205 protein-coding genes, 3 tRNA genes, 1 other RNA gene, 4 pseudogenes and 3 riboswitches (1 of these 216 running past the window's edge) are annotated in these 226,913 nt (G+C 71.4%); of the genes and pseudogenes, 72 read left to right on the forward strand and 141 right to left on the reverse strand.

All coding sequences use genetic code 11. From position 1 onward, the window contains the following. The 23 genes from ACQB60_RS27290 to ACQB60_RS27400 form a co-directional block, all read right to left on the reverse strand. Positions 1-2,667, reverse strand: a 2,667-nt coding sequence (locus tag ACQB60_RS27290) for an amino acid adenylation domain-containing protein (protein WP_496928739.1), incomplete at its 3' end; no start/stop codon positions are given. A 54-nt stretch (positions 2,668-2,721) separates the two neighbouring features. Continuing rightward, the gene (locus ACQB60_RS27295; RefSeq protein WP_496928740.1) at positions 2,722-6,693 is read right to left on the reverse strand and encodes an amino acid adenylation domain-containing protein; all 3,972 of its coding nucleotides are present in this window, start codon (positions 6,691-6,693) and stop codon (positions 2,722-2,724) included. Positions 6,694-6,879: 186 nt separating this feature from the next. Then, a complete protein-coding gene (locus tag ACQB60_RS27300) occupies positions 6,880-7,092 on the reverse strand; it encodes an MbtH family protein (RefSeq protein WP_384849641.1) in 213 nt (70 codons plus the stop codon). A 40-nt stretch (positions 7,093-7,132) separates the two neighbouring features. Beyond that, entirely contained in the window at positions 7,133-7,756 is a 624-nt protein-coding gene (locus ACQB60_RS27305) for a 2-hydroxychromene-2-carboxylate isomerase (RefSeq protein WP_496928741.1), read from the reverse strand. A gap of 64 nt (positions 7,757-7,820) precedes the next feature. Continuing rightward, on the reverse strand, positions 7,821-8,567 hold the full coding sequence (gene fabG / locus ACQB60_RS27310) for a 3-oxoacyl-[acyl-carrier-protein] reductase (RefSeq protein ID WP_496928742.1): 747 nt from the start codon (positions 8,565-8,567) through the stop codon (positions 7,821-7,823). A gap of 9 nt (positions 8,568-8,576) precedes the next feature. After that, positions 8,577-9,065, reverse strand: coding sequence for a 3-hydroxyacyl-ACP dehydratase FabZ family protein (locus ACQB60_RS27315; protein WP_496928743.1), 489 nt, complete (start codon positions 9,063-9,065; stop codon positions 8,577-8,579). After that, positions 9,062-9,460: a 3-hydroxyacyl-ACP dehydratase FabZ family protein gene (locus ACQB60_RS27320; protein WP_496928744.1), complete on the reverse strand. Its 399-nt coding sequence runs from the start codon at positions 9,458-9,460 to the stop codon at positions 9,062-9,064. Before ACQB60_RS27320 ends, ACQB60_RS27315 begins: the two co-directional genes overlap by 4 nt. Continuing rightward, positions 9,460-9,708 carry an acyl carrier protein gene (locus ACQB60_RS27325; protein WP_384849626.1) on the reverse strand — a complete coding sequence of 83 codons (249 nt, stop codon included), beginning with the start codon at positions 9,706-9,708 and terminating at the stop codon, positions 9,460-9,462. The genes ACQB60_RS27320 and ACQB60_RS27325 overlap by 1 nt, the downstream gene beginning before the upstream one ends. Before the next feature lie 29 nt (positions 9,709-9,737). After that, positions 9,738-10,847 carry a beta-ketoacyl synthase N-terminal-like domain-containing protein gene (locus ACQB60_RS27330; RefSeq protein ID WP_496928745.1) on the reverse strand — a complete coding sequence of 370 codons (1,110 nt, stop codon included), beginning with the start codon at positions 10,845-10,847 and terminating at the stop codon, positions 9,738-9,740. A gap of 64 nt (positions 10,848-10,911) precedes the next feature. Then, on the reverse strand, positions 10,912-11,313 hold the full coding sequence (locus ACQB60_RS27335) for a hypothetical protein (RefSeq protein ID WP_496928746.1): 402 nt from the start codon (positions 11,311-11,313) through the stop codon (positions 10,912-10,914). Beyond that, positions 11,313-11,720: a hypothetical protein gene (locus ACQB60_RS27340; RefSeq protein ID WP_496928747.1), complete on the reverse strand. Its 408-nt coding sequence runs from the start codon at positions 11,718-11,720 to the stop codon at positions 11,313-11,315. Before ACQB60_RS27340 ends, ACQB60_RS27335 begins: the two co-directional genes overlap by 1 nt. After that, positions 11,721-12,080, reverse strand: a complete 360-nt coding sequence (locus tag ACQB60_RS27345) for a hypothetical protein (RefSeq protein ID WP_496928748.1) — start codon at positions 12,078-12,080, stop codon at positions 11,721-11,723. Beyond that, complete coding sequence (locus ACQB60_RS27350) at positions 12,080-13,051, reverse strand: acyl-CoA thioesterase family protein (RefSeq protein WP_496928749.1); 972 nt, start codon at positions 13,049-13,051, stop codon at positions 12,080-12,082. The genes ACQB60_RS27345 and ACQB60_RS27350 overlap by 1 nt, the downstream gene beginning before the upstream one ends. Beyond that, positions 13,048-13,893, reverse strand: a complete 846-nt coding sequence (locus ACQB60_RS27355) for an alpha/beta fold hydrolase (protein WP_496928750.1) — start codon at positions 13,891-13,893, stop codon at positions 13,048-13,050. Before ACQB60_RS27355 ends, ACQB60_RS27350 begins: the two co-directional genes overlap by 4 nt. A 33-nt stretch (positions 13,894-13,926) precedes the next feature. Continuing rightward, complete coding sequence (locus ACQB60_RS27360) at positions 13,927-14,823, reverse strand: beta-ketoacyl synthase N-terminal-like domain-containing protein (protein WP_496928751.1); 897 nt, start codon at positions 14,821-14,823, stop codon at positions 13,927-13,929. Beyond that, complete coding sequence (locus ACQB60_RS27365) at positions 14,820-15,980, reverse strand: beta-ketoacyl-[acyl-carrier-protein] synthase family protein (RefSeq protein ID WP_496928752.1); 1,161 nt, start codon at positions 15,978-15,980, stop codon at positions 14,820-14,822. Before ACQB60_RS27365 ends, ACQB60_RS27360 begins: the two co-directional genes overlap by 4 nt. After that, on the reverse strand, positions 15,977-17,254 hold the full coding sequence (locus ACQB60_RS27370; RefSeq protein WP_496928753.1) for a beta-ketoacyl-[acyl-carrier-protein] synthase family protein: 1,278 nt from the start codon (positions 17,252-17,254) through the stop codon (positions 15,977-15,979). Before ACQB60_RS27370 ends, ACQB60_RS27365 begins: the two co-directional genes overlap by 4 nt. Before the next feature lie 31 nt (positions 17,255-17,285). Further along, positions 17,286-17,540 carry an acyl carrier protein gene (locus tag ACQB60_RS27375; RefSeq protein WP_384849596.1) on the reverse strand — a complete coding sequence of 85 codons (255 nt, stop codon included), beginning with the start codon at positions 17,538-17,540 and terminating at the stop codon, positions 17,286-17,288. A 129-nt stretch (positions 17,541-17,669) separates the two neighbouring features. Beyond that, positions 17,670-18,440: an IclR family transcriptional regulator gene (locus tag ACQB60_RS27380; protein WP_496928754.1), complete on the reverse strand. Its 771-nt coding sequence runs from the start codon at positions 18,438-18,440 to the stop codon at positions 17,670-17,672. Beyond that, on the reverse strand, positions 18,437-19,186 hold the full coding sequence (locus tag ACQB60_RS27385; RefSeq protein ID WP_496928755.1) for a thioesterase II family protein: 750 nt from the start codon (positions 19,184-19,186) through the stop codon (positions 18,437-18,439). Before ACQB60_RS27385 ends, ACQB60_RS27380 begins: the two co-directional genes overlap by 4 nt. A 59-nt stretch (positions 19,187-19,245) precedes the next feature. Beyond that, positions 19,246-20,169 (reverse strand): ACP S-malonyltransferase, encoded by a 924-nt coding sequence (locus tag ACQB60_RS27390; protein WP_496928756.1) that lies wholly within the window; start codon positions 20,167-20,169, stop codon positions 19,246-19,248. A gap of 292 nt (positions 20,170-20,461) precedes the next feature. Next, complete coding sequence (locus ACQB60_RS27395; protein WP_496928757.1) at positions 20,462-21,253, reverse strand: LuxR family transcriptional regulator; 792 nt, start codon at positions 21,251-21,253, stop codon at positions 20,462-20,464. A 48-nt stretch (positions 21,254-21,301) separates the two neighbouring features. Further along, on the reverse strand, positions 21,302-22,120 hold the full coding sequence (locus ACQB60_RS27400) for a helix-turn-helix transcriptional regulator (protein ID WP_496928758.1): 819 nt from the start codon (positions 22,118-22,120) through the stop codon (positions 21,302-21,304). Between the two features lie 1,030 nt (positions 22,121-23,150). On the opposite strand from ACQB60_RS27400, the gene ACQB60_RS27405 reads away from it, so the two are divergent. Genes ACQB60_RS27405 through ACQB60_RS27415 form a run of 3 tightly spaced genes read left to right on the forward strand, consistent with a single transcriptional unit; the run spans position 23,151 to position 27,379 of the window. After that, positions 23,151-25,994, forward strand: coding sequence for an alpha/beta fold hydrolase (locus ACQB60_RS27405; protein ID WP_496928759.1), 2,844 nt, complete (start codon positions 23,151-23,153; stop codon positions 25,992-25,994). Between the two features lie 18 nt (positions 25,995-26,012). Continuing rightward, the gene (locus tag ACQB60_RS27410; protein ID WP_496928760.1) at positions 26,013-26,948 is read left to right on the forward strand and encodes an NAD-dependent epimerase/dehydratase family protein; all 936 of its coding nucleotides are present in this window, start codon (positions 26,013-26,015) and stop codon (positions 26,946-26,948) included. A gap of 14 nt (positions 26,949-26,962) precedes the next feature. Then, positions 26,963-27,379 carry a nuclear transport factor 2 family protein gene (locus tag ACQB60_RS27415; RefSeq protein ID WP_496928761.1) on the forward strand — a complete coding sequence of 139 codons (417 nt, stop codon included), beginning with the start codon at positions 26,963-26,965 and terminating at the stop codon, positions 27,377-27,379. 14 nt (positions 27,380-27,393) lie between these two features. On the opposite strand, the gene ACQB60_RS27420 is transcribed toward ACQB60_RS27415, so the two are convergent. The 9 genes from ACQB60_RS27420 to ACQB60_RS27460 form a co-directional block, all read right to left on the reverse strand. Continuing rightward, positions 27,394-27,711 carry a hypothetical protein gene (locus ACQB60_RS27420; RefSeq protein ID WP_384849572.1) on the reverse strand — a complete coding sequence of 106 codons (318 nt, stop codon included), beginning with the start codon at positions 27,709-27,711 and terminating at the stop codon, positions 27,394-27,396. Between the two features lie 66 nt (positions 27,712-27,777). Further along, a complete protein-coding gene (locus tag ACQB60_RS27425) occupies positions 27,778-28,428 on the reverse strand; it encodes a response regulator (protein WP_496928762.1) in 651 nt (216 codons plus the stop codon). Beyond that, on the reverse strand, positions 28,416-29,696 hold the full coding sequence (locus ACQB60_RS27430) for a sensor histidine kinase (RefSeq protein ID WP_496928763.1): 1,281 nt from the start codon (positions 29,694-29,696) through the stop codon (positions 28,416-28,418). The genes ACQB60_RS27425 and ACQB60_RS27430 overlap by 13 nt, the downstream gene beginning before the upstream one ends. Positions 29,697-29,747: 51 nt before the next feature. Next, positions 29,748-31,433: an AMP-binding protein gene (locus ACQB60_RS27435; RefSeq protein WP_496928764.1), complete on the reverse strand. Its 1,686-nt coding sequence runs from the start codon at positions 31,431-31,433 to the stop codon at positions 29,748-29,750. Between the two features lie 72 nt (positions 31,434-31,505). Beyond that, positions 31,506-32,030 (reverse strand): DUF3592 domain-containing protein, encoded by a 525-nt coding sequence (locus tag ACQB60_RS27440; protein WP_496928765.1) that lies wholly within the window; start codon positions 32,028-32,030, stop codon positions 31,506-31,508. 131 nt (positions 32,031-32,161) lie between these two features. Next, positions 32,162-32,758, reverse strand: a complete 597-nt coding sequence (locus ACQB60_RS27445) for a lytic polysaccharide monooxygenase auxiliary activity family 9 protein (RefSeq protein ID WP_496928766.1) — start codon at positions 32,756-32,758, stop codon at positions 32,162-32,164. 106 nt (positions 32,759-32,864) lie between these two features. Next, a complete protein-coding gene (locus ACQB60_RS27450) occupies positions 32,865-33,677 on the reverse strand; it encodes a nucleoside/nucleotide kinase family protein (protein ID WP_496928767.1) in 813 nt (270 codons plus the stop codon). Further along, positions 33,664-34,857 (reverse strand): SPFH domain-containing protein, encoded by a 1,194-nt coding sequence (locus tag ACQB60_RS27455; RefSeq protein ID WP_496928768.1) that lies wholly within the window; start codon positions 34,855-34,857, stop codon positions 33,664-33,666. Before ACQB60_RS27455 ends, ACQB60_RS27450 begins: the two co-directional genes overlap by 14 nt. Positions 34,858-34,898: 41 nt before the next feature. Beyond that, positions 34,899-36,293 carry a peptidoglycan-binding protein gene (locus ACQB60_RS27460; RefSeq protein ID WP_496928769.1) on the reverse strand — a complete coding sequence of 465 codons (1,395 nt, stop codon included), beginning with the start codon at positions 36,291-36,293 and terminating at the stop codon, positions 34,899-34,901. A 200-nt stretch (positions 36,294-36,493) separates the two neighbouring features. Here ACQB60_RS27460 and ACQB60_RS27465 point away from each other — a divergent pair. The 4 genes from ACQB60_RS27465 to glxA all read left to right on the forward strand — a co-directional run bounded on the left by ACQB60_RS27465 (position 36,494) and on the right by glxA (position 41,615). Continuing rightward, positions 36,494-36,567, forward strand: a tRNA-Lys gene (locus ACQB60_RS27465). Positions 36,568-36,656: 89 nt separating this feature from the next. Then, on the forward strand, positions 36,657-37,370 hold the full coding sequence (locus ACQB60_RS27470) for a FadR/GntR family transcriptional regulator (RefSeq protein WP_496928770.1): 714 nt from the start codon (positions 36,657-36,659) through the stop codon (positions 37,368-37,370). 307 nt (positions 37,371-37,677) lie between these two features. Further along, on the forward strand, positions 37,678-39,681 hold the full coding sequence (locus ACQB60_RS27475) for a glycosyltransferase family 2 protein (RefSeq protein ID WP_496928771.1): 2,004 nt from the start codon (positions 37,678-37,680) through the stop codon (positions 39,679-39,681). Continuing rightward, entirely contained in the window at positions 39,678-41,615 is a 1,938-nt protein-coding gene (glxA, locus tag ACQB60_RS27480) for a radical copper oxidase GlxA (protein WP_496928772.1), read from the forward strand. Before ACQB60_RS27475 ends, glxA begins: the two co-directional genes overlap by 4 nt. Before the next feature lie 92 nt (positions 41,616-41,707). Here the strand turns inward: glxA and ACQB60_RS27485 are convergent, their stop codons facing one another. After that, entirely contained in the window at positions 41,708-42,745 is a 1,038-nt protein-coding gene (locus ACQB60_RS27485; RefSeq protein WP_496928773.1) for a glycoside hydrolase family 6 protein, read from the reverse strand. 174 nt (positions 42,746-42,919) lie between these two features. On the opposite strand from ACQB60_RS27485, the gene ACQB60_RS27490 reads away from it, so the two are divergent. The 3 genes from ACQB60_RS27490 to ACQB60_RS27500 all read left to right on the forward strand — a co-directional run bounded on the left by ACQB60_RS27490 (position 42,920) and on the right by ACQB60_RS27500 (position 45,251). Continuing rightward, the gene (locus tag ACQB60_RS27490) at positions 42,920-43,690 is read left to right on the forward strand and encodes an ANTAR domain-containing protein (RefSeq protein WP_496928774.1); all 771 of its coding nucleotides are present in this window, start codon (positions 42,920-42,922) and stop codon (positions 43,688-43,690) included. Positions 43,691-44,048: 358 nt separating this feature from the next. Further along, positions 44,049-44,176, forward strand: a riboswitch (cobalamin riboswitch). A 34-nt stretch (positions 44,177-44,210) separates the two neighbouring features. Beyond that, the gene (locus ACQB60_RS27495) at positions 44,211-44,429 is read left to right on the forward strand and encodes a CbtB domain-containing protein (protein WP_384843047.1); all 219 of its coding nucleotides are present in this window, start codon (positions 44,211-44,213) and stop codon (positions 44,427-44,429) included. 21 nt (positions 44,430-44,450) lie between these two features. Continuing rightward, positions 44,451-45,251 carry a CbtA family protein gene (locus tag ACQB60_RS27500; RefSeq protein ID WP_496928775.1) on the forward strand — a complete coding sequence of 267 codons (801 nt, stop codon included), beginning with the start codon at positions 44,451-44,453 and terminating at the stop codon, positions 45,249-45,251. A 49-nt stretch (positions 45,252-45,300) separates the two neighbouring features. Here ACQB60_RS27500 and cpt read toward each other — a convergent pair whose 3' ends face one another. The 14 genes and pseudogenes from cpt to ACQB60_RS27570 all read right to left on the reverse strand — a co-directional run bounded on the left by cpt (position 45,301) and on the right by ACQB60_RS27570 (position 57,811). Further along, complete coding sequence (cpt, locus tag ACQB60_RS27505) at positions 45,301-45,855, reverse strand: chloramphenicol phosphotransferase CPT (protein ID WP_496928776.1); 555 nt, start codon at positions 45,853-45,855, stop codon at positions 45,301-45,303. Between the two features lie 43 nt (positions 45,856-45,898). After that, on the reverse strand, positions 45,899-46,522 hold the full coding sequence (locus ACQB60_RS27510; RefSeq protein WP_496928947.1) for a class F sortase: 624 nt from the start codon (positions 46,520-46,522) through the stop codon (positions 45,899-45,901). Positions 46,523-46,588: 66 nt separating this feature from the next. Then, a complete protein-coding gene (locus tag ACQB60_RS27515; RefSeq protein ID WP_496928777.1) occupies positions 46,589-47,068 on the reverse strand; it encodes a hypothetical protein in 480 nt (159 codons plus the stop codon). A 243-nt stretch (positions 47,069-47,311) separates the two neighbouring features. Further along, entirely contained in the window at positions 47,312-48,091 is a 780-nt protein-coding gene (locus tag ACQB60_RS27520; RefSeq protein ID WP_496928778.1) for an HAD-IIA family hydrolase, read from the reverse strand. Between the two features lie 106 nt (positions 48,092-48,197). Beyond that, positions 48,198-48,404, reverse strand: a pseudogene (locus ACQB60_RS27525) (RNA-guided endonuclease TnpB family protein); the annotation flags it as partial. A gap of 105 nt (positions 48,405-48,509) precedes the next feature. Further along, positions 48,510-49,586, reverse strand: a complete 1,077-nt coding sequence (locus tag ACQB60_RS27530) for a 2-aminoethylphosphonate ABC transporter substrate-binding protein (protein WP_496928779.1) — start codon at positions 49,584-49,586, stop codon at positions 48,510-48,512. Between the two features lie 83 nt (positions 49,587-49,669). Continuing rightward, entirely contained in the window at positions 49,670-50,497 is an 828-nt protein-coding gene (locus ACQB60_RS27535; RefSeq protein WP_496928780.1) for an ABC transporter permease, read from the reverse strand. Further along, entirely contained in the window at positions 50,484-51,356 is an 873-nt protein-coding gene (locus tag ACQB60_RS27540; protein ID WP_496928781.1) for a 2-aminoethylphosphonate ABC transporter permease subunit, read from the reverse strand. The genes ACQB60_RS27535 and ACQB60_RS27540 overlap by 14 nt, the downstream gene beginning before the upstream one ends. Next, positions 51,349-52,420 (reverse strand): annotated as a pseudogene (locus ACQB60_RS27545) (ABC transporter ATP-binding protein). Before ACQB60_RS27545 ends, ACQB60_RS27540 begins: the two are co-directional and overlap by 8 nt. Next, entirely contained in the window at positions 52,417-53,109 is a 693-nt protein-coding gene (locus ACQB60_RS27550; protein WP_496928782.1) for a phosphonatase-like hydrolase, read from the reverse strand. The pseudogene ACQB60_RS27545 and the gene ACQB60_RS27550 overlap by 4 nt, the downstream one beginning before the upstream one ends. Before the next feature lie 5 nt (positions 53,110-53,114). Then, entirely contained in the window at positions 53,115-54,239 is a 1,125-nt protein-coding gene (locus tag ACQB60_RS27555) for a TIGR03364 family FAD-dependent oxidoreductase (protein ID WP_496928783.1), read from the reverse strand. 138 nt (positions 54,240-54,377) lie between these two features. Next, positions 54,378-55,160, reverse strand: coding sequence for a GntR family transcriptional regulator (locus ACQB60_RS27560; protein ID WP_496928784.1), 783 nt, complete (start codon positions 55,158-55,160; stop codon positions 54,378-54,380). Between the two features lie 159 nt (positions 55,161-55,319). Next, a complete protein-coding gene (locus ACQB60_RS27565; RefSeq protein WP_496928785.1) occupies positions 55,320-56,495 on the reverse strand; it encodes a hypothetical protein in 1,176 nt (391 codons plus the stop codon). Between the two features lie 197 nt (positions 56,496-56,692). Next, positions 56,693-57,811: an ROK family transcriptional regulator gene (locus tag ACQB60_RS27570; RefSeq protein WP_496928786.1), complete on the reverse strand. Its 1,119-nt coding sequence runs from the start codon at positions 57,809-57,811 to the stop codon at positions 56,693-56,695. Between the two features lie 56 nt (positions 57,812-57,867). Between ACQB60_RS27570 and ACQB60_RS27575 the strand changes: the two genes are divergently transcribed. Continuing rightward, entirely contained in the window at positions 57,868-58,983 is a 1,116-nt protein-coding gene (locus tag ACQB60_RS27575) for a Gfo/Idh/MocA family oxidoreductase (protein WP_496928787.1), read from the forward strand. Then, the gene (locus ACQB60_RS27580; protein ID WP_496928788.1) at positions 58,980-59,525 is read left to right on the forward strand and encodes a heme-degrading domain-containing protein; all 546 of its coding nucleotides are present in this window, start codon (positions 58,980-58,982) and stop codon (positions 59,523-59,525) included. The genes ACQB60_RS27575 and ACQB60_RS27580 overlap by 4 nt, the downstream gene beginning before the upstream one ends. Here the strand turns inward: ACQB60_RS27580 and ACQB60_RS27585 are convergent. The 4 genes from ACQB60_RS27585 to ACQB60_RS27600 all read right to left on the reverse strand — a co-directional run bounded on the left by ACQB60_RS27585 (position 59,522) and on the right by ACQB60_RS27600 (position 62,312). After that, positions 59,522-60,379 (reverse strand): fumarylacetoacetate hydrolase family protein, encoded by an 858-nt coding sequence (locus tag ACQB60_RS27585; protein WP_496928789.1) that lies wholly within the window; start codon positions 60,377-60,379, stop codon positions 59,522-59,524. The genes ACQB60_RS27580 and ACQB60_RS27585 overlap by 4 nt on opposite strands. A 147-nt stretch (positions 60,380-60,526) precedes the next feature. Continuing rightward, the gene (locus tag ACQB60_RS27590) at positions 60,527-61,285 is read right to left on the reverse strand and encodes a YidC/Oxa1 family membrane protein insertase (protein ID WP_496928790.1); all 759 of its coding nucleotides are present in this window, start codon (positions 61,283-61,285) and stop codon (positions 60,527-60,529) included. Positions 61,286-61,391: 106 nt separating this feature from the next. Next, positions 61,392-61,751: a DUF6412 domain-containing protein gene (locus tag ACQB60_RS27595; protein WP_496928791.1), complete on the reverse strand. Its 360-nt coding sequence runs from the start codon at positions 61,749-61,751 to the stop codon at positions 61,392-61,394. 30 nt (positions 61,752-61,781) lie between these two features. After that, positions 61,782-62,312 carry a winged helix-turn-helix transcriptional regulator gene (locus tag ACQB60_RS27600; RefSeq protein WP_496928792.1) on the reverse strand — a complete coding sequence of 177 codons (531 nt, stop codon included), beginning with the start codon at positions 62,310-62,312 and terminating at the stop codon, positions 61,782-61,784. A gap of 117 nt (positions 62,313-62,429) precedes the next feature. On the opposite strand from ACQB60_RS27600, the gene ACQB60_RS27605 reads away from it, so the two are divergent. Further along, positions 62,430-63,896 (forward strand): MFS transporter, encoded by a 1,467-nt coding sequence (locus tag ACQB60_RS27605; RefSeq protein WP_496928793.1) that lies wholly within the window; start codon positions 62,430-62,432, stop codon positions 63,894-63,896. On the opposite strand, the gene ACQB60_RS27610 is transcribed toward ACQB60_RS27605, so the two are convergent. The 3 genes from ACQB60_RS27610 to ACQB60_RS27620 are packed head-to-tail and all read right to left on the reverse strand — an operon-like array spanning position 63,844 to position 66,469. After that, positions 63,844-65,379 carry a sodium:solute symporter family protein gene (locus ACQB60_RS27610; protein ID WP_496928794.1) on the reverse strand — a complete coding sequence of 512 codons (1,536 nt, stop codon included), beginning with the start codon at positions 65,377-65,379 and terminating at the stop codon, positions 63,844-63,846. The genes ACQB60_RS27605 and ACQB60_RS27610 overlap by 53 nt on opposite strands. After that, on the reverse strand, positions 65,376-65,627 hold the full coding sequence (locus tag ACQB60_RS27615) for a DUF3311 domain-containing protein (protein ID WP_496928795.1): 252 nt from the start codon (positions 65,625-65,627) through the stop codon (positions 65,376-65,378). The genes ACQB60_RS27610 and ACQB60_RS27615 overlap by 4 nt, the downstream gene beginning before the upstream one ends. An 11-nt stretch (positions 65,628-65,638) precedes the next feature. Beyond that, a complete protein-coding gene (locus ACQB60_RS27620; protein WP_496928796.1) occupies positions 65,639-66,469 on the reverse strand; it encodes a class E sortase in 831 nt (276 codons plus the stop codon). Between the two features lie 117 nt (positions 66,470-66,586). Here ACQB60_RS27620 and ACQB60_RS27625 point away from each other — a divergent pair, with 117 nt between their 5' ends. From ACQB60_RS27625 to ACQB60_RS27635, 3 genes are read left to right on the forward strand one after another with little or no spacing between them, the layout of a single operon-like run. Further along, a complete protein-coding gene (locus tag ACQB60_RS27625; protein WP_496928797.1) occupies positions 66,587-67,624 on the forward strand; it encodes an SEC-C domain-containing protein in 1,038 nt (345 codons plus the stop codon). Between the two features lie 43 nt (positions 67,625-67,667). After that, positions 67,668-68,582, forward strand: a complete 915-nt coding sequence (locus ACQB60_RS27630; protein ID WP_496928798.1) for a NaeI family type II restriction endonuclease — start codon at positions 67,668-67,670, stop codon at positions 68,580-68,582. Between the two features lie 22 nt (positions 68,583-68,604). Beyond that, the gene (locus ACQB60_RS27635) at positions 68,605-69,084 is read left to right on the forward strand and encodes a very short patch repair endonuclease (protein ID WP_496928799.1); all 480 of its coding nucleotides are present in this window, start codon (positions 68,605-68,607) and stop codon (positions 69,082-69,084) included. Here the strand turns inward: ACQB60_RS27635 and ACQB60_RS27640 are convergent. After that, positions 68,995-70,245: a DNA cytosine methyltransferase gene (locus tag ACQB60_RS27640; protein WP_496928800.1), complete on the reverse strand. Its 1,251-nt coding sequence runs from the start codon at positions 70,243-70,245 to the stop codon at positions 68,995-68,997. The genes ACQB60_RS27635 and ACQB60_RS27640 overlap by 90 nt on opposite strands. 94 nt (positions 70,246-70,339) lie before the next feature. After that, on the reverse strand, positions 70,340-71,047 hold the full coding sequence (locus ACQB60_RS27645; protein ID WP_496928801.1) for an HNH endonuclease: 708 nt from the start codon (positions 71,045-71,047) through the stop codon (positions 70,340-70,342). A 133-nt stretch (positions 71,048-71,180) separates the two neighbouring features. Here ACQB60_RS27645 and ACQB60_RS27650 point away from each other — a divergent pair, with 133 nt between their 5' ends. After that, positions 71,181-72,272 (forward strand): DNA cytosine methyltransferase, encoded by a 1,092-nt coding sequence (locus ACQB60_RS27650; protein WP_496928802.1) that lies wholly within the window; start codon positions 71,181-71,183, stop codon positions 72,270-72,272. A 104-nt stretch (positions 72,273-72,376) separates the two neighbouring features. Here ACQB60_RS27650 and ACQB60_RS27655 read toward each other — a convergent pair. From ACQB60_RS27655 to ACQB60_RS27670, 4 genes and pseudogenes are all read right to left on the reverse strand, one after another. Further along, positions 72,377-72,940, reverse strand: a pseudogene (locus tag ACQB60_RS27655) (protein NO VEIN domain-containing protein); the annotation flags it as partial. Further along, the gene (locus ACQB60_RS27660) at positions 72,894-74,720 is read right to left on the reverse strand and encodes a DEAD/DEAH box helicase (RefSeq protein ID WP_496928803.1); all 1,827 of its coding nucleotides are present in this window, start codon (positions 74,718-74,720) and stop codon (positions 72,894-72,896) included. The pseudogene ACQB60_RS27655 and the gene ACQB60_RS27660, both read right to left, overlap by 47 nt. Beyond that, positions 74,717-76,132, reverse strand: coding sequence for a ParB N-terminal domain-containing protein (locus ACQB60_RS27665; protein ID WP_496928804.1), 1,416 nt, complete (start codon positions 76,130-76,132; stop codon positions 74,717-74,719). Before ACQB60_RS27665 ends, ACQB60_RS27660 begins: the two co-directional genes overlap by 4 nt. A 104-nt stretch (positions 76,133-76,236) precedes the next feature. Then, a complete protein-coding gene (locus tag ACQB60_RS27670) occupies positions 76,237-76,920 on the reverse strand; it encodes a KpnI family restriction enzyme N-terminal domain-containing protein (protein ID WP_496928948.1) in 684 nt (227 codons plus the stop codon). A gap of 347 nt (positions 76,921-77,267) precedes the next feature. On the opposite strand from ACQB60_RS27670, the gene ACQB60_RS27675 reads away from it, so the two are divergent. After that, on the forward strand, positions 77,268-77,969 hold the full coding sequence (locus ACQB60_RS27675; RefSeq protein WP_496928805.1) for a hypothetical protein: 702 nt from the start codon (positions 77,268-77,270) through the stop codon (positions 77,967-77,969). Positions 77,970-78,005: 36 nt separating this feature from the next. On the opposite strand, the gene ACQB60_RS27680 is transcribed toward ACQB60_RS27675, so the two are convergent. Then, positions 78,006-78,491: an ATP-binding protein gene (locus tag ACQB60_RS27680; RefSeq protein WP_496928806.1), complete on the reverse strand. Its 486-nt coding sequence runs from the start codon at positions 78,489-78,491 to the stop codon at positions 78,006-78,008. A gap of 362 nt (positions 78,492-78,853) precedes the next feature. Between ACQB60_RS27680 and ACQB60_RS27685 the strand changes: the two genes are divergently transcribed. The 3 genes from ACQB60_RS27685 to ACQB60_RS27695 all read left to right on the forward strand — a co-directional run bounded on the left by ACQB60_RS27685 (position 78,854) and on the right by ACQB60_RS27695 (position 80,308). Next, positions 78,854-79,702 (forward strand): helix-turn-helix domain-containing protein, encoded by an 849-nt coding sequence (locus ACQB60_RS27685; RefSeq protein WP_496928807.1) that lies wholly within the window; start codon positions 78,854-78,856, stop codon positions 79,700-79,702. Further along, on the forward strand, positions 79,699-79,896 hold the full coding sequence (locus ACQB60_RS27690) for a DUF397 domain-containing protein (RefSeq protein ID WP_496928808.1): 198 nt from the start codon (positions 79,699-79,701) through the stop codon (positions 79,894-79,896). Before ACQB60_RS27685 ends, ACQB60_RS27690 begins: the two co-directional genes overlap by 4 nt. A gap of 103 nt (positions 79,897-79,999) precedes the next feature. Further along, on the forward strand, positions 80,000-80,308 hold the full coding sequence (locus ACQB60_RS27695) for a hypothetical protein (protein WP_496928809.1): 309 nt from the start codon (positions 80,000-80,002) through the stop codon (positions 80,306-80,308). A gap of 93 nt (positions 80,309-80,401) precedes the next feature. Here ACQB60_RS27695 and ACQB60_RS27700 read toward each other — a convergent pair whose 3' ends face one another. The 6 genes from ACQB60_RS27700 to ACQB60_RS27725 all read right to left on the reverse strand — a co-directional run bounded on the left by ACQB60_RS27700 (position 80,402) and on the right by ACQB60_RS27725 (position 87,004). Beyond that, entirely contained in the window at positions 80,402-80,875 is a 474-nt protein-coding gene (locus tag ACQB60_RS27700; RefSeq protein ID WP_496928810.1) for a hypothetical protein, read from the reverse strand. After that, a complete protein-coding gene (locus ACQB60_RS27705; protein WP_496928811.1) occupies positions 80,876-82,024 on the reverse strand; it encodes a hypothetical protein in 1,149 nt (382 codons plus the stop codon). Between the two features lies 1 nt (position 82,025). After that, on the reverse strand, positions 82,026-82,622 hold the full coding sequence (locus tag ACQB60_RS27710; protein WP_496928812.1) for a type VII secretion target: 597 nt from the start codon (positions 82,620-82,622) through the stop codon (positions 82,026-82,028). Between the two features lie 304 nt (positions 82,623-82,926). Beyond that, positions 82,927-83,901 carry a GlxA family transcriptional regulator gene (locus ACQB60_RS27715; RefSeq protein WP_496928813.1) on the reverse strand — a complete coding sequence of 325 codons (975 nt, stop codon included), beginning with the start codon at positions 83,899-83,901 and terminating at the stop codon, positions 82,927-82,929. Between the two features lie 45 nt (positions 83,902-83,946). Next, the gene (locus ACQB60_RS27720; RefSeq protein WP_496928814.1) at positions 83,947-85,479 is read right to left on the reverse strand and encodes an MFS transporter; all 1,533 of its coding nucleotides are present in this window, start codon (positions 85,477-85,479) and stop codon (positions 83,947-83,949) included. A 91-nt stretch (positions 85,480-85,570) separates the two neighbouring features. Then, on the reverse strand, positions 85,571-87,004 hold the full coding sequence (locus ACQB60_RS27725; protein ID WP_496928815.1) for a DUF445 domain-containing protein: 1,434 nt from the start codon (positions 87,002-87,004) through the stop codon (positions 85,571-85,573). Positions 87,005-87,243: 239 nt separating this feature from the next. On the opposite strand from ACQB60_RS27725, the gene ACQB60_RS27730 reads away from it, so the two are divergent. Further along, positions 87,244-88,563, forward strand: coding sequence for an SGNH/GDSL hydrolase family protein (locus tag ACQB60_RS27730; protein ID WP_496928949.1), 1,320 nt, complete (start codon positions 87,244-87,246; stop codon positions 88,561-88,563). A gap of 90 nt (positions 88,564-88,653) precedes the next feature. On the opposite strand, the gene ACQB60_RS27735 is transcribed toward ACQB60_RS27730, so the two are convergent. The 4 genes from ACQB60_RS27735 to ACQB60_RS27750 are packed head-to-tail and all read right to left on the reverse strand — an operon-like array spanning position 88,654 to position 92,059. Then, positions 88,654-89,448, reverse strand: coding sequence for a DUF1707 SHOCT-like domain-containing protein (locus tag ACQB60_RS27735; protein ID WP_496928816.1), 795 nt, complete (start codon positions 89,446-89,448; stop codon positions 88,654-88,656). Positions 89,449-89,457: 9 nt separating this feature from the next. Then, entirely contained in the window at positions 89,458-90,423 is a 966-nt protein-coding gene (locus tag ACQB60_RS27740) for an ABC transporter ATP-binding protein (protein ID WP_496928817.1), read from the reverse strand. Between the two features lie 6 nt (positions 90,424-90,429). Continuing rightward, a complete protein-coding gene (locus tag ACQB60_RS27745; protein WP_496928950.1) occupies positions 90,430-91,194 on the reverse strand; it encodes an ABC transporter permease in 765 nt (254 codons plus the stop codon). A 49-nt stretch (positions 91,195-91,243) separates the two neighbouring features. Beyond that, positions 91,244-92,059 carry an ABC transporter permease gene (locus tag ACQB60_RS27750; RefSeq protein ID WP_496928818.1) on the reverse strand — a complete coding sequence of 272 codons (816 nt, stop codon included), beginning with the start codon at positions 92,057-92,059 and terminating at the stop codon, positions 91,244-91,246. A gap of 218 nt (positions 92,060-92,277) precedes the next feature. Here ACQB60_RS27750 and ACQB60_RS27755 point away from each other — a divergent pair, with 218 nt between their 5' ends. Next, complete coding sequence (locus ACQB60_RS27755) at positions 92,278-94,746, forward strand: transglycosylase domain-containing protein (protein ID WP_496928819.1); 2,469 nt, start codon at positions 92,278-92,280, stop codon at positions 94,744-94,746. Here ACQB60_RS27755 and ACQB60_RS27760 read toward each other — a convergent pair. The 3 genes from ACQB60_RS27760 to ACQB60_RS27770 form a co-directional block, all read right to left on the reverse strand. Further along, entirely contained in the window at positions 94,724-95,044 is a 321-nt protein-coding gene (locus ACQB60_RS27760; RefSeq protein WP_384842721.1) for a DMT family transporter, read from the reverse strand. The two genes, ACQB60_RS27755 and ACQB60_RS27760, sit on opposite strands and share 23 nt — an antisense overlap. Before the next feature lie 30 nt (positions 95,045-95,074). Beyond that, a riboswitch (guanidine-III (ykkC-III) riboswitch) is annotated at positions 95,075-95,145 on the reverse strand. Positions 95,146-95,181: 36 nt separating this feature from the next. Further along, positions 95,182-95,484 (reverse strand): GroES family chaperonin, encoded by a 303-nt coding sequence (locus ACQB60_RS27765; RefSeq protein WP_384843083.1) that lies wholly within the window; start codon positions 95,482-95,484, stop codon positions 95,182-95,184. Positions 95,485-95,623: 139 nt separating this feature from the next. Then, entirely contained in the window at positions 95,624-95,971 is a 348-nt protein-coding gene (locus tag ACQB60_RS27770) for a DUF3618 domain-containing protein (protein WP_384842719.1), read from the reverse strand. Positions 95,972-96,146: 175 nt separating this feature from the next. Between ACQB60_RS27770 and bcp the strand changes: the two genes are divergently transcribed. The 3 genes from bcp (at position 96,147) to ACQB60_RS27785 (ending at position 98,350) form a co-directional block, all read left to right on the forward strand. After that, positions 96,147-96,614 carry a thioredoxin-dependent thiol peroxidase gene (gene bcp / locus ACQB60_RS27775; RefSeq protein WP_384842716.1) on the forward strand — a complete coding sequence of 156 codons (468 nt, stop codon included), beginning with the start codon at positions 96,147-96,149 and terminating at the stop codon, positions 96,612-96,614. A 90-nt stretch (positions 96,615-96,704) separates the two neighbouring features. Next, positions 96,705-98,204 (forward strand): glycine betaine/L-proline transporter ProP, encoded by a 1,500-nt coding sequence (proP, locus tag ACQB60_RS27780; RefSeq protein ID WP_496928820.1) that lies wholly within the window; start codon positions 96,705-96,707, stop codon positions 98,202-98,204. A gap of 62 nt (positions 98,205-98,266) precedes the next feature. Then, positions 98,267-98,350 (forward strand) — tRNA-Leu (locus ACQB60_RS27785). 59 nt (positions 98,351-98,409) lie between these two features. On the opposite strand, the gene rdgB is transcribed toward ACQB60_RS27785, so the two are convergent. The 4 genes from rdgB to ACQB60_RS27805 all read right to left on the reverse strand — a co-directional run bounded on the left by rdgB (position 98,410) and on the right by ACQB60_RS27805 (position 100,666). Then, positions 98,410-99,015: an RdgB/HAM1 family non-canonical purine NTP pyrophosphatase gene (gene rdgB / locus ACQB60_RS27790; RefSeq protein WP_496928821.1), complete on the reverse strand. Its 606-nt coding sequence runs from the start codon at positions 99,013-99,015 to the stop codon at positions 98,410-98,412. Between the two features lie 44 nt (positions 99,016-99,059). Then, on the reverse strand, positions 99,060-99,452 hold the full coding sequence (locus tag ACQB60_RS27795) for a hypothetical protein (protein WP_384842706.1): 393 nt from the start codon (positions 99,450-99,452) through the stop codon (positions 99,060-99,062). A gap of 132 nt (positions 99,453-99,584) precedes the next feature. After that, entirely contained in the window at positions 99,585-100,325 is a 741-nt protein-coding gene (gene rph, locus ACQB60_RS27800; RefSeq protein ID WP_496928822.1) for a ribonuclease PH, read from the reverse strand. Positions 100,326-100,432: 107 nt separating this feature from the next. Next, positions 100,433-100,666, reverse strand: a complete 234-nt coding sequence (locus tag ACQB60_RS27805; protein WP_384842700.1) for a PTS sugar transporter subunit IIB — start codon at positions 100,664-100,666, stop codon at positions 100,433-100,435. Between the two features lie 222 nt (positions 100,667-100,888). Between ACQB60_RS27805 and ACQB60_RS27810 the strand changes: the two genes are divergently transcribed. The 3 genes from ACQB60_RS27810 (at position 100,889) to ACQB60_RS27820 (ending at position 104,720) form a co-directional block, all read left to right on the forward strand. Beyond that, on the forward strand, positions 100,889-102,202 hold the full coding sequence (locus ACQB60_RS27810) for a PTS transporter subunit EIIC (RefSeq protein WP_496928823.1): 1,314 nt from the start codon (positions 100,889-100,891) through the stop codon (positions 102,200-102,202). 253 nt (positions 102,203-102,455) lie between these two features. Continuing rightward, complete coding sequence (locus ACQB60_RS27815) at positions 102,456-103,721, forward strand: PTS transporter subunit EIIC (RefSeq protein ID WP_384842694.1); 1,266 nt, start codon at positions 102,456-102,458, stop codon at positions 103,719-103,721. Between the two features lie 93 nt (positions 103,722-103,814). Beyond that, positions 103,815-104,720 carry a DUF7916 family protein gene (locus ACQB60_RS27820; RefSeq protein WP_496928824.1) on the forward strand — a complete coding sequence of 302 codons (906 nt, stop codon included), beginning with the start codon at positions 103,815-103,817 and terminating at the stop codon, positions 104,718-104,720. Positions 104,721-104,725: 5 nt separating this feature from the next. On the opposite strand, the gene ACQB60_RS27825 is transcribed toward ACQB60_RS27820, so the two are convergent. Continuing rightward, the gene (locus ACQB60_RS27825; protein ID WP_496928825.1) at positions 104,726-105,478 is read right to left on the reverse strand and encodes an MBL fold metallo-hydrolase; all 753 of its coding nucleotides are present in this window, start codon (positions 105,476-105,478) and stop codon (positions 104,726-104,728) included. Between the two features lie 276 nt (positions 105,479-105,754). Here ACQB60_RS27825 and ACQB60_RS27830 point away from each other — a divergent pair, with 276 nt between their 5' ends. Beyond that, positions 105,755-106,243, forward strand: coding sequence for a type II toxin-antitoxin system PemK/MazF family toxin (locus ACQB60_RS27830; protein WP_496928826.1), 489 nt, complete (start codon positions 105,755-105,757; stop codon positions 106,241-106,243). Between the two features lie 110 nt (positions 106,244-106,353). On the opposite strand, the gene ACQB60_RS27835 is transcribed toward ACQB60_RS27830, so the two are convergent. From ACQB60_RS27835 to clpS, 10 genes are all read right to left on the reverse strand, one after another. Beyond that, positions 106,354-107,307: a PLP-dependent cysteine synthase family protein gene (locus ACQB60_RS27835; protein ID WP_496928827.1), complete on the reverse strand. Its 954-nt coding sequence runs from the start codon at positions 107,305-107,307 to the stop codon at positions 106,354-106,356. Positions 107,308-107,313: 6 nt separating this feature from the next. Then, the gene (locus ACQB60_RS27840; protein ID WP_384842678.1) at positions 107,314-107,592 is read right to left on the reverse strand and encodes a MoaD/ThiS family protein; all 279 of its coding nucleotides are present in this window, start codon (positions 107,590-107,592) and stop codon (positions 107,314-107,316) included. Between the two features lie 148 nt (positions 107,593-107,740). Next, entirely contained in the window at positions 107,741-107,842 is a 102-nt protein-coding gene (locus ACQB60_RS27845; RefSeq protein WP_384842675.1) for a putative leader peptide, read from the reverse strand. Between the two features lie 66 nt (positions 107,843-107,908). Continuing rightward, complete coding sequence (locus tag ACQB60_RS27850) at positions 107,909-108,727, reverse strand: ABC transporter ATP-binding protein (protein WP_496928951.1); 819 nt, start codon at positions 108,725-108,727, stop codon at positions 107,909-107,911. Between the two features lie 44 nt (positions 108,728-108,771). After that, positions 108,772-109,818, reverse strand: a complete 1,047-nt coding sequence (locus tag ACQB60_RS27855; protein ID WP_496928828.1) for a FecCD family ABC transporter permease — start codon at positions 109,816-109,818, stop codon at positions 108,772-108,774. After that, entirely contained in the window at positions 109,815-110,804 is a 990-nt protein-coding gene (locus ACQB60_RS27860) for an ABC transporter substrate-binding protein (RefSeq protein WP_496928829.1), read from the reverse strand. Before ACQB60_RS27860 ends, ACQB60_RS27855 begins: the two co-directional genes overlap by 4 nt. A 44-nt stretch (positions 110,805-110,848) precedes the next feature. Further along, positions 110,849-110,966, reverse strand: a riboswitch (cobalamin riboswitch). A 19-nt stretch (positions 110,967-110,985) separates the two neighbouring features. After that, entirely contained in the window at positions 110,986-111,408 is a 423-nt protein-coding gene (locus ACQB60_RS27865) for a M67 family metallopeptidase (protein WP_496928830.1), read from the reverse strand. 83 nt (positions 111,409-111,491) lie between these two features. After that, positions 111,492-112,988, reverse strand: coding sequence for an amino acid permease (locus tag ACQB60_RS27870; protein WP_496928831.1), 1,497 nt, complete (start codon positions 112,986-112,988; stop codon positions 111,492-111,494). Between the two features lie 359 nt (positions 112,989-113,347). Continuing rightward, positions 113,348-114,001, reverse strand: coding sequence for a DUF2017 domain-containing protein (locus ACQB60_RS27875; protein ID WP_496928832.1), 654 nt, complete (start codon positions 113,999-114,001; stop codon positions 113,348-113,350). Between the two features lie 9 nt (positions 114,002-114,010). Continuing rightward, positions 114,011-114,322, reverse strand: a complete 312-nt coding sequence (gene clpS / locus ACQB60_RS27880; protein ID WP_384842654.1) for an ATP-dependent Clp protease adapter ClpS — start codon at positions 114,320-114,322, stop codon at positions 114,011-114,013. A 100-nt stretch (positions 114,323-114,422) separates the two neighbouring features. Here clpS and ACQB60_RS27885 point away from each other — a divergent pair, with 100 nt between their 5' ends. Then, the gene (locus ACQB60_RS27885; RefSeq protein WP_496928833.1) at positions 114,423-115,751 is read left to right on the forward strand and encodes a nicotinate phosphoribosyltransferase; all 1,329 of its coding nucleotides are present in this window, start codon (positions 114,423-114,425) and stop codon (positions 115,749-115,751) included. Positions 115,752-115,903: 152 nt separating this feature from the next. Further along, a complete protein-coding gene (locus tag ACQB60_RS27890; protein WP_496928834.1) occupies positions 115,904-116,488 on the forward strand; it encodes an isochorismatase family protein in 585 nt (194 codons plus the stop codon). Positions 116,489-116,640: 152 nt separating this feature from the next. Here ACQB60_RS27890 and ACQB60_RS27895 read toward each other — a convergent pair whose 3' ends face one another. Continuing rightward, positions 116,641-116,958, reverse strand: coding sequence for a hypothetical protein (locus tag ACQB60_RS27895; protein WP_496928835.1), 318 nt, complete (start codon positions 116,956-116,958; stop codon positions 116,641-116,643). A 147-nt stretch (positions 116,959-117,105) separates the two neighbouring features. Beyond that, positions 117,106-119,526 carry an immune inhibitor A domain-containing protein gene (locus tag ACQB60_RS27900; protein WP_496928836.1) on the reverse strand — a complete coding sequence of 807 codons (2,421 nt, stop codon included), beginning with the start codon at positions 119,524-119,526 and terminating at the stop codon, positions 117,106-117,108. Positions 119,527-120,024: 498 nt separating this feature from the next. Between ACQB60_RS27900 and ACQB60_RS27905 the strand changes: the two genes are divergently transcribed. Beyond that, entirely contained in the window at positions 120,025-120,366 is a 342-nt protein-coding gene (locus ACQB60_RS27905; protein WP_496928837.1) for a hypothetical protein, read from the forward strand. A 39-nt stretch (positions 120,367-120,405) separates the two neighbouring features. Here ACQB60_RS27905 and ACQB60_RS27910 read toward each other — a convergent pair whose 3' ends face one another. Both ACQB60_RS27910 and ACQB60_RS27915 read right to left on the reverse strand, forming a co-directional pair. Continuing rightward, positions 120,406-121,101, reverse strand: coding sequence for an RDD family protein (locus ACQB60_RS27910; RefSeq protein ID WP_496928838.1), 696 nt, complete (start codon positions 121,099-121,101; stop codon positions 120,406-120,408). A 93-nt stretch (positions 121,102-121,194) separates the two neighbouring features. Then, a complete protein-coding gene (locus tag ACQB60_RS27915; protein ID WP_496928839.1) occupies positions 121,195-122,805 on the reverse strand; it encodes an RDD family protein in 1,611 nt (536 codons plus the stop codon). Between the two features lie 268 nt (positions 122,806-123,073). On the opposite strand from ACQB60_RS27915, the gene ACQB60_RS27920 reads away from it, so the two are divergent. Then, on the forward strand, positions 123,074-123,544 hold the full coding sequence (locus ACQB60_RS27920) for an SsgA family sporulation/cell division regulator (protein ID WP_384839185.1): 471 nt from the start codon (positions 123,074-123,076) through the stop codon (positions 123,542-123,544). 40 nt (positions 123,545-123,584) lie between these two features. On the opposite strand, the gene ACQB60_RS27925 is transcribed toward ACQB60_RS27920, so the two are convergent. Further along, entirely contained in the window at positions 123,585-124,955 is a 1,371-nt protein-coding gene (locus tag ACQB60_RS27925) for an FAD-binding oxidoreductase (RefSeq protein ID WP_496928840.1), read from the reverse strand. A 98-nt stretch (positions 124,956-125,053) separates the two neighbouring features. Here ACQB60_RS27925 and ACQB60_RS27930 point away from each other — a divergent pair, with 98 nt between their 5' ends. From ACQB60_RS27930 to ACQB60_RS27940, 3 genes are read left to right on the forward strand one after another with little or no spacing between them, the layout of a single operon-like run. Further along, positions 125,054-126,580, forward strand: coding sequence for a tetratricopeptide repeat protein (locus ACQB60_RS27930; protein ID WP_496928841.1), 1,527 nt, complete (start codon positions 125,054-125,056; stop codon positions 126,578-126,580). 5 nt (positions 126,581-126,585) lie between these two features. Then, complete coding sequence (locus ACQB60_RS27935) at positions 126,586-127,920, forward strand: tetratricopeptide repeat protein (protein WP_496928842.1); 1,335 nt, start codon at positions 126,586-126,588, stop codon at positions 127,918-127,920. Continuing rightward, positions 127,917-129,365 (forward strand): nickel/cobalt transporter, encoded by a 1,449-nt coding sequence (locus ACQB60_RS27940; protein WP_496928843.1) that lies wholly within the window; start codon positions 127,917-127,919, stop codon positions 129,363-129,365. The genes ACQB60_RS27935 and ACQB60_RS27940 overlap by 4 nt, the downstream gene beginning before the upstream one ends. A gap of 52 nt (positions 129,366-129,417) precedes the next feature. On the opposite strand, the gene ACQB60_RS27945 is transcribed toward ACQB60_RS27940, so the two are convergent. The 3 genes from ACQB60_RS27945 to hppD form a co-directional block, all read right to left on the reverse strand. Further along, positions 129,418-130,926 (reverse strand): DUF4331 domain-containing protein, encoded by a 1,509-nt coding sequence (locus ACQB60_RS27945; RefSeq protein WP_496928844.1) that lies wholly within the window; start codon positions 130,924-130,926, stop codon positions 129,418-129,420. Continuing rightward, positions 130,923-131,687, reverse strand: coding sequence for a hypothetical protein (locus tag ACQB60_RS27950; RefSeq protein WP_496928845.1), 765 nt, complete (start codon positions 131,685-131,687; stop codon positions 130,923-130,925). The genes ACQB60_RS27945 and ACQB60_RS27950 overlap by 4 nt, the downstream gene beginning before the upstream one ends. A gap of 137 nt (positions 131,688-131,824) precedes the next feature. After that, entirely contained in the window at positions 131,825-132,973 is a 1,149-nt protein-coding gene (gene hppD, locus ACQB60_RS27955; protein ID WP_496928846.1) for a 4-hydroxyphenylpyruvate dioxygenase, read from the reverse strand. A 121-nt stretch (positions 132,974-133,094) separates the two neighbouring features. On the opposite strand from hppD, the gene ACQB60_RS27960 reads away from it, so the two are divergent. From ACQB60_RS27960 to ACQB60_RS27985, 6 genes are all read left to right on the forward strand, one after another. Beyond that, the gene (locus tag ACQB60_RS27960; protein ID WP_496928847.1) at positions 133,095-133,565 is read left to right on the forward strand and encodes an Lrp/AsnC family transcriptional regulator; all 471 of its coding nucleotides are present in this window, start codon (positions 133,095-133,097) and stop codon (positions 133,563-133,565) included. 30 nt (positions 133,566-133,595) lie between these two features. After that, positions 133,596-134,243 (forward strand): ABC transporter permease, encoded by a 648-nt coding sequence (locus ACQB60_RS27965; protein ID WP_496928952.1) that lies wholly within the window; start codon positions 133,596-133,598, stop codon positions 134,241-134,243. After that, positions 134,236-135,504, forward strand: coding sequence for a betaine/proline/choline family ABC transporter ATP-binding protein (locus ACQB60_RS27970; RefSeq protein WP_496928848.1), 1,269 nt, complete (start codon positions 134,236-134,238; stop codon positions 135,502-135,504). Before ACQB60_RS27965 ends, ACQB60_RS27970 begins: the two co-directional genes overlap by 8 nt. Positions 135,505-135,635: 131 nt before the next feature. Next, positions 135,636-136,424, forward strand: coding sequence for an ABC transporter permease (locus tag ACQB60_RS27975; RefSeq protein ID WP_496928953.1), 789 nt, complete (start codon positions 135,636-135,638; stop codon positions 136,422-136,424). Beyond that, positions 136,421-137,407, forward strand: coding sequence for a glycine betaine ABC transporter substrate-binding protein (locus ACQB60_RS27980; protein WP_496928849.1), 987 nt, complete (start codon positions 136,421-136,423; stop codon positions 137,405-137,407). Before ACQB60_RS27975 ends, ACQB60_RS27980 begins: the two co-directional genes overlap by 4 nt. Before the next feature lie 89 nt (positions 137,408-137,496). After that, entirely contained in the window at positions 137,497-138,087 is a 591-nt protein-coding gene (locus ACQB60_RS27985) for an ArsR/SmtB family transcription factor (protein WP_496928850.1), read from the forward strand. 170 nt (positions 138,088-138,257) lie between these two features. On the opposite strand, the gene ACQB60_RS27990 is transcribed toward ACQB60_RS27985, so the two are convergent. Continuing rightward, positions 138,258-139,064, reverse strand: a complete 807-nt coding sequence (locus ACQB60_RS27990) for a S16 family serine protease (protein ID WP_496928851.1) — start codon at positions 139,062-139,064, stop codon at positions 138,258-138,260. A 159-nt stretch (positions 139,065-139,223) separates the two neighbouring features. Beyond that, a complete protein-coding gene (locus ACQB60_RS27995; RefSeq protein WP_384839152.1) occupies positions 139,224-139,865 on the reverse strand; it encodes an IclR family transcriptional regulator in 642 nt (213 codons plus the stop codon). A gap of 440 nt (positions 139,866-140,305) precedes the next feature. Between ACQB60_RS27995 and ACQB60_RS28000 the strand changes: the two genes are divergently transcribed. Then, positions 140,306-140,926, forward strand: coding sequence for a hypothetical protein (locus ACQB60_RS28000; RefSeq protein WP_496928852.1), 621 nt, complete (start codon positions 140,306-140,308; stop codon positions 140,924-140,926). A gap of 24 nt (positions 140,927-140,950) precedes the next feature. Here the strand turns inward: ACQB60_RS28000 and ACQB60_RS28005 are convergent, their stop codons facing one another. The 5 genes from ACQB60_RS28005 to ACQB60_RS28025 form a co-directional block, all read right to left on the reverse strand. Then, positions 140,951-142,747, reverse strand: a complete 1,797-nt coding sequence (locus tag ACQB60_RS28005) for a DEAD/DEAH box helicase (protein ID WP_496928853.1) — start codon at positions 142,745-142,747, stop codon at positions 140,951-140,953. Between the two features lie 113 nt (positions 142,748-142,860). After that, positions 142,861-144,339, reverse strand: coding sequence for an MFS transporter (locus tag ACQB60_RS28010; RefSeq protein ID WP_496928854.1), 1,479 nt, complete (start codon positions 144,337-144,339; stop codon positions 142,861-142,863). A gap of 121 nt (positions 144,340-144,460) precedes the next feature. After that, the gene (locus ACQB60_RS28015; protein ID WP_496928855.1) at positions 144,461-144,667 is read right to left on the reverse strand and encodes a DUF397 domain-containing protein; all 207 of its coding nucleotides are present in this window, start codon (positions 144,665-144,667) and stop codon (positions 144,461-144,463) included. Between the two features lie 64 nt (positions 144,668-144,731). Then, the gene (locus tag ACQB60_RS28020; RefSeq protein ID WP_496928856.1) at positions 144,732-145,193 is read right to left on the reverse strand and encodes a helix-turn-helix domain-containing protein; all 462 of its coding nucleotides are present in this window, start codon (positions 145,191-145,193) and stop codon (positions 144,732-144,734) included. Positions 145,194-145,345: 152 nt separating this feature from the next. Continuing rightward, on the reverse strand, positions 145,346-145,906 hold the full coding sequence (locus ACQB60_RS28025) for a DinB family protein (RefSeq protein ID WP_496928954.1): 561 nt from the start codon (positions 145,904-145,906) through the stop codon (positions 145,346-145,348). A gap of 996 nt (positions 145,907-146,902) precedes the next feature. Here ACQB60_RS28025 and ACQB60_RS28030 point away from each other — a divergent pair. From ACQB60_RS28030 to ACQB60_RS28040, 3 genes and pseudogenes are all read left to right on the forward strand, one after another. After that, the gene (locus tag ACQB60_RS28030) at positions 146,903-147,151 is read left to right on the forward strand and encodes a hypothetical protein (RefSeq protein ID WP_496928857.1); all 249 of its coding nucleotides are present in this window, start codon (positions 146,903-146,905) and stop codon (positions 147,149-147,151) included. Beyond that, positions 147,148-147,344: pseudogene (locus ACQB60_RS28035) on the forward strand (hypothetical protein). Before ACQB60_RS28030 ends, ACQB60_RS28035 begins: the two are co-directional and overlap by 4 nt. A 131-nt stretch (positions 147,345-147,475) precedes the next feature. Further along, a tRNA-Cys gene (locus ACQB60_RS28040) sits at positions 147,476-147,547 on the forward strand. A gap of 44 nt (positions 147,548-147,591) precedes the next feature. On the opposite strand, the gene ACQB60_RS28045 is transcribed toward ACQB60_RS28040, so the two are convergent. The 7 genes from ACQB60_RS28045 to ACQB60_RS28075 all read right to left on the reverse strand — a co-directional run bounded on the left by ACQB60_RS28045 (position 147,592) and on the right by ACQB60_RS28075 (position 156,977). Continuing rightward, positions 147,592-148,086 carry an AAA family ATPase gene (locus ACQB60_RS28045; RefSeq protein ID WP_496928955.1) on the reverse strand — a complete coding sequence of 165 codons (495 nt, stop codon included), beginning with the start codon at positions 148,084-148,086 and terminating at the stop codon, positions 147,592-147,594. Between the two features lie 53 nt (positions 148,087-148,139). Next, positions 148,140-150,482 carry a xanthine dehydrogenase family protein molybdopterin-binding subunit gene (locus ACQB60_RS28050; protein ID WP_496928858.1) on the reverse strand — a complete coding sequence of 781 codons (2,343 nt, stop codon included), beginning with the start codon at positions 150,480-150,482 and terminating at the stop codon, positions 148,140-148,142. Beyond that, positions 150,479-152,431 carry a (2Fe-2S)-binding protein gene (locus ACQB60_RS28055; RefSeq protein WP_496928859.1) on the reverse strand — a complete coding sequence of 651 codons (1,953 nt, stop codon included), beginning with the start codon at positions 152,429-152,431 and terminating at the stop codon, positions 150,479-150,481. The genes ACQB60_RS28050 and ACQB60_RS28055 overlap by 4 nt, the downstream gene beginning before the upstream one ends. Further along, entirely contained in the window at positions 152,428-153,330 is a 903-nt protein-coding gene (locus ACQB60_RS28060) for an FAD binding domain-containing protein (protein ID WP_496928860.1), read from the reverse strand. The genes ACQB60_RS28055 and ACQB60_RS28060 overlap by 4 nt, the downstream gene beginning before the upstream one ends. 318 nt (positions 153,331-153,648) lie before the next feature. Then, complete coding sequence (locus ACQB60_RS28065) at positions 153,649-155,274, reverse strand: beta-N-acetylhexosaminidase (protein WP_496928861.1); 1,626 nt, start codon at positions 155,272-155,274, stop codon at positions 153,649-153,651. A gap of 220 nt (positions 155,275-155,494) precedes the next feature. Then, on the reverse strand, positions 155,495-155,794 hold the full coding sequence (locus ACQB60_RS28070; protein WP_037825937.1) for a DUF3039 domain-containing protein: 300 nt from the start codon (positions 155,792-155,794) through the stop codon (positions 155,495-155,497). Beyond that, positions 155,781-156,977, reverse strand: coding sequence for an MFS transporter (locus ACQB60_RS28075; protein ID WP_496928862.1), 1,197 nt, complete (start codon positions 156,975-156,977; stop codon positions 155,781-155,783). Before ACQB60_RS28075 ends, ACQB60_RS28070 begins: the two co-directional genes overlap by 14 nt. Before the next feature lie 114 nt (positions 156,978-157,091). Between ACQB60_RS28075 and ACQB60_RS28080 the strand changes: the two genes are divergently transcribed. Continuing rightward, entirely contained in the window at positions 157,092-157,949 is an 858-nt protein-coding gene (locus ACQB60_RS28080; RefSeq protein WP_496928863.1) for a LysR family transcriptional regulator, read from the forward strand. Here the strand turns inward: ACQB60_RS28080 and ACQB60_RS28085 are convergent. Continuing rightward, positions 157,946-158,551, reverse strand: a complete 606-nt coding sequence (locus ACQB60_RS28085; protein ID WP_496928864.1) for a YqgE/AlgH family protein — start codon at positions 158,549-158,551, stop codon at positions 157,946-157,948. The genes ACQB60_RS28080 and ACQB60_RS28085 overlap by 4 nt on opposite strands. A gap of 244 nt (positions 158,552-158,795) precedes the next feature. Here ACQB60_RS28085 and murA point away from each other — a divergent pair, with 244 nt between their 5' ends. Beyond that, complete coding sequence (gene murA, locus ACQB60_RS28090; protein WP_496928865.1) at positions 158,796-160,139, forward strand: UDP-N-acetylglucosamine 1-carboxyvinyltransferase; 1,344 nt, start codon at positions 158,796-158,798, stop codon at positions 160,137-160,139. A 71-nt stretch (positions 160,140-160,210) separates the two neighbouring features. Here the strand turns inward: murA and ACQB60_RS28095 are convergent, their stop codons facing one another. The 6 genes from ACQB60_RS28095 to ACQB60_RS28120 all read right to left on the reverse strand — a co-directional run bounded on the left by ACQB60_RS28095 (position 160,211) and on the right by ACQB60_RS28120 (position 167,249). Then, on the reverse strand, positions 160,211-160,492 hold the full coding sequence (locus tag ACQB60_RS28095) for an HU family DNA-binding protein (RefSeq protein WP_384839105.1): 282 nt from the start codon (positions 160,490-160,492) through the stop codon (positions 160,211-160,213). Between the two features lie 360 nt (positions 160,493-160,852). Continuing rightward, positions 160,853-162,307 (reverse strand): NAD-dependent malic enzyme, encoded by a 1,455-nt coding sequence (locus tag ACQB60_RS28100; RefSeq protein WP_496928866.1) that lies wholly within the window; start codon positions 162,305-162,307, stop codon positions 160,853-160,855. Positions 162,308-162,697: 390 nt separating this feature from the next. Beyond that, the gene (locus tag ACQB60_RS28105) at positions 162,698-165,016 is read right to left on the reverse strand and encodes a HelD family protein (RefSeq protein WP_496928867.1); all 2,319 of its coding nucleotides are present in this window, start codon (positions 165,014-165,016) and stop codon (positions 162,698-162,700) included. Between the two features lie 106 nt (positions 165,017-165,122). Then, complete coding sequence (locus tag ACQB60_RS28110; RefSeq protein ID WP_496928868.1) at positions 165,123-165,917, reverse strand: zf-HC2 domain-containing protein; 795 nt, start codon at positions 165,915-165,917, stop codon at positions 165,123-165,125. After that, on the reverse strand, positions 165,914-166,516 hold the full coding sequence (locus ACQB60_RS28115; protein ID WP_496928869.1) for a sigma-70 family RNA polymerase sigma factor: 603 nt from the start codon (positions 166,514-166,516) through the stop codon (positions 165,914-165,916). Before ACQB60_RS28115 ends, ACQB60_RS28110 begins: the two co-directional genes overlap by 4 nt. 94 nt (positions 166,517-166,610) lie before the next feature. After that, entirely contained in the window at positions 166,611-167,249 is a 639-nt protein-coding gene (locus tag ACQB60_RS28120; RefSeq protein WP_496928870.1) for a CGNR zinc finger domain-containing protein, read from the reverse strand. A gap of 121 nt (positions 167,250-167,370) precedes the next feature. On the opposite strand from ACQB60_RS28120, the gene ACQB60_RS28125 reads away from it, so the two are divergent. Continuing rightward, positions 167,371-167,955: an anthrone oxygenase family protein gene (locus ACQB60_RS28125; RefSeq protein WP_496928871.1), complete on the forward strand. Its 585-nt coding sequence runs from the start codon at positions 167,371-167,373 to the stop codon at positions 167,953-167,955. Here the strand turns inward: ACQB60_RS28125 and ACQB60_RS28130 are convergent. The 8 genes from ACQB60_RS28130 to ACQB60_RS28165 all read right to left on the reverse strand — a co-directional run bounded on the left by ACQB60_RS28130 (position 167,904) and on the right by ACQB60_RS28165 (position 178,094). After that, complete coding sequence (locus ACQB60_RS28130; RefSeq protein ID WP_496928872.1) at positions 167,904-169,091, reverse strand: uroporphyrinogen-III synthase; 1,188 nt, start codon at positions 169,089-169,091, stop codon at positions 167,904-167,906. The genes ACQB60_RS28125 and ACQB60_RS28130 overlap by 52 nt on opposite strands. Before the next feature lie 87 nt (positions 169,092-169,178). Beyond that, on the reverse strand, positions 169,179-170,561 hold the full coding sequence (locus tag ACQB60_RS28135; RefSeq protein WP_496928873.1) for a nitrate/nitrite transporter: 1,383 nt from the start codon (positions 170,559-170,561) through the stop codon (positions 169,179-169,181). Positions 170,562-170,719: 158 nt separating this feature from the next. Further along, positions 170,720-171,721: a hypothetical protein gene (locus ACQB60_RS28140; protein WP_496928956.1), complete on the reverse strand. Its 1,002-nt coding sequence runs from the start codon at positions 171,719-171,721 to the stop codon at positions 170,720-170,722. Positions 171,722-171,747: 26 nt separating this feature from the next. After that, positions 171,748-172,410, reverse strand: coding sequence for a hypothetical protein (locus ACQB60_RS28145; protein ID WP_496928874.1), 663 nt, complete (start codon positions 172,408-172,410; stop codon positions 171,748-171,750). 225 nt (positions 172,411-172,635) lie between these two features. After that, a complete protein-coding gene (locus ACQB60_RS28150; RefSeq protein WP_496928875.1) occupies positions 172,636-173,910 on the reverse strand; it encodes an acyltransferase family protein in 1,275 nt (424 codons plus the stop codon). Continuing rightward, on the reverse strand, positions 173,907-176,033 hold the full coding sequence (locus ACQB60_RS28155) for a bifunctional polysaccharide deacetylase/glycosyltransferase family 2 protein (protein WP_496928876.1): 2,127 nt from the start codon (positions 176,031-176,033) through the stop codon (positions 173,907-173,909). Before ACQB60_RS28155 ends, ACQB60_RS28150 begins: the two co-directional genes overlap by 4 nt. A gap of 134 nt (positions 176,034-176,167) precedes the next feature. Beyond that, a complete protein-coding gene (locus tag ACQB60_RS28160) occupies positions 176,168-176,863 on the reverse strand; it encodes a hypothetical protein (RefSeq protein WP_496928877.1) in 696 nt (231 codons plus the stop codon). 235 nt (positions 176,864-177,098) lie between these two features. Then, positions 177,099-178,094 carry a LysR family transcriptional regulator gene (locus tag ACQB60_RS28165; protein ID WP_496928878.1) on the reverse strand — a complete coding sequence of 332 codons (996 nt, stop codon included), beginning with the start codon at positions 178,092-178,094 and terminating at the stop codon, positions 177,099-177,101. Positions 178,095-178,187: 93 nt separating this feature from the next. Between ACQB60_RS28165 and ACQB60_RS28170 the strand changes: the two genes are divergently transcribed. Then, positions 178,188-179,495: an MFS transporter gene (locus ACQB60_RS28170; RefSeq protein WP_496928879.1), complete on the forward strand. Its 1,308-nt coding sequence runs from the start codon at positions 178,188-178,190 to the stop codon at positions 179,493-179,495. Here the strand turns inward: ACQB60_RS28170 and dacB are convergent. The 8 genes from dacB to ftsE form a co-directional block, all read right to left on the reverse strand. After that, a complete protein-coding gene (dacB, locus tag ACQB60_RS28175) occupies positions 179,476-181,071 on the reverse strand; it encodes a D-alanyl-D-alanine carboxypeptidase/D-alanyl-D-alanine endopeptidase (protein ID WP_496928880.1) in 1,596 nt (531 codons plus the stop codon). The genes ACQB60_RS28170 and dacB overlap by 20 nt on opposite strands. 140 nt (positions 181,072-181,211) lie before the next feature. After that, positions 181,212-181,997 carry a collagen-like domain-containing protein gene (locus ACQB60_RS28180; protein WP_496928881.1) on the reverse strand — a complete coding sequence of 262 codons (786 nt, stop codon included), beginning with the start codon at positions 181,995-181,997 and terminating at the stop codon, positions 181,212-181,214. Then, positions 181,994-182,266 carry a hypothetical protein gene (locus tag ACQB60_RS28185; RefSeq protein ID WP_496928882.1) on the reverse strand — a complete coding sequence of 91 codons (273 nt, stop codon included), beginning with the start codon at positions 182,264-182,266 and terminating at the stop codon, positions 181,994-181,996. The genes ACQB60_RS28180 and ACQB60_RS28185 overlap by 4 nt, the downstream gene beginning before the upstream one ends. A 206-nt stretch (positions 182,267-182,472) precedes the next feature. After that, positions 182,473-182,843: a transfer-messenger RNA gene (gene ssrA / locus ACQB60_RS28190) on the reverse strand. 106 nt (positions 182,844-182,949) lie between these two features. Beyond that, positions 182,950-183,471 carry an SsrA-binding protein SmpB gene (gene smpB, locus ACQB60_RS28195; RefSeq protein WP_496928883.1) on the reverse strand — a complete coding sequence of 174 codons (522 nt, stop codon included), beginning with the start codon at positions 183,469-183,471 and terminating at the stop codon, positions 182,950-182,952. A gap of 18 nt (positions 183,472-183,489) precedes the next feature. Continuing rightward, a complete protein-coding gene (locus ACQB60_RS28200; protein WP_496928884.1) occupies positions 183,490-184,680 on the reverse strand; it encodes a S41 family peptidase in 1,191 nt (396 codons plus the stop codon). Between the two features lie 78 nt (positions 184,681-184,758). Beyond that, complete coding sequence (gene ftsX / locus ACQB60_RS28205) at positions 184,759-185,676, reverse strand: permease-like cell division protein FtsX (RefSeq protein ID WP_384839038.1); 918 nt, start codon at positions 185,674-185,676, stop codon at positions 184,759-184,761. A gap of 44 nt (positions 185,677-185,720) precedes the next feature. Further along, a complete protein-coding gene (ftsE, locus tag ACQB60_RS28210) occupies positions 185,721-186,410 on the reverse strand; it encodes a cell division ATP-binding protein FtsE (protein WP_384839035.1) in 690 nt (229 codons plus the stop codon). Between the two features lie 276 nt (positions 186,411-186,686). Between ftsE and ACQB60_RS28215 the strand changes: the two genes are divergently transcribed. Next, positions 186,687-186,878 carry a hypothetical protein gene (locus tag ACQB60_RS28215; protein ID WP_496928885.1) on the forward strand — a complete coding sequence of 64 codons (192 nt, stop codon included), beginning with the start codon at positions 186,687-186,689 and terminating at the stop codon, positions 186,876-186,878. Between the two features lie 152 nt (positions 186,879-187,030). Here the strand turns inward: ACQB60_RS28215 and ACQB60_RS28220 are convergent, their stop codons facing one another. From ACQB60_RS28220 to ACQB60_RS28235, 4 genes are all read right to left on the reverse strand, one after another. Further along, positions 187,031-187,717, reverse strand: coding sequence for an LPXTG cell wall anchor domain-containing protein (locus ACQB60_RS28220; RefSeq protein WP_496928886.1), 687 nt, complete (start codon positions 187,715-187,717; stop codon positions 187,031-187,033). 319 nt (positions 187,718-188,036) lie between these two features. Continuing rightward, positions 188,037-189,143, reverse strand: a complete 1,107-nt coding sequence (prfB, locus tag ACQB60_RS28225; protein ID WP_384839026.1) for a peptide chain release factor 2 — start codon at positions 189,141-189,143, stop codon at positions 188,037-188,039. A gap of 59 nt (positions 189,144-189,202) precedes the next feature. Next, entirely contained in the window at positions 189,203-190,477 is a 1,275-nt protein-coding gene (locus tag ACQB60_RS28230) for a serine/threonine-protein kinase (protein WP_496928887.1), read from the reverse strand. A 200-nt stretch (positions 190,478-190,677) separates the two neighbouring features. After that, a complete protein-coding gene (locus tag ACQB60_RS28235; protein WP_496928888.1) occupies positions 190,678-192,303 on the reverse strand; it encodes a serine/threonine-protein kinase in 1,626 nt (541 codons plus the stop codon). 456 nt (positions 192,304-192,759) lie between these two features. Here ACQB60_RS28235 and ACQB60_RS28240 point away from each other — a divergent pair, with 456 nt between their 5' ends. From ACQB60_RS28240 to ACQB60_RS28285, 10 genes are all read left to right on the forward strand, one after another. Then, positions 192,760-196,155 carry an FHA domain-containing protein gene (locus ACQB60_RS28240; RefSeq protein ID WP_496928889.1) on the forward strand — a complete coding sequence of 1,132 codons (3,396 nt, stop codon included), beginning with the start codon at positions 192,760-192,762 and terminating at the stop codon, positions 196,153-196,155. Positions 196,156-196,469: 314 nt separating this feature from the next. Beyond that, positions 196,470-197,876, forward strand: coding sequence for an ABC transporter substrate-binding protein (locus ACQB60_RS28245; RefSeq protein WP_496928890.1), 1,407 nt, complete (start codon positions 196,470-196,472; stop codon positions 197,874-197,876). 7 nt (positions 197,877-197,883) lie between these two features. Then, positions 197,884-199,254: a carbohydrate ABC transporter permease gene (locus ACQB60_RS28250; RefSeq protein ID WP_496928891.1), complete on the forward strand. Its 1,371-nt coding sequence runs from the start codon at positions 197,884-197,886 to the stop codon at positions 199,252-199,254. Positions 199,255-199,342: 88 nt separating this feature from the next. After that, positions 199,343-200,224 carry a carbohydrate ABC transporter permease gene (locus ACQB60_RS28255; RefSeq protein ID WP_496928892.1) on the forward strand — a complete coding sequence of 294 codons (882 nt, stop codon included), beginning with the start codon at positions 199,343-199,345 and terminating at the stop codon, positions 200,222-200,224. Positions 200,225-200,387: 163 nt separating this feature from the next. Continuing rightward, positions 200,388-202,679, forward strand: coding sequence for a bifunctional glycosyltransferase/CDP-glycerol:glycerophosphate glycerophosphotransferase (locus ACQB60_RS28260; RefSeq protein WP_496928893.1), 2,292 nt, complete (start codon positions 200,388-200,390; stop codon positions 202,677-202,679). Between the two features lie 22 nt (positions 202,680-202,701). Then, entirely contained in the window at positions 202,702-204,951 is a 2,250-nt protein-coding gene (locus ACQB60_RS28265; RefSeq protein WP_496928894.1) for a bifunctional glycosyltransferase/CDP-glycerol:glycerophosphate glycerophosphotransferase, read from the forward strand. A gap of 44 nt (positions 204,952-204,995) precedes the next feature. Beyond that, on the forward strand, positions 204,996-206,807 hold the full coding sequence (locus ACQB60_RS28270) for an arabinofuranosyltransferase AftB family protein (protein ID WP_496928895.1): 1,812 nt from the start codon (positions 204,996-204,998) through the stop codon (positions 206,805-206,807). Positions 206,808-206,854: 47 nt separating this feature from the next. Then, the gene (locus ACQB60_RS28275; RefSeq protein ID WP_496928896.1) at positions 206,855-209,095 is read left to right on the forward strand and encodes a bifunctional glycosyltransferase/CDP-glycerol:glycerophosphate glycerophosphotransferase; all 2,241 of its coding nucleotides are present in this window, start codon (positions 206,855-206,857) and stop codon (positions 209,093-209,095) included. Beyond that, positions 209,092-210,831, forward strand: a complete 1,740-nt coding sequence (locus ACQB60_RS28280; protein WP_496928897.1) for a hypothetical protein — start codon at positions 209,092-209,094, stop codon at positions 210,829-210,831. The genes ACQB60_RS28275 and ACQB60_RS28280 overlap by 4 nt, the downstream gene beginning before the upstream one ends. A 64-nt stretch (positions 210,832-210,895) precedes the next feature. Continuing rightward, entirely contained in the window at positions 210,896-211,780 is an 885-nt protein-coding gene (locus ACQB60_RS28285; protein ID WP_496928898.1) for a class I SAM-dependent methyltransferase, read from the forward strand. Positions 211,781-211,865: 85 nt separating this feature from the next. Here ACQB60_RS28285 and ACQB60_RS28290 read toward each other — a convergent pair whose 3' ends face one another. Continuing rightward, positions 211,866-212,534 carry a helix-turn-helix transcriptional regulator gene (locus ACQB60_RS28290; protein WP_496928899.1) on the reverse strand — a complete coding sequence of 223 codons (669 nt, stop codon included), beginning with the start codon at positions 212,532-212,534 and terminating at the stop codon, positions 211,866-211,868. Positions 212,535-212,864: 330 nt separating this feature from the next. Between ACQB60_RS28290 and ACQB60_RS28295 the strand changes: the two genes are divergently transcribed. From ACQB60_RS28295 to ACQB60_RS28330, 8 genes are all read left to right on the forward strand, one after another. Beyond that, the gene (locus ACQB60_RS28295; protein ID WP_496928900.1) at positions 212,865-213,146 is read left to right on the forward strand and encodes a hypothetical protein; all 282 of its coding nucleotides are present in this window, start codon (positions 212,865-212,867) and stop codon (positions 213,144-213,146) included. A 97-nt stretch (positions 213,147-213,243) separates the two neighbouring features. Continuing rightward, positions 213,244-213,813 carry a stage II sporulation protein M gene (locus ACQB60_RS28300; RefSeq protein ID WP_496928901.1) on the forward strand — a complete coding sequence of 190 codons (570 nt, stop codon included), beginning with the start codon at positions 213,244-213,246 and terminating at the stop codon, positions 213,811-213,813. Next, on the forward strand, positions 213,798-214,478 hold the full coding sequence (locus tag ACQB60_RS28305) for a hypothetical protein (protein ID WP_496928902.1): 681 nt from the start codon (positions 213,798-213,800) through the stop codon (positions 214,476-214,478). Before ACQB60_RS28300 ends, ACQB60_RS28305 begins: the two co-directional genes overlap by 16 nt. 97 nt (positions 214,479-214,575) lie before the next feature. Continuing rightward, positions 214,576-215,094 carry a hypothetical protein gene (locus ACQB60_RS28310; protein WP_496928903.1) on the forward strand — a complete coding sequence of 173 codons (519 nt, stop codon included), beginning with the start codon at positions 214,576-214,578 and terminating at the stop codon, positions 215,092-215,094. Then, positions 215,091-216,812 carry a hypothetical protein gene (locus tag ACQB60_RS28315; protein WP_496928904.1) on the forward strand — a complete coding sequence of 574 codons (1,722 nt, stop codon included), beginning with the start codon at positions 215,091-215,093 and terminating at the stop codon, positions 216,810-216,812. The genes ACQB60_RS28310 and ACQB60_RS28315 overlap by 4 nt, the downstream gene beginning before the upstream one ends. Continuing rightward, positions 216,809-217,432 carry an ATP-binding cassette domain-containing protein gene (locus tag ACQB60_RS28320; protein WP_496928905.1) on the forward strand — a complete coding sequence of 208 codons (624 nt, stop codon included), beginning with the start codon at positions 216,809-216,811 and terminating at the stop codon, positions 217,430-217,432. The genes ACQB60_RS28315 and ACQB60_RS28320 overlap by 4 nt, the downstream gene beginning before the upstream one ends. Next, positions 217,429-218,475: an ABC transporter ATP-binding protein gene (locus ACQB60_RS28325; protein WP_496928906.1), complete on the forward strand. Its 1,047-nt coding sequence runs from the start codon at positions 217,429-217,431 to the stop codon at positions 218,473-218,475. The genes ACQB60_RS28320 and ACQB60_RS28325 overlap by 4 nt, the downstream gene beginning before the upstream one ends. Next, entirely contained in the window at positions 218,468-219,217 is a 750-nt protein-coding gene (locus ACQB60_RS28330; protein ID WP_496928907.1) for an ABC-2 transporter permease family protein, read from the forward strand. Before ACQB60_RS28325 ends, ACQB60_RS28330 begins: the two co-directional genes overlap by 8 nt. Positions 219,218-219,275: 58 nt before the next feature. Here the strand turns inward: ACQB60_RS28330 and ACQB60_RS28335 are convergent, their stop codons facing one another. After that, a complete protein-coding gene (locus ACQB60_RS28335) occupies positions 219,276-221,384 on the reverse strand; it encodes a bifunctional glycosyltransferase/CDP-glycerol:glycerophosphate glycerophosphotransferase (RefSeq protein ID WP_496928908.1) in 2,109 nt (702 codons plus the stop codon). A gap of 148 nt (positions 221,385-221,532) precedes the next feature. Here ACQB60_RS28335 and ACQB60_RS28340 point away from each other — a divergent pair, with 148 nt between their 5' ends. Both ACQB60_RS28340 and ACQB60_RS28345 read left to right on the forward strand, forming a co-directional pair. After that, on the forward strand, positions 221,533-225,057 hold the full coding sequence (locus ACQB60_RS28340; RefSeq protein ID WP_496928909.1) for a bifunctional glycosyltransferase/CDP-glycerol:glycerophosphate glycerophosphotransferase: 3,525 nt from the start codon (positions 221,533-221,535) through the stop codon (positions 225,055-225,057). Beyond that, positions 225,054-226,634 carry a hypothetical protein gene (locus tag ACQB60_RS28345; protein WP_496928910.1) on the forward strand — a complete coding sequence of 527 codons (1,581 nt, stop codon included), beginning with the start codon at positions 225,054-225,056 and terminating at the stop codon, positions 226,632-226,634. The genes ACQB60_RS28340 and ACQB60_RS28345 overlap by 4 nt, the downstream gene beginning before the upstream one ends. 9 nt (positions 226,635-226,643) lie before the next feature. Here the strand turns inward: ACQB60_RS28345 and ACQB60_RS28350 are convergent, their stop codons facing one another. Continuing rightward, positions 226,644-226,913: the final stretch of a glycosyltransferase family 39 protein gene (locus ACQB60_RS28350; RefSeq protein WP_496928911.1), read on the reverse strand. The gene runs 1,248 nt beyond the window's last position; 270 of the gene's 1,518 nt are visible here — the last part of the coding sequence; its start codon lies beyond the right edge, outside the window; the stop codon is at positions 226,644-226,646.

Here is a 226,913-nt window from a genome sequence, read left to right on the forward strand (position 1 = left end):
GGTCCGCAGCACCAGCGTGTTCACGAAGAACCCGACCAGATCGTCGAGGGCCTCGTCCTGGCGACCCGCCACCGCGCCGCCCAGCGGAATGTCGTCACCCGCACCCAGACGCGAGAGCAGCGTCGCCAGACCCGCCTGCAGCACCATGAAGGGCGTCGAGCGGGTGACCTTCGCCAACTCCCTTATCCGTAGGCCGACTTCCTCGGGGACCGTGAAGGCGTGACCGGCTCCCCGGTGGCTGGAGACGGCGGGGCGCGGCCGGTCGGTGGGCAGCTCAAGGAGGTCCGGGGCACCCGCGAGCGCGGCCTTCCAGAACTCCAACTGGCCACTGATCAGGCTGTCTTCGTCGTCCTCCGCGCCGAGCAGGTCGCGCTGCCACAGCGCGTAGTCCGCGTACTGCACCGGCAGCGGCTCGCCCTCGGGCGCCCCGCCCCGCGTACGGGCTGCGTAGGCGGCGGCGAGGTCGCGGCCCAGCGGCACCAGGGACCAGCCGTCGGAGGCGATGTGGTGCACGGTCAGGAGCAGCACCTGGTCGTCCGGGCCGAGCGTGAACAGCTCGGTGCGCAGGGGGAGTTCGGAGGCCAGGTCGAAGCCGCGGGCCGCGGAGGCCGCGAGCGCCGCGTCCAGGTCGGCCTCCGTGACCGGCGTGACGGTCAGCGCGGGCCGTGCGTCGGCCGGGTCGAGCACGCGCTGGTACGGGACGCCCGCCTCCTCCGGGGAGAGGGTGCGCAGGGCCTCGTGGCGGGCCACCACGTCCCCGAGGGCCGCGCGCAGCGCCGCCACGTCGAGGGTGCCGTGCAGGCGCAGCGCGTAGGGGAGGTTGTAGGTGGCGCCGCCGCCCTCCAGGCGGTCGAGGAACCAGAGGCGGCGCTGGGCGTAGGAGAGGGGGACGGAGGTGGGGCGCTCGGCGGGCTGGACGGGGGGCCGGGCCGTGTCCGCGTCGGTGAGCAGGGGGGCGAGGTCGGCGACCGTGGGGGCCTCGAAGACCGTGCGGACGGCCAGTTCGGCGCCGAACACGGAGCGGACCCGGGAGGCGAGGCGGGTGGCGAGCAGGGAGTGGCCGCCGAAGTGGAAGAAGTCGTCGTCGATGCCGACCGAGGGCAGCCCGAGGACCTCGGCGAAGAGCCCGGCGAGCAGCTCCTCGTGCGGGGTGCGGGGCGCCCGGCCGGAGGTGGCGGCGGCCAGGTCGGGGGCGGGCAGGGCGGCCCGGTCCAGCTTGCCGTTCGGGGTGAGCGGGAAGCGGTCGAGGGTGACGAAGGCGGCCGGGACCATGTACTCGGGCAGCGACTCCGCGGCGAGGGCGCGCAGTTCGGCCGCGTCGGGGCCGCCGTCCGGGGTGCCGGTGGCGGGCACGGCGTACGCGACGAGCAGCTTGGATCCGGGCGTGTCCTCGCGGGCGACGACGGCCACTTGCGCGAGGTCCGGGTGGGTGGCGAGGACCGCCTCGATCTCGCCGAGCTCGATGCGGAAGCCGCGGATCTTCACCTGGTGGTCGACGCGGCCCAGGTAGTCCACGTCCCCGTCGGCCCGCCAGCGGGCCAGGTCGCCGGTGCGGTACATGCGGGCGCCGGGCGGGCCGAACGGGTCGGCGACGAAGCGTTCCGCGGTCAGTTCCGGTCGGTTCCAGTAGCCGCGGGCGAGGCCGTCGCCCCCGATGTAGAGCTCGCCCTCGTCGGCGGTGCGCAGCCGGTCGTCGAGGATGTACAGGGAGGTGTTCCAGACGGGGCCGCCGATGCTGTGCGGGGCGCCATCGCCGGTGACCTCCAGGGACGTGGACCAGACGGTGGTCTCCGTCGGGCCGTACAGATTGGTGGTGCGCGCGCCGAGGGCGCTCATGGCGGCGGCGAGGGACGGCGGCAGCGCCTCGCCGCCGACGAGCATCCGCAACCCCCGTACGGCGTCGGGCTGTTCGGTGGTCATGGCCTGCCACAGCGACGGCGTGGCCTGCATGACCGTGGCGCCGCTCGCGGTGGCGAGGGCGGCGAGCCGGGCCGGGTCGACGACGGTCTCGCGGGGCGCGATGACGACGGTGGCCCCGGCGAGCAGCGGCAGGTACATCTCCAGGACGGCGATGTCGAAGGCGATGGTGGTGACCGCGAGCAGCCGGTCCCGTTCCGTCAGCGGGAACAGTTCGGCCATGGACGCGAGGAAGTTGGCCAGGGAGCGGCGGGTGATCAGGACGCCCTTGGGGCGGCCCGTGGAGCCGGAGGTGTAGATCGTGTACGCGGGGTGGGCGGGCCGCAGCGGCGCGGTCCGGTCGGCGTCGGTGAGGTCGCTGCCGTCCAGGCCCGCGCCCTCGGCCTCGGCGCGGGCCAGCCGGCCGGCGTCGAGGAAGAGCGCGGGCCGGGCGTCGTCGAGGATGTACGCGACGCGGTCGGCCGGGTACTCGGGGTCCAACGGCACATATCCCGCGCCGGACTTGAGGACGGCGAGCAGTGCGACGGGCAGCTCCAGGGAGCGGGGCAGCGCGATCGCGACGGACCGCTCGGGCCCGGCGCCGAGGCCCACGAGGACGCGGGCGAGCCGGTTGGCGCGGGCGTTGAGCTCCGCGTAGGTCAGCCGCTGCCCCTCGAAGACCACGGCCGTGGCGTGCGGGGTGCGGGCGGCCCGGTCCGCCATCAGCTCCGTGGGATCGGCGTCCGGCACGGCGCGCACGGTGTCCTTCATCGTGTTAACCACCCTTGAATGAACGGTCGGTGGGGCTCGGGTGCGGCGGCGGGGTCAGACGGCGGCGGGCGCGGCGGCGGCCCGGTCGGCCTCTGCGGCCGCGTCGAGGGCGCGCAGCTCGTCGGCGAGGATCCGGCCGATCTCGGCCAGGGCCGCGGGCTTCATCAGGTCGTTGTGGCTGCGCTCCAGGTGGTGCGCGGTGATCTCGCCGGCCACGTACGGGCGCCAGGTCTCCGGCGTCGGGGAGATGTCGACCTTGTCGAGCGAGGCGACCAGGACGGTGACGTCGCCGCCGTACCGGCTCGGCACGAACTCGTGGACGAGGTCGCGCCCGTTGGCGTACACCCGGCCGATCGCCTCGATGTGGTGCGGCTCCAGGCTGGCGAGGGAGCTGCCGAGCTTGCGCAGGATCTCGATGACCTTGGCGTGCTTGAGGGGCTTCTTGCCGAGGTAGCGGCGGTCGTAGCCGACCCAGCGCAGCAGGTCCGCGAGGATCTCCTGCTCGCCGAGCTCCGCGAGGGTCTGCCCCGGGTAGGTGTCGAGGATCGCGAGCAGCCCCACCTGTTCGCCGGCGCGCTCCAGGCGGGATGCGATGACGTGCGCGGCGATGCCGCCCGAGGAGTAGCCGAGCAGGTGGTACGGGCCGTGCGGCTGGACCGCGCGGATCTGCTCGATGTAGTCGTCGGCCATCTCCTCGAAGGAGGCGGGCAGCCCCGCGGGGTCGCCGTCGAGGCCGCGGGCCTGGAGGGCGTAGACGGGGGTGCCCTGGCCGAGGTGCTTGATGATCCCGGCGTAGCACCAGCCGAGGCCGCCCGCCGGGTGCACGCAGAAGACGGCGGGCCGCTCCCCGTGCGGGCGCAGCGGGAGCAGGACGTCGAGCGGGTCCTCCTCGCGGTCGCCGTCGGCGATGCGGGCGTCCAGGAGCGCCGGGGTGGGCGCCTCGAAGACGGCGCGGATGGTGAGTTCGGTGCCGAAGGTCGCACGGACCCGGTTGACGAGGCGGGTGGCGAGCAGGGAGTGGCCGCCGAGGTCGAAGAAGTTGTCGTCCATGCCGGTCCTGGGCAGCCCGAGGACCTCCGCGAAGAGTCCGCAGACGATCTCCTCGCGCGGGTTGCCGGGCGCCCGGCCCGAGGTGGCGGCGGCCAGGTCGGGGGCGGGCAGCGCCTTCCGGTCGAGCTTGCCGTTCGGGGTGACCGGCAGTTCGGGCAGGCTGACGAACGCCGCCGGGACCATGTGCTCGGGCAGCTGTCCGGCCAGCTCCCGGCGGAGCTCGTCGGTGCGCGGCCCGGCGCCCTCGGCGGGCACCAGGTAGGCGACGAGGCGCTTGTCGCCGGGACTGTCCTCGCGCACCACGACGGCGGCGTGGGCGATCTCGGGGTGGCGGGTCAACGCGGCCTCGATCTCGCCGAGTTCGATGCGGAAGCCGCGGATCTTCACCTGGTCGTCGGTGCGGCCCAGATAGACGAGAGCGCCGTCGTCGGTCCAGCGCGCCAGGTCACCGGTGCGGTACATGCGGGCGCCGGGCGGACCGAACGGGTCGGCGACGAAGCGTTCCGCGGTCAGGCCCGGGCGGCCCAGGTAGCCGCGGGCCAGCTGGGTGCCCGCGAGGTACAGCTCGCCCGCGGCGCCGGGTCCGGCGGGGCGCAGGGCCGCGTCGAGGACGTAGGTGCGGGTGTTCCACACGGGCCGGCCGATCGGCACGGGCCCGGTGGCGGGCGCGCACTCCCAGCTGGTGACGTCGACGGCGGCCTCCGTGGGCCCGTACAGGTTGTAGAGGCCGACGCGCGGCAGCACCTGGAGGAACTGGTTCTGCAGCTCCTCGGGGAGCGCCTCGCCGCTGCAGATGACGCGGCGCAGCACCGTGCAGCCGGCGGCCCCCGGCTCCTGCACGAAGACCTGCAGCATGGACGGCACGAAGTGCGCGGTGGTGACACGCTCCTCGCGGATCAGGGCGGCCAGGTACTGCGGGTCCTTGTGGCCCTCGGGCCGGGCCACGACCAGCGTCGCGCCGCTGATCAGCGGCAGGAAGAACTCCCATACGGAGACGTCGAACCCGGACGGGGTCTTCTGCAGGATCCGGTCGTCGGCGCCGATCCCGTAGCGCTCGCCCATCCACAGCAGCCGGTTGGCGATGGCCCGGTGGGAGACCTGGACGCCCTTGGGACGGCCGGTGGAGCCGGAGGTGTAGATGACGTACGCCGGGTGGTCGCCGTGCGGCGCGGGCGCGGCGAGCGGGGTCGCGGGCTGCGCGGCCAGCAGGTCGGCGGTGTCGTCGATGTCGAGGACGAGCAGCGGGGCGGCGAGGTCCGTGGGCAGCCGCACGGCGGTCTCGGCGGTGGTGAGCAGCAGCGCGGGCCTGGCGTCGGCCAGCAGGTACTGGATGCGCTCGGCCGGGTAGTCGGGGTCGACCGGCAGATAGGCGGCGCCCGTCTTCAGGACCGCGAGGAGGCCGGTGACGAGCTCCACGGAGCGCGGCACGGCGAGCGCGACGCGGCTCTCCGGGCCGACGCCCTGGGAGCGCAGCAGGTGCGCCAACCGGTCGGCGCGCTCGTGGAGTTCGCGGTACGTGAGGGAGGCGCCCTCGAAGCGCAGGGCCGTCGCGTCGGGGGTGCGGGCGGCCTGCCGGTGCAGGAGCTCGGTGAGGCTGGTGTCGGGGACGGCGTGCGCGGTGGCGTTGTGGCCGTGGATCACCAGGTCGCGCTCGGCCTCGCCCACGACGTCGATGCGGCCGACGGGGGTCCCCGGGTCGGCGGCGGCCAGCTGGTGCAGGAAGCCGATGAAACGGCGCTGGTGTCCGGCGATCTCCGCGCCCGAGTACAGGGCCGGGTTGGCGTCGAAGTCGACGTGCAGGCCGCGGCCGTCGGAGCGCTCGTACACGATCAGCGACAGGTCGTCGGAGGGGCCGATGGAGAGGTTGTTGACGACGGCGGGCAGCTCGCCGAAGGAGAGCCCGTAGTCGAACATCATGATGTTGATCTCGGGTCCGGTCAGGCGCCCGCCGCCGCCCAGGAGATTGCGGTCGCGGACCAGGTCCTCGTACCGGTAGTGCTGGTGCTTCATGGTGGCGCGGAGCTCTGCCGAGACCTGCTTCAGGACGTCGGCCAGGGGCATGTCCTGGCGTACGGCAACCCGTAGCGGCACGACGTTCGACACCATGCCGGGCACCGAGCGGGCCGTCCTGCCCAGGCGGCAGGAGACGGGGACGCCGAGCACCACCTCGTCCGCGCCGGTGGAGCGCTGGAGGTAGAGGGCGGCGGCGGTCATCATCGCGGCCGGCCAGGTCACGCCGACCTCGCGGGCGGTGTCGCGCAGCGCCTCCAGGCTCGCGGGGCGCAGGAACTCGGTGCGCCGGACCAGGCCGTGGGCCATGACGGGCTTCTGGTCGCTGAGGCCGACCGGCTCGGGGCAGTCGGCGAGTCGCCGCTGCCAGAACTCCCGGTCGGCGGCGAAGCGTTCGGACTCGCGGTACAGGGTGTCGGCGGTGACGAGCTCGGCGACCTGCCCGAAGCCGCTCGGCGCGGGCTCCTGTCCGGCGGCGAGCGCGGTGTAGAGCTCGGCGGCGCGGCGGGCGAGCAGCGCGACGGCGAAGCCGTCCACGGTCACGTGGTGGTAGCGGTAGAACCAGAAGTAACGGTCCCGGGCCACCCGCAGCAGCGCGAAGCGGAACAGCGGGTCGGTGCGCGGGTCGACGGGTTCGGCGAGGACCCGGCGCATCCACGCCTCGGCGGCCGCCTCGGGCGCGCTCTCGGCCCTCAGGTCCACCTGCTCCAGGGTCCACTCGGGGTCGGGGTCCGCGATCTGCCACAGCCCCTCGTCGTCCTCGACGACGCGCATCCGCAGGGCCTCGGCCTCGCCGACGAGCCGGTGCAGCGCCCGGTCGAGGACGTCGACGTCCAACGGGCCCTGGATGTCGAGGTATTCGGCCGCGTTGTAAATCGGGTTCTCCGGGTCCAGCTGCTGGGCGAACCAGATTCCGGCCTGGGCCGCGGTCAGCGATATCCGAGACGCACCGTCTGCACCGAGCATGATTCTCATCCACCCCTAGCGGTCAACCTGAAATTCCGGGGAACGAATTCCACCCTGTCATCCGCCGGAATTCTCCGACAACGCCGACTGCATCAACCTGCCAACGCGGCGGCGGGCCCCGGCAACGCAGAACGGGCGTTGCAGATAACTGCCAACGCCCGTCCCGCTCCGTCGTACGTGTCCCGGTCAGGCCCCCGCGGCCTGGACCAGGCTGGTTGGCCGCATGTCCGTCCAGTGTTCGCCGATGTAGTCGAGGCACTCCTGGCGGGGGGCCGCGCCGTGCAGCGTGGTCCAGCCGGCCGGGACCTCGGCGAACGCGGGCCACAGGGAGTACTGGCCCTCGTCGTTGATGAGGACGTAGTAGACCGCGCCATTGTCCTCGAAGGGGTTGGTCGCCATGATTCTCTTCCTTTCTCGGAGGGTTACCTTTCCCGGGGGGTTACTTCGCGCTCTTCTCGCGTACCGCCTCCACGAATCCGGGAAGACGGTCGATACCCCAGTACTTGTCGAATCCGACGATGAAGAAGGGGACGCCGAATACGCCGTCCCGGTGCAGCGAGTTCAGTACCTTGAGTCCCTTCTCCCGAATGCCGGGGTCGGCGTGCGCGCCGGCCACGGCGTCCGGGTCGATGCCGACCTCCGCGCCGATCTTCGCCATGGTGGACGGCTCGGAGATGTCCTCGCCGCGCTCCCAGCGGGCCCGGTAGGTCGCGCGGATGAACTCCGGCCCCGCGCCCAGCTGCTGCGCCGCGAGGTAGGCCAGGTGCGGGACCTCCCAGCGCGGCGCCGGGTCCACCGGCCAGACCATCTCCAGGCCGCGGGCCCGCACGAGGCGGCGGACGTCCTGGAGGATGTAGAGGTGCTTCTCCTTGGACATCGGGACGTACGGCAGCTTGATGTTGCTGCGGTCCAGCTCGTCCAGGGCCGCGTCGTCCGGCTCCCAGAACGGCAGCCAGTCGATGTGTGCCGCCACGTCCGGGTACCGGTCGACCAGGTCGCGGTACGCCATCCAGGAGTAGGGACTGCGGAAGGAGAAGTACCAGCGCGGCCCGCGTCGTGCCATCACCGCCTCCAACGGTCAGTGGTGCGAGGGAAGTTGAACGGATGAGCTCAGAGGGTGGACGGGCTCAGATCGTGATGCCGCCGTCGATCTGCAGCACTGCGCCCGTGATGTACGCGGCCCGGTCCGAGACCAGGTACGCGACGAGGTCCGCGACCTCCTCGGCGGTGCCCATGCGGCGCAGCGGGATGGCGGACAGGGCTTCCTTGCGGGCCTTGTCGTTCATCTCGGCGACCATGTCGGTCTCGATGAAGCCGGGCGCGACGGCGTTGACCCGGATGCCCGCGCGCCCGGTCTCCTTGGCGAGGGCCCGGGTGAACCCGATGATCCCGGCCTTGGAGGCGGAGTAGTTGGTCTGGGTGCCGTGGCCGTAGACCCCGGCGACCGAGGAGATGTTGACGACGGCCCCGGCGCGGCGCTTCATCATGCCGAAGACCACGGCCCGGCAGACGTGGTAGACGCCGTCCAGGTTGGTGTCGATGACCTGCCGCCACTGCTCGTCCTCCATGAGGACCAGCGGGTTGTCGCGGGTGATCCCGGCAGCGGTGACGGCCGCCCCGACCGGCCCGAGCAGATCCTCGGTGGCTTCGGTCCAGGTCCGTACGGCGGTGGCGTCCGCGACGTCGACGCGGGTGCCGACCACCTGGACCCCGAACTCCTCGCCCGCCTTCTCCAGGCTGCGCGCGGCCGCGTCGTCCGAGCGGTAGCAGAAGGCCACGTCGAATCCGTCGCGGGCGAGCGCGCGGACCGTGGCCCGGCCGATGCCGCGCGAGCCTCCGGTGACCAGGGCCACCTGGTTCGTGCTGTCTCCCATGATCTCTCCTCAGGGGCGCGGGGCCGCGTCCGGCCGCAGGGCGGAAGCGGGGCGGAAGGCCATGACGATGCGGCCCACGGTCATCACCGGCTCGCCGGCCGAGCGGCTGTCGCCCTCGAACAGCAGCGTGTCGTCGACCTTGCGGTCCAGGCGCACCCGGTGTTCGAGGACCTCGCCGGGCAGGACCGGGCGGTGGAACTCGACGCCCGTCATGGCGCCGAAGAGCATCACCTGCCCGTCGAGGACATCCGGGTTGGGGTCGTCCCAGGTGGCGAGGGCCCCGGCGGACTGGCACCAGGACTCCACCAGAAGGGAGTCGGGATACGCGAAGTCCTCGCCCGGGGTGTCCGGGCCGAGCTTCTCGTACCAGGGCTCGTTGCAGGTGACGGCCTTGAGCGCGACGAGGCGCTCGCCGGGGACGACGTCCACGACCCGGTCCACGAGCAGCATCGGGAAGCGGTGCGGAAGGCGGGCCCTGATCTCGCGCTGGCCGATCACGCGGACTCCCCTTCCGTGGCGGCGCCGTAGCGCAGCCGCACGGTGGCGGCCGGGCCGCGGCCGGTGCTGAGCTTCGCCCGGCACTGCCACTCGCCGGTCGGGATCCGCTTCCACGCCATCGCGATGTCGACCTGGTCGCCGGGGAAGACGGGCCCGGTGAACCGGGTCGACTCCACCGCGGCCAGTCCGGCGCCCTTGGCGCCCCCGGGCACGGTGGCCAGCGCGCCCTGGTGGGCGCACTCGACCAGGCAGACCCCCGGGAAGATCGGGAACCCCGGGTAGTGGCCGGGCAGCACGGTCTCGTCCGCGCCCACGGTGAAGCGGGCCGCGGTGCTCAACTCGCCCTCGGCAGGCAGCACTTCGACCGGTGCGCGCAGCGGGCTCGCGGCCGGCATCAGGCGGCCCGTGGCGCGTCGACCTTGCCGCGCAGCAGCTCGTAGGCGCTCTGCAGGGTGACGATCTGCTTGAGCTCCGACTCGGGCAGCTTGATGCCGTACTTCTTCTCCAGGACGACGACGACCTCCAGGGCCATCAACGAGTCGACCTCCAGGTCGTCGACGAACTTCGCGTCGTCGGTCACCTCGTCGACGTCGACGTCGAGCACCTGGGCCACGAGGGTGCGGAGATCTTCCTTGTCCAGCATGGGAGTTGTCCTTCCGAAAGGTGAGGCGGTCAGTGGAGTGCGAGCAGGGCGCAGCCGGCCGTACCCGTGCGGTCGACGGAGGTGATGACCCCGATCCGCCCCGCCGCCGTCGGGGGCTCGCCCTCGGCGTAGGAGAGGAGGGCCGCCGCCTGGAAGGCCGCCGCAGCGGCCCCCGTGTCGCCGATCAGTCCGGTCGGGGTCAGGTCGACGGGGTCAGCGGCGCCGAACACCTCGCGCACGGCGGCGAGTTCGCCCTCGCCCTCCGGTCCGGGCGCCCCGGAGCGGGCGACCGCCGCCGCCTGGCCCGGCTCCACCTCCGCGCGCCGCAGCGCCGAGCGGAGGCAGGACACCAGCGTGGGGCCCGGGTCGCCGTCGAGGACGACGCCCAGCTCCACGGCGAGGACCTCCGCGAGCACGGGCTGCCCGGGGTCGTCGGGGTCGTGCGGTTCGACGAGGAGCATGGCGCAGCCCTCGCCGAGCGGCGGCACGGTGCCGGCCGCCGGGCCCGAGTGGTGCTCCAGCCAGGACCGCGCCTGCGAGAACTCCTCCGCCGCCCCGCACAGCACGGTCCGCGCCCGGCCCGAACCCAGCAGCCTGCGCGCGTAGTTGAGGGCGTGCAGCCCGGCCGTGCGGCCCCCGGCGATGGTCGCGTTGGGGCCCTTCAGCTGGTACCAGATGGCGCTCTGTCCGGCCGCGCAGTTCATCACCGTGTTGGGGAAGCGCGCCGGGTCGACGAAGAAGGGCTGCTCGCCGGTGAGCGAGTCCCGGGTGAAGTCCATCATCGACTGGGCGCTGCCCGTGGTGGTGCCGAGCGCGAACGCCGCGCCCTCGCCGGTGCCGACCGCGCGGTTGCGCGCGGAGTCGTCGAGCAGTGAGCCGACGGCGGCGACGGCGAGCCCGGTCACCCGGTCCATGGAGCGGGTGCCCTTCTTGCCGAGCACCTCGCGGACGCCGAAGCCGGGCACGACACCGCCGACGCCGACGCCGGGGGTCGTGCCGTGCTCGGGGCCGAGTCCGGTGACGGCGCCGCGCCGCTCGCGCAGGCCCTCGGTGAAAGCGGACCTGCCCATGCCGTACGGCGACACGGCCGACCATGCGGTGATCACCGGGTGTCCGGTGCCCGTGGTGAGGGTGGTCATGACCGTCACGTATTCCTTCCAGTGGGTGAGCCGTTGAGGGTGTGTGAGCCGAAGGCGGGGGAGGTCAGAGGAAGCAGACCTGGCGGTACTCGCCCCAGCGGGCAGCCAGTTCGCCGTCGGCGGCGAGGCGGACGCCGTCGAGCAGCGGCCGCAAGGAACCGAGCGCGGCGAGCGCGTCCGCCTCCACCCAGACGCCGACGCCCGCGTCCAGGAGGGTGCGCAGGCCGCGGCGGGGGTCGGTGAGGGTGTCCACCGTCCGGTTGCCGATGCGCAGCGCGGGCATCGGGCCGGTGTCCAGGGCGTAGCTGACGGCCGTGCCGCGCAGCAGGATGTCGAGGCCGCCGAGCTGTCGGTGCAGCTCGGTCGCCAGGTACAGCTCGTCGAAGAACTGCTTCTCCAGGGCGCCCCGGTAGCCGCGCTCGACGATGGCGAGGACCCGCCCTTCCACCTGGTGCTGATGGTCCATCAGATGACTCCCAGCATCAGGGTCTTGTCGGCCGCCGCCACGTTCGCGGCGTATCCGGCGGGCGGCCGGAGCACCACCTGGGGCAGGTGGTCGACCGCCCCCCGGTCGTCGCTGCAGAACCGGCACCCGTACCAGTAGAGGCGGTCCGGGAAGGCGGTGAGCAGCTCCTCGGCGAGGGCGGCCGTGGAGGGGTAGCTCCGGTTCCAGTCGGCGAGGTTGCGCGGCTTGTCGGGGCCGAGTCCGCGCTGGGTGAGCAGCGTCGCGTACCCGCAGGTCCACACCTGCACGGTGGCGCCGCGCTCCAACAGGGCCTGGGTCAGGCGCAGGGCGCTGGTGACCCGGTCCGAGGCGTGCGGGGCGCCCATCAGGGTGATGAGCACGTCCGTGTGCGGAATCCGCCTGGCCACTTAGTGCCACACCACCCGGACGGCCGGATCGAGGATCCAGCCCGCCACCACGTCCATGCCGACGACCTTCAACTCGGGCCGCAGCGCGACCGGTTCGAGGCCGTGCTGGGCGAGCGAGAAGCTGTCCGCCGCGAGCACGCCGCCCTCCTTCTGGAACCGGTCCAGGTCGGCGTCGCTGCCCGGCACCGCGAGCACGACGCCGTCCTGGACCAGGAAGAGGAGCACGGACTGCCCGGTGAGCACCTGGGTGACGGCGTCGCGGCGCAGCCCCGCGTCCTCGGGCGCGACGCGGCCCTGGCTCTCGATGAGCAGCAGCCGGGGCGTACCGCTCCCCCAGTCGCCGCTCTCCCGGTCGTCCATCACGCCCGCGCAGCCGTGCCGTTGATGGCGTCGACGACGCGCTCGTCGAGGCTGACCAGGCTCCAGTCGCGGCGGTTCTCGATGACGGCGTAGCCGTGCACGATGCGACCGGTCGCGGTCTTCACGAGGTTGCCGTCGCGCAGCACGTAGAAGTCCATGCGGGAGGTGTAGGTGAAGTCCTTGAAGACCTCCTCGACGGTGAACACCGTGTAGAGGTCCTCCTCCATCAGCGCCTCGTCGAGGATGCGGATGTCGGAGCGGGGCACCACCGGGATCCAGCGGCGGTCGTCGAGCAGCGTCTTGATGGAGATGCCGCGGTCGGCGACGAAGCGGTCCTTGCCCTCCTCCATCAGGCGCAGATAGCCGGACATCTGGATGCGCTCGGTGAAGTGGCAGTACGGGTAGGGGATGTTCCACTTCCAGGCGTACGCGTTCCGGCCCGCGGTGAGGGAGTCGAGGATCTCCTGCTCCGCGGGGGCCGCCGCGGCCGGCTCGCGCACCAGGTCGTCGCCGAGCCTGGCGACGGCGAAGCGGGCGAGCAGCGGTGGTATCTCACCGGCCGCCTCCAGGTAGGTGTCCATGCGCAGCGAGACGCGGACCTTGGACGTGACGGCCTTGAGGGTCTCCCCGTTCCGCTCGAAGCGGATGGTGACCTTGAACCCGATGGTGCCGTCCGTCTCCTTCGTCCACGGCACGACCTCCGCCTCGGCGATGTCGTCCATGTGGAAGGCGTGCAGGATGCGGCTGTCGATCAGGACCAGGTCGAGGCCGAGGCCGTGCTCCTCGTAGAGGGCCCTCGCGGGGAGCCCGGACTGCCGGAAGTGGTCGAGTACGGCCTCCTCCACCAGGTAGTTGACGTGCTTGAACCCGATCCACGTGCAGATGTTGGAGCCCTCGTAGCGAGGGCGGACCTGGGTGGTGGTGGCGGTGGCGAGCAGCGCCTTGACGGCGGTGTCCGTGACGAGGGTCATCGCTGGGGCTCCAGGGCGGTGAGAGGGGCAAGCCCGCGCTGCGGGGCGGTGCCCAGGGTCGAGTGGATGAACGAGCTGACGTGGGCGGCGAAGACCTCGGGGGCCTCCAGCATCGGGAAGTGCCCGCAGTCGGCGAGGACGTGCGAGGTGGCGTCGGGCAGGGCCTCGGCGAGCGCCACGCTCTCCTCGGGGCGGGCGGCGAAGTCCCGCTCGCCGCCGAGGACCAGGGTGGGGACGGTGATGCGGCCGGTCTGCAGGGCGGGGGTGCGCAGGTACAGGTCGAAGAAGCGGAACCAGCCGTAGGGGCCGACGCGGTCGCGCACCCGCTCTCCCATGGCCCGCAGGACGTCCGGCGGGAAGCGGTCCCCGGAGTGGACCCGGACGCCCTCCTCCATGATCAGGTGGAAGTCGTTGAGGTAGTAGGTGATGGTCGACCAGTCGAAGCGCTCGGCGCTGCCCCGGTAGAACGGCGAGGCGAGCACCAGGGCCCGGATGCCGAACCTGCGCAGCGCGTCGACGCCGCCCCGGTTCTTCTGGTCGAGCAGGTCGAGCAGGACGTTGGCGGCCATCGAGTGGGCGACCACCACCTCGGCGCCGCCCGGCACCGCCGCGAGGGCCTTGCCGAGCCAGCCCCTGAGGTTGGGCTGCTCGCCCCAGTCGGCGATGGTCTCGGTGCGCCACGGCAGCCGGGCGGTCCACACCTGGCAGCCGGAGAGCAGCGGCAGGGTGTGCTCCCAGACGCTGTCGTTGGCGGCCAGGCCGTGCAGCAGCAGCACGCGCGGGCCACTGCCCTCGGTGCGCCGCTCCACGACGACGGGCCGCAGGTCTATGTGCGTGTTCACCGGCTTCCTCTCCTGTGGGGCCTGGACGGCGGGTCAGGCCGCGTCGGGGGCGAGCAGCAGCAGATCGGCGCTCGCGTCGTCGGCCGCGGTACCGGACACGGCCCGTACCGCACCGCGCTCCCCGGCGTCGAACCGGCCGACGGCGGCGGCGACTTGGAGCACCCCGTCGGCCCCGGAGGCCCGGCCCAGGTGCGCGGGCGCCCGCCAGTCGGGGCCCGCCGGGTCCGTGTCGGCGGCGGCCCGGTGGTAGGGGCCGAGCACGGCGCGCACGGACGCGTCGCGGGCGGCGGCCGCGCGGCCGGCCTCCAGGACGAGGGCGGCCCCGCCGTCCACGGACCCGGCGCCGCCGGTCAGCCTGCGCACCACGTCGTTGTCGGGCTCCACGCCGAGCACCAGGACCCGCTCCACCCGGCCCGCGGCGATCATGGTGGCCGCCCAGTGCACGGCGTCCAGGCCGGACGTCTCGCCGTTGCAGACCATCAGGTTGGGGCCGCGCAGGCCGAAGCGGATGGCCGCCGAGGAGGCGATGACGTTGCTGGACGCGTTGGGCAGGTCCATCGGGCTGGTCGCGGTGACCGTCTCGGTGCGGATGGTGTCCAGGGCGCGGGCGACGGTGTCGAGGTTGCCGAAGTTGGAGCTGGCGACCACGCCGACGGTGTGCGCGGGCACGGTCAGGGAGCCGTCGCCCTTGGCCTCGCCGGCGCCTGCGAGCAGCCCGGCGTCGCGCAGGGCCGCCTTGGTGAGGGCGTAGCCGAGCTGGGTGGCCCGGTCCTTGTAGCGCAGGCCCTTCTTGCCGACGTGCGCGGCCGGTTCGACGGGGGCGCCGCCCTCGGCCGGGCCTTCGGCGAGGGCCCGCACGGTGTCGGCGCCGGGCAGCAGTACGGCGGCGCCGGAGACCACCACGGGGCTGTCGGTGCTACGGCGACTCATCGGGTCCCCTCCACGATGGCGACGGCGTTGATGCCGCCGAATCCAAAGGCGTTGAGCTGCGCCACCCGCAACTCCTGTGCGGTGGCGGCCTGTTCGGTGACGAAGCGGAACCGCTCGGCCTCCTCGACCGGGTCGTCGAGGCCCACGGTCGGCGGCACCGTCCCCGCGTTGAGGGCCTGGAGGCCCACGATGAGGTTGATGAGCCCGGAGGCGCCCGAGGTGTGTCCGGTCATGGACTTCACCGCGGTCATCAGGGGCGCCGAGGCGTCGTCCCCGAGGACGTCGGCGAGGGCCGCGGCCTCCGCCTCGTCGTTGAGGAGCGTGCCGGTGCCGTGCAGCATCACCAGGTCCACGTCCGAGGGCTTGACCCCGGCGATGCGGTGGGCGGCGCGCATGGCCTCGGCGATGCCCTCCGGGGAGGGCGCGGTCACGTGGTAGGCGTCGCAGTTGACGGCGACGCCGCGCAGGTTCCCGTACACCTTCCCGGCGCCCGCCGCCGCGGCCTCATCGGGGGAGCGGCGCAGCACGACCGCGGCGGCCCCGTCGCCCATCAGCACGCCGGTGCGGTTGCGGTCGAACGGCCGGACGCGGTCCGGGGGCTGGGTGTGGACGCGCTCCAGGAGCCCGTACATGGACTCGGTCAGGACGTCCACGCCCGCGACGATCACCGTGTCGGGGCCGCCCTCCTGGTCGAGGAGGTCGGAGCCGAGCGCGAGCGCGTACAGGGAGGCCGAGCAGGCGTTGGAGAAGGTGTGCGTGACATCGGCGTTGAAGCGCTCGCGCAGGCCGGTGCCGAAGTGCAGCCCCGAGTCGGCGAACGGGGATCCGTCGCGCCACCACAGCTCCAGGGAGCGCAGCTCCCGCAGGCCGGTGCCGACGAGGACGGGGATGCCGCTGAGGTCCTCGCCGAGCCCGGCGTCGGCGGCGGCCTGGCCGACCGCGTCGAGCAGCAGCCGGGTGGCGCGGCCGGGTATGTCGGCGCCGCGCACGGGCCGGTCGTCGACCTCGTAGGCGTGCTGGGCGCGGAAGTTGGCGCGGTCGAAGCCGCGCAGGGCGGCCCGGCCGCTGACGCCGCGGCACAGGCTGTCGAAGAGCTCGTCGACACCGGAGCCGGTGGCCGCGACGGCGCCCATGCCGATGATCGGGCGGGTCGTCATGACACTCCTTCTTCCTGGAGCTGCGTCGCGTCGTACCGGCCGAGGAGCACCGCCGCGTTGTTGCCGCCGAACGCGAGACCGTTGTTCTGCACGATCCTCAGGTCGGCCTCGACGGCCTCGTTCGGTACGCAGTCGACGTGGCACTCGGGGTCGGTGGTGACGTGGTTGATGGTGGGCGGGATGAAGCGGTTCTGGATGGCGAGGGCGCAGCCGATGGCGCCGAGCGCGCTGGCGGCGCCCATGCTGTGGCCGAGCATCGACTTCATGGAGACGGTGCGGGGAGGCGTGTCTCCGAAGACCTGGCGGATGGCGCCCGCCTCGGTGATGTCGTTGGCCTTGGTGCCGGTGCCGTGCGCCGAGATGAGGTCCACCTCGTGCGGGGCGACACCCGCGTTCTGCAGGGCGAGCCGCATGAGTTCGGCGACGCTGTCCCGGTCGGGCGCCACCTGGTGGTGGGCGTCGCAGTTGAGTCCGTAGCCGAGGACCTCGGCGTAGATGGTCGCGCCGCGCTCCAGGGCCGCATCGAGCCGTTCCAGTACGAGGACCCCGGCGCCCTCGCCGGTGAGGATGCCCTTGCGGTCGGCGTCGAAGGGCTGGCACCGGTCCGGGGCGATGGTGCCGAGCCGGTAGAAGCCGGTGAACGTCTTGCGGCACATGGCGTCGGCGCCGCCGCAGAAGGCGAACTCCGCCTCGCCGGAGCTGACCGCGTCGAAGCCGTAGCCGATCGCGTAGTTGCCCGCCGAGCAGGCGGTCGGGATGGTGAGCGCCTCCACGTCGGTCAGGCCCAGCTCCTGGGCGATGGCCACCGAGAGCCGCCCGGCCGGCACGCGCCGGGCGGCCACGGGGTCGAACGTGCCGATCCCGTCGGCGAGTTCGGCCTCGACCAGCTGGTCCAGGTCATAGCTCTCGCCGTCGGTCGTACCGATGGAGATCAGTCCGCGCCGGGCGCGCAGCTGCGTCAGGTCGAGTCCCGAGTCCTCCAGGGCCATCCGGGCCGCCGCCGTCGAGAACTGCGCGGCCCTGCCGAGCTGTTCCACGTCCAGCGTGCTGATCCAGTCCTGCGGAGCGAAGTCCGTGATCTCGCACCCGTTCGCGTGGGCGAAACCCTCGGTGTCGAACACCGTGATGGGCCGGGCACCGCTGCGCCCTTCACGGAGCCCCTGGAGGAACTCCTTCGCGCCGAGTCCGATGCTGGAGACCACCCCGAGTCCGGTGAGGACCACCCGGTGGCGCCCCGGCCGGGTGCGGCCCGCGCCGCGCACTGCCGTCGTCATGCCAACCTCCCCTTCCGCGCCGCGGGTCCGACTACCAGCCGGCCGGCTCCGCGACGACCTCGTAGACGCCCTTGAGGTTCACCATGCGTGGCAGCTCGCTCTGGCTGATGACGACCTTGAACTGCTTCTCCAGGGCGGCGAGGATCTCGATGGCACGGAGCGAGTCGGCGTCGTGCTCCTCCTTGAAGAGGCTGACTTCGGTGACCTCGTCCTCCTCGATCTCAAGAATGTCGCAGACGATTTCCTTGATGGTTTCCAGGCGCTCTTCGTACGTGGCATTCGACATGCTGATTCCCCTTTTCTGATTCGCCGCCCCAGAAAGCACACGGCGGGATTACTCGCAAATGAATGGTGCGGTCTGCCGCGGATTCCTCACAATGTCGGCTGCAACAAGCTGCCACCGCCGCAAGGAAATTCAGAGTCCGCTCTTCGATTCCTGGACAGGAAAGGCGTGGGCCCGCAGGAGGGTGTCGCTCAGCGCCGCCGCGGAGTCGATCATGAGGCTGCTGAGGGCGCGGCCCGGCGCCTCGGCGAGGCGGGACTGCGGCCCGGTCAGGGCGAGCGCGGCCACCACCCGGTTCTCCGGGGTGAGCAGCGGCACGGCGTACGTCAGGGCGTCCGGGAGCATCGCGTCGGGCCCGTGCGCATAGCCCTGCCGTCGTACGAAGGCGAGTTGGGCCGCGGTGAAGCGGGCGCCGCGCAGCCCCTCGCAGAGCTCCTCGGGCTCCTCCCAGGCGAGCAGCACCTGGGCGACGGGCCCCGCGGAGGCGGGCCGGGCCATGCCGACGGGCAGCGGTTCGGGTCGGGCGGCGGACTCGGCGGAGGTGGCCATGCAGACCTGGAGGCGGCCGCGGCGCCGGAACAGCCGCGCGTCCAGGCCGGTCACCTCGCACAGGTCGGCGAGGACCCGCCCCGACGCCTGCGCGAGCCGGTCGCGCCACGCCTCGACGTGCAGCTCGCCGAGCCGGTGCCCGAGCACGAAGCGCCCCTCGAAGTCCCGCGCGAGCAGCCCGAGCCGCTCCAGGGCGACGGCGAGGCGGTGCGTGGTGGGCCGGGCGATGCCGCTGTAGTCGGTGAGCTGGCGCAGGGTCGCGGGCCCGGACTCGACCCGTTCGAGGAGCTTGGCCGCCTTGTCGAGCACGGCGACACCGCTCTCCGCCACGGGCGGGCGGACCGCGGTGCTCATCGCGGGGCCAGCCGGGAGCGGATGTCCAGGAGCAGCTCTTCCCTGCGGTCCACCAGGTAGAAGTGGCCGCCGGACATCACCCGCAGGCCGAAGCCCTTGGGCGCGAGCCGCTCCCAGTCCCAGATCTCCGCGGTGCTGATGTCCGGGTCGTCGGCGCCGAGGTAGGCGACGACGGGGCAGTCGAGGGGCACGCCGGGGCGCGCGGGGTAGCGGGCGACGGCCGCGAAGTCGGCCCGGATGGCGGGGAGCACGAGCTCGCGCAGGGCCGGGTCGTCCAGGAGCCGGGCGTCGGTGCCGCCGAGCCGGCGCACCTGCGCGATCAGCGCGGCGTCCCCGCCGAACGCGGCCGCGCGCGGGGTGAGCAGGTGCGGGGGCTTGCGCCCGGACACCATGAGCACCTCGGGCCCGGTCCCGTACCGCTCCTTGAGGCGCAGCGTCAGCTCGTAGCCGACGGAGGCGCCCATGCTGTGCCCGAACACCGCGAGCGGCAGGTCGAGTTGGGGCCCGAGTTCGTCGGCGAGGGCGTCGGCGAGCGCCTCCAGGGAGTCCAGGGGGTCCTCGGCGATGCGCTCCTGCCGTCCGGGGTAGCGCGCGGCGAGCAGCTCCACGTCGTCGCCGACGGCGCCTCCCCAGCCGTGGAAGAAGCTGGCGGACCCGCCGGCGTGCGGCAGACAGAGCAGCCGCAGCCGGGGCGGCGCCTTCGTCGGATGCCGGTGCAGCCAGCTGCTTTCGGTGCTGAGTGCCATTGCGTACGTCTCCTCGTGTCGAAGTCGGGGCCTGAGCCGCGGGACAGGCCCTGGCGGCCCTACGCCAGGGCGGCCGGACTGTCGAGGGACACCACCTCGGTGTCCGGGGCGATCCGCCGGATGAGGCCCGCGAGGGTCCGCCCCGGGCCGACTTCGACGAGGCGGCGGCAGCCCAGGGAGTTGATGAGGGTGCCCACGCATCGCTCCCACAGCACCGGCGAGGTGAGCTGGCGGGTGGCGAGCTCGGGCCAGTCGGTGTCGGCCGCGTGCGCCTCGGCGTCGGCGTTGGCCACGACCGGAAGGTGCGCGGGGGCGAAGGCGGTGTTCTTGAGGGCGGCGCGCAGGGCGTCGGCGGCGGGCTCCATGTAGGGGCTGTGGAAGGCGCCGCCGACCTGGAGCCGGATCATCTTGGCGCCGATGGACGGGGCCTCGTCGCCGATCCGCTCGATGCCCTCGACGGAGCCCGAGAGCACGGTCTGGCCGGGGGCGTTGACGTTGGCGACCCAGACGTCGGCGCCCTCGGCGCGCAGCCGGCCGGCCAGCGCCCTGACGTCGTCGAGGGGGGCCGCGACGAGCACCCCCATCGTGCCCACACGCTGCTCGGCGGCGGCCCGCATGGCGCGGCCCCGGGCGGCGACGAGGGCGGTGGCGTCGGGCAGCGTGAGCGCCCCGGCCGCGGTGAGGGCGGCGTACTCGCCGAGGCTGTGCCCGGCGCAGCCCACCACGCGCCCGCCGAGCGCCCCCCGGCGCACCGCCTCGGCGTGGGCGACGACCGCGACGCCGAACACGGCGAGCTGGGCGAGGTCGGTGCGCCGCAGCTGGTCCCCCGGTGTGCGCAGCAGCAGTTCGGGAATGTCCTCGCCGCTCGCCGCGGACATCTCTTCGGTGAGCGCCCACGACGGAGTGTCCCGCCAGGGTTCGCCCATTCCTTCTTTCTGTGTCCCCTGCCCGGGAAACACCACGCCGATCGGCACCTGATTCATGGATCTGCTCCGCCTTCCGCTCCGTCCTGAACAGGAGGGCACGGGGATCCATCCGCAACTCACAACGGAATGACGGATCCCCGTGCTGCGGCGTCCTGCCGAGCGGGGGTCCCGGCGCAGCCGAGGAGGGAATTCCCAGGAATTGACGCTCCCGAATCCCTTTCTCCTGACGCCTATCCAACTGGGCGGCGCCGAGGGGCGGCAACGCGTCTTTCAGGAAGCTGCCAGGAGGTGCCCCGCACCCGGCGGTCGTGTGGCAGCTTCGCCCACCGGGACCGGCGGGACGCGGGCGTCAGGACGTGGGCCGCCGCGGCGCCGCGGGCGGCAGCAGCCCGAGCTCCGCGGCCCTGGCCCCGGCCTGGAAGCGGGAACTGGCACCGAGGAGCGCCATGATCTCCGCGACGTGGCGCCGGTACGTCCGTACGGACACGGTGAGTTCGCGCGCCGCCACCTCGTCGGTGGCCCCGGCCCGCAGCGCGCCCAGGATCTGCCGGGCGAGCGCGGCCCGGTCCCGGTCGCCGAAGACGATGCGCTCGCTCGCGGGCACCGAGTTGCGCCAGACGCTCTCGAAGAGCGTGTCGAGGCTGTGCAGGACCTGCGGTGCGCGGATCTTCGAGGCGCGCACGCCGGCCGCGGACTCGGCCACCACGAGGGCGGCGCTGCCGTCGACGATGAGCGCCTGCAGCGGCGGCACCCGGGTCACCCGGATCGCCACCGGCCGCTCCAGGGCGAGCTGTTCGCGCACGAAGTCCTCGTCGACGAGGGTGGGGCTGGTGAGCAGCCGCACGGCGACCGTCTCCGCGGCCCGGTAGATGAGGTTGCGTTCGGCTCGCTCCTGGCCGGTGAGCCGGTCCCCGGCGACCAGCGGCCGGGCATGCACGATGTCGATGGAGCGCTGGGCCCCCTTGATGAGGTTCCCGGCCTCCCGCAGCACCTCGGTGTAGCCGTCGACGGCGGTGATCCGCTGCTCCCGGATGTTGCGGTCCCGGTGGATCGCCACCGTCGACTCGATGAGGGCCCGCACTTCCAGGAGTGCGTGCTCCAGCTCGTCCTCAGCCCCGTTGGACACTACGTGCTCCGCCATTTCCCATGAGTGTTCGTACCGTCGGACCCTGCTCGGCGAGCATTCCGGCTACTCCGCGAGCAGGCCCAGCTCCACTGCCCTGGCGCCCGCCTGGAAGCGGGAGTTGGCGCCGAGCTCACGCATGATCTCGGCGACATGACGCCGGTAGGTACGCAGGGACACATCCAGCTCCTGGGCGGCCGAGGCGTCGGTCCGCCCGTCCCGCAGCCGCTCCAGGATCTTGCGGGTGAGCTCGCTCTGCAGCCGGGGGCTGAGCGCGAGGTGGTCGTCGAGCTTGCGGCCGCGCGACCAGGCCCCGGCGAAGAGGAGTTCGAGGGCGCGCACCGCGGCGGTGTCCTTCACGAGGGTGGCCTGTCCGTCGGCCTTGCCGCCACCTCCGCGCACCAGCGCGGTGGACCCGTCGACGACGACGATGTCGCGCAACTCGGCCTCACTGACCCGGACTTCGAACCGCGACTCGGCGCCACGGCTCATCCGGGCGAGCGAGCAGTCCGCGACGGGGGCCGCGCAGAGCACCCGGACCGTCGGCCCGGCGGCGAGCCCGCCGAGCAACTGACGCACCAGGAAGCCGAATTCGTCGTCGGCGCTGATGGCGCAGCAGACCGAGTGCCGGGCCCGGCCGAGCAGGTCTTCGAGCGCTTCCGCGAGGACGGCCACATCGGCCTGGACGCCGGGGCGCTCCGCCGCGGGCAGCCGCCGGTAGAGGGAGACGGTGGACTCGATGAGCGCGCGGGCCTGTAACAGGGTCTGCTCCACATGCGCGGCGTGGTCCACGGGGGCCGACGCGCCCGGGCCCGGACCCGGGTTTCCCTGGCCGGTCTTCGCCCCTCGCTCCCCCTCTTCGGCACTGTGTGCATCGATCGTCACACCAGTCACTTGCGCCCCCTCGCTGACCGGATCCGAATGTTCCGTGCGCCCGTCCCCACGGTCAGCTGACATCCTGCTGTCCGGTTCCTGTCCCGAACCACTTTGGCTGACCAATACATCTGTTTACTTGAGAAGCAAACTACCGGTGCTATTGAGACAGCAGGCCGCACCAGAGGACATTAGTTCGCTGACTCAGAACCAGTCAACGAAAGTCCGCGGCAGGCAAGACGGCGCGCGCAATTACCGGCCCAGACTGGCGCCCGGGAAATGCCCGCCTCCAACTCCCCTGACAACAAACTGCACCCTTCCCCCGGAAGCTGACCCACCCTTTCCGATTGCGCCACGGGGCGCGTCCGGTCCGGCACGATCCGTAGCGGCCCTGTCCGGTTCCGGCCAACCAGAGCCCGCCGAGCCTCCGTTCGAGCCAGGGACAAGCCTACGGTTCAGCCGTGACGAAAAGCCGCACCGCGACGAAACAACGAGGTTCTGCGCTCCTTTTGGATTCGGCCGACACAGCGGTCCGGTTGCGGCCGGTACCGACTGGGCGGTACGGCGAAAATGATCTCCGGATCCTCGACGGGGAGGAGTCCGGCCGGGCGGCGAAAAGGAAATCGACCGACACGCAAGCGGAGTTCATCAGCCGCCTCGCCGAGGTCGAGGGGACCCTTTCGGGCGTGCTTCAGGTGCCCGCCCACGGGATGTCACCTGGCCGGAATCGATGCCCCGACCGCGGCCCTGACCGGCACGGAACGCCAGCGCCGCGTCACCCGCTGACACCGTGGCGGATCAGTGTCGGCCACTCGGCCGGGCTCGGTGTCCCCGCCCCGCCCGGCACCGGCGCCGCCTCCCGACTCGGCGCGCCGGAGGGCCGGTTGACGGGCTCCGTCGCGGTGCGCGCACCCGCGTAGGCCCCCGCTCCTCTCTCGTACGGACTCTTCACCCCCGTCATCGCACAGAGCACGTCCTTCACACCCTTGGCGCGCCCGGCGGACTGGGCCCGGCGCGCCCCGAGGCCAATGAGAAAGACGCCATGACGAAAATGTCCGAGCACCCCCTCGTGTCCGCGCGCACCGGCGCACCCGGGCAGACCATCGCCGACCTCCTGCTGAGGGCGGCCGACGACCACCCCGACACCGGCATCCGGTACTGCTCCGGCCCCTCCGACGCCCCCTTCCACGACCAGAGCCACCCCCAACTGCTCGCCCACGCACGGCGGATCCTCACGGGCCTGCGCGCCCAGGGGCTGCGCCCGCAGGACAAGATCGTGCTGCTCCTGGAACGGCCACAGGAGTTCCTGCCGACGTTCTGGGCAGCCGTCCTCGGCGGCTTCGTGCCCTGCCCGATGGTGCCGCTCCGCGGCGACCAGGAGCGCTGGGCTGCGCAGCTCTCCCATGTGCGGGACCTGCTCGACGGGCCCCTGTTCGTCACCGACGCGGGACTCGCCGCAGAACTCCCCGCCATGGAGGGCCTGTTGGTGGCACCGCTGGACGAGCTCGACCGCCCGGACAGCCCCGAGGCCACGACGGTGCACGAGGCCGCGCCCGGCGACACCGCCGTCCTGGTGCTGACCTCGGGCTCCACCGGGCGCTCCAAGGCCGTCATGCTCAGCCACGCGAACCTCCTCGCCTCCATGGCGGGCAAGAACGGCCACCACCGGCTCACCGCCGCCGACACCACCCTGAACTGGGTCTCCTTCGACCACGTGGCCGCTCTCCTGGAGTGCCATCTGCTGCCACTGGCCACCGGCAGCCGCCAGCTCCACGTCGAGGCGCCGGTGATCCTCGGCGAGCCCCTGGAGTTCCTGCGCCTGATCGCCCGGCACGGCGTGACGATGACCTTCACGCCCAACTTCCTGCTCGGGCTGGTCAACGCGGCGGCGGACCGGCTCACCGCGACCGGCGAGCTCCTGCGCCTCGACGGCCTCCGGCACATCATCAGCGGCGGCGAGGCCGTCGTGGTCGCCACCGGCGAGACGTTCCTCGACCGCTTCGCGCCGTACGGGCTCGCCCGGGACGCACTGTGGCCCGCGTTCGGGATGACCGAGACCTGCGCGGGCAGCGTCTACTCCCGCAAGGCGTTCCCCGACGCCGACCGCGGCCAGGAGTTCGCCAACCTGGGCACCCCCGTCACGGGCCTGCGGATCCGGGTGGCGGACGCCGAGGACCGGGAGCTGCCCGCGGGCGAGGTCGGCGAACTCCAGCTCACCGGGCCCATGATCACCGCCGGCTACCACAACGACCCGGAGGCCACCGCGGCCGCCTTCACCGACGACGGCTGGTTCCGCAGCGGCGACCTCGGCCGCATCGACGAGGGCTGCCTCACCCTCGTCGGCCGCAGCAAGGACAGCGTCATCGTCAATGGCGTCAACTACTTCAGCCATGACGTCGAGTCGGCCCTCGAACGCCTCGACGGCGTCGCCCCCTCCCTCGTGGCCGCCTTCCCCACCCGCCCGGCGGGCAGCGACACCGAACAGCTGGTGATCGCCTTCCACCCGGAGGTGCCCCCGGGCGACGAGGCCGCGCTGCACCGCGTGCTCCAGGCCGTCCGCGCCACCGTGGTGATGCACTGGGGCTTCCGGCCCGCCCTCGTGCTGCCGCTGCCCCCGGACGCCTTCCCCAAGACCAGCCTCGGCAAGACACAGCGCGCCCTGATGCGCCGCCGTCTGGAATCGGGCGGCTACGACGCCGCACGCGACGCCGTCGCCGAGCTCACCGTGCGCATGCTCGGCGGCCACACCGCCCCCGAGGGGCCGACCGAGCAGGTGCTCACGGAGATCTACGCCGAACTGTTCGACGCCGACCCGGCCACCGTCAGCAGCACCGCCAACTTCTTTGACCTGGGCGGGACTTCACTGGACGTCCTGCGGCTGCGCGGCCGGGTCGCCGAGCGGCTCGGCGCCACGGACCTGGAGCTCGTCACCCTGCTGACCGCACCGACCGTGCGTGCCCTGGCCGCCCGCATCGACGCGCGGGCCACCCCGGGCGCCGCGGCGTACGACCCGCTGGTGCCGATGCAGACCGGCGGCGCCAAGACACCGCTGTTCTGTGTGCACCCGGGCATCGGCGAGGTCCTCGTCTTCGTCAACCTCGCCCAGTACTTCGTGGGCGACCGCCCCTTCCACGCGTTGCGGGCCCGTGGCTTCAACGACGGCGAGAAGCCCTTCGCCACCTTCGAGGAGATGGTGGACCACTACGTCGAGGCCATCCGGGAGCGGCAGCCGCACGGCCCGTACGCGGTCGCGGGCTACTCGTACGGCGGCGCGGTCGCCTTCGAGATCGCCAAGGTCCTCGAAAGCCAGGGCGAACGGGTCGACTTCGTCGGCAGCTTCAACCTGCCGCCGCACATCAAGGACCGGATGAACGAGCTGGACTTCACCGAGACCGCCGCGAACCTCGCCTTCTTCCTCGACCTGATCGACAAGAAGCAGTCGACCGAACTCCCCGACCGGCTACGGCACTTGAGCCGCGAGGAGCAGGCCGCCCGCTTCATCGCCCTGGCACCCGAGCACCGCCTGGCCGAACTCGACCTCGACGCCGACGCGTTCGCCGCCTGGGCCGGGCTCGCCGACTCCCTCACCGATCTGGGACGGAGCTACGAGCCGAGCGGCACGGTGGCGTCGATGACCGTGTTCTGTGCGGTCCCGCTGCGCGGCACCAAGGAGGACTGGGTCACCCACGAGCTCAGCCGCTGGGACGAGTACACCCGCGGGCCGAACCGCTACGTCGATGTGCCGGGCGAGCACTACACGCTGATGGGCCCGCGCCACGTCGCCACGTTCCAGGCGGTCCTCCGGCGCGAGCTGGACCGCTCGCTGGCCGAGGCCGACGCGACGGCGGCCCGCACCCACCACGAACCCACCGACCGGCAGCGCTGAAGGGGACGAGAGAACACCATGCGGGGAAAGCGCATTCTGATCACCGGCGGCACCGGACAGGTCGCCCGGCCGGTCGCCGAGGCCCTGGCCGAGCACAACGACGTCTGGTGCCTGGGCCGGTTCACCGCCCCGGGCGTCGAGCGGGAGCTGACCGGCAAGGGCATCACCACCTGGCGCTGGGACATGGCGGACCCCTCGGGCGAGGCGCTCAAGGGCCTCCCCGAGGACTTCACCCACGTCCTGCACGCCGCCGTGCGCCGGGGCGAGGACGGCGACTTCAACGCGACGGCGGAGATCAACTCGGTCGCCACCGGCCGCCTCATGACCCACTGCCGCACCGCCGAGTCGTTCCTGTACGTCTCCACGGGCGCCCTCTACGCCCGCCGCTCCCTGGACCACCGCTACACCGAGGACGACCCGGTCGACGGCTCCGCCGACTGGCTGCCCGCCTACCCGATGGGCAAGCTCGCCACCGAGGGTGCCGTGCGTGCCTTCGCCCAGGTCCTCGGCCTGCCCACGACGATCGCCCGCCTCAACATCGCGTACGGACCGGGGAGTTACGGCGGGGTGCCGATGCTCTACTTCCAGCGGATGCTCGCGGGCGAGCCCATCCCCGTACCGCGCGAGGGCCAGAACTGGTGCTCGCTGCTGTACACCGCCGACCTGGTGGCGCAGGTGCCGCACCTGTGGCGGGCCGCCGCGACGCCGGCGACGCTCGTCAACTGGGGTGGCGACGAGTCCGTCGGCATCACCGACTGCGTCCGCCACATGGAGGCGCTCACCGGCGTCGAGGCGAAGCTCGTGCCGAGCGACGTCACCCGCGAGACCTACCAGTTCGACCCCGCGCGGCGCCGCGCCCTGACCGGGCCCTGCCGGGTGGGCTGGCGGGACGGCATCCACCGCACCCTGCGCGCCCTGCACCCCGAGCACCTCACCTCCGCCGACCGCACCTGACGAAGGGCCCCACCATGACGACGACCGACTCCAGACCCGGCACCAACCGCGCCCTCATCGAGCGCGCCTACGCGGCGTTCCGCGCCCGCGACGTGCCCGCGCTCCTCGCGACGCTCGACCCGCAGGTCGAGTGGGTACACCCGGACGGCATGGCCGCGTACGGCCTCGGCGGGACCAAGCACGGACACGCGGGGGTACGGGAGTTCCTCGCGCACGTGCCGACGGTGCTCGCCGGAATGCGCCTGGATCCGCAGGAGTTCGTGGTCTCCGGCGACCGCGTGGTGGTCTTCGGCAGCCGCGACGTGACCTCGGTCCGCGGCACCACCGAGACGCTGCCGTTCATCCACTCCTGGACGCTGCGCGACGGCGTGGCGATCCGCATGGAGGACGTCTTCGACACGGCGCTGTTCCACCGGGTCATCGAGAGCTGACGGCGTCACCGGGCCTACGACAGCACGACCCAGTCCATCAGCAGCGCCGCCACCAGGCCCACCCCCAGCAGATACGAGCCCAGCCGCGTGCGCCCGCGACGGCTCAGCTCGATCACCACGCCGCACAGGATGAGCAGCAGCCCGTACACCCCGACGACGAGCACGGACGACCGGCTCGCGAGGCGCAGTCCGAGCACGACGGCCGCCGCCGCCATCAGCACGGAGGCGGCGGCCACCCGCAGCCGCCGCGCCTGCCGTGGCGTGAGCCCACGGCGCGCTCCCTCCGCGGGCTCGGTCTCGCCGGGTGTCTCGGTCTGCTCTGACGCGCTCATGTCGAGGGATCGTATGCGTCTCACGCGCCCGTCACCATGCCGACCCCCCAACCGGCAGCGGGAGACTCAGGCCCTCAAGTAGGCCAGCACGGCCAGCACCCGGCGATGCGTGCCGTCCGACAGCGGCAGGTCCAGCTTCCCGAGGATGTTCCCGATGTGCTTGCCGACGGCGGCCTCCGTGACGACGAGCTCACGGGCGATCGCCGCGTTCGACTTCCCCTCGGCGACGAGCCCGAGCACCTCGCGCTCGCGCGGCGTGAGCGCTTCGAGGGGATCCCGCCGCCGGCGCAGCAACTGCCGTACGACCTCCGGGTCCACCACGGTCCCGCCCGCCGCGACCCGGGCGAGCGCCTCCGCGAACTGCTCGACCTGCCCGACCCTGTCCTTGAGCAGATAGCCGACCCCCGAGCCGTCCCCGGTGTCCAACAGCTCGGCGGCGTAGGCCCGTTGGACGTACTGGCTGAGGACGAGCACGGGCAGCCCCGGCCGCTCGGCACGCAGGGCGAGCGCGGCCCGCAGCCCCTCGTCCTGGAAGCCGGGCGGCATGCGTACGTCGGTGACGACGACGTCCGGCGCGTGCTCGGCGACCGCGGCGCGCAGCGCGTCGGCGTCCCCGACGGCGGCGGCCACCTCGTGCCCGAAGCGGCCGAGGAGCCCGACGAGCCCCTCGCGCAGCAGCACGCTGTCCTCGGCGAGCACGACTCTCAGGGGGTGCACGGGATCTCCACGGTCAGGACGGTCGGCCCGCCCGGCGGGCTGGCGACCGTCAGTGTGCCATCGAGCACGGCGAGCCGGTCGACGAGCCCGGTGAGCCCGCTGCCACCGCCCGCCTCGGCACCGCCCCGCCCGTCGTCCGTCACCTCGATGCGCAGCACACCGTCCCCGTGCCGCGCCCGCACCCCGGCCCGCAGCGCACCGCTGTGCCGGTCGACGTTGGTGAGGGCCTCCCGGACCGCGAAGTACCCGGCGGACTCGACGGGTTCGGGCAGCCGCGGCAGGTCGAGATCGGTCAGCACGGGCACGGCGCACCGGTCGGCCGCGTCCTCCAGCGCGGCGGCGAGCCCGTAGTCGGCGAGGACCTGCGGGTGGATGCCCCGGATCAGCTCGCGCAGCTCACCGAGGACGGCCTCGGCCTCACCGTGGGCGGCGGTGAGCGCGGCGGCGAGGCCGCTGCCGGGCTCGGCGTCGAGGCGGGCCAGGCCGAGCCGCATGCTGAGCGCGACGAGCCGCTGCTGGGCGCCGTCGTGCAGATCCCGCTCGACGCGCCGCCGCTCGGCCTCGAAGGCGGCGACGAGGCGGGCCCGGGACCGGGTGACCTCGGCGAGCCGCGCGGCGAGTTCGCATTCGCGCGGGGCGAGCAGCATCCGGACCAGGGCGGCCCGCCCGGTGGCGTAGGCGCCCAGCGGACAGAGCAGGGCGAGGAGCAGCACGAGCCCCAGGAGCGCGCTGCCCACCGCTCCCGGATACCCCTCGACGAGCCACAGCTTGGCGGGCCGCACCCCGCCCCCGCCGGAGAGGGCGAGCTGCAGCGGCGCGCCCAGCAGGAGCACCGGCAGCCCCACCGCGCACGCGAGCACCCCGAGGTCGAGCGGCCACAGCACGAGGGCGAGCAGCACGGCGTACGCGAGCTCGCGCCAGGTCGCCGCCTCCCCGGCCCGCAACCGGAACCAGGCGACGAGCCCCGGCTCGTCAGGCGTCCGGTGCGGACTGCCGCCCTCGTACTCCTCGTACGGGACGAGGATCCGCACCCGCCGCCGCTCGACGGCCGCGACGGGGATCCCGGCGAGGGCGAGGGCCGCGAGCAGGGGCAGCCCGACGAGCACGAGGCTCAGGACGCCCCCGAGGACGAGAAGGACCACAAGGACGACGAACAGCCCGGCGCCGAGGAGGGCACCGCTGACGAGATAGAGGGCCGACCTCCAGGGCCGCCTCCCCCGCAGGTACCTCCGCCACCCGCCGGGCCCCCGGAGCGCGTTCTCGATCACCCCCACACGGTAGGCGGCCCAGCCCCGAAAGAGCCCCCTCCGCTTCCTTCGCTACCGCCCCAGCAGCTCCTCCCGCCCCCGCTCCCGGTACTCCTCCACGAGCCGCTCCACGTCCCCCTCCGCCAGCCTCCGGTAGGCCCCCTCCCCCGGCGGCCGCCACCACACCGGGTCGGGGCAGCGGAAACCCGCCTTGCGCAGCTCGGCCCGGCGCACCTTGTTCGTGGCGGTCACGGGCATCCGGTCCACCACGCGCACGAAGCGGGGCGCCATCTTCGTGCCCAAGTCGGCCTGGCCGAGCAGGAATTCGGCGAAGTCGAGCGGATCGAAGGAATCCGCACCGTCCGCCGCGCCCGGGGGCGGGGCGATCGCCGCCATGACCTGGTCCCCGGCCACCGGATCGGGCACCGCGTACACCGCGACCGCCGCCGCGCCCCCGTACCGCGCGAGGATGTTCTCGATCATCGCCGCCGCCAGGTTCTCGCTGTCGACCCGCAGCCGGTCGTCGGTGCGGCCCGCGAAGTACAGGAAGCCGTCCGCGTCCCGGTAGAAGAGGTCACCGGTCCAGTACCAGCCGTCGCGCAGCCGCTCCGCGTCGGCGGCGGCGTTGCGCCAGTACCCCTCGAAGGGGTTGTGGCCGCGGTTCACCAACTCCCCGATCGCCGCGTCCCCGTTGAGCAGCCGGCCGTCGGCGGCGAACTCGGCGGCCGGGCACTCCTCCCGGGTGTCCGGGTCGACCACGGCCAGGTCACCGCCGGGCACGCCCCGCCCGATCGCCGCGGCGGGCGTGTCGGGGGTGCGCTGGACGGCGGCGCCGCCCTCCGAGGAGCCGTAGCCCTCGACGAGCCGCACCCCGAACCGCTCCTCGAAGCGCGCCGCGTCCACCGCGCCCGCCTCGGTCCCGAAGCCCGTCCGCAGCTGGTTGTCCCGGTCGTCGGGGCGCGGCGGCGTCGCCAGGATGTACTGCACGGCCCGGCCGACGTAGGTGAAGTACGTGGCCTCGAACTCCCGTATGTCATCGAGGAAGGAGCCCGCCGAGAAGCGGCGGCGCAGCGCGACCCCGGCCCCGGCGGCGAGCGCGGGCGCCCAGTCGGCGATGACGGCGTTGCCGTGGAACATCGGCATGCAGATGTAGTGGGTGTCGTCGGGCTTGATCCCGAAGTGGTCGACGAGCGACTGCCCGGCGGCGGCCAGGCGCCCCTGGCTGCAGATGGCGGCCTTGGGCGCGCCCGTCGAGCCGGACGTGAAGTAGAGGAGCATGCGGCTCCCGGGCGTGACCGCGCGCGCGATCCGGGGCGCGGCCGAGCGGTAGGGGGCGAGCAGCTCCTCGTACGCGGCGGTGTCGGTCACGAGGACGCGGACGCCGGGGAGTTCGAGCCCGTCGAGCAGCGGCAGATGGGCGCGTTCGGTGACGACGATCCGGCAGTCGGTGTGCAGGATGTCGCGGGCCAGCTCGGCGCCGCGCCGCGTCGGGTTGATGCCCGCGACGGCCGCGCCCGCGAGGGCGGCGGCGCTCAGCCAGAGCGGATATTCGGGGGTGTTGTCGAGCAGGACACCGATATGGGGCTCGCCCCGGCCCGGCAGCAGATCGGCGAGGAGCGCGGCCCGCGCCGCCGCCCCTGCGGCCACTTCGTGGTGGGTCAGCGTCCGGTCCTCGAAGCGCAGGCCGGGGCGGTGGTCGCCCCACCGCTCCCGGACGAGTTCCGCGACGGTGCGCGTGGTGCTCCCGTTGCTCCTCATGGCCGCGCACGATATCTGACGTCACGTCAGATGTGGAGACCGCGCCGCCTGCCGGGCGGTTGCCGCGAGGGGTTACGGAGTGTCCTCGAAGCCGTAGTCGTCGCCGACGGGAGTGTCGACGCCGCCGCCGTCCCAGCCGAAGTCGTCGCTGAACATGTCGTGCGCCGTCGACATGAAGTAGATGCAGAAGACCAGGATCAGCCCGAAGAAGCAGAGCAGCACGATGGTGTTCGCCGTCATCGCGACGGGCCGCGGCGGGTGGGCGGTCGCCTGATCCGGGCGCTCGGCCGTGTAGTAGACGGTGACGAAGTCGCCCTCGACGGTGGTCGCGGGGCCGTTCTCCTCCTCGAAGCGGACGGGGCGGCCGTCGTAGGTGGCGAACTCGTACACGTGGTGCAGCGTGGTCGAGACGCTGTGGTGGCCGTTGCCGTCGCCGTGACTCCGAGTCGTCGTGTACGTCCGCAGACAGCGCCCCTCGGCGGTGAGCCCGCTGTTCCAGGCGCTGCGGATCTGACCCTGCCGCTGGAGCAGCTTTACGGCCCCGAAGACCGCCACGGCCGCGATGAAGGTCGGCACCGCGTAGAACAAGAACTCCATGACAATCCCCCGAGGTCGGCACTGCGCACACCGCGAAGGTCGCTCACGGTGTGCGCAGAACCTACCCGTGGGGGGTGGGGATGTAGCTCAAGGGGTGCTCAGAAGTGGGGCATCGGCCCCGCCCAGAACTGTCAGAACTGCACGTCCGAGCAGGCGTAGAAGGCGTTGGCCGTGTCGGCGACCGTCCACACCGCGAGGATCACGTGGTGGCCGGACTTGCCCGAGGGCAGGGTGCCGTCGTGCGAGAGCGTCGCCGGGGGCTGGCCGCTGAAGGGGACGGTCAGGAAGGGCTGGGTCTCCAGGGAGGCCCGGGTGAGCGGCTTGCTCTCGTCCCAGCCGTCCTTGGTGATGTAGTAGCGGAAGTCGGTCGTGGAGTGCCGTGCGGTGAACTGCCAGCGGAACGTCTGGGTCGCACCCGCGCTGACCTTGGTGGTCGGCCACGCCTTGCCGTCCGGCGCCTTGGCGGCGTCGAGCGCGCCGAACTCACCGTGGTTGCCGGAACATATCTGCCCGTCGGCGGGGCCGGAGGCCGGGAAGCCCTTGGGCCCCTCGACGCTCTGTGGCTCCCACTGGATGGAACCGCAGCCGCTGACGGTGCCGTTGGCGCAGAGCTTCTGCCGGCTGATGGGCAGGTCGGTGTAGCCGTGGCTGCTCGCGCCTCCACTGGAGAGCACGAAGGCTCCGACCGTGGTGAGTCCGAGCAGGGAGGCGTAGATCTTCTTTCGCATGCTGTCGCTCCTGGAGAACGTGGGGGAGTTCTAGTGAGCCGTTGCGCGCGCCGCGGGGTCGGTCATGCGGAGAGGGGGGTTCCTCCGGTCTAGACCAAGGCCCAGATTATTGCCGGTAGTTGAACATGTCCATACCAATCGTGGAGAGGATCCGATCGCAGCGACTCCGCGAGGTCTCCACGAGTTCTCCGTTGGGGTCGTCATTGCCCGCGACCCACTCCCGGGCCCCCTCCGGCGTCCGCCCGCCCGCCAACTGCCGCTCCACCAGCCGCTGTTGCCGCACATCGCCGGGCGCCTCGACGTACCAGCACTCCCCCATGAGGGCGCGCGCCTCGCGCCAGCCGGGCAGGTCGCAGGCCAGGTAGTTCCCCTCCGTGACGACGAGCCGGGCGCCGGGCGCGACCAGGTGCCGGGCCGCGACCGGCTCGTGCAGGGTGCGGTCGTAGTCGGGCACATAGATGTCCCGGCCGGTGTCGGCGAGCACGCGCCGCAGCAGCGCCCCGTACCCATGGACGTCGAAGCTCGGCTCCGAACCCTTGCGCGCGGTCAGGCCGAGGCGCGCCAACTGGGCGTTGGAGAGGTGGAATCCGTCGAGCGGAAGGTACGCGGCGCCCGCCCCGATCCGCTCCACGAGGGCCCGCGCGAGGGTGGACTTCCCGGCGCCGGGCGGCCCGGCGATGCCGAGGACCACGCGGGGCGCGTCGCCGGCCGTGAGCTTCCAGGCGTCGGCGGCGAGCCGGTCGAGGCCGGGGCGGGCAGGCCCGTTCGGCGTCGGCGCTGGCGTCGGCGTCGGCGCTGGCGTTGGCGTTGGCGTCAGCGCCGGATCGGTGGCCGGGCCGGTGGCCGGGTCAGTGGCGGGGCCGGTGGGCGGGCCGGTGTTCTCCAGTCCCCGTACCCGGGCAGCGTCAGCGTTCTCCATGCCCCGTATAGAACGCCACCGTCAGATCCTTGACCAACGCCTTGCGCTCATAGTCGTCGAGCTCCACCAGGCCGCGCGTGGTCAGCCGCGTCACCGTGTCCTCGACGGAGTCCACCACCGCCGTCAGCACGCTGTCGCGGTGCCGGGCGTCGAGGGCCTCGACACGGCGGCGCTGCATCACGGCGGCGACTTCGGGCGCGTACTCGATGCGGGTCGGCTGGGCCGAGAACACCTCGACGCCGACCGCGGCCGCCTCCGTCGCGAGCGCCCTGGTCAGCGCCTCGCCGACGGCCTCCGCGTCGCGCAGGGTGGGGGCGTCGTCGTGGAAGGCGTCGGCGGGCAGCCGGGACAGCACCCGGGCGGTGGCCGCCTCCACGCACTCCCGCAGATACTCCTGGTGGTCCTCGACGGCGAGCAGCGCCCGCCCGGTGTCCCGGACCCGCCACACCACGAGCACGACGACCCGCAGCGCCACCCCGCTCCGGTCCACCGCGGCCATCGGCTCGCTGCGCCAGTGCCGAAGGCGTACGTCGACGCGGCGGCGCAGCAGCAGCGGGTTGACCCAGAGCAGCCCGGTCCTGCGCACGGTCCCCCGGTAGCGGCCGAAGAGGGTGAGCACCCACGCCCGGCCGACCCGCCCCCGCGCGAGCCCCCCGAAGCCGAACAGCGACAGGGCTCCCGACCCGGCGAGCGAGGCCCACTGCGCGGCACCGATCCCCTCGCCCACGAGTCCCTCGGGCCCCGGCAGCCCCACGAGCTGCGCCGCCGCCTCGGGCAGCACCCCCGCCCACCAGGTGCCGAGCACACACCCGGCGAGACCCGCGGCCCCGGCGAGCACCCCGGCGGCGCCCGGCAGCACCCGCGCGGGCCGCTCGGCGCAGTCGGGGTCGGGCTCGGGAACGGCCCGCGCGGACACCGCCCGCGCGGCAGCCACCGGTGGCCGCAACCGCTCGCCCGCTCCCCTTCCTTCTCCCGTCCCCGTCCCCGTTCCCGTTCCCGTTCCCGTGACCGGTCGGCGCCGCACCACGGCGGGCGCCACCGGCACCGCCCTGGCCGCGTCCGCCTCCGGCTCGTCCCGGAACAGCAGATGCAGCGGGATCTCCATCGTCGCCTCGCTCTGAATGACCCGCCGCCCCGGCTGCTCCGGTGACTGCGACTGCGCCTGCGCTGCCGTGCCCATCCCTGCCTCCGTCGTCCGTGCCTCGGTCATCCGTCTCTCGGTCATGAGAAGAGCCGCCGCCAGGTCTCGGGCCCCGGGTACCCGTCGGCCGCCGCGCCCCGCCAGCCCTGCGCCCGCTGGAACGCCTCGACGCACCGTCGGTCGCTCTCGCTCCACCGGGGCCCCGGCCCCTGCGCGTAGTACTTGCCGAACCCCTTCTTCACCAGCTGCCTGCCGAGCCGCTCCACCCACGCGTTGGACTGCCCCGGCCGGAAGTGGCCCGCGCCCGGATAGGCACTCGCCCCGTGCGCACCCCCGCCCCCCGCGCCCTTGCCGCCGGTACCCCCCGCAACGCCCGTACCGCCCTTGCCGCCCTTGCCGCCCGGCACGTCACGACCGGTCCCCCGCAGCAGGTGCGACCAGGTCGCCGGACCCGGAATCCCGTCCGCGCTCGCCCCCGTCCAGCCCTGCGCCCGCTGGAACGCCCGGGTCGCCGCCCGGTCCGCCTCCGACCAGCGCGGCCCGGGGCCCGAGCGGTAGTAGCGCCCCGCTCCCCGGGCGATCAGCTTCTTGCCGAGCAGCGTCACGTACCTGTTGTCCGCCCCCGGCCCGAACGACCTCGCCCCGGGGTAGGGCGTCGCGGCCCCCTGCGCCGGACCGCTCGTGCCGCCGCCCCTCACGCCCTTGTAGCGGTAGGCCAGATAGCGGTCGCCGTTGTTCCAGTAGGCGTAGGGGGTGGCCTGCTTGCGGGCGTGCGGGCGGGCCTGTTCGTATGCGATGTAATACGTGCGCGTGTAGTCCGTCCAGCCGCCGAAAAGCGTCACGTGCGAGCCCTTCTCGGGGTTCGCCGGATTATGGAAGAGCAGAATGTCGCCGGGCTGCAGCTCTTCCCGGGAAATACGGACCGCGAACTTGTCGAGGCTGCCCGTCCATTCGTTCCCGCCGAGATTCCACGCCATCGAGACGAAGCCCGAGCAGTCCTGCCGGTATCCGTCCGCCCAGTACTTCTCCATGCTGTACGGGACCTGCGCGGCCACCCACTTCTTGGCCCGCTTGATGATCTCGGACCGGGTGGTGGTGCGGGCGGCCGCCGGGGCGCCCGGACTGCCGTGCAGCGGGGCCCCCGACCCGGCCTGCGGGGTGCCGGGGTCGTCGACGGCGGGCGCGAGCGGGGGCGCTCCGGGGCGCCCGGCGGCCCGCTCCACGTGCGACGCGTGCGGTGCGTCCGGTGCGTGCGGCGCAGGAGGCGCGTCCGGCGCCGCCACCGCCTGCCCCGGGCCGAGCACCGACCCGGCCGCCGCCGCGAGCACCAGCGCGCGCCGGGCCCCGTGCGCCGCCGGGTGCCCCCCGAGCCGTACCGGCAGCGCATGCGCTCCGAGACGGCGCCATTGAATACAGCCGAGGCAGTCGCAGTCGCTCCCGGGCTCGAATTCCTCGAATACCGGAGCGACCTCCATGCGATTCCCCTCACACCCCAGGAAAGAATGTCCGCGCATCTGCACGTCCGTCAGTTTCTCAACTGGTTTCGGATATCGCATGTTGACGGTCCGAATGATGGAGCGGGCCCCGCCCCGCCCCCGGCCGCCGGGAGGCCCGCCCGCCCTCCCGGTGGTCAGGAGCACCCCTGGACGTCCGGTAGAGTTCTCCAGGTCAGCAGGCGCCGCTAGCTCAGTTGGTTAGAGCAGCTGACTCTTAATCAGCGGGTCCGGGGTTCGAGTCCCTGGCGGCGCACAGACAGCGAAGGCCCTCCGTTCACGCGGGGGGCCTTCGTCATGTCTGGGCGGGGTCGGTATCCGTACCTCTCCCGCTACCGTTGCGCCATGGCGCGCGACATACAGGAGCGGATCAAGAAGCTCATCATCGACCAGCGACTTCCCTCGGGGGCCTCCCTGCCCACCGAGCCGGAGTTGATGGAGCTCCTCGGCGTCAGCCGGAACTCGGTACGGGAGGCGCTCAAGGCCCTCCAGGCGATGGGCATCGTGGAGATCCGGCACGGTTTCGGCACGTATGTCGGCCCGATGTCGGTGGCGCCGATGATCGAGGGGCTCACCTTCCGCACCGTCGCCGGGCACTACCGCGGCGAGGACAGCCTGCTCCAGCTCCTGGAGCTGCGCGAGGCCGTCGAGACGGGGCTCGTCGCACGGCTCGCGGGCCGCGTCCCGGAGGCGGACCTGGCCGAACTCGACGCCCTGGTCGACCGGATGGACGCCGAGGCGGCCTCGCCGAGCGGCGCCGTGCACACGGAGACCGACCGGGCCTTTCACGCCGCGCTCTACCGGGGCCTCGACAACGTCCTGCTCGGCGAGGTCCTGGAGGCGTTCTGGGACGCCTTCCACCGGGTGCGCACCGATCTGGTGGACGTGCCGCAGGATCCCAAGGTCACCTGCCGCCAGCACCGCGAGATCCTGGACGCGGTGCGCTCCGGGGACGTCCTCAGAGCGGAACGTTCCCTTCGTGCTCATTTCGTCAATATTCGCACACGGTTGAGCGCACCTGCCCCAACAGGCAACACAAACAGCCCTTATGGCACGTAACGAGCTTGTTTCGCTCTTGCGATCATGCTGTGCGGCGTAGAACCCTGTCCTCTCTATGGCTCTCATGAGGCTTGCGGTGCAGGGAAGTTGGGGGCCACAGCCGGTTGCGCGGAGGCAGTCTCGGGGAGGGCACGGGGGGTGCCGTTCATGAACGGATGTCGAGGGGGGCATCATGCAACCGGAAGGTCGTCTTTTCCTGTCTAAGGGGACGGTGGCCTGCCACTGACGCGTTCACGGTGATCTGGGGGATCATCGCGGGCGGAAGGACCAACGACCGCGCGGGGGACCGCGCGCGGGGGGATGACTCATGACGTCGACGCCGACGGGTGCCCGGGAAAGCGACCCGTCAGAGACGACCCAGCTGCGGGTACCGCCGCATCGGACGGGTGGCTTCAGAAGAATCAAGAAGTCACTGCCGAGGTACGACTACGAGCACTACAGCAGGCTCGCGGGTCCCCTCACCCAGCCCGATCCGGCGAAGCCGTACACGGTGCAGTACCGCTCCCTGCTCTCGCAGGAGCCGCACCGCATCCGGGCCGCACTGATGCTCGGGGCGGCGCCGCTGCTCTCCCTCATCCTGCTCGCCTGGCTGCTCCAGCCCGAGCACTGGACCGAGCGGGACTACGTGGCCAACGACTGGCTGCCGGTCCTCGACGTCGTCATGCTCGTCTCGATCGGCCTGATCGAGTTCTTCCGCTGCATGAACGTGCTGTCGAACGCGCACGCCACCCTGGTGGCCCGCGACCCGATACCGGTGGTGCCCGAGACCGGCACCAGAGTCGCCTTCCTCACCTCCTTCGTGCCCGGCAAGGAGCCGCTGGAGATGGTGACGAAGACCCTTGAGGCCGCGGTCAGGATCCGCCACCGCGGGCTCATGCACGTCTGGCTCCTGGACGAGGGCGACGACCCCGCGGTCAAGGAGGTCTGCCGACGGCTCGGCGTGCACCACTTCTCCCGCAAGGGCGTCGCGAAGTGGAACCAGGCCAAGGGCCCGCACCGCGCCAAGACCAAGCACGGCAACTACAACGCCTGGCTGGACGCGCACGGCGACGACTACGACTACTTCGCGTCCGTGGACACCGACCACGTCCCGATGCCCAACTACCTGGAGCGGATGCTCGGCTTCTTCCGCGACCCGAACGTGGGCTTCGTGATCGGCCCCCAGGTCTACGGCAACTACGACAACTTCATCACCAAGGCCGCCGAGTCCCAGCAGTTCCTCTTCCACGCGCTGATCCAGCGCGCGGGCAACCGCTACGGCGCGCCCATGTTCGTCGGCACCTCGAACGCCGTCCGCATCAAGGCCCTCAAGCAGATCGGCGGCCTGTACGACTCGATCACCGAGGACATGGCGACGGGCTTCGAGATCCACCGCGCCACCAACCCGGTCACCGGCAAGAAGTGGAAGTCCATCTACACGCCGGACGTCCTCGCGGTCGGCGAGGGCCCCAACGCCTGGACGGACTTCTTCACCCAGCAGCTCCGCTGGTCGCGCGGGACGTACGAGACGATCCTCAAGCAGTTCTGGAAGGCACCGTTCTCGCTGCCCCCGGGCCGTCTCTTCAACTACACGATGATGGTCATCTTCTACCCGATGTCCGCCATGAACTGGATCCTGGCGGCGCTGAGTTGCGCCCTGTTCCTGGGCATGGGCGCCTCGGGCGTGGACATCGACCCGACCATCTGGCTGATGCTGTACGGCAACGCCTCGGCGCTCCAGATCGGCCTCTACATCTGGAACCGCCGCCACAACGTCTCGCCGCACGAGCCCGAGGGCTCCGGCGGTGTCGCGGGCATGGTGATGTCGGCCCTGTCGGCGCCGATCTACGCGCGCTCCCTGATGGACGCGGCGCTGCGCCGCAAGAGCAAGTTCGTGGTGACGCCCAAGGGCGACTCGGCGAGCCCGGACACCCTGTTCGGGACCTTCCGCATCCACCTGTTCTTCATCCTGGTCTTCGGCGCCTCCATGGCCGCGTCCTTCGTGTACGGGCACTCCCACCCGGCCATGATCACGTGGGCCACCTTCGCCCTGCTGATCACGGCCGCGCCGATCTTCGCCTGGCGCTGGGGCATGCGGCAGGACAAGAAGAAGGCCAAGAAGCCGCCGGAGAGCGGCAGTTCGGACCCCGGTCAGACCGGGCAGTCCGGACAGTACGAGCCGCCGCTCTCGGTGCCGTACCAGCGCGAGGCCGCCACGACGCGCCTGCCGCAGGCGCAGCCGCCGCAGGCGCCCCACACACCACAGCAGAAGCCCAGTTGGGCAGCCCCTGACCAGACCATGCAGATTCCTCTCGGGAGCCCTAAGCAATGAAAGACCCCTCCAGCCGCCGCCGCGCCCGTCGCATCGCGATAGGCGCGGCGGTGGTCCTAGCGCTGGCCGGAATGAACGGCCCCTGGCTCTGGCGCGTGGGCTCCGAGAAGTACCACAACTACAAGATCAACAAGCCGGAGTACAAGGCTGACAACGGCCACTGGGACGTCGTCGACTTCCCTGAGGAGTACCGCCAGAACACCATCCACGCGGCGCTCCTGCACACCGGCAAGGTCCTCCTGGTCGCCGGGTCCGGCAACAACCAGAAGAACTTCGACAAGAAGAAGTTCGACACCCGCCTCTGGGACCCGGTGAAGGGCACGATCAAGAAGATCGACACCCCGAAGGACCTCTTCTGCACCGGCCACACCCAGCTCGGCAACGGCAACCTGCTGATCGCGGGCGGCACCCAGCGCTACGAGAAGCTGAAGGGCGACGTCACCAAGGCCGGCGGCCTGATGATCGTCCACAACGAGGACCCCGGAAAGCCGATGACGCTGCCCGCGGGCACCAAGTTCACCGGCAAGGAGAACGGCAAGACGTTCGTCTCCAAGGACCCCGTCCAGATCGAGCGCGCCAAGCGGGTCTTCGACCCGAACACCGGCAAGTTCATCCGCAACGAGGCGGGCCTCGGCCGGGTCTACGTGGAGGCGCAGCAGAGCGGCGCCAAGCACGAGACGGGCACGCAGGACAACTACCGCGTGCAGGGCCTCAAGGGCTCCGACACCCGTAACGTCTACGGCATCGCGCAGAAGCTCGCCCTCGACAAGAAGGACTTCCAGGGCATCAAGGACTCCTTCGAGTTCGACCCGGTGGCGGAGAAGTACATCAAGGTCGACCCGATGAACGAGGCGCGCTGGTACCCCACGCTGACCACGCTCACCGACGGCAAGGTCCTCAGCCTCTCCGGCCTCGACGAGATCGGCCAGCTGGTGCCGGGCAAGAACGAGGTGTACGACCCGAAGACGAAGAAGTGGACGTACACGAAGGGCATCCGCCAGTTCCCGACGTACCCGGCGATCTTCCAGATGGCCAGCGGGAAGCTCTTCTACTCGGGCTCGAACGCGGGCTACGGCCCGGACAACGTGGGCCGCAAGCCCGGCATCTGGGACCTGAAGACCAATAAGTTCCAGAAGATCCCCGGCATGAGCGACCCGGACCTCCTGGAGACCTCCGGCACCGTCGAACTGCCGCCCGCGCAGGACCAGAAGTACATGGTGGTCGGCGGCGGCGGCGTCGGCGAGTCCAAGGAGTCCAGCAAGAAGAACCGGATCGTGGACCTGAAGGACCCCAACCCGAAGTTCACGGACGGGCCCGAGCTGGAGAAGGGCACGCGCTACCCGCAGATCTCCACGCTGCCCGACGACACGGTCCTGATCTCCGGTGGCTCCGAGGACTACCGCGGCCGCAGCGACTCCAACATCCACCAGGCGCGCATCTACAACCCGAGGACCAACGAGCTGAACCGGGTCGCCGACCCGGAGGTGGGCCGCAACTACCACTCGGGCTCGATCCTGCTGCCCGACGGCCGCGTGATGTTCTTCGGCTCGGACTCGCTCTACGCCGACAAGGCCAACACCAAGCCGGGCGAGTTCGAGCAGCGCATCGAGATCTACACGCCGCCGTACCTGTACCACGGCGCGCGGCCCTCGCTCGGCGGCGGCCCGAAGACGATCGAGCGCGGCGGTTCCGGGACGTTCACCTCGAAGCACGCCACGTCCCTCAAGACGGCCCGGCTGATCCGGCCCAGCGCCTCGACGCACGTCACGGACATCGACCAGACGTCGATCGCCCTGGACATGAAGAAGTCGGGCGACAAGGTCACGGTGACGGTCCCGAAGAACCGCAGCCTGGTCGAGTCGGGCTGGTACATGCTGTTCGTGACGGACGACCAGGGCACACCGAGCAAGGCCCAGTGGGTCAAGGTCCCCTGATTCCACGGGAGTTCACCCGCATACGCCGATGGGGCGCCCTCCACTCAGGAGGGCGCCCCATCGGCGTACGGAAGGAAGCTACTTCAAGGAAGCTACTTCGCGGACTTGGCGAGCCCGAGCGCGTACTCCGGCCACCACTCCCCCGCCTTCGGGCCGCCCTTGCACGTCCCGTCCGACTCACCGGGCCGCTTGACCCAGAGGTAGGCGTCGACGAGCGGGTCGGCCGTCTTGGTCGTGGGCGCCTCACCGAGCGCACGGCCCGGCGGGTTGCACCAGGGGTCCTTGGCCTTGGCGTCGTACGGGCCGTTGCCGTTGCGGCTGGTGTCGATGACGAAGTGCTTGCCGCCGACCTTGCCGGACAGCTGCTTGCCGAAGGCGATGCTGGCCTGCGTGGTCTGGAAGTTGGAGACGTTCACCGAGAAGCCGTCTGCCTGCTCGACGCCCGACCACTTCAGGGGCTCCCAGATCGAGTCGGGCCCCTTGCCCCAGCCCGCGTTGCCCGCGTCCAGGTACACCTTCGTGTTCTTCAGGGACTTGAGCTTGCCGATGGCGCCCTTGAGGAGGTCGTAGCGCTCCTCGTGGAGGTTGTCCGGGGTGCACTTGTCGACCATGTGCAGGACCGCGTCCGGCTCCAGGATGACCGTGGCGGGCCGGTCGCCGATGCCCTTGGCGACGCCGTCGATCCACGCCCGGTACGCATTGCCGTCCGCCGCGCCGCCCTTGGAGAACTGGCCGCAGTCGCGGTGCGGGATGTTGTAGAGAACCAGGAGCGCGTCCCGGTCTGCCTTCTCGGCGGCCTCGGTGTAGCCGCGCGCCTCCTGCTCCGGGTTCTCCGGGCCGATCCACTCGCCGACCGGCTGCTCGGCGATCTTCCGGATCAGCTCGGCGTCGTCGCCCTTGCCGTCCTTTTCGTACGCGGTGACCTGCTTCGCCGCGTTCCCGTCGGGATTGACCCAGTACGGGTCGCTGCCCTTCGGCTGCTGTTTCACGGGGCCGCTGGACGAGTCGTTGTCCTTGCCGTCGTCCGAGGAACACCCGGACAGCAGCAGCGCCGCGGCTCCCACGAGCGCCACCCCCGCCTTCACCCCCCTCGTGTGTCCACTCCCGCGACCTGTGCCTTTGCGGTACATCCACTCCCCCTTGGGTGCACTGTCCGTTTCCCAATCCTGACATACGGCTTCCCCCCTCACGAGGGCCCACCTGCCCCGGGCGGAGAGCTGTGGGCGAGCTGTTACAGCGGCCGTTAACGCGCGCCCCCGCGGGGTAGGCGAAGGCAGCGGGGCAGCCAGGGAGGGGAGGCTGATGTGGACCGCAGCACGGAACTCCGGCTGGCGGAAGTCGTGGTGGAGAGCGCGGACACACTGCGGGACGACTTCCGGGCCGAGCACTATCTGCGGGGCATGGCCGACCACTGTGTGGAGCTGTTCGGCGCGCACACCGCCGGAGTGATGTTCACCCACCGCACGGGCGAGAGCCGCACCATCGCGCTCGCCCCCAGCAGCCACCAACAAGAGGTCGCGATAGCCCTGTTGAGGTCCCAGAGGAGCGACGGGCCGTGCGTGGAGAGCTACAGCACCGGCACGACGGTGGCGCCCGTGCGGCTCACCGAGAGGGTGACGGCGATCCGCTGGCCCGAGTTCACCGCACAGGCCCTGGAGCACGGCGTCACGATGACGTACGCGGTGCCGATGCGCCGCGGCGAGTCCGTGTTCGGCGTGCTCAATGTCTTCCTCGCCAGGCAGGCCACTCCCAACGGTGAGGTGCGGTGCGCCGAGATCCTGGCGAGCGCGGCCGCCCTCGGGCTGCACAACCACGAGGCGTACGCCGGCTACCGCACGCTCAGCAGGCAGTTGGAGACGGCGCTGACCAGTCGCATTCGCGTCGAACAGGCCAAAGGCATACTCGCCGAGCGCTGGCGCACCGGAATGGAGCCCGCCTTCGCGGCCCTGCGCGGCTACGCACGCAGGGAACGCCTGGCCATCGACCGCGTCGCGGGCGAGCTGATCGAGGGAAAGCTCAACGACGCGGCGCTGCGCCCCGGCAGGTCCGGACCTGATGAAACCGAACCCCTCTGAACTGTGGCGATCACGCAGGGCGATCCGGCCACGACTTGGCGTCAAACGCCCCCTAGGCCGGGAGGCATATTCGCTCTAGAGTCGGTTCTGACGGCCCAAGCCCCCGGCCGGATCAGGCTGAACCTGCCCACCCCGCAAGCGGGTCGGCACCACAGCTCCCGCGCCGGCGCCGGGTTACTCCCGCGACTCGTGCGCGCGCGGTGGAGGACCAGCCCGGTCGACGGTTCCGGGGGGAGCGGTCCGTCGACCGGGCGACGGTCCACCGTCGCAAGCGGGCTTGCGCAGGTCGCAGGGGGCGCAGAGGCGCGGACGTGGTTGACAGTGTCCATGCCGGACTGGGACTCTCCGGGACGACAAGTCCATACATCGAGGCGACGGTTGACAGGAACCCGGTGCGATTCCGGGGCGGTCCCGCCACTGTGACCCCGTGCGTGCTCCCCAGACGTGCGCGGAAGTCAGGAACTGAGCCGTCGTCCTCCTGCCATGGGGCGTGGAAACCCCAGAAGGAGGCCCACCCGGTATGTCTCTGCACACTGCACCGACCACCGACACCACGGCGGCCCAGGCCGCCGCGACCCAGACGCGCGACTGGCTCATCGCCTCCGGCGCGGCGATCCTCGCGCTGATCGCGCTGTACGCGGTGTTCATCGACAACGGCTCGCTGATCTCGGCGACCGGCAGCTACCTGCACGAGTTCGCGCACGACGGCAGGCACCTCTTCGGTGCCCCCTGCCACTGACGGGCGGGCGATCTCAGCACCATGTCCTCCCCGACACCTGTACTCCCCCTGCTCGGGCGCGGGTTGGCGGCGGGAGGGGCGGCGGGCCTCGCGGCCGGTCTCTTCTCCCTCCTCCTCGCCGAGCCCCTGATGGACCGCGCGATCCGCGCCGAGGAGAAGCGCACGGCCGCCGAGGAGCACGCGCACGGCGCCGGCCAGTCCATGCAGCACCACGAGGAGCTCTTCACCCGCTCGACCCAGCACCTCGGCCTGGTCGTCGCCGCTGTCGTCGCCGGTCTCGCGATCGGCGTGCTGTTCGCGGTGGCGTACGCCCTGGTGCACCGGCGCGCTCCGCAGACGTCCCCCTGGCCGCGCGCCCTGACCTTCGCGACGGCCGCGTTCGTCGCGGTCTCGCTCCTGCCGGGCCTGCGCTACCCGGCTAACCCGCCGGGCGTCGGCGACTCCGGCACGGTCGGCGACCGGCAGGCGATGTGGCTGGCATCGGTCGCGATCGGCGTGCTCGGCATGTTCCTGGCCTGGCAGGTGTACGTGCGCCTGGCCGCCAAGTCCCTTCCGGTGCGCCAGATCGCCGTGGCCCTCACGACGGTCGCCGTGCTCGCGCTGCTCTTCGCGCTGCCCGACAACCCGGACCCCGTTCCGGTGGACGCGACGCTGCTGTGGGACTTCCGGATGCTGTCGCTCGCCTCGCACGTGCTGCTGTGGGCGGTGTTCGCGGCGGTCTTCGGCGGACTCGGCCTGCGCGCGGCCGCCAAGTCGGCCTCGGCGGAGGGCGGTTACGCCCGCACGTCCCCGAACACGGTCTCCGTGGAGCCCACGGCCTGACGTCCCGGTCGAGGGCGGCCCCGCGGCGGGACCGGGGCCGCCGTCACCGTCACCCACGCTCCGTGAGGCGCCCCGCGAGACGCTCCGCGATGGCCTGCGCGCACTCCAGCGACTCCCGGCCCGCGGTGTCGACCTCCATGTCGTAGCGCACGCCCTGGTGCACCGACTCGGCCTGCCCCGCGGCCATTCCGGCGGCCCGGTCGCCCCGCGCCAGCTCGCGCGCGGCCGCCACCTCGGGGGCGCAGCGCACGCCCACCCACAGCACGGGCACGTCCACGAGCGCCTTATCCCAGCGGGCCTGCGAGGCGGCGCCCCCGAGGAAGACCTCGTCGACGATCACCCGCGCCCCGGCCCGTGCCATCGCGGCGATCCCCTCGATCCACGCGGCCTCAAGCGCGCGGAACTCCGCCCCCACGCTCACCGCGCCGTCCGCCGCGATGTCGAGGCCCGCGTCCGACGCCTTCATCGACGCGGGCAGGGCGTCCACGAAGGTGTCGCAGCCGAAGGTCAGCCAGGGCTCCGCGAGCACGGCCTGCAGACAGCGCGCGATGCCCGACTTCCCCGCGCTGGAACCGCCGTTGAGCACGATCACTTGTCCCGTCACGGACGCCACTGTAGGCACGGTCACCCGCGCCACCCACTCCATTTCAGCGGCGGACGCCCGTCAGGTACGCGGACACCACCACGTTCGCCGTGTACCGGCGCTGCGCGTGGTCGAAGGTCCCGCCGCAGGTGATCAGGCGCAGCTCCGCGCGGCCGTCCTCGTGCGGGCCGTACGCCGCCTTCGCGTCGAAGCCGTCGCGCCGGTGCACCCGTACGTCGTCGACGGTGAACTCGGCGACCGTGCCGTCGTCCCGGGCCACCCCGATCCGCTCGCCGGGTTTGAGCGCGCTGAGGTGGTAGAAGACGGCGGGCCGCGTCTCGGTGTCGACGTGGCCCACGAGCAGGGCGGCGCCCGCCGCGCCGGGCCGGGTGCCGCCGCCGTACCAGCCGACCGAGTCCGCCTGCGCGAACGGCGGCGGGTCGATCGCGCCCTCCGCGTCGAGCCCGCGCGCCGTCACCGCGGCGCGCACGTCGAGCGCGGGGATGTCGACGCGCTGCGGACGGGCGGGGTCCAACGCCTCGTGCGCGGGCGGGAGTTCGACGCCGAAGGGCCGCCCGACCGCCGCCACGTCGCCCGCGGCGGGTTCGGAGAGGCCGCCCCGGAGGTCGACGGCGTCGCTCCCCCACAGGCAGAGTCCCCCGATGAGCACGGCCCAGGCGGCACCCATGAGCAGCCGCCCGGAGCCCGGCCTGTCGCTGGTCACCGCGCGCTCACCCCGCTCTCAACTCCGCTCTCACTCGGAGCGGCGCCGGCGGACGCTGCGGAACGCGACGGCCACCGCCGCGACACCGGCGAGCACCAGGCCGATGACCGCGTGCCGGGTGCCGGGCCCCGCCTCGCTCGCCTCGGCCGAGGCGGCCGGTCCCGCGAGGTGCGACTCGGCGAGGTGCGACTCCGCGAGGCGGGCGGTGCCGCCACCGCCGGCCCGGACCGGCGAGACCGGGGCCGGGTTGTTGCGGATGACCTGCACGGTGCCCGCGCCCTGGTGGGGGTGGCCGTCGCAGGTGATGGTGACGGAGTAGCTCCCCGAGACCCCGTACTTGATCTTCGTCGTGCCGTTGAGCGAGTACTTGTCCCCGTCCCGCCCGGTCAGCCGGGCGTCGTACTCGAACGCCCCCGAACTGGCCGACCCCGTGGTCCCGTCACACCCGTCGGCCCGCACCTCGACCTGGGCCCCCGGGCCGGCGCTGGACGGCGTGACGGTGGCCTGCACGGACCCATGGTCATGGGCCTGAGCGGGCCCGACGGGCAGAGCGACGGCAAGAGCGACGGCCGCCCCCACGCCACCCAGAGCAAACGAAGATATACGCATGGTGAACCTCCTGTTACCGAGGTTCACGTGGAGTAACAGCCCTCGCATCCCGGGCGACCCGTTAGGGGCGCGGGGAACTGCGCGAGAAACCCCCACCGGCGGTCAGCCGGCAGTCAGCGGACAGTCCCGAGCCGTGGGCCGCAGTCAGACCAGATCCACCAGGTCAGCGATGGAATCAACGACCTGCGACGGAGTGAACGGGTACTTCTCGATGTCCGGCCGGTCGGTCAGCCCGGTGAGCACCAGGAACGTCCGCATCCCCGCCTCCAGTCCGGCAAGGACATCCGTGTCCATGCGGTCCCCGATCATCGCGCTCGTCTCCGAGTGCGCCCCGATCGCGTTGAGCCCCGTCCGCATCATCAGCGGATTCGGCTTCCCCGCGAAGTACGGCTGCTTGCCGGTCGCCTTGGTGATCAGCGCGGCCACCGCCCCCGTCGCGGGCAGCGGCCCCTCCGTGGAGGGTCCCGTCTCGTCCGGGTTGGTGCAGATGAAGCGGGCGCCGCCGTTGATGAGGCGGACCGCCTTGGTCATGGCCTCGAAGGAGTACGTGCGGGTCTCGCCGAGGACCACGTAGTCGGGGGCGTGGTCGGTCAGGACGTACCCGATGTCGTGCAGCGCCGTCGTGAGGCCCGCCTCCCCGATGACGTACGCCGTCCCGCCCGGCCGCTGCGCGTCGAGGAACTGTGCCGTGGCCAGCGCCGACGTCCAGATGTTCTCGACCGGCACCTCCAGGCCCATGCGGGTCAGCCGGGCCTGGAGGTCGCGGGCGGTGTAGATGGAGTTGTTGGTGAGGACCAGGAAGGGCTTGCCGGACTCGCGGAGCTTCTTCAGGAAGGCGTCGGCGCCGGGGATCGGGACCCCCTCGTGGATGAGCACGCCGTCCATGTCGGTGAGCCACGATTCGATGGGCTTGAGCTCTGCCATGGGGTGCACTCCTGCGGTGTACGGGTTGCCTGGGGCGCCGGGACAGCGCTGTGCCGACGCCCCCAGCCTAGTCAGGATGCCGTGATCTTGACCCCGTCGATCCCCCCGCCGCCTTGGTGGCGCCGATGGCGGCGTCCGCGGCCTTCCTGGCCAGGGTGGTCTTGGCGAGGAACTTCGGCCGGCCGGTGTCCTGGCGCTGCCGGGCGACCTTGGCCCTTGCCTTCTTGCCGTACTCGGCGTGTGGGAGGTCGTGGGCGTCGGAAGGGGTGGTCGCGGTCTCCTGCACGCCCCGGTCCCCACAGACCGGCGCGGGCAGCGAAGGACCCATACGGACGGGCGTTCGCACTCCGGGGTCCGCTTCGAGCGCAGCACTGGGCGCACCGCGCCCGGAGGAGACAGGGACGGCGGCCAGGCACGGTCAGCTGCCGGTTGCCGACTTCCAGTCCTCCACGTACGACGGGAGGTTCTTGGAGATGTCGTCCCAGTCCGGCTCGAAGACGTCGACGCCGTCCATGAGCTTGTCGAGGGCCACGGCGTTCTCGTCGGTCGCCTTGACGTCGCCGCGCGCCGCGAAGCCGCCGCCGACCTCGCTGACCTGCTGCTGCGCCTTCTGTCCGAGCAGATAGTCGAGGAACTTCTTGGCGTTGGCGCTGTGCGGGGCCTTGTTCACGAGCCCGGCCGCGTACGGCAGCGCGAAGGTCGTGGGCCTGCCGGGGTTCTTCTCGGTGGCCGGGAACCAGATGCCGAGGTTCGGCATGTCCCTGGACTGGGCGTAGTTCATCTGCACGTCGCCGTTGGCGGCGAGCAGCTCGCCCTTGTCGACCTTGGGCGCGAGCTTGCCGGTGGAGGCGGACGGGCCGACGTTGTTGGACTGGAGCTTCTTCAGGTAGTCCAGGGCGGGCTCCTTGCCGCCGAAGTCGTGCATGGCCTTGATCAGCACGGCGGTGCCGTCGCCCGCGACGCCGGGCGTGGAGTACTGCACCTTGTTCTTGTACGCGGAGTCGGTGAGGTCCTCCCAGGTCTTGGGGGCCTTGGCGCCGCCGAGCTCCTTCTTGTTGTAGATGAAGCCGAAGTAGTTGTTGACGACGGCGGTCCACTTGCCGTCGGCGGCCTTGTTCGCGCCGTCGACCTCCTCCGCTCCCTTCGGCTCGTACGCCTGCAACAGGCCCTTGTCGTCGGCCTGTTGGATGAAGGGGGGCAGGGTGATGAGGACGTCGGCCTGGGTGTTGGACTTCTCGCGGACGGCGCGCTGCACCATCTCGCCGGAGCCGCCCTCGACGTAGTTGACCTTGATGCCGGTCTTCTTCTCGAAGTCCTTGAAGACCTGGTCGTACCAGCCGTCGCCGTTCTCGCCCTTGAGGCCGTCGGCGCTGTAGACGGTGACCTCCTTGGCGTTGGACGCGGCGGAGTCGCCGCCGCAGGCGGTGAGCGAGCCGGCGAGGACGAGGCTGCCGGAGACGGCGGCGAGCGTGCGGGCGGAGGTAAGCCGGTGCATGACGTTTCGTACTCCTTGGAGAACCTTGAGGGCCTGAGGGCCTGAGGGCCTGAGGGTCTGAGGGCCTTGGGGGGAAGGGGAATTCAGCGGTAGGAGGCGCGGGTGCGGATGCGGGACACGGCGAAGAGCACGAGCAGCGTCGCCGCCATCAGGACCACCGCGACGGCGGCCCCGGTGAAGGTGGCGCCCCGGTCGGTGGCCGCGTAGATCTGCACCGGGAGCGGCATCCAGTTCGGCGGGTAGAGCATCATCGTGGCGCTCAACTCACCCATGGACAGGGCGAAGCAGAGCCCGGCGGCCGCCGTGAGGGACGGCAGCAGGAGCGGCAGCTTCACCCGCCACAGGACGTACGCGGGCCGGGCACCGAGCGAGGCGGCGGCCTGTTCGTACGCGGGGTCGAGACGCAGGATGGCGGCCGAGACCGACTGGTAGGCGAACGCCGTGACGAGAATGGCGTGCGCGAGGATCACGATCCAGCGCGTGCCGTTGAGGATCATCGGCGGCTTGCTGAAGGCGACGAGGACGGCGAGCCCGACCACGACGGACGGCACGGCGACGGGCAGCATGAACAGGGCGTCCAGGACCCGCCCCCAGAGCTTGGAGAGCCTGGGGGTGCCCCCTCCGCCCTTCTTCAGCGAGGCGGCGGCGAGCGCGGCCCACGCGCCCGCGGTGAGCGCGAGCAGGCTGGCGGCGACGGCCGTGACGAGGCTGGTGGTCAGCGCCTCGAGTGATTCCCCCCGGGTGGCGGCCGAGTAGTGCTCGGCGGTGAACCCGGACGGGAAAGCGCCCGACCAGTGGGAGGAGAACGACGCCGCGAGGATGACGAGCAGCGGCAGCGCGAAGAGCGGCAGGAAGAAGACGAGGAAGAGGACCCAGGCCGCCCACTTCCCCTTGCGGCTATGCACCAGCACGACGGCTCACCACCCGGTAGATGCCGTAGAGGCCCAGGGAGATCGCGATGTTGACGACGGCGACGACACAGGCCGCCGGATAGTCGGACTCGAGGATGGCCTTGCCGTAGACGAGCATCGGCAGGGTCGTGACGCCCTTGGCCCCGGTGAAGAGGACGATCCCGAACTCGTTGAGACACATGACGAGCACGAGGCTCCCGCCCGCGGCGAGCGCGGGCAGCGCCTCGGGCAGGATGACCTGCCGCACGACGCGCAGGGGCCGCGCCCCCAGACTCGACGCCACCTCCAGCTGGGCGGTGTCGAGCTGCGAGAAGGCGGCGAGCAGCGGCCGCATCACGAAGGGCGTGAAGTACGTGATCTCGGCGAGCAGCACGCCCCACGGGGTGGTGAGGAACTGGAAGGGCCCGTCGGCGGCCCCGGTCGCATCGGTCCAGATCCCGTTCGCCATGCCCTTCGTGCCGTAGATGAACAGCAGCGCGAGCGTGATGAGGAAGGACGGGAAGGAGAGGAAGACGTCGATGAACTTGGCGACGGCCCTGCCCCCGGGGAACGGCACGAAGGCGATCACGAGCGCGAGCGCGAACCCCAGCACGAGACACCCCGCGGTGGACCCGACGGCCAGCCACACGGTGGTCCCGAGCGCCTCCCGGAACGCCTCGGAGGCGAACACGTCCGCGTAGGGCGCGAGCGAGGTCCCCCCGGTGTCGGGCCGCACGGACTGCTGGACGACGAGGGCGAGGGGGTAGAGGAACACGAGCCCGAGCAGGGCGACGGGCGGGAGGGCCCACACGAACTTCGGTATGCGGGTACGGGACGTGGCCGCCTTCCCCGCCCGTGTCCCGAGTACGACGCTAGCCATCCTTGCTCACCCCTGCGGACAGCAGCACCGCGTCCTCGGGCGCGAAGTGCAGGGTGACCTCGTCCCCGATCCCCGGCGGCGCCTTCAGCTCCCGCAGGTCCGCCTTCACGGACTGCCCGCCCACGTCCACGTACAGCCGGTGCGTGGCCCCCCGCCACTGCACCTCGGACACCTTCCCCGTAAGGGAGTTGGGCCCGGCCCCGAGGCCGACGAGGTGCGGCCGCACGCACAGCGTGGCCACGGCCCCCGCCACGGCACCCCCGGTGTCGACGGCGAGCTCGGCACCCCCGAAGGCGACGCCTCCCTTCGAGACGGTCACCTTCAAGAGGTTCGCGTTGCCCACGAACCCGGCCGTGAACTCGGTCCTGGGCGCCCGGTAGAGCTCCTGCGGTGTCCCGCAGTCCTTCAGCCGCGCGCTGTCCATGACGGCGATCCGGTCCGCGAGGGTCAGCGCCTCGACCTGGTCGTGGGTCACGTAGAGGATCGACACCTCGGGCAACTCCCGGTGCAGCCGGGCGAGTTCGGCCAGCATCCCGGAGCGCAGCTGCGCGTCGAGCGCGGACAGCGGCTCGTCCAGGAGCAGCACCCCCCGGCCGGATCGCCAGCGCCCGCGCGATGGCGACCCGCTGCTGCTGCCCGCCGGACAGCTCGCGCGGGAACCGCTTCGCGTACGCGGCCATGCCCGTCATCTCCAGCGCCTCGGCGACCCGGCCGGGTATCCCGGACTTCGGGGCCTTCTGCGCCTTCAGGCCGAAGGCGACGTTGTCCGCGACCCGCATGTGCGGAAAGAGCGCGTACTGCTGGACGACCATGCCGATCCCCCGCTGGTGCGGCGGCAGCCCCGTGACGTCGCGCTCCCCGATGAACACCCGCCCCGACACCGGCCGGACGAACCCGGCGACGGCCCGCAGCGCGGTGGTCTTGCCGGAGCCGGAGGGGCCGAGCAGCGCCATGACCTCGCCGGGTTCGACGGTCAGGTCGAGGGCGTCGAGGACGACGGTGCCGCTGTAGGCGACGGACACGCGGTCGAAGCGGATGCCGCTCCGGGCGGGGGCCGCGCTCATTCCTCAACACCCCTAAGCAGGGCGGGGAGTTCGGCGACCGAGCCGAGCACCTGCGTGGCTCCGGCCTCCCGCAGCACCGCCTCGTCGTGCGCCCCGGTGAGCACTCCGGCGACGACCCCGGCACCGGACCTGACCCCGCTGCGCATGTCGTACGCCGTGTCGCCCGCGACCGCGACCTCCCGCACCCCGTCCGCCGCCCCCGTCCGCAGGAACGCGGCGAGCACCATGTCGGGGAAGGGCCGCCCCCGGCCGCCCGCGTCGGCGGGGCACAGGGTGAGCCCGACGAGGTCGCGCCAGCCGAGCGCGTCGAGGATGGCGTCCTGGGTGACCCGGGCGAACCCGGTCGTCAACACCACTGTCCTGCCAGCCGACTTGAGCTCCTCGATGGCTTCGCGCGCCCCGGGGACGGGGGCGATGCGGCCGCCGTCGACCAGCTCCCCGTACGCCTTCTCGAAGGCGACGTTGGCCTCCTGGGCGCGCGCCTCGTCCCCGAACAGGTGCCGGAAGACGGAGATCTTGGACTCGCCCATGGTGGCGCGGACGTAGTCGAGCTTCTCCTCGTGGTCGGCGGACCCGGGCTCCACCCCGAGCCGCTGTGCCGCCGCCGAGAACGCCTGCTCGACGAGGCCCCCGTCGGCGACGGTGGTCCCGGCCATGTCCAGCACGACCAGTCGTATGCGGTCGGTCAACTCCCTCACCATCCCAGCTCGTTGGCGGTCGTCTCGGCGATCGCGGGCGAGCAGGTCATGCCGCGCCCGCCGGGCCCGGTGACCAGCCAGGTGCCCTCGCGGACCTGCTGCCGGTGCACGACCCGGCTCGTGTCGACGCACTGCGCGTACACCCCGGCCCAGCGCCGCCTGATCCTGGGCAGCGGGCGGCCGAGGAAGCCCTCGACGACCTCGCTGAGGTGGTCGTAGGGCTCCTCGACGGTGTCGAAGGCGAAGGGGTGCTCGTACTCGTGGGTGTCGCCGATGGTCAGCCCGCCGTCCGCGCGCTGCACCATGAGCAGCTGCATCTTGTGGGCGGCGGCGGTCGGCGTCTGCGCCTGCCCGGCGTTCAGCTCGTCGAGCGCGGGCGAGGCGTAGGCCGGGTAGTAGCGGAAGCTGTCGGCGTCCGCGACGGACGTGGTCAGGGCCTCGCCGAGCGGTTCGGTCTGCATCATCTGCAACCGGACGCGGCGCACGGGGAGTTCGGGCCCGGCCAGCTCCCGGACGAGCCCGCCGAGCCAGGCCCCGGTGGCGAGCACGACCACGTCCCCGGTGTGCACGTCGCCGTGGTCGTCGCGGACGGCGCTCTCGCCGACGACCTCGCGCACCTCACGGCCCGGCAGGAAGGTGTAGCGGGGGTTCGCCGACAGGGCTTCCCTCAAGTGGAGTTGAGCGGTGCGCGGCTCGACGGCGGCGTCCCGCTCGCAGTACAGGGCCGCCGTGAAGTCGCCGCGCAGGGCCGGGTTGACCTCGCGCGCCTCCTCACCGGTCAGCAGCTTGTAGCCGCGCGCCGCGGCGTCGGGCCGAGCCAGCGCCGCCTCGGCGACGGCCCGCTCCCGCTCACCCCGTACGAGGGTGAGGGAGCCGTTGGCGCGAAAGCCGAGGCCCGGCACGCGCGCCCCGATGCCCTCCCACAACTCCCGTGCCCGCAGGGCGGTTTCGAGCTCCTCGCCGCCCGCCCGGCCGCTCACCCATATCTGCCCGAAGTTGCGGAGCGAGGCCCCGCGCGCCTCGCTCTCGCGCTCGATCTGGACGACCTCGTGGCCGCGTTCCACTGCGTGCCAGGCGTGCATGGTGCCCACCACGCCGGCTCCTACGACGATGACTCTCACGGCGGCAACGCTCCTTGCGGCCGGTGTCCCGCGCGGGACCGAAGGGCAACGGGACGGTGAACGGCCACCCAAAGATGGCCTAGACCCGTTATCGTTCCGTTATCCAGGCGGGCCGATCGCCCTGCGCGCAAGGGCCGTTCAGCCCAGCTCGTCCCCGTATCCGCCGAGCCGCGTCGTGAAGGAGAACCGGTCGCCCCGGTAGAGGGTGCGCACCCGCTCCAGGGGGCGGCCCGCGGTGTCCCGGGACAGCCGGTGGATCAGGAGCATCGGGAGCGCGGGGGGCGTCCCGATGAGCAGCGCCTCCCGGGGCGTGGCCAGGACCGTCTCGATGCGCTCGTCCGCGTCCCCGAAGGAGATCCCGAGGTGCTCGCGCAGATACGCGTAGAAGGACGAGTCGGGCTCGAACTCGCCCTCCAGGCGCGGCGCCCGGGCCACCGACACATAGGTGGACTCAAGGCCCACCCGCTCCTCGTCCGCGAGCAGCACCCGCTCCATGTGCCAGACCGGCTCGCCCTCCTCGACCCCGACCTCGGGCGCGAGCGCCGCCGAGCAGGGGAAGCGGTCCAGGGAGATGAGCGTGCGGCCGGGGGTGCGCCCCTGCCGCCGTACGCCTTCGGTGTAGCTGGCGAGCGAGAGCGGCTGCTCCAGCTTGGGTCCCGCGACGACGGTGCCCCGGCCCTGCCGCCGGAGCCGCCCCTCCAGAATCAGCTCGCGCAGCGCCTGGCGCACGGTCTCGCGGGCGACCTCGAAGCGCACCGCGAGATCGCGCTCCGTGGGCAGCGGCTGCCCGTCCCCCAACTCCCCGATCAGCCGGGAGATCTCGGCCTTGACCGCGTAGTACTTCGGTATGCGGCCGTGCTCGGGGATGCCGGAGCGAATGGGCGCGCCGGGCGCCAGGTCACGGAGGTTCGGGATGTCCACGGGGGGATGTTCGCAGACGTTCGTGAACGGGGAAGTGAACGCACGGTGTCACCGTGAGGGGTGCGTGCCCCGGACACGTGACCGCGCCCGTGCCGCCGGTCTTGCTTCGGCTGGAGCGGCACGGGCGCGGTCTTCCGGAAGGTGGCGGGAACGGCTGGTTCAGCGCCTGCGGCTGTGTAGGCGCCGACATCCCACCACGAGGGCACCGCCGCCGAGGAGGAAGGCGCCGGCGGTGACCCCAAGCCCGGGCATGGCACCCGAGCCTGTCTTGGCGAGCTCCGTCGCCTCCGGACGGGCGGACGTGGAGCCGGTGTGCTCCTTGTCCGCCTCCCCGGCGGCGACGATCTCGAAGGGGTAGTCGTTGGACTGCCCCACCCAGTCCCCGTCGTCGGCGCGGCGCTGCACGATCGCGGCGTTGGCGACAACGTGGTTGGGAGCGGTGTCGGAGGTGAAGGAGAGCCGGACCTTCACGGACACGGTCCGCCCCGGGGGGACCGTGAAGCCGGCGAAGCCGTCGTCGAAGACTCCGACGTTCTCGTTCTTCCCGGTGTGCGTGAAGGGCACGGGCCGCCAGCGCGACCCGTCGTAGAACTCCAGCTGCGGCTGCTGCGGCTTGAGCGTCCCCTGCTGGTCGACGAAGACGACGACCGGGTGGATGTTGCCGCAGCTGTCACCGGTGGTGTTGGTGAGGTCGACCGTCCAGTTCTGGAAACCGCCACCGGGGACGTAGGTGGTGGGGCCGTCGTGGATGGCGGTCTTGATGGGGAAGGCGTTGCTGTTCGCCGTGGTGGCACAGGTGGGCTGGGCCGTGGTCGGCGTGGTCTGGGTGAGCGCTTCGTTGGGGCGGGGCTGCTGGGGCTGGGGCTTCTGGGCCTGCGGCTGCTGCGCCTGGGGCTGCTGGGCCTGCGGCTGCTGAGCTTGGGGCTGCTGCGCCTGAGGTTGCTGGACCTGGGGCTGCTGAGCTTGGGGCTGTTGCGCCTGCGGCTGCTGCGCCTGCGGCTGCTGGACCTGGGGCTGCTGAGCCTGCGGCTGTTGCACCTGCGGCTGCTGAGCCTGCGGCTGTTGCACCTGCGGCTGTTGCACCTGCGGCTGCTGAGCTTGAGGCTGCTGGGGTTGTGTCTGCGTCGTGTCGATCGTCGCCGCCGCGTCCGCCTGTGCCCCGCCGCAGGACGAGTCCGGGATCATCCCGCCGAACAGCCCCGTCACGGCGCACACGTTGCTGTTGAGGACGCTGTTGCCCTCGTCCGCGACGGCGGGCGAGCCCACCACGGCGGGTGCGAGGGTGGCGGCGGCAGCGGCGGTGACACCGAAGGCAAGGGAACTGCGGAGACGCATGAAGAGCCTTTGCTGGAGCGGCAGGGCGCGGAACCGGAATGCACAGGCGGTACCCAGCCGGAAAAGAGAGCCCGACGCGGGCCGACGTTCACCTGTCGTGGCCCAGGACCCTGCCACGCGCGCGCGACCACTCCGGCCTCACGTGGCCCATTAGGACCAACCGGCCGCCAAAGTCCCCTCCATCAGCCGAGTTTCCGTCAATTCTGATTGGCGGGAAAGGCAACATTCGCCCGGCCGAAAAGCGGTGCGAGGACCAGTTGTGCGGCCCCCTCGGCCACCGCTCGGACCCCGCCCGCCGCCACCGCGACCGGCACCCGCCCACCCCCGCCCCCACGCCGGGCGCGCTCGTCGAGCACGGCCCCAACTCCCCGTACAAAACGGTCCTCAGCAGCGAGAACGGTCCGCCCCCCGAGCAGCACCCGGTCGATGTCGAGCAGGCTGACCAGATTCCCCGCCGCCACCCCGAGCACCCGCGCCGCCTCGTCCGTCGCGCCCGCACGGACCGCCGCGAGACAGAGGGCCTCGACGCAGCCGCGCTCACCGCAGTCGCAGAGCGGGCCGTCCAACTGGAGCACCTGGTGGCCGAATTCGCCCGCCCCGGTGCGCGCGCCACGGTAGAGGGCTCCGCCGAGCACCAGTCCGGCCCCGAGTCCCGTACCGAGGTGGAGGTAGGCGAAGGAGGCGTCGCCGATGAGGAGCGCGAGGCCGAGCGCGGCGGCGTTGGTGTCCTTGTCGACGGCGACGGGGAGGCCGAGCCGCTCCCCGAGGACGTCCCGCAGCGCGAAGCCGTCCCACTCGGGGAAGCCGGTGACCCGGTGCAGCACCCCGTGCGCGTGGTCGAGCGGTCCCGGCAGGGCGACCCCGACACCGAGCACCGACACATCGCCCCGGACCAGCTCCCGCACCCGCGCCGCCGCCACCTCGACCACCGCCTCCGGTCCCGCCCCGAAGTCCAGCGGGCACCGGCGCTCCTCGACCACCCGGCCGAGCAGGTCGACGCGGACCGCGCGCAGCTCGTCCCGGTCCAGGTGCAGGCCGACCGCGGAGGCGGCGCCGCGCACCAGGCGCAGGACCGTGCGCGGCTTGCCGCCCGTCGAGGCCCGGCGCCCCGCCTCCGCCACCAGGCCCTGACCGCGCAGCCGGGCCGTGATCTTGCTGACGGCCTGCGGGGTGAGCCCGGTGCGCGCGGCCAGCTCCAGCCTGCTGATGCCGTCCTCGCCCGCCGCGCGCAGCAGGTCGAGCACGAGGGCGGCGTTGTGTCCGCGCAGCGCAAGGAGGTTGACCCCTGCGGGCTGAGCTGTCGGTGTCCTGTCCACCCACCCATTGTCCGCACCGCTTGCACTTTGGCAACAGCGTTGTTTAAGTGGAGTGCATGACTTCCCCGACCGGCACCGCCCCGCACGCGCCCCTCCGCGTCGGCCTCATCGGCTACGGCCTCGCGGGTTCCGTCTTCCACGCCCCCCTGATCGCCGCCACCGAGGGCCTCGCCCTCGACACGGTGGTCACCTCGAACCCCGAGCGGCAGGCACAGGCCCGCGCCGAGTTCGGGGACGGTCTGCGCACCGTCGCCTCGGCCGACGAGCTGTGGGAGCGGGCCGACGAGCTCGACCTGATCGTGATCGCGTCGCCGAACAAGACCCACGTCCCGCTGGCCACCGCCGCCCTCAAGGCGGGCCTGCCCGTCGTCGTCGACAAGCCGGTCGCGGGCACCGCCGCCGAGGCGCGTGAGCTCGCCGCCCTCGCCGACGAGCGCGGCCTGCTGCTCTCCGTGTTCCAGAACCGCCGCTGGGACAACGACTTCCGCACCCTCCAACGACTCATCTCCGAGGGCGAGTTGGGCGAGGTATGGCGCTTCGAGTCCCGCTTCGAGCGGTGGCGGCCGCAGCCCAAGGGCGGCTGGCGCGAGTCCGGGAACCCGGAGGAGATCGGAGGTCTGCTGTACGACCTCGGGAGCCACGTCGTCGACCAGGCCCTCGTCCTCTTCGGCCCCGCGGCCGCCGTGTACGCGGAGGCGGACGTGCGCCGCCCGGGCGCCGAGGCCGACGACGACACGTTCCTCGCCGTCACCCACACCAGCGGCGTCCGCTCGCACCTGTACGTGAGCGCCACCACCGCCCAACTCGGCCCGCGCTTCCGTGTGCTGGGCTCCTCGGCGGGCTATGTGAAGTACGGGCTCGACCCGCAGGAGGCGGCCCTGCGCGAGGGCAGGCGGCCCGCGGCGGGCGGCCAGGACACGGATGGCCAGGAGTGGGGCGTGGAGGCCGAGTGCATGTGGGGCCGCGTCGGCTCCGGCGAGTCCCCGCTGACCGGCGGCGGCCGCCCGGTCGAGACGCTGCCCGGCGACTACCCCGCGTACTACGCGGCCGTCGCCGCCGCCCTGCGCGGCCAGGGCCCGAACCCGGTCACCGCCCACGAGGCGGCCGCCGCCCTGGACGTCCTGGAGGCCGCGCGCCGCTCGGCCCGCGACGGAGTGACGGTGACCCTGTGAGCACCACCCCGGGCACGTCCAGCGGCGCCGTCGCCGCTCCCACGATCCACGAACTCGAAGCACAGGAGCGGCGGTTGACCCTGCCCCGCTTCACGTACGAGGACGCCTGGGCCCTCGGCTCGCTCCTGGTGGAGCTCGCCCGTGAGCGCGAGGCGCCCGTCGCGATCGACATCCACCGCGGCGGCCAGCAGCTCTTCCACGCCGCGCTGCCCGGCTCCACGCCCGACAACGACGCCTGGATCGCGCGCAAGCGCCGCGTCGTGGAGCGCTACGGCTGCTCGTCGTACCTGGTGGGCTCCCGGTTCCGGGCCAAGGGCACGACCTTCGAGGACTCCTCGCGCCTCGACCCCGACCGGTACGCGGCCCACGGCGGGGCCTTCCCGATCAGGGTCGAGGGCGCGGGCGTCATCGGCACGGTCACCGTGTCGGGCCTGCCGCAACTGGCCGACCACGCCTTGGTGGTCGAGGCCCTGGAGCGGTTCGGCCGCGCACGTCCCCGGAGCCTGTCCTGCGGATCAGACCCCGGGAGGGGATCCCGCTAGGCCGACTTCAGCTCCTGCCGCTGCCGCCCGAGCTTGTCGATCTCCAGCTCCACGACGTCCCCGGCGCGCAGATACGGCTTCGGCTCCGGCTGGCCCATGGCGACGCCCGCCGGGGTGCCCGTGTTGATCACGTCTCCCGGGTACAGGGTCATGAACTGGCTCACGTAGCGCACCACTTCCGCCACCGGGAAGATCTGGTCGGAGGTCGAGCCGTCCTGCTTCAGCTCGCCGTTGACCCACAGCTTCAGGGAGAGGGCCTGCGGGTCCCCGACCTCGTCCGGGGTGACGAGCCAGGGGCCCAGCGGGTTGAACGTCTCGCAGTTCTTGCCCTTGTCCCAGGTGCCGCCGCGCTCGATCTGGAACTCCCGCTCCGACACGTCGTGCGCGACCGCGTAGCCGGCCACGTGCGCGAGCGCCTCCTCGTGCGACTCCAGGTAGCGCGCGGTCCGCCCGATGACGATCGCGAGCTCCACCTCCCAGTCGGTCTTCACCGACTTGCGGGGCACGAGGACGGTGTCGTCGGGGCCGACCACCGTGTCCGCCGCCTTGAAGAAGACGACGGGCTCGGCGGGGGTCGCGGCGCCCGTCTCGGCGGCGTGGTCGTGGTAGTTGAGGCCGATGCAGACGACCTTGCCGATGCGTGCGACCGGGGGCCCGACGCGCAGCCCCGTCGCGTCGAGCACCGGCAGCTCGCCCGACTCGGCGGCCGCCCGCACCCGGGCGAGGGCGGCGTCGTCCGCGAGCAGCGCGCCGTCGATGTCCGCGACGATCCCGGACAGGTCCCGCAGGGTCCCCTCGGCGTCGAGCAGCGCGGGACGCTCGGCGCCCGCCGTGCCTACACGCAGCAGCTTCATGGTCAATCTCCCTTGGTCGAGCGGGGCCCCACCTGATGAGGTCAGGGGTCGGGGCCTTCCCGGCCGATGGGTTGCGGCCATCGGAGGTTTGGTCGATCCTCCGAGGAAACTGTCCGCTATGCAAGACCCGGTTCACGTACTGGACTGTTACCCGGCAGTAGCGAGCGCCCCGTTAACTCCCGGCATGTCCCGGTAGAGGACGGCCCGTTCGACCGCGCTCCACGTGGTGCTGGTCACCACGTACAGTGCGGCGGCCAACGGCACGACCGCGACCGTGAACAGGGTCATGAACGACATCAGCGGCATGAACTTGGTGATGGCCCCCATACCGGGCACCTGAGGCGCGTCACCGGCACCGGCGACCGGCGTCGGGTTGGCCGCCATCTGCCGCTTGGTCCGCCGGTAGTTGAAGGTGGCGACGACCGCGACGATCGCGAAGAGCACCAGGTAGACCAGCCCCTGCGCCCCGAAGACCCCGCCGTCCCCCAGGGCGTCGGCCCACCGCCCGCCGAGCGGGGCCGCGCCGAGGGTGTGCCCGAGCAGCTTGTTGGTCTCGCCGCCGATCTCCGAGTTGGAGAAGAGGTGGTAGAGCAGGAAGAAGGCGGGCAGCTGGAAGAGGCTCGGCAGACAGCCCGAGAGCGGCGAGACCTTCTCCTCCCGGTGCAGCTCCATGATCGCCTTCTGCATCTTCTCCGGGTTCTTCTTGTGCTTCTCGCGCAGCTCCGTGATGCGCGGCCGCAGCCGCGCCTGCGCCTTCTGCCCGCGCGCGGAGGCCCGCGACAGGGGATGCACGAGAAGGCGTACGAAGGCGGTGAACAGGACGATGGCGGCGGCCGCCGCCGACGCGTGGAACAGCGGGTTCAGCAGGTCGGCCAGGTGCTCGACCAGGCTGGCGAAGACGGACATGGGTGAGCCCTCCGAGGGTCTCGTCGTGCCGGGAGATGGAACGCCTTGCGGCGTGACGGCGTGACGACCCGCGAAGGGGCGAGGGAGCTGTCGCTGCGAAAGGTCCCTACGCGGCCCGCGCGGCCGTCATGACGAGACGGCCGGGTGCTCGGGGACGCGTGCGACCCCGGGCGTCGGGGTCGCGTTGGGGCAGGAAGGCGGTGCGCTGCTCGCGGTCGCGGATGGCCGTGCGGACGCGCGTGCGCGGCACGGCGGGCGCGCTGCGCGCGGCGAGCAGGGAGCAGACGGCGAGGGCGGACCCGGCCGCGGCGGTCGCGGCGAACGCGACGGCGGCGGTGAGGCTGCCGGTGTCGACGAGGACGACCTCGACGAGCACGAAGAGCAGGAGGAGGGCGGGCCGCAGCGCCGCCTTCGCGTTCCGGACGACGTCTCTCACGGAGCCTCCTCCCTCGTACCTACGACTCATACCTGCGCATACGAATGTGTGTACTGCCCGTTATACAGGATCCGTCTCGACCGGCTGAAGGAGCCTGCGGGGCGCCAGCAGCGCGCGGCTGACCGGATCCACCGGGTCCGGATCGAGCCCGGGACCCGGCACCATCTCGACGTCCGGGACCGGCACGACGGCCCCGCAGCGCGGGCACTCCCCGTACGCGCCGAGCTCCGTGCCGCACGCGGCATGGCGGAAGTACCGCAGCGGCTCGGCGTCGGAGAAGTTGTCGCGCCCCCAGGATCCGAGCGCGCGCAGGGTCGGCCACAGGGCGCACCCCTGCTCCGTGAGCACGTACTCGTGGCGGCGCGGGGCCTGTGCGCACGGCCGCTTCTCCAGGATCCCCGCGGCGGTGAGCGCCTGGAGCCGGGAGGCGAGGACGGCGCGCGGGATGCCGAGGTGGACGAGGAAGTCGTTGTAGCGCCGCACGCCGTAGAGGGCGTCCCGGATCACGAGCAGCGTCCAGCGCTCCCCGACGACCTCGAGCGCGCGGGCGATCGAGCACTCCTGCGCGGCGTAGTCCTTACCCAGTGCCATGCCCCCACTGTAGCCACTTTTCCGGCTCTAGGTTCAGTGAACGAACTTTCAGTGCTACGGTCGTCACGCCGTAGAAGTTCATTCATTGAACCCATCCCGTTCCGGAGAGGCAGACCCATGTCGCGCTCGCTGTCAGAGGCGGTACGCACAGCAGACCCCTCGGCACCTCCCCGCTCCACGCCACGCCCGGCGGCCACCCTCGCCGTCACCAGCGCCGCGACCGCGCTGGCCCTCATGACGTACACCGCGCCGATGGTGACGCTCCCCGACACCGCCGCGTCCCTCGGCACCGGCCTCTCCGGCCAGGCATGGCTCCTGAACGGCACCCCGCTCGGCCTCGCCGCGCTCCTCCTGATCGCGGGCAGCCTCGCCGACGACCACGGCCGCCGCAGGACGTTCCTGTACGGAACGGTGGCGCTCGGCATCACCACCATGCTCGCCGCGCTCGCCTCGAACACCTGGCAGTTCACGCTGGCCCGCGTAGCCCAGGGCGCGGCGAGCGCGGCGATCCTCGCGAGCAGCCTCGGCCTGCTCGTCCGGGCCTTCCCCGCGGGCCCCGGCCGCATACGGGCCACGGGCGTGTGGGGCGCCTTCGTCAGCGGCGGCATCGCGCTCGGCCCGGTGGCGGCGGGCGGGATCGCGGCGGCGATGAACTGGCGCCTCGCGTACGGGGTGTTGGGCCTGCTCACGCTGGCGGTCGCGCCGCTCGTCCCGCGCGCGGTGGCGGAGTCACGCTCACCGCGCGACGGCCGCCCGGACACGACGGGCGCAGCAACGCTGGCCCTCTCCCTGGTCGCCCTCATCGCCGCGCTCACGCTCGGCCGCGACGGCTGGCTGCGCGCGCCCGTGGCCCTCCTGCTGCTCGCGTCGGCGGCGCTGGCCTGGACGTTCACGATCGTGGAACGCCGCACCCCGACGCCCCTGCTGGACCTGGACCTCCTCCGCAAGCCGCCCTTCCTGGCGTCGGCGGCGGGCGCCCTGTTCACCGGCCTGTCCGTGATCGCGCTCTTCAGTTACCTGCCGACGCTGCTCCAGCACACGATGGGCCTGTCGGCGATGGACACGGCGTGGCTGTTCATGGTCTGGTCGGGCGTCTCGTTCGTGGTCGCACTCCAGGCACGGCGCCTGGCGGGCCGGGTCTCACCCCGCCACCAACTCGCCATCGGCTTCACCCTGCACGCGGCGGCGACCCTCACCATGCTGGGCGCGGCGGCCACCTCCGGCCCCGGCTCCTGGGCCCGCCTCCTGCCCGGCCTCCTGATCTCCGGCACGGGCAGCGGCCTGCTGAACGCGGCCCTCCCCCAGCTCGCCGTCGAGTCGGTCCCCGCCGAGCGCGCCGCGATGGGCTCGGGCGCGGGCAACACGGCCCGCTACATCGGCTCGGCGGCGGGCGTCGCGTTGATGATCGCGGTGTCGACGTCGGCGGACTCCCTGGCGCGGGGCGCGGACGTGGCGCTGTGGGTGTCGGCGGGCCTGGGCGTCCTGGCGGCTGCCGTGGTCCTCAGCCTGCGGACACGGACACGGCAGGCTCCTAGCCTGCGGACACGGCAGGTTCCTCGGCGGCGGGCTCGTCGTCCTCGCTGATCGGATCCCGGGCGAGCACGACGTCGTCCGGCCGCGGGTCCGCCCGATCGGCCGGACTCTCGTACGCGAACGAAACCCCCAGCGCCACAAGGAGGTTGACCCCGAGCGCGAGAACCCCCGCGTTCACTCCAAACACAGGATCCCGCTCGCTGAACACGAGCACGCACACGATGACGACCCCGGCCACGAGCCCGCTGAGAGCTCCGACGAGGGTGAGCTTCCGCCACACAAGCCCGAGCAGCACCATCGGCACGAGCTGGGCCATCCCCTCGTACGAGATGAGGGACAGCCGTACGAGGGTGTTGGGCGCGGCATACGTCATGACGAGCGCGAGCGCCCCGGCGACGACGACCACGACCTGCGACCCGACCCGCTGCCGCACGGGCCCCCGCCACCGCGGCACGAGCGGCAGCACGCTGCTCCCCCACATCGTCCCGATGACGAGCATGAAGACGGCCATGGGAACGATGGAGGACAGCGCGGCGGCAACACCGACGACTCCCACGACCCAGGCGGGCAGGGAATCAACGACAAGCTTGAAGAGCGCGAGGTTCGACCCCGCACCGGTGAGCCCGGGAACAACGAACAGCGCGGCGATCCCGAGCAGCATGGGCACGAAGAGCAGCACGTTGTAGGCGGGCAGCCAGATGGCGTTGCGCCGCAGCCCGTCGGCGCTCTTCGCCCCCAGATACCCGGCGACGGTGGTCGGGAAGATGACGACGGTCAGGGCATTGAGGAAGGAGGTGGTGACGAACCACCCGGTGCCGTACGGGCTGCCGCCGGAGCCCGGGAGGGTGAGCCAGGCGGACTTCTCACTGGTGACCCGGTGGAGGAAGTCCCCGTAGCCGTCGAAGTAGTGCAGCGGAACGTAGACGGCGAGAAAGGCGAGGGTGACGATGACGAGAAGGTCCTTGAGGACGGAAACCCAGGCGCTCCCCCGCAGCCCACTGACGACGACGAATCCAACGGTGACGGCAAAGCCGATGAAATAGGCCCAGTTGAGGCTGATGGCCCCGTACGAGATGGTCGAGACGACCACCCCCATCCCCGTGATCTGCAACTGGATGTACGGCAGCAGAAAGACGGTGGCGAGCAGCGCGATGACCGCACCGAGCCAGGGCTTCCCGTACCGGTGGGCGACCATGTCGGTGATGCTGACGAGCCCGTGCCGCCGGGCGTAGGCCCAGAGGGTGGGCCCGACGACGTAGCCGACGGCGTACCCGCAGGACATATAGGCGACGACGTAAAGAACCGGCGCCCCGAAGTTGTAACCCCACCCGGCGGCCCCGAGATAAGAGAAGCTGGTGTACCCCTCCCCCGCCATCAACACCCAGATGAACACGGCCCCGAGACTGCGCCCGCCCACGGACCACTCGGCGAGCCCGCCCTGCTTCCCTCGCCCGCGGACGGCGAGGAGGCCGAGGGCGACGGTGCCGGCCATGAAGAGGGCGAAGATGGTGGTGGCGATGGCTCCGTTGCTCATGCCTGCTCTCCGTTGTTCATCTGCTTCTGCCCCTGGGCCTTCTTCAGCTTCTGGTCCCCGCGATAGGTGAGCCAGACGGCGACGGGGGTCAGGAGCGTGGCGGCAAGCAGCCAGAAGAACAGAAACGGCAGCCCGAGCACGACGGGGCGCACGCGATTGGCGAAGGGCACGGCCCCCAGGTAGAGCACGAAGGGAACAAGCAGCCAGAGGAGATGAGGATGGCGGAGACGGGGGCGGCGAGCGATCACGGAGAGGGAGCCTATCGGGGCTTCATAGCGCGCAACTTGCCCCACACCACGAGGCGGTACTTGGAGGTGTACTCCGGGGTGCAGGTGGTGAGGGTGATGTAGTAGCCGGCCGCGCGATACCCGGCGCTCGGGTGCCGATCGCTGAGGGGCACGGGCCGGATGACGCCCCCGTCGCCGGGCGAGGTCTCGGGGAGTCCGCTGTCGACGACGTACGTATAGGTGGCGCTCTTGGTCTCGACGGTGAGGGTGTCGCCTTTGCGCAGCCGGTTGATGTGGCGGAAGGGCTCGCCGTGAGTGTTGCGGTGCCCGGCGAGAGCGAAGTTTCCGGGGCGGCCGGGTTGGGCGGTACGCGGATAGTGCCCGACATAGCCCCTATTGAGCACATTCCGCTTGCTGACGCCTTCGGCGACGGGGGCGCTGAGGCCGAGTCGGGGGATGCGAAGAATGGCGTACGCCTGGTCCCAGCGGGGTGGCGGGGGCTGGGCGGCGACGGGGCGCTGGTGCGGGGAACGGGGGGAGGATCCGGAGGGCGGCTCCCCGGGACCGTTCTTCGAGGCCCCCACGTCCTCGGGGATGGACGTAGACCCTTCCTCCGGGACCCCACCCCCACTCCCTTCCCCGGCTGCCCACTCCCTCTCCAGGGCGTGGACTTTCCTCTCGGCCCCGGCGCGGGCCTGCCGGTTGGTCCACCACAGTTGATGGACGACGAGGAGGAGAAGGACGAGTCCGAGGGTGACGGCGACTTCGGCGGTGTTCCAGAGGGCGCGCGTGAGGGGGGACCGGACGCGTGGGCGCCCCTGCACGACGACGGGAACCTCCCGCCCCTCCGCTCCTAGGCGCACACCCGCTCCCTCCACCACCAGCGGCCGCACGATAGGCGCTCGCCGCACAACAGGCCATAGATGTACGACGCGTCCGCCCATACACGTGACAATCCCCTGGGCAGTACGGTGTCGCGTATGCGCCCCGACACGCCTGTCACGCCAGCCGACCACATCGAAGAAGCCGAGCGCCTGGAGCGCACGGCGGGCCTCTACCCGAAGGACGCGGAGCAACTACTGCTCCAGGCGGCGGCCCACTACGAACTGGCCGACGAACGCCCGCGGGCGACGAGCCTGTACGACACGCTGCTGTCCGCTGAGGCTGTGGCGAACCCCCTCCTGGTGAAGGCGCTCAAGGCGGCGAACCTCTGGGAGTACGGCCACGAGGCGGAGGCCCGCGCGATCATCACGGGCATCCGCACGTCGTCCCCCCAGGACCCGGCGCCGTGGGTGATCGTGGCGGAGTCGCTGGAGTCGCACGACGAGCTGGAACAAGCGGAGGAGACGTTCACGGAGGCGGCGACGCGTCTCCTGACGGACGTACCGGAGCCTCCCTACCCCACCCACCCCCTGCTCTTCGGCCGTCACCGGGTACGACGCCTGCTGGGCCGGGCCCACGACGCGTGGGACGAGGCGGCGGACCGCATCCACGCCGCCACGGTCTCGTCCTCGGCCTCCTCCTCCATCACCCTGGACGAACTCCACGACCCCAAGAGGATCTGGTCGCTGGGCTCGGAGAACCCCACGGAACTCCGCGCGGAAATCGCCCGCCTGCAAGCGGAGTTGGGCTCGTACAGGGCAGCCCTGTCCCGCCCGTTCCCGGTGGCGGTCCTCCACTGGCCGTCCACGGAACTGACGGAACTGCTGGCGGCGTACCCGGCGCTGAGCGCGGAATACCCGTCCCACGAGGAGCACTTGGCGACCATAGAGTCCTCGCTACGCGAACTCGCGGAGTCGGGCACCCCGAACTTGGGCGTGGTGACGGGCACAGTCCCGTCGTACGAGGCGTTCGCGGCGTCGGAGGGGGCTTCCCCGGAGGCGGCGGAGCTGTTGCCCCAGTACGCGACGACGCTGGCGGCGCGGGGGCGGGCTGTGGGGTGGCCGCCTGAGGGTGGGGAGGGGTGTTGGTGTGGGTCGGGGGTGGCTTACAGAGAGTGCCATGGGTTTGGTGGCTGATTTGCGCCAGATAAGGGAAACACAGCGAAAGTGAAGTCACGGCATGGCACGCCTCATCCTTCAGACTCCTGGGGAGACATGCAGCAACACGGACTCTGGTGAGCATGTACTGCTCGCCCCTGCTGACGATCGCGAACTTCAGTCGGTTGCTTCCTGGCTAAGCGACCAACCCGTCGCAGAGTTCTATACGGAAGCGATCCGGAACTCCATCGACTACGTTCTTGATGGAGGAAGAACGGGTCGGTTCGACTTGATGTCGCCTGAGGTACATCCGGGTGAGCGGGCATCAGTTGGGGCCAAGCTCGAGTACGAGATCCTACGCATGTTCGGGCTGCCTAAGGCCAAACCGCTGGACACACTCATCACCGGCGTTCCCGTTGACATCAAAGCCACGGTCGGTGACAACTGGGCCATCCCCACAGAGGCCCAGTGCCAGTTGTGCATCTGCACCCAGATCCAACTCAAGAAGCACCGGCACAGATCGTGGCTGGTCCGTGCCCACCGGTCATGGCTTTATCGCGGCAAGGGCAACAAAGACCAGAAGCGCGGCCTGGCAGTTCACGCACGCGAGCACTGGAGTGTTCCGCTCTACGACTGGACTGATCTGCCCATCAACCCGTTGAGCTACCTGACCGAGGACCAAGTCGCGCGGGTGCTCGCCAAGAAGCCGGGACAGGTTCAGCGCATGCTGATGATGTTCCGCTTCCTGGAAGGGCACATCATTCCGCGAAATGTGTTCCTGACGGTGGGAGCGGGCAAGCAGGATCCCATGCGCCGTGCCCGACAGCTCAAAGACCGGGCTGCGGAGGAGGGACTCACCGTCCTCTGTGGCACCTGGGTGGACTCGCGCGAGCAGGCTGCCGCCCGCGGCATCACCCTCCGGCCTGGAGAGTGGATCGCGATTCGCGAGGGCACCGGGGAACTCGGCGAAGGCGCCGCGCACAGCCCGACGAGCTGAGAGATTCTAGGAGCGGACCGCAGTGGCTGAATCTGACGACTGGTCTCCGCCAACGGGCTCGTGGGCGTCGTCTGCAGCTCGGCGCCGGAACATGCAGGCCATCCGCAGTAGAGACACGAAGCCAGAGCGCCTGATCCGTCGGCTGTTGCACGCTCAGGGGCTTCGGTATCGGGTTGCAGCTAAGCCGCTACCCGAACTGCGCCGCACTGCAGATATCGTCTTTCGGCCTGCGAAAGTAGCCGTATTCATTGACGGCTGTTACTGGCACGGCTGTCCAGATCACTATGTTCCACCGAAGACGAACCAGGGTTATTGGTCAAACAAGGTCGCGGGCAACATGGCTCGGGACCGTGACACCGATAGGCATTTGACCGAAGCAGGCTGGACGGTTCTGCGATTCTGGGAGCACGAGTCACCCGACGAGTGCACGAATGTCATCGTCAGCGTCGTCGTCGAACGTCGGGAAGCTCTGCTGCACGGGAAGCTCGGGCGCCACGAGTGACGGGTCAGCCTCAGGCTCGTATTCAGGGCTCGGGTCTTCGTGCAACTGACCAGTGCGGGACAACGCTTCCCGAATGCTCTTACCGACCGCGGCGGCAACCGGCGGCGGAAACGCATTGCCAACCTGGCGATAGCGCGCCGTCTTGCCACCGGTGAACTCCCAAGCGCCTTCTGGATGTTCCTCGTCTGGAAAGCCCTGGATAATCGCGGCCTGCTGGACTGTGAGCTTCGGGCCGCGCGTCAGGGTGCCGAGGTCACGCTCCGCGTCGACCATCTTGTCTTCATCGTTAGCCACGCCCATGGCGTCGACACCGAGAGCAGCCCACGCCTTCTTCGCACGGGTGGGACCGAGGTCAGCTCCACCATGCTTCTTGGAGCCGCCGACGAGAGTCGGTGCGACCGCGCCGAGGCGAGCCTGTTCCAGCCAATTCTGGTACTGCTTTGTACCTTCCCCCAGTCGCCGCTTCATGCTCGCATCGAGTGCGTCTACAACCGTTCGCACCTTCGACTGGGGCTTTGGCCAGTCGAAACCGCGATACTCGTCTCGGCGAATCGCTACAAGGATGGCGCGCGGCCGCAGCTGAGGTACCCCGAAGTCCTGCGCTTCGAGCAAGCGCCAGCCGCAAATTACATAGTCAGCCTTGCGCAACCTGTTCTTGATGTGATTCCGGTAGTAGCGGAACTTGGATTCTGGCTCCACCAGGCCACGCACATTCTCAATCATGACCGCACGCGGTCGGAGTTCCTCAACCAAATCGAGCATGCGCGGGAAGAGATCGCGCTCATCATCCCGGCCTAGCTGCTTACCTGCGGCCGAGAATGGCGGGCAGGGAACTCCCCCGGCAAGCAGGTCAAGCTCCCCCGGCTCAAGCATCTTCGGCTCATCCTTAGCAGAGCCACGATTATTTTTGCGGCCCTCCGGGGAAAGGACTTCCTTTAGCGGATAGAAGTTGTTGACGTCTACTTCACGGACCAGGCAGTGTTCCTTTTCCCAGCTCCATGAGGGGCGGGCCTGGATGTTCGCTCTCAGCGTCTCGGCAGCATGCTTGTCGATCTCAACCAGCGCGAGGTGCCGGAAGCCGGCCTGGTGGAGTCCAACAGCTTGGCCGCCGGCACCCGCGCAGATCTCGATCGAGGTCAGCTTGCGGTGGGCGGTACCCATCGGCTCCTCCTGGTGCGGCGAATTGCAGACACGCAAGTGTCGCATCCCTTGGCAACCAGGAGACACAGGACCGGCCGACTACCCCTGCAGGCCGTCAACTCCGCATGAGCGCCTCTAGGTCCCTCTGCAGCTCATCCCGCGCGGCAGCCGGGAGCTGGCGGTACAGACCCCAGACCTTCTCCGCTGAGCTCAAGGGGCGGCAGTCGACCTTCATCCAGACCAGCAGATCCTGTTTGCTGCGCTTGGGAAGCTCAGCCATCCGGTCCCAGACCTGCCCCTTAGTCATCTGCACACCAGTGAGGTGCTTCACGGTCTCATTGCAGCGGGCGCACTCGGTGATCAGATCTTCTGCGTTAGCAGTGCTGCCGGACTTGTGCGGATTCACATGCCCCAAGGTCAGCCGGACCCTCGTACCAGGGTCGTCTACGTATCCTTCGCCGGCCGCATGCCCGCAGCGTCGGCACATGTGACCGTCACGCTCGTACACGAACCGCCTGGTCTTGGCGCTGATCTGCCGCAGACCCGCTGCCCGGTGCTCCCGCTCCCAGACTGGGCGCCCCATCGATTCCAGATACAGCTGGTCCGGCTGCAGACTCGGCTTATCCCGGTAGGTTTTGATCACCCACCCCGCGGGCCGCAGATCACGCATCCGGCGGTCCACCTGCTCGGCGCCCCTGATCGCTTCCCGAAGCCTGGCCTTGGAGAAGGTGCCTCCCTCGCCGACTTCATCACGCAGCCACAGCGCCACACGGATACGAGTCCCCAGGCTCTCGTTCTGCCAGCTCAACCCTGTTTCGGCCACAGGTACACCAATCGCTCAGACGTTCTCTGCATACTTCCATCGAATGGAGACACTAGCTTGCCGCCACTTGCCGCGGCAAGTGGCGGCAAGCTGTCTGGGTCTGCGATCAACACCAGCGCCGGGAGGCCCCGTCTTGTCCCATCGATCCGCCGCAGCCAGCCATCGCACCTGTCTCGAAATCTGTTCTGGTGCTGGCGGGCAGGCACTCGGCTTGGAACGCGCCGGCTTCAGCCATCAGATGCTGGTCGATATCGACCCCGACGCGTGCCAGACCCTTCAGCTCAACCGCCCCAACTGGAACGTCATGCAGGCGGACATCAAGTCAGCGGCCGTCCTACCTGCCATCGCCTCGACACCGCCCTGGCTGCTCGCAGCTGGGGTGCCGTGTCCCCCGTTCTCGCTTGCCAGCCAGCAGCTCGGGGCGGACGACGAGCGTGATCTCTTCCCAGCCGCGCTCGACCTCGTCTCAGCCATCAAGCCAAGAGCGGTCCTCATCGAGAACGTGAAGGGGCTACTTCAGACGAAGTTCTCGGCCTACCGCGCGGAGATCCTTCACACGTTGTCGGCTCTCGGCTACGAAGCCGAGTGGCGCCTTCTGTTCGCCTGTGACTTCGGCGTCCCCCAACTACGGCCCCGTGCGGTACTTGTAGCGCTGGAACCCCGGTCATTCTCCAACTTCGCGTGGCCTGTCAGGCATTGCCTCAATACGAAGAGCGCCCTTGTGGGAAGTGTCCTCCGGGACTCGATGGCTTCCCGCGGCTGGGAACTGGCCGACGCCTGGGCCGCCAAGGCCCAGCGCATCGCCCCCACCTTGTGCGGCGGGTCGAAGAAGCATGGAGGGCCAGACCTTGGGCCCTCGCGAGCCAGACGGACATGGGCGGAGATGGGAGTGAACGGCTCCAGCGTGGCGGATCTGCCACCTTCGCCTGGCGATACGTTGCCAGTGAGGCTCACGGTCGAGCAGCTCGCCCTGCTGCAGGGTTTTCCGCCGGACTGGAAGTTCGCGGGAGGCAAGACGTCGGCATACCGACAGGTGGGCAATGCCTTTCCCCCACCAGTCGCTCAAGCCGTCGGCCGCGCGATCGCGGAAGCACTAGATCAGACTGACAAGGAAGCCGGAAACGGCCCCCACAACGGCACGAAGGGCACCACGGCCACTGGAATGATTCGGCTCCCGTCCCCCTTAACTAAGCCTGGCACCAATGCGTACGCAGGTACCGAGTAGCGGACGGACTCCCACGCACCACGGAGGTCTTGATCTATTGGGGCAGCACGGCTCAGCCAGTCCCTGTCGACCGTCACCACATTGATGGCTCGCTCGCGGCTGTCGATCAACACAGCAGTCAAGAGCCAGTCTTCGTCCTGGCGCATCACCTCGTACTCATGACGTGTGAGGTGAATGATCAGCCTTGTTGGGTCAGTTGTGGCCTTCACTTCGATGTGAGCGGCAACACCCTCCCGTGTTTCTGCTTCGATGTCGTATCCGTGTGCGTCGGATACCGCTGCAACGTGCACGATCCGTGCCGCGTCACCGAGCGCGAGCAGTTCCAGGACCGCTGCTTCGCCAGCCGCCCCAACAGCGCGACGAGCAGCTTCAGCGGGCTCATCCCACTTCATCCGTCCGTGTGCCGCCACCCTGCCTGGGTCTTCGTAACCAGAGATGCGCACCAGGGGTCGACCGCGGCAATCCACGAGTCCAGTACGGAGAAGCCACGTGAGGCCAGCCGCGTACTGAACCGGCGTGAGGTCCGCGTAGTCCGGATGGTGAGTGAACAAGGCCCTGGCCCGCGGCACATCGGCTACGTGTAAGAGTTCCAGCCAGCGGAGCACGGCGCGACGCGTCCCCTCACCGGGCAGCATGAGAATCAAGGTGCCGAAGCAGTGCACGGACATCGGCCATGTCCATTCCTGCGGCGATCGACGGTTCTTCCTGCAGGTCTGCCAACTGCTGTACGGAGGGATCGTCGAGGATCTGTCCCATGAATTCGAGCTTGCGCTCCAGCCGCAGAGCCACCACTTCGTCAATTGTCTCCTCCGCAGCGAGGACCGTGACCCGCGTCTCGGTGCCAGGCTCGAGCCCGAGTCGGTGAATACGGTCGAGGCTCTGCAGGAAGCGACCAGCCATGAAGTCGCGGTCTACGTACACAGCGTCATGGCAGACCTGGTGAAGGCTGATGCCCTCCCCCAGGGTCGCGGGATTGGAGAGGAGCACATGACAGTCAGGGTCTTCCCTGAACCGCTTGAGCTGTTCAGCGCGATCAAGTGTCCCTCCATGCACTACTGCTGGCTGATACGCGGAGAAGAACCGCTCCATCGTGGTGAGACTGCGCACGAAGGTCGTCCATACAAGCGTCTTCCGACCCATGGCTGCGTTCTCGGCGACGATGCTGAGCGCTTCCTTGTATTTAGGAGACAGCTCATAGTCTGGCAACTGCCTGAAGAGCGAGTACAAGGAATCAGTCTGCGGCACCTCCAAGGGCGGCACCCGGTAGTCAAGCGGCGCGTACCGGCTCTCTCCTTCCAAGAGCAGGGCAGGGCTGGTCGCTGCCATCAGCAGGCGCAGCATCGCCTTTCCGAGAGCGTCGAAGTCATCCCGTCCTGCTTCAGCCCTGGCGGTGTAACGGCCGACGAGCGCGTCATACACCTCACGGTGCAGCGACGGCAGCGCGACGTAACGAATGCGCGTTTCGAAAGGGGGGAGCCCGAGTTCGTTCTTGGTGGTACGGGTGAACAGCGGCTGCAACACCGTGCTGGCGTGGGCGAGATCGCCACCTGCCACGGCATTGGTCACGACTCGGCGGCCGTGTCCCGGCCACACGAAGGAAAGCAGGTTCTCCAGGTCGCGAGCGCCGTTGGGTGCTGGGGTTCCGGTGAGGATGAGTCGACGGCGGGCCAAAGGGCCAAGTGCCATGCAGGCACTGCCGTAGATGCCTCGCGCTCCGAGCTTCATACGGTGCGCCTCATCGAGAATAATCATTGACGGGGCACCGCGGAGCCAGGTCGCGAGCGTGGCCAGGGACCGGTCAAGCCTCTCGTAATTCACGATGAGGACGTCCGTACCCGGATCAGCAGACCGCTCCATGATCCGGGCGGCGAGCGGCTCCTTAAAGCAGACCTCGCTCTCGTAACTCCACGATTCGTAGGCCGACTTGGGGCTCACTACGAGCAGCCTGCGCACGTCCCCCCGTTCGCGCATCGCGGCGAACACCGCCAGTCCGACACGGGTCTTGCCAGCCCCTGGCACAGAGAAGTTCGCGCCGTGCTGCAGGGAGAGAAGGCGCGCAATGTCCCGCCTCTGGAAGCCGGTGAGGTCCGCGCGCCACTCCGGACCGAGCTGGTCCAGGACCGTGTCCGTCGTGACGACGGCAACCGCATCGGGGTCCTGCAGCCATTGCTCGGCCCGCTCCGCGTCGTCGAGAACACCGCCGACAAGGGTGGCCAGCTCCTCTTCCCACTCCACGTCCGGGGAAGGCCAAATAGACAGCGCCTCAAGACCTGTGAGGAAGTCATCGAGGTCTATCTCGGCTGACAGCACGGTGCGCTGACCGGCAGCCGGAAAGCGTGCTGCCAGCTTAGCGAAATCTCCTTCCCGCCCCGGGGCCGCGCGCAGAACGGCACGTGTGCGGGTGACATCCGAGGCGATGCGCAGAGACGGTTCCGCGGCTGTGGTCACGCGCCCTCCTCCCTGACCGACTCAAGGAGCCAGGAGACACCATCACCGGGCACCTTGATACTGCGCTGGGTCGCCACAGCGAGCTTCGTCAGAGACTCGCGGAGGGTCAGGACCGCCTCATCGAACGCCTCCTCATCGAGGCTGCCGGACGCCTTGGCGAGCGTGAGGTCGGTGATGCACTGCTCAATATCCTGGCAGGCATCGGTGATGCGGTCCTGCGCCGCCTGCTTGCGCTTGCGGACCCTGGCATCCTTGCCTGCCGGTTCCAGGGCCTTCTCAACCGCCTCGCGTGCGACTCCGAACGTCTTCGTGGCCGTCTTACTCCGCTCGGTGAACAGCCCGTCTTCCGCGGTCTCCACTGCCTTGGCCTTCAAGATCGTGTCTGTCAGGGCCTTGGCCTGAGCCACCTTGGGTGCGGCCGACTTCACGGTGCGCTCGAGTCCTGGAATCGCCACGACGCCCGGAGCCTCGTTCTCCGTCTTCATCATGTCCGGCAGCCTCTTGTCCAAGTACCGTTCCCTGAAGTCAGGTTCGATCAGGCGCACGTCGGTCTTGGAGAAACCGAGAACAATTGCTGCAAGCCGCGTCTCCTTGAGAACCTCCGCCTTGTCCTTACTTACCGCAGATTCCTTGGCGTACCGGCGGTAGAGCTCACGGAGCTTCTCCTGGTGCTGCTCGAAGTCCAGCAGCCGAAGCTGAGCACCACCGTCGTTGGACCTCTCGATCAAGTCACGGAGGCAGGAGAGGATCCACAGGTCCTGCTCGCACGTAGTGGCACGGATACGGAACTCGCGCGCCACATCAGCCAGGGTGCGGCCCATGAGGTGCTGCTCCTCCATGGCCAGCAGCCGGTTGATATACGAGTAGTCGCGGCGCTGGTCCGGCCGGAGCTGGAGGGACAGCTCCACGGCGTTGATGTCGTCCCACGTGCACGACTCCGGCAGCACGCCCACCCGGATGTTCGCGACGCCGAGCTGCTTGAGGGCCGCGCGACGAGTGTTGCCGTTGACCAGAATGCCGTCTCGTGTAATGAGTCCGGGCTCGTTCTGGCGATAGACGCGGAGACTCTCCTGCAGGTCATCGAAGTCAGGGTCCTTCTTGGAAGGGTCCGCCGGCAGCATCTGCAGCAGGTAGTGAAGATACTCTTGGCTCCCCGGCACCCACGGCTCTTCGTCAAGCAGCTTGTCACGCTCGGGGTCGTGGCTCCGCTGTGCGCGGATGCGGTGCGTCCCCGGGTTGTAGTAGAGCGCGTCAACTGGCATGTCGATGACTTCGACGTGCAGCGGCTGCGTGCGCCACTCGACGGTAAGCGTCTCCCGAACGCCATTCCCGTCAGTGATTTCCTTCAGTCGCTGCTCGACCAGCGCCTTGTTCTGTTCAGCCAGCGGTGGCCGGCCGAAATCCTTGCCCACCAGAATCTCCTCAAGGACAGTCAGGGTTGTTGCTGCTACCGCAGGACCGCTTCCCACTTGGTGGGAAGAAGCGGGGTCTCCGGAATCATCAAAGGGTGTGCCGTCTATTCAGTCGCCGGCTTCAGAGCATCGCGGATCTTCGTCCTCGACTCTTCCGGAAGCGTCCGGTAGTCGGCCCAGAATGCCTCCGCCGTGCTGAACTCACGCCGGTCCCGGTCCATCCAGTCCGAGAGCATCCTGCGATCAAGGCTGCTCAGGCCCTCGGCACGCTTCAGCATCTCGCCGAGATCCGTCACAGCACCGCGCCCGCCCACACGGCAGCGGTTGCACTCGGCTACGAGCTCCGTCTTCTCGGTACCGTCCGGCTGCCGTACTGCCCGGCGGGCGATATCGATCTGAGCCGACTCGTAGGTGCCGGCGTAGATCTCACCCGGCGCGATGCCGCACGACCGGCAGAAATGGCCGTCGCGCGCGAGCACTTCACGCCGCCGCGTCTGAGTGATCGAGGTACCCGGACGCGTTCCCTTGCCCGGCTGCCACACCGGCTCACCCTGCTTCACGAAGCGCTGCTCGTGCTGGCCGAGGGAGGCGTCTTCACGGTTCGTGTTGATCTGCCAGCCGTGGTCCCGCAGATCACGGACTCGGCGGTCAGCCTGACTAACCCCCGGGAAGGCTGCCTTCACGTCTTCCTTGGTGAAGATGTTCCCTTCGCCCACAACGGTCACCAGCCACAGGCCAGCACGCTTCATGGTGCCGAGCTTCGTATCCGTCCACGACGGCATGTCCACCACGTACCCCTCTCCTCGGGCCAGGTCCGCTAAGACCGCAAACGGTGGAGGAGCCTCCGACCGTACGGAACTAGAAGCCTTGCGCAGGCAGCGGAGAGAAATCCAGTGCTGACCAGGAATTGCACTGGCGCAACAAATTGCACATCTGCAATGATCCAAAGACCCTATTCAAAGCACCGAAGGCTCCAGCAAGATGAAGGGTCCATCAGACGCGCGCGTCACACGGAGGGGCTGGCCTTTATATGGCGACGAGATCTGCAGGGAGACACGCCCGGAGGGGTGACGATGCTGTCCCCCTCTCGCCCAGAGAGGCGTTCCAGGGCGCTCTGCACGAGGTACTGGACGCCGTGGATCTGGCCCACAACAGGATCGCCAAACGAGCAGGGATCAATCAATCCAGCCTGTCCTGCTACTACACAGGCAGGCGGGTGCCTGAACCGGGGGCGTTGGAGAAGATCTACAAGGTCCTGGAGGACGAAGCGCAGCGGCCTCCCGCAAAGGCGTTGCCACACACGCTGTCCCGTCTGCTACAGCTTCGTGATGCCGCCCGCGCCGAGCCCATCGCCCCTTCAGCCGCAACCGCCGCCTTAGCTGCCTCCACGACCGCGCCTCTGGCGCCGCGGCCGGCTTCCCCGACGTTCCGCGAGAAACGTCGTATGAAGCGCGGACGGCTCGCCCGCCGCAAACTTGCGGCCCTGCCGGTACAGGCAAAGGTGCCGGTCCCCCGCCAGGAGGGGGACCGGCACCACGCCAGTAATTCACACGCCGCCGACATCGCCGATTACCTCAGCCACTTAGCAGCAGGCAGGTACCGGGAGGCGCAGTTCATCGCCTGGGCGCTGGCGAACAATCTCGCTCCACGAGAGTTCCCGCACGTCGTGGCCTCCTACCGCGACGCCGGAGCAGAGGAGGGGGTGGAGGCCATACTCAGGGCCGCCGCGAGCCGGGCCGATGTCCAAGACTCCATCAACATCACCGCGGCGTTGGTCGACGAGGGCCAAGTAGCCGACGCCCAAACCATATTGGCTGCCATCCGCACCGATCAGTAGCCCCAGCCGCCTTCCGTGCCGGCACGGATCCACGCCTCACGCCGCGTCGGCCTCCGCCTCAAAGTGCATCTGCGCCCGGTCGAGCATCTCGTCCGGATCTCCTCCCTGCGCTACGAGCCAGTGAAGGAGATCGGCGATCACATCAGTGGCCGACTCCTCGAGCACCGCGAAGGTCGGCACAACGGCAGAACTCGCGCCGACTACACGTCTGTATTCCTCAAGAACCATGGCGGCGCGCTGCACCCGCATGCACTTGCGTGCCGGCTCAAGGGAGAGTTCGCACCACACAGCCTTCCCTGTAGCGGTGAGGAGGGTTCCCCATTCCTCACATACTGAGGCCAGCAGGTGCAGACCACGCCCACACTCCCCCTCCCCGCATGCCGTTCGCAATGCCGGCAGAGCCCGGCTCTTGTCGTGCACCTCCACGCGCAGACGGTCCCCCCTCGGCTCAAGGATCAGCGTCGCGGCCACCCCTTCACCCACGTGCTTGATGACGTTCACCGCCAGCTCGGTCGCGACCAACCCGGCCTCGTCAGCGATGCTTTGCGCACCCCACCGATCCAAGTTGCGCTTTACCGCCTTTCGGAGCAGATGAACTTCGGGGGGGCACTGCCTCAAACGGCAGGACACTGCGCAGCCGTCGTTCGCCCTCTTCGTACATGGACATGGAGAGACTCCCTCCCAGGCCACGCAGCACTGCGCCTGCCGTATCCACACGACTGCACCGCGTAGCGAACTACGCCGAGCATGGCACAGAGAACTCTCACTGTGTAACTTCTCACGAGAATCCATCGAGTGAACCTTGTGGAGCCTCAACTCCACTGCTGCATAGCCTGGTTGCGGCCCGCGAGCAGGTCGCCCGCGCCGCCGAGGAGGTAACTGACGTGCCAGCGAGGGCCACCACCCGTCGGCGTCAGCTGGGCGCGACCTTGCGGAAGCTCCGCCTGCGTCAAGGGCTGACGCTGGAAGAAGCCGGCCACAGCGTGGGCGTTTCGAAGGCGACCGTCAGCCGGTACGAGACACGTGAAGGTCCGGTCAAGTGGCTGGTGGTGGAGGCTCTTTGCCGGGAGTACAGCGCCACGGACGCGGAGCGCACAGCTCTCGTCGGACTCGCCAAAGACGCCAAGCAGCAGGGTTGGTGGAGATCCTTCGCCGACTCCATTCCGGAAACCATGAATCTGCTGCTGACGCTTGAGGACGACGCCGTCCGCGAGGAGCACTTCTCCTGCGTATACGTGCCCGGGCTTCTCCAGACACGCGGCTATACGACTGCCGTGCAGCAGGCGAACGAGATGGAGCGCACTCCCGAGGACATCGAGCGGCTCGTTGACATCCGGATGAGGCGGCAGGAGATCCTCGCCCGTCCGGAGCCACCGCATCTCTGGGCCATCCTTGATGAGTCCGTGGTCCGGCGAGTTGTCGGCTCCCCCACCGTGATGCGTGAACAGCTGGACCATCTCCTGCAGGCCAACAAGTCGCCTCACATCACGCTCCAGGTACTCCCCTTCTCCCGAGGCGCCCACGCCGCCGCTCTCGGCAGTTTTGTCATCCTCGGCGGGCGCGAGTCATCGCTGGACGTCGTGTACGTCGACCTTCATGTCGGCTCGATGTTCATGGAGAAGGATGAGGAACTGGACAGGTACCGGCTCGCGTTCGACTATCTCCGCGCACAGGCACTGGATATGGCCGCGTCGTCGGCCTTGATCAAGCAAGCTCGCGAGGAGATGGCATGACCGTGCGCAGTACTGACATCGCCGCCCATCCCCATTGGTTCAAGTCGTCCTACAGCGGCGGCAACGAGACCGAGTGCGTTGAAGTGGCCGTCGCGGATGACGATGTCCTCATACGTGACTCGAAGTGGCCCGCCGCCGCACGCATCGCAGTCCGGCCGGGCGCCTGGGGGATCTTCCTCTCCTTCGTACGCTGACCCCTACCTCTCAGCCGGAGCCGGGCCCCCTCACAAACCTCTCACCACCCCGCGTTAACCTCACCCCCAAGGCAAAGACAAACCAATCAAAGGCGGGGCAACCATGGCCAAGGTTCCGACCAGCGCAGCAGTAGCCGTGAGCGGACTCATCGGCGGCTACGCCACCGCCCGCTTCACCAAGAAGCGCCCCCTCGGCGGCGCCGTGCTCGCCGTCGCCGGGGCCGCCGCCGCGCAGCAGTGGCGGGCGAAGGCCGGGGGCAAGACCGCCACCGCGCTCAGCCTCGCGTACGTCGGCGCGTTCGGAGCCTCGCACCCGCTGGCCAAGAAGGTCGGGGCCTGGCCCGCCGTGTTCGGGGTCGCCGGGGCCGTCGGTGTCGCCTCCTGGGTGCTCGCCGACCGCAAGGGTGCCTGATGCGTCGCGTAGGCACCGCTACTCCCTGAACGCCCGCACGCACGGGACTTGTTTCATCGATCGAGCCCGGCGATGGCGCGCGACGACACGTCTTCAGTCGCGGGTCAGGAGGAAATCCGGGCATACATCCGGGTCGGGGTCGTCGTAGAGGATGGAGCGTTTGGCGTTCACGCCGATCGAGAGCCGCTCGACTTTGTCATGGGGGGTGAGTGGTTCGTCCGGCTTGTCGAAGTAGAGCTGGACCATCGGGTAGTCGTCTGTGGTTGTGTCAACATGCCAGGTCCCTGAATCGTCGAACGTCGAGCCTTTGCTGTAGTTGGGGAAGCCGTGACGTGGCCAATTGCGCACCGTCATGGTGCCGCCGAATCTTCCAGGGGAGGTCTTGAGCGTGATGCGAGTGCCGGCGGCCTTCAGCGTCCCTCGGTAACTACCTTCGAGTTCCGTGGAATTGACTTGCTTGGACTTCTCCGGCACGCATCGTTCGAACGCATCCGACGAACAGGCATAGGCAAGCCCACCGGCGAGCACAGTCAGTGCGGCCCCGGCGTAGAGCAGTTTCTTCTTCACTTAGGAACCCTTGTGGGACTGAGCGGGGATGCGTTCCGTCCAGACGATGTCTTGGTCGACGGTGGAGAGGGGGCCTGATTCGCGGTTCGCCTTCTCCAGCCAGTCGTAGTAGCCGATGTAGTGCAGGAACGAGGCGTTGCTTGTGTCGTTCTTCAGGTGGTACTCAACGACGAGAGAGCCGTCCGGGTCTTCTCCCTTGACCGTGTAGCCGAGGCCGTAGGAGCCGACGAACGCCTCGCCGAGATGGTTCTCGTCGCCGGTGACAATCGCGGGGAAGTCGGTGACGATGAGCTTCTTGAGCGCTCCTAGCTTGCCGCTCTCGGAGATCGCGTAGTGGACGGTGCCGGATTCGCTGCCGTTCGACTGCCACTTGTGCAGCGTGTCGATGCGCAGTTGTTTCATGCTCTCGCTCGAGCGGATCAGCTCTGTCATCTTGTCGCCTGCTACGAAGTCCTTATGGCGGGGCCCTTCTCCGGTGACCCAGTTGGCGCCGAGCGAGTACGGGGTGTCGCCCTGCGTCATCGGATAGGGGTCCTTGCCTTGCATGGCCAGGCCGAGCGCGTTGTACTCGGCTTCGCCGATCCTGTTCGTGCTGTCGGTGTCCGTGTGCTGGGGCTTCTTGTTGAACCAGTCGCCGAGCCCGACGTCGGAGGTGAGACTGAAGGCCAGATTGCGGTCGGCGACCGCGGCGCGGCCGCAGAGGCGTGTTATCTCCCGCTGGGCTTCCGTGATGCGCCGCTCGTCGTCGGAGCCCTTCTCGATGGTCTTGCACACCCCGTCGATGATGTCGGTCGAGACGTCGCCGTTCCCGTCGACGTACAGCCCTTTGTCCCGTGCGTCCTGCACCGCGTCCGCCAAGTCGCGCCTGATGACCTTGATCTCTCCGACCGCGTCCTCGACAACGCCGCGCATCGCCTCGACGACCTTGCCGGCCGCGTCGATCTGGCGCTGCATGTCGTCGATCATCCGCCAGGCATACGGGGCTGCCGCGCCCTCCCAATACCCCTTGTTGCGCAACGGGACGAGTACTTCGTCGTGGACACGCTTCGGCAGCTTCTTGATGCCCTTGTGTACGGTGCTGAGCTGGTCAGCGAGGCTATCCAGTCCCGTGAGGTCCGCGTCCATGAACTCGCGGTAGAACGCGGGCATTTCAGTAACTGTCCAGGCTCGACCTGAGGCGGGGGGTCCGGTTCAGGTCGTCCCGTACCGCAACGTCGGTCTTGTGGTAGTCGTCGGCGCTGGCCCGCAGGCTCGCAGCGATGTGTCCCAGCCAGCCCGTGACCGTACCGGCCTGCTTCTCCCAGTACTTGTGCGCGAGCGTGATGCCGGACTCCGAGTCCCAGCCCGACAGGCCCTTCGCCGCCGTGAGGGCAGGCCCTTCCAGCGATGCCGCCGCCTTGTAGAAGGCATCGTGGACTTCGTCCGTGTGGTGCGCGCACTTGCGCAGAACAGACGGCGCGACTCTCAGCCGGTCCTTGCCGTTCGGGTCCGGGGTGCCCTTCGGCGGCAGTAGTGACTGCCGGGGCAGGAGAGGGTTCGCCTTCGGCAGCGGTTTGATGTCCAGCGGGTCCTGGTAGCTGTCGGCGGGCGGCGCTTTGGCGAGATCTCCGGCGAGGTCCCCGGCCTGGTGGGGCTTGGCCACCTCGTCCGGTGATATCGGAAGCTGCGTCTGAGACGGTTCGGGGAGCTTGTCGTCCCCCTTCACCACGTGCCCCGGCTTGCCGCCAGCCGCTTCGCTGTCGCTCATACGACGCCTACCCCCGTGTCTCGGCTTTCACGAAGGACGGTAGTTGATACGGCAGTTGCAGGTGTGGCTGGGGTGGCTATGCGGCAACCGTCGCCGTCGTGGGTGTTGGCCATGCGGAACGCATGGGCGAGCCGGGTACGGGCCTCATCGACGAACGTCACGGCGCCCACCCTGCCGCAACTCCCGTCGAAGGCAGGGAGATTGGCAGGGTCTCCTCAGCTTGCTATCGAGACCGTGTCCTACTCGCTCCCGGTCGAGACCGCGAGCTCACCCGGCGCCCGCACCGCGCCCGCCTCACCGCCCCTCACCGCCCCCTGAACGTCGCCCGATAAGCCCCCGGCGCCACCCCCACCCCCGCCACAAAGTGCACCCGCAGCGACGCCCCCGTCCCGAAGCCCGCCTCCGCCGCGACCCGGTCCACGGTGTAATCCGTCCCCTCCAACAACTCCCGAGCCCGCTCCAGCCTCCGCTGCGTCAGCCACTGCATCGGGGTCAGGCCCGTCTCCTCGCGGAAGCGGCGGCTGAACGTGCGCGTGCTCATCGCGGCGTGCTCAGCCATCTCCCCCAGCGTCAGCCTCTCCCCCAGCCGGGTCAGGGCCCACTGTCTCGCCGCCCCCGTCGACGTCAAGTCACGCTCCGGCAGCGGACGTTGGATGTACTGGGACTGGCCGCCCTCCCTGTGCGGAGGGACCACCATCCGGCGCGCCACGTCCGCCGCCACCGTCGCGCCGAAGTCGGTGCGGATCAGGTGCAGGCACAGGTCCACCCCGGACGCCTCGCCCGCCGAGGTCAGGACGGCGCCCTCGTCCACGTACAGCACGTCCTCGTCCACCGTCACCGAGGGGAACGTCCGTGCCAGCAGGTCCGACGCGAGCCAGTGCGTCGTCGCGCGGCGGCCGTCCAGGAGGCCCGCCGCCGCCAGTACGAACGCGCCCGTGCAGATGGAGGCGATACGGGTACCAGCGCGGTCGGCGACATCGGCCAGGGCCGCCCGCAGGTCCGCGGCCAGGCCGCCGGGCACCAGTCCCTCGTCCTCCTCGTGCGACGCCGGGACCAGCACCGTGTCCGCCCAGGACAGGGCCTCGGGGCCGTACGGAGCCCGGATCGGGAAGTCCGCGTCCGTACGGACCTCCCGGGGGCCCGGTATCGCACAGGTCCGCAATGCGTAGAGCCGATCGCCCTTCCCGTCACGCGCGGTGCCGAGCAACTGGTGCACCAGGCCGAGCTCCATGGGCAGGACGCCGTCCCGCACCAGGACCGCCACCCGATGAGTTTCCATGGCGGGATCCTCGCATGGGGCTGAACGGGCGCGGCGACGACGGGGTCAGCCCGTTGCCCCCGTTGCCCCCGTCGTTGCCGGCCCCGTCGGCCCCGGCCCCGCCGCCGACAGCGGCGTCGCGATGTCCTCCAGCGAGCGCCCCTCCGCCCGTACCGCGAACGCCGCCGCCACCAGGCCCGCCGCGCACATCAGACCCGCGCCGATCTGGAACGCGAGGACCGTGTCGCCGACGACGCCCGACTCGGTCAGGTCGGCGAAGATCAGCGGGCCGCTGATGCCGCCGGCCGCCGTGCCGATCGCGTAGAAGAAGGCGATCGCCATGGCGCGCGTCTCCATCGGGAAGATCTCGGAGACCGTGAGGTACGCGCTGCTCGCGCCCGCCGACGCGAAGAAGAGGACCACGCACCAACAGGCCGTCATCGTCGTCGCGTTGAGGGAACCGCGGTCGAAGAGCCAGGCCGTGCCGAACAGGAGGGCGCCCGACACGAGATACGTCGACGAGATCATCACCCGTCGGCCCACCGTGTCGAACAGCTTGCCCAGGAAGAGGGGGCCCAGGAAGTTGCCTGCCGCGATGACCGCGAAGTAGTAGCCGGTGTGGTCCGAGGCCACGTCGAAGAAGGTCGTGAGGATGGAGCCGAAGCCGAAGGTGATCGCGTTGTAGAGGAACGCCTGGCCGATGAAGAGGGACAGGCCGAGGACGGCCCGCTTGGGGTAGTCCCGGAACACCGTCTTCGCGATGAGGCCGAAGCCGATGCTCTTGCGCTGGTGGATCGTGATCTCCCGGTCGGGCGGCGGGAGTTGCCTGCCCTTCTCCCGCTCGATCTCCTGCTCCACCGACGCGACCAGCTCCTCCGCCTCCTCGCCGCGGCCGTGGATGAACTGCCAGCGCGGGCTCTCCGGCACGTGCCTGCGGACGAGGAGGATCACCAGGCCGAGCACGACGCCGAGGGCGAAGGTGAGGCGCCAGCCGATGTCCGCCGGGAAGATGTCCGTGTTGAGCATGACCACGGACAGGAGCGAGCCGCCGATCGCGCCCAGCCAGTAGCTGCCGTTGATGATCAGGTCGACGCGGCCGCGGTACTTGGAGGGGATCAGCTCGTCGATCGCGGAGTTGATGGCCGCGTACTCGCCGCCGATGCCGAAGCCCGTGAGGAAGCGGAAGAGGAAGAACCACCAGGCGTCGAAGGAGAGTGCCGTGAGGGCCGTCGCGCTCAGGTAGACCGCCAGCGTGACCATGAAGAGCTTCTTGCGGCCGTAGCGGTCGGTGAGCCAGCCGAAGAAGAGGGCGCCGGTGCAGGCGCCCGCCACATACAGCGCCGCGCCGATGCCCGTGATCTGCGCGGCGGTGATGTCCAGGCCGCTGTCCGGCTCGGCCAGGCGGCTGGCGATGTTGCCGACGGTGGTGACCTCCAGGCCGTCCAGGATCCAGACGGTGCCCAGGCCGATCACGATCATCCAGTGCCAGCGGGACCAGGGCAGCCGGTCCAGGCGCGCGGGCACGGCAGTGGTGATGGTGCCGCCGGCTTGCGGGACCGGGGCCCGCGGCGGCTTCGACGGGGACGGCGACGTGGTCATGAAGCCCAGAGTGCCCCTGAACGGCACTCTCACGCGCGATGGGCACCGCCGGTCAGGTGCGGGGCCCCGAGCCGCGCCCCACACTCCACACCTATGCCCCCAGCCCCTTCGACACCGCGTAGATGACCAGCCCCGCCAACGACCCCACCACCGTGCCGTTGATCCGGATGAACTGCAGGTCACGGCCGATGTGTGCCTCGATCTTGCGCGACGTGTGCTCCGCGTCCCAGCTCGCGACCGTGTCCGAGATCAGGGACGTGATCTCGCTGCGGTAGGTCGTCACGACGTACACCGCCGCGCCCTCCACCCAGCCGTCCACCTTCTCGCGCAGCCGGGCGTCCGTCGCCATCCGCTGCCCCAGCGAGAGCAGCGACGCCCGTACGCGCAGGCGCAGTTCGCTGCGCTCGTCCTCCGCCGCCGCCACGATCATCCGGCGCACCGCCGACCAGGCGGAGGCGATCAGGTCCTGGACCTCTCCGCGGCCGAGGACCTCCCGCTTGAGGCGCTCCACGCGCGCCCGCGTGTCCGTGTCGGACTGGAGGTCGGAGGCGAAGTCGGCGAGGAAGCGGTCGACGGCGCCGCGCGCGGGGTGCTCGGGCATGTCCCGCATCTCCGTGACGAAGCGGAGGAGTTCCTTGTAGACCCTTTCCCCCACCCTCTTGTCCACGAAGCGAGGGGTCCAGCCGGGGGCGCCGCCCTGCACCGCGTCCATCACCGAGTCGCTGTGCGCCACCAGCCAGTCATGGGCGCGCACGCAGACCAGGTCCACGACCCGCTTGTGGCCGCCGTCCGCGACGATCTTCTCCAGCATCTTGCCGAGGCCCGGCGCGATCTCCTGGGCGTCGGCGCGGCGCGTGATGGCCTCGCCGACGACGGCCTGGACGTCCGAGTCACGCAGGACGGTCAGCGCGCCGCGCAGGGCCGTGGCCAGTTCGGCGGTGACGCGGTCCGCGTGGGCCGGTTCCGCGAGCCACGCGCCCAGGCGGCCGCCGATTCCCACCGCCCGCAGCCGGTCGCGTACGACCTCCGATGAGAGAAAGTTCTCGCCTACGAAGTCGCCCAGGGACGCGCCCAGTTGGTCCTTCTTGTTGGGGATGATGGCCGTGTGCGGGATGGGGATGCCGAGGGGGTGGCGGAAGAGCGCCGTCACCGCGAACCAGTCGGCGAGCGCGCCCACCATGCCCGCCTCGGCGGCCGCCGCGACATAGCCCGCCCAGGCCCCGGCGCCGGAGTTCTGCGCCCACTTGGCGAGGACGTAGACGACCGCGACGAAGAGCAGCAGGCCGGTCGCGGTGAGCTTCATGCGGCGGACGCCGCGGCGCTTCTCCTCGTCGGCGGGGGTGTACGCCATGGGGGAGGAGGGGCGGCGCGCCCCAGGGCCCGCCCCCTCCCCGGCCCCGACCCCCGCCCCTGCGCCATTCGTGGACCCGGCTGCTCCGAACGAGGAGCCGCTTGCGGACCGGTCGGCGTGGGCATGCTGCTCACTGTCCGGTTCCGTCACTTCCGGCCCATTTACGCGTTCCATCCCAGTCCACCGGCCCGTTCGCCCCGTCGGTCTCCGCGCACGTATCGATCCTCTGTATCGATCCTCATACGCATTGTCTCTTCCTGAGCGACTCCTGGAACGGACGACAAGTTCCCGGCGTCTGAGGAGTCGGAGGGGGGCAGTGTCGGCCGCCTCACGGCCCATGACGCATCATGGGGTGATCACATAGGAGCCCCGCAGGCTCCCCCTGCCCAAGGAGACACAGCCGCATGACCAGCATGACCAGGCGTCACGGTTATGCAGTCCTCGCCGCGGTTCTCGCGGTGATAGTGGTGATTTCCGCCGCCATATACGTCGGCGTCTCACGCACCGACGACGGCCAGGACACCCTCAGCTCCGGCCCCCGCACCCCGCGCAACTCCGCGAACCCCGCCTCCGCGGGCACCTGGGTCGGCACCTGGTCCGCCTCGCCCGCAGGGGCCGAGCCGGGCACCGCGCGCAAGGGCCTCGCCGGCCGCTCCGTGCGCAACGTGATGCACACCAGCGTCGGCGGCGACGGCGCCCGCATCACCCTGTCGAACCTGTACGGACGTACGCCGCTCAGCATCACCCACGCCTCCATCGCCCTCGCCGCCGCGTCCAACGACCCCTCGGCGGCCCCGGGCACGCTGCGCCGGCTGACCTTCAACGGCAATACGTCGGTGGTGATCCCGCCCGGCCAGCAGGTGCTCAGCGACGCGGCCCGGCTGCAGGTGCCGAACGACGCGGACCTGCTCGTCACCACGTTCTCGCCCACCCCGTCGGGCCCCGTCACCTACCACCCGCACGCCCGCCAGGTCAGCTACGTGGCCGCCGGGGACCGCACGGAGGACGTGACCGGGGCGGCCTACCGCCAGCAGAGCCCGTACTGGCGCTACTTGACCGCGGTGGACGTCCTGACGCACGAGACGAACGGCACCGTGGTGGTCATCGGTGACTCGCTCACCGACGGCATCACCTCCACGATGGGCGCCAACAGCCGCTGGACCGACGTCCTCGCCGACCGGCTGCGCACCGAGTCCGGGGCGCCCCGCTACGGCGTGGCCAACCAGGGCATCAGCGGCAACCGCATCCTGTCCGACGGCAACGGCTCCCCCGCCGACAACCCCAGCGGCCTGTCCCGCTTCGACCGCGACGTGCTCGGCCGCACGGGCGTGAAGGCTGTCGTCATAGCGCTCGGCGTCAACGACATCCTGCGCAACCCGCACCAGAACGACCCGGACCGCATCGTCGAGGGCCTGCGCGAGCTGACCCGGCAGGCGCACACGCGCGGGCTGCGGGTCATCGGCGCGACGCTCATGCCGTTCCAGGGGCACCGCGGGTACGAGCCCGGCCTGGAGGCCGTGCGCCAGGCGGTGAACGCGGAGATCCGCGGGGGCAAGGTCTTCGACGAGGCCGTGGACTTCGACAAGGCCCTGCGGGACCCGTACAACCCGCGCAAGCTGCGCAGCCGTTACGACTCCGGTGACCATCTGCACCCGAGCGACGCGGGCTACGAGCGGATGGCGCAGACGTTCAACCTGGCTCACCTGAGGGGTTCGGCGGCCGCCGAGCTGTAGTCATAGCCCGTCCGGCGTTTGAGGACGAGGCCGTTCAGGCCGATCGGGGGTCCAGGGACGAAGCCCCGGGAGGGCGCCCCACCCAGGACATCAGCGGTCCCGGCGCCGCTCCAGCCGCAGCCGGTGCTCCTCCGCCCGCTCCCAGTGGGCGGCCCGGCGCGCGTCGCGGCGGTCGAGGCGGTCCTGGCGGCGCTCCTCCCGCAGGCGCTGCCGCTCGACGCGCCGCATCTTCCGGTCGACGCCGATGCCGCCCATCAGGGCGAGGCCCTTGATGACCACGCGCGGTGAGCCGGGCGTGCCCTCGCCCGTCGCGTGGTCGTCGAAGCCGCCCATGATGCCGATGCCGCGGACCGAGACCTGGAGGTCGGGCGGCACGACGACCTGGATGCCGCCCATCAGCGTGAAGAGCCGGATCTCCACGTCGCGGTCCGCGAACCGGGCCTCGCGCAGGTCGATCTCGCCGCCGCCCCACATCGTGAACGCCGTGAAGACCCGGCCGATCTTCCACTGGCCCTTGCGGCCGAAGCCGCCCCAGAAGGCGAAGCCCCAGGTCGAGGACGCCTCGCCGCCGACCACCCGCTCGTCCCAGTCGATGGCGACCGGGTCGGCCGAACCGCCGCCCGCCGCCGGGTGCTTGACCATGTCGACCTTCGGCACCGGAGCCGGAGCCGGGGCACCGGGGCCGGGCAGGTCGCGGGTGAGGGGCGCCAGCTCACCGTACGTACGCGCCTTGTACGTGGCGTCCAGGCGCTCCTCGAACTCCTCCATGTCGAGGCGGCCCTCGGCCATGGCGTCACGGAGCCGTTCGGCGACGCGCTCACGGTCGGCGTCGGAGGCCCGCAGATCGGCGGCGCTCAGATCGGCGGGCTCGGGGAGTTCGGTCATACGAGCAGCCTACGAGGTCGCCTGCTCCGCGTACATCTTGGCGATGACGTCCTCGATGTCCGGCTCGCGTACGGAGAGGTCGACCAGCGGGTACTCGGCGGCGATCCGCGCGACCAGCGGCGCCGCCGAGCCGCCCGCCGGGAAGGCCAGCCACTGCCGGGGGCCCTCGACCTTCACGACGCGCGCCGACTCGACCCGGACGGGCGGCAGTTCGCGCTCCAGGTCCACGATGAGGGTGCGCTCGCTCTCGCCCACCTCGTGCAGGCCCGCGAGCGCCCCGTCGTACATGAGGCGGCCGTGGTCGATGACCATGACGCGCTTGCAGAGCTGTTCGATGTCGGTGAGGTCGTGGGTGGTGAGGAGGACCGTCGTGCCGGACTCGGCGTTCAAGTCCCGCAGGAATCCCCGCACTTTGGCCTTGCTGATGACGTCGAGGCCGATGGTGGGCTCGTCCAGGTAGAGGACCTCCGGGTCGTGCAGGAGGGCCGCCGCGATGTCGCCGCGCATGCGCTGGCCGAGGGAGAGCTGGCGTACGGGGACGTCCAACAGGGCGCCCAGTTCGAGGAGTTCGATGCAGCGGTCGAGGTTGTGGCGGAAGCGGTCGTCGGGGATCCGGTACATGCGGTGCATCAGGCGGTACGAGTCGATCAGCGGCAGGTCCCACCAGAGCGTGGTGCGCTGGCCGAAGACGACGCCGATGCGGCGGGCGAGCTTCGTGCGCTCGCGCGAGGGGTCGATGCCCGCGACGCGCAGGCGGCCGCCGCTCGGGGTCAGGATGCCCGTCAGCATCTTGATCGTCGTCGACTTGCCCGCGCCGTTGGGCCCGATGTAGCCGACCATCTCGCCGCGCGGCACCGTGAAGGAGATGCCGTCGACGGCGCGCACCTCGTGCCGCTCCCGGCGCAGGAAGCCGGTCTTCTTGCGGACGTCGAAGACCTTCTCGACGCCGTCGAGCTCAATGAGGTCTGTTTCCACGGCGGTTCAGCTCCCTGTGCTGCGATACGAACGAAGGCCCGCGCGCCAGGCGAGGCCCGCAAGGGCGACGCAGGCGGCGGCCACCAGCGGGGGCGTGAACGCCACCCACTGCGGCAGGTCCAGCGGATAGGGCCGCCCCAGCACGTACAGCGCGGGCACCCAGTTGACGAAGGCGAGGGGCAGCACGAAGGTGACGCCGCGCACCAGGTCCTTGGCGAAGACGGTCGGCGGGTACTGGAGGAGGGTGGTGCCGCCGTACGTGAAGGCGTTCTGCACCTGGGCGGCGTCCTGCGCCGCGAACTGGAAGGCGCCGCCCGCCACGAACACGGACCCGAAGATCGCGGCGCCGCAGAGCAGCATCAGCGGGATCATCAGGACCTTCAGCGGGGTCCAGCCGATGTCCAGGGCCACGAGCGCGTACCCGAGGACGAGCGCGCCCTGCGCGAGGCGCCCGAGCCGGTGCAGCCCGAAGCGGTCGGCGGCGACCTGCGCGATCACCGGGGCGGGCCGCACCAGGAGCGTGTCGAGCGTGCCGTCGCGCACCCGCCGCCCGAGCCGGTCCATGGAGCCGATCAGGAGGTCCGCGAAGCCGAACGCGGTGCACGAGACGCCGTACAGGAAGGCGATCTCGGGCAGCCCGTAGCCGCCGAGCCGGTCCACCTGGGAGAACATCAGCAGGATCGCCACGAAGTCGAACGCGGTCACCGCGAAGTTGCCGAGCAGGGTCATCGCGAAGGACACGCGGTAGGCCATGAGGGAGCGGATCCACATGGCGGAGATCAGCCGGTAGGCGCGCAACCCGTCCCGTACGTGGGCCAGTTCAGCCACCCTGGACCACCACCCGTCGCGTGGCCGCGGTCTGCAGGAGCCGCCCGGCCAGGAGCAGCGCAGCCGCCCAGCCGAGCTGGAAGGCGTACGTCCACAGCAGGTCCGCGCCCGTGTGCGTGCCGAGGAGGACGTCGGCGGGCACCTGGAGCTGCGCGGACCAGGGCAGCGCGCGGGCGAACTCGCCGAGGGCGCCCGGGAAGACGTTCAGCGGGAGCACCATGCCCGAGAAGAACGTGCCCGCGAGCATGGCAAGTTGGCTCATGCCCGCGCCGTCCAGCATCCAGAACGCGGAGAGCGCCACCAGGTAGCGGATCCCGAAGCTGACGACCGCGCCGAGCACGACGGCCACCAGGAACGCCAGCCAGCGCAGCGGGTCCGCGGGCAGCGCCAGCTCGAAGACGAGGGCGCCGAAGAGCATGGGCAGGGCGCCCCGGCCGAGCAGCTGGAACGCGCCCCGGCCGAGGTCGGTCGCGAGCCACCAGGTCTGCAGGTCGGCCGGCCGGTACAGGTCGATCGCGATGTCCCCGGTGCGGATGCGCTCGATCAGCTCACCCTCGAAGCCGCCGCCCATCAGCGCCATCACGGCGAGCAGCGCCTGCCCCAGCCACACGAAGGTGACGGCCTGCGCCTGGTCGTAGCCCCCGAGCTGCGGCCGCTCGTCCCAGAGCGCGATGTAGGTGTAGGCGAGGATCAGGCCGAAGACGGTGTTGGTGAAGACTCCGGCGGCGGTTGCGGTGCGGTAGGTGGCGTAGCGGCGGAAGCCGCCCTTGGCGACGGCCGAGTAAAGACGAAACCGGCCTCTCCTCACGAAGTGTCCCTTCCCTGGTCGAAAGCGTTCTCAGGCCAAAGAGCACAAAACGCAGGAGCCTAGTCCGATCCGGGTGGCCGTTGCCACGCAATTTCGGCGCCCGGCGCGTGCCTGGCACACCGCTGCTCGTACGACGGTGTGCAATGGGTCGGCGAGGGCGTACACAGGGCGTACTGGACGTACTGGGCGTAGGACGCGAACCGGGAGTTCCGCAGGACATGAGCGACGAGCCGCAGCAGCAGGGGGCCGCAGGACACGAGGGCTGGGCGCCCCGGGAGCCGGCGGACACCCCCGCGGACTCCGCCGCCGGCGTGCCCGCGGGCGAGGGGGGCAAGGGAGGCAAGGGCGGCAAGGCTGGCAAGGGCAAGAAGCCCAAGCGGCCCAAGCGGAAGGGGTGGCGGCGGATCGTCCCGACCTGGCGGATGGTGCTCGGCACCTTCATCTTCCTGATCCTGCTGTGCGTCGGCGGCTTCTTCGTGGGCTACGCGCTCGTCGACATCCCGCCGGCCAACGCGGCCGCCACCGCCCAGTCCAACGTCTACCTGTACGCGGACGGCACCCAGCTCGCCCGCGACGGCAAGGTCAACCGCGAGAACGTCCCGCTGTCGAAGATCCCCAAGGACATGCAGCACGCGGCGCTCGCGGCGGAGGACCGCGACTTCTACAGCGAGTCCGCGATCGACCCGAAGGCGATGATCCGCGCCGCCTGGAACACCCTCACCGGCAAGGGCAAGCAGTCCGGCTCCACCATCACCCAGCAGTTCGTGAAGAACTACTACCTGGGCCAGGAGCAGACGGTCACCCGCAAGGTGAAGGAGTTCTTCATCGCGATCAAGCTGGACCGCGAGGTGAGCAAGGACGACATCCTCGCGGGCTATCTCAACACCAGCTTCTTCGGGCGCAACGCGTACGGGGTGCAGGCCGCGGCCCAGGCGTACTACGGCGAGGACGTGGAGGACCTGGACGCGGCGAAGAGCGCCTATCTGGCGACGCTGCTCAACTCCCCCAACGCGTACGACGTGGCGACCCACCCGGAGAACAAGCAGCGCGCCCTCGGCCGCTGGAACTACGTCCTGGACGGGATGGTCAAGGAGGGCTGGCTGAGCGCCGCCGACCGCAAGGGCATGAAGTTCCCCGTCCCGAAGGAGCCCAAGGGCACGGCCGATCTGTCCGGGCAGCGCGGCTATCTCGTGCACGCCGTCGAGGACTATCTGACGAGCAACAAGATCGTCGACGAGGACACCCTCGACAAGGGCGGCTACCGCATCACCACGACCATCCAGAAGAACCGTCAGGACGCCTTCGTGAAGGCCGTGGACGACCAGGTGATGTCGCAGCTCGACAAGAAGGCCCGCAAGATCGACCGGAACGTGCGGATGGGCGGGGCCTCCATCGACCCGGACAGCAGCAAGGTCGTCGCGCTGTACGGCGGCATCGACTACACGAAGCAGTACGTCTCCAACGCGACCCGCCGCGACTTCCAAGTGGGCTCCACCTTCAAGCCGTTCGTGTTCACCTCGGCCGTGCAGAACGGCTCGACCACGCAGGACGGCCGCCCCATCACCCCGAACACGATCTACAACGGCAACAACAAGCGCCCGGTGCAGGGCTGGAGCGGCGGCAGCTACGCCCCCGCCAACGAGGACGACCGCTCCTACGGCGACATCACCGTCCGCGAGGCCACCGACAAGTCCGTCAACGCGGTCTACGCCCAGATGGCCGTGGACGTGGGCTCCGACAAGGTGAAGAACACCGCCGTCGACCTCGGCATCCCGTCCACCACCCCGGACCTGACCGCCACCCCCTCCATCGCGCTCGGCCCGGCCACCGCCTCCGTCCTCGACATGACCGAGGCGTACGCGACGCTCGCGAACCACGGCAAGCACGGCACGTACACCCTGGTCGAGAAGGTCACCAAGGACGGCGAGGACGTCGACCTGCCGGACGACACCACGAAGCAGGCCGTCAGCCGCGAGGCCGCCGACACCACCACGTCGATCCTGCAGTCCGTCGTCGAGGGCGGCACCGGCACGGCGGCGCAGGGCGCGGGCCGCCCGGCGGCGGGCAAGACCGGCACCGCGGAGGAGGACAAGGCGGCCTGGTTCGCGGGCTACACCCCGGACCTCGCGACGGTCGTGGCCGTGATGGGCGCCGACCCCGACACGGCGGTCCAGACCCCGCTGTACGGGGCGCTCGGCCAGCCCCGCATCAACGGCGGGGCCTACCCGGCGCGCATCTGGGCCCAGTTCACCAAGGCGGCGCTGACCGGTACCCCGGCCCGCGACTTCGACCTGGAGCTGGAGCCGGGCGCGAGCGAGCCGGTGACGCCGACCGAACCGGTCGAGCCGACCGGGCCCGAGGACCCGGAGACGGGCGGGGCCACGACCGGCGGCGACACCGAGGGCCAGGACCAGGGGCAGACGCAGGGCCAGACCACCGGGCAGACCCAGGGCGGCCAGACGCAGGGCGGCCAGACCCAGGGCCAGGACGAGGGCCAGACCCAGGGTCAGACGGCCGGGCAGACCGCGGGGCAGACCGACGGGGGCGCCACGGACGGGGGCGCCACCGACGGCGGTGCGGACCAGGGCGGCGGGGCCGACGGGGGCGGCGGCATCACGGGCGGGCTCCTCGGCGGCACCGACCAGGGCAGGAGGGCGACGTCGCCTAGTGCCCCGAAGTCGCCTTGAGCCCCACCACGGCGACGAGGAGCAGGGCCACGAAGAAGATCCGGGCGGCGGTCGCGGGCTCGCCGAGCACCAGCATGCCGAGCACCGCCGCACCGGCCGCGCCGATGCCGACCCAGACGCCGTAGGCGGTGCCGATGGGGAGGGTCTTCGCCGCGTGCGAGAGGAGCATCATGCTGGCGACGATGCCGAGGCCGGTGAAGACGCTGGGCCACAGCCGCGTGAAGCCTTCGGTGTACTTCATCCCGATCGACCAGCCCACCTCGAGCAGACCGGCGACAACAAGCAGAACCCAGGCCATGACGGCACCTCCGGAATCGTGAACTACGGGGGTGCGTCGTCTTGTCGAATCCCGGTACGGCGCGTCTCGTCGGGGTCCCTCAACGGTAGCAAAGGGAACGCAAAGAGGGCTGGTGACGGTGGTCACCAGCCCCTGGCCTACAGATACAGCCCGGTCGAGTCCTCGGAGCCCTCGAACCGGTCGGCCGCCACCGCGTGGATGTCGCGCTCGCGCATCAGCACGTAGGCGACACCCCGCACCTCGACCTCGGCCCGGTCCTCCGGGTCGTACAGGACGCGGTCGCCCGGCTCCACGGTCCGTACGTTCTGGCCGACCGCCACCACCGCGGCCCACGCCAGGCGCCGTCCGACGGCCGCCGTCGCGGGGATCAGGATGCCGCCGCCCGAACGCCGCTCGCCCTCGGCGGTGTCCTGCCGCACGAGCACACGGTCGTGCAGCATGCGGATGGGCAGCTTGTCGTCGTGGGACCCGTGTCCCTGGCTGTTGGCGCTCACGCCTCGAACCTACCTGCCCCGCGCACGCCCGTACTCCGCCGGGGCGGAACCCGTCACGGGGCCGGCCCGGCCCGCACGGCCCGGCTCAGCCCTTGCGGCGCCGCGAGCCGACCGCGAGCAGGCCCACGACCCCGACCACCACGAGCGCGACCGGCACGATGCGCTCCAGGCGCGGGGCGCCGTCCTCGGAGACCAGCTGGGAGCGCACGTCGGAGACGAAGCGGTTGGCCCCCACATAGGCACGGCCCAGGGAGTTGTCGACGCTGGAGACGAACTTCGCCTTCGCGTCGCCGACGATCGTCTTCGGGTGCACCCGCACACCGATCTCGTCGAGGGTCTCGGCGAGCGCGTCCCGGCGGCGCCTGATGTCCGCCTCGATCTCCGCCGGGGTCCGGGCGTCCGGCTTGTTCGCCGCCTCTGACGTGTCCGACACCGCGCTGCCTCCGTGGTCCGTGGCCGTTTCCGTACCAGTTGCGAGTCTGTGGGCGACAGTCTGTCAGCTCCGCGCGTCCCGCACCCCACGGCACCCCCATTACGCTCGTCAGCGTCACTGCGCCCCCGGGCTCTTCCGGAGCAGGGGTGCCCCCTTCGCGAGGAGACCGAGAGACATGAGCGAGCGACTCACGCCCGGCGACACCGCCCCCGCCTTCACCCTGCCCGACGCCGACGGCAACGAGATCTCGCTGGCCGACCACAAGGGCCGCAAGGTCATCGTGTACTTCTACCCGGCCGCCCTCACCCCCGGCTGCACCAAGCAGGCGTGCGACTTCACGGACAACCTCGACCTGCTCGCCCAGGCCGGGTACGACGTCATCGGCGTCTCGCCCGACAAGCCGGAGAAGCTCGCGAAGTTCCGCGAGAAGGAGAGCCTGAAGGTCACGCTGGTCGGCGACCCGTCCAAGGAGACCCTGGAGGCGTACGGCGCCTTCGGCGAGAAGAAGCTCTACGGCAAGACGGTGACGGGCGTCATCCGTTCGACGGTCGTCGTGGACGAGGCGGGCAAGGTCGAGCACGCCTTCTACAACGTGAAGGCGACCGGCCACGTGGCCAAGATCATCAAGGACCTCGGCATCTGAGCCGACCGCAGGCCCCTCACCGAGTGTGACGAAGCCCCCCTCTTGGGGGGCTTTCGTTTGCTCGCGCACGGAGTGAGCAAGTGATCCTTCATGGCTGCCGAGAACGAACCGACACCTACCGATCCCCAAGCGATCAAGCGCCACCGCGCGCTCTTCCGTGCCGTCAGACGCCGCAGGAACCCCCCGCTGCGCCGGACCGACATCACCGTGACCGACGAGGCGGCGGTCAAGCGGGCGGTGAAGGCGGCCTCGCTCGGGAACGCCATGGAGTGGTTCGACTTCGGCATCTACTCCTATCTCGCGGTCACGATCGGCCATGTCTTCTTCCCGTCGGGGAACGACACGGTCCAGCTGATCTCGTCGTTCGCGACGTTCGCCGTCTCGTTCCTGGTCCGGCCACTCGGCGGCATGGTCTTCGGCCCGATGGGCGACAAGATCGGCCGCAAGAAGGTCCTGGCGATGACCATGATCATGATGGCGGTCGGCACGTTCGCCATCGGCCTGATCCCCTCGTACGACTCGATCGGCTTCTGGGCCCCGGCCCTGCTGATCCTCTTCCGCCTGGTCCAGGGCTTCTCCACGGGCGGTGAGTACGGCGGGGCGTCCACGTTCATCGCCGAGTACGCGCCCGACAAGCGCCGCGGCTTCTTCGGCAGCTTCCTGGAGTTCGGCACGCTCGCCGGGTACGTGGGCGCGGCCGGCCTGGTCGTGATCCTCACGGGGTGGCTGGGCAGCGACGGCATGGAGTCCTGGGGCTGGCGCGTGCCGTTCCTGGTCGCCGGGCCCATCGGCCTCGTCGGTCTCTATCTGCGGCTCAAGCTGGACGAGACGCCCGCCTTCCAGAAGCTGGAGGACGAGTCCGCGCACAAGGCGAGCGACGCCGCATCGACGGTGGAGGCGACGGCCACGGGCGACCTGACCAAGATCTTCCGCGACTACTGGCCGACGCTGATCCTCTGCATCTGCCTGGTCGGCGCGTACAACATCACGGACTACATGCTCCTGTCGTACATGCCGACGTACCTGTCCGACGAGATGGGCTACAAGGAGTCCCACGGCCTGCTGATCCTCATCGGGACGATGGTCGTCCTGATGTGCGTCATCAACCAGGTCGGCAGGCTCTCGGACCGCTTCGGCCGCAAGCCGCTCCTGATGGCGGGCATGCTCGGCTTCTTCTTCCTGTCCATCCCGTCGTTCCTGCTGGTCAAGAACGGCGCGCTGTGGGCGGTCTCGCTCGGCATGCTGATGCTGGGCTTCTCCCTGGTCTGCATGCTCGGCACGATGTCGGCGGCGCTGCCCGCGCTCTTCCCGACCCATGTCCGCTACGGCTCCCTGTCGGTCGGCTACAACCTCTCGGCCTCGCTCTTCGGCGGCACGACCCCGCTGGTGATCACGGCCCTGATCTCCGTGACGGGCACCGACATGATGCCCGCGTACTACGCGATGGCCGCGTCCCTCATCGGCGTGATCGCGGTCGCCTGCATGAAGGAGACGGCCCAGCAGCCGCTCGCCGGTTCGCCGCCGTCGGTCGAGACGAAGGAAGAGGCGGCGGAGCTGGTCGAGTCCCAGGCCAACGTCCCGAGGTTCTGAGCCCCGAAGTTCTGACGGCCCGCCCCGGCGGCCAGGTGCGGTCCCTTACGATGGGGCCGCACGCGGCCGTGGTGGAACTGGCAGTCACGCTGGGTTTAGGTCCCAGTGGGGTAACTCCCGTGAGGGTTCGAGTCCCTCCGGCCGCACGGACACCAGAAGGGCGCCCCGCGCGGGGCGCCCTTCGTCGTTCGTACGGGGAGGCGGCTCAGCCGAGCAGCTCCCGCACCACCGGCACGAGGGCCCGAAATGCCTTGCCCCGGTGGGAGATCGCGTTCTTCTCGTCGGCCGACAGCTCGGCGCAGGTACGGGTGTCGCCCTCGGGCTGCAGGATCGGGTCGTAGCCGAAGCCGCCCGACCCGGCGGGCTCGTGCCGCAGGACGCCGCGCAACTGGCCTTCCACGACCCGCTCCGTGCCGCCGGGCAGCGCGAGGGCGGCCGCGCAGGCGAAGTGGGCGCCGCGGTGGGCGTCTTCGGCGATGTCGGAGAGCTGGGCGAGCAGCAGGTTCAGGTTGGCGGTGTCGTCGCCGTGGCGGCCCGCCCAGCGCGCCGAGAAGATGCCGGGGGCGCCGCCGAGCACGTCGACGCAGAGGCCCGAGTCGTCGGCGACGGCCGGCAGGCCGGTGGCCTGGGCGAGGGCGTGCGCCTTGAGGAGGGCGTTCTCGGCGAAGGTGACGCCGGTCTCCTTGACGTCGGGGATCTCGGGGTAGGCGTCCGCGCCGACGAGGTCGTGGGGCAGACCTGCGGCGGCGAGGATCGCCCTGAGCTCGGTGATCTTGCCTGCGTTACGGGTGGCGAGGATGAGGCGGGTCATGCCTCAAGTATCGGCCCCGGACGGCACCGGCCCCCGACGGGGGCTCACGGCGTGCAGGCTTTGGTGACCTTGCCGCCCGCGTCCACGACGGGGCTGAGGTCGGGGGTCTTGTCACCGCCGTCGACCGACCGCTCGACGTTGTCCACGGCCTTCTTCATCTGGTCGACGGCGTCGCGGATGTCCTGGTCGTCGTTCTTGTCGCGGATCTCGTCGAGGTCGGACCGGATGTTGTCGAAGGACTTGTCGGCCTTCTCCGGGTAGAGCGCCGCCTCCTGGGCGGCCTTGCGCAGGGCGTCGACGCTGTCGGAGACCGCGTCGGCGGCGCGGACGCAGTCCACCGCCTCCTGCGGGTCGCAGGCGGCGAGGCCGAGCGCGGCCGGGACGACGAGCAGAGTGGTGGTGACGGCGACGGCGATGCGTCGGTGGCGCGCGGACATGGGCGGAGTCCCTCCCCGTGTGCGGGCGGGCGCGCGGCCTGGCCCGCGCGCCCGTCGTACTCGTTACAACGCCCTCAGACTGCCTGACGGTTGACCGCGCGCCCGTTCAACTGTCCACGCAGAGCGTGGAATTCAGCCGCCCTGGACCGTCGCCTCAAGCGCCTGCCGCTGCAGCGCGGCGAGTTCCTCGCAGCCACCGGTGGCCAGGTCGAGCAGCGCGTTGAGCTCCTTGCGGTCGAAGGGCTCGGCCTCCGCGGTGCCCTGCACCTCGACGAAGCGGCCGTCGCCCGTGCACACGACGTTCATGTCGGTGTCGGCGCGCACGTCCTCCTCGTAGCAGAGGTCAAGGAGGGGGACGCCGTCGACGATGCCGACGGAGACGGCCGAGACGGTGCCGGTGAGCGGCTTGCGCCCGGCCTTGATCAGCTTCTTGCCCTGGGCCCAGGAGACGGCGTCGGCGAGGGCGACGTACGCGCCGGTGATCGCCGCCGTGCGCGTACCGCCGTCGGCCTGGAGGACGTCGCAGTCCAGGACGATGGTGTTCTCGCCGAGCGCCTTGTAGTCGATGACGGCGCGCAGGCTGCGGCCGATGAGGCGGGAGATCTCGTGCGTGCGGCCACCGATCTTGCCGCGCACGGACTCGCGGTCGCCGCGGGTGTTGGTGGAGCGCGGCAGCATCGAGTACTCGGCGGTGACCCAGCCCTCGCCGCTGCCCTTGCGCCAGCGCGGGACGCCCTCGGTCACGGAGGCGGTGCAGAAGACCTTGGTGTCGCCGAAGGAGATGAGGACGGAGCCCTCGGCGTGCTTGCTCCAGCCGCGTTCGATGGTGACCGGGCGGAGCTGTTCGGGGGTGCGGCCGTCAATTCGAGACATGGCAACGACCCTATCCGGTACGGGAGGGGGCCCAACCCGGGAACGGATACGCGCGTGGGCCCCGTTCCGGTGTCCGGAACGGGGCCCACGGCGGTGAGCTCAGTCGCTCACATCATGTCTTCGATGTCGGCCGCGATCGGGTCCGCGTCCGTGCCGATGACGACCTGGATCGCGGTGCCCATCTTCACGACACCGTGGGCACCGGCGGCCTTCAGCGCGGCCTCGTCGACCTTGCTCGGGTCGTGGACCTCGGTGCGGAGGCGGGTGATGCAGCCCTCGACCTCATCGATGTTGTCGATGCCGCCGAGCCCGGCAACGATCTTCTCAGCCTTGCTGGCCATGGTGTTTCTCCCTGTTCCTGAAGGATGCGGCCTCGACGCACCGTAGGTCCGCTTTGTCACGGTAACGCACGGTTGGACCATCTTCACGGGCGGTTACGGCACCCGTGCCCAATGATGGCGATCAAGGTGACTCCCTGGCGGGGCGTCACCGAGTCAGTTCCGCAACTGGTCTACACCAGTTTGCAACGACTGCCAAACCAGGTGTGTTCCCGGAGGACGCCGATGAGTTCCGACGCCGCGGCCGTGCCGCAGAAGAAGTGGTGGAGCGGGCTGCTCCCCGGGCTGCAGAAGATGGGCCGCAGCCTCCAGCTCCCGATCGCCGTGCTCCCGGCGGCAGGCATCCTCAACCGGCTCGGCCAGCCCGACGTCTTCGGCAACGACGGCCTGGGCTGGACCAACGTCGCCAAGGTCTTCGCGGCGGCGGGAGGTTCGCTCCTCGACTCCTCGCTCGGCCTGCCGCTGCTGTTCTGCATCGGCGTCGCGATCGGCATGGCGAAGAAGGCGGACGGCTCCACGGCGCTCGCCGCGGTCACGGGCTTCCTCGTGTACTACGCGGTCCTGCGCGCCTTTCCCGACGACTGCCCCGCCGACACGAAGTTCGGCGGCGCCGGGATCTGGAGCGGCGTCTGCGTGGCCGGGGACGGCACGGTCGCACAGGCCGCGTACCAGAACCCGGGGGTCTTCGGCGGCATCGTCATGGGCCTGCTCGCCGCCTTCTTCTGGCAGCGCTACCACCGCGTGAAGCTGGTCGACTGGCTCGGCTTCTTCAACGGCCGCCGGCTCGTGCCGATCATCATGGCCCTCATCGGCCTGATCTTCGCCGGGCTCTGCGTCTGGATCTGGCCGCCCATCGGTGACGCCCTCACCAGCTTCTCCAAGTGGCTCGTGGACCTCGGCTGGCTGGGCTCCGGCATCTTCGGCGTGGCCAACCGCGCGCTGCTCACGGTCGGCATGCACCAGTTCCTGAACACCTTCGTCTGGTTCCAGTTCGGCGACTTCACCAAGCCGGACGGCACGGTCGTGCACGGTGACATCAGCCGCTTCCTCGCGGGCGACCACACCGCGGGCCAGTTCACCTCGGGCTTCTTCCCGATCATGATGTTCGCGCTGCCCGCCGCGGCCCTCGCGATCACCCACTGCGCCCGCCCCGAGCGCCGCAAGGTCGTCGGCGGCATGATGCTCTCGGTCGGCCTGACCTCGTTCGTCACCGGCATCACCGAGCCACTGGAGTACTCGTTCCTGTTCATCGCGCCGCTCCTGTACGCGATCCACGCGGTGCTCACCGGTGTCTCGATGGCGGTCACCTGGGCGCTCGGCGTGAAGGACGGCTTCAGCTTCTCCGCGGGACTGATCGACTACGTCATCAACTGGAGCCTCGCGACCAAGCCATGGATGATCATTCCCATCGGGCTGTGCTTCGCGGTCGTCTACTACGTGCTGTTCCGCTTCGCCATCCAGAAGTTCAATCTGCCGACTCCGGGGCGTGAACCGGAAGAAGAGGCGGCGGCGTTGGACGCGGAGCAGACCAAGGCGTAGCCCGCCTCCAGGGAGGCTTTCCCTCCCGCCCCACAAGGCCCTCGGACCTCGGATCCGGGGGCCTTTGGTCTGTCATTTCCAGATATGACCGGCCCCACAGAAATCGCGGGTTCCTTACGCCGCCTTCACCGTGCTACAACAGGTCTACACCACTAATTGGTGTAGACCACGCGGCCTTCTCGCCGCGTCCCCCGGAGACGCCGCCGTCCCCCACTTCCATGTCCAGGCGGCGCCTTGCCCACTGGAGGAAGTTGTGTCCACGGCCAGTGCCGCCCCCGCGGCCGACAAGAAAAAGGGCTCCGGCGTGATGGCTGTTCTGCAGCGCATCGGCCGCAGCCTGATGCTGCCGGTCGCCGTGATGCCGGCCGCCGCGCTGCTGGTGCGTCTCGGCGCCGACGACATGCTCGGGAAGCCGTCCTTCCCGACCTGGATAACGAAGATCGCCGGTTACATGGCGGCCGGCGGCGGCGCGATCATCGACAACATCGCGCTCCTGTTCTGCGTCGGCATCGCGATCGGCTTCGCCAAGAAGTCGGACGGCTCCACCGGCCTCGCGGCCGTCGCGGGCTACCTGGTCTTCCAGAAGGTGCTCGGCACCTTCACCGACAGCAACCTGCCGAAGGTCGACGCGGTCGTCGACGGCAAGATCGTCCACAACGCCGCCCCGGTCAACGCCGGTGTCCTCGGCGGTGTGGTCATGGGCATCGTCGTGGCCCTGCTGTACCAGAAGTTCTACCGGACCAAGCTCCCCGACTGGGCGGGCTTCTTCGGCGGCCGCCGTCTCGTCCCGATCCTGTCGTCCTTCGCGGGCCTGGTCATCGGCATCGTCTTCGGCTTCATCTGGCCGGTCCTCGGCACGGGTCTGCACAACTTCGGTGAGTGGCTGGTCGGTTCGGGCTCCGTCGGCGCCGGCATCTTCGGTGTCGCCAACCGCTCGCTGATCCCGATCGGCATGCACCACCTCCTGAACTCCTTCCCCTGGTGGCAGGCGGGCGACTACAACGGCGCCCACGGCGACATCCCGCGCTTCCTCGCCGGCGACCCGAGCGCCGGACAGTTCATGACCGGCTTCTTCCCGATCATGATGTTCGCCCTCCCGGCGGCCTGCCTCGCGATCACGCACTGCGCCCGCCCCGAGCGCCGCAAGGTCGTCGGCGGCATGATGTTCTCGCTCGCCCTGACCGCGTTCGTCACGGGCATCACCGAGCCCATCGAGTTCACCTTCATGTTCATCGCCCCGGTCCTGTACGCGATCCACGCGGTGCTCACCGGCGTCTCCATGGCCCTCACCTGGGCCCTCGGCATGAAGGACGGCTTCGGCTTCTCGGCCGGCTTCATCGACTACGCGCTGAACTTCACCCGGGCCTCCAACCCGATCGGCCTGGCCGTGGTCGGCCTCTGCTTCGCGGCGGTCTACTACGTGGTCTTCCGCTTCGCGATCACCAAGTGGAACCTCCCGACGCCGGGCCGCGAGTCCGACGAGGAGCTCGCGGAGCTGCAGAAGGCCGAGGCGAAGTAAGCCTCACGGGCCCTTTCCAGAGGACCAAAGCCCCCCGCCGTTGGCACCAACGGCGGGGGGCTTTGTCCTGTTGCACCCCGTACGGTCGGTGATATGACTACGCGCATTCTCGACCTGCACCGCGAGCAGCTCTCCGCCCTGCGCGGCCGGGAGCTCACCGCCTCCGTCGCCGCCGCCGAGGGCCGCACGATGATCGCGGAGGTGTTCGCCGAGCGCGCCGCGATGATCCCCGAGCCGAACGGCCGCGGCGTCCACAACATGGAGCTCGTCTCCGCCTTCGGCGCCGACATCGTCGTACTCAACCTGATCGAGCGCGCCTGGGACGGCGAGAAGCTCGAACTCCCCGGCCTCGGCACCTTCACCTCCCTCTCCGACCTGGCCGCCTACATCGGCCGCCCGGTCGGCATCAACCTGGAGCCGGGCGACGTGCCCGAGATCCGCCGCGCCAAGCCGGAGCACGCCAAGCGCCTGATCGACATGGGCGCGGCGATGCTCTGCATCACGGCCAACCCCGGCACCGGCGGCTCCTTCGAGGGCATGGCCCGGGTCACCGAGGAGCTGCGCCGGGGCCTCGGCGACGACGTGGCGCTGTGGAGCGGCAAGATGCACCACGCGGGCCACCCGGAGCGGGTGACGGTCGGGCGCCTGACCGCCCTCGTCGAGGCGGGCGCGGACGGCGTCGTCATGCCCCTGCCGGGCACGCTGCCGGGCGTCACCAAGGAGCTGGCCGCCGAGGCGGTGGCCGCCGTGCAGGACGCGGGCGCGATCGTGATGGGCGCCATCGGCACCAGCCAGGAGGGCTCGCACGCCAACGTGGTGCCCCAACTCGCCCTGAACGCAAAGGAAGTGGGCATCGACGCCCACCACTTCGGCGACTCGTACATCCCGGGAATGTGCGACCCGGAGGTCATGTACGACTACTCGGTGGCGATCCGCGGCCGCCGGCACACGTGGAACCGGATGGCGCTCAGCGGCCGGGGGTACCGGCGCACGGCCTGACGGGCTCAGATCTCGTACGTCGCTCCGGGCGCCGCGAGCTCGACGGGCCCGTCGTACACGGCGCGCGCGTCCGCGAGGTTGATCTGCGGGTCCGTCCACGGCGGGATGTGGGTGAGCACCAGCCTGCGGGCGCCCGCGCGCCGGGCGGCCTCGCCCGCCTCGCGGCCGTTGAGGTGCAGGTCGGGGATGTTCTCCTTGCCGTGCGTGAAGGCCGCCTCGCAGAGGAACAGGTCGCTGTCGGCGGCGAGTTCGTCGAGGGCGTCGCAGGGACCGGTGTCCCCGGAGTACGTCAGCGACTTCCCGCCGTGCTCGACGCGGATGCCGTACGCCTCGACGGGGTGGCAGACCTTCTCGGTGCGGACGGTGAAGGGCCCGATGTCGAAGGTCCCCGGCTTGATCGTGTGGAAGTCGAAGACCTCGCTCATCGAGGACGCGGAGGGCGTGTCCGCGTGCGCCGTGGTGAGCCGCTGCTCGGTGCCCTCGGGGCCGTACACGGGCAGCGGCTCGCAGCGGCCGCCGTCGTGCCGGTAGTAGCGCACGACGAAGTACGCGCACATGTCGATGCAGTGGTCGGCGTGCAGATGGCTGAGGAAGATCGCGTCGAGGTCGTAGAGACCGCAGTGGCGCTGCAGCTCGCCGAGGGCGCCATTGCCCATGTCGAGCAGCAGCCGGAAGCCGTCGGCCTCGACGAGGTAGCTCGAGCAGGCCGAGTCCGCGGACGGAAACGACCCCGAGCAGCCGACGACGGTGAGCTTCATTGAGCCGGAACCTCCGCGCTGGCAAGGGGGGAAAGGGGGCGTGCTGGAGTGTGCTGCGGTCCGTCGAGCGTAAGGCGCAAAAGGACCGGTCGCTCCTCCGTCGCGGGCCGTTGTGGGCGAACTCACCTGCGGTGTCACCGGTTCGGGGGGCGCATGAGACAAGAGGGGCCGCGCGCAGGGGGTCCCCCCGGGCTTTCGGCTCTGGGGGAGCGTCGGGTAGGGCGGTGGCGGGAGACGGGCGGGCGAGGTTGTTCGGGCGCCGGTACCTTCGGCCGTATGGATACGTCGTGGTGGCTGGCGCTCGCGGCCGTGGTGGGGCTCGCGTTGGTCGTCACGGTCGTGGACGGGTGGGGGCGCGGTGGGCGGAGGCCGCGGGGGTCCGGGGGATCCCGGGGATCTCGTCCCCGGGCCGGGCGGCCGCCGCGGGCGCCTCGTGGGCCGCGCCGGCGGGGGCCCGCACCGCAGGCGGCGGAGATCTGGTGGGCGCGGGTGCCGTACGAGGACGGGCCGGGCGGGAAGGACCGGCCGTGCCTGGTCCTGTCCGTGCGCGGGGACTCCGCTCTCGTCGCGAAGATCACCAGCAAGTACCACGACGAGCGGGCCGGGGTGATTCCGTTGCCGCCCGGGTCGGTGGGGGATGCGCAGGGGCGGGCGAGCTTCCTGGAGACGGACGAGCTCCGGGATGTGCCGTTGGGGGACTTCCGGCGGCGGGCGGGGGTGGTGGATCCGGTGCTGTGGGATCAGGTGCGGTATCTGGCGGGGTAGCGGGTGGGTGCCTCTTCCTGGGGCTTCGCCCCTGGACCCCCCATCGGCGCTGAACGCGCCTCGTCCTCAAACGCCGGACGGGCTGAGACGGCCCGTCCGGCGTTGGACGGCTACGCCCACAGCTGCCCCTGCAGCGTCTCGATGGCCTCTTCCGTGGTGGCCGCCGTGTAGACGCCCGTCGACAGGTACTTCCAGCCGCCGTCCGCCACCACGAACACGATGTCCGCCGACTCCCCCGCGGCCACCGCCTTCTTCCCGACCCCGATCGCCGCGTGCAGCGCGGCCCCCGTGGAGACGCCCGCGAAGATGCCCTCCTGCTGGAGGAGCTCCCGCGTGCGCGTCACCGCGTCCGCCGAGCCCACCGAGAAGCGCGTGGTGAGGACCGAGGCGTCGTAGAGCTCGGGGACGAAGCCCTCGTCCAGGTTCCGCAGGCCGTAGACCAGGTCGTCGTAGCGCGGCTCCGCGGCGACGATCCGGACGTCCGGCTTGTGTTCGCGCAGGTAGCGGCCCACGCCCATGAGCGTGCCCGTGGTGCCGAGGCCCGCCACGAAGTGGGTGACGGAGGGGAGGTCGGAGAGGATCTCCGGGCCCGTCGTCGCGTAGTGGGCGCCCGCGTTGTCCGGGTTGCCGTACTGGTAGAGCATCACCCAGTCCGGGTGCTCGGCGGCCAGCTCCTTGGCGACCCGTACCGCCGTGTTGGAGCCCCCGGCCGCCGGGGACGAGATGATCTCGGCGCCCCACATGGCCAGGAGGTCGCGGCGCTCCTGCGAGGTGTTCTCGGGCATGACGCACACGATCCGGTAGCCCTTGAGCTTCGCCGCCATCGCGAGGGAGATGCCCGTGTTGCCCGAGGTGGGTTCGAGGATCGTGCAGCCGGGCGTCAACCGGCCGTCCTTCTCCGCCTGTTCGACCATGTGGAGCGCGGGCCGGTCCTTGACGGAGCCGGTCGGGTTGCGGTCCTCCAGCTTGGCCCAGATGCGGACGTCGTCGGAGAGGGACAGGCGCGGCAGGCGGACCAGCGGGGTGTTGCCGACCGCCGCCAGCGGGGAGTCGTAGCGCGGCATCGGCGCTTACCGGCTTCCGCCGGCCACTGCCGGAAGGATCGTGACGTTGTCGCCGTCGGCGAGCTTCGTGGAGATGCCGTCGAGGAAGCGGACGTCCTCGTCGTTCAGGTAGACGTTCACGAAGCGGCGCAGCTGGTCGCCGTCCACGATGCGGCCCTGGATACCCGTGTGCCGGGACTCGAGGTCGGCGAAGAGCGCGGCGAGGGTGTCCCCGCTGCCCTCCACGGACTTCGCGCCGTCGGTGTAGGTGCGGAGGATGGTCGGGATGCGGACCTCGATGGCCATGGCAGGGGGCTCCTGTCGGAAGAAAGAAGGGAGGCGTCGCGCCCGCTGAGTGGCGCGTGGCGGCGTGAAAACCGCCTGGGTGCGTGCTGCGCGCGAGGTGCGCGCGGGCGCGGCGCCGCGGCTCACGGCCGGGCGGCGGCGGGGCGGGTCAGCGCGAACAGATGGCGCTGTTGAGACGGCACAGGTCGACGTGCAGCCGCGCCACGAGCAGCGTGCCCGGCGTCTGAATGCTCACGTCGTGAAGAACCATGGGCTCATCGTATCGATTCCCTGTCCGGGTCCCGGAATGTGATCTCAGATAGTGGACAGATCGCGCTCAAGATGCGGGCAGAGGGGGCGCGGCAGGGGCGTCCGGGAGGTACACCACCGTCGGCGCTCCGGTCGCCGGATGCGTGCTGACCTCCGCCGTCACTCCCCACACCCGGGCCAGGAGCTCCGCCGTGAGCACCTCCTTCGGGGCGCCCGAGGCCACCACCCGGCCCCCGTCGAGCACGTACAGCCGGTCGCAGTAGTACGCGGCCAGGTTCAGGTCGTGCAGGGCGAGGAGGTTCGTCGTGCCCAACTGCCGTACGAGGGACAGGACTTCCAGCTGGTAGCGGATGTCGAGGTGGTTGGTGGGCTCGTCGAGGACCACCAGGGTGGGGCGCTGCACCAGGGCGCGGGCGACGAGGGCGCGCTGGCGTTCGCCGCCGGACAGGGACGGGAAGGGGCGGTGCGCGAGCTCCGCGACGCCGACCCGCTCCAGGGCCTCGGTGACCAGCGCGGTGTCCGCCGCCGTGTCGGCCTCCCAGAACCGCTTGTGCGGGGAGCGGCCCATGGCGACCACTTCGTGGACGGTCAGCTCGAAGACGGCCTGTCCGTCCTGCGGGACGGTGGCGAGGCGCCGGGCGCGCGCCTTGGGCGCCATCGCGGTCAGGTCGTCGCCGTCGAGGAGGGCGCGCCCGGCGGTGGGGCGGAGCGTGCCGTACACGCAGCGCAGGAGCGTCGTCTTGCCGCTGCCGTTGGGGCCGACGAGGCCGACCGTCTCGCCGGGGGCCGCGGTGAGGTCGACGGCGTCGACGAGGGGGCGCCCGCGCCCGGCGATCTCGTACGAGAGTCCGTGCACGCGCAGTTCGCCGGTTATTCCGCCGGTCATGTCGCCGTTCGTGTCGCCCGTCGCGTCGCCCGTCGTGTCGCCCGTCATGACGGGGCCCCCTCGGGGCGGCGGCGCAGCAGCCACAGGAAGAACGGGCCGCCGGTGAGCGCCGTGAGGATGCCCACGGGCACGTCCTGCGGGCTCGCCACGGTCCGCGCCGCCAGGTCCGCCACGACGAGGAACGCGGCCCCGGCGAGCGCGACCACCGGCAGCAGCGTGCGGTGGCTCGCGCCGACCAGCATGCGCGCGGCATGCGGCACGAGCAGGCCGATGAAGCCGACGGCGCCGCTGACCGCGACGAGTACCCCCGTCACCAGCGAGGTCAGCACGAAGACGGCGGCGCGGAAGCGGGACGCGTCCAGGCCGAGCACCGTCGCTCCCTCCTCCCCCACCAGCATCAGGTCGAGCGGCCGGGCCAGGGCGAGCAGCAGCCCGGTCCCGAGGACGAGGACGACGGCGGGCAGCGGCAGCAGGTCCCAGCGGGCCGAGCCGAGGCCGCCGAAGGTCCAGTACAGGGCCTCCTGGAAGTGCTCGCGGCGGGCCGAGGTGACCAGGACCAGGTTGGCGAGGGCGGTGAGGATGTACGCGACGGCTACCCCGGCGAGGACGAGCCGCGCCCCGGTCAGCTGCCCGCCCCTGCGCGCGAGCGCGTACACGAGGACGAGCGCGAGCATCGCCCCGGCGAAGGCGCCCGCGGGCATCGTCACGGTGGTGGCGAGCCCGAGCCCGCTGCCGAGCCCGAAGACGATGACGAGGACCACGCCCGCGGACGCCCCGGACGAGATGCCGAGCAGATACGGGTCGGCGAGGGGATTGCGCACGAGTGCCTGGAGCACCGTGCCGACGACCGCGAGCCCCGCGCCGACGACCGCGCCGAGCAGCACCCGGGGCAGCCGCACGTCGAGGACGATCGTGCGGAAGGGGCTCGGCTCCGCGCGGCCGGTGACGATGTCGAGCACCTGGGACGGCGGCACGCGGACCTGCCCGAGGGCGAGCCCGGCGACCATCGCGGCCAGCAGCGCGGCGACCAGGAGGGTGAGCACGAGGGAGTAGCGCAGCGGCCCGCGTGCGGGCGGGGTCCTTCTCCTCACTTGTGGGTCAGCTCGGGGTGGAGCTGGCGGGCCAGCTTCTCGATCGCGGCCGGGGCGCGCACCCCGAGGACCACGTCCGAGAGCGGCATCACGGCGAACCGCTTGTGCTTGATCGCGGGTACGTCGCGCAGGGCCGGGTCGTCGAGGAGGCGGCGCTTCTTCTGCTCGACCGTCGTCGTGCCGTAGTCGTAGATCACGATGACCTCGGGCCTGCGCGTGACGACCTGTTCCCAGGAGGCGTCGGTGAAGGACTTGTCGAGGTCCGCGAAGACGTTCTCGCCGCCCGCCCGCAGGATCATCTCGTTGCCGATGCCCTTGCCGCCCGCGGTGAAGGCGGTCTTGTCGCCACTGTCGTACACGAAGACCTTCAGGGGCTTGGTGCCCTTGGTCCGGCGGGCGGTGGCGGCGACGGTGGCGCGGGCCTGCTCGACCCACTTCTTCGCCCGGTCCGCGACGCCGAAGGTGCGGCCCACCTCGGTGACCTCGCGGTAGAGGTCGTCCAGGGAGGTGCGGCCGCTGGTGCAGTACTCGGTGTTGAGGCGGGTCTTGATGCCGGACTCGGCGAGGTCGTCGCGGGCGGTGCCCTCCTTGGCGTTGAAGGCGCTGCCGTAACCCCCGTACACGAAGTCGGGGTTGGCGCCGAGCAGCTTCTCCTTGGAGGGGTACTCCTTGGCGAGCACCGGGATCGCCTTGTACGCCTTCGCGTACTTCGGCAGGACCTTGTCGTCCAAGTAGGCGGTCCCGGCGAGGGACTTGGCGAGGCCCAGCTCCAGCATCACCTCGGTGGCGTGCTGGTTCAGGGTGACGGCGCGCTGCGGGGGCGCCTGATAGGTGGTCTTCACCCCGCAGTTGGTGACGGTGTACGGGAATCCGGGCCCGGCCGCCTTGGTGTCGGTCCCGCTCGCGCTCCCGCCGGAGCCGGAACAGGATGTGGCGAGGGGGAGCAGCGCGGCGCATATGAGGGCCGCGGTACGGAGCCGGGACATGGGGGTGCTCTGCCTCCTCCAGGGGATTTCCGCGTCCCCTGAGTCGTGGGAGAAGGCGGCAGGTCAGTTCCTGGCTCGTCCGCCCGGCGGGGGCGGACTCACAGTGGCGGGACCGCACCGGATTCGCACCGGCTTCCTGGGTCCTGCCGCCTCGAAGGTCCAAAGGTCAAAAGGTCGAGGCTCAGTATGCCTGGACGACCTGGACGTCTTCCTCGGTGACCTCTCCGTCCACGATCCGGAACGAGCGGAACTGGAAGGGGCCCGCGTCGTCCGTGTCCGCCGTCGAGACCAGCACGTAGTGGGCGCCGGGCTCGTTGGCGTACGAGATGTCGGTGCGCGAGGGGTACGCCTCGGTCGCGGTGTGCGAGTGGTAGACGATCACCGGCTCCTCGTCGCGGTCGTCCATCTCGCGGTAGAGCTTGAGCAGGTCGCCCGAGTCGAACTCGTAGAAGGTGGGCGAGCGGGCCGCGTTCAGCATCGGGATGAAGCGCTCGGGGCGGTCCGTGCCGGCCGGTCCCGCGACCACGCCGCACGCCTCGTCGGGGTGGTCCTGGCGCGCGTGCGCGACGATCTGGTCGTGGAGGGCCTGGGTGATGGTCAGCATGAAGCTCAGCATAAGCAGAGGGCCCGCGCCGTACCGGAGGGTGGTACGGGCGGGCCCGAATGCTGGACTCGGCTGCGGGGACGTCAGTCCTTGGCGGCGTCCTGCGGCTCGGCGGACGCGACCGCCTTCGCCTTGTTGAAGGCCGCGGCCTGCGGGTTGCGGGCCTTCAGGAACAGGTAGGCGACCACCAGGATCGCGGCCCAGACCGGAGCGGCGTACAGCGAGATCCGGGCGTCCTTGTCGACGCCCATCATCACGATGACCATGCCGATGAACAGCAGCGCGAACCAGCTGGTGTACGGGGCGCCCGGCGCCCTGAAGGTCGACTGCGGCAGCTCACCGCGGTCGGCCTTGCGGCGGTAGCGGATCTGGCAGGCCAGGATCATGATCCAGGCCCACATGCCGGAGATGGTCGCGAAGGAGACGACGTAGTTGAACGCCTCGCCCGGCCACTGGTAGTTGATCCAGACGCCGACCAGCATGAACGCGGCGGAGACCGTGGTGCCGGTCAGCGGCAGGCCGTTCTTGGTCAGCTTGGTGAAGAACTTCGGGCCCTGGCCGTTGAGCGCGAGGTCGCGCAGCATGCGGCCGGTGGAGTACATGCCCGAGTTGCAGGACGACAGGGCGGCCGTCAGGACCACGAAGTTGACGATCGCGGCGCCGACGCCGAGGCCCATCTCCTCGAATGCCTTCACGAACGGGGAGACGCCCGGCTTGAAGGAGGTCCACGGCACGACCGAGAGGATCATGATCAGGGCGCCGACGTAGAAGACGGCGATGCGCCACGGCACGGTGTTGATGGCCTTCGGCAGGACCGTCTTCGGGTCCTTGGACTCGCCCGCGGTGACGCCGACCAGCTCGACGGCGAGGAAGGCGAACATCACGATCTGCAGGGTCATCAGCGTGGAGCCGATGCCGTTGGGGAAGAAGCCGCCGTCGTTCCACAGGTGGGACACGGAGGCGGTGTCACCGGCGTCGGAGAAGCCGATGGTGAGGATGCCGATGCAGATCAGGATCATGCCGATGATCGCGGTGACCTTGACCATGGAGAACCAGAACTCCAGCTCACCGAAGAGCTTCACGGAGATGAGGTTGGCGCCGTACAGGATGACCGTGAAGATCAGCGCGTACGCCCATTGCGGGATCGAGTCATGCGTCCAGTACTGCATGTACTGGGCGGCCGCGGTCACTTCGGTGATGCCGGTGACGACCCAGAAGAGCCAGTACGTCCAGCCGGTCACGAATCCGAAGAACGGGCCCATGAATTCGCGCGCGTACTCCGAGAAGGAGCCGGACACGGGCCGGTACATGAGGAGCTCGCCGAGCGCCCGCATGATGAAGAAGATGACCAGGCCCGCGATGGCGTACGCCAGGATGAGGCTCGGTCCGGCCTTGTGGATGGCCTTGCCCGCGCCGAGGAACAGGCCGGTGCCGATGGCACCGCCGATCGCGATCATCTGGATCTGCCGGGCCCCGAGCCCGCGCTGATAGCCCTCGCCCTCAGCGGCCGAGCCATCGGCCCGCACGGCTCCGTCGCCGCCGGGCTCGCCGTGCTGCTCTTCGACCTGCACTGAGGTCATGGTGACGCCTTTCTCCATGCTGATCCGCGCCCGCAGGTCGTCCTGCGTCTTGGCCGCGGATCAGGTCCTGATCCCCCCGGATGTGGAATGGAGTGCTACCGGCGGTCTGCCGGCTGAAGCGCCCTCGGCGACATGGGTGGCGTCACCGAGCGGTCGTGAAGATTTATCACGGCCACAACAGTGATCAACTGGACGCTGTGTGGCGCACGCCACTGGAAGAACCGGACAAAATTCCCTTGACGCCCCATAGGTGGACGTCATGGTGACACGATCGTTATCCGGATTTGAGCGTCCGTTGAGCGGACGGTTTCGCGTCGGCCGCAGAAGTGGTTGCTTCAGGCCATCAGCAAGGCCGCAGGTCAGCCCATCAGCGTGCCGACGAGCGTCTCCTGGAGCCCGCCGAGCCAGAGGTAGGCCATCACCATCGGCTTGCGCGGGTCGGCGTCCGGCAGATGGTAAAGGAGGTCCGCGTCCTCCTCGTCCGTGACCTCCAGGCGGGTGCCGATCGCGAGGCGCAGGTCGTTGAGCGCGCCGAGCCACTGCCGGGACTCTTCAGCGGTGAGCTTGAGGACCGCCCCGCCGTCACCGGACGCCGTCGTCGAGTCGAGCGAGCGGATGACCGTGAGGGCGTCCTCCCGCTTCTTGGCCCGCAGGTCGTTCTCGGTGAAGCGCCGGAACTCGGCGGAGTACGCGCGCAGTTCGTCGGCCTCGGCGGCGGCCGCCCGCTCGCTGCCCGGCCCCCCGTACGCGTCCGGAAGCAGGCGCAGCAGCACCGGGTCGGCGGGCGGTTCGCTGGGGCCCTCGGCGAAGAGCTCGGCAAGGGGGTCCCCCCGCTCGAACGCAGCTGAGAGTGGGGGAGGGTCCCCGGCGGGGCCTTCGGCCCCCGGGCCCGGGCCGATCAGCTCCAGGAGCTGGACGGCGAGCGAGCGGATGATCGAGATCTCGACCTCGTCGAGCGCGACGGCCGCGCCGCCGCCCGGGAGGGGCTCGAACTGGCTGGGCTGGGAAGGCATCGGGTGTCGTTACTTCCGGTCCTGCTGGAGGGTGGCCCACAGGCCGTAGCCGTGCATGGCCTGGACGTCGCGCTCCATCTCCTCGCGGGTGCCGCTGGAGACGACCGCGCGACCCTTGTGATGGACGTCCATCATCAGCTTGGTGGCCTTCTCCTTCGAGTACCCGAAGTACGTCTGGAACACGTACGTCACGTAACTCATCAGGTTGACCGGGTCATTGTGGACGAGCGTGATCCAGGGGACGTCCGGCTCGGGCACCGCGAAGGCTTCCTCCGCCGATTCCGGTCGTTCGATCTCCACGGGAGTACTCACTTGCCCCATGCTGCCACCCCGAGGGGGGCCTCGCACAAATGCCCCCGGGTGGCGCGGGTGGCCCCCTAGAAATCGTCAGAGTGACGAGATGGGAGTAGCATCCGTCCTTATGAACACAGCGGACCTTGGGCTGCCGGTCGACGTTCCCTCCACGGCACTCTTCACGGATCACTACGAGCTCACGATGCTGCAGGCCGCGCTGAAGGCGGGCACCGCCGACCGGCGCTCGGTCTTCGAGGTCTTCACCCGCAGGCTGCCCGAGGGGCGGCGCTACGGAGTGGTGGCGGGAACCGGCCGCGTCCTGGACGCCGTCGAGAACTTCCGCTTCGACGCCGACGTCATCGGCTTCCTGCGCGAGCGCCGCGTCGTCGACGAGCCGACCCTCAAGTGGCTGGCCGACTACCGCTTCAGCGGCGACGTCTGGGGCTACCCCGAGGGCGAGGTCTACTTCCCGGGCTCGCCGATCCTGCGCGTCGAGGGCTCGTTCGCGGAGTGCGTGCTCCTGGAGACCGTGATCCTCTCCATCCTCAACCACGACTCGGCGATCGCGGCCGCCGCCTCCCGCATGGCCTCGGCCGCCGGGGAGCGCCCGCTGATCGAGATGGGCGCCCGGCGCACCCACGAGCTGGCCGCGGTCGCCGCGTCGCGCGCCGCGTACGTGGGCGGCTTCGCCACCACGTCCGACCTGGCCGCGGGCTTCCGCTACGACATCCCGACGGTCGGCACCTCCGCGCACGCCTTCACCCTGCTCCACGACGACGAGCGGTCCGCGTTCGAGGCCCAGGTCGCCTCGCTCGGCCGCGGCACCACGCTCCTCGTGGACACCTACGACGTCACCCAGGCCGTCCGCACGGCCGTCGAGGTCGCCGGGCCCGAGCTGGGCGCCGTGCGCATCGACTCCGGCGATCTGCTCCTGGTCGCGCACCGGGTGCGCCAGCAGCTCGACGAGCTCGGGGCCACCGACACGAAGATCATCGTGACCTCGGACCTGGACGAGTACGCGATCGCCTCGCTCGCGGCGGCGCCCGTGGACGCGTACGGGGTGGGCACCCAGCTCGTCACCGGCTCCGGGCACCCCACCTGCTCCATGGTCTACAAGCTGGTGGCCCGGGCCCACTCGGCGGACCCGAAGGCCCCTCTCGAACCGGTGGCGAAGAAGTCGCTCGGCGCCAAGTCCTCGGTGGGCGGCCGCAAGTGGGCCGCTCGCCGGACCGACGCGCAGGGCGTCGCCGAGGCCGAGGTCATCGGCACCGGCCAGGTCCCCGCCGAGCTGGCGGACCAGCAGCTCCTCGTCCAGCTGATCAAGGGCGGCTCCGTGGTGGCCCGCGAACCGCTGGACGCGGTGCGCGCCCGGCACGCGCAGGCGCGGGGGCGGCTGCCGCTGTCCGCGACGCAGCTGTCGCGGGGGGAAGCGGTCATTCCGACGAAATACATCTGAAGGGAGTCTTACGGGGCGCCGGACGGGGCGCCCCGCGGGGCGCGTGTCCCCGCTCTGTCACACCCGCCAATTACCCTCTCCCGCAACGTACTTGAAGTCTCTACGCTCGGTGTGAACCGGCCGGGACCTCGCCGAACAGAAGGACATCCGCCATGCGCCGCGCACTGATCGTCGTAGACGTGCAGAACGACTTCTGTGAGGGCGGCTCGCTCGCCGTGGCCGGCGGCGCGGACGTCGCCGCCGCCATCACGGAGCTGATCGGCCAGGCCCCCGCGGGGTACCGCCACGTGGTGGCGACCCGCGACCACCACATCGAGCCCGGCGACCACTTCGCCGAGCACCCCGACTACGCCCACTCCTGGCCCCCGCACTGCGTGGCGGGCACGGAGGGCGTGGGCTTCCACCCGAACTTCGCGCCGGTCGTCGCGTCCGGGGCGATCGACGCGGTCTTCGACAAGGGGGCGTACGCGGCCGCGTACAGCGGGTTCGAGGGGCTCGACGAGAACGGGGTGTCCCTGGCGGACTGGCTGCGGGCCCGGGAGATCTCCGAGGTGGACGTGGTGGGGATCGCCACGGATCACTGTGTGCGGGCGACCGCGCTGGACGCGGTGCGGGCGGGGTTCCGGACGACGGTGCTGCTGGACCTGACGGCCGGGGTCGCTGAGGGGTCGACGGAGGCTGCGCTGGCGGAGATGCGGGACGCGGGCGTCGACCTCACCGGCAAGCCGGTGGTGTGACCTCTTCCCCACCCCGCCCCTACCCGAATCCGCGACTCCGTCGCCCTGGGCGGGCCTCCTGGGGCTGCGCCCCTAGCCCCCACTATCGGCGCTGAACGCGCCTCGTCCTCAAACGCCGGACGGGCTGAAACCACTCAGCCCGTCCGGGAGGCTCACCCCCGGACAGACGAAGGCACCAGCGCCCGGATCGGGTGCCACAGCTCGCCGCCGCCGCCCCGCGCCGCCGTCCGCCATATCAACCCGTCCGGGTGGTACAGCACCGCCGAGATCTCATCCGGAGTGGGCGGCTCCGCGTTTCCGCGGAGGTACACCGCCCGCAGGCCCAGATTGCGCAGCCGCGTCAGCGCCCGCGCACGGTTCACCGCATGCACGATCACCCGCACCGAGCCCCCCGTCGGAGACGGGCTCGGCAGGGTCAGGGCCACCACCACGCTGCCGTTCGGCAGCTTGCTGAAACCTCCTGCGGACATGGTTCGTCACACCCCCGTGAGACAGCGCGCGAGGCCCCCGTGTGAGCCCCGCGTCAATAAGAAATCCACAGCCAGCACCTAAACACGATCGGCCGCCGCCCGCTAGAGGGCGACGGCCGATTGCGCTCTGACCTGCAGGTATGTCGACTACTTCGCCGACGGGCCTACCTGGACCGTGATCGTCGAGCCATCCTTCGGCTGCTTGATGATCTTGATCTGAGTGTTGGTGTCAGTGACCTTCACGCTTCCCGTGGGGTTCTCCTTCGACCAGTAGCTGCCCTTGTGGTCATCGAAGACCGAGACGCCCTTCCGGGACTTGATCTTCAGCGCGACGTCCGCGTTGTGGAGCGTGAACGCGTCCGTGGAGTACTTGCTGAACGGAGCGTCGAACGGCTGGACCTTGTTGCGCAGGAGCGTGCCGTCCTTCCACTTCAGCGGGGCCGCGTGCGCGTCGACGGGGAGGATCAGACCCTCGCCGGGGTGCTGGCTGACGTTGTTGTCCTTCTGCGAGGTGTCCCACTGCCAGACCAACAGGCCGGTCTGGTACGGGTAGTGCTCCACCCAGTCCGGACGGGACTTCGAGAAGCCGAAGTTGTACGGGCCGACCTCAAGGGTCTTGTCGTACGACACGTACTGGCGGTTCTCGGCGAGGTAGTACTGCGCGTAGCTCTTGGTGAAGGACTCGCCGATGCGCGAAAAGCCCTTCGCCGTCCAGCCGTTGTCGTCGCCCTCGGCGCCGTCCTCGAACAGCTTGGTGCCGTCCGCGGTGACCGTCAGGGCGTCGGCCGCGAAGCCCTTGCCGCCCGCGCCGCCATCCGTGGCGTAGCGGAAGCGCAGGTCGATCTTCTTGCCCGCGTAGGCGTCGAGCGGGAAGGCCAGCTTCTTGTACGCCTTCGAAGCTCCCGTCAGAGCGGGCTTGTCGCCGGCGTCGCGCGTGATCGGCTTGCCGTCCGCCGTGCCGTCGATCGGCTCCCAGTTGGCGCCGCCGTCCGTCGACACCTCGGTGTAGAGGAAGTCGTAGTTGGCCTCGATGTCCCACCAACCCTGCAGCGAGAGCTCGGCCTTGGACTTGCCGGTGAGGTCGACCGAGCGCGTCAGGGTGTTCTTGAGGTCGTCGCCCTGGTCGCTCCACCACTGCTTGGCGCCCTCGGCGGGCTTCACGACGGTGGTGGTGACGGGCTTCTTCGGCAGCTCGACGACGAGCGCCTGGCGGTGGCGGGTGTTGTACTCCGAGACGCCCAGCTTGTGTTCGGACGTCGTGGCCGCCTTCGCCTTGGCGTAGTCGAGCCAGCCGAGCTGGAACTTGTCCCAGGCGGTCATGTCGCCGGGCAGGTCACCGATCGCGTTCTTGCCGGTGCCGAGCCAGGAGCCCGCCGACATCAACGACCAGAAGCCGACCGAGTTCTCGGCCTTGCCCGTCGTGTCGTAGAGGTCCGGGAGGCCCAGGTCGTGACCGTACTCGTGGGCGAAGACGCCGAGGCCGCCGTTCTCCGGCTGCATCGTGTAGTCGCCGACCCAGATCCCGGTGTCGCCTATCTGGGTGCCGCCGGCCTTGTTGTTCGACGGGCCGGTCTTGCCCGCGTCGTTGCCGTACGCGTACCAGCGGTGCGCCCACAGGGCGTTCTCACCCTCGGCGCCGCCGCCGGCCGACTCGTCCTCGCCCGCGTGGACGATCTGGAAGTGGTCGATGTAGCCGTCCGGCTCGTTGAAGTTGCCGTCGCCGTCGAAGTCGTAGCGGTCCCACTGGTCGTACTTGGCGAGGTCCGTCTTGATCTGCTCGTCGGTACGGCCCTTGGCCTTCTGGTCCTTGGCCCAGGCGGTCACGCCGTCCTTGACCGCGTCCCAGACGTTCGGGCAGTTGGTGTCGCCGCAGTAGTTGGAGCCGTAACGGCCCTCGTTCCAGTCGACCTTGACCCAGTCGGAGACCTCGCCGTCGACCGAGTAGCGGCCGGAGGAGGTCTTCTCGTAGTAGGTCTTCAGCGAGTGCTTGGGCTTGCCCTTCTTGTCCTTGCCCTCGCCGAAGTACAAGTCCTGGAAGTGCTGTTGGTTGTAGTCCTTCTGCCAGGCCGTGCTGTTGTCCTTCGCACGGTCCGGCTGGGCTATCTTGTTGTGCGCCGGGCCCGGCTTGCCCCCGTACTTCTTGACGGGCTTCTCCGGACCCTCGGGGCCGTCCGGGTCGTACATGGTCGTGTCGTCGACCTTGTCCCCGAACTCCACCAGGATCGTGAAGATCTTGTCCGTCTTCTCCCGGCCGAGCTCGACGTATTTCTTGTCGTCCAGCTTGACGACCTGGGAGCCGCCCTTCTTCTGTACCTTCGCGTCGCCGGCGACCACCTGCTGCAGTGCCGCCTTGCGCTGCTGCGCCTGCTGCTTGCTGAAGGGGCCGTCGAGGTCGTGGTCGACCTGCGCCTTGGCGCGCGCCGGGTCCTGGCGGTCCACGGCCGGGGCCGCGGCGCGGGCCGGGGCTGCCCCGTCCTCCGCCGCGGCGTACGCGGAAAACGTGGCGGTGGCCGCCGCCATCGCCACGACCACCGCGGTGGCTCTGAACGTCCGTCTGTTGCCTGTCACTTGATGCTGTCCTCCCCCGCGCCCGCGCGAGTGGCGGACCGTGGTCCCGGTCGGAGGAGGTCCGCGCGCGAATACGCGTCACAAGTGACGACATTCGACCGGAGATACGGAAGAAAAGACAGACCTTGACTTGGACAGGCCAACTGCACTATGCAGACGCGGAAGTCCGCTATGCGAACGCGCTACCCCGACGTGCCCAAGTCCGAACACCCATACAGCGCCGGTCAGTTGAACGGGTGCGCCCCACCGTCCACTCTCTGGACATAATGACCCTGTGCGCCCCCCATGCTCCGGCACCGTGGGTTAGGTCACGCTTGCCAGACGTTCCCGTGGGGCATGCAGCGGAATAGAGTGAATCGACGGCGCGCTTCAGCGTAAGTCGACAGTTCCAAGTCGTCTACGCCCAGCGGCCTTTGATTCGCATACAGCACCCCTTATATACCTCGCGTATACCTCCTGAATACCTCCGCACCAGCTGTCCCGAGGAAGGGTCACGTCATGCCTCGTCCCGCACCTCGTCCCGCGCCTCGTCCGACCGCCGCCCAGCTCACCTACGGCAGCATCACGGTCGTCTTCTCCACGCTCGCCATGCTCCTGCTCTCCCAGACGAGTTCAGGGGTGGGCGTCGCGGTGATCACCATTGCCGCGCTCGGGCTCGGGCTGTTGGTGGCCATGACCGTGCCCCTGCCCAAGGCGGACCGGACGGCCACCGCCACACCCGCGGCGCCCGCGGCCCCTGCCGCCCCCGCCCCGGAGCCCCTCACCGCCACCGTGCCCGGACAGCGCACCCCGGTCGCCTCCGCGCACGCCGCCCCCGTACACGAACCGGCGGGCCCGTGAGTCACGAGCCCGCCGGATGTGCCGCCGCCGCAAGGGAGTTCAGGTGGTGCTGACCACCACCGTCTTGGCGGCCTTGTCGTGCAGACCCTGCTTGTAGGGCTTGTCGAAGAAGCTCCAGCCACCGCTGATCGCGGTCCAGATGCAGGCGCAGCAGAACGCGAACGGCAGCCAGAGGACGGCGGAGCGCACCAGGGCGGTCTGCAGGGTCGGCGTCGCACCGTCGTTGAGGTTCGCGACCCGCATCCCCAGCCACTTCTTGCCGAGCGTCTGCCCCGTCCTGGAGATCATGAAGCTGTCGTACGCGATGTAGAGCACCGCGGCGAGGAGCGACTGTCCGAAGGACTTGCCGTACTCGACCTTGTCCGGGTCGATGTCGTACTCGTTGGTGCCGAAGGCCCAGGACAGCAGCCCGACCACGATGCCGACGAGGATCATGTCGACGAGGCGGGCGAGGACGCGCTTGCCGCTGTCGGCCAGCGGGGGCATGCCCGCGAGCGGGTCGGCGCCGTAGCCACCGGGGCCGCCGGGGCTGCCGTAGGGATCGCCCGAGCCGTAGGGGCCGCCGCCGTAGGACGGGGGCGGCGGGGGCGGGGTGCCACCGGCGCCACCGGCACCGGGAGGCGGGGCGTCGTAGGGAGAGCCGCCGCCCTGAGGGGATGACGGGGGCGGCTGCTTCTTGAAGGGGTCGTTGTCGTCCGGGGGCGGGGAGGGGAACTGCGGCGGTTCGGTACTCATGCGCCGAGTGCACCGCGCGTGGGTGCTCGGCGCACCTGGCGGGGGGCTGTACGGGTTACCCGCCGCCCCTCTCAGGACTCCCCGCGGGGGCGCTCAGCCCGCCACGAACGTCCGCGCCGCCTTGTCGTGCCAGCACTGGCGCCACGGCCTGTCGAAGACGCACCAGAGCACGCCCACGACGCCCACCACGAGCACGCCCGGCACGCTGTACACCAGCCAGCGGCGCAGCGCGGCCCCGAACGACGGCGCCTCGTGCTCCTCCAGGTCGCGCACCCGGACCCCGAGGAGCTTCTTGCCGAGGGTGCGGCCCCACTTGGCCGTCGGCAGCGCCTCGTAGAGGACGCCGAAGACGAGCAGGACCCCGAGGACGATGCCGAGGTAGCCCGCCGTCGTGCCGTCGAGCAGCCAGACCGTGGACTTCTCGCCGGAGAGCTTCGCGGCGTCGATCTTGTCGTTGATGTGGTCCGTCGCCTTGGTGGCGAGCGGGAACGCGGCGGCTCCGGTGACCGCCACGAGGACGACCGTGTCGATGAGCCGGGCCACCAGCCGCTTGCCGAGCCCGGCGGGCCGCTCCGACGCCTGGGCCTGCGCGGCCGCCAGGAACGGGTCCTCGGCCACCGGCTTCCACGGCACCACGGGCTGACCCTCGCCCTGGGCGCCCGGCGCCAACTGCTGCTGCGGGGGCTGCTGTTGCTGCGGGGCCGGGGGCTGTGCGAGCTGGTGCACCTGCTGCGCCCACGAGGGCGAGCCGCCGCCGGGGCCCGAGGTCACCGGCGAGGCGACCGGCTCGGGGGCGGCGGGCTGCTGCGGTACGGAGGGCTGCTGGGGCGGCGACTGCTGGGCGGAGGAGCGCTTGGGGCGCAGCGCCCGGATCGCCATGGTGCCCTCGGCGCCCCCGGCCCCGGCCCCGGCGGCGGCCGCGGCGTCGGTGGACTGCGCGGGCCGCACCGGTCCCGAGGGGCGCCGGAAGGTGACGGTGCCCTCGCCGACGGGCGGCACCGCGGGCGCGTTCGGCTTGCCCGCGGCGGGCGCGGAAGCGCCGGACCCACCGGACCCACCGGGCTTGGCGGAGCCCGGCTTGTTGCCGCCCTGCTTGTTGCCGCCGGGCCGGAGCGCGCGGATCGCGACCGTGCCGGGGCCGTCCGCCTCGGGGGCGCTCCTCGGCTCGGCGGGCAGCGCCTGGGCGGGCTTCGGCTCCGTCGGCTCCGGCTTCGGCTCCGCCTGCTGCGGCCCCGCGGACTGGGGGGCGTTCGCCACGCGCGGGTCCTGGCCCGGCGTCGCGCCCCACGACACCCGCTGCTGCTCCTGCTCCCTGCCGAGCCCCGACTGCCAGGACGCGTCCGCCTGCCAGGCCGACGCGGGCTCCGGCTTGCTGCCGTGCCGGGCGTCGGCGGCCGCGGCGTCGGACTCCGGCGCGGACGCGGGCTCGGGGGCGGGGGCGGATTCGGGGGCGACGTCCGGGGCGGACTGCGCCACCGGCTCCTCGTCGAAGAAGTGCGGCCCCGTCTCCTCCGCCGCGGGCGGCCCCGAAGTTGACGCACCGGGGGGCGGCGGCAGCAGCTCGCCGTCGGAGGGCGCCGGACGGCTCGTACCGGGCACCCAGGCACCACCGTTCCAGTACCGGACATATCCGGGAATGGACGGGTCTGGGTAATAGCCTTCGCGGGGCCTGTCCTCGCCGGGGGCCGGAGTTGGGGCGCTCATGTCCGTCGTCCCGTATCTGCTCGGGGGTCTTATAGAGGCTCCACATCTATCAGACGTACGCGTCCGCCCGGGTGGGTCCGGTCGTACGGACCACTATCCGGGCACCGTTCCCGCACCGGTTCACCGCGACCGGGTGCCGTGCGAGGGCGCCCCGTGGAACTCGTACGAGAAAGTTTCGCGGACTCGCGTAATGCCCGGCGCCCCTCGCGCTCTCCATCGGTACGGGCCCGCTCCAGTGGGCCCCGCACACCGAAAGGAAGCACACGTCATGCACAGCGTGGTGGAACGCGAACTCGAACTGAAACTGGTCCTGTCGCCCGAGCGCAGCATCCCCGTCCCGGCCCGCCTCACCTACCGCACCGACGACCCGTACGCCGTCCACATCGCCTTTCACATCGGCTCCGAGCACCCGGTCAACTGGACGTTCGCCCGTGAACTGCTCGTGGAGGGGGTGTTCCGGCCGTGCGGCCACGGCGACGTCCGGGTCTGGCCGACCAAGGTCGAGGGGCGCAGCGTCGTCCTGATGGCGCTCAGCTCACCCGACGGCGACGCCCTCCTGGAGGCCCCGGCCGCGGCCGTGTCCGCCTGGCTCGAGCGCACGCTGCGGGTGGTCCCTCCGGGCTCTGAGGCGGAGCAGCTCGGCATCGACGACGGCCTCGCCGAGCTGCTTGCCCCCACCCCGGCCGACGACCTGTGGCTGCGCGACCCGTGGCCGTCGGACGAATCGGACGGTGAGTGAGCAACGCTGCCACGGGGGTGGGAGACGAACCTCAGGATTCTCAGAACAACTTGCCCGGGTTGAGGAGTGAGTGCGGGTCGAACGCGGCCTTGATGGCGCGCTGCATCTCCACTCCCACCGGGCCGATCTCGCGTGCCAGCCACTCCTTCTTCAGGACCCCGACGCCGTGCTCGCCGGTGATGGTGCCGCCGAGCTCCAGGCCGAGGGCCATGATCTCGTCGAAGGACTCCCGGGCGCGCCGGGATTCGTCGGGGTCTGCCGCGTCGAAGCAGACGGTCGGATGGGTGTTGCCGTCGCCCGCGTGTGCGCAGACCCCGATGGTGAGCCCGTACTTCTCGGCGATGCGCTCGACGCCGGTGAGCATGTCGGCGAGGCGGGAGCGCGGCACGCACACGTCGTCGATCATCGTGGTGCCCTTGACCGCTTCGAGCGCGGTGAGCGCCAACCGGCGTGCCTGGAGCAGGAGTTCCGACTCGGCGGCGTCGTCGGCGGGGACCACCTGGGTGGCGCCCGCGGCCTCGCACAGGGCGCCGACCGCGGCCAGGTCGGCGGCGGGGTCGAGGGTGTCGAAGGCGGCGAGCAGGAGGGCCTCGGTGGTCTCCGGAAGGCCCATGTTCGCCAGGGAGTTGACGGCTTTCACCGTCGTACGGTCCATGAGTTCGAGGAGCGACGGGACGTGGCCGCCCTCCATGATCCTGCACACGGCGTCGCAGGCCGCCTCGGTCGAGGCGAACTCGGCTGCCAGGACGAGCTGTTGGGGCGGGACGGGCTTCAGTGCGAGGGTGGCGCGGACGACGACGCCGAGGCTGCCCTCCGAGCCGACGAACAGGCGCGTCAGGTCGTAGCCCGCGACGCCCTTCGCGGTGCGCCGCCCGGTGCTGAGCAGCCGCCCGTCGGCGAGGACGACGTCGAGTCCGAGCACGTACTCCGCCGTCACGCCGTACTTCACGCAGCACAGGCCGCCGGAGGCCGTGCCGATGTTCCCGCCGATCGTGCAGGTCTCCCAACTCGACGGGTCCGGTGGGTAGTAGAGGCCCTTCTCGTTCACGGCGCGCGACAGCGTGGCGTTGACCACGCCCGGCTCGACGATCGCGATCCGGTCGACGGTGTTGATCTCCAGGATCCGGTCCATCCTGATCAGGGACAGCACGACGCAGCCGTCGCTCGCGTTCGCGGCGCCCGACAGGCCCGTGCGGGCCCCCTGCGGGACGACCGGGACGCGCAGCTCGGTGGCGGTGCGCATGACGTGCTGGACCTGCTCGACGGTGCGCGGCAGGACCACGACGGCGGGGGTGCCCGCCGTGCAGAAGCTCGCCATGTCGTTCCCGTACGAGGATGTGACGTCCGGGTCCGTGAGGACGGCCTCCGCGGGCAGTCCCTCACGGAGCAGTTCGATGAGGGTGCGGCTCATGATCACAGCCTCGCACCCGGGGCCATCGGTGTGAACCCATGGGCGACGACCGACCACAAGCCCGGATGTGCTCTTCGTATTGACGCACAGTGAGCGCCATGGAGACCGAGAACGCCCTCGCCGCCACCCAGCCCCGCCGCCGCTCCCCCGTCCTGCGGCGCGCGCTCATCGCCTCCGTCACCGGGTGCGTGGTGCTCGGCGGCGTGGTCGTGCTGCTGCCCGACGGGGGCGGGAAGGCGGCGCCGCCCGCGCTCGGTCCCGCCGGGCGCGCGCTCGCCGCGGCGGGGGCGGGCGCCCCGGCCGCGCTGCCCGACCTGACCGCGCTCATCGGGGAGCGCGAGGCCCATCTGCGGGCCCACCCCGGCGACGAGCAGTCATGGGCGGTGCTCGGCTCGGCGTACGTGGAGCGGGGCCTGCGCACCGGTGACGTGGCGTCCTACCCGAAGGCCGAGCAGGCCCTGCGCACCTCCATGAAGGCGCGCCGCGACGGCAACGTGGAGGCCCTCACCGGACTCGCGGCCCTCGCCAACGCCCGCAACGACTACCGCGCCGCCAAGAAGTGGGGCGAGCTCGCGACGATGCAGGCCCCGAAGCGGTGGACGACGTACCCGGTGCTCATCGACGCCTACCGGGGGCTCGGCGACACCAAGGGCGTGGGCAAGGCGCTGGAGAGCCTGCAGCAACTGGGCGGCGGGGCACCGGCGTTGATGGCGGCCGGGCGGGTCTACCAGGACCGGGGCTGGCGCGAGGACGCCGGCGCCGCACTCACCGACGCGGCGGCCCTCGCCGAGGCGCCCGCGCAGAAGGCGGCGTGCCTGTACCGGGTCGGGGAGCTGGCCTGGGAGCGCGGGGAGCCGGTGGAGGCGCTGCGCTACTACAGCGGCGCGCTCACCGCCGACCCCGACCACCACCCGGCGCTCGCCGGGAAGGGCCGCGCCCTCGCCGCGCTCGGCCGCTCCGGCGAGGCCCTGAACGCCTACCAGGCGGCCCTCGCCAAGCGTCCGGAGCCCCAATACGCGCTGGAACTGGGCGAGTTGTACGAGTCCCTGAACCTCCTCCCGGCGGCCCGCGCCCAGTACGACGCGCTGCGCGCCCGGGTGCGGCAGGAGTCCACGGGCGGCGTCAACGACGAGCGGATCCTCGGACTCTTCGAGGCCGACCACGGCGACCCGGACGAGGCGGTGCGCCGCCTGGAGACGGAGTGGAAGCGGCACGGCAGCCCGCTGACGGCGGACGCCCTCGGCTGGGCGCTGCACCGGGCGGGCGACGACGAGGAGGCCCTGGAGTACGCGAAGAAGGCACACGAGAAGGGCCCGCGCAGCGCCCCGTTCGCGTACCACCGGGGCGAGATCGAGCGGGAGCTCGGGGCCTACGGGGCCGCGCGGCGGCACATCGGGGAGGCGCTGCGCATCAACCCGTACTTCTCGCCGCTCGGCGCCAAGGCGGCGAAGGCGGCCCTGGACTCGCTGGGCGAGCCCCCGGAGGGCGGCCCGGAGCAGGTCTACCCGCCGGCACCGCCGCGCCCCCGCTACTCGGGCTCCTCCTCCGGTTCGGGCTCCGGTTCGGGCTCCCGTTCGGGCACGAAGCCGCGGGGCGCGGCGCCGAAGCCGGCGAAGCGGCGGTGAGGGCGGTGGGTGAGCGGGGGGCTCTGCGACGTGTCGTCGCCGCGGGGGCAGCCGGGGCGGTCGTGGTCGGCGGCGCCGTCGCGGGGCTGCTCGCGCTCGGGCCGGACGGCGCTCCCCGGCCCGCTCCCCCGCCGCCGGGCGCCCATGCCGCGGCACCCGGCGACCTGGGCGCCGCGATCGCGGCCCGGCAGAAGTGGCTGCGCGGCCACCCGGACGACGCCGCCTCCTGGTCCGCCCTCGCCACCGCCTACGTGGAGCAGGCCCGCCGGGGCGCCGACCCCTCGTACTACCCGAAGGCCCAGCGCGCCCTGGAGCGTTCGCTGGCGGCGCGGCCCGCCGGGAACCTGGACGCCCTGATCGGCATGGGCGCCCTCGCCAACGCCCGGCACGACTTCGCCGCCGCCCGCGTCTGGGGCGAGCGGGCGCGCCGGGCCGCGCCGGACCGGTGGCCGGTCTACCCGGTGCTCGTCGACGCCTACACGCAGCTCGGCGCCTACAAGGACGCCACGGCCGCCGTGCAGCGGCTGCTCGACCTGAAGCCCGCCCTGCCCGCCTTCGCCCGGGCCGGGTACGAGCTGGAGATGCAGGGCCGCACCGAGGAGGCGGCGGCCGCGCTGCGGCGGGCCCTCGACGACGCCACCGTGCCCGCCGAGCGGTCCTTCTGCCTGCACCGCCTGGGCGAGCTGGAGTGGGAGCGCGGGGACGCGCGCGCCGCCCTCGCCCGGTACGAGGAGGCACTGCGGGCCGACCCGGACGCGCACCCGGCGCTCGCGGGACGCGCGAAGGCCCGCGCCGCGCTCGGCGACACGGACGCCGCCCGCGCCGACTACCGGAGGCTCACCGAGCGGGTGCCGCTGCCCGAATACGTGCTGGAGCGGGGCGAGTTGGAGGAGTCGCTGGGGCGGGAGGGCGAGGCGCGGCGGCAGTACGACGTGCTGCGCGCCGAGGCCGCGCTGTTCGAGGCGAACGGGGCGGGCGACGACCTCACCCTGGGCCTCTTCGAGGCGGACCACGGCCGCCCCGCCGACGCCGTCCGGCACCTGGAGCGCGAGTGGCAGCGGCGCAGGAGCGTCCTGGTCGCGGACGCCCTGGGCTGGGCCCTGCACCGGGCGGGACGGTCGCAGGAGGGGCTCGCGTACGCCCGTGAGGCCGGTCAACTGGGGTGGCGGCGGGCCGAGTTCGCGTACCACCGGGGCGAGATCGAGCGGGCGCTCGGGATGCGGGACGCGGCCCGCGGGCACCTGCGCGAAGCGCTGCGCCTGAACCCGCACTTCTCGCCGCTGCGGGCCCCGGCGGCGCGGCGGGCGCTCGCTCCGCTGGAGGGGGCGGGCGGGGCGTGAGGCCCGTGCGCCGCGTCGTCGCCGGGCTCGTGCTGGCCTGCGGCGTACTGCTGGGGATCGCCCAAGTGCCCGCGCAGGCACACCCGTTGGGGAACTTCACCGTCAATCACTACCACGGCCTCCGTGTACTGCCCGACCGTGTCGAGGACACCGTGGTCGTGGACCGGGCCGAGATCCCGACCCTGCAGGCGGGCGGGCGCGACGACGCGGGTGCCGTGTGCGCGGACGTCGCGGGGGCACTGCGGGCGCGGGCCGCGGGGCGGCCGCTCGTGTGGCGGGTGCGGGCGAGCGGGCTCGCCTACCCGCCGGGACAGGCCAAGTTGCGCACGACGCGCATCAGTTGCTGGCTCAGCGCCGAAGCCGATCTGGCGCGGGGCGGGGACGTGGAGTTCACCGACGGCCACGACCGGGGGCGCATCGGCTGGCGCGAGGTGACCGCGACGGCGGGCGGCGGGGTGCGGCTCGCCGCGTCCGACGTACCGGAGCGGAGCGTCTCCGGCGAGCTGCGCCGCTACCCGGACGACCTCCTGTCCGATCCGCTGGACGTGCGCGCGGCGCGGCTGCGGGTGGCGCCGGGGGACGGACCGGGTGCGGGAGGGATGTCCGCTGCCGTCTCGGCTGCCGGGAGCGGGAGTTGGCTCGCCGCCATGGACGCCCGCTTCGCCGCGTTCACCGCCCGGGACCGGCTCACTCTGCCCGTGGGCCTGGCGGCCGTGGCGCTCTCGCTGCTCCTCGGGGCCGCGCACGCCGCGCTGCCGGGGCACGGCAAGACCGTGATGGCGGCGTGCATGGCGGGGCGGCGCGGGCGGGTGCGCGACGCGGTCGCCGTGGGCGCCACGGTGACGTTCACACACACGGCGGGCGTGCTCGTCATCGGGCTGCTGCTCACGGTGTCGGCGTCGCTCGCCGCCGACCGGCTCCTGAACCTGCTCGGGGTGGTGAGCGGGCTGCTCGTCGCGGGGGTGGGGGTGGTGCTGCTGCGGTCGGCGCGGGTGCCGGGCCACCCTCACCACGGCCACGGCGGCCACGGCCACGGCCACGCTCACCACGCGCACGGTGCCCACGCCCACGTACACGAGACCCACGTGCACGAGGAGCCCGGCCGTCCGTACCGGCGCCGCACCCTCGTGGGCATGGGTGTCGCGGGCGGGCTCGTGCCCAGCCCGTCCGCTCTCGTCGTGCTGCTCGGCGCGGTCGCGCTGAACCGGACCGGGTTCGGGGTCGCCCTCGTGCTCGGCTACGGCGTCGGGATGGCGGCGGTGCTGACCTGCGCGGGGCTGCTCGTCGCGCGGTTCGGGGAGCGGGCGGGGCGGCTGCTCGGGGGGCGGGCGGCGGCGCTGGGGAACCGGTGGCGGGCGAAGGTGCCGTATGTGACGGCCGCGCTGGTGACCGCCGTCGGAGCGGGGCTCGCGCTGCGCGCCGCGGTCCCGCTCCTGCACGGCTGAACTCCCTTGCTACGGGGTTCCCTTGCTACGGGGTTCCTTTGCTAGGGGATTCCTACGGAAGGGCCCTGGGCTCTCCCACGTAGGGGAAGGTGCCGCCCGGACGCGGCTCGGGCCCCTTGGCGAGGCTGAACCGGAAGAGCTCGGGGTGGCCCTTGCCCGCCGGTTCGCCGAGCACCATGCGGCTGAAGATGAGCGTGGCGTCGTCGGTGTAGCGGCGGCCGTTCGGGAAGCCCTGGCGGTCGCCCTCCAGCCACCCTTCGAGCTTGGGCCTGCGGGTGACGGGGACCGTCATGTTGAGGCGCAGCATCTCCGCGGGGAGCAGCTTGCCGCGGCCCGCATCCCTGTTCAGGACCTGGGAGTTGAGGTTCTGCTTGACGGGGCCCGTGCTCTTGGCGACGCCCTTCATGAAGATCTGCCACAGGTCGTTCCGCGGCGTCCTGGGGGCCGGTGTGGTGAGGAAGTGGAAGAGGTTGACCAGGTGCGGGCCCGAGGGCTGGCGGACCATGCGCTCGATCGTCCGCCAGCGGTGGTCGTCGGCCGGGCGGCGCCCGTTGAACTGGTCGGCGACGCCGCCGGGCACGCCCACGAGGAGGCCGCCGGGCTGGAGGAAGCCGTCCGGCGACAGCCCCTCGTTGAAGAAGGACTGGCCGACCCGGGACATCTGCACCCAGCGCGGCTTGCCGCCCTGGAGGTCGATGGACTTGCGGGCCGCCGTGGCCCACACGCCAACGACGGGGTTGCGGTGCGGGTCGCCCTTGAGCGCGAGGGTCTTCTTCGGGACCTGCACCGTCATGACGTTGACGTTGCTGAAGACCAGCGGGTTCACGGGCACCGGAGCGTCCACGCCCAGCTTGAGCATCGCGAACTGCCGTACGTCGATGAAGAAGGGGTCGGCCGCCTGCCCGGCGTAGACCTTGCCGCCGCCCGGGAGCCGCACGGTGGCCTGGCGCATCAGGCGCCGGTAGTCGGGCATCGAGACGAGCCCGGCCCGGGTGGGCGCGGCGATCTGCTTCTGCACCAGCGTCCGGACGGGCCGCCCCGGACGCAGCTCCTGGAGGGTGTAGCGCTGGCGCAGCAGCAGGTCGGGGTCGTCGAGCCGGTCGATATAGCCCTTGGCCTGGGCGACGCCGCCGATGCGCCGGTCCTCGGTGGCGAAGGTCCAGCGGTACGTCAGTTCGGGGCTGCCGTCGCCGGTGGTGTCGACGTTGATGTCGTAGCGGGTGTCCTTGCCGAAGAGCGCGGGCGGCAGGACGCCGCCGATCTGGGGCAGCGTGACCGGGTTGTAGGTGACGGCGAGGGTCACCGTGTCCGGGTTCTCGGGGCTGGTGAAGGCGAAGAGGTCGGCGCCGTTGATGTCCGGGTTGAGGATGGCCGTGGGCGCGTCGACGTGGCTGCCCGCGTGTCCGGTGCCGGTGCCGGGGCCGAGGAGCGCGGCGGCGGTGAGGGCGGCGAGTGCGGCGGTGAGGCCGATGGCGTACGTGCGTCTGACGTGGCCGGTCCGGCGTTCTGCGTGGCCGGTCCGGCGTCCGACGTGGCCGGTCCGGCGCTGCGGCTCGGTCATGCGCCGAGGCCCTGGACGCGCGCCCAGAAGTCGGGTCCTGGCAGGAAGCTCAGCGTGGCGTCGAGGTTGAACAGCGGGGTGCCCTCGGGCAGGTCGACGTCGAGCTGCTTGAGCGCGGCCTGGAGTTCCTTGCTGCCGCGGAACTCCCAGTCCTTGGGGCCGAAGCCGAGCTCGCCCGTCTTGGGATCGATGCGCGGGGTGATCACCGGGTAGAAGGAGTGGCTGCCGACGAGCAGGTCCTTCGCGGTGGTGGTGGCGAGCTGGACGCGGCGCTCGGGGCCCTTGTTGATGCGGAGGTTGCAGTAGGCGCCGGGGCTCGGGAGCACCGCGAGCCAGATGCCGTTGCAGACGGCCCGGTCGCCGGTGGAGGGGCGCGCGATGACGATGCCGCCCGGGTAGCAGACCCGGAAGAGGTGGGTGAGGTCCGGCTCGATGCTGTCCTCGAAGACACCGAGGGGGAAGCGGAACTGGTCGTCCCTGCCCGGGTTGTTGGAGAGCGGCGCGACCGGCTTGAGGGTCGCCTTCTCCTGCTTGAGGACCTTCTTGACCTCGGGCTTGAGCGTGACGTCGGCGTGCCCGAAGGGCGAGAAGTAGACGCCGCCGGTGCGCGAATTGCAGGGGCCCTCGGCTGCCTTCGCGCGGTGGGCGGGGTCGTGGCCGGCGCGGCCGTCGGCGGCGGTGGCTGCGGCGGCGGTGCCGGTCAGGCCGACCGACAGCAGGACGGCGGTGGCGAGGGAGAGGGCGGTGCGGGTGAGGCGCATGGAGGGCTCCTGGGGTTTCAGTGACTCTGGGAGTCACTGAAACCCCAGGGCGGTCACTCTGCGAGGTCAGGAGTGCCGAATGGGTAACCCTCCGTCATGGGAGCCCCGGCGGCCACGGGTTGCCGCGGCCCCGGCGGCTACAGGTTGCCGCGCTTCTCCTGCTCCCGCTCGATCGCCTCGAACAGGGCCTTGAAGTTGCCCTTGCCGAAGCCCATCGAGCCGTGCCGCTCGATCATCTCGAAGAAGACGGTCGGGCGGTCCTGGACCGGCTTGGTGAAGATCTGCAGCAGGTAGCCGTCCTCGTCGCGGTCGACCAGGATCTTCAGCTCGCGCAGGATCTCGACGGGGACGCGGGTCTCGCCGGCCCACTCGCCGAGGGTGTCGTAGTAGGAGTCGGGGGTGTCGAGGAACTGGACGCCCGCCGCGCGCATGGCCCGTACCGACTCGACGATGTCGTTCGTGGCGAGCGCGATGTGCTGGACGCCCGCGCCGCCGTAGAACTCCAGGTACTCGTCGATCTGGGACTTCTTCTTGGCGATGGCCGGCTCGTTGATCGGGAACTTCACCTTGAGGGTGCCGTCCGCGACGACCTTCGACATCAGGGCCGAGTACTCGGTCGCGATGTCGTCGCCCACGAACTCCTTCATGTTCGTGAAGCCCATGACCTTGTTGTAGAAGCCGACCCACTCGTTCATCTTGCCGAGCTCGACGTTGCCCACGCAGTGGTCGATGGCCTGGAAGGTGCGCTTGGCCGGGGGCTCCACCATCGGGTTGGCCGCGACGAAACCGGGCAGGTAGGGGCCGTCGTAGCCGGAGCGCTCCACCAGGGTGTGGCGGGTCTTGCCGTATGTCGCGATGGCGGCGAGGACCACCGTGCCGTTCTCGTCCTTCACCTCGTGCGGCTCGGTGATGCCGCGGGCGCCGTGCTCGACGGCGTAGGCGTAGGCGGCGCGGGCGTCCGGGACCTCGATGGCGAGGTCGACGACGCCGTCGCCGTGCTCGGCCACGTGCGAGGCGAGGAAGTGGCCCCAGTCCGTGGACGCCTTGATGACGGAGGTGAAGACGAAGCGGGCGGCGCCGTTGGTGAGCACGTAGGAGGCGGTCTCACGGCTGCCGTTCTCCGGTCCGGAGTAGGCGACCAGCTTCATGCCGAAGGCCGTCGAGTAGTAGTGGGCGGCCTGCTTGGCGTTGCCCACGGCGAAGACGACCGCGTCCATTCCCTTGACCGGGAAGGGGTCGGCCTCGCGCACGGTGTCGGGGGTGGTGTGGGTGGTGGTCTCAGTCATGGGCCGAGGCTCCCGCCGATCCACAAGGTGCGCAATAGTTTGCGTTTTCGCTGGGCAATATGCACAGCAACTCGGGAGTATGGGCGGGCTATCTGTACACGATGACCACCGTGGAGGCGGCATGGCGATCGATCATCTGGACGGCAGACTCATCGTGCTCCTGGCACGGGAGCCGCGTATCGGGGTCCTTGAGGCGTCCCGGCGGCTCGGCGTCGCGCGCGGCACCGTGCAGGCGCGCATGGACCGGCTTCAGTCGAATGGAGTCATCCGGGGCTTCGGCCCGGACGTCGATCCGGCGGCCCTCGGCTACCCCGTGACCGCCTTCGCGACCCTGGAGATCAAACAGGGTCAGGGCGCGGACGTACGGGCCCACTTGGCGACCGTCCCCGAGGTCCTGGAACTGCACACCACCACCGGCCACGGCGACATGCTGTGCCGTCTGGTGGCCCGCTCCAACGCCGATCTCCAACGTGTGATCGACCGGGTCGTGGGCTTTGATGGCATCGTTCGGGCCTCCACGGCAATCGTCATGGAGAACCCCGTTCCGCTGCGGATCATCCCGCTGGTGGAGCAGGCGTCTGAAGACCCCTAGAACCTGACAACAGGCGAGGTGAGCACTTCAGTGAACTTCTGGGACTACCTCGGCAACCGGCACCAACAGTTGCTGCAGGACGCGTACCAGCACGCCAGCGCCGTCTTCCAATGCATGGTCGTCGCGACCGTCATCGGCGTCCTCATCGGCGTCGTGACCTACCGCAGCGAGTGGGCCGGGAACCTGGCCACGACCACGACGTCCACCATCCTCACCGTCCCGTCGCTCGCCATGATCGGTCTGCTGATCCCGGTCGTCGGACTCGGCGTCGCGCCGACGGTGATCGCGCTGACCCTGTACGGCCTCCTTCCGATCGTGCGCAACTCCATCGTGGGCCTGCGCGGGGTCGACCCCTCGCTGGTCGACGCGGCCAAGGGCATCGGGATGTCGCGCGTGGCCCGGCTCTTCAAGGTGGAGCTGCCGCTCGCGTGGCCGCCCATCCTGACGGGCATCCGGGTTTCCACGCAGATGCTGATGGGCATCGCCGCCATCGCCGCCTACGCCTCCGGACCCGGCCTCGGCAACGAGATCTTCCGCGGCATCGGCTCGCTCGGCAGCAAGAACGCGCTCAACCAAGTGCTCGCGGGCACGCTCGGGATCATCGTCCTGGCGCTGCTCTTCGACGCCGCGTACGTCCTGATCGGCCGGCTGACGATTCCGAGGGGTATCCGTGTCTGAGACGACCGAGGCCGTGGCAGAGCAGCCGGCGGCGACCGCGACCGGCGCCACCATCGAGCTGGAGAACCTGACCAAGCGCTACCCGGGCAGCAGCGACCCCGCGGTGGACAGCGTCAACATGGAGATCAAGGCGGGCGAGATCGTCATCTTCGTGGGCCCCTCGGGCTGCGGAAAGTCCACGACCCTGAAGATGATCAACCGCCTCATCGAGCCGACCAGCGGACGCATCCGCATCAACGGCGAGGACGTCACCGACATCGACCCGGTGAAGCTGCGCCGCAAGGTCGGCTACGCGATCCAGTCGTCCGGGCTCTTCCCGCACATGACGGTCGCTCAGAACATCGCCCTCGTACCGAAGATGGTCGGCTGGGGGAAGTCGAAGATCAAGTCGCGGGTCGAGGAGATGCTCGACCTGGTCGGGCTCGACCCCGGCGAGTTCCACGGCCGCTATCCGCGCCAGCTCTCCGGCGGACAGCAGCAACGCGTGGGCGTGGCACGGGCGTTGGCGGCCGACCCGCCCGTACTGCTCATGGACGAGCCGTTCGGCGCGGTCGACCCCATCACCCGCGACCACCTCCAGGACGAGCTGATCCGGCTCCAGCACGAGCTGCACAAGACGATCGTCTTCGTCACGCACGACTTCGACGAGGCCATCAAGCTCGGCGACCGCATCGCGGTGCTCCGCGAGCGCTCGCACATCGCGCAGTTCGACACCCCCGAGGCGATCCTCACCAACCCGGCCGACGACTTCGTCTCCGGCTTCGTGGGCGCGGGCGCGGCGCTGAAGCGCCTGAACCTGACCCGCGTACGCGATGTGGAGATGGCCGACGTGCCGACGGTGACCGTCGACGACCCGTTGCAGGACATCTTCAACAAGCTCCGCGCCGCGGGCACCAACGAGCTGCTGCTCCTCGACAAGCGCGGCCGCCCCTACAAGTGGCTGCGCCGCGGCGACCTGATGCGCGCGAAGGGCTCGCTCGCGCGGGCCGGAACCCTGGTGCACGACACGGTGACCCGGGACGCGACGCTGCGGGACGCCCTGGAGGCCGTCCTCACGGACAACGCGGGACGCGTCGCGGTGACCGGGCGGCGCGGCGAGTACACGGGCGTCGTCGACATGGAGACGCTGATGAACTCCGTGCACGAAATGCTGGAGGCCGACCGCCTCGACGCGATGGAGCACCAGCACGAGCTGGAGGAACAGCGGGCCCAGGTGACCCACCAGGAGCAGGAGGGCGACGGCGGGGAGGCACCGGCGTGAGTCCCCGAATCCCCCGCGATCCGCTGCCGGGGAGCAGCCCCCGCTACCCCGGCCGCACCCCCTCCCCCGACAAGGCCACCGACCAGCGCCCCGAGGGCGAGCACGAGGTCAAGGGCCTCGCCTTCCGCGACGTGGGCGAGGGCGAGCAGGAGGCGCCGCCGGGCACGGAGCCGCGCCGGGCGCGCCGCATCGGCTGGGCGAAGCTGACGGTCCTGCCGGCCTTCCTCCTCATCGTGCTGCTGGCCACCTGGTGGTGGTTCCACGAGGCCGACCTGGACTCCATCTCCGAGAACGCCCTCTCGGGCGGTCAGGTGTGGAAGGTGCTGCGCCAGCACATCGAACTCACCGTCATCTCCACCTTCTTCGTCCTGATCATCGCGATCCCGCTGGGGATCCTGCTGACCCGGCGCGCGTTCAGCAAGGCGGCCCCGGTGGCGATGGCCTTCGCCAACATGGGCCAGGCGACCCCGGCGATCGGCCTCCTCGCGCTCCTCGTCATCTGGATGGGCATCGGCGAGAAGGCGGCCCTGACGGGCATCATCATCTACGCGATCCTGCCGGTCCTCTCCAACACCATCGCGGGCCTGCGGGCCAACGACCCGACGCTCCTGGAGGCGGCACGGGGAATCGGCATGTCCCCGCTGGGGGTACTGGGCAAGGTCGAACTCCCCCTCGCCGTACCGCTGATCCTCGCGGGCGTGCGCACGGCGCTCGTCCTGAACGTGGGCACGGCGACGCTCGCGACCTTCGGCGGTGGCGGCGGCCTCGGCGTCCTCATCCAGACGGGCATCACCAACCAGCGCATGCCGGTCCTGATGCTCGGCTCGATCCTGACGGTCGCGCTCGCGCTGCTCGTGGACTGGCTGGCGTCGCTGGCCGAACTGCTGCTGAGTCCGCGAGGGCTGGAGGTGAAGTCATGAGGGTTGCGCGAGTCACGTGCCTCACGTGGCGCACGGGCCTGGCCGCATTGGTCGCGGGCGGCCTCCTGGTGAGCTGCGGACTGACCAGCGGTTCGCCGATGGTGGACGACGTGAAGCCGGGCTCGATCGGACAGGGGCTCCCCCTGAAGGGCGCCGATCTCACGGTCACGTCAAAGGAGTTCACGGAACAGCTGATCCTCGGCGCCATGATGGGCATCGCCTTCAAGGCGGCGGGCGCGGACGTGCTCGACCGCACCGGCATCCAGGGCTCCATCGGCGCCCGCGAGGCGGTGAAGGGCGGCGACGCGGACGCGATGTACGAGTACACGGGCACGGCCTGGATCACCTACCTCGGCAACTCCAAGCCCATCCCGAACTCGCAGGAGCAGTGGGAGGCGGTGAAGGACGCCGACGCGAAGAACGGCATCACCTGGCTCACCCCGTCGGCCCTCAACAACACGTACGCCCTCGCCATGAACCAGTCCAACTTCAAGAAGTACGGCACGAAGACCCTGTCGGATGTCGCCGCGCTCTCCAAGAAGGACCCGAAGGCCGTGACGCTGTGCGTGGAGAGCGAGTTCGCCAACCGCGCGGACGGGCTGCCGGGCATGGAGAAGGCGTACGGCATGAAGGTCCCCGCGGGCAACATCACGCAGATGGACACCGGGATCATCTACACCCAGGCGTCCAAGGGGACGTGCACCTACGGCGAGGTCTTCACCACCGACGGCCGCATCAAGGCGATGGACCTCGAAGTGACGAAGGACGACAAGCACTTCTTCCCCAACTACAACGCCGCGCCGGAGATCAACACCAAGGCCCTGAAGAAGTACCCGGAGATGGCGAAGGTCCTGGAGCCCATCACGAAGAAGCTCAACAACACGGTGGCGCAGGACCTGAACTCCAAGGTGGACGTGGAGGGGCAGGATCCGCATGAGGTGGCGAAGGACTGGCTCGTGCAGGAGGGGTTCGTGAAGGAGTAGCCGACTCCGCTTGTTTCACCCAGAGTTACAAAGACTCCGTTGCAAAGAAGGCGTTGCAACGGAGTCTTTGCATGCTTACGCTGGCAGGCATGACGGAAGAGCCCGAGCCCCGCAAAGTCGTTCAGCTGGACGCCCGTTCACTGCGTGGGCTCGCACATCCCCTGCGGATGAGGCTGCTCAGTTCGCTGCGGATCAACGGCCCGGCGACGGCCTCCCAGCTGGCCGCGCGCCTGGGCGAGTCCAGCGGTTCCACCAGCTATCACCTGCGCCAGCTCGCCGAGTACGGGTTCATCGAGGACGACCCGGAGCACGGCAAGGGGCGGGAGCGGTGGTGGCGTTCGGCGCACCAGGGGACGCGCTTCGACGACGAGCTGTCGCGCGACCCGGACCCTGCCGTGCGCGGGGCCGCCCAGCTCTACCTCCACGCGGTGGCGTCCCGCTACAGCCAAGAGCTGACGACATGGGTCGGTACGAAGGACGAGTGGCCCGACGAGTGGACGGAAAGCGCCGACATGAGCGACGCGATGCTCCGTCTCACCCCCGCGCTGACCGCGGAACTGCGGGACAAGCTCCACCAAGTCATCGAGGCGTACCGCCCGTTGGAGAAGGACAAGGACGACCCGCAGGCCGCGCTGGTCCGCGTCCAGACCCAGCTCTTCCCGACGCACTCCACCGACTGAAAGGGCTCACCCACCCATGCACCCCGACATCCACCTGTACGTCCACCACACCCGAGCCGCCGACTTACGGCACGCCGCTTCCGTACGAAGAGGACGACGGCGCCCCGACGTCCGTACCCAACTGGGCTGGACCCTCGTCGAGTTGGGCCTGTGGATGGTGAGCGACCCGGTCAGCAGGTCGGGACGTCCGCGCCCTTCTTCAGGTCGCGGAGCGCGTCCAGCGTTCCCTGGAGCGTAGTCACCGGAACCAGGCGCAGGCCCTTCGGCGCGTTGCCCTCGGCCTCGGAACACTCGTCCTTGGGGACGAGGAAGACCGTGGCGCCGTCGCGCTTGGCGGCCTGGGTCTTCAGCTCGACGCCGCCGACGGGGCCTACCTTGCCCTTGGGGGTGATCGTTCCGGTGCCCGCGATGGCGCGGCCGCCCGTGAGGTCGCCGCCGCTGCCGTCGCCGTCCAGCTTGTCGATCACGCCGAGCGCGAGGAACAGGCCGGCGCTCGGGCCGCCGATCTCGCCCAGGTCGACCTCGACCTCGACCTTGTCGGTGTCGACGCCGTTCTTCGAGAGGTACGAGAGCGCGGCGTCGGTGGCCGCGTCCTGGGACTTCTTCATGTCGCCGAGGTTGTGCTTCTCGACCTTCTTGACGTCGTCGCCGTCCGGGTAGACCGAGTCCTTGGGCATGACGGCCCGGTCCCCGCGGAACCAGGCGTCGAGCACGTCCCCGAGGTGCACGTCCATCTGCGGGCCCGTCGCCACGATGGTGGTCATGCGCAGCTGGCCGTCGGTCTTGCGGGTCGGGGCGCCCTTGACCGTGATGACCTGCTTGCCCTTGTACTCCCCCAGCACGTTCGCCGTGGAGCCGGGCTGCGCCACGGCGAACGGCAGCGGCGCGAACGCCGTGACGCCGAGCAGGGCCGCGACGGGCAGGGCGCAGAGGGCGAGGGCTTTGGGGCGGGAGAGGTTCGTGAGACGAGAGAGCACGGGTCAAATCTAACGTGAAGGGCAAGCAAGCCCGTCCGGCGATTGAGGACGAGGCGCGCCAGCGCCGATGGGGGGTCCAGGGGCGCAGCCCCGGATAGCCGGGGTCCAGGGGCGCAGCCCCGGTGGGGCCACCACGGGGCACCGTTCGCCCGCGCGGCCTCAGCGCAACGCGTCGGCGACCTCGCGGGCCGCGTCCACGACCCGGGGACCGACTCTCTCCGGGACCGAGTCCGCCAGCATGACCACGCCCACGCTGCCCTCTATCCCGGTCACGCCGACCAGCGGCGCCGCCGCCCCGCTCGCGCCCGCCTCCAGCTCGCCGTGCGTCAGCGCGTACCCGGGGTCGGTGACCAGGCCCTGGCGGGCGGCGAGGATGGCCTTGCCCGCGGCGCCGCGGTCCAGGGGGTGGCGGAAGCCGGTGCGGTACGCCACGTGGTAGTCCGTCCACGTCGGCTCGACGACCGCGACGGCGAGCGCCTCCGTGCCGTCGACCAGCGTGAGGTGGGCCGTCGCGCCGATGTCCTCGGCGAGGGAGCGCAGGGCCGGGAGCGCCGCCTCGCGCACCAGCGGATGCACCTGGCGGCCGAGCCGCAGGACACCCAGGCCGACGCGGGCGCGGCCGCCCAAGTCCCGTCGTACGAGGGCGTGTTGTTCGAGGGTGGCGAGGAGCCGGTAGACCACCGTGCGGTTGACGCCGAGCTTGGTGGACAGCTCGGTGACGGTGAGTCCATGATCGGTGTCGGCGAGCAGCTTGAGGACGCGCAGTCCTCGGTCGAGCGTCTGGGAAGTCTCCGCGGTCACGACGCCCACTCCTTAGTGGTGAGGACGGCCCCCTCCGCGGCGGTTGCGCCGCCGGTCCCGTGGGGCGACGCGCGTCAGAGGCCGCCGGTCGGTCAGCGCCCCGGGTCTCCCGGGCTCAGGCACTTGGCACCGGCTGCGCTCCGCGGCGGCGCTGCCACGGGGCGTGTATTTGTTGCGGGGACATTAGCGAGGCCGTCCCGCTGAGCGGAAGACTCCGTCCAGAATCCGGTCATCGCGATGGGGGCTGCGCCCCTCATTGCCCTGATACGCGGTCCGCGCGGAGCCGGTCGCGCGACAGCTCCGCACACGGATCGTGCACATGAACTCTCCACATGGAGTTCATGGTTCCGGGCTCCGGCAGTGTCCTGGGGGCGCCCGGGGGTGCGCCGGGGCGCCCTGGCGCACCGCCGTTGTCAGTGGCGGTCGCTAGCGTCCCCGGCATGACTGATGTCACGGATGCTGCCGCCCCCCACGTGTACTCCCCGATATCCGAGCTGAACCTCCTCAAGGAGTTCGCCGACTCCGAGGCCGCGGCGGGCTGCTTCGCGGAGGGCTTCGAGTTCTGCCCGTACGACTGGGCGGACGCGGGCCTCGCCCAGTGGCTCTGCCTCGACCGCACCGAGGAGCACCCGTTCCTGGACCGGCTCGTCCCCTTCGCCATGGCGTCCGGCTCCGGCGCGATGTACGTGCTGTGGCGGTGCGACGACCGCGAGGACCTCGCCACGCTCCCCGTCGTCCGCTTCGACGACGAGGGCGACCTGGACGTCGTGGCGCGCGGCCTGCGCGAGCTCTTCCAGCTGCTCGCCCTCGACAGCGAGAGCTACCTCACCGAGAGCGAGTACGAGTTCTACGAGGAGGAGGCGATGGAGCACGCCCCCGGCCACGCGGCGTATCTCGACTGGCTGGAGGGGCACTTCGGGCTCACCGCGCCCGAGGTCCCCGACGACCTGATGGAGCGGGCCGACGAGGAGCACGGCGCCCGCTTCCTGCGCTGGCTGATCCCGCACGCCCCCGACGACATGGCCGAGTCCCTCCGCAAGGACCTCAGCGCATACGAGTAGCAGGACGAGGAGCCGCCTCCGGACTCAGCGCATCCGCGTGGCCCACTCCTGGACCTTCGCGATCCGCTGCCGCAGCTGCCCCCCGGTGGCCTCCGCGCTCGGCGGGCCCCCGCAGGTGCGGCGCAGCTCCGTGTGGATCACGCCGTGCGGCTTGCCGCTCTGGTGGGAGTAGGCGCCGACCATCGTGTTGAGCTGCTTCCTGAGCTCGAGCAGCTCCTTGTGGGAGACCACGGGGCGCCGCTCGGCGGGCAGCTCGAGGAGGTCGGCCTCCTCGGCGGGCTTCTTCTTGCTGTGCGCGATCTGCCGGGCCTGCCGCTTCTGCAGCAGCATCTGGACCTGGTCGGGTTCGAGGAGCCCCGGGATGCCGAGGTAGTCCTGCTCCTCCTCGCTCCCCGGGTGCGCCTGCATGCCGAACTCTGCGCCGTCGAAGAGCACCCGGTCGAAGACGGCCTCGGACTCCAGCGCCTCGAAGGAGAACTGCTCCTGCTCGCCGGTGTCCTCGTCCTGCTCCTTGTTCGCCTCGTCCATCTCGGCCTCGGACTCGGCGTACGGGTCCTCCTCGCCGTCCTTCTTCGGCTTGTCCAGGACGTGGTCGCGCTCGACCTCCATCTCGTTGGCGAAGCCGAGCAGGTCGGGCACGGTCGGCAGGAACACGGACGCGGTCTCGCCGCGCCGCCTCGACCGCACGAAACGGCCGACGGCCTGCGCGAAGAAGAGCGGGGTCGAGATGGTGGTGGCATAGACCCCCACCGCGAGGCGGGGCACGTCGACGCCCTCGGACACCATGCGGACCGCGACCATCCAGCGGTCGTCGTTCTGACTGAAGTCGTCGATGCGCTTCGAGGCACCGGTGTCGTCGGAGAGGACCACGGTGGCCTTGGTCCCCGTGATCTCGCGGATCAGCTTGGCGTAGGCGCGCGCGGAGTCCTGGTCGGAGGCGATGACGAGCCCGCCCGCGTCGGGAATCGCCTTCCGGACCTCGGTGAGCCGCTGGTCGGCGGCCTTCAGCACGTTCGGCATCCAGTCGCCGCGCGGGTCGAGGGCGGTCCGCCACGCCTGGCTGATCGCGTCCTTCGTCATCGGCTCACCGAGCCGCGCCGCGATCTCGTCCCCCGCCTTCGTGCGCCAGCGCATGTTGCCGCTGTAGGAGAGGAAGATGACGGGCCGCACGACGCCGTCGCCGAGCGCGCTCCCGTATCCGTACGTGTAGTCGGCGGCCGAGCGCCGGATGCCGTCGTTGCCCTCCTCGTACTGGACGAAGGGGATGGGGTTGGTGTCGGACCGGAAGGGCGTGCCGGTGAGGGCGAGCCGCCGGGTAGCGGGCTCGAACGCCTCCAGGCACGCCTCACCCCACGACTTGCTGTCACCGGCGTGGTGGATCTCGTCAAGAATCACGAGGGTCTTGCGCTGCTCGGAGCGGTTGCGGTGCAGCATGGGCCGCACGCCGACGCCCGCGTACGTCACGGCGACGCCCTGGTACTCCTTGCTGAGCGGACCCGCGCTGTACTCGGGGTCCAGCTTGATCCCTATGCGCGCGGCCGCCTCGGCCCACTGCTTCTTCAGGTGCTCGGTCGGGGCGACGACGGTCACCTGCTGCACGACGTGGTGGTGCAGCAGCCAGGACGCGAGGGTCAGCGCGAAGGTGGTCTTTCCGGCGCCCGGGGTGGCGACCGCGAGGAAGTCGCGGGGCTGCTCCTGGATGTACTTGTCCATCGCCCCCTGCTGCCAGGCACGCAGCTTGTTGGCGGTGCCCCAGGGGGCGCGGCCGGGGAAGGCGGGCGAGAGGTGGTGCGACGAGGAGTGGGCGGCTGTAGTAGTCACGGTCTCCGTTGGTCTTCGCCTGTGGGGTACGTACGACAACCGGGCCACCTTACCGGTGACCCGGTGACGTACCGACGTTGACGGCGCGGAGGAGACGGCGGGTGCGACGGGTGTCACACGGCGCCGGCGGCCCCGCGTTCCCTCAGCCGCGTCGCCACCCACGCCCCCACCAGGGCGACGACGGCCATGGGCAGGAAGACGGCGGCGAAGGCGCCCGGATGGGACCCGCTGACGTCCCCCGTCCCATGGGCCGCGCCACCGACCATCCCGCCACCGAGCGCGGCGAAGGCGGCACCCCCGGCGGCGAGCAGCAGCACATTGGACAGCCCGTCGGAGATCTGCAGGGCGGCCGAGTTGGCGCCCGCGTCCTGCGGCGCCGAGAGCCGGAGCAGCAGGACGCTGGTCGAGCCGATGACGATGCCCATGCCGAAGCAGCCGAAGCCCCAGGCGACGCCGACGATCCACACGGGCACGGCGTCGAGGAGCACGGTCGGCGCGGTCGCGATGGCAGCCGCCACCAGGATCATTCCGACCACCATGAGCCGCTGCCGGTGCGGCTCCATGCCCGGCCGGGACTGGACGAAGGAGCCGAGCGCCCACGTCGCCCCGCCCACGGCGAGCGAGAGCCCGGCCAGGGTGGGGCTGAGGCCGCGCTCGGTGACGAGCATCAGCGGCACGAAGGACTCGGCGGCGATGAACGAGCCCGCCGCGATGCCGCGCAGCAGGACGACGGAGGGCAGCCCGCGGGCGGCCCGGTACGTCCCACGCGGCAGGAGCCCGAGGACGGCGGGCACGAGGACGGCCCCGCCGACGGCAGCGGGGAGGAGGGAGAGCCACCGCAGGTCCTGCCCCGCGTACTGGAGGAGCCCCGCGCCCAGCGAGATGCCGAGGGCGAGCCGGATGCGGCGCCGGTCGAAGGGTGCGGCGGCGGTCTCCGGGTCGACGGGACCGGAGGCGCGGCGCCGTATCTGCGGCAGCGCGAGGGCAAGCGGCGCGGCCACGAGCACGGGGATCCCGACGAACACCCACCGCCAGCCCAGGTGTTCGGTGACGGTCCCCGACACGAGCGGCCCGACCACGGACGGCACGACCCAGCTCGCCGCGAACGCCGCCATGATCGGGGCGCGCAGCCGCTCCGGGTAGGCGCGGCTGACGACCACGTACAGGCTGACGATGACGAGCCCGCCCCCGAGCCCCTGCACGGCCCGCCCGAGAATGAACACCCACATCCCAACGGCGGTCCCGCTGAGCAGCAGCCCGGCGGCGAAGAGCCCGATCCCGGCGGCGAGCGGCCCGAGGGGACCGCGCCGATCGGCCCACTGCCCACTCAGCACCATCCCGAACAGGCTGGTCGTGAAGTACCCGGAGAAGGCGAAGGCGTACAGGGAGACCCCGTCGAGCTCACGGGCAGCGACGGGCATCGCGGTACCGACGGCGGTCGCCTCGAAAGCAATGAGCAGGACAACGGAGACGATGCCGACGCTGAGCGCGCGATAGCTCTTGCCGAGCACCCCGCCGGAGCCGCTCTCCTCAGTCCCCTCAGGTGCCCTGCCCTCAGCTGCGTCGGCGGTGACGCCCGTGTCGGTGGTCATGCCCGCCAGAGTAAGGGCCGTGGGCGCCGTTGACCCCTGTCGGGAGTCGGGCGGGTGCTGGTCCCTTGGTCGTACGTCCCGGCCCACCCGCCGCCCCCGGCCCACCGGAGGCAGTTGAGGCTCAGCGAGCCGTGAACGTAAGGAAGTCGGTCCAGGCAGCGGGGGTGACCGAAAGGCTCGGGCCCTGCGTGTTCTTGGAGTCGCGGACGTGGATGGTGGTGGGGCAGGTGGCTACCTCTACGCAGTCGTTGACATCGCTGCTGTCGCTGTAGCTGCTCTTGAACCAGTCCAGTTCGAGGACTTCTCCGGCAGAGGTCTTGCCGATCATGTCTCTCCCAGCACTCTTTCGATGAAAGCCAGTGACTCCCGTGGCGTGAGAGCCTGGGCCCGGCTCATCCCATAGCGCAGATGGAGTGTCGCGCCATGCGATCGGCCGCTCCACGCTCCATGTTGTCCTCTGAATACGCGGGCTGCTTCAGCTCGAACAGCGCCCTCGCGTACTCCTTCGTCTGCAACAGCCCATGCAGATTGTGGTTCCCGTACGACGCGAGTTCGACCGCCCGTGCCTCCAACTTCGCCAGATCCCGCACCTTCTTCGGGTACCGAGCCCGCTCCATGTCCGGCTTCATCGCCGAGATGAACCCGTCCGCCCGCAGCACCTCCTCGGCCTTGTCCAGGTACTCGGGGCGCGGGATCCGAACTCCCCGCTCGATCTTGCGGATCTGGTCCTCCCCGTACCCGACGGCGTCCGCGAACTCCGGCACGCTCATCGCGACCGCCTGCCGCCTCCGCTTGAGGAGGGGGCCCGTGTACTCGACCACCGCGCTGATCTCGTCCTCCGGATGACATCCCAACCGGGTTCGTCCGTGCTCTCCTCGATGGCCATCGCGCCCCTCCAAGTCGCCGCCCGACTTCAACGTGACCCGATACCCCATCGACACGGAGGACAGCCGGGACAAGCCAGGACAACACCGAGACAAAAGCCGTACCGGGTGAGGCGCACCGCTCACCCCATGGTGCGAGCTCCGTCCAAGGACTCGCGGATGATGTCGGCGTGGCCCGCGTGCTGGGCGGTCTCGGAGATGACGTGCAGCAGGACGCGGCGGGCCGACCAGCTCAGGCCGGGCTCGGACCACGGGGCGTCCGGCAGCGGCTGGAGCACGTCCAGGTCGGGCAGGCCCGCGACCAACTCGTCGGTGTGGCGCGCCACTTCGGTGTAGTCGGCCAGCACTCCGGCGAGGGTCTCCCCGGGCAGCATCCGGAACTCGTCGGCCCGGCGGGCCCAGTCGGCTTCGGTCATCTCGGTCACGCCGCCCAGCGCCGAGGGCCCGTCCACGAGGAAGGCCGCCCAGATCCGCTCGACCGAGGCGACGTGCTTGATCAGGCCGCCCAGGCACAGTTCGCTCGCCGTGGTGCGCAGCCCGGCCTGCTCGTCGGTGAGGTCGCGGGTGGTGAAGCGCAGGGACCGCCGGTGCCCGGCGAGGACGTCCAGCAGATCGGCACGCTCGCCGGTGGCGGCCGCCTCGCTCGTTGCCATGCCCGTCGCCCCGCTCATCGTCTCGCTCATGCGTCTCCGCCCCAGGTCGTCGCCGCTCCGTCGGTCTGTCATGCACGACGCTATGGCCCAACTAGGTCAGTTCTTGGCCTAGTTGGCAACCTGACCGCATCGAGGTTTCCGCGCCCCGGTGCCCCACGGCCAGGAGGCCCGCCATTCGGCACTCCCCGATGCAAAGGACCAAAGAACCCAGGGAAAGAACCTCCCCCACCCACCCCAAACCCCGCACGCATCACTCGCAAGGGTGATCAATCCCAACTGGGCTGGCGCATATGACAGTTGGCGAGGCAGGCTCGCTGCGAACAACCGCAAACTGAACACAGAAATGGCCCCCGCCGGGACTGGCATCCCAATGCGAGGGCCTGACCACCAAGGAAGAAGAGACCTTCCCGATGGCTGAGCAGCAGCTTAACGCGCCCCCGTGCGCCACGCCTCCGGTTCCGTCCAGCGGTGCCCCTTCCAGTGGCATCAGGCACCTCAACCGGCGCCACACCGACCGCTTCACCGTGGTCGGCAACCACCTCGCCCAGCACCACGACCTCTCCCTCGTCGCGATCGGTCTGGCACTCCACATCCAGTCGCTGCCCGAGGGCGCCAAGGTCACGATCAAGGCCCTCACCGAACGCTTCCCCGAGGGCGAGGTCCGCATCGCAGCCGCCCTGCGGGAGCTGGAGACCCAGGGCTACCTCTCCCGCACACGGGAGCGCCTGCCGTCGGGTCAGGTCGTCACCTGTACGGTCTCGTACAACAACCCCCGGGAGACGGCGGCCAGTTCACCACCTCCGGCAAGCACGACCACACCCCGGAAGGACCCGGAACCCCAGAAACCCACGGCACCCCCTCCTCACACACCGCACACCCCCTCCCCCGCCACCAACCTCCTCTCCGACCTACGCCGCCACGACCCCCGCCTCCTCCTCTCGCCGCAGCGTCGTGAGCACGACGAAGAGAGGACAAGACCCGATGAGGGATCGCTACCGTGGCAGCAGAGCCAGAAGGGAGCCCACTATGGCCGAGCCGCTCAAGACCGTTGTCGACGGGGTCGAGGTCGAGGTGCCCAACAGCATCCCCGCGATCCGCGAAGCCCTCCCGGAAAGCAAGCGTGAAGAGTTCGACCGGGAGATCAACTCAGCCGGCGTGCACGAGATCCACGCTGTGATGCGGCACCGGATGTTCGAGGCCGTGCCCGACCCGGCAGCCGACGCGATCATGGACCGGCTCGCCCGGGAGGAAGCGGAGAGGACAAGCACCGCGTGACCTACCGCATCGCCTATGCACCACCTGCCGACGACACCTTGGCGAAGGTGTGGATCCCTACGGCCATGGCTCCACTGCCATCGGCAGAGACACGGACCGCAGAGAGGCAGCCATTCGCGGAGTGATCGTCCGGTACTACGTCTCCGGCTCGATCCTGACCGTCACAGTGGTCCGCCTGATCCCCGCGCCGTAGAGCCGCACGTCGGCATCAGCACCACCACTCGACCGTTCATGAACGCGATATGGCAGTCCCATTGCAGCGCAGCCCACCCTCTTGAGCCCGCCCATGCCCACGTCTAGGTTCAAGGAGTCGAGCAAGAGCTTGGCCGTGTGCCCGAGTGGCTTAGGGATTCGCCTGCAAAGCGAAGCACACCGGTTCGATTCCGGTCACGGCCTCGAGAGGCGCGAGGGCGGTCCCGCCAGGGGCCGCCCTTCGTCGTTCAGAGCGCGGCCTCGTCCAAGCGGGACAGGATCGCGTCCACCGTCTCCCCGACCGACAGGCCAGACGTGTCCAGCCACAACCCCACCCGCGGCGTCGTCGCACGGAAGCCCTCGTCCAGGGCCGCCACCGTCCAGTCCCCGTACCCCGTCTTGCCCCGGCCCGCCTCACGCGCCGCCACCGCGTCCACGCTCGGGGCGAGCACCGCCACGTACAGCGGACGGGTACGGATCGACTCCACGTACGTCTTCAACTCCTCGCCCAGGATCACGTCCTGGACGATCGCCGTGAAGCCCGCCTCCGCGTACGCGTCCGCCGTCGACGCCGACAGGCCGTAGCGGAGCCGGAGTTGGGACTCCGCCTCGGGTCCGGCGCCGGGCTCGTACTCCTCGCGGCCCGACACGATCATGCGGCGGAAGACGTCGCCGCGGACGTGGGCCGCCCGCGGCAGGCGTTCCGCGAGGGCCTGCGCCACCGTGGACTTGCCCGCCGCCATGATGCCGGTGATCACGACGACCGTGCCGGGCTCCAAGGAAGTCCCCGAGGACGTCACGACGTGCTCGCCGCCACCGCGGCCTGCGGACGGATCGGCAGACGCCCCACCGGGCGGCCCGTCGCCGCACGGACCGCCGAGGCGATCGCCGCGGGGGACGTCACCACCGGGACCGCGCTCGCCGCCTTCGCGCCGAAGGGAGCCACCACGTCCCGCTCCTCCACCAGCTTCACGATGCGGATGTCGGGGGCGTCCAGGGCCGTCGGGAGCGCGTAGCCCGTCAGGTCGGGGTGGCGGACCAGGCCCCGGGGCGTCCTCAAATTCTCCGTGAGCGCCGCGCCCACGCCCTGTGTGACGCCCGCTTCGATACGGGCCCTGAGCTGGGCGGGGTTGAGGATGCGGCCCACGTCCTGGGCCACCGCTAGCTCCACCACCCGGATCGAGCCGATCTCGATGTCCACGTCCACCACCGCGCGGATCGCGCAGAACGCCATCCCCACGAAGGCGTCGCCCTGGCCCGATTCGTCCAGGGGCTCGGTGGGGTGCGGGCGGCACTGGGCCGTGGCCCACAACTCCTTGCCGTCCATCGCCTCCGTCACCGTCGTCGACAGCACACCGTCGTACGACGTGATCTTGCCGTCCGTGATCTGGAGCAGCTCCGTGGACATGCCGAACTTGTGCGCCAGGGGCTGGAGGAGCTGGGTGCGGACCATCTTCGCCGCCCGCTCCACCGCACCCGCCGACACCCACGTGTGCCGGCCGTGGCAGCTCGCACCCGCGGGCGGCTGGTCCGTGGTCACCGGGGCGACCCGGACCTCCTCGATGCCGAGGGTCTCCTGGACGATCTGGCGGGCGAGGGTCGCGAAGCCCTGGCCCGTCTCGACCGCCGCGCAGATCACCGTGGCCACGCCGTCCTGGACCTTGACCGTCGCCGTGGAGACCTCGTCCGCGCCCTCCGCGCCCAGGAGTTGGACCATGCCGAGGCCGTAGCCGACGCCCCGCCGCACCGCCGCCGGATCGCCCGCGCCTTCGGGGCCTCCGGGCAGCAGCCAGTCCTCCTCGGGGGTGTCCTTCGGGAGCGACGGGAGAGGGAAGTCCCTTACCGCGGCGAGGAGTTCGGCCACCGGAGCCGGGCACGTCACCGTCTGGCCCGTCGGCAGGATGTCGCCCGTCGCCATCGCGTTGCGCAGGCGCAGCTCGGCCGGGTCGAGGTCCAGCTTCCGTGCCAGCTTGTCCATTTGGGCCTCGTACGCCGCGCACACCTGCATCGCGCCCTCGCCTCGGACGTGGCCCGACGGCGGGTTGTTGGTGCGCACCGCCCAGCCCTCGATGAAGGCGTTCGGGACGACGTACGGGCCGCAGGCGAAGGAGACCGCCGCCGCGAGCGCGTCCGCCGACGAGTCCGCGTAGGCGCCGGCGTCCAGGAGGATCTGCGCCTCCACCTTCACCAACTTGCCCTCCGCGTCCGCGTGGTGGCGGTAGCGGAGCAGCGTCGGATGGCGGTGGGCGTGGCCGAGGAAGGACTCCTCGCGGGTCGCCGTGAGCTTCACCGGGCAGCCCGTGCGCAGGGCCAGCAGGCCCAGGGGAATCTGGAAGCTCGCGTCCTCGCGGTCCGCGCTCGCGCCGGGCACGCCCGTGACGACGATCTTCACGCGGTCCGGCTCCAGGCCGTAGCAGGCCGCCGCCCGGTCACGGTCCGCGTGCGGGTCGGTGGAGGCCGTGTACAGCTCCACGCCGCCGTCCGGACGCGGCACCGCGAGCCCCGCCTCCGCCCCGATGGGCGCCGGGTCCTGGCGCCCGATGCGGTAGAGGCCCTCGACGACGACCTCGCCGGCGGCGTCGGCGTCGCCGTGGCGCAGCGGGATGTGGCGGATCAAGTTGCCGTCGGGGTGCAGGGGTTCGGCGGCGAAGGACTGCTCCGGGTCGGTGACCGGCTCAAGGATCTCGTAGTCGACGACGATCGCGGCCGCCGCCATGCGCGCGGTGTCCGGGTGGTCGGCGGCGACCGCGGCGATGGGCTCGCCGTGGTGCCGTACGACGTCGGACGCGAAGACCGGACGGTCCGGCCGCCCCGCGACCCCGCCGACGCCCCGCCCGAGCAGCGCAGAGCCCGGCACGTCCTCGTGCGTCACGACCGCCTGCACGCCCGGCATCTCCTGCGCCTGCGTGATGTCGATCCCCGTGATGCGCGCGTGCGGATACGGGGAGCGCAGCACCGCCGCCCACAGCAGGCCCTCCGCCCACAGGTCCGAGGCGTACGGGAAGGTGCCCTCCGTCTTGGCCCGGACGTCCGTCGCGGGCAGCGAGGCGCCGATGCCGTGCGGCAGCGGCTCGGCGCCGCCGGACGGCGACCCGGCCGCGGCCGTCTCGTCGGTCGCGGTGGCGGCTTCGTTGCTCACGCCCGGCCTCCGTCCTGGTCGTGCGAGTCGTGCGCGTCGTGCGCGTCGTACGAGCCGCCGTACGGCGGGGTGCCGTGGGGCGGAGTGCCGCCGTGGAGCGGGGTGCCGTAAGGCGGAGTGCCGTGCGGAGGAGTCGCGTACGGAGGAGTCGCGTGCGGAGGAATCCCGTAACTGCCGTCGTGGGCAGCCGGGTTGACGCCGCCCGCGCCGGGGCCCGCCTGGTGCGGGATGCGGGCCTCGGCGTCGTCCGCCGTGTCCTGACCCGGCCCCTGCCCGTGCCCCTGCCCGTGCCCCTGCCCCTGCCCCTGCTGCGTGTGCGAGGGCTCCGCGGCCGCCGCGGACGCCCCGCGCTCGGCGACGACCTCCTGCACGGCGTCGAGCACGCCCCGGTAGCCGGAGCAGCGGCAGAGGTTGCCGCACAGCGCGCGGCGGGTCTCCAGCTCGCTCGGGGCGGGGTTGCCCTCCAGGAGGTCGTGGAGCGTCATGGCCATGCCCGGTACGCAGAAGCCGCACTGCACGGCGCCGCAGTCGGCGAGCGCCCGCTGCACATCGGAGGGCTGCCCGTCGACGGCCAGGCCCTCGACGGTGCGCACCTCGCTGCCCGCCGCAGTGGCCGCGGGGACGAGACAGGACGCCACGAGCCGCCCGTCCACCTGGACGTTGCACGCCCCGCACTCGCCCTGCGAACAGCCGTCCTTGGCACCCGCGAGCCCGAGGCGCTCCCGCAGGACATAGAGCAGGGACTCGCCGATCCAGGCGTCGGTGACGGGGCGGTCGGTGCCGTTGACGCGCAGGACGTAGGAGACGAGGGGGTGTTCGTCGTGGAGGGGGGCGGAGGTGGCGGTGACCGCTTCGGGGGCGGGCTCGGGGTCGCTCTCGGCCTCTGCCTCTGCCTCGGGCGCGGTCTCGGCTTCGGGGGCCGCCTCGGCCACGGCCTCGACCTCGGCCACGGCCTCCGGCTCGGGTTCCGGTGCGGGCTCGGGCTCCGGGGCGAGTTCAGGCTCCGGGGCGAGTTCGGCCACGGGGTCGGTGGCGGGCTCCTCGGCCAGCGCCTCTTCCGCGACCGGCTCGACGGCGGGCTCGAACACGGGCTCCGGCTCGGCCGCGACGGGCTCCGGCTGAGGCACGGGGACGGGCTCGGGCTCGGGCTCGGCCGCGACCGGCTCGGGCTGCGGCTCCGCGTACGGAAGCGGCTCCAGCTGCTGCGGTTCCGGCTGCTGGAACCCGGGCTGCGACTGCTGCTGCAGCTCCGGCTGCGGCTGCGGCTGCGTCGACCACGGCGCACCCGCCCCGGCCCCCGTCGCCCACGGCGCCGTCGCACCGCCGGGGAGGGTCGGGGGCGAGCCGTACTGCGCGGCCAGGGCCGAGGTCGTGAACTCGCCCGATTCGTCCGGGAGATCACCTTCGGCGACCGGGATGGACCACTGCCCGGTGACGTTGGCGTGCACATCTCCGCCCACACCGGCGCCCGCACCGGACGCGTCCGTCTGCTCGGCGAAGCTCCACTGCCCGGTGGCATGCGGATCATGCGGGTCGTACCCCTGCCCCGGACCCTGTCCCTGCCCCTGCCCAGGAGCGGCCGCACTCTGCGCGCCCGCCTCCGGCCACGCCACCGCCTCGGGCTGTACGGGCTGCTGCTGCGGCGCGACCGGAGCGGGCGCGGCCGGAGCCGCTGCGCCCGGCGCGGCCATGCCCGTCACCTCGGGCGGCAGCACCCACACCCCGGTCGCCGCCGGGTCGGTGGCGTCCGCGGTGGTGGGGGTGACCTTTATCTGCGGCGGGACATAGCCGTGGCCCGGCGCGGCCAGCGGGACGTCGTCCGTGAGGCCCTCGGGCAGCTGCACGAACGCCGTCGCGTCCGCGTCGTACTCGCCCTGCGGGATCGGCTCCCAGCCGTCGCTGTGCTGCGCGCCGTGCTGCTGCGCGCCGTTCCTCTGCTCGTCGCTCACGACAGCGCCCTCGCCAGTGCTCGTCGGGCCAGCGCGGCGACGGTGCGCCGCAGATGCAGTACGGCGGGCGGCAGCTGCTGCGCCGAGCCGTCCGCCGCGGGGGCCAGGTCGGGGACGCACGCCGCGGCGACGTACTCGCCGAAGGCCGTGAGGCCCTCGGGCGCGATCCCGCGATCGCCGTCCCAGTCGATCAGCGAAGCGACCCACTGCTCGGCCTCCAGGGGCCGCAGCGGCATCGGCGCTATGGCGCCGACCGCGCACCGCACCCCGCGCCGGGCCGGGTCGAGGACGAGCGCGACGGACGCCGTCGCGCGCCCGGGACCGGTGCGTCCCGTCGCCTTCAGGAAGACCTGCGGGGCGTGCAGCAGCGGCACCCGTACGAAGCCGATGAGCTCTCCGGGGCGGAGCATGTCCATGCCGGTGAGCAGGTGCGAGACGGGGATCTCGCGGCGGGCGCCGCCGGGGCCCGCGATGATCAACTGGGCTTCCAGGGCGGCCAGGACGGGCAGCGCGTCGCCGGTCGGCGAGGCCGAGGCGATGTTGCCGCCGAGCGTCCCGGCGTTGCGGATCTGGGGTGGTCCGGCGGCGCGCGCGGCGGCGGCGAGCGCCGGGATCAGGGCGGCGAAGTCGGGGCGGCCCATGCGCGCGTGCGTGAGTCCGGCGCCGAGCAGCGCGTGACCGTCCTGGTACTGCCAGCCGCGGATCTCGCTGATCCGGCCGAGGCCGACGAGGGCGGCCGGGCGCAGCTGCCCGGAGTTGACCGCGGCCATCAGGTCGGTGCCGCCCGCGACGGGCACGGCGGCGGGCATGGCGGTGAGCGCCGCCACGGCCTCGTCGAGCGTGGCGGGCAGCTTCACGGGCTGCGCTGTCCCCGCCACCTGCGGTGCGTGCGTGGTCAAAACCGGCTGCCCCTTCCCGATGCCCGGCGGTTCCGCCGCTCTCACCGTTACGCCTGTTCCGCCGTACGGTACGTGCTCAAGGGCCGGACGTGGCAACTCTGGCACATTCTCCCCGGCCCCCGACGAGGGGGTCCGCTAGGAGGCATTGATCCGCAGACCAGGGGGATGTGCCGGTTTGGCACGCCCTCACCGCTCGGCGGGAATTGCCCCTCTCCGGTGATCCTTGTACGGCCGGGGCACGATCCACCGGATCCGCCCCGGCCCGACGGCCCACCGTCCCAGGGCGGGCCGCCACAAGCACGGGCGGGGCGGCACACCTCACACGTTCGGAGGCGCCCCGTCGATCGGGCGTCCGAGCACACCGGGGCGCCGCTGCCAGGGCAACGGGCCGCCCGGTGGCCGGTAATCGACCCCCAGCGCGTCAAGTCGCCCGTAGTGGGCGGCCATCCGCCGCTCGAAGTCCGCGAAGTCGCGGTCGGCGGACGGGGGCAGGGCGCTCCACGCGACCTCCGAGAAGGCCACGAGGCGCGGGAACACCTGGTAGTCCACGCGGCCCTGGTGCTCCATCACCTCGGTCCACACATTGGCCTGGGTGCCGAGGACGCGGCGGGCCTCGTCCTCGGTGAGCTGCGGCGGCACCGGCTCGAAGCGGTAGACGTCCGCCAGCGTGCGCACGTATCCGATGGGCACCGGCTCGTCGGGGCCGCCGTGCTGCCGGTGGTCCAAGTACACCTGCTGCTCGGGGCACATGACGACGTCGTGCCCGGCCTTGGCGGCGGCGATCCCGCCCGCGTAGCCGCGCCAGGACGACACCGTCGCGCCCTCGGCGAGCCCGCCCTCCAGGATCTCGTCCCAGCCGATGAGCCGCCGCCCGCGCGCGCTGAGCCATGCGTCGAAGTGCCGGATGAACCAGCTCTGCAGCCCGTTCTCGTCGCCGACCCCCAGCTCCTTGATGCGGGCCTGGGCGAGCGGCGACTGCCGCCACTGGTCCTTGGGGCACTCGTCGCCGCCCATGTGGATGAACGTCGACGGGAAGAGGTCGAGGACCTCCTCCAACACTCCCTCGTAGAAGCGCAGTACGTCCTCGGTCGGGGCCAGCACGTTCGGGTCGACGCCCCAGGTGTCCCAGACGCCGAGCCGCTCCGTGTCGACGACGTCGCGGTTGCCGAGCTCGGGGTAGGCGGCGATGGCGGCCTGCGAGTGGCCGGGGATGTCGATCTCGGGGACGACGGCGATGTGCCGGGCGTGGGCGTACGCGACGATCTCGCGGATGTCGTCCTGGGTGTAGTAGCCGCCGTGCGGCGTCTCGCTCCACAACTCGGAGGCGCGGTGCCCCCACTTGGTGCGCGGCCGCCAGGAGCCGACCTCGGTGAGCTTCGGGTAGCGCTTGATCTCGATGCGCCAGCCCTGGTCGTCGGTGAGGTGGAAGTGGAAGACGTTCAGCTTGTGCGCGGCCAGCAGGTCGAGATAGCGGAACACGCCCTCCTTGGGCATGAAGTGGCGCGCGACGTCGAGCATCATGCCGCGCCAGCGGAAGCGGGGTTCGTCCTCGACGACGCCGCCCGGCACCACCGGGCTTGCCCCGGGCCGCAGTTGGGCCCGCCTGAAGGCGTCGGGGCCGAGCAGCTGGCGCAGCGTCTGGGCGCCCCAGAAGACGCCGGGAGCGGCGCCGCCGCGGATCTCGACGCCGTTCGCGTCCGCGGTGAGCCGGTACGCCTCGGGGGCGAGGCCCTCGTCCAGGCGCAGGGAGACCGCGTTGCCCGCGCCCTCCGCGCCCGGCGCCAGCGGCAGCCCGAGCGCCGCGCCGAGCGTCGAGCGCAGCCAGCGCTCCGCCGACTCCGTGCCGGGCGCCGCCCACAGCACGGTCGACTCGTCCAGGGTGAAGCCTTCGCCGTGCGACTCCTCGACGCGTGCGGGCGCCGGGATCAGGTCCTCAAAGGTCATGCGGCTGAGGCTGCCATGCCGACGCACAGCGCAAAAGGGGCGTTGCGGACCACGCAACGCGGGCCGCGCGCGGCGGCGGTGGCGGTGGCGGTGCGGGCCGCGGCGCGGGCGACGAGCGCCACCAAGGCCCCCGAAGAGCGTGACCACGCACTTCGGGGGCCTTACGGACGACCGGCGGTGACGGCGAGCGAGATCCAGCCGCCCCGCGCGAGCGAACCCGCTACTTCTTGCCGCCGTCCTTGCCGCCCTTGTCCTTGTCCCCGCCGGCGCCCATGGACTCGTAGATCTCCTTGCACATGGGGCAGACGGGATACTTCTTCGGGTCGCGGCCGGGCACCCACACCTTGCCGCAGAGCGCGACGACGGGCGTACCGTCCAGCGCGCTCGCCATGATCTTGTCCTTCTGGACGTAGTGCGCGTAGCGCTCGTGGTCGCCGTCGCCGTGCGACACCTGTGGCGTCGGCTCTACGAGGGTCCCCGTACCTGCCCCGCGCTCGGGCTCTGGCTCAAGAGTGCTCATAAGTGCCAAGGGTACTCACGCCCGCCGCGTCCCGGCAGCGACCGTCCCGCCGTGCCCGCCGGACCGCCACGGCGAGGTGCAGCACGAGCCCCGCCCCCGCCACCGCGGCCGCCGCCCACGGCAGCCGCTCCGGCGCGAGCCCCGCCGACAGGGCGAGCCCGGCCGCGCCCGAGCCGACCGCGCTGCCGAGGTAGAGCGCGGAGTTGTTCAGGGCGAGGGCGACGGTGCCCCGTTCGGCGCGCAGGGCCAGGAGCCGGTGCTGCTGCGGCACTTGGAAGGCCCACCCGGCGGCACCCCACACCACCAGGGCGGGGAAGGCGGCGGCGCCGAGCAGCGGCAGGGAGCCCTCGGACACGACGAGGACCACCAGGAGGGCCGTCACGAGGGTGAGGACCTTGCCCGTACGGTCGACCAGCGGCCCGGCCAGGACGCTGCCGAGCACCCCGCCGATGCCCCAGGCCCACAGGTACGGGGCCACGCCGTGCTCGCTCACCCCGCCCGAGGCGGCGAGGACGGGCGCCAGGTACGTGTACAGGCCGAGGCTCGCGACGGCCCCCAGGAAGGAGACGCCGACGATCGGCAGGACCGCCCGGTCCGTGACGGCCGCGAGCCGCGCCCGCACCGGGACCGGCGGATCGGCCGGCACCTCGGGCAGCCCGGCGGCCAGCCCCACGAGGGCGACCAGGCCGAGCCCCGTCACCACCCACATCGTGGCCCGCCACCCGGTCTGCTCGGCGAGCAGCACCCCGAGCGGGACACCGAGCACCGTGCCCGTGCTCATGCCGCCCATCACCAGGGCGAGCGCCCGCCCGCGCCGCTCCCCCGGCGCGAGGGCCGCGGCCGTCGCCGTGGACAGGGCCGAGTAGACCCCGGCCCCCGCCCCCGCGACGACGCGCGCCCCGAGCAGCACGCCCACGTTCGGGGCCAGCGCGGTCAGGGCGTTGCCGAGCGCGAAGACGGCGAGGGCCGCCATGAGCAGCGCCCGGGGGCGCACGCCCGACATGAGCCCGGCGACGAGCGGCGCGCTCACCGCGTACGCGAGCGTGAAGACGGTGACCATCTGCCCGGCCAGCGACACCGTCGTGCCCAGGTCGTCCGCGACGGCGGGCAGCAGGCCCGCCATCACATAGGCATCGAGCCCCAGCGTGAAGGCCCCCAGCATCAGCAGCCAGATCTTGCGCACAGCCCTGTCATCTCCCCTGTTCCGGTCCCCTGCTCCGACGTGATCGGCTGGGACCGTAGGCAGCCGGAACGGCGCCGGGGAAATGTCTGACCAGGTGATTCATGTTGAGGGGGCATGGATCGAGAGAACGTGGAGCTGCGTCATCTGCGCGGCTTCCTGGCCGTCGCCGACGAGCTGAGCTTCACGCATGCCGCCGCCGCCCTCCGGATGGGCCAGCCCGTGCTCACCCGCACCGTCCGCGCGCTCGAGGAGGCGCTCGGGACCCGGCTCCTGGAGCGCACCACCCGGCGTGTCGAACTCACCGACGCCGGACGGCAGTTGTACGCGGAGGTGGCGCCGCTGCTGTCCCGCCTGGACGCCGCGTTGCGCGCCCCGGCCGCCGAACCCCCGCTGCTGCGGCTCGGCTTCACCTCGCTCCTGCCGGACACCGTCCCCGCGCTGGTGACGGCCTTCAAGGAGGCGACCGGTGCGCGCGTGCGCCTGGTGCGCCGCGACTGCGCGCTCGCGGGCCTGGCGGCGGGCGCCTGCGACCTCGCGGCCGTCCGCGGCGACCTGCCGCCCGACGCGGCGGTGCGCACCGTCGCGCTGCCCAGCGAGCCCCGCGTGGCCGTCGTCGCCCGGGGCAGCACCCTGCTCGCGGGCCGCCGCGTCGTGGACTGGGCGGAGCTGGCCGGGCTCCCGCTGGTCGTGAACACGGTCGCCGGGACCACCCGCCCCGAGCTGTGGCCGAGCCCGCTGCGCCCCCGCATCGCCTGCACCGCCGACAACGTCGAGGAGTGGCTGGAGTCGGTGGCCGCCGACCACGGCGTGGGCGTCGCACCGGAGCCGGTGGCCCGCCGTCACCGGCACCCGGGCCTGCGTCGCGTACGCCTGAAGAACGCGCCGCCGGTCCCGGTGCACCTGGCGGTCCCGGCCCGCGACCCGCACCCGCTGGCCGAGCGCTGCCTCCAACTACTGGCGGAGCGGAGCTAGTTCATCGAGGGGTCGTCGGGATACGTGGCCACCATCGCGAGCTCGCTGCGCTGGCGCCGCAGGACCGCGCGCCACAGCCGCTCGGGATCCGGTGCCGAGACGTCGCCGGGCTCGGACTCGACCACGTACCAGGCGCCCTCGGTCAGCTCGTCCTCCAGCTGGCCGGGCCCCCAGCCCGCGTACCCGGCGAAGATCCGCAGGCTGCCGAGCGTCGCGGCGAGCAGCTCCGGCGGGGCCTCCAGGTCGACGAGGCCGATGGAGCCGTGGATGCGGCGCCAGCCAATGGGGTCTCCCCTGTTCGAGCTCGGTCGGGAACTCGGGGAAGGGTCGGCGCCCGGGACCACGGCCACGCCCAGGGCCGAGTCCAGCGACACCGGCCCGCCCTGGAAGACCACCCCGGGCGCTCCGGTCAGCTCGCTCCAGCCCTCCAGGATGTCGGCGACGTCCACCGGCGTCGGCCGGTTGAGGACCACGCCGAGCGAGCCCTCCTCGTCGTGGTCGAGAAGCAGCACCACCGCGCGGTCGAAGTTCGGGTCCGACAGGGCCGGTGTGGCCACGAGCAACCGCCCTGTGAGCGAGGACACCTCGGTCATGCCAGACATGATCCCGCATCTTCGCCCTCTGCGGGGAGCCAATGCCGGTACGTGAGCGAATGCAGCTCAGGGCGTTCGGAGGCACTCCCGGCGCACGCCGGATCCCGTGACCCAGAGCGTCCGCATACGTACGTTTCGTGTTGTCGCGAACTCATGACATGTTCCCTGCGTCCTTGCCCTTACGGAGAGGGGGTACGCGGCCATTACGCTTGCCCCTTGGCCCACCTGTCCACCTCATCGGAACGCGAGATTCATGACCGTCACCGACGATGTACTGCTTGTCCACGGCGGAACCCCGCTGGAGGGCGAGATCCGTGTCCGCGGCGCGAAGAACCTCGTGCCCAAGGCCATGGTCGCCGCGCTCCTCGGCAGCGCGCCGAGCCGGCTGCGCAATGTCCCGGACATCCGCGACGTCCGCGTCGTACGCGGCCTCCTGCAGCTGCACGGCGTGACGGTCCGCCCCGGTGAGGAGCCGGGCGAGCTCGTCATGGACCCCTCGCACGTGGAGAGCGCGAACGTCGCGGACATCGACGCCCACGCGGGCTCGTCGCGCATCCCGATCCTCTTCTGCGGACCGCTGCTGCACCGCCTCGGGCACGCCTTCATCCCCGGCCTCGGCGGCTGCGACATCGGCGGCCGCCCGATCGACTTCCACTTCGAGGTGCTCCGCCAGTTCGGCGCGACCATCGAGAAGCGCGCCGACGGCCAGTACCTGGAGGCCCCGCAGCGCCTGCGCGGCACCAAGATCCGCCTGCCGTACCCGTCCGTGGGCGCCACCGAGCAGGTCCTGCTGACGGCGGTCCTCGCCGAAGGCGTGACGGAACTCTCGAACGCGGCGGTGGAGCCGGAGATCGAGGACCTGATCTGCGTCCTGCAGAAAATGGGCGCGATCATCGCCATGGACACCGACCGGACCATACGGATCACCGGTGTCGACAGCCTGGGCGGCTACAACCACCACGCGCTCTCGGACCGCCTCGAAGCGGCGTCCTGGGCGTCGGCGGCGCTGGCCACCGAGGGCAACATCTACGTCCGCGGCGCCCAGCAGCGCTCGATGATGACGTTCCTGAACACCTACCGGAAGGTCGGCGGCGCCTTCGAGATCGACGACGAGGGCATCCGCTTCTGGCACCCGGGCGGCTCCCTCAACGCGATCGCCCTGGAGACGGACGTCCACCCCGGTTTCCAGACCGACTGGCAGCAGCCCCTGGTCGTCGCCCTGACGCAGGCCGCGGGCCTCTCCATCGTCCACGAGACGGTCTACGAGTCCCGCCTGGGCTTCACCTCCGCGCTCAACCAGATGGGCGCGCACATCCAGCTCTACCGCGAGTGCCTGGGCGGCTCGGACTGCCGCTTCGGGCAGCGCAACTTCCTGCACTCCGCGGTCGTGAGCGGCCCCACGAAGCTCCAGGGCGCCGACCTGGTCATCCCGGACCTCCGGGGCGGCTTCTCGTACCTCATCGCGGCCCTCGCGGCGCAGGGCACGTCCCGCGTCCACGGCATCGACCTGATCAACCGCGGCTACGAGAACTTCATGGAGAAGCTCCAGGAGCTGGGCGCGAAGGTCGAGCTCCCGGGCAAGGCCCCGCTCGGCTAGCGCACCGCCCACAGGCACGCGAAGGGGCGGCCACCCGAACCGGGTGGCCGCCCCTTCTGGCTGCTCGGGGCTTACTTGCCCTTCGCGGCCTCCTTCAGCTTCGAACCGGCCGAAACCTTGACGCTGTAGCCAGCCGGGATGTTGATCGGCTCGCCGGTCTGCGGGTTGCGGGCGGTGCGAGCGGCACGGTGGGTGCGCTCGAAGGTCAGGAAGCCGGGGATGGTGACCTTCTCGTCGCCCTTGGAGACGATGTCCCCGACGGTCTCGGCGAGCGCGGCCAGCACAGCGTCGGCGTCCTTGCGGGTCACCTCGGCGCGGTCGGCCAGCGCGGCCACCAGCTCACTGCGGTTCATGTTTGTACTCCCGTGTTCTTCTTGCCGTTGAGGCGTGCCACGCGGCGGAGCCGCATGTTGGGCAACAGCGCAACCGATGCTGCCAGGGTCTCGGTCGGTCCCCGGACCCGGGTCCGTCGTCAGACCCTCGCGCCCGAAGACGCATCCTGCCCCCACCAGCGGCGGGAAAGCCAATCCGGCACCCCTGGGAGTCACACGAAAAGCGCCACTGCCTCGAAATGGTGACGCTCCGTCGACTCTCGGCGGCGGACCGCAGGGTCTGAAGGCGGTCCGGCCTGAGTGCTGCCGGGTCCTGAAGACTTGCGTGCCCGCCACCCTAGAGGGCCGCCGGGGACGGCGCGTTCCGCGACGCGCCGTGGCTCAGGCCGTGGCGCCTGTCACAGCGCCGCCCTGGGAGCCGCCCGCGGCGGCGCCCGCGGCCTTCGCGGCGCCTCGCACCGCACCGGCCACCGCGCCCGCGACCTTGTCGTTGAAGACGCTCGGGATGATGTAGTTCGGGTTCAGCTCGTCCTCGGCGACGACGTCGGCCAGGGCGCCCGCCGCGGCCAGCATCATCTCGGTGTTGACCGTGCGCGACTGGGCGTCGAGCAGGCCGCGGAAGACACCCGGGAAGACCAGGACGTTGTTGATCTGGTTGGGGAAGTCCGAGCGGCCTGTGGCCACAACTGCCGCCGTCTGGCGGGCGATTGCGGGGTCGACCTCGGGGTCCGGGTTCGCGAGCGCGAAGACGATGGCGCCGTCGGCCATGGCCGCGACGTCGTCCCCGTTCAGCACGTTCGGAGCCGAGACGCCGATGAAGACGTCCGCGCCGACGACCGCTTCCTTGAGGGTGCCGGTGAGGCCCTCGGGGTTGGTGTTGTCGGCGATCCAGCGCAGCGGCGAGTCCGCGTCGGCGCCCACGAGGTCCTCGCGGTCGGCGTGCACGACGCCGTGGATGTCGGCCACGACCGCGTTCTTGACGCCCGCCGCGAGGAGCAGCTTGAGGATGGCCGTACCGGCCGCGCCGGCGCCGGACATGACGACGCGCACGTCGCCGATTCCCTTGCCCACCACGCGCAGCGCGTTGGTCAGGGCGGCGAGCACGACGATCGCGGTGCCGTGCTGGTCGTCGTGGAAGACGGGGATGTCGAGGGCCTCGCGCAGCCGGGCCTCGATCTCGAAGCAGCGGGGCGCGGAGATGTCCTCGAGGTTGATGCCCGCGAAGCCGGGGGCGATGGCCTTGACGATCTCGACGATGGCGTCGGTGTCCTGGGTGTCCAGGCAGATCGGCCAGGCGTCGATGTCGGCGAAGCGCTTGAAGAGCGCCGCCTTGCCCTCCATGACCGGCATGGCGGCCATCGGGCCGATGTTGCCGAGACCGAGAACGGCCGATCCGTCCGTTACGACCGCAACGGTGTTGCGCTTGATGGTCAGGCGCCGGGCGTCCTCGGGGTTCTCGGCGATCGCCATGCAGACGCGGGCCACACCCGGCGTGTAGACCATGGAGAGGTCGTCACGGTTGCGGATGGGGTGCTTGGACTGCATCTCGATCTTGCCGCCGAGGTGCATCAGGAACGTACGGTCGGAGACCTTGCCGAGGGTGACGCCCTCGATGGTGCGCAGCTCGGCGACGATCTCGTCGGCGTGCGCGGTGGAGGTGGCCGCGATCGTGACGTCGATGCGCAGCTTCTCGTGACCGGATGCCGTGACGTCGAGGCCGGTGACCGAGCCTCCGGAGGACTCGACGGCCGTGGTGAGCTGCGAGACCGCGGTTCCGCTCGCGGGCACCTCCAGCCTGACCGTCATCGAGTAGGAGACGCTGGGCGCCGTTGCCATGGCGGGCTTCCTCTGCTTTCACCTTGTGTCGCTGATACGCACCGATAGTCGCACCTACCTCTGAGTACGTGGTAGCTGGACCGGATTGCGATCGTTGAGTTCATGCGCTTTCGGAAAACGACTTCCACCATACGAGAAGCACGCCGAAACGGAAAGAGGTTCACGATGAAACGAAGAGAGGTCCACGTCACCAGGTGACGTGGACCTCTCTCGTACTTCTATGACACCGACCCGCCATGCTCGCCTCGCGGCAAGTGGTCGCTCGTAGCGACGAAGGTTGGGCCCGGGGGCTTGGATCGAGCCGGTGCCACATCCAAGGTAACAAACGATCCCCGTAAGGCAATTCCCGTCCCGGAAGACAGTTGTACGTGCCTTCCGGATCGGCCGCGTTCAGTCCCTGAGCAGGTCCGGGACCCCGGCCGCGTCCGGCTCGTCGCGCTCGCCCGACAGGACCGTCAGCTGCTGCGTGGCCCGGGTCAGGGCGACGTACAGGACGCGCAGGCCCGCCGGGGACTCGTCGGCGATCTCCGCGGGCGAGACGACCACCGTCGCGTCGTACTCCAGGCCCTTGGCCTCCAGGCTGCCGAGCGCCACGACGCGTTCGCCGAGCCCGGCGAGCCAGCGGGCCGCCTGCTCGCGGCGGTTCATCGCCACGACGACGCCGACGGTGCCGTCCACCTGGCCGAGCAGCCGGGCCGCCTCGTCCCGCACGGACTGGCCGAGGTCCTTGTCCCGTACTGTCGCGAAGCGCGGCTCGATGCCCGTCGAGCGGACCGCCGAGGGCGACTCGGAACCCGGCATCGCGAGGGCCAGGACCTTCGCCGCGAGCTCCGCGATCTCGGCGGGGTTGCGGTAGTTGACGGTGAGCGTGAAGCGGCGCCGGGGGCGGGTGCCGAGGGCCTCGTCGCGGGCGGCGGCCGCCTCGTCCGGGTCGGACCAGGAGGACTGGGCCGGGTCGCCCACCACGGTCCACGTCGCGTGCCGGCCCCGGCGGCCGACCATGCGCCACTGCATGGGCGTGAGGTCCTGCGCCTCGTCGACGATGACGTGGGCGTACTCGGTGCGCTCCGCCGCGAGGCGCTCGGCGCGCTCGCGCTGCGACTCCTCGCGCTGCGGCATCAGTTCGTCGAGCCCGGTGAGCTGGTCCAGCGGGTCGAGCTCGCGCTTCTTCTTGGGGCGCGCGGGGGTGCCGAGGATGGAGTTCAGCTCGTCCAGGAGGGCGACGTCGTGCACCGAGAGGGCGTCGCGCTTCAGGGAGCGGGCGACCTTGCGGACCTCGCCGGGGTTGAGCACGCGGCGCGACCAGCGGCCGAGCCGCTTCTCGTCCGCCATCGCCGCCAGGACGCCGCGCGGGGTGAGCTCGGGCCACCACGCGTCGAGGAAGGCGATGAAGTCGTCCTCGGAGGTGATGTCCTCGTCGAAGGAGGAGCGCAGTTCGGCGGTGAGTTCGGGGTCGTTGTGGCGGGAGGCGGCGCCCGACCGGTCCCAGAGGGCGTCCAGGAGGAGCTTGCGCGCACGGGGGCGCAGCAGGTTCACCGGGGCGGTGCCGCTGAGCGCCGTACGGCGGATGCGGGCCAGGTCGTCGGCCTCCAGCTCCAGGCGGCGGCCGAACGCGACGACCCGGAGGCGGCTCGTCGACGGAGCTGAGGGCTCGTCACCGAAGGCCAGCTGCCCGTCGGGGGAAGCGGGAGCGGGAGCCGACGTCCCCTCCAGCGCGCCCCGCGCCGCCTTGCGCAGCACCTTCAGCATCCGCGACGAACCCTTGACGCGGGCGACCGCCGGGGAGTCGTAGACCGTGGCCTCCGCGCCGTCCACCAGCGAGCCGACCGCGCGGATCGCGACCTGGCCCTCCTCGCCCAGGGACGGCAGGACGCCCTCCGTGTAGGCCACCAGGAGCGGGGTCGGGGAGACGATGAGGATGCCGCCCGCGTACCGGCGGCGGTCCTGGTAGAGGAGGTAGGCCGCGCGGTGCAGGGCGACGGCGGTCTTGCCGGTGCCGGGGCCGCCCTCCACATACGTGACGGACGCGGCGGGGGCCCGGATCACCAGGTCCTGCTCCGCCTGGATGGACGCCACGATGTCCCGCATCGAGTGCGAGCGGGCCTGGCCGAGCGCGGCCATCAGGGCGCCGTCGCCGATGACGGGGAGCTCCTCGCCGTCCAGGAACGCGGTGAGTTCGGGGCGCATCAGGTCGTCCTCGACGCCGAGGACCTTGCGGCCCTTGGAGCGGATGACCCGGCGGCGGACCACCCGGCCGGGGTCGACCGGGGTGGAGCGGTAGAAGGGGGCGGCCGCGGGGGCGCGCCAGTCGATGACCAGGGGCGAGTAGTCGGCGTCCAGGACGCCGATACGGCCGATGTGGAGGGTCTCGGCGATGTCCGCCGTATTGTTCTCGCCCACCGCGTCCGCGGCCGGCTCGACGGAGGTGTAGGCGCCGTCCGGGCCCTTCTTGCCGTCCTTGCCGAGGAGCAGGTCGATGCGGCCGAAGAGGAAGTCCTCGAACTCGTTGTTGAGGCGGTTGAGGTGGACACCCGCGCGGAAGACCTGCGCGTCCCGCTCGGCGAGCGCGCCCGGCGTGCCGACCTGGGAGCGCTTGGCCGCGTCGTTCATCAGGAACTCCGCCTCGTGGATCTTCTCCTCGAGGCGGCGGTAGACCTGGTCGAGATGGTCCTGTTCGACGCTGATCTCGCGGTCGCGTACGTCGGCCACCGGGGCCCCTTTCCTGACGTGCTGCTGCCCCTGTTGAGCAGCCGTCTACCGTACGCGAAAGGGACCCCTCATGTGCACCTGTCTTGCGTGCGTGACTGCCGCACCGCTATGCGTCCACCTCCACCAGACGCTTGCCGTCGAACGTCTGCACCTCGAAGTGGTCGATCTGGTTCCGGTCGAACGCGGCGCCGCCGTGGACATACAGCGGGTAGCGGGCGTCCTCGTGCGGGCTGTCCTTGATGCCGTAGCCCCACGCCGGGACGGACCAGGACGTGACGGTCTCCTTCTCCCCGTCCTTGCCGACCGCGATGAGCGAGCACTTCAGGGGGCCCTTGACGTTCTTCAGCTCCAGGACCGTGTGGGTGCCCCAGGGCTTGTCCTCCGTGCCGACGGTCGCGGTGACCTTGGTCGCCGGGTCGGTGCCGTGGACCTTCTGCGTCATGTGGTGGAAGAAGGCGTCCTTCGCCGGGCTGGTGGAGTGCGGCTCGGCCACCTGGTTCGTGCCGCCGTCGTCGGTCACGGCGACGACGGTGAGCGGGCCGCCGATGATCAGCGCGGCCGCGGCCGCCACCAGGTAGAGGCCGCGCCTGCGCTTCCGGGCACGCTTGGCCGCCACCTCGTCCATGAGCCCGTCCGCGAGGCGCGGGCTCGGCTCGGTCACGAGCTGCTCGCCGCGGCCCATGGCGCCCGGCCCGTCCGGCAGGTCGGCGAGCGCGGCCAGCATCGGCTCCATGCCGGAGAAGTCCTCCAGCTGCCGCGCGCACAACTCGCAGTCCGCCAGGTGCTGTTCGAAGGCCGTCGCCTCGGCGTCGTCGAGGACGCCGAGTGCGTAGGCGCCGACCGTCTCGTGGATGTCGCCGACGCGTTCGCCGCGCGCCGGTCGGCCGTAGGACTCGGTCATGCCGTCACCCCCCGCTCCTCGAGCGCCAGCTTCATCGAGCGCAGCGCGTAGAAGACCCGTGAGCGCACCGTCCCGCTGGGGATGCCCAGCGTCTGTGCCGCTTCATTGACCGTACGCCCCTTGAAGTAGGTCTCGACAAGTACCTCGCGGTGCGCGGGGGTCAGATCGTCGAGCGCGTCCGAGAGCGTCATCAGCCACAGCGCCTTGTCTATCTCGTCCTCCGCGGGGATGACCTCCAGCGGCGACGGATCGACCTCCTGCGGCCGGGCCTGCCGACTGCGGTGGCCGTCGATGACGATGCGGCGGGCGACCGTCACCAGCCAGGGGCGGACCGAACCGGTAGCCCGGTTGAGCTGACCGGCGTTCTTCCAGGCACGGATGAGTGTTTCCTGTACGACATCTTCGGCGCGCTGCCGGTCTCCCGCCACCAGTCGGAGCACATAGGCGAGAAGTGGACCCGCGTGTTCGCGGTACAGCGCCTGCATCAACTCCTCATCGGCGCCCATCGGTCGGGGTGCTCGATGAGAAGGCTGCCGGTGCTGTCGAGCACGCCGGGCCCGTGGCGGGCGTTCATCGGCCACGGCGGAATCCTTGCGCACGTCTGCCTCCGGTGTCCGCGTTTCGGTCGCTGCTCACTCCCGAGTTACGTACGCCGACGTGCGTGCGTTCAACGCCTCCTACGCAGAGGCGGGTTCAGGGTTGCGCGAGCGCCGCCCGGCGCCGGTGCCGGGCCACCCGCTCGCGGTTGCCGCACACCTCGCTGGAGCACCAGCGGCGGCGGCGCCCACGGGACGTGTCGAGGTAGATGATCGGGCAGTTGTCGCCCGCACAGCGGCGCAGCCGGGCGCGGGCCGCCGGGTCGGTGAGCAGCAGGACGGCGTCCTGGGCGACGGCCGCGAGCAGCGCCGTGCAGGTGGGGGCGGTGTGCAGGGCGCGGATGAGGCTGCCGTCGGCGGCGCGGGCGGCCCGCGGGGCGGGCGGGGCCGGGCGGGCGCGGGCGTTGACCCGGTCGAGGGCGCCGGGCGCGGGCCGCCCTTCGAGCTCGCCGCGGACCAACTCGCCGATGTCGGCCCGTAGTTCACGGAAGGCGTCGAGCCACTCGGGGCCCGCGTGGCGCAGCGGGGTGCCCTCGGGGAGGAGTCCGGAGCCGGTGAGCCAGGCCGCGAGCCGCTCCACCTGGTCGAGGCGTTCGTCGGGGTGCGCGGTCGCGAGGAGGTCCAGGCAGCAGCGGCCGGAGTCGAAGCGCAGCTCGTACGGGGACGGGGGCGGGGACGAGGGCGGAGTCGGGGACGAGGGCGGGGTCGGGGACGGTGGCGTGGCGGTGGGGGCCATACCTTTACAGTGCCCCTCCGGCCACGTTGTCGGAACCCAACGGCCGTGCGTGGACGCTCGCTTATGGAGATGCACCGCACGGCCATGGCTGGTTCCGGCCCGCTCCGGTTGACTGATCCGCATGACAGAGAACAAGGAGCGGCACAGTGCCGCAGGGGTGGTTCTTGGGGCGGCCACGGCCGCCATGGGCCTGATCGCCGGGGCCTTCTACGTCTTCTCGTGCGCGGTGATGCCCGCGCTCGGACGCAGCGACGACCGGGTCTTCATCGAGGTCATGCAGAACATCAACGACGTGATCGAGAATCCCGTCTTCTTCCTCAGCTTCTTCGGGGCCCTGGTGCTGACCGCGGTCTCCTCCTGGCAGCTGCGCGGGGCGAGTTGGCGGTGGTGGGTGTGGGCGGCGCTGATCGTGTACGTGGTGGCGTTCGTGCTCACGTCCGGGGTGAACGTGCCGCTCAACAACGACCTCGCGGACGCGGGCGACCCGGCGAAGATCGCCGATCCGGCGGCGGTGCGGGACACGTTCGAGGACGCATGGGTGGCGTGGAACGCGGTGCGGGCGGTGCTGTGCACGATCGCGCTGGTCTGCCTGGCGCGGGCGCTGGTCCTGTACGGCCGCTTCGGCAGGGCGCGGCGGGCCGGCTCCGGGGCGGCTCAGCCGTCCGCGTACTTGGCGTCCGCCGCCGGGTCGAGCGAGAGCCGGTAGCCCCTCTTGACCACCGTCTGGATCAGCTTGGGCACCCCGAGCGCCGTCCGCAGCCGGGCCATCGCCGTCTCCACGGCGTGCTCGTCCCGGCCCGCCCCCGGCAGGGCCCGCAGCAGCTCGGCGCGGGCCACGACCCAGCCGGGGCGGCGGGCCAGGGCGCGCAGGAGGGCCATGCCCGCGGGCGGTACGGGGCGCAGCGCGCCGTCGACGACGGCGGCGTTGCCGCGGATCTGCACGGTGTGCCCGGCGACGGGCAACGTCCGCGCGCGGGACGGGAGTTCGGTGCACAGCAGCTGCACGAGCGGCCCGAGCCGGAACCGCTCCGGCTGGACGGTGCCGATGCCCCGGGCCTGCAGCGGCACCGCGGTGACGGGCCCCACGCAGGCGGCCACGACGTCGTGCGACAACGCCTCGACGAGCTCCCCTCCCATTCCCCGCTCCTCCGCCCGGGCCAGCAGGGACGCGGCGGCGGGCGCACTGGTGAAGGTGACGGCGTCGACGCCGCGCGCCACGGTCTGGTCGAGCAGCCGGTCGACGGGGGCGAGGTCCTCGGGCGGCAGCCACCGGTACACGGGCACGCCCACGACGTCCGCGCCCCCGGCCCGCAGCGCCTCCACGAACCCGGGCAGCGGCTCCCCGTGCAGCTGCAGCGCGATGCGCCGCCCGTCGACCCCCTCGCCGAGCAGCCGCTCCAGGACCTCCGCCATGGACTCGGACGACGGCGACCACTCCTCGGTGAGCCCGGCGGCCCGCACGGCGCCCTTCACCTTGGGCCCGCGGGCGAGCAGCTCGACCCCGCGCAACCGCTCCAGGAGCGCCTCCCCGAACCCCCACCCGTCGGCGGCGGCCAGCCACCCCCGGAAGCCGATGGCGGTCGTGGCGACGACCACGTCCGGCGCGTGGTCGATCAACTCCTTGGTGGAGGCGAGGAGTTCACCGTCATCCGCGAGCGGCACGATGCGCAGCGCCGGGGCGTGCAGGACCCCGGCGCCACGGCGCTGGAGCAGCGCGCCGAGCTCGTCGGCGCGCCGGGCGGCGGTGACGCCGACGGTGAACCCGGCGAGGGGCCCGTGCCGCGGTTCCTGCTGCGGCGCCTGTTCCGCTTCCTGCTGCGCTTCCTTCTGGGGGTCGTACATGGGAGGGAGCCTGCCAAGGGGCCGTGTCGGACCCGGATCACCGGGATGTCGTCCGTGTTACATGCGTCGTCGGCGCCGCGTCCCGCGTCACACCTCGGCGTACGACAGCTGGGGCTCGGATTCCCGGGCGGCCTGCTCGGTCCGCGGCGCGGGCGCCGTACGTCGAAGGTATACGGCGTAGGTGACGAGGAAGCAGGCGGCGTAGAAGACGAGGAAGGCGACGAAGGCCCCGGTCCCGGTCCCGGCGCTGTCGAAGGACTGCCGGAAGGCCAGATTGATCCCGAGCCCGCCGAGCGCGCCCACGGCCCCGATCAGCCCCATGGCGGCCCCCGACATCCGCCGCCCGTAGGCCGCGGCCTCCTCCCCCGTCAGCCCCCGCGCACCGGCCTTCGCCTGGAAGATCCCCGGGATCATCTTGTACGTGGACCCGTTGCCGAGCCCCGACAGCACGAAGAGCGCGACGAAGGCGCAGGTGAACAGGGGCAGCGACTTGGTCTCGGAGGCAATGACGACCACTCCCGTGGCGGCGGCCATGGCGACGAAGTTCCACAAGGTGATGCGCGCCCCGCCGAACCGGTCGGCGAACCGCCCGCCCACGGGCCGGATGAGCGAGCCGAGGAGCGGCCCGATGAAGGTGACGGAGGCGGCTTCGAGGGGCGTCCGCCCGAACTGCGTCTGCAGCACGAGCCCGAAGGCGAAGCTGTACCCGATGAACGACCCGAACGTCCCCACGTACAAGAAGGCCATGATCCACGTGTGCGCGTCCCGGACGGCCTCCCGCGCGGCACCGGCGTCGTTCTTCACGGTGGCGAGGTTGTCCATGAACAGGGCGGCGCAGACGGCGGAAACAAGGATGAGCGGAATGTAGATCCCGAGAAGCAGCCGGGGCCCTCCGTGCAGCCCGATGACGGCGAGGGCGACGAGCTGAATGACAGGAACCCCGATGTTGCCCCCACCCGCATTGAGCCCGAGCGCCCACCCCTTCTTCCGCAGCGGGAAGAAGGAGTTGATGTTGGTCATGGAGGAGGCGAAGTTGCCGCCGCCGACGCCGGTGAGGAGCGCACAGACCATGAAGGTCGTGTAGGACGTCCCCGGCTCCATCACGACGAAGGCGGCTACGGCGGGGAGCAGCAGCAGACTCGCGGCGACGACGGTCCAGTTCCGCCCCCCGAAGAGGGCGACGGCAAAGGTGTAGGGCACCCGGACGACCGCCCCGACGAGGGTCGCCATCGACACCAGGAAGAACTTCCCGGCGGGGTCGATCCCGTACTCGGGCCCCATGAACAGGACCATGACGGACCACAGGGTCCAGATCGAGAACCCGATGTGCTCGGAGAGAACGGAGAAGGCGAGGTTCCGCCGCGCGACCTTCTCCCCTCCCTCATGACTCCAGAAGTGCTCGTCCTCCGGATCCCACCGCTCGATCCTCCGCTGGCTCCATCGCTGGCTCCATCGCTCGATCCGCGCCATGTCACACGCCTCCACGGGGTTGCGTCCGATCCACGTCCCCGAACGTAGGGAGGGCGGATTTCGTGGCTGTGGCGCGAAGTGACTGGCGGGGAACGTTGCTCTCACGTGGGGGTGGGGCGGGCGGTGAGGGCCATTGACGGGGGTACGGGGCGGCGGGATCAGCGGTTCACGGACTGCACTTCCTTGACCACCACGTTCTGGTCCGCGCCGAACTCGCCGTCGGGCAGGGTGTCCCCCTCGTCCGTGGTGCTCGTCCAGCTGACCTTCCACGTGACGGTCGCCTTGAGCTTGTACGAGCCGTTGTCGGAGGAGCGCAGGTACTTCACGCCGCACGGCGGGTCCTGGTTCGCCTTGCCCTTCGCGTACGGCTCGCCGATGCGGCCGCCCTCGATCGGGCAGACCCCCGAGGCGGGGAACGTCTCGGCGTCGCCCGTGCCCGGGTCGATCTTCAGGGACACCGGCTCGGCGGTCGTCGTCGCGGACAGCCCCGTGCCCGGGAGGCTCGCGGTCACCGAGATCTTCTTGAACTTGGCCTTGTCCAGCCAGGCCCACGTCGGCAGGTTGACCTTCGTCTCACCCTTGGGCGCGAGCTTCACCTCGGTGCCGGGGATGGGCAGTTCCCCGTACGCGTACTCGGCGAGGATCTTGGGCGAGACCGCGAGCTTCTCCTTGGGAGGCTCACCGTCGTCGACCCAGAAGGGCGGCTTGTCGCACGCCTTGGCCGCCGGGTCGTCCTCGTGCCCCTTGGCGATCGCGGCCGCCCAGAACTTCCCCTTGCCCTGCTTGTCGAGGTTGTAGTCCTTGTAGGGGTGGCCGTCCTTGTAGTAGCTGTCGAAGACCGTGCCGACCACCTCGCCGATCCCGAAGATCGGGATCGACCGGATCGCCTTGACCGTGGCCTCGATCTGCTTGGGGGTGTAGGCGGGCTCGTACCAGCAGGCCGGCGGGTCCCAGTTGCTGTTGGCGGGGGTGAGCGTGCCGGTCTTCGTGGACTTGGGGGCGCCGTTGACCGTCGTCTGGACCTTGGTCTCGACGCTGAGGTTCTGGCCTTGACGGTCGCCCTTGGCCTCACCTTCGTGCGTGGTCCCGCCCTTGCCGTTCTTGCCAGCTGCGTTTGCGAGGCCCGGTACTGCCACCAAGGACAACGCCACCACGGGCACCAGCAACCACCCGGCCCCATACCGCTTCACAGGCACTGCTTGGCTCCCGTCTTGGACGTGACGGACTCCGTTACCCATACGCCCTTCGGGTTCTTCCTCAGCCTCGTGTTGTAGAAGGCGTAGTCATCCTTCGATGCCGGAATCGACTTGTCCACCTTCCCCGTCTTCCGGTCCTTCGGGTAGGACTTCGTCTCATCCACGCAGTACGTCACCGCTGCAGTGCCCGACTTGAAGAACGTCACCTCACGGTTGAAGTACCGAGTGGTCCCGACCCAGCTTCGGCCGTCCTTGTAGAAGCCCTGGACGTAGTCGGCCGCAGTCAGAAGAGCGTCACCTGACGAATAGAACTTCAGCGCCGGATGGTTCTTCGCATCGACCGTGATCGCTTCATCGATCGAGTCGATGCGTCGGGCGTTGTCCGCCAGGACGGCGTCCTTCTTCGGATCCCCTGTCTTGCTCCCCTCGTAGACGTTCTTCACGTCCTTCGGCAGCTTGATCTCCGGCCGATCGACCCCGTCGTCCGAAGCCGACGCCGAAGGCGAAGCCGACTTCGACTTGCCACTGTCGGCGCCCGCGATCTTGTCGCTGTCCTTGTCCTTCGAGTCACCGCCACTGCCACAGGCAGAGAGCGATAGGACCGCCGCAGCAGTCAGGGCGGCCGCTGCGAGCAAGGCGGGTCGGCGGTTCACGGTCAGCTCCAGACGAGACAAGGGTTCTCTTGAGTGAAGCCAAGCTATCCAAGGGATCAACGCGAAGGCCACGGCGGGCATCGCCACCCAAGCCGCATTTCTGGACATACGTCCCGCACGGTTACAGCATTGACGCATTCCGAACACGCTTCGCGGCACGGCGATCACAGGGCGGCGTGAGCCGTCTCACGCCCGCCCCTTCAACATCGCGAAGTTCACCCCCAGTTACGCCGCCCGACGCCGCCCCCTCCCCGAGGCGGAGCCGCCCTTCGCCCCGTTCGGCCACAGCCTCGGCCCCCGCTTCGCCGCCAGGTCCTCGACCCACCCCACGGCCACCACCATCAGTCCGATCAGCGGCCACACCAGCACGAACATCCACACCATGTACGTCGTGTCCAGCGCGTGGCTCCAGCGCTCGTTCTCCATGAACGGGAGGTCGTACGCCTGGTCGATGATCGGGACCGTCGCCATGATCAGGAGGTTGTGCCAGAGGTAGATGGTCACCGCCCTGTTGTTGGAGAGCGTGACCAGCTTGTCCCATTTCGCCAGGCGGCCGGGGAACTCCTTCCAGGACGGGGAGTACTGGAGCAGGATCACCACGAAGCCGAGCGACCACGTCGCCTGGGCCAGCGGGATGTCGTTCAAGTCCCAGCCGTCCGGGCCGAGATGACCCGACGCCCACCACAGGCCGAACGCCATCACGATCGCCGACACGGACACCGCCATGTAGCGCGGCACCCGGGCCAGCACGCCCTCCTGGTGCGCGAAGCCCAGGACCCAGCAGCTGCCGTACACCCCGAAGTCCGAGACCGCGTTGCCCGTCTCGCCCTGGATGGTGACGACACCCGACGTCAGGACCGCCGTCAGGGCCAGCGGAGCCAGCAGCGTCGCCCACGGCACGCGGCGGAAGGCCCAGAGCAGCAGCGGTGACGCGATCACGAACCACAGGTACGCGCGGATGTACCAGAGCGGGCCCGCGGCCTGCGCCGGCCAGGTGTCCTCCAGCAGGCCCGCCTTGTCCCCGAGGTGCCAGGGGAAGGGGGGAGCGCCCACCGGGAAGATGTAGTTGACCATGCTGACCAGGCCCCATGTGCCGCCGTGGTCCGGGTCCTCGCTCACGTTCCAGCCGCCCCAGAAGAGCAGCACCAGGACCGCTGCGCTGAAGACCCACATCGGGGGGAGCAGCCGGCGTATGCGGCCTCTGATCACGCCCCACGCCGGGCGGTTCAGCGAACGCGCCATCAAGGAGCCCGCCAGCGCGAACATCACGCCCATGGAGGGGAACAGGATCGTCAGCCACGCCCAGCCGAAGAGGTGGTAGACGACGACGCGGACCAGGGCCAGGGAGCGGAGCAGGTCCAAGTAGCGGTCGCGGCCCGGCTTCTTGGGGGCAGGCGGGGCGACGGGCCCGGCCTGCTGAGGGAGGGCCTGCTGGGGCGGGACCTGCGGCAAGGGGCTGGTCTCACCCAAGGACCCGCCCGGTACATAGCTGTGGCTCATCCGACGGGCCTCCGATCATTGCTGCCCGCCGATGTCCGCTGACGCGGAATGGAACCGGGCGCTTCCACCACCCCTGTGCGCCGGAGCTTCTGCCAGCGCAGCCGGCCTCCGGTGAGAGCGGTGATCCAGGACTGCAGCAGCACCACGTACATGAGCTGCCGGTAGAGGATCTGCTGGAGGGGCAGCGAGATCAGATGGGTCATGCGTTCGCGGTCCAGGCGGAAAGCGTACGCCGCGCAGATCGCCTGCACCGCGAGCACGCCCAGCCACGCGGCCACGGTCTTCTGGGTGGGGCCGAAGACCAGGCCGTAGAGGAGGAATACGTCGATCAGGGGCGCGAGGAGCGGTGCCAGGACCATGAACAGGGACACCAGCGGCAGGCCGACCCGGCCGAAGCGGCCCGAAGGGCCTCGCTCCACCACCGCGCGGCGGTGCTTCCAGATCGCCTGCATCGTCCCGTACGACCAGCGGTAGCGCTGCGACCAGAGCTGCTGCACCGTCTCGGGCGCCTCGGTCCAGGCGCGGGCCTTCTCCGCGTAGACGACGCGCCAGCCGTCGCGGTGCATCGCCATGGTGATGTCGGTGTCCTCGGCGAGCGTGTCGTCGCTCATGCCGCCGACCCGTTCGAGGGCGGTGCGGCGGAAGGCACCGACCGCGCCCGGGATCGTCGGCATGCAGCGCAGCACGTCGTACATGCGGCGGTCGAGGTTGAAGCCCATCACGTACTCGATGTGCTGCCAGGCGCCGATCAGAGAATCCTTGTTGCCCACCTTCGCGTTGCCCGCCACCGCGCCCACGCGCGGGTCACCGAAGGGCTGCACCAGCTCACGGACCGTGGACGGCTCGAAGACCGTGTCGCCGTCCATCATCACGACGATGTCGAAACGGGCGTTCGCCAGGCCCCTGTTGAGGGCGGCGGGCTTGCCCGCGTTGTGCTGGCGGACCACCCGGACGTTCGGCAGGGCGAGGCTCTCCACCAGACGGGCCGTGCCGTCCGTGGAGCCGTCGTCGATGACGACGACCTCGATGGGGTGGTCGCTCGCCATGAGGGAGCGGACCGTGTTCTCGATGCATTTCGCTTCGTTGTACGCGGGGACCAGGACCGAGACCGGTTCCGTGATCGGGCGGCCCCAGTGGAAGTTCCGGCGGCGCACGCGGCGTGCGTGGATGGCGGACAGGAGCAGCATCAGGGCGAAGCGCAGGAAGACGAGGGAGCCGATGACCGCCAGGCAGACCACCAGGACCTCGGTGATGTGCTCGGAGGCGGACACCAGGAAGACCCACGCCCTGCCCTTCCAGAGCTCCACGCCGGTCACCTTCGTGTGCGCGCTGGGGGCGCCCAGGGCCTCGGTGAGGTTCGCGAACGTGTAGCCCCTGCCCTGGAGTTGGGGCAGGAAGCGGTCGAGGGCGGCGACGGTCTGGGAGCGGTCACCGCCGGAGTCGTGCATGAGGACGACGGCGCCCTTGCCGCCGTGGGGGGTGGCGCGGCGGATGATCTCGTCGACCCCGGGGCGCTTCCAGTCCTCGCTGTCGGTGTTGTTGACGACCGTGAGGTAGCCGCGGTCGCCGATGTACTGCGTCACCGGCCAGGACTTGTCGTCCATGGCGTCGGCGAAGGAGGAGTACGGGGGGCGGAAGAGGGACGTGCGGATGCCGGCCGCGCCCGCGAGCGCCAGCTGGTTCTGGGACAGCTCCCAGTCGATGCGGCTCTTCGACTGGTAGGAGAGATCGGGGTGGTTGAAGGTGTGCAGGCCCACCTCGTGGCCCTCGTCGACCATGCGCTGGACGAGGTCCGGGTAGCGCGAGGCCATCGTCCCGGTGACGAAGAAGACCCCGTGGGCGTGGTGCTCCTTGAGGACGTCCAGGACCTTGGGGGTCCACTCCGGGTCGGGGCCGTCGTCGAAGGTCAGCACGAGCTTGTGGTCCGGGACGCGCAGGCTCGCCTCCCGGCCGCCGCGCGTGTCGATGACCGGGCCGCCCTCCAGGACCTTCTCCGGGACGTGGTCGGTGGCCACGGGCGGGCGCACGCGGTGGTCGGCGAGGATCTCGCTGTGCACGTACCCGCGCAGCATCAGCATCGCGAGGAGCGCCACCAGGAGGAGCGAGGCCAGCAGATAGCGCATGGGCAGCCGGCGGCGCCGGGGCGCGCGCGGGGCTCTTCGGCTCCCCTGACGCTGAGCGCGGCTTCCCTGGGCGCGGCTGTTCTGGGCGCGACTGTTCTGGGCCCGGCGTGAACGGGCCCTGCTGGAACGGGAGTTCATGGCTGTACGACCTCCGGGGCGGACGCGCTGCCCTCGGGGGCGTGGTAGCTGGAGCTGGCGTAGGTGGCGGTGGCCTGGCCGCCCGCGACGGGGCCGGGGCCGCCGCCCTCACCGCCGCCGCCGGAGACGGTGCCCGGGTCCGGGGACTCGGTGGGCGGGTCGACCGGCGGGTCCGAGGTCTTCGTCGGGTCCGGGTCCGGGGTGGTGGTCGGCTTCCCCGTCGGGTCCGGGTCGGGCTTGGTGGGCTTGCCGGTGGGGTCGGGCTTGCCGCCGCCCGTGGACGTGCCGGGGTCCGGCTTGCCGGACGCGTCGCCGCTCGGGGTGGCTCCCGCGGTGGAGCTCTCGCCCGGCTCGGGCTCGACGGCGTTGGTGCCCGAGGCGCTGGGCCCGGGGGTGGCGCCGGGGGTGGTGGACGGGCTCGCCGGATCGGTCGGGAGCTGGGAGGTGTCCACCTTGCCCGCGGGCTTGTCGGACTCGGGCTTGGACCCCTGCACGGGCAGCCAGGGCGCGCTGGAGTTGCCCGAGAGCAGGGTGGCGACGATGACCACCGCGTAGGCGGCGCAGGCCAGGCCGACGATCACGCCGATCCTGCGGTACCTGCGGCTGCGGCGGCCCGTCTCGTCGACGAACACCGGTCCGTCCGGCGGCTCTTGGTCACGCTGTGCGGACAGGTCCGCCAGCTGTTGTCCCACCCCGTCGATCTGAACGGTGACCTCGTTCGGATCGTGGGTATGCCCTCGCTGGGCATCCTCTCGCCAGTTCTCCATGCGTACGCACAACCCCCCAGGCTGCTCTCACTTCGGGCGCGCACGACTCCCCGGGCACTTGCCGTCCGGACCGGGCCCCCACCCGATCCGAGCGCCCCCCCTACCACACCGCGCCCGGACCATGAATGTAGCGCACGCCGATGACAGCGGTGGTTCTGAGTCACTCCTGACTCATCATGATGAGTGCATCTGCGGCCGGAACCCACCCGTTCCCGGGCCGGATCAGCCACCCTTCGGCGACGGCGAGTTCCGCCGCGGCAGCCCGCAAAGCCTCAATACCGGGATGTACCTGCCCTTTTCTCCACACCAGTGACACGGGCGACAGCGGGACGGGGTCGACGAGGGGCCGCAGGACCGCGCCGGGCATGGCCGGAAAGTCCGCCACGGCGAGGGCCGGATTCCGCTTCTTCGCCATGATCCGCCCGAACTCCTCGGTGCCCACGGCGAGCGGCTCCGGCGGCGCGACCCGGATGCCCCGTCCCGCGAAGAGCCGCCGGGCCAGGTCGGTCCACTCCAAGGTCCCCTCGTTGCCCGCGCCCGCGTACACGGTCTCGCCCGCGAGCTCCCCGAGCGGCACCGCGTCGAGCCCGGCGAGGCGGTGCCCGAGCGGCAGGAGCACCGCCATCGGCTCGTACCGCACCGGCTGCTGGGCGAGCCGCTCCCGCAGGGCGGCGCCGAGCCCCGCGTACCGCCCGAACGACGCGTCGAGGAGCCCGTCGACGATCCCCTGGGCCGCGCCGGTGAGCCCGCTCTCGAAGCGGGCCATCAGCTCGCAGTCCGGCGCGAGTTCACGGGCCCGCTCCAGGACGCGGCCGGAGAACAGGCCGGGGCTGTTGAGGTCCACCAGAAGCGGCCGTGCCGCGCGCTCCCCGCCCCTCCCGAAGGCGCCCACCAGCTCGTCCTGCGCCTCCAGCACCCGCCGCGCATACGGAAGGAGCCGCTCCCCGGCTGCCGTCATGACGACCTGCCGCGTCGTCCGTACGAAGAGCTCGGCACCCAACTCCCGCTCCAGGCGCCGGACATCGCGACTGAGCGCCTGCTGGGCGACGTACAGCCGGGCGGCGGCCCGGGTGAAGTGCAGTTCCTCGGCGGTGGCGACGAAGGCGCGGAGCAGCCGGGGCTCCACGTCACGGGGTGTGCGGCCGGGTGCGGTCATCCCGTGAACCTACGCGAACTCACAACACAGGTGCGTGAATCAGCCCCCAGAAGGTGTTGGACCGGGCCCGCCCGCCCCGGTGAGGCTGAGCGCATGCCCCCTGCCGAACACCCGTCCCCCACGCCCCTGTTCACCGTCGTCGGCGACACCCTCGTGGCGGCACCCCGCCCGCGCGCGGAGCCCGAGCGCCGCCGCGGACGGAGCGACAGCCCGTACGCCCGTCTCTTCCGCGTCCCGGGAGCCCGCGCCTTCACCATCGGCAACCTCATCGCCCGCCTGCCCATGGGCATGTTCAGCGTGAGCGCCGTCATCATGATCTCCGGGGCCCGCGGCTCGTACGCGCTCGCGGGCGCCGTCACCGCGACGGGCCTCGCCGCGACGGCGCTCGTCGCGCCCATGACGGCGCGGCTCGTCGACCGCCACGGGCAGGCCCGCGTCGCCGTGCCCGCCACCGTCCTCGCCGCCCTCGGCTCGCTCGCACTGCTGCTCTGCGTGCGGTACGGGGCGCCGGACTGGACCCTGTTCGCGGCGTACGCGGCGACGGCCACCACACCCAACACCGGAGGGATGTCGCGGGCGCGCTGGGCGCACCTCCTGAAGGGCGACGCCTGCGCCGTGCACACCGCCAACGCCTTCGAACAGGCCGCCGACGAGCTCTGCTTCATGCTCGGCCCGGTGCTCGCGGCCTTCCTCTGCGGCACGTTCTTCCCGCAGGCGGGCACCCTGGTGGGCGCGGTGCTGCTGCTGACCGGCGTCCTGGTCTTCGCCGCCCAGCGCGCCACGGAGCCGCCGCCCCAGCCGAAACACGCCTCTACGAAGGTGAAGTCGCCCCTCCACGCGCGCGGGATGCCCGCGCTGCTCGCCGCGTTCCTCGCCACCGGCGCCGTCTTCGGCTCGATGGAGGTCGTGACGATCGCCTTCGCGGACGAGAACGGCCACAAGTCGGCCGCGGGCGTGGTCCTCGCCCTCCAGGCCGCCGGTTCCTGCGCGGCGGGCCTGCGCTACGGGGCCCTGAGTCCGCGCGGCCCGCTCCCCCGCCGCCACGCCCGCTGTCTCGCCGCGATGACGGCCCTGATGACCCTGCCCCTGCTCGCGGCCGCCGCCACCGGCTCCCTCGTGGCGCTCGCCCCGGCCCTCCTGCTCGCCGGGACGGGCACGGCCCCGACGATGGTCACCGGCATGACGCTGGTCCAGCGACGCACCCCCGAGGGGCAGCTCAACGAGGGCATGACCCTCGCCGTGACCGGCCTCCTCGGGGGCATCGCGTGCGGCGCGGCGGCGGGCGGCGCCGCGGTGGAGCACCTGGGCGCCACGGCGGCCTACGGCGCCCCGGTCGCGGCCGCCGCCTGCGCGCTGCTCATCACCGCGCTCAACTCCCCGCTCAGCAGCGGGCGGGCTTGACCCACGAGCACTCCAGCTCGCCCTCGCCCCCGGCCGCGCGGCGCTCCGCCCGCACCTTCGCCGGTACGGCCTTGTCCTCGGTGGACTGCGCCAGCGTGACGACGATCGCGTCCTCCAGGGCCTTCACCGACGCCGGCAGGTAGTTGTTGAGGACGATGCTGAAGACGAGCTCGCGCCCGTTCGCGTCCTTCACGTACCCGGACAGGGCCGAAGCGCCCGTCAGCGTCCCCGTCTTCGCGTGCACGTTGTGCGCCGCCGGAGTCCCGCACATGCGCGAGCGCAGGGTGCCGCCGACGAACTTGTCCGGCTCGCACGCCACCGGCAGCGAGCGGTACCAATCCGCGTACCAGGGCGCCGACTTGACCGACCGGAGCAGCGTGATGAGCTGGCCCGCCGGGATGTTGTCCTTGCGCGAGAGCCCGGACCCGTCGACCTGCCGGATCCGCCCCGGGTCGAAGCCGGTGGTCTTCAGATAGCCGTGGATCGCGGCGAGCCCGTCGTCCCAGCTCCCGGGCCGCCCGGTCGCCTCGTACCCCATGGCCTTCGTCAGGCTCTCCGCGTGCATGTTGTTGGACAGCTTCATGAACGGGATCAGCAGGTCCTTCAGCGCCATGGAGTCGTGCCCGGCGAGCCGCTTCGCACCCTTCGGAGTGGCGACACCGGCCTTCGTCGGGCCACTCACCCGCACCCCGTGCGCGGCGAGCGCGTCCCGGAAGACGGCCGCCGCGTACCCGGTCGGCTCCCAGACGGTGGCCCACTCCTTGGTGGTGTCCCCGCCCACGGGGACGGTGCCGCTCACGGTGATCACGTTCTTCCCGTGCTGCCGCTCGACGGCGATGGTGTCGTCACCGCCCGCGGCGACGGTCGTGGCCCGCAGATCGATGTCCACGTAGTCGGTCTTCGGGGTGACGGTGACGCGCGGCGCGTCCCCCGCCTTCGCACCGGGCGCGACCTCGACGATGACCGTCCCGGTGTCGTAGTCGGTGTCGGGCGCGACGCTCAGCGCGGAGATCTGTGCCGCGTAGTACGAGGACTCGTCGTCGCCGCCCCAGGTGTCCCCGATCCGCCGGGCGTCGAAGCGGGTGTCGTCCGCGACGAGCCGCCCCGACACCTTCCTGACCCCCGACTCGGCGATCTTCGCGGCGAGTTGGTCGTAGTCCTTGGCGAGCGTCGTCGGGTCCCCGGTGCCGCGCAGATACAGGTTCCCCTTGAGCACCGGCCCGTGCCGCTCGCCGTCGGTGAGCACATCGGTGGTGAACCGGTGGTCGGGGCCGAGGAGTTCCATGGCGGCCGTCGAGGTGAGGAGCTTGGTGTTGGACGCGGGCATCAGCCTGCCGCTGGGCAGGTGCTGGTACAGCACGTCTCCGGAGGCGGCATCGGCCACCACCACGCTCGCCGCCCCGCCCTCCATGCGGGGATCGCCGAGGATGGCGTCGATGGCCTCGGGCAGCCCACTGCGGTCGGAGTCCGCCCCGGCCGGAGCGCTGAACGAGAGGGAGGCCGCCGCGACGGCGAGCACGGCGGGCCAGATCCAGTGGCGCATACGGGTGTTGACGCGTCTCACGGGTCTACTCATGACCCTGGAGCATCCCGGAAGAAGCGGCACGGCAAAAGAGCACCCACGGCCACTGCGGGCGACGGCGCCGAGACACCCTCACGACGGGCCCCACGACAGGCCCCGCGACAGGCCCCGCGAAGGCGCTACGTCAGACCGCCCTACGCCAGGCCCCACGAGCGGCGTCGCTGGGGCGGCAGCGCCGCCAGCAGACCGAGCGCCGGTGGAGGTGCCGAGGGGGACTCGCCGTCGCGGCGGCAGACCAGGGCGTCGGGGTCTCCGGGCGGAGGCTGAAGGCTGTAGCCCTCGGGGCAGTTGGGGCCGGGGGCCCCGTCGTCGCCTTTGGGACCCGGCTCGCCCGCTGGACCAGCGGGACCTGCGGGACCGACAGGACCTGCCGCACCGTCCGCACCCGCCGAGCCGGGTGGACCAACCGCCCCTTGAGGGCCCGGCGCCCCGTCCAGTCCTTTCGCACCGTCCACACCATCTGCCCCGTCCACACCGGACGCACCCGTCGGCCCGGGAACCCCGGGCTTCCCCTGCCCCCCTCGCTCCCCCTGCGCGCCCTGCTCACCTCGCGGCCCTCTCTCCCCGCTGACCCCGCGTGCGCCGCCCGCGCCCGCCTTCCCCTCGGGCCCGCGCGTGCCGGGGGTCGCCGTGGGCACCCGGACCCGGGCGAGCAGGTCGTCGATGGCGTCGGCGGGGTCCGGTGCGGCAGGGGTGTCGCCGTGTGCCCTGACCTGCGCGCGCAGCGTCCGCACGTCACGCGCGAGCGTGGACACGGCCGCGCCGCGCCGGTCCGCCTCCACCGCGAGCCGGTCGGCCCGGCGGTCACCGGCGTCGATACGGGCCCAGAGGATCACCGAGACACCGGAGAGCGCGAGCAGGACACAGACGAGGAACACGAGGCGCCAGCGGGGGGCCAGGAGTTGCTCAAGCCGGGTCACAGCGTGCCTCCGAGCCGTTGGTTGTCGATCAGCAGCCGGGCGATCTCTGTCTGGTCATGGGTGTGCAGGGCGTTCAACTCGGCGAGTTTCGCGTCGCGTTCGGCGACCTGCCGCTCCAGGCGGTCCCGCTCGCTCTGGAGCTTCTCCGTGAGGCTGGAGTAGCCGTTGAGCGCGTTCTCGCCACGCTTGCCGAGGTACGCCACCAGGGCCGCGCCCAGAGCTCCCAAACAGGCGAGGAGGGAGCCGAAGAGAGTGACGGTGGCATCCAAGCGACTGCCTCCTGCTCTTGCCTCGTACTGACTGCACTCACTCTCGGTAACGAGTCACATGCCTGGAGGATGTGCCCACCATCCAGCCAACAGCCGTGCTGTGCACGGGAGTTGACAGAGCACGCGACGGTGTCCACCTCCCGGACTCCGGGCACGGAAAAAGCCCCCCGGCCGGTGGGCCAGAGGGCTTTCGCCTCACATGGGATGAGTGGAGATGGCGGGAATCGAACCCGCGTCCAACGGTGCAGAATCAGGGCTTCTCCGTGTGCAGTTCGCTGTGATTTTCTCGGCCCCGGTGATCTCGCGAACAAGTCTCCGACGGGCCCAGTCACTGTTTGATTTCCTCCCAGACCCCGTGACCGGGTCTAGAAGTTTAGTTCCCTAGCTGATGCCAGGATCCGGGTCGGGAACAGCCCCGGGCTGACACTTCGCAAAGTCGCTACTTAGGCAGCGAGGGCGAAGGAATCGCGCTTGGTGTTGGCGATTATTGGTTGCGACATATGGTTAACGAGATCATTGCCGCTTCCTCGACACGCTTCCCCTGCTTCGACATCCGCTGTCGAAACCGATCATCCCCATGTTGATTTTTCAAAGTGGGCCTCGCGACCCGGTGTCCCGTCACCAGCGGAACGTGCTCCATCGTACGTGACCAACGCACGACGATGCCACCGTATTCCTGACGGCTAGGCGATGCCCTGACGCCGCCGGGCCGCCGAGATCGCGCGGTTCGTCTCGCGGGTGTCCTGCTTCTCCCGCAGCGTCTGCCTCTTGTCGTACTCCTTCTTGCCCTTGGCGAGCGCGATCTCGACCTTGACCCGGCTGTCCTTGAAGTACAGCGCGAGGGGCACGATCGTGTGACCCGTCTCCTGGGACTTGGACTCCAGCTTGTCGATCTCCGCGCGGTGCATCAGGAGCTTGCGCTTGCGCGTCGCGGAGTGGTTGGTCCACGTGCCCTGGACGTACTCGGGGACGTGGATGTTGTGCAGCCACGCCTCGCCGTGGTCGATGTGCACGAAGCCGTCCACCAGGGAGGCCCGGCCCAGACGCAGCGACTTGACCTCGGTGCCCATGAGGACCAGGCCGCACTCGTACGTGTCCAGGATGTGGTAGTCGTGCCGCGCCTTCTTGTTCTGCGCGATCATCTTGCGGGCGGGTGCCTTCTCGGCGGCCTTCGCGGCCTTGCGCTTTACCTTTTCCTTCGCCATAGTGCGGCCATTTTCGCACTAGGAGGGGGGCCCGAGGCCAGTCAATACTGTCTCGGCCCGGGACTCGGCCCCGTCCTCGACCTCCAGGTCGGGCGTGATGCCCCGGCCGTCGACCGCGCGCCCCGAAGGAGTGCGGTAGTGCCCCACGGTCAGCTCGGCCACGGAGCCGTCCGGGAGGCGGCTCGGCATCTGGACCGAGCCCTTGCCGAAGGTCCTGGAACCCACGACGACCGCGCGGCCGCGGTCCTGGAGGGCGCCCGTGAGCAGCTCGGCCGCGCTCATCGTCCCGCCGTCGACGAGCACGACCACGGGTCTGGCCGTGTCGCCGCCCGGCTCCGCGTGCAGGGCCCGCTGCTCGCCCCGTACGTCGTACGTGGCCACCAGGCCGCCGTCGAGGAGCGCGGAGGAGGCCGTGACCGCCTCCGTGACCAGGCCCCCGGAGTTGCCGCGCAGGTCCAGGAGGATCCCGGCGCCCTCGGGAGCGGCGCGGACCGCTTCCCGTACGCGTGCGCCGGAGCCCTTGGTGAAGGCGGCGACCTTGATCAGGACGGCACCTCCGGAGAGGTGGGTCACGGCCACCGAGTCCGTGGACAGGCGCGCCCGGTGCACCGTCTCGCTCCACGCGCGCGTGCCGCGCTCCAGGCGGAGCTCGACCGGGGTGCCCGCGTGGTCGCCGCGCAGCAGGGCGACGACCTCCGTGATGGGGCGGCCCCTGACGCGCTCGCCGTCCACCGAGCTCAGCCGGTCGCCCTCGCGGATCCCGGCGCGGTCGGCGGGACCGCCCTCCTGGACGCGCGAGACCTCGATGCCGCCGTCGGCCGCGCGCCGGGCCCACAGGCCCACGCCCGTGTACGCGCCCTCGAGGGCCTGCTCGAACTCCCGGTACTCGCCCTGGGAGTAGACCGATCCCCAGCGGTCCCCGCTGCGGCTGACGGCGTCCTCGGCGGCCTTCTTGGGGGACTTGCCGTCGGCCATCGCCTCGGCGGCGGCGTCCGCGGCCTCGTCGGCCGGATCATCGGGGGCGGACGGCGGCGCGGGCGGCAGCGGCGCGGAACGGGCCGCTGGAGTGGCGGATTTCCGGCCCTCGGGCACCGTCTCGCTCCATGAGCCGGTGGCCGCGCCGGTCGCGAGGACGCTTGCGAAGACCAATGTCAGGGTCGCCCCGCGGCGGATCCGTCGGGGCCGCGAGTACCGGTCGAGACCTGACATGACGGTGAGTCTAGGACAACGAAGGGCGCCGTACGGCTCGTTGAACCGTACGGCGCCCAAAGCCCCGTGGGGCCCGCGTCACACCTTGAGGTACTTGCGCAGCGCGAAGAACGCGGCGAACGCGGGCATCAGCAGCCCGATCGCGAGCACCAGCGGCATCTTGGCCAGGACCGCGTCCCAGCCGACGAACTGGATCAGGTTGACCTTGTCGGCGAGCGCGAGGCCGTGGTCGACGATGAAGTACCGCCCGACCATCATCATCCCGCAGGCGACTCCGGCCCCGATGAGACCGGCGACGGCGGCCTCCATGATGAACGGCAGCTGGATGTAGATGCTGGACGCGCCGACGAGCCGCATGATGCCGGTCTCGCGCCGGCGGCTGAACGCCGAGACGCGCACCGTGTTGACGATCAGCATCAGCGCGACGCTCAGCATCAGCGCCATCACCGCGGTCGCCGCCCACTTCATGCCGTTGAGGAGGCCGAAGAGGTTCTCCAGGTAGGTCTTCTGGTCCTGCACGGACTGCACGCCCTCACGCCCGGAGAAGGCGGTCGCGACCACCTTGTACTTCTCCGGGTCCTTGAGCTTGACGCGGTACGACTCCTGCATCTGGTCCGGCGTCAGGGAGTTGGACAGCGGGGAGTCGCCGAACTGCTCCTTGTAGTGCTTGTACGCCTGGTCGGCCGACTCGTACATGACCTTCTCGACGACCGGCATCTTCTTGAGGTCGCTGAGGATCAGCTTCTTCTGCTCGGCCGTGACGGCGCCCTTGGCGCACTTGGGGTCCTGCTGGGCGTCGGCCTTGTTGCACAGGAAGATCGAGACGTTGACCTTGTCGTACCAGTAGCCCTTCATGTTGCTCACTTGCTGGTTCATGAGCAGCGAGCCGCCGAAGAGGGCGAGCGACAGGGCCACGGAGACGATGACCGCGAAGGTCATCGTGAGATTGCGGCGGAGACCGACGCCGATCTCCGACAGGACGAACTGGGCGCGCATGGCGTCCTTTCAGTGGATCAGAAGCGGTGGGGCGGAGCGGGTCCTCAGTGCTGGTAGCCGTAGACGCCGCGCGACTGGTCGCGGACGAGACGGCCCTTCTCCAGCTCGATGACTCGCTTGCGCATCTGGTCCACGATCTGCTGGTCGTGGGTGGCCATCACGACGGTGGTGCCGGTCCGGTTGATGCGGTCGAGGAGCTTCATGATCCCGACGGAGGTCTGCGGGTCGAGGTTGCCGGTCGGCTCGTCCGCGATCAGCAGCTTGGGCCGGTTCACGAAGGCGCGGGCGATCGCGACGCGCTGCTGCTCACCACCGGAGAGCTCACCCGGCATGCGGTCTTCTTTGCCGCCGAGCCCCACCAGGTCGAGCACTTGGGGCACGGCCTTGCGGATCTCGCCGCGGGGCTTGCCGATGACCTCCTGCGCGAACGCGACGTTCTCGCCGACGGTCTTGTTGGGCAGCAGGCGGAAGTCCTGGAAGACGGTGCCCAACTGGCGCCGCATGTGCGGCACCTTCCAGTTGGACAGGCGCGCGAGGTCCTTGCCCAGGACGTGCACCTGGCCGTGGCTGGTCCGCTCCTCGCGGAGGATCAGCCGCAGGAAGGTGGACTTTCCGGAGCCGGAGGACCCCACCAGGAAGACGAACTCGCCCTTCTCGATCTCGAGGGAGACGTCCCTGAGGGCGGGCCGGGTCTGCTTGGGGTAAGCCTTGGAGACGTTGTCGAATCGGATCACGGATGCACCACGGGTTGCCGGGGGTAGGTGTGCGTGACCATACGCGAAGCGGGTACGGGAGCGCAGTCGGCGTCCTGAGTTGCGCGATTTGTCGTGGATGAGGCCCCGATTCGAAGCGGAACGGATCGGTGGGAACCGGCCCGGATCCGGCGAGCGTGCTCCTGTGCGACCGGGCGACGCGCGCCGAAATCCACAGAAGCTGGCACAGTGGTAGGGGGAACGGTTGAGTTCCCCCTAGCGTTGGGCAGGGTGAGCCTTGCGGAGGAGGAGTGGCGCATGACCTATGACCGGTTGGTGTGCGCGAACTGCGCGGCGCCTGTCAGTGAAGGCCGCTGCCCCGTGTGCCGGGCGAACCGTGAGCGCATGCAGCAGGAGGGCCCCTTCGGCGGCCTGAGCCCGGCCGCCCTGATAGGGCTTCTCGTGGTGCTGATCGCGGCGTTCGCGCTGCTCGCGCACCAGACGGTGTGAGCACGCGCCACGACAGAGGGTGAGCATCGGCAAGCCGAGCATCACTGGGCGTACGGATCCGTGACACCTAGACACGTACGCGAGAAGGGCCCCGGAGCCGACTGGCTCCGGGGCCCTTCTCTTGACGCTTCAGGCGTCGCGCGTCGCCCGGATCAGGCGGCGGCGCCGCGGTTGCCGACGAGGCGCGGCAGGATACGGAAGCCGATGCCGCCGGCGATCATCGTGGCGGCACCGATGACCAGGAACGTGGTCTCGGCGGCACCCGTCTCGGCGAGCTCGCCCTTGTCCTTGCCCTTGTCGCCGACCTGCTCGACCGGCTTGGTGCCGGTCTGGCTCAGGCCGTCCTTGCCCTTGCCCTGCTCGACGGGCTTGGAGCCGCCGTCGGGGTTGGTGCCGTCGTGGTCACCGCCACCGTGGGTCGGCTGGCCCGTGGGCTCGCCGGTCGGGTCGGTCGGCTCGCCGGTCGGGTCCGTGGGCTCGTCCGTCGGGTCCGTCGGCTCGTCGGTCGGGTCGGTCGGCTCGTCCGTCGGGTCCGTGGGCTCGTCGGTCGGGTCGGTCGGCTCGTCCGTCGGGTCCGTGGGCTCGTCGGTCGGGTCCGTCGGCTCGTCCGTCGGGTCCGTCGGGATCACCGTGGGGTCACCGGTCGGGTCGTCGCCCTTCGGGCCGTGCACGTCGACACCCACGCCGTCCTCGTCCACGCTGGCGTTCACGCCCGCGCCGCCGAGGTCCACGCCGAGGTCCAGGGCCGAGGCGGCACCGGCGGCGGACAGCGAGGCACCGGCGGCGATCACCGCGCCGGCGGCTATCCGCGCGACACGGATCCGCGTCTTCTTGGTCATGTGGCTGCTACCCCCAGTAGCTGATCGTCAATGAGGCAGCGCCCGGGGCCGCATTCACCGGGGCTCGCGATCGGCCCCCACTGATCACACGCGCCCCAGATATACGCATGCCGCCCGCTAGCCTTTCCACTTTTCAGACCACCGTCAAGGTCGTTGCGTGCGCGATGTCCGTTATGCGGTTGGTTGACCGGCGTACGGAGATGTGACTGTGACGTAAGAGGCACTCCGGGCACACAACAAAGGCAACTGCCGCCCGGAAGGGGACAGTTGCCTTGTCGACAAAACGCTGCTGAGCTGCGCGTGATTCCGCTTTCCGCGCTTACTTCTCCTGCTGCTTGCGCCAGCGAATTCCGGCCTCGAGGAAGCCGTCGATCTCACCGTTGAACACGGCCTCCGGGTTACCGACTTCGAATTCCGTCCGCAGGTCCTTGACCATCTGGTACGGGTGCAGGACGTACGAACGCATCTGGTTGCCCCAGGAGTTGCCGCCGTCGCCCTTGAGGGCGTTCATCTTCTCCTGCTCCTCCTGGCGGCGGCGCTCGAGGAGCTTCGCCTGGAGGACGTTCATCGCGGTGGCCTTGTTCTGGATCTGCGAGCGCTCGTTCTGGCAGGAGACCACGATGCCGGTGGGGAGGTGGGTCAGACGGACGGCGGAGTCCGTCGTGTTCACGCCCTGTCCGCCGGGGCCCGAGGAGCGGTACACGTCGACGCGCAGCTCGGACTCGTCGATCTCGATGTGGTCGGTCTGCTCGACCACCGGGAGGATCTCGACGCCCGCGAAGGAGGTCTGGCGGCGGCCCTGGTTGTCGAAGGGCGAGATGCGCACGAGGCGGTGGGTGCCCTGCTCGACGGAGAGCGTGCCGTAGGCGTACGGGGCCTGGACGGCGAAGGTGGTGGACTTGATGCCCGCCTCTTCCGCGTACGACGTCTCGTACAGCTCCGTCTTGTAGCCGTGCCGCTCGGCCCAGCGCAGGTACATGCGCTGGAGCTTCTCGGCGAAGTCCGAGGCGTCCACGCCGCCGGCCTCCGCACGGATGGTGACGACGGCCTCCCGGGAGTCGTACTCACCGGAGAGGAGCGTGCGCACCTCCATCTCGTCGAGCGCCTTCTTGACGGCGGAGAGCTCGGACTCGGCCTCGGCTCGGGTGTCCGGGTCGTCCTCCTCCTCGGCCATCTCGAAGAGCACCCCGAGGTCGTCGATGCGGCCACGCAGCGCCTCGGCCTTGCGCACCTCCGCCTGGAGGTGGCTCAGCTTGCTGGTGATCTTCTGTGCCTCGTCCGGGTCGTCCCACAGGGACGGCGCGGCCGCCTGCTCCTCGAGCACGGCGATGTCTGCCCTCATCTTGTCGAGGTCCAGGACGGCCTCGATCGACTCCATGGTCGAGGAGAGGGACTTGAGCTCTTCGGATACGTCGACGACTGCCACGGGTCCAGCGTAACGGCTGGGGGAAGCGGCATTCCCCTCCGCGGTCGGTCCGGGGCCCGCTACGGGGCCGGCGGGGCCGAGTTCCCGGGGTTCTGCTGGTCCCGCGGGGTCGCGTCCGCGTCGTCGCCCTGGGTCGCCGCCCAGGTGCCCACCCCGGCCGCCGCGACCAGCACGACCGCGGCCGCGCCCAGCGTGATGCGGCGGCGGCGCGTGGCCGAGCGGTGGCGGGCCGAGCCGGGCCGGGCGGCGCCCGTCGCGCGCGGGACACGGGCGGTGCCCCGGGCGCCGCCCGCGAGCTCGTCCGGGCCAGGTACCCGCATCGAGGTGTGGGTGTCGCGGTTCGAGTCGGCGGGCGCCGAGCCGGGCACCAGGGGGACGGCGCCGCGGCGCGGGGTGCCCGGGGCGGGCTGCGGGGCGGGGGCCGGGTGCTCCTCGGAGCCCTCGTCGGCGGCTCCCTCGGACGCCCCCTGCTCGTCGGCGTACGGCTCGTCGACGTCCAGGGGCGGCAGGCCCGCCAGGAGCGGGAGCTGCTCGCGCAGCCGGGAGCCGAGCTCCGAGGCGCGCAGCCGGGACGCCGGGGCCTTCGCGAGGCACTGCACGAGGAGCTGCCAGAGCTCTTCCGGGATGCCCGGGAGCGGGACCACCGTCTCCGTGACGTGGCGGCGGAGCACCGCGCCGGGGTGGCCGCCGCCGAAGGGCGTGAAGCCCGCGAGGAGCTCGTACAGGACCGTCGCCAGGGCGTAGATGTCGACGGCCGCGCGCGGGGGCAGGCCCTCGATGATCTCGGGGGCCAGGTAGTCCGGGGTGCCGATGATCTTCGTGGCCTTGGTGCGGCGCGGGGAGTCGATGAGCTTGGCGACGCCGAAGTCGGTGAGCAGGGCGGGGTGCGCGCCGCCCGGGCCGAGGGGGCCCTGCATGTCCAGGAGGACGTTCTCCGGCTTCACGTCGCGGTGCACGATCCCGGCGGCGTGCGCGGCGGCCAGGGCGTCGGCGACGTCCGCGACGATGGCGACCGCGGCCTCGGGGGCGAGGCGGCGCTCGCGGTCGAGGCGGGTGCGCAGGTCCGTGCCGCGCACGAGGTCCATGACGAGGGCCAGGTCGTTGCCGTCCACCACGAGGTCGTGGACGCCCACCACGCGCGCGTGGTCGAGGCTCAGCAGGGCCGTGCGCTCCTGGACGAAGCGGCCGACGAGCTCCTGGTCCGAGGCCAGGTCCTCGCGCAGCAGCTTGATGGCGACGGGTCCCTCGGGGCCCTCGCCCAGCCACACCGTGCCGGCACTGCCCCGCCCCAGGATCTGGTGGGCCGTGTACCGGCTGCCGATCTTCCGTGCCAAGACTGCTCCTACGGATGTGTGTCGGCGACGCTCCGCCGACCCGGAGAGGCACCTCTCCCTTGGCCCCCGGCCGACAAAAATACGCGGCCGGAGCGCCAACCATCACATCCGCGCGGGAAATCACCCCGCAGGTGTCGACAAATCCCCGGAGTCGTCCGGGAATTGGCCCGGTGGAGACCGGGGCGGAGCGCGCCCGGCCGTCAGTTGCCGAGCTTGCCCATCCAGTCGCCCACCGTGTTGTAGACCTCCTTGATCTGGCCCCAGTAGCTCTTCGTGGTGCCGATCCAGTCCTGCAGCGGGCTGAACTCCCACACCGCCCAGCCGGCCAGGAACAGCACGACGATCACCAGGAGGCAGCCCTTGAGGCAGCCGAGGCCCGGGATCTTCGTCCGGTTCGGGCTGCGCTCGCGCCGCTGGCGGGGCTCGCGCTGCGGGGCGGCCGGCGGCGGCTGGTGCGGGGGCTGCTGCTGCTGCGGCGGGGCGTAGTACTGCTGCGGCTGTTGCTGCTGCTGGGGCGGCGGGGCGTACCGCTGCTGCGGCTGCGCGTACTGCTGGGGACGCTGCTGCTGCGGCTGGTTGCGGGCGACCTGGCGCTGGGGGCGGCGGCGCAGGGGGTCCTGGTTCGGGTCCACGTACGACTGGACCTGCGTCTGCTCGTTGCGGTCGCGGGCCGCGCGCATCTGGTTCTGCCAGGGGTGCTGGTCGTCCGGACCGCCGGGGGCGCCCGGAGGCACCGGGGGCATCACGGCGGTCGGGTCCGCGCCGGGTGCGCCGCCGGGGCCGCCGGTGTTCTGCATGACGCTCGTCGCCGCGTTCGGGTCGTACGAAGAGGCGTTGCTCGGCAGGACCTGGGTGGGGTCGGCGGCGCCGGGGGTGTCCGGGACCTGGGCGGGCGACGGGTCCGGCATGAGGAGCGCGCCCACGCCCTCCGCCGCGGCGATCTGCGCGGCGCTCGCGTGCACCCCGACGCCCTCGGCGACGGCGCGCAGGCCGCGGGCGAGGTTCTCGGCGCTGGGGCGCCGGTCGGGGTCCTTGCTGAGGCAGCGCTCGATGACCGTCCACAGCGGGTCCGGGACGGTGGAGGGGCGGCGCGGCTCGGCGCTGAGGTGCTGGTGCAGGACTTCGAGCGCGGAGCCGCCGGAGAACGGCGGCTGGCCCGTGACCAGCTCGTACAGGAGGATGCCCGCGCCGTAGATGTCGACCGCGGACGTCTGCGGGCGGCCCTCGGCGGACTCCGGCGCGACGTAGGCGGGCGTGCCGACGAACTCGTGGGTGCGGGTCAGGCCCGGGGAGTCGGCGAGGCGGGCGATACCGAAGTCGGTGAGCATCGGGTACAGCGCGCCGCCGGCGCCGTCCGCGCCGTCCGCCTCCTGCTTGAGCAGGACGTTGGCCGGCTTCAGGTCGCGGTGCACGACGCCGTCCGCGTGGCTCGCGGCCAGGGCGTCGGCGATCTGCGCGGTCATCAGGGCGGCGGCGACCGGGGTGAACGGGCCGTTCTCGCGGAGGTAGCGGTGCAGGTCGGGGCCGTCGACGAGGTCCATGACGAGGGCGAGCAGATCGCCCTCGACGACCAGGTCGCGGGTGCGCACGATGTTCGGGTGCGTGAGCCGCAGCAGGACGGAGCGCTCTCTCAGGAAGCGCATCACGACGTCCGCGTCGTTGGCGAGCTCTTCCTTGAGGACCTTGATCGCGACGGTCTCGCCGGGCTGGCCGGGAACGGCCGCCTCGGCGCCCGCGGTCTCGCGCTGGCGGGCTCGCCAGACGGTGCCCGTGGCGCCGCGTCCGAGCGGCTCCTCGAGCAGGTACTTGCTGCCTACCGGCCGCACGTCATGCGCTCCCTGCTGATCTCGCTGGTCTGGTCTGGGGGGTCCCGGCTCTGCCGCCGGATGGTGTTCCGCCCCAACTGTAGTGCCGCCGAACGGGGCACCGGCCGGTCATCATTCCGCCCGGCCTTCACCCTGCCCGGATTCTTGTTCTCCGGATAGACGCTCGCCCGGCTCCGTTGGTTGCCGACGGTTCGGGGAATTGACCTTCGTCACCGTGACCCCCGCCGTTTTCCACACCGGTCCAAGCAGGCACTTTTCCGAGCAGAGCCGACCAATCAAGATCACTTACGGGTGGGTGGCGGGCGTGTTGTCAGTGGCAGGTGCGAGGATGCTTTCTTGTTACTGGCCGACGTGCCCGTGTGCGGTGGGGGGAATCACAGCGCGAGTCGCGCGGGTCCCCGTGCCGGGGGCTCAGGGGGGTGACACCCCCTACGCACAGGAGGGACCGCTGACGCGATGCAGATCCGGCTGACCGTCCTCGGGTCGCGCAGCGGCCAGACCGAGCCCCAGGGCCGCCTCGCGCCACCCCACGCCTGTGACGTGCTGGTCACCGCCCCCACCGGGACCGCGCTCGCGGCGGTCGCCTCGGGCCTGGCCACCGCGGCGGGCGGCGACGGCCCGGCCGTTCTGTACGTGGGCCAGGAACGCCTCGACCCCCAGCGCAGCACCCTCGGCGAGCCCCCGCTGCTGGACGGCGCGGTGCTGAGCCTCGGCGCCCCGGCCGAGCCGGGCCCCGAACTGGCGGGCGCGGCCGCCCAGTTGCACGTGGTGGCGGGCCCGGACGCGGGCGGCGTCCACCTCCTGCACGGCGGCCAGATCCGCGTGGGCCGCTCCGCCGAGGCGGACGTGGCACTCGACGACCCCGATGTCTCCCGCCTGCACTGCGCGGTCACGCTCGCCCCGGACGGCCAGGTCTCGGTCACGGACCTCGGCTCGACGAACGGCACATCGGTGGACGGCACCGAGATCACCGACCGCCCGGTCCGCCTCGCCCCCGGCTCCCTGCTGCGGCTCGGTGAGTCCGCGCTGCGCCTGGCCGCGGGCGCCGGGGCGGAGGCGGCCCTGGCGACGGCGGCGGACGGCGAGGGGCACGTGCGCGTGCGCACCGCCGGGATCCCCGCGTCCCCCGCGTCCCCTTCTTCTGCTGCCCTTTCTTCTGCTGCCCTTTCTTCTGCTGCCTCTTCTTCTGCTTCCCCTTCTCCCGCTTCTCCGCAGGGCCCTCCGTCCCAGGCCACCCACCATGCGTACGGCTCCGCGGGCTGGGGCTCCTCCGTAGGAGGGGCGACCCCCGAGGGCGTCCGGCCCCGCACGCCCGAGCCGCCGGTCGTGCCCCAGCAGGGCGGCGCCCCCGAGGCCGAGCACACCCGCGTGGGCACCCCCGTGCGCGGGACGCCGGTGCCGCGCGGAGCCCGCAAGCGCGGCGGCCTGTCGGCATGGGCCCGGCGGCTCACCGGCTCCCGGGACGAGACCAGGCAGGAGACGGCGTACGAAGCGGGGTACGGACCGGAGAGCGACCCCCCGCCCCACGACCGGCACGACTCCACCACCCCCGAAGACCCCGCCGTGGCCGCCGCCGCCCGCACCCCCGAGTCCTGGCCCGACCCGGCGGCCCTGCTGCTCACCGCGCTCGGCCCTGGCCCCCGCCTCTGGGAGCGCGGCCCGGCCCACCCGGAGACCCTCGCGGTCCGGCTCGGCACGGTCGACCGGGCCGCCCCCGGGTCCGGCGGACCGGGCCCGCTGCTGCCCGCCGTGCCCGTCACGGTCAGCCTGCGGGAGGCCGGGGCCCTCGGCCTCGCCGGGCCCAGGGAGCGGCTCTCGGGCCTGGGCCGCGCCGTCGTCGCCCAGCTCGCCGCGCTGCACTCCCCGGACAGCCTGGAGATCGTGCTGCTGAGCACGGACCGCGCCCGCCCCCTTCAGGAGCGCACCGACGAGTGGGGCTGGCTCGGCTGGCTCCCGCATCTGCGCCCGGCCCACGGCCAGGACTGCCGCCTCCTCCTCGCGTACGACAGGGAGCAGGCGGCGGCGCGCACGGGCGAGCTGCTGCGCCGCCTCGACGACCACATGGAGGGCAACGCCGAGGGCGGGAGCGGGAGTTGGGCGCCCGCGGGCAGCTCGGGCGTCCCGGGCAGGCAGGGCCCGGCCGGCGACGGGCCCTTCACCGTGCTCGTCGTGGACGGCGACCCGGGCTCGGCGGGGCTGCGCGAGGCCACCGTGCGGCTCGCCCGGGACGGGGCGCGGGCCGGGATCCACGTCGTGTGCCTCGCCGAGACCCCGGCCGCCTCCCCCGCCTCCCCGGTCCCCTCGACGTACGAGGCGGCGTGCGCGGTGACGCCCGCCTTCCGCGCGTGCGGTGCCGTCGCACTGCTCAGCGGGGACGTGGCGACGGCGCTGCGGCTGCTGCGCACCGTGGACGGCCACCCCGCGGGGCACGGCACGGTCGCGGCGCTGGACGCGGTCTCGGCGGCCTGGGCCGAGCGGTTCGCCCGCTCCCTCGCCCCGCTGCGCCCGGACGGCGTGCCCGGCGAGGGGCACGCGCGCGTGTCCGCCCCGCTGCCCCAATCCGCGCGCCTGCTCGACGAGTTGGGGCTCGCCCGGGCCACCCCGGCGTCCCTGATGGCGCGCTGGGCGGCGGCCGCGGACGACCCGGAGGCGCTGGGCGGGCGGGCCTGGCCGGTCCTGGGAGCCGGGCCGCGCGGGCCCGTCGCCGTGGACCTCGCGACCGAGGGGCCGCACCTGCTGATCGAGGGGCCCACGGGCAGTGGACGCACGGAGCTGCTGCGCTCCGTCGCCGCGTCCCTCGCCGCCGCCGAGCGGCCCGACCGGCTCGGCCTCGTCCTCATCGACGGCCGGGACAGCGGCAGCGGCACGAGCGGGGGCAACGGCGGGATCGAGCGGGGTGCGGAGGGCCTGCGGGTCTGCACGGACCTGCCCCACGTCACGACGCACCTGAACGCCAACGACCCCGTACGGATGCGGGAGTTCGCCCAGTCCCTGACCGCCGAGCTGAAGCGGCGCGCGGAACTGCTCGGGCGGCTCGGCTTCGGCGAGTGGCACACGCGGCGCGAGGTCTCGGGGCGGATGGTGGCGCAGCGGGTCGGCGGGGACGGAGCCGGGGAGGCGGGACCGCTCCCTGCGTCCGGGCACACCCCGTCCGTACCCGCACCGTCCGGACGCACCCCGTCCGTACCCGCACCGTCCGGACGCACCCCGTCCGTACCCTCCTCCTCCGCGCCCGGCCCGGCCGTCCCCGGCCCTTCCGGCGCCGACATCGAGACGCCGCCCAGTGCCACGCTGCGGCTGCGTCCCGGAGGGCGGGCGCGGCCCGAGCCGGGGCCGCCGCTGCCCCGACTCGTCGTCCTGGTCGACGACTTCGACGCGCTGCTGTCCCCCGCGCTCGGCTCCCCCGGGCGCCCGGCGGCCGGGTCCGTGGTCCGCGCCCTGGAGTCGGTCGCGCGGGACGGGGAGCGGCTCGGGGTGCACCTCGTCGCGTCGGTGGGCCCCGGCGGGCGGGCCGCCGAGACGGAGCTCGCGCGCGGGGCGGGGCTGCGGGTGGCCCTGGACGCTCCCACGGCCGGGCCGGAGGACCCCGCTCCCGGGCGGGGAGAGCTCGTGCGGGTGGCGGAGGGTCGGGTCACGCCGTTCCAGGCGGGGCGGGTGACGGGGCGGATTCCGCGCACGGCGACGCTGCGGCCGACCGTCGTTCCGCTGGAGTGGGAGCGAATGGGAGATCCGCCGGCGCGGCGGCCGGTGCGGGAACTGGGTAATGGGCCCACTGACTTGGCGTTGCTCGCCAGTGCGTTGGAGAGGGCGGCGGGGTCGGTGGCCGTCGCGGAGGTCGCACCCCTTCTGTGAGTTGCCCCTTCGGGTTCTCTGAGTTGCCCCTTCGGGGGCGCCCTGGGTCGTGGTTGCCCCGGCTGCGACGGGAGCGCCCTTGTTTCGGAACGCACCCGGCGACGGAGTGCTGCGCCCACCCGTGCCGCCCTGCGGCACGACTGCCCGCAGCAAGGACAACCCCCCAGGGCGAAGCACCTCCGACAGAAGGCATGACACCACGTCACAACGCCATCACGATCACCTGGTTGACGCCGTTGGCGCTCTTGCCGGGCCTCCATGGGCGGGCGTAGACCAGAGCGCACGGGACTCGCCGGGGAGGGAACGGGGCTGTGATGCGCACTCTTCGTACACGCAGGGCACCGCAAGGCCGACGGAACCGAGGCATCCGACCGGGCAGGGGCGCGGCCGCTGTCCTGGTCGCCGGATCGCTCGTCCTGGGCGCCGCCGCGTGCGGCGGCAGCGACGACGACAAGGACGACGGCGGGAAGGAGAGCGGCTCCAAGACCGGGGCCACCGTTCAACTGCCCAAGCTGGACGGGCAGAAGGTGTCCGTCGCCGCCGTGTGGGGCGGCTCGGAGCGGAAGGTCTTCCTCAAGGTCCTCGACGAGTTCGAGAAGCGGACCGGGGCCGAGGTCTCCTTCGTGCCCGCGCAGGACCCGATCATCAGCTTCCTGGAGTCGAAGGTCGCGGGCGGGCAGCCGCCGGACGTCGCGATGCTGCCGCAGGTCGGCGCCATCCAGCAGGCCGTGCAGAACAAGTGGGCCAAGCCCGTCGGGCCGGAGGCCCAGGCGGAGCTCGACAAGAACTACTCCCAGGGGTGGAAGGACCTCGGGGCGGTGGGCGGCAAGCAGTACGGCGTGTACTTCAAGGCCGCCAACAAGTCGCTGATCTGGTACAACACCCAGGTCTTCGAGAACGCGGGCGCCAAGGAGTCCAAGACCTGGGACGAGTTCACCAAGTCCGCGCAGACGGTCTACGACTCGGGCGTGGAGGCCGTGTCCGTCGCGGGCTCCGACGCGTGGACCCTCACCGACTGGTTCGAGAACGTCTACCTCTCTCAGGCGGGCCCCGAGAAGTACGACCAGCTGGCCAAGCACAAGATCAAGTGGACCGATCCGTCGGTGAAGAAGGCCCTCACCACGCTCGGCGCCCTCTGGGGCAAGAAGGGCATGGTCGCGGGCGGCGCCGACGCCGCGCTGCAGACCGACTTCCCCCGCTCGGTGAAGCAGGTCTTCACCGGCGGCGATCAGCCCAAGGCGGGCATGGTCTTCGAGGGCGACATGGTCTCGCTGCCGATCTCGGAGACGAAGGCGAAGATCGGCACGGACGCGAAGGTGTTCCCCTTCCCCGCCGTGGGCTCCGACTCCCCCGCCGTGGTGGGCGGTGACGCCGCCGTCGCGCTGAAGGACAGCAAGGGCGCCCAGGCGCTGCTGACCTTCCTGGCCTCGCCGGACGCCGCCAAGATCTGGGCCGAGGCGGGCGGCTTCGTCTCGCCGAACAAGAACCTCGACCTGGCGGCGTACCCGAACGACGTCCAGCGGAAGATCGCCAAGGCCCTCATCGCGGCCGGCGACGACATCCGCTTCGACATGTCCGACCAGGCCCCGCAGTCCTTCGGCGGCACCCCGGGCAAGGGCGAGTGGAAGATCCTCCAGGACTTCCTGAAGAACCCCAAGGACGTCAACGGCACCGCGCAGGCGCTCGAGAGCGCGGCCGCCAAGGCGTACAAGAAGAGCTGACGCGGCGATGGCGACCGCAGACGCCGGGGGCACCGCGCAGGTGCCCCCGGCCGAGCCCTCCCCGGCTCCGGCCGGCGGAGGGCGCCCGCGCAGAAGCGTGACCGGCACCCGCAAGAGTGTGGCGGCGCTGTTCCTGCTGCCCGCCCTGGTGCTGCTCGGCGCGCTCGTCCTGTACCCGATCGGGTACTCCGTCTTCCGCAGCTTCTTCGACAAGTCGGGCGACTTCACGGCGTTCGGCAACTACAAGACGATGTTCACGGACGACGCCATCCGGACCGCGATCAAGAACAACGCGATCTGGGTCGTGTTCGCACCGAGCGTCGCCACGGCGCTCGGACTGATCTTCGCCGTGCTCACCGAACGGGTGCGCTGGGGAACCGCGTTCAAGCTCATCATCTTCATGCCGATGGCGATCTCGATGCTCGCCGCAGGCATCATCTTCCGCCTCGTGTACGAGTCCGACCCGGACCGGGGCGTGGCCAACGCGGTCGCGGTGAGCGTGCACGACACCTTCAAGGAGTCCTCGGCGTTCCCCCAGGCCCACCCGGGGCCCGAGTCGCCGCTGAAGCCCGGGGGCGGCGGCAGCTTCATCACCAAGCAGCCGGTGCGCGCCGGGACCCCGGTCATGCTGCCGCTGCTCGGCGTCGCACCCGACCAGATGCCGGACAGCGCGGCGAAGGCCGCCGAGGCGAAGCCGGAGGCGGGCACGGTCACCGGCACCACCTGGCAGGACTTCACCCGCGGCAAGGGCGTCGGCAAGCGGGGCGGCGTCGACGCGTCGGAGCTCGGCTACTCCGGCATCAAGATCGAGGCGGTCAAGGACGGCAAGGTGGTGGCCTCCACCACGGCCGCGGACGACGGCACCTTCGCCCTGCCCAAGGAGGCCGACGGGGCCCAACTCCAGTTCCCCGCCTCGAACTTCCGCGAGCCCTACAACGGGATCGAGTGGCTCGGCCCCACGCTCGTCACGCCCTCGATCATCGGCTCGTACGTGTGGATGTGGGCCGGCTTCGCGATGGTCCTGATCGCGGCCGGGCTCGCGAGCGTGCCGCGTGAACTCCTGGAGGCGGCGCGGGTGGACGGCGCCAACGAGTGGCAGGTGTTCCGTCGTGTGACGGTGCCGCTGCTCGCGCCGGTGCTCGCGGTCGTCCTGGTCACGCTCGTCATCAATGTGCTGAAGATCTTCGACCTGGTCTTCGTGATCCCGCCGGGCTCCTCCAAGGACGAGGCGAACGTGCTGGCCATCCAGCTCTACAACTCGGCCTTCACCGACAACGACTACGGGGTGTCGAGCGCGATCGCGGTGCTCCTGTTCCTGCTGGTGATTCCCGTAATGATCTTCAACATCCGCCGACTGCGACGGGAGAGCCGACGATGATGCGGCGTCCGACTCCCGGCTGGGGGTCCGGGGGTTGTCCCCCGGGAAAGCACAGCAACATCCGCCGACTGCGACGGGAGGGTCGGCGATGACGACACAGACCGAGATCGTCAAGGCCGAGCAGTCCCTGGGCGGGCGCATCGCCGCCTTCGTGAGCGGGACCGCGCTGCGCGTCTTCCTCGTCCTGGTCGGCCTGTTCTGGCTGGTGCCGACCATCGGGCTGCTGCTCGGCTCGCTGCGGACGCCGGAGGACATGAGCGAGAGCGGCTGGTGGAAGGTCTTCAGCACGCCCTCGCAGCTGACGTTCGAGAACTACTCGAACCTCCTCAAGGACGAGACGATCACCGACTCGATCCTGTCCAGCATCACGATCACCGTGCCCGCGACGCTGCTCGTGGTCATCATCGGCTCGCTCGCCGGATACGCCTTCGCGTGGATGGACTTCCCGGGGCGCGACTGGTGGTTCCTCGGCGTGGTCGGACTGCTCGTGGTGCCCGTGCAGGTGGCACTGCTTCCGGTGTCGAAAATCTTCGGTGAGATCGGCATCTTCGGGACCACGCTCGGCGTGATCATCTTCCATGTGGCCTTCGGCCTGCCGTTCGCGATCTTCCTGCTGCGGAATTTCTTCGCGGAGATTCCGCGGGAACTCCTGGAAGCCGCGCGCCTCGACGGGGCGGGCGAACTCCGGTTGTTCTTCCGGGTCGTCATGCCGCTCGGCGCGCCCGCGATCGCCTCGCTCGGCATCTTCCAGTTCCTCTGGGTCTGGAACGACATGCTGATCGCGCTGATCTTCGCCGACGCCGACAACCCGCCGATCACGGTCGCGCTCCAGCAACAGGTGCGGTTCTTCGGCGACAACGTGCACGTCCTGGCACCCGGCGCGTTCATCTCGATGGTGATTCCACTGGCCGTCTTCTTCGCGTTCCAGCGGCAGTTCGTGTCCGGTGTGATGGCGGGTGCGGTCAAGTGATCCCAACATGACCTGTGCCCCGTGCACTTACGTACCGTGACGGAGACGGCCCTTAACCGGGCCGTCTCTTTGCGTCTATCCCCCGTATGCCACAACCGGCGTAACTCACTCACCCCTTCAGGCGTTTCCGGGCAGTATGCCCGCGCCGACCCATGGATGTGCCTTGCCCCGGTTCAGTGTCATCGTCCCCGCATACAAGGTGCAGGCGTACCTGCACGAATGCATCGAGTCCGTGCTGGAGCAATCCTTCACGGACTTCGAACTCATCGCGGTGGATGATCACTCACCGGATGCGAGCGGCGCGCTCATCGACGAGTTCGCCGCCCGCGACCCGCGCGTGAAGGCCGTCCACCTGGACGAGAACGTCGGGCTCGGCCGCGCCCGCAACGCCGGCATGGAGCACGCCACCGGCGACTACCTGATCTTCCTCGACAGCGACGACTCGCTCACCCCCGGCTCCCTGCACGCGATCTCCGACCGCCTCAAGGAGACCGACGAGCCGGACGTCCTCGTCTACGACTACGCGCGCACCTACTGGTCCGGCGAGACCGTCCGCAACCAGTTCGCCGGGCAGCTCACCGAGCAGGGCCCTGCGCCCTTCCAACTCGCCGACCGGCCCGGCCTGTTGAAGGTCCTCATGGTCGCCTGGAACAAGGCGCACCGCCGCGAGTTCATCGAGCGCCAGGGCTTCACCTTCCCGCCCGGCTACTACGAGGACACCCCCTGGACCTACCCGCTCCTGACGGCGGCCGGCTCCATCGCCACCCTCGACCGGGTCTGCGTCCACTACCGCCAGCGGCGCCAGGGCAACATCCTCGGCACCCGCAGCCGCAAGCACTTCGACATCTTCGACCAGTACGACCGGGTGTTCGCTTTCCTCGACGAGCGGCCCAAGCTGTCCCGGGCCTGGCGCGGCGTGCTGTTCCGGCGCATGGTCGACCATCTGGCGACGATCTTCACCAAGCGGGACCGGCTGCCGCGCGGCAGCCGCGCCGAGTTCCTGCGCAAGGCCCGTTCCCACTACCGCCGTTACCGCGTCCCCGGCGCCCGCGTGCGCCCCCGCACCCGGCTGCGGCACGCCCTGGTGCGGCTCGGCTCGCACCGCACCTACCGGGCCCTGTGGGCGGCCCTGCGCCTGAGGTCCCGCCTTCGCCGGTCCGCGGACTCGGCCCGCCGCGCGCTCAAGGGCGCCGTGCTCCAGGCGCACTACCGGATCCAGCTGCGCCTGCCGGTGCGGGCGGACCGCGCGGTGTTCTCCGCGTACTGGGGGCGCGGCTACGGCTGCAACCCGGGCGCCCTGGAGGCCGCGTTCCGCGAGCACGCCCCGCACATCCGCACCGCGTGGATCGCCGCGCCCGAGCACCACCACACCGTCCCCACCGCGACCCGCAGGCTGCGCCCCGGCACGGCCGCGTACTGGACGGCCCTGGCCCGCTCCAAGTACCTGGTGAACAACGTCAACTTCGACCGCAGGCTGGTGAAGCGCCCCGGCCAGGTGCTGATCCAGACGCAGCACGGCACGCCCCTGAAGCACATGGGCCTCGACCTCCAGGACCGCCCCGCCGCCGCCCGCTCCACCGACTTCGCGGCGCTCCTGCGCAACGCCGACAAGTGGGACTACGTCCTGTCGGCCAACCGGCACTCGTCCCTGGTGTGGGAGCGCGTCTTCCCCTCCGGCTACACGACGCTCGAGTACGGCTACCCCCGCAACGACGTGTACCAGCGGGCGACTTCGCACGACGTGGCCCGCATCCGCGAGTCCCTCGGCATCCCCGCCGGAGCCGTCGCGATCCTCTACGCCCCCACCCACCGCGACTACCGCGTGACCCAGCGCCGCGCCCTCGACCTGGAGCGGATGCTGCACACGCTGGGCCCGCGCTTCGTGATCCTGACCCGCGCCCACCACACCTACGAGGCGCCGCTCGCGGCCACCGGCCTCACGGACCGTCTCATCGACGTGTCCGACCACCCCAGCGTCGAGTCGCTCTGCCTGGCCTCGGACGCGCTGGTCACCGACTACTCGTCGCTGATGTTCGACTACGCCAACCTGGACCGCCCCATCGTCCTGCACGCCGACGACTGGGACGCCTACGAGGCCGCCCGCGGCACCTACTTCGACGTGCGCGCCTTCCCGCCCGGCGCCGTCGCGCGCAGCGAGGACGAGCTGACGGACATCTTCGCCACCGGCCACTGGTGCGGCTCGCGCTCGGCACAGCTGCGGCAGGCGTTCCGCACCCGGTTCTGCGCCCACGACGACGGGCGGGCGGCCGAGCGGGTCGTACGGCACGTGGTGCTCGGCGAGACCGCGGGCCTGCCCTCGGTCGTGCCGCTCGCGGAACGGCACCCGGCGCCCGCGGCGGCCGACCCGGACTTCGCCCCGGCGACGGCGGGGACCGCCCCTGCGCCCCGCGAGCGGACCCGCTCCTTCGGGCTGCTGCCGTACGACAACGCGTGAACCACCACCGAGAGAGGCTGTCTTGTCGCGCTTCAGCATCATCGTTCCCACCCACGGCGTACCGGGGCGGCTCGCCGACTGCCTCGCCTCGGTGCTCGGGCAGTCCTTCGACGCCTTCGAGCTGATCGCGGTCGTCTCCACGGCCGACGCCGACGCCGACCCGAGCGCCGCGATCGTGGCCGAGCAAGCGGCGCGCGACCCGCGCGTGCGGGCCGTGGTGGCGCCGCCCGCCGGGGGGCTGCCGGGGGCGCGGAACGCGGGCGCCGCGACGGCCGGCGGGCAGTTCCTGCTCTTCCTCGACGGGGACGACACGATGACGCCGGGCACCCTGCACGCCCTGGACGCGCGCCTGGCCGAGACCGGGGACCCCGATCTGCTGCTCTTCGACCACGAGCGGGTGCACTGGTTCGAGGGCGAGCAGGGCCCGGCGCTGGCCCGGCTGTGGGAGGGCGCGCCGACGGGGGTGTTCAGCGTGGAGCGGCACGCGGCGCTGCCGGATCCGCTGGTGCCCGCGTTCTCGGCGGCGTACCGGCGGCGGTTCGTGACCGAGCACCGGCTCTCGTTCGCGCCGGGCATGTTCACCGACGTGGTGTGGAGCGTCCTGGTCGCGCTGCGGGCCGAGCGGATCGCCGTGCTCGACCGGGTCTGCGTACGACATCTGCAGCGGCGCCAGGGCATGCGGAACCGGCTGCCGGGGGCCCACCACCAGGAGCTGCTCGACCAGTTCGGGCTCGCGATGACGGAGACGGCCGCCCTGAAGCCGCCCGCGCCGGTGCTCGCCCGGGTCTTCCGGCGCCTGACCCACGAGGTCCTCAAGACGGCGTCGACGCCCGCGCGGCTGCCGTCGCGGGGGATGCGGCGCCGCTACTTCCGGCGGGCGGCGCGGCTCTACCGCCGCCACCGGCCCGCCGGGTTCCGGCGCCCCGGCGGCAGCATCGGCCTCCAGCACGCGCTCCTCGCCTCCGGCTCGTACGCGGCGTTCAGCGCGGTGCGCGGCCTCAAGTCCCTTCTGGAGAAGGCCCTTTCGGGGATCACGGGCATCAAGCGGCTCTCCGCGAAGCTGCCGTGGCGGCGCGGCAACCGCCCGTACCTGCGCGCGCTGCGCCGCCCCGTCGACGAGAACCTCGCCGTGTTCTCCGCGTACTGGGGCCGCGGCTACACCTGCAACCCGGCGGCCATCCACGCGAAGGCGCGCGAGCTGGCCCCGCACATCCGCTGCGTGTTCCTGGTCGCCGAGGAGAACGCGGACCAGATGCCGGAGGGCGTGGAGTGGGTGGTGACGGGCTCCCCGCGCTACTGGGAGGTCATGGCGACGGCCAAGTACACGTTCAACAACGTCAACTTCGAGGGCCGGGTCAAGAAGCGCCCCGGCACCGTGCACGTCCAGACGCAGCACGGCACGCCCCTCAAGCACATGGGCGTCGACCAGGCCGAGTACCCGGCCGCGGCCGCCGGGCTCGGCCCGTTCGGGAAGATGCTGACCCGCACCGACCGCTGGGACTTCAACCTCTCCTCCAACCGGCACTCCACGGAGGTCTGGGAGCGGGCCTTCCCCAGCGGCTTCGAGCAGCTGGAGTACGGCTATCCGCGCAACGACGCCTACTACGCGGCGACGGCCGACGACGTGCGCCGGGTGCGGCGTGAACTCGGCGTCCCCGAGGGCAAGGTGGCGCTCCTGTACGCGCCGACGCACCGCGACTACCGGCAGGGCTTCACGCCCCAGCTGGACCTCGGCGCGTTCTGCGACGCGCTGGACGAGGGCTTCGTGGTGCTGCTGCGCGCCCACCACTTCTACGAGGGCTCGGCCGGGCTCGAACAGGCCGTGGCGTCCGGCAAGTTGATCGACGTCACCGGGCACCGCTCCCCCGAGGAGGTCTGTCTCGCCTCGGACGCGCTGATCACGGACTACTCGTCGATCATGTTCGACTACGCCAACCTGGACCGGCCCGTCGTCGTGTACGCCGACGACTGGGACGTCTACCGCGACTCGCGCGGCGTCTACTTCGACCTGCCCGCCGAGGCGCCGGGCCCGGTGGCGCGCACCCACGACGAGCTGGTGCGGATCTTCCGGGGCGGCGACTGGCGCGGTGAGCGGTCGCGGCGGCTGCGGGCCCAGTTCCGGGAGCGCTTCTGCGCGTTCGACGACGGGCACGCGGCGGAGCGGGTGGTGCGGCGCGTGCTGCTCGGCGAGGACCCGGCGGCGATCCGGCCCCCGGTGCCCCTGGCGGACCGGGTGCCTGCCCCCGCCGCGGCGCGGCAGCCGGTGCACTGAGGGCCCCGCCCTCGCCCCCGACCCATCCGAACCTGGAGCTTGCCTTGCCCCCGTCGACCAGCACCCCCGCCACCGCGGCTCCGGCGGCGGCGGTCCCGGCCCAGGCCGCGCGGGGGCGGGTGCCCCGGCTGCCCCGGCTGCCCCGGCCGGGCGGGCCCGGGGGCTGGAACGGGCTCGTCGTCGTGCTGCCCGCCGCGGCCGTCACCGCGCTCGGATACCACCACCGCTGGCTCGGCGACGACGCGTTGATCTACACCCGGGCCGTCCGGCAGATCCTCGCCGGGAACGGCCCGGTCTACAACGCGGGCGAGCGTGCCGAGACCTCGACGGGCACCCTGTGGCAGTGGCTGGTCGCCCTCGTCTCGCTGGTGAGCCGGGCCGACCCGGCCCTGGTGGCGGTGGCGCTCGGCCTCCTCTGCACGGCGGCGGGCTTCCTGCTCGCGGGGGACGCGGCCCGGCGACTGCACGGCGGGCGGCGGCTGCTGCCCCTCGGCGTGCTGGTCCTGGTGCCGGTCGCCGCCGTGTGGGACTACGCGACGTCGGGCCTGGAGAGCGGGCTCAGCACGGCGTGGCTCGCGCTGTGCTGGTGGCTCCTCGTCGCCCGGCGTGAGCGTCAACTCCACCTGATGGCTTCTGTATTGGGGCTCGGGCCGTTGGTCCGGCCGGACCTGGCCCTGGTCAGCCTCGTCTTCCTCGGCACCTGGTACGCGCTGCTGCGGCCCCGGCCCCGCGCGCTCGCCGGGCTCACCGCCACGGCCTGCGCGCTCCCCCTCGCGTACGAGATCTTCCGCGCGGGCTACTACGGGGTCCTGGTGCCGCTGCCGGGCCTCACCAAGGAGGCGTCGGACGCCAACTGGGGGCGCGGGCTCTGGTACGCGGAGAACTTCGTGCTGCCGTACCGGCTGTGGCTGCCGCTGGGCGCGCTCGCGGTGCTCGCCGTCCTCTTCGTCGTACGGCTCGTCGTACGACGGCGTGCGGTGCCGCCGCTGGTGGTCGCGCCGCTGCTGTCCGGTGCTCTGTCGCTGCTCTACGTCACCCGTGTCGGCGGTGACTTCATGCACGGGCGGATGCTGCTGCCCGGCCTGTTCCTGCTGGTCCTGCCGCTGTGGGCGGTGCCGTGGAGCCGGGCCGCCGGGGCCGCCTGCGTCGTCGTCGCCGTCTGGGCCGGGTGCTGTCTCGCGCTGTGGCGGCCGCCGCTGGTCTCGCCGCGCGGGGAGATCTGGGACACCCACGTCGGCTACCAGCGGGCCACCCGCCACCTGTACCCGGTCAGCCAGCGCGAGCACGCCGCCCGGCCCACGAAGTTCCGCAAGGAGATCGCGGGCGCACTGCGAACTCCCGCACCCCAGCTGGTCCTTGAGGTCGAGTACAACCGCCGCTATCTGCGGCTTCCGCTGGCCGCCCGCGACCAAGGAGAGCGGGGAGAGCGGGGAGAGCGAGGAGAACAGGGTGTGCCGGTCGCCGGGGCCATCGAGTTCCTCGGCTACGGCGGAGTCGCCGTCCCCCTGGACGGGCTCGCCGTCGACCCGCTGAGCCTCGCCTATCCGCTCGGCGCCCACATGGAGCGCTCCAGGACCGCGCGCGCCGGGCACGAGAAGCCGGTCGCCCTGGAGTGGATGGCCGCCGACCTCGCCGACCCGGCCGCCCCGCTGCCGCCCGGCATCGACCCGCGCGGCGTCGCGGCCGCCCGCCACGCCCTGCGCTGCGGGCCGCTGCGGGAGCTCCAGGACTCCGTGCGCCGGCCCCTGACGCCCGCCCGGTTCTGGCGGAACCTCACCGGGTCCTACGCCCGCACGACGCTGCGCTACCCGGCCGACCCGGTGGCCGCCGAGGCCGCCCTCTGCCGCGGCCCCTGAATCCGCCCCGCCCCGTCCCCACCCGCTCACGACCCGTGGAAGTGTCCGTGCCCCGTTTCAGCATCATCGTCCCCGCCTACAAGGTCCAGGGCTTCCTGCGCGAGTGCCTCGACTCGGTTCTCGCCCAGTCCTTCACGGACTTCGAGGTGATCGCCGTCAACGACTGCTCACCGGACGGCTGCGGCGCGATCATCGACGAGTACGCGGCACGCGACACCCGGGTCACGGCGGTGCACCTCGAGGAGAACGTGGGGCTCGGCCGCGCCCGCAACGCGGGGATGCCGCACGCGAGCGGCGACTATCTGCTCTTCCTGGACAGCGACGACACCTACACGCCGGGCACCCTCGCCGCCCTCGCCGAGCGGCTCGGCACCTCCGGCGACCCGGACGTGCTGATCTTCGACTACGCGCGCACGCACTGGTGGGGCGGGTTCCAGCGCAACGTCATGCACAAGATCTTCGCGGAGGCCGGGGACGCCGTGTTCACCGCGGCCGAACGGCCCGAGTTCCTCGACCTGATCATGGTGGTGTGGAACAAGGCGTACCGCAGGGACTTCGTCGAGGAGTACGGCTTCAGCTTCCCGCCGGGCTACTACGAGGACACCCCGTGGACGTTCCCGGTGATGATGTCCGCGGCCCGCATCGCCGTCCTCGACCGGGTCTGCCTGCTCTACCGGCAGCGCCGCCAGGGCAACATCCTGCGCACCACGAGCCGTAAGCACTTCGACATCCTGGACCAGTACGACCGGGTCTTCGCGTTCCTCGACTCCCGCCCGGAGCTGCTCAGTTGGCGCCCGTATCTGCACCGCCGCATGGCCGAGCACTGCCTGGAGATCCTCGACAAGAACAACCGCCTTCCCACCCGCGACAAGCCCGAGTTCTACCGGCTCGCCGCCGGGCGGTTCCGCCGCCACCGGCCCGCCGCCTTCCGGCTCCCGGACAGCGGCCACCGCACGGCGCTGCGGCTGCTCTCCCGCGCCCCGTACTGGACGTTCGCCCTGCACCGTCGCGGCCGGGCCCTGCTCTCGGCCCTGAAGAAGCGCAGGCGGCGCTGGCGCAGGCGCACCGCGACCCGGGTCAAGCTCCTGCTGCACAAGGCCCTTTCGCTGCGCCCCCTCGACCCGAACCTCGCGGTCTACTCGGCCTTCCACCACCGCGGCGTCCTCGGCGACCCGGCCGCGATCCACGCCCGCGCCCGCCAGCTCGCCCCGCACATCCGGGGCGTGTGGGTGGTGCGCCCCGACGCGGTGGAGGAGCTGCCGCCCGGCACCGACCACGTGCTGCCCAACTCGCTGCGCTACTGGAAGACGGTGGCCCGCGCCAAGTACTTCGTGAACAACGTCAACTGGGCGCACGAGCTGGTCAAGCGCGAGGGCTCCGTGCACATCCACACCCACCAGGGCACCCCGCTCAAGCACATGGGCCTCGACCTGCTCGGGCACCCGGCGGCCACCCACCGGCTGAACGTCCGGGGCATGCTGCGGCGCTGTGACCGCTGGGACCACAGCCTGGTCGCCAACCAGCACTCGGAGCGGGTCTGGGACCGCGCCTACCCCTGCCACTACGCGTCGGAGCGGACCGGCAGCCCGCGCAACGACATCCTGTTCACGGCCGACCCGGGGCACGGCGCCGCCGTCCGCCGCCGCCTCGGCATCCCGGCCGACGACACCGTCGTCCTGTACGCGCCGACGCGCCGCGACCACCACTCCACGGGCTTCGTGCGGCGCGTCGACCTCGACCGCCTCACCCGCGAGCTCGGCCCGGGCCACACCGTCCTGGTCCGCCTCCACTACTCGCTCTCCCGCCACCCGGTGCGCGGCCTGGAGCTGGCGGACCTGGCGCGGCGCGGGCTGATCCTCGACGTCACGGACGAGCCCTCGGTCGAGGACCTCATGCTCGCCTCGGACGCCCTCGTCACGGACTACTCGGCCCTGATGTTCGACTACGCCCACCTGGACCGCCCCATCGTCGTGCACGCCGACGACTGGGAGACCTACCAGGCCAACCGCGGCACCTACTTCGACCTGCCCGCCCAGCCGCCCGGCCATGTCACGCGCTCCACCGAGGAGTTGGCGGGGCTGCTGCGCGACGGCCGCTGGCAGGACGGGGATTCCGCCCGGCTGCGGGCCGCGTTCCGCGCGCGCTTCTGCCAGTACGACGACGGGCACGCCGCCGCCCGCGTGGTGAGCCGCCTCATGCTCGGCCAGCAGCCGCCGACGGACATCCCGGCGCAGAGCTCCACCCAGGCCGCCGCCGAGGCCCCCCTCCAGATCAGGAACCACGCATGACCCAGACCACCCCCACCATCCCCCGCCCCGGCACGGCGCCCGAGGACGCCAACCCGCCCCGGAAGAACAGCCGTTGGCGCCCCCGCATGCCCGTCCTGGGCGCCGCCCTCGCGGGCACCGCGCTCATCGGCTCCCAGGGCGCCCGGCTCGGGCAGTGGATCGTCGACGACGCCGCGATCACCTTCGCGTACGCACGCAGCATCGACGAGGGCCTCGGCCCCGTCCAGCAGGCCGGCTCACCGCCCGTCGAGGGCTACTCGAACCCGCTGTGGCTGCTGCTCCTGCTGGTCGGGCGGCGGCTCGGACTCTTCGACCACCGCGCCTACTTCGGGGTGCCCGACCTGGTGCTCTACCCGAAGCTGCTGGGCCTGCTGTGCGCGCTCGGCATCCTGCTCGCGGTGGGGTGGGCGGCGCGCTCCATGGTGAAGCACGCCTGGGCGGTGGTCGCGCTCACGGGCGTGCTGCTCGCCGCCAACGCCTCCTTCACCGCATGGATGTTCTCCGGCCTGGAGAACCCGCTCTACGCCCTCGCGGCGACCGTCCTCGCCGCCGTCCTCGCCAGGGCCTCCGTGGACGGCGCCCTCCTGGAGCGCCGCCCCGCGGTCCTCGCCGGGCTCCTCGCCCTCGCCGCCGCCCTGACCCGCCCGGACGGCGCGGTCCTCGCGGCGGTCCACCCCCTGCTGCTGCTCCTCCACGTCACCCGGCCCCGGCTCGGGGCGTCCGTACGCGCGGCGGCGCTGAGCTGCGGCGCGTTCCTGGTCCCGTACGGGGCGTTCCTCTGCTGGCGGTACGCGGAGTTCGGGCGGCTCGTGCCGAACACGGCGGTGGCGAAGGCGCAGGAGACCCCGACCCTCGAACTCTTCGCCGGGACAGGTGACTTGCTGGCCTTCGCGGGCTGGACGGCGGTGCTCGCGGGCGCGGGGGTGGTGGGCCTCGCGCTCAGCCGCCCCGGCCGCCTGCGCTCCGGCCTGGCCCCGGTCCTCCTCCCCCTCGCCCTCACCCTCACGTCCTTCGGCGTCCTCAAGCCCGACTGGATGGGCATGTACCGCTTCGCGACGCCGGTGTGGGCGCTCGCGTCCTTCGCGGTGAGCGTGGCCCTCGCCGGGGTCCTGCAGCGCGGCACGGTGCGGGCCCGCGCGCTCACGGCCACCGCCGTCTGCGGGGCGCTGCTGCTCGCCTGGGGCGGACAGCGGGAGCAGGCGGCCGAGTTCCGGGCCCACCCCACGCTGCCGATGTGCGTCGTCGCCGACCGCTACGGCCCGGTCTTCAACGAGTACGCGGACCGGCTCGCCCTCAAGCACCCGACGTACCTCATCAACAACCTCGGCGGCACGCTGTTGACCAGTGACCTGAAGGTGTACGACCTCGCGGGCCTCACCGAGCCGACGATCGCCGACGCGTTCGCCGCCCACGACATGCCCGGCCTGCGCCGCTATGTCTTCCGGACCCTCCGGCCGACCCTCGTGCACGCCCACGGCTACTGGGCGTCCTACCCCGGCCTCACCCCGAAGCGCATGACCGCCGAGGGCTATCTGCCGTTGTACGAGGAGAAGTCCGCCAAGGGCGACGGCGGCGACTGGGTGCGCGCGGACGCCGTGCGGGACCCCAAGAGGCTTGCCGCCACACAGCGTTGGGCGAAGAAGGAAGTCACCCGGCAGCTGCGGGCACAGGAAGCGGGCCGCCGCGGCGACTGCGGCGACGTGCTCCGCCCCGGCCGGCGCCTCGCGGCGCCATGACGCCACCACCCCGCCCCCAGCACATCACCACCCCGTCCTCCCCACCCTCATCAAGGAGTTGTCCATGAGCGCCACCGACACCACCACCGAGCCCGAGCTGAAGAAGCCGGCCAAGCTGGACGACGTGCCGGGCTGGTTCCAGCGGCTCGACCAGCAGCTGTTCGCCTTCTTCCTGGAGGCCACCGCCGAGCGCGGCGGGAACCTCCTGGAGATGGGCTGTTACCTCGGCAAGTCCACCATCGTGATGGGCCGCCACCTCCAGCAGGGCGAGACCTTCACGGTGTGCGACCTGTTCGGCGAGGAGTCGCAGGGCGCCTACAGCCGCACCGAGACGCGGGACTTCTACCAGAAGACCCTCTCCCTGCGGGCCTTCGAGACCAACTACCTCGCCTTCCACGACGAGCTGCCCGAGATCGTGCAGGCCCGCACGACGGTCCTCGCCGACTCGATCCCGGCGGACAGCTGCCGCTTCGTGCACATCGACGCCTCGCACATGTACGAGGACGTGAGCGTCGACATCGACACGACCCGCGAGATCCTCAAGGGCCACGGCGTCGTCTCCCTCGACGACTACCGCACCGAGCACACGCCGGGCGTCTCGGCAGCCGTGTGGGAGGCCGTCTTCACCAAGGGCATGCGCCCCATCTGCGTCTCGGGCCTGAAGATGTACGCGACGTGGGGCGACCCGGAGCCCCTCCAGGAGCGGCTGCGGGAGTGGGCGCCGACGGTGCCGGGCTGCGAGGTGAGCGAGAACCTCATCGACGGCGACCCGGTACTGCGCCTCTCCATCAAGAAGCCGGCCGGGCCCGCCGCCAAGAAGCCGGCGGCCGCCCGCATCCCCGCCCAGCCGGGCGGGGCGGCGACCGCCCCCGCCAAGCGCTCCCTGATCCGCCGGGTGGCGGTCAACGTCCTGCCGCCCATCGTGACGAAGGCCCTGCGCCGCCGCTGACTCCCCGGCGCCGCCGGCTCCCCGGCCCTCGCCCCGCCCCCGCCCGTGCCCCGGTTGAAGCCGGGCCACGGGCGGACCCGCCAGGTCACGCGGCGGAGGCGGAGACCTCTATCCCGTGCGCGTACAGCGCCGCGCGCACGCGGTTGTCCACGCCGCACTTGGCGTAGACGGCGCTGATGTACGACTTGACGGTGCCCGCGCTGAGCCCGAGCCGCGTACCGATCTGCTGATTCGTCAGCCCCTCGCCGAGCAGCGCGAGCACCTCGCGCTCCCGCAGCGACAGCGGCGACATCCCGTATCCCTGCCCGTATCCCTGCCCGTACCCCTGCCGCGGGACGCCCCGGGTGACGATGCCGCCGGTCCGCAGGATCCAGGCGGCGGGCAGCACGGCGGCGCCCGACGCGAGGGTGTGCACGGCGTGCGAGAGGGCGCCCACCTCGGCGTCCTCGGGGAGGTAGCCGGAGACGCCCGGGGGCAGCCCGACGGCGGAGAGCTCCATGACGGCGGCCGCCGCGCCGAGCAACGCGACCGGGTGGCGGGGGACTTCACCGTCGCGGACGGCGCAGAGCAGCCGGTCGATCCCGGGGAGGTCGCGCGCGGCCAGGACCACGGTGCGGGAGCGGCTCCGCAGCTCGGCGAGCGCCTCGTCGACGCCCGCGCCGGAGTTGACCGTGAACTCCCCGCAGTCCGCGAGGGATTGAGCGAGTCCCCTGCGGATCAGTGGATGGTGATGGGCAACCGTTATGTGCAGCATGACTCCCCCCAGCGGCCATGAAGTCAAGAGTTGATCAAGTGGTCGGGGTCAACCTACCCCATAGCGGACCACCCGTGACGCTCGGTGACGGACCCCCTCAAACCCCAGAACTCCCGCCCCCTATGCCGGATTTGAGGCCATTACGCGCCAGTAACTGCCGAACGGCCACGCCGACAGGCAGTGGGGCGCCCGGCGGATTCACCACAAGATCAACACCGGCCCCGGGCGTGCACCGCCGGGGCCGGACGCGTGTGCCCGCCCCGCGCCAATCGGGGCGGGCACGCGTCCGATCGTAATGAACCGTTCGACCCTGCAAAGGAAACGCTCGACATGAACCGCTCGGCAGCCCGCCGCACCCTGTCCGCCAGCGCCGTCACGGCCACCGTCTTCGGCGCCTTCATGGTGGCCGCGACGGCCGCGCCCTTCTTCCTGAAGAACGCGCTCAACATGAGCAAGGACTCCGCCTCCACCGTCTACCAGTCGATCATGGCCGGCATGGACGTCGCGTCCGCGATCGGCCTGGTCAGCGGCGGCCTGGCGATCGGCTCGATCGTCATCTGGGGCGTCAAGAAGGCCATCAAGGCGGGCGGCAAGAAGGCCGTCATCGCCTGATCCGACGGCACCCGCGTCCGCCGGGGCCCCCGTGGGTCCCGGCGGACCGGTCCGGCAGGGATCGAAGACCGATGAACACCGGCTGATGGATACCCGTATGGAAACCCGGCTGGAAACCCGGCCCAGGGATACGACGACCGGGCCCCCCGAGGTGACCGGACTCTTCCGCAGGCAGTGGCCCGCCGTGGTGTGCGGCGCACTGCTGTGGCTGGCCGCGTTCGGCGTCGGCTGGTGGTACGCGCCCACCGACCCCACCGGGGTCAGCCGCAACCACCAACAGCCCAGCACCGGGCTCTTCCTGGAGATCCTCTCGCGCAACGTCGGCATCTCGGCGGCGCTGTTCCTGGGCGTCGTCACGCTGGGCCTGCTGACGATCCCGCTGACGCTCGTGACGGGCGCCCTCGCCGGTTACTACTGGGGGCAGGGCAGCGAGGTCCTCGGTGTACGCGGCGTCGTGCGGCACCTGCTGCCGCACATGCCCCTCGAGTTGGCGTGCCTCGCACTCGCGGCGGCGGCCGGTCTCGTCCCGCTGGTGACGTGGGCGCGGGCCGGGCTCGGGCGCGGGCGGCGGCGGGGGCTCGGGTTCCAGGACGCCTGCCGGATGTGGGGCGCGGCGGTGGGAGGACTGATCGTGGCGGCGGGAGTGGAGACATGGGTGAGCACGTGAAGTACGCGGAACGGGCCGGGCTTCCGGTCCACGGTGGCGCGGAGGAGGAGCCGGAGGCGGGTGCCGACCTTGCGGGGCACGGTGGCGGCCGGGCCGCACGCCTGCTGGGCAGGCGCGGCCACGCACTGGGCGTCGGCGCCCTCGTCGCCGCCACCGTCGGATTCGGCGTCCCGCTGTGGAGCGAGCTGCGCGCCCGGGTCCTGGAGCGGGTCGAGGACGCCCCCGACGGTGCGATCGGGATCGGCACGGCCGTCGCGTGGTGCACCAGCGTGCTCGCCAACATCGTGACGCTGGGGGTCCTCGGGTTCGCACTGGGGGCCCTCGGCGCCGTCGCCCTGCGCCTGCGGTTCGGCGGCGACGGCGGACCTGCGCCAGAGGCGGCCGGGAGCGGTGGATTCACCCGCGTACGGCGGGCGTTCACGCTGGGCTGGATCGCCTTCGTCCTGGCCAAGCTGACCGGCTGGACGCTGGTGCGGCTCGCTCTGGGCGACGGGATCTCCCGGGCCGTTCCCTCGGTGACGCTCCTCGACGGCTGGCTGGTGCTGCTCCCCTGCGCGCTGGCCGCGGCCGGACGGATCGCCGGGGCCGGATGGCCGCGCGCCGCCGCGGCCGCGGCCGGGGTCACCGCCGTGTACGCGACCGCGCTCCTGCTGCTGCCCTCCTGATCCGGCCGGGCCGCCGCCGTCGCCCCCGGCTCCCCCACGTACCGCCGTCTCCCCCACACCGCTCGACTCCCCCCGCGCACCGCCCTCTCGGAGAACCATGCTGCACCGCCTCTTCTTCAGCACCCTCGGCAATCCCCGGCTCATCCGGTTCGTCCTGCGCTGCTGGACCGTGGTCGTGGACGGCATCGCCCGCCCCGGGGTGCGCATCGCGGGCGGGGTGCTCGCGGCGGCCGCGGGCGCGTGTGCGCTCGCCTACTTCTTCGTGTTCCGGGCCACGGCCGGGGCGAGCCGCCGCGCGGTGGAGGCGTCCGACGACCTGCGGGGCGACCCCGGCGACGTCATGGACGTCCTCCAACTCCTCGGCGTCGTCTGGCTGATCAGCGGTGTCGCGCTGCTCGCCCTCGGGCTGCTGGTCGCCGTCGCCCGCTGGGGCAGCGTCCTGATGATCGTGGGCGGGGTGCTGTGGTGGGCACCGCTCGGCCTCCTCGGCCTGTACCTGCCGACCGCGACCGCGCCGAAGCTCCTCGCCGGGGTCTTCGTGGCGCTGGTCGTCCCGGCCACGGTGCTCTGCCCCGCGGAGCGGTTCGGCGGGACGCGCGCGGGCGAGGCGGCATGACGGGCCCGGCGGGGGTGCGCGGCTGGCTCCGTACGGCGTTCGCGCTCTGCCTCGCCGATGCCAGGCGGCGGCTCAACCTCCTTTCCGGTACGGGGAGTTCGGCGCACTCGCGGCGGCGGGCGGTCCGGGTCGTGGCGGGCGCGGGCGGCGCGGCGGTGCTCGGCACCCTCGTCGTCCTGGGCCGCACCCTGGGCGTGCTGCTGCCCCCCGACTCCCCCGCGATCCGCGCGGACCTGCCCGCCTGGACGTGGACGCCCGTGGCGCTCTGGCTCCTCATCCAGGTCCTGAGCGCGGAACCGGCCGCCGCACGCGCCCTGGTGAGCCCGCCCGACGCAGACGTCCTCGCGACGCTGCCGGTGACCCGCGCCCACCTGGTGACCGCCCGGCTCGTCGTCCCGGCGGCCGGGGTGGCGGGTGCGGTGGTGTGCGCGACCGCCGCGATCACGGTGCCGTGGCTCGCCGCCGGCGCGGAGGGGCGCCGCGTCCTGCCGGTGCTGCTCGTGCACCTGGTGGGGGCGGCGGCGTGCGGGGCCGCGCTGCGCGTCCTGCTGGTGACGGCCTTCATGGTGCGCGTGACCCGGGTCGCGCAGCTGCCCAGGGCGCTGCTCGCCGGGGCGGCGGGGGTCCTCCTCGGCGTCGTCGCGGCGCCCTTCGCCCGCGCGCTCGCCGGGGACGCGGGACCGGACGAGGAGCATGCCGCCCGGCTCGTCGGCACGGCCCTGACCGCCGCGCGCCCCCGGCTCTGGACCGAACTGCACCAGCCGGAGCGGGCCGCCGCGACCGCCCTCGGGTACGCCGCGCTCGTCCTCGTCCTGGCGGCGCTCGCCGCGCTCCGCGTGCGGGCCACCGTCCGCCGCGACGCGGACTCCGGTCGCCCCGGAGCGGCGGCCACCGGTGCCGCGGCCGGCTCCGGGCGGCCCTGGCCCGTCACCCCGTACGGCATGGTCCGGCGCGTGACCTGGCTGCGCCTGCTGCGCGGACACCCGGAGACGGTGGGCCCGCTGGCGCGGCTCCAGCGGCTGAGCGTCCTCGTCGGCGCGGCCTGCGCGGCCCTCGTCCTCACCCTCGGACATCCGCTGTGGCGGCTGCCGTTCACGGCGGTGGGCGCCCTGTTCGTGGCCGTCGCGCTGATCACGACGAGCGAGGTGGTGCAGGTCTGCGGCATCGAGGCCGACCGGGACTGCTGGGACGCGCTGCGCCAGTCGCCGCACCCGACGGGCTCCTGGGTGGCGGCGAAGGCGGTGACCGCCGCGCTCGCGGCCGGAGCGGTGACGGCGCCCTGCGGCCTGGGCCTCGCCGCGCTGTGCGGGGTCACGGGCCCCGTCCGGTGGGCCCAAGTCCTGCTCGCCCTCGTGGTGGTGGCGCTCGCCACGGGGTGCGCCACGGTGCTCACCCACTTCTGTGTGCCGCGGGCCGAGGGCTTCGCGGACGGCCGGGTCACCCGCGCCCCGGCGGCCGACGTCACGGACGGCGTGTTCGTGGCACTGCTCACCGCACCGGTCACGGCGGGAGCCGCCCTGAGCGGGTCCCTCGCCGACGGCACCGCCGCCGCGGCACTCCACTGCGGCCTCCTGGCCGTCTCCCTGGCCGCCGCCCGCGCCGCGCTCGGCGCCCTGCGCGGCCGCGACCTGCCTGTCCCGCGTGCGACACCGCCCGCAGGGACCGCCCCTCCCGCACCCCCCGTCCCGTCCCACCAGAAAGCCAGGCCCCACCAGTGATCCACATAGCGGACCTCGTCGTACGCCGCGGCCGGGCGGACGTCCTCAGCGGCTTCGACGCCCGGGTGGCGGACGGCGAGTCGGTGCGGCTCGCCGGGCCCAACGGCAGCGGCAAGAGCACCCTTCTGCACGTCCTCGCCGGCCTCACCGCACCGGCGGCGGGAACCGTCACCGTCGCCGGACGGCCGCCGGGCGACCCGGCGGTGCGGGCGCTGCGCGGCTTCGTCCAGGAGCCGCCGCCGCTGTACGAACACCTCACCACGGCCGAGCAGTTGGCGTTCGCGGCCGGGGTGTGGGGCGTGCCCGGGACCGGCCTGCGCGAACGCGCCGAGTCCCTGGGGCTCACCGAGCGCCTCGACGTCCTCGTCGGCGACCTCTCCCTCGGCCAGCGCAAGAAGCTCGGCTTCCTGTGTGCCACCGCGCACACGCCCCGGCTGCTGCTCCTCGACGAGCCGTTCAACGGCCTCGACTCCGCCGCCGAGACCGCGGTGCGCGAGGAGCTGTCGCGGTGGCGGGACCAGGGCACGACCCTCGTCGTGGTGTCGCACTCCGACAGCTCGGTCGCGGGCCTGGTGGACCGCACGATCGCGACGGCCCCGCCCACGGCGGCCACCTCATGATCGAGGCGAAGGACCTGGTCAAGTCGTACGGGGGGCGCCGAGTCCTCGACGGGCTCTCCTTCACCGCGGTGCCGGGCCGCGTCACGGCCTTCCTCGGTCCCAACGGCGCGGGCAAGAGCACCACGCTGCGGATGATCCTGGGGCTCGGCACTCCCGACTCCGGCAGCGCCGTGGTGCACGGTGTCCCCTACGCCGAACTGCCCGACCCGCTGCGCTCGGTGGGCGCCCTGCTCGACGCGTCCGCCTGCCACCCCGCACGCAGCCCTTACGCCCATCTGTCCTGGCTCGCCCGCACCCACCGCATCCCGTCCGCACGGGTACGGGAGGTGATCGACGTGGTGGGCCTCGGCCCGGCCGCGCGCCGCCCCGTGCGCGGCTTCTCCCTCGGGATGCGCCAGCGCCTCGGCATCGCCGTCGCGCTCCTGGGCGACCCGGAGGTGCTGCTCCTCGACGAGCCCATGAACGGCCTCGACCCGGAAGGCATCCAGTGGCTGCGCGGGCTGCTGCGGGCCCTCGCCGACCAGGGCAGGACCGTCCTGGTCTCCAGTCATCTGATGCACGAGATGGCGGCCACCGCCGACCACGTCCTGGTGATCGGCCGGGGCCGGGTCCTCGCCGACGGAGACATGGCCACGCTCCTCGGCACGGGCACCGCAGCCGTCCGCCTCGTCTCCCCCGGGCTGCCCCGGCTCGCCCCCGCCCTGCGCGCGGCGGGCGGCGAGGTGACGTACGACGGCGCAGGAGACGGAGAGAAGGAAGAGAGCGGAGGCGAAGGCGCGGTGACCGTGACCGGCCTGAGCGGCGCGCAGATCGGCGATCTCGCCGCCCGGCACGGCGTGAGCGTGCACGAACTGACGCCGCAGAGACCGTCATTGGAGGAGACCTACCTGCGCCTCACGGCCGAGGCGGCGGAGTACCGCGCGACGGCACCCGCACCCACAGGCAGCGACACCGGCACAGGCACCGACACAGGCAGCGGCACAGACACAGGCAGCCACCGCGCGGAAAGCGACAGCCGAAAGGGAGCCCCCCTCCATGCGTGACCTGCTCGCCGCCGAGTGGATCAAGCTCCGCTCCGTGCGCTCGACCCCAGCTCTGCTCTGCACGGCCTTCGCCCTCACCGTCCTGGTGAGCCTGCTGTTCTGCGCGCTGATCGGCCCGGAGTTCCGGCGCATGGACGCGCCGCACCAGCGTGAACTCGACCCTGTGGGGCTGCCGTTCACCGGTCTGCAGTTCGGCCAGGTGCCGCTCGTCGTCCTCGCGGTGCTCGCCGTCGGCAACGAGTACGGCACCGGAATGATCCGCACCACCCTCGCCGCCTCTCCCCGGCGCGGCCGTCTCCTCACGGCCAAGCTGACCCTGCTCGGCGGCGCCGGGCTCGGCTGGGGCCTGGTCACCGGCGCCGTTGCGCTCCTCGCCGGGACCGGCGTGCTCGGAGCTCAACTGCCTTCGGTACCCGAGGCGTTGCGGGCGGTCCTGGGTGCGGGCGCGTACGCGGGCCTCCTCGCGGTCCTCGCGGGCGCCCTCACCTTCATGGTGCGCCGCTCACTCACCGCGCTCGGCCTGCTGCTGCCCCTCCTGTTCGTGGTCTCCGGGGCACTCGCCACGGCGCCCCGGCTGCGCCCGCTGGCCCGGCTGCTCCCGGACCGCGCCGGGCTCCGCCTGACCCAGACGCACCAGGACGCGGGCGACCTGTCCTGGGCTGCGGGCGGCGGCGTCCTGCTGCTGTGGGTGGCGGCCGCCGTCCTGGCGGCGCACCTGGCCCTGCGCCACCAGGAGTGCTGACCCCAGGGGACACCCACCCGCCATGGGGACACCCACCCGCCATGGGGGCACCGCCCCGCTACGCGACGGTCCCGCCCGCCAGAAAGAGCCGTCGCACCACCCGCTCCGCGGCACCCCCGTCGTCGTAGGGGCAGAACCTCCGCCGGAACGCTTCCCGCAGCTTCGTCGTCCCGTGGGTGTCCCAACTCCCCGTCCGGAACAGCTCGATGAGCTCCTCCTCGGACGTGGCCACCGCGCCGGGCGTCTCGCCGGGGCGGCCGGAGAGGAGGTCGAAGTAGGTGCCGCGGGCCAGGCGGTACGCCTGCCAGTCGGGGGCGTAGCTGATGATGGGGCGGTCCAGGCAGGCGTAGTCGAACATCAGGGACGAGTAGTCCGTGACGAGTGCGTCGGCGGCGAGGCAGAGGTCCTCGACGCGCGCGTGGCCGGTGACGTCGATGAGCTGGGGGTGCCCGGCGATGTCGGAGAGGCCCGCGTCCGAGCCGTAGAAGTAGTGGGCGCGCACCAGCACGACGTACGACGGGCCGAGGGCGCGCACGAAGCGGGCGAGGTCCAGGCGGGGCAGGAAGCCCTTCTGGTAGTCGCGGTGGGTGGGGGCGTAGAGGAGGACGGTCCGGTCCTCCGGGATGCCCAACTCCGCACGGATGCGGGCGACGTCGTCCGGCCCGGTCGTGAAGTAGACGTCGTTGCGCGGGTAGCCCGCCTCCAGGGCCTGGTAGGAGACCGAGGGATAGACGCGCTCCCAGATCTCCGTGGAGTGCGGGTTCGAGGAGAGGCTGAGGTCCCACTGGTCGGTGTGGTCGAGGACCTTCTGGAAGCTGATGCCGTGCGTGCCCGCCGGGTAGCGGCGCTGGTCGAGGCCCATCTTCTTCAGGGGCGTGCCGTGGTGGGTCTGGAGGTAGACCTGGCCGGGGCGCTTGGTGAAGCCGCCGGGGAAGCTGGAGTTGTTGATCAGGTAGGTGGCGCGGGCCATGGCCTGCCAGTAGCGGCGCGAGCCCTCGATGACGTAGTCGACGCCGGGCGGCACGCGGTGCTTGTTGCGGCTGGAGACCACCCACACTCCCTTGATGTGCGGGGCGAGTTCGCGGGCCTTGGCGTGGATGGCGGCCGGGTTGCAGGAGACGCCCCGGTTCCAATAGGCGCCGTAGACCGCCAAGTCGGGGTCGAGGGCGCGGCGGCGGTCGGCGCGGTAGCTGACGCGCATGGCGCGGGCGCGCAGCTTCTTCTTCTGCTGCTTGAGTCTGCGGGTGGCGCGGCGGCGCCTGCTCTCCGCCTTGCGCAGCCCCTCGAAGGCCGGGTACGAGGCGGCGGCGAGGGCCTTCTCCTCGCCGGAGCGGGGCTCGGCACCGGCGGGCGCGTGGGCCGCGTACAGGCGGGCCGCCTCGCGGAAGAAGCGGCGCCGGTCGGCGGCGCGGATCCGGCCCGGGTCGTCGAGGACCGCGAGGAGGTGCGTGACCAGGTGCGGGAAGAGCCGCGTGCGGTCCGTCCCGCCGAGCCCGGCGAGCAGCTCCTCGTACCGCCGCAGGACCGCGAAGTGCTCCTCGCCGGGCGTCTTGGAGAAGCTGCCGCCGCGCCGCTCGCGCCAGCGCACACAGACCCGGTCGAGGGTCGCGGTCCGCCCGTCCGCCGCGAGGGCCGCGCGCCGCACCGGCTCCACGTCCTCGTACGGGCCGTCCGCGAAGGCGAGGTGCTGCGCGGTCCAGAAGGCCCGCCGGAAGAGGCGGTTCCAGGCGGCCGGGGTGACGGCCAGGGGGTCGCCGGTCAGGTCGTCGCCGCCGGGGCGGACGTTCTCCCACCAGTCGACCCGGTCGTGCGCGAAGAGGAGGAGGTCGGCGTCCGGCGCCTCGGTGAGGGCCGCGTCGAGGGCGCCGAGCGCGCCGGGGCGGAGCACGTCGTCGCCGTCGAGGAAGAGCAGCCAGTCGCCGGTGGCGCGCTCGGCGCCCGCGTTGCGCGCGCCGCCGGTGCCGCGGTGCCCGGGGAGGCGGACGAGTTGCGTGCGCGGGTCGCGCTCCGCATACTCCGCGGCGATCGCGGCGGAGGCGTCCGGCGACGCGTCGTCGACGACGATCAGCTCGACGTCGGCGAAGGACTGTTCCAGCACGGAGTCCAGGCATTCCCGCAGGTAGCCCTGGACGCGATGGGCGGGCACGACAACCGAGAAGCGCGTCATGGGCACCGACCGTAGCCAGCGCGACACCGCCTGTCGAAGACCATTTGTCACTCATTGGAGTGGTTGGGGAGCGAGAAGTTGACGCGGGGGGCGCGCGGCCGGGCAAAGGGGATGAATACCCCCGTACGCCCACGAAAGGCCGGTCGCCGTGCAGCCCCGTCTCAGCGTCGTCGTGCCCATCTACAACGTCGAGGAGTTTCTGCCGGAGTGCCTGGAGTCCGTCGCCGCGCAGACGCTGGCCGGACCGGACGGACTAGACGGACCAGACGGCCCGGACGGCTCGGGCGGCTCGGGCGGCTCGGATCTCGAAGTCATCCTCGTCGACGACGGATCCACCGACGGCAGCCCCCGCATCGCCCGCGAGTTCGCCGCCCGCGACCCCCGCTTCGTGTACGTGCGCCAGCCCAACGCCGGGCTCAGCGCCGCCCGCAACACCGGGGTCCGCCGCGCCTCGCCCACCGCCGAGTTCCTCACCTTCGTCGACAGCGACGACATCGTGCCGCACGGCGCGTACGCGCGGATGGTGGCGAGCCTGGACGCGACCGGCTCCGACTTCGCGAGCGGCAACGTCTGGCGGCTCAACGAGCGCGGGCGCCAGCAGGCGTGGCAGTACAAGTGGCTGACCGGGCCGCGCACCCGCACCCACATCTCCCGCGATCTGCAGCTGCTCGCCGACCGGGTCGCCTGGAACAAGGTGTTCCGGCGGTCGTTCTGGGACCGGCACGCGTTCACCTTCCCCGAGGGGAAGCTGTACGAGGACACGCCCGTCATGATCCCCGCGCACTTCCTCGCCACGTCGGTGGACGTGCTGAGCGACCACGTCTACTACTGGCGGGTGCGCGAGGGCTCGATCACGCGGCGGCGCACCGACGTGAAGGGCGTGCGCGACCGGATCTCGGCCTGTGCGCACGTCAGCGCGTTCCTCGCCGAGCAGGCGCCGGAGCACAAGAAGACGTACGACATCTCCTGCCTGCGCGACGACTTCGTGTACTTCCTCGAAGGGCTGCCGATGGGCGGGCCCGAGTACCGGGCCGCGTTCATGGCCGACACCGCCGCGTTCCTGCGCCGGGCCGACCCCTCGGTGATCGAGGCGCTCCCCGTCGACCTGCGCGTGAAGTGGCATCTCGTACGGGAGGGCCGCACCGCCGAGCTGATCGAGCTGCTCTCCTTCGAGCGGCTCGGCGGCGCGGCCTTCCAGGTGCGCGGCACCGTGCGGCGGCGGGCCGTGTACCCGGGGGTGCGTCCGGTGCCCGAGAGGCTCACCCGGCTCGGGCGGCGCGAACTGCCCGTCGTGGCCCGGGTCCGCGAGTCCTCCTGGGGCGCCGACGGGCTGCTCCGGATCAGCGGCTACGCGTACGTACGGAACCTGGAGGCGACCCGGCCCGGCCACTCCATCAAGGCCGGGCTGCTCAAGTCGGTGCACCACAAAGGGCAGTTCAGACGAGTGCCGACGCGGACCGTGGTGGCGGCCGAGGCCACCGAGCACTCCCGGCAGCGGCTGCACTGCTACGACCTGTCGGGCTTCGAGATGGTCATCGACCCCGAGCAGCTGAAGACCGGCGGCCGGTGGCGGCCCGGCAACTGGCTGCTCGGCGTGGTCGTCGCGGGCCACGGCTCGGTGCGCAGGGCGGCGGTGCGGGCCCTGGACGGCTCGGCCACGCAGTCCGTCGTACGGGAGCTGGGCGACGGGCTGCGGCTCGTCCTCGGCTTCAGCAAGGGCCGCCTGGTGCTGCGCGTCCAGGAGTACGCGGCCCGGGTCGAGTCCCACCACGGCGACGGCGGCGACGTGGTCCTCGACGGCACCTTGCCCGGCGCCGCGCGCCCGACGGCCCTGCGCCTCACGCACCCGCACTCCCAGAGCGAGTTCGACTACCCGGTGACGCTGACCGGCGACCGCTTCCGCGTCCGCGTCCCCCTCGCCGACCTGGCGTCCGTCCCGGCAACGCCGCACCTGGCCCCCAAGGAGGTCGAGCCCCCGCACGGCGACCGCTGGCAGGCCAACCTCGTGCTGTCCGACGGCAAGCTGAAGTCCCTCGCCGCCGCGCTCGCCCTGCCCCCCGGCCGCTACCCCGCCCGCCCCGGCGCCGAGCTGTGCGCCTCCGCCAACGACCGGGGCCAGCTGGTGGTCGAGCTGACCCGGCAGCCGGTCGCCGACCGGGTGGCCTTCGACGCGGACGGCACCCTCACCGTCGAGGGCACGGCGGCCGGGGCGAGCTGGGGCGAGGCCGAGCTGGTGCTCCGGCACAGCGGGCGCGACGACGAGGTGGCCGTCCCCGTGACCCGCGAGGGCGACCGCTTCCACGCCCGGCTCGCGCCCGGCGGCGGGGTGCTGCGGGAGGGCCGCTGGTACGCGTTCCTGCGCGAGACGGGCGGCGCGGAGAGGGCGGCCGGGCGGGCGGACCACGACGGTGTGCCCGTGCGGCTGCTTGCCGCCGTCTGCGCCACGCTGCCGCTCCACCGGTCCGTCAAGGGACGGGAGTTCACCGTCGACCGGCGCTTCGGCGACCGGCTGCTCATCGAGGCGGGATCGGTGCTCGCCCGCACCGAGCGCGGCGCCTACCGTCGCCACCGGCTGCGCACCGAGCACTACCCGCACCGGCGCACCCGCCCGCTGCGCGACGCCGTCCTGTACTTCGACGGGGACTCCCCGCGCGCCGTCCACGAGGAGCTGGTCCGCCGCGGCGCCGGCGCCGAGCACCTCTGGGTGACGCGGGACCAGCAGACCCGCGTGCCCGCCGGGGCCACGGGCGTCGAGGAGCACAGCGCCGCCTGGTACGAGGCCCTGGCCCGCTGCCGCCGCATCGTCACCGCGGGCCATCTGCCGGACTTCTTCGAGCGCCGCGCCGGCCAGACCGTCGTCCAGACCTGGAACGGCGCCCCGCTCAAGCGCATCGGCACCGACCTCACCGACACCCTGTACGCGGACCACGGCCACCTGGACGTGCTGCCGCAGCTGTCGCGCCAGTGGGACGTCCTGGTCTCCCCGAACAGACACTCAACTCCCCACCTGGGGCGGGCCCTCGCCTACGACGGTGAGATCCTGGAGGCCGGCTCGCCGCGCAACGACCTGCTCTTCGCGGACGACCGGCGGGGGGTCGCCGAGCGGGTGCGGCGCGAGCTGGGCATCGCGCCCGACAAGCGGATCGTCCTGTACGCGCCGACGTACCGGGACCACCTCGCGTACTCCCCCGGCCGGTTCCGCTACGAGCCCGCCCTGGACTTCCGCGCCGCCGAGCGCGTCCTCGGCGACGACCACGTCCTGCTGGTGCGCAAGCACCCGCTGACCTCCGGCCGCCTCCCGGGCGCCCGCGCCCCCTTCGTACGGGACGTCACCACGCACCCCCGCACGGCCGAACTCCTCCTGGTCTCCGACGTGTTGGTGACCGACTACTCGTCCCTGATGTTCGACTTCGCGCACACCGGGCGCCCAATGCTCTTCCACACCTACGACCTGGAGCACTACCGCGACACGGTGCGCGGCTTCTACCTCGACTTCGAGACCCGCGCCCCCGGCCCGCTGCTCGCCTCCACCGGAGAGGTCGTCGAGGCGCTGCGCGACCTGGACGCCATCGCGGCCCGGCACGCCGAGTCGTACGCCTCCTTCCGCGATGCGTACTGCGACCTCGACGACGGCCGTGCGGCGGCCCGGGTCGCCGAGAGGCTGCTGCGGTGAGCGCGGGCACGACCCTCGTGCGGCGGCGCACCGCCCACGGCGCGACCGCCACCGGGCTCGGCCGCCGCTGGCGCCCCACCCCCTTCTTCGTCTTCGGCGGGCTGTTCTGGCTGGTGATGTCGCTGGCCTTCTGGCGGGTGCCGATGTGCTGCGACTTCGGCCAGCACGCCGCCGTCGTGGAGCGCCTCAAGGAGAACCTCCTCCACCCGGCCCACCCCATGGCCGACCTGCCGGGCGACGGCAGCGCCTACTACTCGCCGTACGCGGTGGCGCAGGCCCTGTTCGCCAAGGCGACGGGCCTCGCGGGCTGGGAGGTCGTGAAGCTCTCCGGCCCCGTGAACCTGCTGGTGCTCCTGACGGGCGTCAACCGCTTCGTCCGTACCCTGACGGACCGTCAATGGGCCTCTGTGCTGGCCCTGTTCGCGATGGTCCTGCTCTGGGGCACCCGGATGGCCTGGTGGAGCGGCTACCTCGGCCTGATGTCGATGACGGGCAACCTCGGCTACCCCTCGACCTTCGGCATCGGCCTCGCCTTCTGGGCCTGGGCGTGGGCGGGCTCCCTGTCCCGCGCACCCCGGGGGCCGTGGCCGTACGCGGGGCTCGGCGCCCTGTGCGGCGTGATCCTCCTGGTCCACCCGATCTCTTCGGTGGCGGCGGTGATCGGGCTCGTGGCGTTCCTGCCGCGGTTGTGGCGCTCGCTCAGCGGCCGCCCGCGGCGCGCCTTGACCCGGTGCGCGCTCGCCGCGGTCACCGCCGTCGCCGTGGCCCTCTGCTGGCCGTACTACAGCGTCTTCTCCCTGGTCGGAGACCCCAGTGTGGACGCGATCCACCGCCAGCTCTACACCGAGATGCCCCAGCGCTTCTGGCTCGCCCTGCTGGGCCTGCCGGCCCTCTGGCTGCGGTGGCGCAGGGACCGCCGCGACCCCCTGGTCCTGATGTTCGCCCTGGAGGTCGCGGTCGTCGCGTACGGCTGGTTCTCCGGCCACTACACCTACGGCCGCATCCTCGGACTCACCCTCGTCCCGCTCCAGTTCGCGCTCGCCGTCGAGCTCGCGGCGCCGCTGCCGTGGGGCTGGCGGCGCGGCGCGCTCGCGGGGGCGACGGCGCTCGGCGCCTGCGTCGGGTTCTTCCAGCTCCAGGCGGGCGCCGTCGTGCCGCGCGCCCTCGACCCGGTCGGCTTCGACCAGCCGCCGCGCTGGCCCGACTACACCTGGGCCACCGACCACATGCGCGCGGGCGACGTGGTCCTCACCGACGGCTACCGGCCCACCCGTTCGGTCCCCGGCTACGGCGCCAACCTCGTCGCGCCCGCCTGGCCGGACCCCTCCCTCGACGAGACCGTGCGGGGCCGCCGCCTGAAGGACGTGCGCGCCTATCTCTCCCCCGGCTCCACCCGCCCCGAGCGCCAGGCCATCGTGCGCCGCTACCACGTCCGCTGGCTCCTCCTCGAACCCGACCAGCGGGTGCCGAAGGAGGCCGTCGTGGTGGCGTGGGGCCCGCACACGGGCGAGGTGCTCGCGCGCGTGGGCGGCGGGAATCCCCGGCCCCAGGAGATCCAGGAGCAGGCCCGCCGGTGAGGCGGCCGCTCAGCGGCGCACGTACAGCCGCAGCTCCGCCCCCGGCTGCCGGTACGTGGCCCGCACCCTGAACCGCCGTTCCAGTACGGCGACTTTGACCCGCTCCGCCGCTGCTTCCCGCGGTGGTTGCGCCCGCAGCGCCGGCGGGTCGGTGAGGACCCACACCCGGTCGACGGCCGCGAGCCGGCGGGCCAGGGCGGTGGGGGCGAACTCCTCGCCGTAGAGGGTGCCGGAGGCGACGGCGGACTCGCGCAGCGCAAGGTCCCGCGTGCCCCGGAA

The organism is Streptomyces odontotermitis (genome assembly GCF_050510915.1).
GTDB lineage: Bacteria > Actinomycetota > Actinomycetes > Streptomycetales > Streptomycetaceae > Streptomyces.

What these genes read in the sequence shown, in the direction of transcription:
- ACQB60_RS27860 (WP_496928829.1), bottom strand. Translation starts at nt 110,804, where the DNA reads ATGTCCCGGCTCCGTACCGCGGCCCTCATATGCGCCGCGCTGCTCCCC.
- ACQB60_RS27405 (WP_496928759.1), top strand. Translation starts at nt 23,151, where the DNA reads ATGACGAAAATGTCCGAGCACCCCCTCGTGTCCGCGCGCACCGGCGCA.
- proP (WP_496928820.1), top strand. Translation starts at nt 96,705, where the DNA reads ATGGCTGCCGAGAACGAACCGACACCTACCGATCCCCAAGCGATCAAG.
- ACQB60_RS27905 (WP_496928837.1), top strand. Translation starts at nt 120,025, where the DNA reads ATGCCTCGTCCCGCACCTCGTCCCGCGCCTCGTCCGACCGCCGCCCAG.
- ACQB60_RS28330 (WP_496928907.1), top strand. Translation starts at nt 218,468, where the DNA reads ATGCGTGACCTGCTCGCCGCCGAGTGGATCAAGCTCCGCTCCGTGCGC.
- ACQB60_RS28170 (WP_496928879.1), top strand. Translation starts at nt 178,188, where the DNA reads ATGCCCCCTGCCGAACACCCGTCCCCCACGCCCCTGTTCACCGTCGTC.
- ACQB60_RS27625 (WP_496928797.1), top strand. Translation starts at nt 66,587, where the DNA reads ATGCGCCCCGACACGCCTGTCACGCCAGCCGACCACATCGAAGAAGCC.
- ACQB60_RS27820 (WP_496928824.1), top strand. Translation starts at nt 103,815, where the DNA reads ATGACTACGCGCATTCTCGACCTGCACCGCGAGCAGCTCTCCGCCCTG.
- ACQB60_RS27765 (WP_384843083.1), bottom strand. Translation starts at nt 95,484, where the DNA reads ATGCTGCACGACCGTGTGCTCGTGCGGCAGGACACCGCCGAGGGCGAG.
- ACQB60_RS27460 (WP_496928769.1), bottom strand. Translation starts at nt 36,293, where the DNA reads ATGGAGGTCGCTCCGGTATTCGAGGAATTCGAGCCCGGGAGCGACTGC.
- ACQB60_RS28085 (WP_496928864.1), bottom strand. Translation starts at nt 158,551, where the DNA reads ATGTCTGGCATGACCGAGGTGTCCTCGCTCACAGGGCGGTTGCTCGTG.
- ACQB60_RS28165 (WP_496928878.1), bottom strand. Translation starts at nt 178,094, where the DNA reads ATGACCGCACCCGGCCGCACACCCCGTGACGTGGAGCCCCGGCTGCTC.
- ACQB60_RS27295 (WP_496928740.1), bottom strand. Translation starts at nt 6,693, where the DNA reads ATGCTCGGTGCAGACGGTGCGTCTCGGATATCGCTGACCGCGGCCCAG.
- ACQB60_RS27365 (WP_496928752.1), bottom strand. Translation starts at nt 15,980, where the DNA reads ATGACGACCCGCCCGATCATCGGCATGGGCGCCGTCGCGGCCACCGGC.
- ACQB60_RS27825 (WP_496928825.1), bottom strand. Translation starts at nt 105,478, where the DNA reads ATGAAGCTCACCGTCGTCGGCTGCTCGGGGTCGTTTCCGTCCGCGGAC.
- ACQB60_RS28255 (WP_496928892.1), top strand. Translation starts at nt 199,343, where the DNA reads ATGACGACACAGACCGAGATCGTCAAGGCCGAGCAGTCCCTGGGCGGG.
- glxA (WP_496928772.1), top strand. Translation starts at nt 39,678, where the DNA reads ATGAAAGACCCCTCCAGCCGCCGCCGCGCCCGTCGCATCGCGATAGGC.
- ACQB60_RS28315 (WP_496928904.1), top strand. Translation starts at nt 215,091, where the DNA reads ATGACGGGCCCGGCGGGGGTGCGCGGCTGGCTCCGTACGGCGTTCGCG.
- ACQB60_RS27985 (WP_496928850.1), top strand. Translation starts at nt 137,497, where the DNA reads ATGACGGAAGAGCCCGAGCCCCGCAAAGTCGTTCAGCTGGACGCCCGT.
- ACQB60_RS28285 (WP_496928898.1), top strand. Translation starts at nt 210,896, where the DNA reads ATGAGCGCCACCGACACCACCACCGAGCCCGAGCTGAAGAAGCCGGCC.
- ACQB60_RS28310 (WP_496928903.1), top strand. Translation starts at nt 214,576, where the DNA reads ATGCTGCACCGCCTCTTCTTCAGCACCCTCGGCAATCCCCGGCTCATC.
- ACQB60_RS28045 (WP_496928955.1), bottom strand. Translation starts at nt 148,086, where the DNA reads ATGGCGGCGGGCAAGTCCACGGTGGCGCAGGCCCTCGCGGAACGCCTG.
- ACQB60_RS28200 (WP_496928884.1), bottom strand. Translation starts at nt 184,680, where the DNA reads ATGTCAGGTCTCGACCGGTACTCGCGGCCCCGACGGATCCGCCGCGGG.
- ACQB60_RS27500 (WP_496928775.1), top strand. Translation starts at nt 44,451, where the DNA reads ATGTCCTCCCCGACACCTGTACTCCCCCTGCTCGGGCGCGGGTTGGCG.
- ACQB60_RS28000 (WP_496928852.1), top strand. Translation starts at nt 140,306, where the DNA reads ATGACTGATGTCACGGATGCTGCCGCCCCCCACGTGTACTCCCCGATA.
- ACQB60_RS28125 (WP_496928871.1), top strand. Translation starts at nt 167,371, where the DNA reads ATGACAGAGAACAAGGAGCGGCACAGTGCCGCAGGGGTGGTTCTTGGG.
- ACQB60_RS27605 (WP_496928793.1), top strand. Translation starts at nt 62,430, where the DNA reads ATGTCGCGCTCGCTGTCAGAGGCGGTACGCACAGCAGACCCCTCGGCA.
- clpS (WP_384842654.1), bottom strand. Translation starts at nt 114,322, where the DNA reads ATGGGGCAAGTGAGTACTCCCGTGGAGATCGAACGACCGGAATCGGCG.
- ftsX (WP_384839038.1), bottom strand. Translation starts at nt 185,676, where the DNA reads ATGCGCGCCCAGTTCGTCCTGTCGGAGATCGGCGTCGGTCTCCGCCGC.
- ACQB60_RS27410 (WP_496928760.1), top strand. Translation starts at nt 26,013, where the DNA reads ATGCGGGGAAAGCGCATTCTGATCACCGGCGGCACCGGACAGGTCGCC.
- ACQB60_RS28135 (WP_496928873.1), bottom strand. Translation starts at nt 170,561, where the DNA reads ATGGCGCGGATCGAGCGATGGAGCCAGCGATGGAGCCAGCGGAGGATC.
- ACQB60_RS27830 (WP_496928826.1), top strand. Translation starts at nt 105,755, where the DNA reads ATGGATACGTCGTGGTGGCTGGCGCTCGCGGCCGTGGTGGGGCTCGCG.
- ACQB60_RS28325 (WP_496928906.1), top strand. Translation starts at nt 217,429, where the DNA reads ATGATCGAGGCGAAGGACCTGGTCAAGTCGTACGGGGGGCGCCGAGTC.
- ACQB60_RS28010 (WP_496928854.1), bottom strand. Translation starts at nt 144,339, where the DNA reads ATGACCACCGACACGGGCGTCACCGCCGACGCAGCTGAGGGCAGGGCA.
- ACQB60_RS28015 (WP_496928855.1), bottom strand. Translation starts at nt 144,667, where the DNA reads ATGATCGGCAAGACCTCTGCCGGAGAAGTCCTCGAACTGGACTGGTTC.
- ACQB60_RS27845 (WP_384842675.1), bottom strand. Translation starts at nt 107,842, where the DNA reads ATGGTTCTTCACGACGTGAGCATTCAGACGCCGGGCACGCTGCTCGTG.
- ACQB60_RS27470 (WP_496928770.1), top strand. Translation starts at nt 36,657, where the DNA reads ATGGCGCGCGACATACAGGAGCGGATCAAGAAGCTCATCATCGACCAG.
- ACQB60_RS28110 (WP_496928868.1), bottom strand. Translation starts at nt 165,917, where the DNA reads ATGACCGAGTCCTACGGCCGACCGGCGCGCGGCGAACGCGTCGGCGAC.
- ACQB60_RS28155 (WP_496928876.1), bottom strand. Translation starts at nt 176,033, where the DNA reads ATGCGCTATCTGCTGGCCTCGCTCCTCCTGGTGGCGCTCCTCGCGATG.
- ACQB60_RS27915 (WP_496928839.1), bottom strand. Translation starts at nt 122,805, where the DNA reads ATGAGCGCCCCAACTCCGGCCCCCGGCGAGGACAGGCCCCGCGAAGGC.
- rph (WP_496928822.1), bottom strand. Translation starts at nt 100,325, where the DNA reads ATGTCTCGAATTGACGGCCGCACCCCCGAACAGCTCCGCCCGGTCACC.
- ACQB60_RS28030 (WP_496928857.1), top strand. Translation starts at nt 146,903, where the DNA reads ATGGCCGAGCCGCTCAAGACCGTTGTCGACGGGGTCGAGGTCGAGGTG.
- ACQB60_RS27395 (WP_496928757.1), bottom strand. Translation starts at nt 21,253, where the DNA reads ATGGCGGAGCACGTAGTGTCCAACGGGGCTGAGGACGAGCTGGAGCAC.
- ACQB60_RS27345 (WP_496928748.1), bottom strand. Translation starts at nt 12,080, where the DNA reads ATGGACGACCGGGAGAGCGGCGACTGGGGGAGCGGTACGCCCCGGCTG.
- ACQB60_RS27810 (WP_496928823.1), top strand. Translation starts at nt 100,889, where the DNA reads ATGAGTTCCGACGCCGCGGCCGTGCCGCAGAAGAAGTGGTGGAGCGGG.
- ACQB60_RS27450 (WP_496928767.1), bottom strand. Translation starts at nt 33,677, where the DNA reads ATGGAGAACGCTGACGCTGCCCGGGTACGGGGACTGGAGAACACCGGC.
- ACQB60_RS27320 (WP_496928744.1), bottom strand. Translation starts at nt 9,460, where the DNA reads ATGCCGGCCGCGAGCCCGCTGCGCGCACCGGTCGAAGTGCTGCCTGCC.
- ACQB60_RS27510 (WP_496928947.1), bottom strand. Translation starts at nt 46,522, where the DNA reads ATGGGTGCCGCCTGGGCCGTGCTCATCGGGGGACTCTGCCTGTGGGGG.
- ACQB60_RS27840 (WP_384842678.1), bottom strand. Translation starts at nt 107,592, where the DNA reads ATGGCCATCGAGGTCCGCATCCCGACCATCCTCCGCACCTACACCGAC.
- ACQB60_RS27640 (WP_496928800.1), bottom strand. Translation starts at nt 70,245, where the DNA reads ATGGGTACCGCCCACCGCAAGCTGACCTCGATCGAGATCTGCGCGGGT.
- ACQB60_RS28095 (WP_384839105.1), bottom strand. Translation starts at nt 160,492, where the DNA reads ATGAACCGCAGTGAGCTGGTGGCCGCGCTGGCCGACCGCGCCGAGGTG.
- ACQB60_RS27745 (WP_496928950.1), bottom strand. Translation starts at nt 91,194, where the DNA reads ATGTGGATCCGCTCCCTCATGGCCTACCGCGTGTCCTTCGCGATGACC.
- ACQB60_RS27850 (WP_496928951.1), bottom strand. Translation starts at nt 108,727, where the DNA reads ATGACCGGCGGAATAACCGGCGAACTGCGCGTGCACGGACTCTCGTAC.
- ACQB60_RS27330 (WP_496928745.1), bottom strand. Translation starts at nt 10,847, where the DNA reads ATGACCACCCTCACCACGGGCACCGGACACCCGGTGATCACCGCATGG.
- ACQB60_RS27565 (WP_496928785.1), bottom strand. Translation starts at nt 56,495, where the DNA reads ATGCGTCTCCGCAGTTCCCTTGCCTTCGGTGTCACCGCCGCTGCCGCC.
- ACQB60_RS28240 (WP_496928889.1), top strand. Translation starts at nt 192,760, where the DNA reads ATGCAGATCCGGCTGACCGTCCTCGGGTCGCGCAGCGGCCAGACCGAG.
- ACQB60_RS27925 (WP_496928840.1), bottom strand. Translation starts at nt 124,955, where the DNA reads ATGAGCCGCACCCTCATCGAACTGCTCCGTGAGGGACTGCCCGCGGAG.
- ACQB60_RS27325 (WP_384849626.1), bottom strand. Translation starts at nt 9,708, where the DNA reads ATGCTGGACAAGGAAGATCTCCGCACCCTCGTGGCCCAGGTGCTCGAC.
- ACQB60_RS27390 (WP_496928756.1), bottom strand. Translation starts at nt 20,169, where the DNA reads ATGAATCAGGTGCCGATCGGCGTGGTGTTTCCCGGGCAGGGGACACAG.
- ACQB60_RS27375 (WP_384849596.1), bottom strand. Translation starts at nt 17,540, where the DNA reads ATGTCGAATGCCACGTACGAAGAGCGCCTGGAAACCATCAAGGAAATC.
- ACQB60_RS27730 (WP_496928949.1), top strand. Translation starts at nt 87,244, where the DNA reads ATGACCAGGCGTCACGGTTATGCAGTCCTCGCCGCGGTTCTCGCGGTG.
- ACQB60_RS27300 (WP_384849641.1), bottom strand. Translation starts at nt 7,092, where the DNA reads ATGGCGACCAACCCCTTCGAGGACAATGGCGCGGTCTACTACGTCCTC.
- ACQB60_RS27945 (WP_496928844.1), bottom strand. Translation starts at nt 130,926, where the DNA reads ATGACCGAGCCGCAGCGCCGGACCGGCCACGTCGGACGCCGGACCGGC.
- ACQB60_RS28280 (WP_496928897.1), top strand. Translation starts at nt 209,092, where the DNA reads ATGACCCAGACCACCCCCACCATCCCCCGCCCCGGCACGGCGCCCGAG.
- ACQB60_RS27590 (WP_496928790.1), bottom strand. Translation starts at nt 61,285, where the DNA reads ATGTCCGTCTTCGCCAGCCTGGTCGAGCACCTGGCCGACCTGCTGAAC.
- ACQB60_RS27335 (WP_496928746.1), bottom strand. Translation starts at nt 11,313, where the DNA reads ATGGACCATCAGCACCAGGTGGAAGGGCGGGTCCTCGCCATCGTCGAG.
- ACQB60_RS28250 (WP_496928891.1), top strand. Translation starts at nt 197,884, where the DNA reads ATGGCGACCGCAGACGCCGGGGGCACCGCGCAGGTGCCCCCGGCCGAG.
- ACQB60_RS27380 (WP_496928754.1), bottom strand. Translation starts at nt 18,440, where the DNA reads ATGAGCACCGCGGTCCGCCCGCCCGTGGCGGAGAGCGGTGTCGCCGTG.
- murA (WP_496928865.1), top strand. Translation starts at nt 158,796, where the DNA reads ATGACCGTCACCGACGATGTACTGCTTGTCCACGGCGGAACCCCGCTG.
- ACQB60_RS27585 (WP_496928789.1), bottom strand. Translation starts at nt 60,379, where the DNA reads ATGAAGCTGCTGCGTGTAGGCACGGCGGGCGCCGAGCGTCCCGCGCTG.
- ACQB60_RS27385 (WP_496928755.1), bottom strand. Translation starts at nt 19,186, where the DNA reads ATGGCACTCAGCACCGAAAGCAGCTGGCTGCACCGGCATCCGACGAAG.
- ACQB60_RS27950 (WP_496928845.1), bottom strand. Translation starts at nt 131,687, where the DNA reads ATGCGCCTCACCCGCACCGCCCTCTCCCTCGCCACCGCCGTCCTGCTG.
- ACQB60_RS28130 (WP_496928872.1), bottom strand. Translation starts at nt 169,091, where the DNA reads ATGTACGACCCCCAGAAGGAAGCGCAGCAGGAAGCGGAACAGGCGCCG.
- ACQB60_RS27600 (WP_496928792.1), bottom strand. Translation starts at nt 62,312, where the DNA reads ATGGCACTGGGTAAGGACTACGCCGCGCAGGAGTGCTCGATCGCCCGC.
- ACQB60_RS28080 (WP_496928863.1), top strand. Translation starts at nt 157,092, where the DNA reads ATGGATCGAGAGAACGTGGAGCTGCGTCATCTGCGCGGCTTCCTGGCC.
- ACQB60_RS27870 (WP_496928831.1), bottom strand. Translation starts at nt 112,988, where the DNA reads ATGACCTCAGTGCAGGTCGAAGAGCAGCACGGCGAGCCCGGCGGCGAC.
- ACQB60_RS27370 (WP_496928753.1), bottom strand. Translation starts at nt 17,254, where the DNA reads ATGACGACGGCAGTGCGCGGCGCGGGCCGCACCCGGCCGGGGCGCCAC.
- rdgB (WP_496928821.1), bottom strand. Translation starts at nt 99,015, where the DNA reads ATGACCCGCCTCATCCTCGCCACCCGTAACGCAGGCAAGATCACCGAG.
- ACQB60_RS27760 (WP_384842721.1), bottom strand. Translation starts at nt 95,044, where the DNA reads ATGGCCTGGGTTCTGCTTGTTGTCGCCGGTCTGCTCGAGGTGGGCTGG.
- ACQB60_RS27795 (WP_384842706.1), bottom strand. Translation starts at nt 99,452, where the DNA reads ATGTCCGCGCGCCACCGACGCATCGCCGTCGCCGTCACCACCACTCTG.
- ACQB60_RS27960 (WP_496928847.1), top strand. Translation starts at nt 133,095, where the DNA reads ATGGCGATCGATCATCTGGACGGCAGACTCATCGTGCTCCTGGCACGG.
- ACQB60_RS27485 (WP_496928773.1), bottom strand. Translation starts at nt 42,745, where the DNA reads ATGTACCGCAAAGGCACAGGTCGCGGGAGTGGACACACGAGGGGGGTG.
- ACQB60_RS28100 (WP_496928866.1), bottom strand. Translation starts at nt 162,307, where the DNA reads ATGGCAACGGCGCCCAGCGTCTCCTACTCGATGACGGTCAGGCTGGAG.
- fabG (WP_496928742.1), bottom strand. Translation starts at nt 8,567, where the DNA reads ATGGGAGACAGCACGAACCAGGTGGCCCTGGTCACCGGAGGCTCGCGC.
- dacB (WP_496928880.1), bottom strand. Translation starts at nt 181,071, where the DNA reads ATGAGTAGACCCGTGAGACGCGTCAACACCCGTATGCGCCACTGGATC.
- ACQB60_RS27540 (WP_496928781.1), bottom strand. Translation starts at nt 51,356, where the DNA reads ATGGCTAGCGTCGTACTCGGGACACGGGCGGGGAAGGCGGCCACGTCC.
- ACQB60_RS28305 (WP_496928902.1), top strand. Translation starts at nt 213,798, where the DNA reads ATGGGTGAGCACGTGAAGTACGCGGAACGGGCCGGGCTTCCGGTCCAC.
- ACQB60_RS27440 (WP_496928765.1), bottom strand. Translation starts at nt 32,030, where the DNA reads ATGGAGTTCTTGTTCTACGCGGTGCCGACCTTCATCGCGGCCGTGGCG.
- ACQB60_RS27420 (WP_384849572.1), bottom strand. Translation starts at nt 27,711, where the DNA reads ATGAGCGCGTCAGAGCAGACCGAGACACCCGGCGAGACCGAGCCCGCG.
- ACQB60_RS28245 (WP_496928890.1), top strand. Translation starts at nt 196,470, where the DNA reads ATGCGCACTCTTCGTACACGCAGGGCACCGCAAGGCCGACGGAACCGA.
- ACQB60_RS27980 (WP_496928849.1), top strand. Translation starts at nt 136,421, where the DNA reads ATGAGGGTTGCGCGAGTCACGTGCCTCACGTGGCGCACGGGCCTGGCC.
- ACQB60_RS28335 (WP_496928908.1), bottom strand. Translation starts at nt 221,384, where the DNA reads ATGACGCGCTTCTCGGTTGTCGTGCCCGCCCATCGCGTCCAGGGCTAC.
- ACQB60_RS27415 (WP_496928761.1), top strand. Translation starts at nt 26,963, where the DNA reads ATGACGACGACCGACTCCAGACCCGGCACCAACCGCGCCCTCATCGAG.
- ACQB60_RS28300 (WP_496928901.1), top strand. Translation starts at nt 213,244, where the DNA reads ATGGAAACCCGGCTGGAAACCCGGCCCAGGGATACGACGACCGGGCCC.
- ACQB60_RS28025 (WP_496928954.1), bottom strand. Translation starts at nt 145,906, where the DNA reads ATGAGCGAGACGATGAGCGGGGCGACGGGCATGGCAACGAGCGAGGCG.
- ACQB60_RS27595 (WP_496928791.1), bottom strand. Translation starts at nt 61,751, where the DNA reads ATGAGTCGTAGGTACGAGGGAGGAGGCTCCGTGAGAGACGTCGTCCGG.
- ACQB60_RS28065 (WP_496928861.1), bottom strand. Translation starts at nt 155,274, where the DNA reads ATGACCTTTGAGGACCTGATCCCGGCGCCCGCACGCGTCGAGGAGTCG.
- ACQB60_RS27835 (WP_496928827.1), bottom strand. Translation starts at nt 107,307, where the DNA reads ATGCCGCGCTACGACTCCCCGCTGGCGGCGGTCGGCAACACCCCGCTG.
- ACQB60_RS27895 (WP_496928835.1), bottom strand. Translation starts at nt 116,958, where the DNA reads ATGTCCGCAGGAGGTTTCAGCAAGCTGCCGAACGGCAGCGTGGTGGTG.
- ACQB60_RS28220 (WP_496928886.1), bottom strand. Translation starts at nt 187,717, where the DNA reads ATGACCAAGAAGACGCGGATCCGTGTCGCGCGGATAGCCGCCGGCGCG.
- ACQB60_RS27630 (WP_496928798.1), top strand. Translation starts at nt 67,668, where the DNA reads ATGGCACGCCTCATCCTTCAGACTCCTGGGGAGACATGCAGCAACACG.
- ACQB60_RS27890 (WP_496928834.1), top strand. Translation starts at nt 115,904, where the DNA reads ATGCGCCGCGCACTGATCGTCGTAGACGTGCAGAACGACTTCTGTGAG.
- hppD (WP_496928846.1), bottom strand. Translation starts at nt 132,973, where the DNA reads ATGACTGAGACCACCACCCACACCACCCCCGACACCGTGCGCGAGGCC.
- ACQB60_RS27920 (WP_384839185.1), top strand. Translation starts at nt 123,074, where the DNA reads ATGCACAGCGTGGTGGAACGCGAACTCGAACTGAAACTGGTCCTGTCG.
- ACQB60_RS27695 (WP_496928809.1), top strand. Translation starts at nt 80,000, where the DNA reads ATGGCCAAGGTTCCGACCAGCGCAGCAGTAGCCGTGAGCGGACTCATC.
- ACQB60_RS27495 (WP_384843047.1), top strand. Translation starts at nt 44,211, where the DNA reads ATGTCTCTGCACACTGCACCGACCACCGACACCACGGCGGCCCAGGCC.
- ACQB60_RS27885 (WP_496928833.1), top strand. Translation starts at nt 114,423, where the DNA reads ATGAACACAGCGGACCTTGGGCTGCCGGTCGACGTTCCCTCCACGGCA.
- ACQB60_RS27575 (WP_496928787.1), top strand. Translation starts at nt 57,868, where the DNA reads ATGACTTCCCCGACCGGCACCGCCCCGCACGCGCCCCTCCGCGTCGGC.
- ACQB60_RS27725 (WP_496928815.1), bottom strand. Translation starts at nt 87,004, where the DNA reads ATGGAACGCGTAAATGGGCCGGAAGTGACGGAACCGGACAGTGAGCAG.
- ACQB60_RS27715 (WP_496928813.1), bottom strand. Translation starts at nt 83,901, where the DNA reads ATGGAAACTCATCGGGTGGCGGTCCTGGTGCGGGACGGCGTCCTGCCC.
- smpB (WP_496928883.1), bottom strand. Translation starts at nt 183,471, where the DNA reads ATGGCGAAGGAAAAGGTAAAGCGCAAGGCCGCGAAGGCCGCCGAGAAG.
- ACQB60_RS28070 (WP_037825937.1), bottom strand. Translation starts at nt 155,794, where the DNA reads ATGAGCACTCTTGAGCCAGAGCCCGAGCGCGGGGCAGGTACGGGGACC.
- ACQB60_RS27610 (WP_496928794.1), bottom strand. Translation starts at nt 65,379, where the DNA reads ATGAGCAACGGAGCCATCGCCACCACCATCTTCGCCCTCTTCATGGCC.
- ACQB60_RS27305 (WP_496928741.1), bottom strand. Translation starts at nt 7,756, where the DNA reads ATGGCACGACGCGGGCCGCGCTGGTACTTCTCCTTCCGCAGTCCCTAC.
- ACQB60_RS27865 (WP_496928830.1), bottom strand. Translation starts at nt 111,408, where the DNA reads ATGCTGACCATCACCCAGGCCCTCCACGACCAGATCGTCGCGCACGCG.
- ACQB60_RS27475 (WP_496928771.1), top strand. Translation starts at nt 37,678, where the DNA reads ATGACGTCGACGCCGACGGGTGCCCGGGAAAGCGACCCGTCAGAGACG.
- ACQB60_RS27805 (WP_384842700.1), bottom strand. Translation starts at nt 100,666, where the DNA reads ATGGCCAGCAAGGCTGAGAAGATCGTTGCCGGGCTCGGCGGCATCGAC.
- ACQB60_RS27360 (WP_496928751.1), bottom strand. Translation starts at nt 14,823, where the DNA reads ATGAGTCGCCGTAGCACCGACAGCCCCGTGGTGGTCTCCGGCGCCGCC.
- ACQB60_RS28150 (WP_496928875.1), bottom strand. Translation starts at nt 173,910, where the DNA reads ATGAGCCACAGCTATGTACCGGGCGGGTCCTTGGGTGAGACCAGCCCC.
- ACQB60_RS28120 (WP_496928870.1), bottom strand. Translation starts at nt 167,249, where the DNA reads ATGGCCCCCACCGCCACGCCACCGTCCCCGACCCCGCCCTCGTCCCCG.
- ACQB60_RS27520 (WP_496928778.1), bottom strand. Translation starts at nt 48,091, where the DNA reads ATGGCAGAGCTCAAGCCCATCGAATCGTGGCTCACCGACATGGACGGC.
- ACQB60_RS27720 (WP_496928814.1), bottom strand. Translation starts at nt 85,479, where the DNA reads ATGACCACGTCGCCGTCCCCGTCGAAGCCGCCGCGGGCCCCGGTCCCG.
- ACQB60_RS27530 (WP_496928779.1), bottom strand. Translation starts at nt 49,586, where the DNA reads ATGCACCGGCTTACCTCCGCCCGCACGCTCGCCGCCGTCTCCGGCAGC.
- ACQB60_RS27875 (WP_496928832.1), bottom strand. Translation starts at nt 114,001, where the DNA reads ATGCCTTCCCAGCCCAGCCAGTTCGAGCCCCTCCCGGGCGGCGGCGCG.
- ACQB60_RS27910 (WP_496928838.1), bottom strand. Translation starts at nt 121,101, where the DNA reads ATGAGTACCGAACCGCCGCAGTTCCCCTCCCCGCCCCCGGACGACAAC.
- ACQB60_RS27710 (WP_496928812.1), bottom strand. Translation starts at nt 82,622, where the DNA reads ATGAGCGACAGCGAAGCGGCTGGCGGCAAGCCGGGGCACGTGGTGAAG.
- ACQB60_RS28215 (WP_496928885.1), top strand. Translation starts at nt 186,687, where the DNA reads ATGACCTATGACCGGTTGGTGTGCGCGAACTGCGCGGCGCCTGTCAGT.
- ACQB60_RS27455 (WP_496928768.1), bottom strand. Translation starts at nt 34,857, where the DNA reads ATGGGCACGGCAGCGCAGGCGCAGTCGCAGTCACCGGAGCAGCCGGGG.
- ACQB60_RS27435 (WP_496928764.1), bottom strand. Translation starts at nt 31,433, where the DNA reads ATGAGGAGCAACGGGAGCACCACGCGCACCGTCGCGGAACTCGTCCGG.
- ACQB60_RS27755 (WP_496928819.1), top strand. Translation starts at nt 92,278, where the DNA reads ATGAGCGACGAGCCGCAGCAGCAGGGGGCCGCAGGACACGAGGGCTGG.
- ACQB60_RS27705 (WP_496928811.1), bottom strand. Translation starts at nt 82,024, where the DNA reads ATGCCCGCGTTCTACCGCGAGTTCATGGACGCGGACCTCACGGGACTG.
- ACQB60_RS27690 (WP_496928808.1), top strand. Translation starts at nt 79,699, where the DNA reads ATGACCGTGCGCAGTACTGACATCGCCGCCCATCCCCATTGGTTCAAG.
- ACQB60_RS27445 (WP_496928766.1), bottom strand. Translation starts at nt 32,758, where the DNA reads ATGCGAAAGAAGATCTACGCCTCCCTGCTCGGACTCACCACGGTCGGA.
- ACQB60_RS28290 (WP_496928899.1), bottom strand. Translation starts at nt 212,534, where the DNA reads ATGCTGCACATAACGGTTGCCCATCACCATCCACTGATCCGCAGGGGA.
- bcp (WP_384842716.1), top strand. Translation starts at nt 96,147, where the DNA reads ATGAGCGAGCGACTCACGCCCGGCGACACCGCCCCCGCCTTCACCCTG.
- ACQB60_RS27735 (WP_496928816.1), bottom strand. Translation starts at nt 89,448, where the DNA reads ATGACCGAACTCCCCGAGCCCGCCGATCTGAGCGCCGCCGATCTGCGG.
- ACQB60_RS27930 (WP_496928841.1), top strand. Translation starts at nt 125,054, where the DNA reads ATGGAGACCGAGAACGCCCTCGCCGCCACCCAGCCCCGCCGCCGCTCC.
- ACQB60_RS28295 (WP_496928900.1), top strand. Translation starts at nt 212,865, where the DNA reads ATGAACCGCTCGGCAGCCCGCCGCACCCTGTCCGCCAGCGCCGTCACG.
- ACQB60_RS27350 (WP_496928749.1), bottom strand. Translation starts at nt 13,051, where the DNA reads ATGACCCTCGTCACGGACACCGCCGTCAAGGCGCTGCTCGCCACCGCC.